Origin of the sequence: Pedobacter sp. PLR (genome assembly GCF_026239675.1) — a bacterium.
Lineage (GTDB): Bacteria > Bacteroidota > Bacteroidia > Sphingobacteriales > Sphingobacteriaceae > Pedobacter.
The window spans coordinates 403700-634385 of record NZ_JAPIVQ010000001.1; the positions used below are offsets into that span (position 1 = coordinate 403700).

A 230686-nucleotide genomic window follows, 5' to 3' on the forward strand; every position below is an offset into this window, starting at 1 on the left:
ATAACTTTTTCATATCGATATGGCAAAACAAATAAGTGATTTAAAATTAGGCATATTAGGTGGCGGTCAATTGGGCAGGATGTTGATACAGGAAGCCATCAATTATAATTTAACCACTTTAATTTTAGATCCGGATACTGACGCTCCATGTAAACACCTCGCAAACTACTTTGAATGTGGTTCTATTACCGATTTCGACACCGTTTATAACTTCGGCAAGAAAGCGGACATCATTACTATTGAAATAGAAAAGGTAAATATTGAAGCACTGGAACAACTGGAAAAAGAAGGAAAACTAGTATACCCACAATCCAGGGTAATCCGGTTAATTCAGGACAAAGGTGTTCAAAAACAATTCTTTAAAGAAAACAATATCCCTACTGCGCCCTTCCAATTGGTAAACACCAAAGAAGACATACGCAATAGTAATATTCCATTCCCTTACATCCTTAAACAGCGTAAAGATGGTTATGATGGTAAAGGGGTAATGAAAATAAACGGCATTGCGGACATTGAGAACGCATTTGATGCCCCCTGTTTAATCGAAGAACTGGTAGATTTTGAGAAAGAAATCGCAGTCATCGTTTCGAGAAACGCCAATGGTGAAATGAAAACCTTCCCAATGGTGGAAATGGAATTCAATGCAGAAGCAAATCTGGTAGAATTCCTGATCTCTCCTTCTACTTATCCGGAATCTATTCAGGAAAGAGCAGAAGTGATCGCAAAAAACATTGCGACTTCTTTAAATATTACCGGTTTACTGGCTGTAGAAATGTTTGTGACCAGAACAGGAGAAATCCTGGTTAATGAACTGGCCCCACGTCCACACAACAGCGGACACCAAACCATTGAAGGAAACTACGTATCTCAGTTTAACCAACATTTACGTGCGATTTTCAATCTTCCTCTGGGAGATACCCGCGCGACAAACAATGCGGTAATGATCAACCTTTTGGGAGAGAAAAACCACAATGGCGTAGCAAAATACAAAGGATTAGAAAAAGTAATGGCCATCGAAGGCGTTTACGTACACCTTTACGGTAAAAAATATACCAAGCCTTTCCGCAAAATGGGACACATCACTATTGTGGATCAAAACCGCGAGAAAGCAATTGAAAAAGCCAATTACATCAAAGAAACACTAAAAGTTATTTCCTAATGAGCATACAAGTAGGTATTATTATGGGCAGCAAGTCTGACCTTCATATCATGAAAGACGCAGCCGATATCATGAAAGAATTCGGTATCCAATTTGAAATGACCGTAGTGTCAGCTCACCGTACTCCGGAAAAAATGTTTGAATACGCGAAAGACGCCGCATCAAGGGGATTAAAAGTAATCATCGCCGGTGCAGGTGGTGCAGCACATTTACCTGGAATGGTGGCTTCAATCACTACCCTACCTGTAATCGGTGTACCGGTAAAATCATCTAACTCTATTGACGGATGGGATTCTATCCTGTCTATCCTTCAAATGCCAAATGGCATCCCTGTAGCAACAGTAGCATTAAATGCTGCAAAGAATGCTGGTTTATTAGCCGTGCAAATCCTAGCTACCGCAAATCCAGCGCTTTCTGTGAAAATGCAACAATATAAAGATGATCTAAAGAAAAAGATTGAAGAAAGTGCAATCGATCTTGAAAATTACTAATAACCATAGGGTCGGATCTGATCCGACCTCAATTAATTGAGATTAGGATTCTGGGGGAAATTACTAATGTGGGCGTATTTAGGTCCGAGGTTAATAATCACTTGCTTCCATAATTCCTCTTCATTGTTAGAGAATACCAAATCAGCATCATACTGATCGGACACAATCCAGGTATTCTCTTTCATTTCTTCCTCCAGCTGTTGTCCCGTCCAACCGGAATAGCCAATAAAAAACTTAATGTTTTCCGGTGTAATGTGGTGACTATTCACCAATACCTTCAGGGCCTCGAAATTTCCACCCCAATAAATACCTTTTGCAATTTCCTCACCATCGGTTAACAGATCGGAGCAGCGATGAATGAAATGAATCGTATCCACGGCTACCGGTCCGCCAAGGTATACCGGGAAATCGCCACCCGTAAAATCAGGTACCAGATCACTCAGCAACAACGCGCTTTTATGATTTAAAATAAACCCGACCGTCCCCTCATCCTGATGTTCCGTCACAAAAACTACGGAACGTTTAAAATTAGGGTCCATTAAAAATGGCTCGGAGATTAATAATTTACCTGCTGATGGCGCTAATCGACTTAACATTTCGGAAATTTAGCGATAATATTAAATAAAACCTATTTTTGTACATGGAGCTGAATAAACAAAATCTACACGATCTAAGACAGGAATATCGCTCAGCAGAACTGGCCGAAACTGATGTGGAAAGCAATCCCATCCTGCAATTCAAAAAGTGGTTTACCGAAGCGGTAAACTCCAGATTATTTGAACCGAACGTGATGACACTGGCGACAGCAAATGCCAGCGGAAAGCCTTCTGCACGCATACTACTACTAAAAGGCTTCGATGAAGATGGCTTTGTGTTCTATACCAATTACAACAGTGATAAAGGAAAAGACCTGGCCGAAAACCCAAATGCTGCTATGGTATTTTTCTGGCCGGAGCTGGAAAGACAAGTACGCATAGAAGGCACAGTAAGAAAAATTGCTGAGGAAGATTCTACTGCTTATTTTCATTCGCGTCCGCCGGGTAGCCAGATTGGTGCAACAGCTTCACCGCAAAGCAGCATTATCCCAAACCGTGAAATATTGGAAGAAAAAGTTAAACAGCTAACCCGGGAATTTGAAGGGAAGGAAATCCCACGCCCACTTCATTGGGGAGGATATTTGCTGAGCCCTACACATATTGAGTTCTGGCAAGGCCGCCCAAGTCGCCTGCACGACCGTTTAAACTACCAGTTAGTGGAAGGTTCGTGGATTATCAATAGATTAGCGCCATAACTTATTACCTTAAAGAAACATAAATGAAGAACATCGCAGTGATTGGCTCAGGAACCATGGGCAATGGAATCGCGCATACTTTTGCGCAATTTGGTTATCAGGTAAACTTAATTGATGTCAATAATGAGGCTTTGGAACGTGCCTTAACTACTATTTCTAAAAATCTGGACCGTCAGGTGTCTAAAGGCACCATTACGGAAGCAGACAAAGCAAACACCCTTAAAAACATCAGTAACTTCACTGATATGAAAGCTGGCGTAGCCGATGCCGACCTGATCGTTGAAGCAGCCACAGAAAATCTGGACCTTAAGCTGAAAATCTTTAAAGACCTGGATAGCTTTGCAAAACCAGCAGCCATCCTGGCCAGCAATACCTCTTCTATTTCTATCACTAAAATAGCTTCGGTAACCAACCGCGGGGATAAAGTGATTGGTATGCACTTCATGAATCCGGTACCGGTGATGAAACTCGTAGAAGTAATCAGAGGATATGCGACCAGCAATGAAACTACTGCGATAGTGATGGAGCTTTCCACAAAACTGGACAAAACTCCGGTAGAAGTTAACGACTACCCTGGCTTTGTGGCCAACCGGATTTTAATGCCAATGATCAATGAAGCGATCTACACCCTTTACGAAAACGTAGCAGGCGTATCAGAAATTGATACCGTAATGAAACTGGGAATGGCGCACCCTATGGGTCCCCTTCAACTGGCTGATTTTATTGGCCTTGATGTTTGTCTGGCGATATTAAACGTTCTGCATGATGGATTTGGAAATCCTAAGTATGCCCCATGTCCGCTTTTAGTCAATATGGTGACTGCCGGAAACAAAGGCGTAAAATCCGGAGAAGGCTTTTACAACTATGCAAAGGGCGTAAAAGACGCTGTTGTAGCTAATAAATTTAGTAAATAATATCAATTTTAAGCCTTTTATAGTAACTTTACCCCATGAATGAGAATCTGGACCCGAACGCTGAAAGTTTAACCCCTATCGAACGTGATATTGAAAAAGTATTGCGTCCGCAGGCATTTGAAGACTTTACAGGTCAGGAAAAGATCATGGAGAACTTAAAGATCTTTGTAGAGGCTGCAAAGTTACGCGGAGAACCTTTAGACCATGTTTTATTACATGGTCCTCCGGGACTTGGTAAAACCACCCTCTCTTACATCATTGCCAATGAGATGGGTGTAGGGATAAAAGTGACCTCAGGTCCGGTATTGGATAAGCCCGGCGACCTTGCCGGTTTACTGACTGGCCTGGACGAAGGTGACATCTTGTTTATCGATGAAATTCACAGGTTAAGTCCATTGGTAGAAGAATACTTATACTCTGCAATGGAAGATTTCAAGATCGATATCATGCTGGAAAGTGGTCCAAATGCCCGTTCCGTACAAATCAGTCTGAATCCTTTTACCTTAGTAGGCGCAACTACCCGTTCAGGCTTATTAACGGCACCATTAAGGGCAAGGTTCGGGATCAATTCCCGACTGGCTTATTATGACGCCAAGCTACTGACGACCATCGTACTGCGTTCTTCGGACATTCTAAAAACACCAATCACCGAAGAAGGTGCTTATGAGATTGCAAGACGCAGCAGGGGAACGCCTCGTATTGCCAATGCTTTACTCAGACGTACACGTGATTTCGCGCAAATTAAAGGTAATGGTAAGATTGATACCGCCATTTCCAGATACGCGCTGAAAGCTTTAAATGTGGATGAACACGGTCTGGACGAAATGGACAACAGAATTCTGGTGACTATTATCGACAAGTTTAAAGGCGGCCCGGTAGGATTGAAAACCATCGCCACTGCGGTAGGTGAAGATGAAGGAACTATCGAAGAAGTCTATGAGCCATTTTTAATTCAGGAAGGCTTTCTGATGCGTACTTCACGCGGAAGAGAGGTAACCGAAGCAGCCTATAAACACTTGCAAAAGATCTATCCAGGACAAACAGGTAAACTATTTTAGGTATTTACCTGCTTTAGGCATCATTTCTGCATTGATGATCTAAACGCAGGTATATGAACATAGAATTAAGAAAACTTACTTTAGCAGATTATAATGATTTAAAGGAATCCATGTCCCAGGCCTATGATACATTAGGTGGGCAAATATGGAGTAAAAGCAGCATTGAAAGGTTGCTAAAGCTATTCCCTGAAGGTCAGCTCTGCATTTCGGTAGATGATAAAGTAGTAGCTTGTTCCTTATCTATTATTGTAGATTACGACGAATACGGGGATAAACATACTTACAAAAACATTACCGGAGATTATTCTTTCTCTACGCACGACAGAGAAGGCGATGTACTCTATGGGATAGAAATCTTTGTACACCCTGAGTACCGTGGACTAAGATTAGGACGTAGATTGTATGAAGCCAGAAAGGAACTTTGTGAAAGTTTAAACCTTAAAAGTATTGTTGCCGGTGGTAGAATCCCCAATTACCACCAATACGCAGATACCTTAACCCCAAGGCAATATATTGATAAGGTGAAAGCGAAAGAGATTTTCGACCCTACCCTTACCTTCCAGCTGTCCAACGATTTCCACGTTAGAAAAGTATTGAAAAACTACCTTCCCGGTGATCATGAATCTAAAGATTATGCGACCCTGCTGGAATGGAATAACATCTATTACCAGGGTGTAGATGCTTCTGCGCGTTCTGCAAAAACCATCCGGATCGGATTGGTGCAGTGGCAAATGCGCTTGTTCCCGGATATTGATGGTTTTTATGAACAGGTAGAGTTCTTTGTGGATGCAGTAAGCGGGTATCAGTCGGACTTTATCATGTTCCCGGAATTCTTTAATGCGCCATTATTACAACCTTACAATGACCTTCCGGAAATGGAAGCCATGCGTAAACTGGCAGAGTTCACCGAAGAGATTGTGGCCAGAATACAGGAATATGCTGTATCGTATAATGTAAATATTGTATCCGGAAGTATGCCTTTACTAGAGGACAACAAGCTGTACAATGCTACTTATTTATGTCACCGAAGTGGAAAAACTGATGAGTTCAGAAAGATTCACATCACCCCAAATGAGCAGAAATACTATGGTATGGTGGGCGGAGATAAGATTCAGGTTTTTGATACCGACTGTGGTAAAGTAGGTATCCTGATCTGTTATGATGTGGAATTCCCGGAGCTGAGCAGGATTTATGCCGATCAGGGGATGCAGATCCTTTTTGTACCCTTCCTAACCGATACTCAAAACGGTTATACCAGGGTAAGAAGATGCGCACAGGCAAGAGCAATAGAAAACGAGTGTTATGTGGCAATTGCAGGCTGTGTAGGGAACTTACCTAAGGTAAATAACATGGACATCCAGTTTGCACAATCCGCGGTGTTTACGCCTTCTGATTTCGCTTTTCCAACCAATGCGGTAAAAGCCGAAACTACGCCTAATACAGAAATGATGTTGGTAGTGGATGTAGACCTTCACTTATTGGATGAGATTCATCACTTTGGGACCGTAAGAATCCTGAAAGATCGTCGTAAAGATCTTTACGAAGTGCGTTTACTTAAATAGAAACGCGATTAGGAAATAAAATTATAGTACCATTAACCTTTCAGGTTAGTGGTGCTATTTAAAGTTTATCATAGCTATTTAAAGAATAGCCAGTAAATGAGCAAGCCGATGATCAGTATCGGAATAATCCATTTCAATACCACCGCAGCCCCATTTTTATCATATTCATCTACCGCCTCACGGGGAGGTCCCGGGTCATTCTGATGTTTAGCATAATCTGTTTCTATGGGTTTATGTGGCTTAAGTGGTTCCTGATATCCAGGATCATTGCCAGATTCTTTGCTATTTTCCATGATTTCATGATTTGGTGTACTTTAATAACACTATAACTTTTAAAAGGTTTTATTGCTAAACCTTATCTTTGTACCAGATGTTGAACAATCCGGCAAGATATAGTGCGTTAATTAAAGCGGAAGCCCTCCGGTTAGGCTTCATGCAATGCGGTATTGCCAGGGCGGGTTTTCTGGAAGAGGAAGCACCACGACTAGAGAAGTGGCTGGAAAACCAGCACCATGGAGAAATGAATTATATGGAAAATCATTTCGACAAAAGGCTGGACCCAAGACTATTGGTCGATGATGCAAAATCGGTGATCTCCCTTACCCTCAACTATTACCCTGAAAGCCAGCAACAAGATCCGGAAGCGCCGAAAATATCGAAATACGCTTACGGTATGGATTACCATCTGGTCATCAAAGACAAGCTTTTTCAATTGCTCAACTTTATCTCCGAAGAAATCGGCGAGGTATCCGGTCGTGCTTTTGTAGATTCAGCCCCCGTTTTAGATCGCGCATGGGCGAAAAAAGCAGGTATTGGCTGGATCGGAAAAAACAGTAACCTGATCAATAAAAAAAGTGGTTCTTTCTTTTTTCTCGCGGAACTGATTGTAGATCTGGACCTGGAATACGACCAGCCTTTTGAAACAGACCATTGCGGGACCTGCACCAAATGTATTGATGCCTGCCCTACCGATGCCATTTTATCACCTTTTATTATAGATGCAAAAAAATGTATTTCCTACCTGACCATAGAACTCAGAGAAGAAATCCCCAAATCATTTAATGATAAAATGGAGAACTGGATGTTTGGCTGTGACATTTGTCAGGATGTATGTCCCTGGAACCGGTTTTCCGTTCCGCATACCGAACCGCAATTCCAGCCCAATCAGAACTTGTTGAGCATGAAAAAGGAAGATTGGATGGACATTACAGAAGATGTATTCAAAACTATCTTCAAAAATTCTGCGGTAAAACGCACCAAATTTAAAGGGCTCAGCAGGAATATCGACTTTATTAAAACAACGAAATAATACAGCACAAGAAGGTAACACGGCTACAAAAAAAGCACCATTAAAAAATGGTGCTTTTTTTTGTATTCGATAACGCGTCTAAAATTGAATGTCTGATTAATTACCAGAATTTTAGCCCACATTATCCCTTTTATCTTTATCTGGAACCAATGCAGATCCCAATACTGCTTTTGCGAACTTCTTGTCCGTCACCACTTTGATGACTACTGTTCCGTCTCCATTTTCCCATACGCCAATACTTTTGTGAATATTAGTGCTAGAACCGTCGGTAAACGTGATTTTTAAGTCTATTGGCAAGGGTTTATTGCTTTTATTTCTGATCCTGAACTCATAACCGTCTGCGGTTTTCTCCCTGCCTTCAAGGGCCAGATCTGTGACGCCTTCTTCGAAGAACCAACGTTTCCAGAACCAATCCATATTTTTCCCCGAACCTTCATTCATGCTGTTGAAGAAATCGTATGGTGTAGGATGCTTACCATTCCATTGTTTAATATAGTGGTGCAAAGCTTTTAAAAACAACTCATCCCCCAGGTAATCTTTAACAAATAAATAGCCTAAACCTGGTTTCGGATAAGAATTCGTGAAAGTCCCTGAGCCTTTAAGTTCAGTACTTAAAGTAACAATCGGGGTATCATCTTTTGTACCCGAAGACATCGCTGTTGGTGCAATTCCATAATCATCCACCATATTGGTATCGATCATCGGAGCAATCAGCCATTCGCCAATTGTTGCCCAACCTTCATCCATCCAGGCGTATTTTGTCTCATTGGTGCCCATATAGAACGGGAACATCGTATGGAAAATCTCATGAATCGTCAGCGTAATCGCATCTTCTCTTTTTGCTACCGGGTTGTCGTTTACCATCATTGGATATTCCATCTGGTCAAGACCATCGAAGATCGTCTCATGAGCATATGGGTATGGCCATTTAGGGAAAGTATAGCTCATCGCATGTACCGTCTGACGCGCAAAATCTATCACCTCATAATAATCCTTATGAATTGGATTAAAAGCGGCATCTACACGTGTTCTTCTTCCGGTTTCAGGATCTACAACCAGACTGGTCGATTTCCATAAATAATGGTCACTGAGCGCAAACACGAAATCCGTTACATTCTTTGCGTCAAACTTCCAGGTATTGTAAGATTGATTGGCAGTAACCGCTTTATTGGCTAAATCCTGATCATTGATCACATCGATCACCTCATCTGACTTTTCTGCTTTTGCCAAACGTGCGGCAATATCTTTACGAAGTACCTGTTTCGCGTTCATTAAATCACCTGTAGCCCAAACTACAAAGTTTTTTGGAACGGTAATTTCCCCTTTGAAATTGCAAAAGTCATTGTAAAACTCCACATCCCCCAGGTAAGGAAACTTATTCCAGCCATCAACATCATCATACACCGCAATACGAGGGAAGAAATAGGCCACAAAATGCGAGCCTTCATCCACCTGACCTGTACGCATATGAGAGCCCTTATTCAGGTCATACTGGTAGTCAATTTTTAGTTTGATCTGTTTTCCTGGTGCCAGCGGAGCGATGACCGCCTGCATATTGGTACCTTCAATAGTAATCGATTCTTTAGCCACCTGATGGCCATCAGCTTGTATAGAAGCGATGTTTACGCCTTCATTAAGGTCGCGGTCATTGAATTTAGTATTGCGTGCTACCCCTTTTTTATAAAGGTTTGGGTATAGTTTAAACCACAATTGTTTCAGTGTATCCGGACTATTGTTATAATATACGACTTCCACTACTCCTTTCAATGCCCTGGTTCCCGGATTAAAATCCACCTTTAAATCATAATTGGCAGTATTCTGCCAGTATTTCGGACCTGGTTTTCCGGAAACATCCCTGGTACCCTTAGCGTAAGCGGCCTGTATTTCTGCAGGAACCGGTAAACTTTGCTGGGCAGATACCATACCGGATAGCCCAATAGAAAGGATAAGAAACGAGATTCTTTTGATCAGCATATAAATGTTTATTTTAAACAAAAAAGAGGTTGCCCAAAGTTAATTAACTTCCGGACAGCCTCTTTGTATTTTTATTGATATTCTTTATTTACCGAATTTCATTTTCAGTTGTTCCAACATATCATTGGTCACGTCAACGGCCGGTTTTGTTTTTTTCTCTTGTGGAGCTGCTGCAGGTTTAACCACATTGCCTGCGCCAGAATTTACAACTGGTTTTGGCTTAGCAGCCGCTACTTGCTGCTGTTTTTCCTGTTTCAACTGGTCCTTTTTCTTGTTCCATCTGGCCCAGATTTCTTCCAGCTTTTTCTTGGTATACAAAGGAAAATCTCCTTGTCTCATCCAGGAATAATAGCTAGGCTCTGTATCAAAAACCTGTTCTACAGTTTTACCTTTATGCTTACCGAAGTTAAAAGTTTCCTGTCCTTGCTCATTGAATACCATTCTGCCGGCAAAGTCTACCGGTTTGTTCATATTCGTGAAAGTATGCAAGGCATCAACATCATTCTTTACCGGTTTAGAAATATTACCTTGTTTATCTTCAAACTCAGTATCCTTATAGCGCTCAATCTGCGCCAGTAATACATGGTAAGTAGCCGTAATATCTGCTTCCGCAGAATGCGCATTAACAATATCTTTATCGCAGTAAAACTTATATGCAGCACGTAAAGTGCGTTGTTCCATTTGGTGAAAAACATTCTGAACGTCAACAAACTTCCTGTCAGACATCTCAAAATCTACTCCTGCTCTTAAAAACTCTTCCAGTAATACCGGAATGTCAAATCTGTTGGAATTGTAACCAGCAAGGTCAGCATCTCCAATAAACTCAGCCAGTTCAGCGGCCACCTCTTTAAAGGTTGGTTCATTGGCGATATCCTTATCATAAATCCCGTGAATCAGGGATGAAGCTAAAGGAATCGGCATCTCCGGATTAATGCGCATCGTTTTGATTTGCTCCGTACCATCGGGCATCGCTTTTAAAACGGCAATTTCAACAATGCGATCTGCACCTACATTAACACCTGTAGTTTCCAGATCAAAAAAAGCAAGAGGGCGGTTTAAATTTAATTTCATTCGTATATGTTGCTATTTTTAAAGGTTTGAATCCCCAGGAATCCATTAATTAACGCTTTGGTAGCAGTCCAAAAGTCGTAAAAATCATTCATTAAACCTGAACTTATTTAGTAATGCGCTAAATACCATCACGATGAATTCCATTAAAAGAATTTTTGAGGCGTTGAAGCACAATTATTATTAAAAATTCTTTGTTATCTTAAAGAAACTTAACTTCGTCTTTCGATTAATACGCTCTTATGAAATACCTTTTACTGTTCTCCTTTCTAGTCCTGGCCAAACTAACAGTTCTTGCGCAGGATTTCCCCTTTGCGGCAATTACCCATGAAGACATCGAGCTCAAAAACACCGTTATTGACTCCAGTGCAAACGCCATTGTACTCAAAGAATTTGGAACCGCCAGAATGCAACTGAATGTTGATGATAGCGGATTAATCATTCTTTATCGCTACCATGTGCGGATTAAGATCTTTAATAAACAAGGTTATGAGCAAGGTAACATTACCATTCCTCAGCGTATTTCCGGTGACAAAGAGGATCAGATTACTGATATAAAGGCAGTCACCATCAACTTTACTGATGGTCAGTTCAAGGAAAGCGCCCTTGATCCCAAGAAAATATTTAAGGAGAAAACCAGCCGGTACACCGCGCAGACCAAGTTTACCTTACCCAACTTACAGGACGGCAGCATTATTGAATACAGCTACGTAATCAGTATGCCCAATATCTTTAACTTTAAATCCTGGAAATTTCAATCTGACATTCCTAAACTTCATAGTGAATTTGTCGCTTTTATCCCCGGGCTATACAACTATAACGTAGTTTTAAGAGGCCCCTTAAAACTCAGCGATACCAAAGCAGAAATCGAAAGAGAGTGTATGAGAATAAACGGCACCCCTATTGACTGCTCAAAGATGACCTATACCATGAAGGACATCCCCGCCTTTATAGAAGAAGACTACATGACGGCTCCTGTTAATTTTAAATCAGCCATTAACTTTGAACTGTCTGACTACACCTTATTAAGCGGTGGAAAAGTCAATGTGACAAAGACCTGGAAGAGTATAGAATATGAGCTGACTTCCGATCGTTCTTTTGGTTCTCAAATGAAAAAGAAAGATGCTTTCAAAGAAGTAATGCCGGAGCTTTTAAAAAACACCTCAGACGACCTTTCAAAGGCTAAGGCTGTTTATGCATACATCTCAAAAAACATCAAATCCAATGGATACATTGGGATATACAGTGAAACTGATGTCAAAAAAGCATTAGCAACGCATTCCGGAAATACCGGGGATATCAATCTGGCCTTAATCTCGGCCCTGACAGCTGCAAATCTCGATGCCGAAGCCTTAATTCTCTCTACCCGTAACAATGGCGAGCTGAACCGCCTGTTTCCAGTCGTCAGTAATTTCAATTATGTAGTAGTGAAGCTAAATATCGGTGAAACCAGCTATTTACTGGATGCATCAGTTCCTTTGTTGCCTTTCGGCATGCTCCCATTAGAGTGTATCAACGGGCAGGGAAGAGTCATTAACTTAAAAAAACCTTCCTATTGGTACGATGTCAGCTCAGGACAGAAAGATTATACACGTTATAGTTTTAATGCAACCTTATCAAAAGATGGAAAGATAAAAGGAGAACTGATAACTTATTCTTCCGGTTATTCCGCCTTAAATAAAAGAAGGGCAATAGAAGAAGCCAATTCAATCGCTGCATATGTAGAGAAACTGGATGAAAAAATGCCAAAGATCAGTATTACTCAACATGAAATTAAAAACCTGGATAGTCTTAATCTTCCCCTGACAGAAAAATATGAACTGGTTATCAATTCTTATGACAGCGACAATATGTCGAAGATCTTCTTTAGCCCATTCTTCATAAGCCATGTCAGCAAAAACCCTTTTAACCTCAACGACAGGACTTATCCTGTAGATTTAGGCGGCAGCTCTGAATCCAGGATTACCATTCAACTGGATCTTCCGGAAGATTATGTGATGGCTGACCAACCGAAAAACATGAGCATTGGTTTAGCTGACAATGGTGGCAGGTACCTCACCAATACTGAAATGGCAGCGCACAGGATTACCTTTACACAGCTTCTGCAATTGAATAAACCAATCTACGACCCCTCAGAATACCTTTCTTTAAAAGAGTTTTATAGTCAGGTTATTCAAAATCAAAAAACGGACATCATCCTCCATAAAGCAAAATAAGATGAAGAAACTGATGCTGCTCCTGTTGTTCTTAGGAACAACTTTCTCCTGTTTTTCTCAGCCCGGCTATGCTGTGGATCAGATCCCTGCCAGCTTGAAAATCAATGCAAATTCTGTCATCCGTGAGATGGAAACAAAGGTAGAAATGCGGGACCTAGACCAGGTACTGATCAGTGTTAAAAAAGTGCTGACGGTATGGAATAAAAATGGTGATCCAAGAGCACAATTAGCTATTCATTATGACAAAAGCACAGTCATTCAACGTATAAAAGGACAGGTACTCGATGAGTTTGGCAAGTTGATCTATAAGTTTTCACAAAGTGAGTTCAACGATGAAAGTGCCGTAAGCAATGGTAGCCTGTATGTTGATTACCGGGTGAAATACTACAGTCCCACAGTGATGACCTACCCTTATACTGTTATTTATGAATATGAGTTGCGCAATAAACAAAATCTTATCCTTCCGGAATGGCAGGGCAACCCCTATCCTGATCAATCTGTAGAAAGCAATAAGTATGTATTTATTGCTAAACCTGAGGATGAGGTCCGGATTAAGGAAAGCAATTATCCGGGTAAAGGGGAAGTGCTTACCGCCGAAAAAACAAAAAGCTACACCTGGCAGCTGAGCAACAAACCCGCAAGAAAAAAAGAACCTTTTGCTCCTGATCCTGATTCCGACAATTATATCGCCACCGTAAAAATTGCAGCGAAACAATTCAGTTATTACGGGCATAAAGGCAGCTATAAAAACTGGGAAGAGTTGGGGAAATGGGTTTATGATGAGCTGATCAAAAACAGACAGGAATTACCGGAATCAGCCCTGCAAGAAGTAAAAACATTGGTTAACGGCATCAATGATGATCAGGAAAAGGCAAAAAAGATCTACGAATACGTACAGAAAAAAACCAGATATATCAGCGTACAAATAGGTATTGGAGGTTTTCAGCCTATGCCGGCAGCAGAAGTTCAGCAAACGGCTTACGGAGATTGTAAAGCATTGGTAAATTATACGCAAACGCTTTTGAAAAGTGTGGGCATCCCCTCTTTATATTGCGTAGTGAATGCCGGAAATGTTAAAAAGGATATTGAACCGGATTTTGCGGGTATGGAACAGGGCAACCATATCATTTTAGCTGTTCCGCTAAAAACGGATACCCTCTGGCTGGAATGCACCAGTTCGGAAGCCCCTTTTGGTTTCCTTGGTGATTTTACCGATGACAGAACGGTTTTCGCTTGTACTCCTGAAGGAGGGAAAATACTCAGGACTCCTAAGCTAAGCACTGCGATGAACCAGTTACAAAGCAACGCAACGCTTCAAATCGACTCCCTTGGGAACATCACCGGTCAGCTTAAGGCCATAAGTTCCGGGTCGCAATATAACAATTACAGCTACCTGATCGGGCAACCTGCTAAAGAGCAGCTGAAATTATTAAAAGACAGCTACGACATAGACAATATTAATTTCAGTGATTTTAAACTGAGTCAGGATAAGAGCCTGACTCCAAATACTGCGTTATCCTTTAACCTGGAGATTCCAAAGTATGCCGCAAAAAACAACAACCTTTTTTATCTGGAACTCAACATCTTTAATAAAGGACGGACCGTGCCTGAAGTAAAAAACAGAACCTTAAAAGTTTATGTGAATAGAGGTTATACGGATGAAGATGAGTTGATTTACCAGCTTCCGGCAGGCTTTAAACTGGAAGCCCTACCCAATAGCAAGCAAATCAACAGCGCATTTGGCAGCTATAGTTCAACGATTAAATTAGAAGGAAAAACCCTGATCTACAAGAGGAAGATCACGATAAAAGACGGGACTTATCCTGCAGAACAATATCAGGAATTCAGCACTTTTATGAACGATATCAATACTGCTGATCACAGTAGGGTGGTTTATAAGCTGTAATTAGCTGAGTATAATCAAGCCTAAGCCAATTCCGATGATCATGATCAGGTACATCAGGATTTCTGTAGTCGCAAATTTCTTATATTTTTTCCAGAAGGAATCTTCTTGTTTTGGTATAGACATATGGTTTCGCCGGGTTAGCCATGCAAATATAGGCTGATAATCCTATTCTTTTCAGTTTTTGCAGCGTATTGTCGGTAATTTCCCCGTAACGAATTAACTCAACCCTTAAACGATAAAAAAAAACGTATAACATTTAACGTTTCATTAATATTAAACTCATTATTTTGGGACTCAAATCAAAATCATGAGAATAAAACATCTACTTATCTACAGTTCCCTGATTATCTTCAGTTTAGCCGGTTGTACTAAGCAAATCGTATCCGAAGCCATTGAAGCTCCGATAGAAAACGTACCCGTAACTTACAAGATCACAGAGAATTTCGAGAATGTGACGAAAGACAAATACCTTGCATCTGACATTAATATATCTACCGGTTCCTGGAATTTTGATGATGCCTTAGTTGGTAATCTGGCTGCCGATCTTAAAAACGGACAGAAAAGTGTCCGCCTGAGAACGGGTTCGATGACGATGAATTTTGATGTTTCAGGTTTGAAAACATTATACATCAGTCACGGAAAATTTGGTAATGACAAAGATTTCAGCTGGCAATTATTGATGTCAGAAGATGGAGGAACAACTTTTACCCAGCTCGGAAAGGACATCGAGGAGAAGAATACCAAATTGGTTACCGATTCCTTTCAAATTGAGGCTAAAGGAAAAGTGCGTTTCCAAATCAGGAAGACCAGTGCAACTGACCGCGTTAATATTGATGACATTGTTTTTAAAGGAACCGGTGAATCGGGAATTATTGTCGGCGCCCCTGATACCGACCCGGGTGAAGATCCTTCAACACCTCCAGCTACTACTCCATCAAGGGACCTGATTGTAGCTGCTGATGCGCAACCGCTCGCCGGAGACGACAGTAATGCGCTTTTTGGAAACCCTTCCGCAGCCAATGGACTAAGTAGCGACAATTTCTTATTAGATATGCGTTATTATGTTCAATCTTATAGCAGCAGTCGCGGAACACCAAACTGGGTAAGCTGGCATTTAGATCCAAAAACCATTACCCAGGTGACTAAAAGGCTCGACAATTTCGCCGGTTATACAGGTCTGCCTGCTAATTTTTACCAGGTGTCCAGCACCAGCTATTATAACTCAGGTTTCGACAGGGGGCACAATTGTCCTTCCGCTGACCGTACCAGCTCAACAGCAGCAAATGGCGCAACTTTCCTCATGAACAATATGATTCCACAAGCTCCAAATAACAACCAGGGGCCATGGGCAGATTTTGAAAATTATCTACGCGCTCAGGTAGTTTCAGGAAATGAGGTGTATATCATCATGGGAAGCTATGGAGTTGGTGGAATTGGTAAGTCAGGAGCGGTCAGTACCACGATAGATAATGGTAAGGTAACTGTTCCAGGTAACGTGTGGAAAGTGGCCGTGATTATCAGAAATGGAGATGGAGATGCGACTAGAGTCAGTACTTCTACCAGGGTGATTGCGTTGAATACACCAAACATCAATACGATTGATAAGGATTGGAAAAAGCATATTATTACGGTTAGAGATATCGAGAAAGCCACAGGATACAACCTGCTTTCTGCATTGCCTCAAGGTATACAGGATGTTATTGAGATGAAAAAAGACGCCGGTAATTAATAAGGCTATTTTACCAGAAAGCGGTTGTTCCTGCTGGAACAACCGCTTCATTTTTTATCATTATTTAACTTCTGTCGTGTCCTGTGCTAAAAAGGGTAAGGTATAATTTCCGAAATCCAGACTCACCTTGTTAAAGCTGCTTTTCAGTTTAGCCTGATCTTTTTGCTCCACACCTGTTTGATACAGGTAAAGGTGTTGCAGTTCTTTAAGCCCTTTAAGCTGAGCAATAATCCCCGGGCTGGTTACTTTTGTCCCTACCAGATTGATGACCTGCAATTTTGGAAGGCCTTTAAGCAAGGCCAGACCTTTATCCGTTACCGCTGTATGACTCAGGTTAATTCTTCTCAGGTTTTGCAGTTTGGCCACATCAGCCATTCCTTGATCTGTAATGGAAGAATTCGACAGATTAACCCAGATCAGTTGTTTCTTTAAAGCATCTAACAACTTTAAAACCTCCGGATCTGCCTTTGCCGTAACAAAACTGGCCGACAAATAATTGCTGTTACTCAATACCGGAATCACCACCACCCCTGCTTTCTTTAATTGCTCAATTGCAGCTGGATCGGCTTTCCCGACTTCTTCCTCCGGAATATCTGACACCACCTTTTTCTTTGTAACTGCGGCTCCGGTTTGAAAGCTCATTAATACCGGTTTTATCTCTGCTGTTTGTTTTAAATCTGCGACTTTCTTATCAGCAGTAGCGCCTTCATTGATCCACCATTGCAGCAACTGAATCTCTTCAGCTGTGAGCTGTGGCTTTTCTTTTGGCGGCATATGGTCATCATTAGTGATTGGCAGGAGCATTCTTTTAATCAATTCACTCTCATTTGCTCTACCAGGGATCAGGCTCGAGCCATCTTCCCCACCTTTCAGCATAAAGCTGATGTTATCCATCCTCAGTTTACCTTTTTGTTTTTCGGAGCCATGGCAACTATAACAGCGGTTTTGCAACAATGGTTGCACTAAATGTGTATAGGCAATCGCTTTCTGTACATCGGCCACCGGCGGAATGGCAACCTTACTGCTCTCCCCTTTCAGTGCGGCCGTCATGTAATCAGAACCATGGGTTAGCGAGCCACCATAATGCCCTGTAAGGGTAATCAGGATAACCAACCCAGCGGAGGTCAGGTTGAGGAACAATTCCTTTACACCCTTCCGGTACATCAAATAGAGCAGGACTGCAATTATAGAAACACTGATTCCCATCCAAAAATGGAGGTCTACCAGGTCTCCGTCATAATCGCCACTTTCAGATAAAAGGTATCCGCTACCAGAAGAAAAAACCGCAGCCAATGCACCAAATAAACAGATTACAGGAATTGAATCTCTCAGAAAAACAAACTTCGGATTGATGGTTAACAGCTGAAAGAGACAACCCAGTAATAAAATTCCTATAGGCAGGTGGACTAATATCGGATGAAACCGACCAATAAATTCAGGTATAGTTAAAAGGATCATACTGCTTATTGGTAACGTTTACGTAATAGATTCATCATAAATACATTGACTGCCCATTGGTCAGCAACAGGTTGTCTGGTATAAGGCAATGTAGGCATATAATCCGGCGGACCAAACTCCGTCAGGATGGTCATTCTTTCTCCTTTTCTTTTCTTTCTTTCGATCACCTGATCCCACCATGCCAGGTGTGCATTCAACGCGTCGCTCCATTCCGGTGCTCCGGGATCGCTCACCTGTGGTCCTTCCGGATGACCTACCCTGGAATGGATATGATCTACCCGATCCAGCACCATCGCAATCGTTTCTTTTTGATTGCCAAGTAAACTTTCATGCACCACACACCAATGGGAAATATCTAAGGTAATCCGCAGCTCCGGATTATTTTCAATAAAATTCCTGGCAATTGGCGCTGCATACAGCATCCTTCCCCTGTGCGTTTCATGGTAAATCGGAACGCCTGAAGATTTTGCTTTCTTTACCGTATAGTCTATGATCTTTTTATTCTGCTCATAAGTAAAGTAATCCTTACCAGAATGACAATTGATAAAAAGGGGTTTCTGGAACTTATTGTCAATCGCGGCATCTATATATTTAATAAATGAACTGAGGTGTTGGTTGCTATCGTGTTCTCCGGCTCCACAAAGAAAGCCGAACTTTAAATCATGCTTTTTTAAGGCAGCAAACATCGCTTCCTGAGTCTTCAAATCGCTTCCCGGCCAGCCTAATTCTACCCCTTCATAACCTTCTTTTTTGGCCGCAGCACAAAAGTCTTCTATGGAACCATTATAGCCCCAGGAAGTAGCCATAAAAAGCAATTCATATCCTGCTTTGGCCTTCACAAAAGGAAGTTCCGAGGCTTTAATTTCAGCGAAAGGTACAAGCATGCCACCTGCCGCTGCTGTAACTGTTGTTTTCAAAAAATGTCTTCTATTTTGGTGCATTTAGTCTGTTCGTTATTAAATAAATTCTAAGCAACTATGTCTCTGATTACCTTTCCTGCGACGTCAGTCAGGCGGAAAGGTCTTCCCTGAAATGGGAACGTAAACTGCTCATGGTCGAAACCCAGCTGGTTTAAAATGGTGGCTTGTATGTCAAAAGGATCCACTTTACCGCTAAGCGCACTATACCCGATTTCATCGGTTTCGCCATGCGTATACCCTTTCTTGATACCTCCACCTGCCATCCACATGGTAAAAGCTTCGGTATGATGGTCTCTTCCATTATATGGATTTTGCACGCCGTTTCTGTTTTCCATCATTGGCGTACGTCCAAATTCACCACCCCAAACTACCAGCGTATCTTCCAGCATGCCTCTTTGTTTAAGATCAAGTAAAAGGGCTGTGATTGGCTTATCGGTGCTGCGACATTTATTTTTCAGGCCGATATTCAAAGAGTTAGCCGGTCCGTCGCCATGCGCGTCCCAACCCCAATCGAACAACTGTACAAAGCGTACTCCCTTCTCTACAAGTTTCCTTGCCAGTAGCACATTATTCGCAAAACAGGCTTTCCCTGGCTGTGTGCCGTACATATCATGAATATATTGAGGCTCATTATTAATGTCCATCACTTCCGGAGCGGAGATTTGCATGCGGTAAGCCATTTCGTACTGCGCTACGCGCGATTGTATTTCCGGATCATTATAGGTTGCATATTCTTCTAAATTCGAAGCATTTATGGCGTCTATCGATGCTTTTCTTAAATCCCTGCTCATGCCATGCGGATCTTTAATGAACAGTACGGGGTCCCCTTCGCTCCTACATTGCACGCCTTGATAAACCGAAGGCAGGAATCCACTTCCCCAGATACTTTTGCCGGCATCAGGAAAACTCCCTCCGCTGGTGAGCACCACAAAACCGGGTAGGTTTTGATTCTCTGTACCCAGTCCGTAAGTTGCCCAGCTACCAATGCTTGGTCTACCCAAACGGGCACTGCCGGTATGCATTAGCAATTGCGCAGGTGCATGGTTAAACTGATCTGTTGTAACCGCTTTTAAGAAACTCACCTCATCGGTCATCGTTGAGAAGTGAGGCATATTGTCACTTACCCAGGCTCTGCTCTGTCCATGTTGCGCAAATTTCGCCTGTGGCCCTAACATCTTAGGTACCCCGGTGATGAAGGCAAACTTTTTACCTGCCAATAAGGATGGCGGACAATCCTGCCCATCCATTTTCATCAGTTCAGGTTTGAAATCAAACAACTCCAATTGTGAAGGTGCACCAGCCATGTGTAAATAAATCACGCTTTTTGCTTTCCCTAAAAACGGTGGTGATTTTGGCAACAAAGGATGCGCAGCATCATATAAAACAGGATTATTCCCTTTTGCACCAAAACTACAGCCTCCAAATAAGGCACCCATTGCCAGGGCGCCAAGTCCCATGGCACTTTCTTTTAAAAAATGTCTTCGGGTATGTGCCCCTGCCTGGATCTCATTCGCTTCTTTTACCAGACGGTAGGCGTTTAGTTCATCTCTAGTCATATCTTTTAGTTTTTTGTGACTACCTCGTCAAGGTTTAACATTGCATTTGCGACGATTACCAGTGCGGCATTCTCCGGACTTTTATTTTCAGTGGCACCCATTAGCTCTTTCACCTTAGCCGGATTCACTTTGTAATCCGCTAAAGCCTTACGGTATAAATCATTAAATATCTTCAGTTTCTGTGCAGGAATAGGTTTGTACAACATATTCTGATACCCAGCCGCAATTTGTTTGAGGACTTCCTTTCCTCCTTCTTTTTGCATCCGCGTGGCGAAATGTTTGGCCAGATCAATATACACCCCATCATTAAGCGTCACCAATGCCTGCAAAGGCGTATTTGTACGGATCCTACGCGGTGCACAGGCCACACGCATTGCACCATCAAACGCAATCATGGAAGGATAGGGAGAGGTTCTTTTCCAATAGGTATATATTGCCCTTCTGTATTGATCTTCTCCGGTTGCATTGTTCCATTTATCGCCGTTATAAGGAGAGCTCCAAATACCTTCCGGCTGCCATGGCGTAACACCTACCCCATACATTTTAGTGCTTAGCATTCCGCTGATGGAAAGGTGCTGATCACGTAATTGCTCTGCCGACAGTCGCATTCTTGGTCCACGTGCATACAATTTATTGAACGGATCTTTCTCTTTTATTTCGTCGCTCAATCGGGAATCCTGTCTGTAGGTAGCGCTCATCACCATCTCTTTGATCATCCTTTTTACGCTCCATTTATAGTCGTGCATCAGGTCCCATGACAAGTGATCGAGCAGCTCTTTATGGCTCGGATTCATCCCTTGTGTACCCATATCTTCCAGTGTTTCCACAATTCCGGTTCCAAATAACTGTTCCCATAATCTGTTGGCCATAGTTCTGGAAAGTAGTGGGTTTTTGACATCAGTTAACCACATCGCCAGCCCCATTCTGTTTTTTGGTGCATTTGCCGGCATCGCATACGACAATGTTTTTGGCACTCCCGGCTGCACTTCTTTACCATGCGAAGTCCATGCGCCACGCTCAAAAACATATGTTTTACGCAACCTGTTGTCCGGATTTTCTACCATTACCGGTATCGTTTTTACATTGGCATTTAGCAGTGCCCAGAAAGTCTGTTTATTTTCCGCATAGCCAGGTTTGTTCTTCCCTGGAAATTGCTGGCCGAAATGAAACCAGTCGAAAGTGACTACCACCTCGTCTTTGTTGGTTGCTGCAGGGTTATAATAGCTCAGGTAAACATCATGAACTCCCTTTTGCGTTTTAAAATCTACCGGAAGGTTTTGATAACCCTTGGTTGCCGGAACATCCCATTCTGCAAATACAGGCCCGTTATGCTGATCTAAACGCAGTTGCATTTTCCCCCCGGTTTTCCCGGTGTTGTAGCGGTAGATGAGTTGATCCACCTGATCCAGGTCTACCTTCTCAATTCTCGCCACCGCATTGTTTCTAAAGAAAAGTGCAATGTTATTGTTTCCGATTACTGCATTCACCAGCTTATCGGTGGTGGTAGAGTTAATACTCGGCTGCCCGGTTTTCAGTAATTTATGTAGCTCTTTTGATTTACTGTCTGATACGTTTTGTTTCAACCAGGTGGTTAAGGAGGTTAATTTGTTATTCAGCGAATCATTGTATTGTCTCAATAACGGATACTCAGAAGCCAGATCTTCATCCCTGGAATTGTTAAAATAGGCCATGAATTTATAATATTCATCGTCTTTAAAAGGGTCATAAGGATGACTATGGCATTGTACACAAGCAAAAGTGGTGCTCAACAAGCCTTCCCAGGTGGTATTTACCCGATCCATTACTGCGGATACCCTGAATTCCTCATTATTGGTTCCACCTTCATCATTGCTCATCGTGTTTCTATTGAAAGCAGTGGCGATATACTGATCGTCGGTTGGGTTTACAAAGAAATCACCGGCAATCTGTTCTGTGATAAACTCATTGTAAGGTTTATCCTTATTAAAGGCACGGATCACCCAATCCCGGTATTGCCAGATGTTTCTATTGCCATCAGATTCGTATCCTTTTGTATCCGCATAACGGGCTACATCCAGCCACATCGATGCCCACTTCTCTCCAAAACGAGGGGAAGCCAGTAAAGAATCTACCAGAACTTCGTATGCTTTATCGGTATCCTTAGTCTTAAAGTATTGCTGAATTAAGGATTCTGAAGGAACCATCCCGATGAGATCAAGGCTTACTCTCCTTAACAAAGTCGGCTTATCCGCTTCTGCTGAAGGCTTTAGTTTCTCCTCTTCCAGCTTTGCCAGAATGAATTTATCGATGTTGTTTCTTCCCCAGTCCTCATCCACATCAGGAATTTCCACTTCTTTGACCGGTAGATAAGCCCAATGGTCGCCCCATTTGGCACCTTGTTTTACCCATCTGGTGAAAATATCAATTTCCTCCTCGCTAAGTGCCGTATGTTTATAGGGCATCCTGAGCTCCGGATCTTTGGAAGTTAAGCGTTTGATCATTTCACTATCCTCAGGATTTCCGGGGATGATGGCTGGCTTTCCGCTTTTGGTTGCTGCCAGGGCTTCTGCCTCGAACAGGAAGCTAAATCCGCCTTGCTTTTTCACACCTCCGTGACAGGAGATACATTTCTTGTTAATGATTGGCTTTACCTCGGTATTGAAGTCAACCGTTTTTTCATAGGGTATCAGCAGTGCCGCCGAAATGACTAATACAGAAAGAATGCATAGCACCCACAGCTTCTTATTACTAAAGAACTTCATGGTTTATGATTGGTTTGGTTTATTTGTGTTATTTAAAATTACCACCAATTATCAGCGCTAACAAAACTTTTTTTGTCTAAAACTGACACTATATTGTCTAAAATATTGAATTTTCACGAAAAATTTGCAAATTTAACAAATGCAACCACTTCTGCTTGAAACCAACACCGTACAACGACATACGATTTTTGTTAAAGAAATCAATGTTAAAAACCTGAGTAACCCGGTGCATTTCCATAAGGAATATGAAATGGTTTTGATCACCAAAAGCAAAGGAAGAAGGATTGTTGGCGACAGTATTGAGAATTTTGAGGAAGGGGATCTGGTCCTGATCGGGCCTAACCTCCCACACGTCATGTACAATGACAAATCCTATTATGAACCGGACAATGAACAACGGGTGGCTGCTATTGTGACTTACTTCAGAATGGATTGGTTAAATGAGGATTTCATAAATTCCAAAGAAATACCGCAGCTCCAGGAGTTATTGCAGGATATTGGACGAGGAATCCATGTATTTGGCGATACACAAAAACAGGTCGTCCAGCTCTTAAATGAATTACTGGCCAGTAATGGCTTGAGGAGAATCATTCACTTATTGAGTATCATCAATTTGATTTCAGAAACAAAGGAGTATAAATGTCTTTCCAGTATCGGTTACACCAATCCCCACAACCAGAAGGATGTTCAGCGGATCAGTAAGATTTACACTTATATCATGGATAATTTCACAGCGGATATTCCCCTGGAGACTGTCGCCACGCTGGCAAACATGACGCCCTCTGCCTTTTGCAAGTATTTTAAGGGGCGTACGCAAAAAACATTTACCAATTTTGTAAATGAGGTAAGGATTGGTCACGCCTGCAAATTGTTATTCAATGACCAGCTCAGCATGACAGAAATCTGCTTTCAGTCCGGCTTTAATAACCTGACCAATTTTAACAGAAATTTTAAGCAGTACACGAAAGTCAGTCCTTCAGAATTCAAGCGGAACCTAACAATTTAATAAATCAGCTATCCTGCATGAGCGCGCTTCGTCCTCCATCTATCAGATAGGTGGTACCGGAAGCAAAAGCAGCGTATTCACTGGCGAGGAAAACACACCAGCCACCGATCTCTTCGGGGCTCCCCAAACGCTTTACCGGGTGTAAATTAATTGTCCGCTGTTTTTCCTTTTCAGGCTCCGGAAAGGAATCAAACCAATCCTGATTTCCCGGTGTATCAATAAATCCGGGGGCAATTCCTATGGTTCTTATTTCGGGTCCCCACTCTATGGCAAGGCTCCTGACCAGGCCAGTTAAAGCAGTTTTACTCACATTATAAGGGAAGCAACCCGGTATTGTTGCTGAGGCATGATTGGAGGTCATGATGATGATGAGTCCTTTACGCTGCTCCAGATAGGGTTTACACAGTTTCGCCAGTCGCCAATGAGCGGACAGGTTCAAGTCCATGTTTTGCTGCCATTGTGATTCCTCACAATCCAGAGCGCCTTCAAAGAAGTTTTTTCCGGCATTTGAAACCAGGATATCTATGCCTCCGTTAAACTGTTCCAGCACCTCCTTTACAAAAACTTCCATTTCCGCAGGTTGAGTCACGTCTGCCTGTTGGTACCATACCCCGGCACCTTCCGCTTCAACGGCATTTACAAAATGCTTTGCCGCTGCACTATCTTTTTGGTCCATTGCACAACCTGCAATGGCACACCCGGCTTTTGCCAGCATCTTTGCTACTCCAAAGCCGATCCCTGAAGTTACGCCGCTAAGCAGGGCTACTTTCCCCTGAAGATTGATTTCAAACATCGCTATATTATTAAACGTAAAATCCTGGTCTGGGTACAACTATTCCCGGGTGCTTTTCCATTTCTTCTTCTACCAGATCTACACCAAGTCCGGGACGATCCGATAAATGTAGGTGACCGTCTTTAATCATTTCTTTAATCGGATGGGTAATCACGGTATCCCTCCAGGGTACATCGTTAAACATAAACTCCTGGCGAAAGAAATTAGGTACTGAGGCACATACATGCGCAGAAGCTAGTGTAGACAATGGTCCGTTAGGGTTATGTGGGGCGAGCAATACATTATAGGCCTCCATCATGGTTGCCATACGTTTCATTTCAGAAGGACCTCCGCAACGGGTAATGTCAGGCATGATGAAGTCGCATACGTTCTTTTCCAATAATGGACGGATTCCATGACGCGTATAGTGACGTTCGCCTACACAGATGGATACGTTAGAAGGGATTCTATCGCGCATGGCTTTTAGGGTATCCGCACTTTCCGGACCTGCTGGTTCTTCGTACCAGGTAATATCCAGTTCGGATAAACGCTGCGCCATTTTCACTGCAACGCGGTAATTGAGCATGGCATGCGTTTCGATCATGATGTCGAAATCAGGCCCAACAGCCTCCCGAACAGCTTTACTTAATTCAAAAGCCAGGTCTTGTTGTTGGGTTGTCAGTTGAAGGTTACTGGAAAGATCTTCCCCGTACAGGTAGTTGGTATGCGCAAATGGGTCGAATTTTAAGCCGGTAAACCCGGCTTCCTTTACTTTTAGCGCTTGCGCTACATAGTCTTCAATGTTATGTCCGCCACCGGTAAACCAGTAATTTGCGTATAGTAGAATATCTTTGCGAAAGGCTCCACCCAGCAATTCATAGCAAGGCGTTTTCAATACTTTTCCTTTTAGATCAAGCAAGGCCATGTCGATCCCGCTAATGGCACACATGCTGGCGCCAAAAGGCCCCATCCAGTTGAGGTCGCGGTATAGCTTTGTCCAGATAAAATCAGTTCTCATTGGATCCAGCCCGATAATCCGTTCGCCGACATGCTTAACAGCATTGTAAACAATCGGGCTCCCCGGCCAGTTGGTCGCTTCCCCTACTCCGGTATGCCCGGTATCGGTATATATTTTTAAAAGTGTCCAGTTGTATTTAACTCCTTCTACCAGCCAAACTTTTACCTCAGTGATTTTCATTTCAACAGCCTTTTAGATTATTAACAGTTTTAGGTTTATTAACTATAATGGCCGTAAGATTAATGAAAATTTCCCATAGCCGCCCAAAATACTATCTGTTTTATATTTTTAAGGGTACTGAAAATTGACATGGATTTATAAAACAAACACAGGAATGGTGATTGATTATAACAAGAGCGGACCGTATCGGGGATTGTAATACGGCCGCTCTGTTCTTAATTAATTGGGGGTTAATTAAACTTTTCGAAGTACTGATTTTAAGGTGGTCAATAGAAAAACAATAAAAAATGCAACCATCAGTGGAGCAAAGACTTCGAACCAGCCTACGCTACCCGTGAGTACTTTTATAATAAAAAGTATTGCGGTAAATAGTATTCCTAATGAGATTAAAACGGGAATAAACCCTTTTTGTCTAGTACTTGTTTTCTTACTTCTTCTCTTTGCCAAAGGGGTATCTTTTTAAATAATTTATGGAAGCGTAATTTCAACCCTTCTGTTCTTTTTTCTGCCGGCATTGGTACTATTCGAGGCGATGGGATTTTCAATTCCCTTCCCTTGTGCCAGGACCTTACTTTCAGCAATATTGTTCGACATCAGGTAGTTTTTAAATGCATCTGCTCTTGCCTGTGATACCCGCTGGTTGATTTCCAGCGAACCATCACTACTGGCATACCCATTTACCTGGATTGAAGCACCTGGATTTTCGGCCAGATAATTCAGGAGCGTTTTGATCAATGCCTGATCCAACTTATTAAATGAAGCAGAGCCCTGCCTGAATGTCGCTGCCGTTTTATTGTTTAATTTTTCTGCTACCTGATGTTCAACAACTGAACTCCCTGGTACCGCAGCTTGAGGGCTATTTTCAACAACTGCACTTGCTTCAACAGCCGGCACCCTGGCAGGTGTTACAGGAGTCGTATCCGTTGAATTCACTTCAGTTACAGCTATCTTTTCAGATTTCTCTATTGCTCCATCAGCAGTATAATACCAGATTCCTGCTCCAACTAACAAAAGCCCAAGCAATCCAATGAACCATTTCTTCGATTTTGATGCGTCATCTGTTGATACTATAGACTTCTCTTTTGTCAGATCAAATTTAGCTGATGCTGGATTTTTATCGGATGAATCTTTTACAGAACCACCATTTTTATTTAAATCAAATGCCATAATTTCTAATAATTAGGTGTACATATCTACTAATGTTTGTAAACTTCCGGTATGCGCTCTACCCATGGCCTCAAACTCCCAGGTATCGCCTACGCGGAACAGGCGTCCAAACTCAACCGCATCCTCATTGGTATATTGATCTTTCAAATCATAGCGGATAATCTCCTCACCGGATCTTTCATCAACTATACGGATATAGCAGTCGTTTACCTGACCAAAATTCAGGTCTAATGTTCTACGATCTTTGTTATTGTCATGAGGATATTTACAGATCGTACAACAAATAATGATTTGTTCCACCTTAGGACTAACCTTTGTTAAATCAATAAACATATCTTCATCATCATCCCCGTCACTTCTGGATCCATCCGGATCATCAATGGCTCCTGTAATCGCGCCATCCTCAGTTAAGGGTCTAAATAAGCCTTTTTCTATTTTGTCTTCCACTTTATTACCCATGCGGATCTGACCGTAAAAAGTAAAATAGGAATCCGAAGGAATTTTAAAATCATTGCCGATGGAGAAGGCAGATACATCAAGGTCAAATTCCGGTCCTCCCGGCTCATCATTCGGATCCCATCCCATTCCAATTTTTACAATGGTTAATCCAGGCGCTGCCTTGGAAAGGGAAAAACGATCTCCCTTGCTTAAATTAAAACTGCTCATACTTATATTTTTATTATTGATATAATTCAACTAATGTATTTAGACCTCCCGAAAATGCTTGTCCAAGGGCTTCCACGCTCCAATCCCCACCATTTCTGGAAATCGCGGCAATCACTATGGAATCTTCATTGGTAAAATTGTCCTTCAGCTGGTACTGGCATAAAATAGAATGATCAACAGCACTTCTGATATTGATATAGGAATTCTGTACATGACCGAAATGATGTCCTCTTTCTTCCCCCTGATCAATAGTTACGGCAAAATACAGGAACTCAATTTTTGAATCTACCTTAGCCAATTCAATATGAATCACCTCATCATCGCCATCACCTTCCCCACCTCTGCTATCTCCGGGATAAATAACAGAGCCGTCCGGACTGGTTGCATTATTATAAAAAACAAAGTATTCATCTGCCGCCAGTTTACCATTTTCGCCTAACATGAATAAGGACAGGTCGAGATCTACGGGATGTCCGTTCACAGTGGAAGGATCCCAGCCCAAACCCGCTATAATATGGTTTAGCCCTGGTTGTTCCTGAATAATTGAAATCGGTTTTCTCTTTTCTAATTGTATTGCCATGGTATAGTTATTAATGATTTAAATCCTAAGAACCTTTCTCAGGAGAATCTTAAGAAAACTTTTAAGTGACTTTCTTAGGGGGAAGTGGTGGACGTTTTACCTCCGGTAACCCTGGTGTTTTTATTGGGCTTGATGAGACATGCTCCTGCCTTTTAGGTGGCAATGGAGGTGGGACCTTTCGTGTTGGAAGTGCTGGTGCCGGAATTGCTGGTCTTGCCAATACAGGCGGAGCAACAGGTTTTACTGCAACAGCATGTTTCATAACAACAGCAGGCTTCATGGTAAAAGCAGATTTCATCGCATCCCTGACATCAGCCGCATTCACCTCCTTTACATAAGGATATTTCTTTTGCAGTTTGGTTGAAAAGTAAGAGGTACTAATCTCTTCTGTACCCAATAGGATAACCACATCTTCTACCGGTAAAGCCGCCGATTTCAAAAGATCATCGATCACCGTATAAATCATCCCATCATTGGAATAATACTGCAGCCTGTCGTTCAGGTTTCGCTCATTTACCTTAAACCAGTAGCTATTTCCATCAGAAAGTTCAGCATCACCTTTAATAATCAGAGATGTATTTTCCAGCAGACTTACACAAAAAGGGATCAGGAAGGCGACTTCCGTATCCTTATCGATGGCTAAATATGAATTTTGGAGCATAATATATTCTACAATCATATCCGCCAAAATCTTCAGCCTTGGATCTGCTCCCTGTCCTTCCAGCTTAACAGCACCGATCGCCTCCGCATTTATATTTTTATAAAGCCTCAGATACAATACATCATCAATCCCTTTTAACAACAAAATGGGTTTCTCTTTAGGCAGCACTCCTTTTTGAGCCAATACGCCAAATAACATCTGGTTAAAATGAACCCTGTCTAAATTAAAGTACCCAGCCTCTTGAAACAAAAGCTCTATCAATGATTTCTCATGATCTTCTATATCAGCTTCAAATAAAAAACGCAATGGAAAATGAGGCCTGTAAGACTCTATAGAGTCCCCCTTATATAAAACAGTATTCAGAAAATGAGATAAACATTGCTCTATTCCATAATAAAAAAGCTGCTTAACCGGCTTCTTATTCCCGTAAATACTGAAATGTTTACCTGGATCTTTTATAATTTCAAAATAGTTCCCATAAGCATTGGGATCATTTCTGTTAAACAGGTCTCTTGCCGCATTTCCAAAAATAAAATCGTTGCCATTTACATAAAAGTATAAAGGAATTTCATTGGATTCCTTTATACACAAGGGCGCATAAGTATGGTCCTCTAATTGATACCAAAAAGAAACCGAGCGCCTGGATATTTTTGCTAACACACAGAATTTCATTTCGCTTATTGTTTTTGAATTCCTTTAAGCAGATGTTTTTCAAAGAATTTCATCCCTTCTAAAATGATGATTGGCGCTACATAGTCGAACTCCTTCTGGTCATTGTGTTTTCGGTTTTGTGCCTTGATGAAATCTGGTTCCCCTTTAATAGAGTTCTCGATATTCATATCCTGAAAACCTGCCATAAAATCAGCAGCATTCATTTTAAGGCCAAACATGTTAGAAGAAACTTTATAGAATAGATCAGCAAAATCCATAAACCTTGGACAATGTGGTTTCCCTTCGGGAGGTAGACACAGGAAATGATTTCCAATATGTTCCAACATTTCGGGAGTAATGGAATTGGTGGAATCCAGGTACTTGAGCTCCCCACCAGGTGCAACAACACAGAAGTTATCTTCTCCTATTAATTCAATAGCTTGCTTATTAGTCGGTACAAGGATTTTGGTAATCGTAGTCGGAATAGCCAAACCTTTTGACACTTCATATTTAACGTCCGCATTATTTGCACCACGTTGGGAATTGATATCAATTATTCTTAATGGATGGAGAGAAATTGGTGTGATCGTTTGCTTTGCAACCGCCTCTCCTCCCATTCCACGTACAAACATTTCCGTATAATAATCGTCTGCGGCTTTAGGGCTCACAGCGGCAAACCAATCAAACAGCCTTGATCCTTTTCCTGCAAAGGCGATTTTAATTTTAGGTGGAATAGCTTTGACAACTGCCGGCGCATCTTCAGACTTTAAGATTTCATTTCTTAATTTAAAAGCCAGTTGCCCTGCATAGAACATGATTAAACCCGTTACATAAAGGTTAACACTCATCATCTCTTTGCATTCTGCGGCAATTAACAGGTAAAAAGTTTCGAAATCTGAGGCTTCCAACCGGTCCACAACCTGTTCAAAATAATAAGGAGCCGTGTTTTCTGTAAACTTATTTACCCCCGTATTTAATCCTTGAATGGTGATGTTCTTCCGCTGACACATCTTTAACAAGACGTTTTTGAAGTTTGGTGAAAATTTAGTGGCTTGTGCAACTCTTTCTGCGGCAAAACGAATTGAGTTTTGCTTGATCATTGCCTTTCCACCTTCCATCTGGCACAATGCTGTAATATCAGTGGTACTTCCACCAATGTCAAAGCACAGCACCAGTTCACCTGGATTAATAGAATACCCGCCATCCGGCCTTACTAAATAATTCGCTACAGCACAGGCTTCGGAAAGAGATTCCTCATCACTCAGTGTTCTAAAGTCAAATTTGACCGGAGCAGTTTCTGTAGCAATATTTACAACTTTGGCAGTGGCTTTTGACGCCTCATTGCCCCAGCCAGCTACTACCGCTACATTTTCAGTTCCCCATCCACTCGTTTGAGTTCCGCCCCAGCCTGATGTTGCTGCAACGGATTCGGTCGCCGGAGTACCCCAACTAGTATCAGCTCCTGCTGTGCTCCAGGCACTATCTCCTGTCGTATCGCCAATATTGGAGAGATCTGAAGGAGGATAAATCTTTAATTTCACATTGCCCTGAATCGGGGAGATCTCTTTAAGAGAATCCCAAATCCCCCTATATTCACTCAATAGTTCTTTACCCATTGATGATGGATAGGACCATTTCAAAGTATGTGGTTCATGCCCTTCAACAAACAGTTGCGCATAAACATGCAGGAGTAAAGAACTTAAATAAGCTGTTTTATAACTTTTATCAATTGGCTGTGCAGACCACTTCATGTTGTATACCAATTCTGCCCTGCCTATTCTATTGTAACTTAGAACATATCTGTTGTCTGCTGCGGTTTCAATTGGCAAATTTTTCTCGAAGCATGGAAAACCACCTTTAACCGCTTGTGCCATTAAGGAATCGTTCAGAATATTATCCTCATTTACAACCCTTCTGGAATCATGGATCGTTAAAACTGATTTTATAGCATTGCTGAGAATCTCATCATTTTGGAAGAAGAAAATCTCATCTTCAACTGCCGGACGAACATCATTGTTTTTAGCATCAGTCGACAACAGAGAAACTCTTTTATTAGTCAATTTTAAACTGTCGCAGACTTTACTCTCATATACAGAATAGTAAGCGATAGAAGAATTTGTACTCCCAAAATCGACCCCTAAATAAGCAGGAGATAATGATTTTGGAGAATTCAGCATATTGGCCGGCAAAGACTGTGTATTACCAGATCCATCATAGCGGATAATGCCAAAACCACAATCAATACCTGCATGAGCAAATTTCAGCCCTTTGAAAGGTTGATTACTTTCATAGATCTCATACTTATACTTGTTATCAGCCACTGCATTATTTGAGGCAATATGCAATTGTGCTTTAATATTCCCATATTTCTCAGGGATGACCGCAGCCTTACCGTTTCTGGCTAAATACAGTGGAATTCCATGCTCATCCAACACGATCCTGAAAAAATCATCGGCTACATTGCCGATAAATGGTGTGGCTTGAAAATTAGCATCATTATGCGGAATTTCTGAGTAAAGAAAATATCGGTTCCATTGTTTAGATATGAAATTAGGCCACATTAAAATGTCCTTACCGATAATGGATGTCGCTATTACTTTATAAATGACCTCCTTTACAATCTCATTGCCGCTTTCTGTATATAGTTTAAGGTTTACGGTTAAGCGTTCGCCCCCTTTATCATTGGGATCGTAAATGGCAGTAATCCTGGATTTCACATTTGAACCCTCCGATATACCTACTAATGCATCCAATGTGGCGCCAAAAACATTTAATGCCAACGGCGTCAATGGCAAAGCGAAATAAGCGTAGTTGTTTGGCTGCCCTTTAGTTTCTGCAGCTAACAACAATATCGGTTTGGATTTCAAATAGTCTCTGGTTTCTAAACCTTCTTTACCAAAATCTATCTGAGCAATTTCTGTTGTATCTGGCAACAGCAAATCTTTAGGGTCAAAAACTATCCTTTCTTTTCCACCCTCATTATAGATGATTCCTTCGGAGCCAAACAACTCTGTAGAGTAGTTAAATAGCAATCCAAAAGGGTAATTGAAAAGTGCACCAACTTCCGGTGGAGTTTGCTGATCTAGTTTTGGATAGCCTTTCTTCTGTTGATAAACTACCATTTCGTCCATCCACACCTGTATCGCAGCAGACATATTACCGTATTCCGGTCTGATAAACTCTTCCAGATCTGAATAATTGGACCTGAATTTTTCAATACTATTCAGAATATGTTTCGCATATCCATATAGTGAAAACAGTTCCTGAGGATTTAACTCTGATTGTAATGGGTCTATAAACTTTCCATTCTGCACGTTTACAAAAGGTAGTTTATCTTTAAGCTGATACGCTGCTGAGGTAAATAAAAAACTATCTGGTGAAGTACCGCCAACAACGTTCCCTTTAAACGAAATCACGTCAATAAATGGTATTTTGTCGGCATTATTTGCCAGAGACTGATCACACCATAATGGTTGCCGCTCAAACAGCATGTTTCCAAATGCACCTATTGGTTCGTAGATGTTTGCGGTATTGTGGAGCTGTAGTCCATCTGAATAAGATAGATAAACTCTATTTACCTCTATATCTTTATAGTTTAATGCAATACAACTGATAAACCCCTTCCATTCGCGAATCAGTGATTTATAAAACAGCATCATTCCATCAGCTGCCGCATCTTTGTCCTGAATATTATCAAGCGCGCTTTTAAACAGGTTTGCTCTGGCAAATACCGATGGTATCCCCGAAACAATCGTTCCAATATTAACGGATGAATTACCGTCTTTATCAACCGCAATTTCAGGGATTAAAATATTCTTTGTAAAAGCTTCCAATTGAGGAATGGTTTCCCAGGCAAATTCAAGTCCATTTGGTTCACTATTCGCATGAACTTTTATCGCCAGTGCCTTTATTCTTTTATCTGACATATCCCTTTATTTTAAATCGAAGTTTTGTGAAACAGTTAATGCATTGAAAATATGAGCAAGAAATTTCTCCTTTGTCGTGTTTACTTTTTGCTCGTCTTTCGGATTCGTGTTGATTAGTTTTTCAACGAAAGTGTTGTACCTGTCGCCAAAAATCCCACCTTTTGACCAATGGTGCTTTTCATCAAGAAAGATGGTGCCTATATCTAGTTTCCTTAACTCTGTCGGATTATCATGAAAGGCTTTGCTATCGAACAGGAATTTACCCGGTGCTACCGAATTCCTAACCTGATAAAGCCAGCCTGGAATTAACTGTGTGCCCTTAAAATTATAGGCAAATAACTTGAAATATTCATTAATATCTTTGCATTCTGCGTCGGTAATGGTACTGTACTGATTCAGTTTCTGATTTTCACACCGGGTGATAAACCCTTTGATTCCTGAATCATCAAAAGCACCACCATTCTTAGTCAAAGAGATGTGTGCTAAAGAAAAGAAAGCGCCCAATCTGTTGACAAATATTTCTCCTGCTTTATTCGCATTCCCAACGAAATCATCAAATGAAAAGTTGAAAGAATTGTCTTTAAATTCAACCGCTTTATAGAGATAATCGGCCTTTGAACTATCAAATCCATCGGATCTACTGAAAAAATCATAAGCAGCGCAAGCACACAGCAACTCGGTTACATGACAAGGATTCTTTTGTTCAGCTCCACCAGTTATGGTCTGATTGGAAGTATTATTTCCATCTATTTTTTTACTTTCTACCGGCCAGCCTATGTGGTATAAAAATTTATAACACTTCTGAACGGTAGGGTCACTCTGGTAGAATTGTAAGGCTGCCTGGCTATTTAATGGGAAAAATGAAGAGTCTGCAATGACGCTATTCGCCTTGCTTGCCTTTTGCTTATCATCCGGTTTATTAAAGGTAAAATACTCCGTAAGTAAGGTGGAACCAAACTTTGCTTTAGAGAAGTCGATACTTGAATTGCCACCTGAACGAATCTTAACAAAGTCCTGAAGGGCCTTAGGAACCACAGGAATTGAAGATGCGCCAGTGCCACCAAATACAGATCCAAAAATAAAAACCCTCGCGGAAGCACCTGCTTTTTCAAGCTTGCCCATAAAAGTATCTAATTCCCGTTCCTGAGTTTCTACTGCAGCGCCTTTGACGATGTTCCTTGCAGCTTCTACTATACCATGATAAATCAGCATAGAACCTAAATGCGTTTGTGCCCTGTAACCATGTTCCAATGCAAACTCCTGGACAGAGCTTTTATCAAGAAACAAATCGGAAATCAGCTTATTAGCCTTCTGCTGTTCCGGCGTCCCCGTTGAGATTTTGCTGATATTTTTATAATTCTCTCTCCCCGGACTTGAATAATTGGTCCAGAACCGATGTAAATTCAGCTTCGCAGAGAAGAACGTATTTGCGTTCGGCGTTCCACCTTCAATTGAACCAGAGGTTTTAACCCTATTGTATAAGTTAATCAGCTCTTCTACCCTACCCTTATTGCCGTTATTCTGATCCGTATCTAAGGTTAATACCTCTATTTCCTGGTTGTCAAACATTCCAATCCCACATAAATGGGTGAAAGATTCCAAACAACGCATTCCCGTACCACCTATGGCGATGACAAATAATTTATCCATTTATAAATAGTTTAGGAAATTAAAACCAATGACCGATTTTGCCGTTTGCAAACACTTTACTCATTACAAAACCTGCAATCAGGTATAAGAAAAATCCAATTACGGTTCCCATGCATAAAGCAAATACATAATCGTTGACTACCATGATATTCCCATCGGGTTTGAATAGAAAATACCCTAACAAAAAGCCGACTACCGGGTTTAAAATGGCCAGAATCCAAAACCAAGTCTTTCGGGCCTGAGGATCTTTGGGGTTACTTCCCCCTTCAAATTTTATAGCATTGGCACTAACAGCCGCTACTAGTAGAAATACTAAAACTGTGAGGAAGGAGATGAGATATGCGGTGATGGATTCCATTTTTCTTAATGATTACGTTTGATTATTGTTTAGTTTGGTTATTGTATAGTTTTGATATAGTAGGAATAGATGACTTGATTTGCCGGTTTTACATCAGCTAAGGTGTTTTTGATAGACTCGTACAAAGCTATGTTTGGTACCTTTTTAGCATTAACCCATTGGAATTTTGACAGTTTTGCGTTATCTGTTTGAGGGCTCGCATTATTTAATACAAGATCTACTTTAACAAGGCCATCTGGATTTGTAATGTTTTTCAGACTAAATTTCGGGTCGAAAGACACTCCGAATTCAGCATTCTTAGGATCTGAAGTTCTCGTGTTCGTAAAGAGCGTCTTGTTTAAAATAAAAACATCATTTAACGGATTTGTAGGTAATGGCTTATAGTCCCAGTCCTCTTTTAGTTTCCCATCAGCATTATAGCAGGACAAAGCAATGAGATCAGTTTCATTGTCGGCAACCTTAGTCTCTCCGTTATTTCCCTTTACTAATTTTGGTTTGTGATTTTTAGCTTCCGCAGATTTAGCGAACTGTTCAAAGTCTGTGCTCACATCTGAAACCTTTACCTCAAAATCACCAAATTTATAGCTATCGTCATTGCTCAGATCAATGTATAACTTTCTGAAAAAATCATTAAACTGGCCCTGACCAGCGTAAGCAGTGTGCGTCTTGTCGATATTTTTCCAATCGATACCTAAAGGATAGAATTCATAATGTTTTCCGTCTTTGAGCCCATTGACATAATTGTTTTTTAAGTCCAGAACGTTTTTATTTTTACTCTGCTCATCATAAAATATCCCACCAGTGTTCTCACCGGCGTATTTAGTCTGCAACTTATAAGCGGCATTAGACAAATCAAATCTTGTAGTTGATGCTGCCAGTTTAGATTCAAGTTTTGAGATCATACTGGATTCATTTGAACGACCAGTATTAAAAACCGTGAAATAAATATGCTTATCAACAGCTCCTTCTTTATAATCGGCAATAAAGAAGTGTATGGAATTCCCCTTTGCAAGCCATTTAGAGAAAGGTATTTTTAAAAACGCAGTATTTGTGACTTCATTGCCTTTTTGCCATTCCTCAAAATCTGTGATCAATAGTGCATCTTGATTACCCTCAACTATTTTTTCAACGGCCGACTGAATCGGAGCATAAATATCTGCATATTGACTTGCGTCATTCACTTGCTGCCCCAACTCTGTTGTATTCGCCACATTTAAAGCAGTGATTTCACCTGAGCCTAATTTGAAGACATCGAATTTTTCGGCTAAAACAGTATTAAAACAATCTGTCATCATTCTCTTAATCACTGGATCAGCAAATGCTTTATTAATACCAGAAGAAAAATCAATATATATGGCAGGATTGCCTGTTTTTACAGTGGTATTATTTGGAGGAAGCGTATGATGGTAAGCCTCAATGCGCTTACCTAATCCTTCATCATAAACGCTAAACCCTGCCTTTTCAAATGGATCTTTTTTGGTAAAAAAAGAACAAGAACTCAGAAATAATAACACCAAAAATATACCTGCGTTCCTGACTAAACCCGGAACATTTCCTTTTTTCATAATTTATATGGTTTTATACCTGTTAATGATAATTATTTAGCCTTAACACTTTCTAGTTTCAGAACAGCCTCATTCAATAGGTTTGCATGGAGATATAAATCATCCAGAGACTGTATTTCATATTTAATCTCTTTCTTATTTTCGTCGAGGATTGCCAGATATTTTTTTGCATTCAGATATAACCTGCAAATGGTTTTACGGTTGTTGTCGTCCAGCAGAATAGCGAAATAGGACAACGCATCTCTGTAAGTAATTCTTTTAGGGTCAATAGCTTCCCGAAGGATAGATTTAACCACAAAAAAACCTTCAATTTCTTCTTCCGTTGTCACGATCCCGGAGGCTGGTTCCGCAGCAATAACCTCTTCAATTTTAACTGCCTCAGCAGTATCTTTCTCCTTTTCCTGATTAAGGGCAGATTTAAGACGCTCATTAATGGCATCGTTAATCAGTTGGTTGAAAGAGCGTTTAATGATTGGTGCAAATTGCTCTTTAACCTTAGCGGTAATTACCTTAGGGTATATCTGTTTCGTAAAAAAAGTGACAAAACTATCTGAAGGTTCCGCAATTTCCTGATGAAGTAAGCTTTTCAGCTCATTCAGGTATTTTAACTCACTTGCAGTATTAGTAATGTTCTCTACATCAAAATATGATTTATGGAATTTCTTCAACTCAGCAAGTTCCGTATCCTTAACGTCAGTCAGCCTGAATTCAAAAAACGGGGTACTATCCATTTTATTCTTTTCAACCAGATCCGTGTAAAAACGGTATACCAGTCCATTGGTCAGCAAGCCGAACTTCGCCTTTGTCGTATGGAAATACCGAAACAACTGAGAGTTATGAGGATCAAGATTTTCCAGATGATGTTTACATTCAATTAAGATCGTTGGCTCGCCATCTTTCATAATTGCGTAATCTACCTTTTCGCCTTTTTTAATACCCAAATCAGCAATGTATTCGGGATTCACTTCAAATGGGTTGAAAACATTGTATCCCATGATCTGAATAAATGGCATCACCAAGGCGTTTTTAGTAGCTTCCTCTGTCTGTATCTGAGGCAACATCTTCTCTACCCGGGATGCAAGCAGAATAATCTCATCTTTAAAATCCATGTAACTCTATTTAATTATTAATAACTGATCAACCCCTCAAAACTAGGTAGTCTATGAAGTCATTCCTTACGGGAAACCGTAAGCTGATTATTAGAAGCTTTTATGTTGGAATTTAGATGGAAAGCTTGGGTCTTTGGAGAAACAGAATTCTTAATCATCAAAAAAGCCCGGACATTCAAGAAATAAATCTTGAACATCCGGGCTTCTTAAAAAGTGGTTAAATGCTAGTAACCTGGGTTCTGAACCAGATTTCCATTGCGTTGTAATTCATCTGTAGCTATTGGAAGGAGCAGATTTTTCTCCTGGATGATAGCACCAAGATTATTTGCATGACCAATAACCGGTTCAAACAAAATATTACCTGATCCATCACTTGCCGGAACAGGGAACAACCTTGTTCTTTGGATGTCGAACCAGATCCTGCCTTCAAATACCAATTCTCTATAACGTTCCTTCCAGACTTCCTTGATAAAATCTTCTTTGGACAACTGAGAAAGCTGCGTCTTAATTGCAGTGATATCCTCTTTCCAATAAGCCCTGCCTCTTACCTGCGACAAATATCCAACCGCTTCGCCGGTTACGCCCTCAGAAAGCGCGATAGCTTCAGCTGCGATCAGCAAAGGGTCAGCATACGTGTAAATAGGTTGGTCTTTGCCTGAAGTTGCTGTTTTAAAGGTAGCTTCATCATCCAGCCACATATATGGTGCCGTAGCGAAGTTTAAGGTTGTTCCATCACTTTTGGTTATCGAAGAATGGAAAAATTGCCTTTCCTGTATCCTTAAATCCTTAGTCTTATCGTAGCCCAGTAAAAACTTAGCTGAAGGGCCAAAAGTATTGGCTGTAATCGCAAATTTAGTCTCTGAAGTACCTGTCGCCGGAAATGCCCAGGACGAATAAGTAGAAGTCGCAATCCCAACCGCAAACTCAAAGTAATAAATATACTCATTCGGAGAATTGTCAGCTAAACGCAGCTTATTGTAGCCGGTATTCGTTAGAATCGCATTGCCATTGGCATCAAAACTATTGGCTGTCAGGTTGTATTTATTTGAATTAATGATGATTCTGGCATTTAATGCTGCCTTTGCCGACATGTCCTTTTTCAAAGGAAAACCACTCATCGTCAAATAAACATCTGCCAATAAAGTAGCCACAGCGCCTTTAGTAATCCGTCCACCATTGTTGATCATAGCGACATCTGGTAAGCCACCTTCATTCAGTGCATATTCAAGATCCGAAGTAATCAAATTATAAACCTGTTCTACGGAACTTTTTGCCACGTCCATATTGCTGATATTTTCATAAGGCTCAGTGATTAAGGGAACACCCCCGTACATGCGCACCAATTGAAAATAACCATAAGCCCTGAAGAACTTTGCCTCAGCGGAAAGCTGCTTTGCCTTTCCTTCCGAAACCCCTGGTGTTATAGGAATGTATTTAATTGCATTATTGGCTCTGGAAATCCCGGTATACATGCTACTCCATAGACCTTGCAAATAAGAAGAAAGGTTGGTTCCATTTAAAGTCATGTTCTGCGCATACTGAACATGAATCTCCTGCCCTTTAAACTCATTATCAATATATCCGGTCATGTAAGGGAAAAACATCATTCTCGAACCAGAGTAGGATCCCAGATTTGATTCATACAATTGTGGGGCACCGCTCCGGTATAAGGCGTTCACGGCATTCTCTGCATGCTGAGGATTTTTAAAATACTGACCACTGGAAATTTCGTCCTTTGGAACTTCATCCAGGAACTTTTTACACGATGTACTGAGCATCATGACTAATAATAAACTTATGATTGTTGGTTTCATAATCGATTTTTTGAGTTCAGTTAATATTCAATTTGCTAAGCTTAAAACTGGAAACTAGCGCCCAATGTAAAAGTTCTTGGTTTTGGATACTGGTGGAAATAAATGTTCTGTCCCCATTGGTTATCACCATAAGAAGTTGCTTCCGGATCATAGCCTTTAAAGGATTTCGATTTAATTAAGAATGCATTTTGAACACTTACATAAAAACGCATGCTTTTTAAATTGAGTTTTCCCATTTGCTTTTCTGTCAGGTTATAACCAAGCGTAATCGCACTACCACGGATGTATGATCCGTCCGCTACCCAATGGTCATCCACTTCACTACTTTGTCCGGAATAAGGACCATTACGAATCTGCTGAATTTTGGTATTCGTATTTTGTGGTGTCCAGCTTTCATATAGTGTCGATTTGAAACCATTTGAATACCCTGTTCTATCCTCCGTAGAGTGAAGAAACTGCTGTAATATATCTACGCCTGCTACAAACTGTAATTCGACATTTAAATCCAGATTCTTATAACGGAAGTTGTTGATGAAACTTCCATTCCAGTCCGGCAAACCTTTACCGATAACGCCACGTTCCGTACTACGTTTAGCTGTTCCCGGTACTGCACCTACAAGAGCGGCGGCAGCTGCTTCATCAACACCCCATATTCCCAATCTTTTGTACCCATAAAAAGAGCTTAGACTTTCGCCTACACGCAGAACCGTCTGACTACCGGAAACAAACCCTGGTCCCGGAAAGATATCCTCATTATTTGCACCTAATGCTTCAATTTTGTTTTTATTGAAACTGAAATTCAAGGTAGATTCCCATCGGAAATCAGCAGTAACCACAGGGCTACCACCTAATAAAACCTCGACCCCTTTATTCGAAACAGAGCCTATATTATCTCTAACCGCAGAAAATCCGGTAGAGGTTGGAACTGGTCGGTCTAACAACAGATCTGTAGTTAGTTTATGGTAATAATCTAAGCTAAATCTTAACCTGCTTTTATATAAAGACAGGTCAAATCCTGCATCAAACTGCTTAGATTTTTCCCATTCTAAGTTTGGATTTGGTAAACGATTGACGAAACTCTGAGAAACACGGGTTCCATTGAGCAATATAGTCCCTGCTGAAATGGTTCCCAGAGATTGATAAGTTGGGATTTCTGTATTCCCGGTCACACCATAACTTGCGCGTAACTTTAACTCATCAATAGCCTCAACACCAGACAAGAAATTCTCTTTAGACACTACCCAGCCTAATCCTACGGAAGGGAATACCCCGTATTTATTGTTTTTTCCAAAACGGGATGAGCCATCCACACGACCGGTAACGGTCAACAGATACCTGTCTTTATAACTATAACTACCTCTCAAAAAGTAAGAATTCATGCTCCAACGGTCAAAAGAAGAAGTTGGCGCTCCCGGCTGACTAGCAGACTGTATGCTGTTAAACCTGAAAAAGTCATCAGAAAATCCCTGAGCAGAAACAGCGGTATTGTCTGCCGTTCTTTCCTGCCAGCTTAAACCCAGAACCGCATTAATACGATGATCTCCAATTTCCTTGTTATAATTTAAATAAGTCTCTTCCTGCCAGTAAAAGGAATGCTGATTATCAATAGATGCAGAACCTAAAGGCGCAGAAATATTGATTAAATCTGTAGGACTGTAATTTTGGATGAGGTTATCTCTTTTATCAAAGCCAAATTGAGTCCGTAAATCCAACCCTGGAAGTAAATGGAAAGTAAGGTAAGTATTACCAAATAATTGGTTCCTTTTTCTAAGCCTATCCTGTGTAGTCAGTACATGCACCGGGTTAGCAATCGATTCAAGAGAATAAGGATCCGTAATCATACTGCTGTTTGACCAGCCTCCATCAGGAAATTTCACCGGAAATATAGATGGCATCTCCAACATCGAACGTCTTGGCGACTGATCTCCGCCATCTTCCTGAGTTTCATTAGCTTTAGTGCTGTTTACCAGCAAATTAAAACCAACCGAAAGCCATTTCTTTGGTTTGGCATCATATACAATTTTGGAATTGATCCGGTCAAGCCAGCTATTGAGCATGATCCCTTCCGTTCTTCCATAATTCATAAATGCACCAAATGAGGATTTCTCTGATTTTCCTAATATGCTTAACTGGTGATTGTGTGAGAATGCCGTACGTGTAGCCTCCTCCTGCCAGTCTGTATCATACAAGGGATTTCCGCTTGCATCAAATAACCGGGGATCTTTTTTACTAAATACAGGTGGCGTTCCTGTCGGATTATATTTGCTATAGTTTTCGAAACCTTTTTGAATAACTTCTAAAAACTCCGCTGAATTCAACACCTCTAGTTTTTTTGGTAACACCCCTATACTGAGGTAACCATCATATCCCACCGTAACACCTTCAGTAGCAGCACCACGTTTGGTGGTTACCAGGATCACTCCATTCGCCCCACGGGCACCGTAAATTGCAGTAGAAGAGGCGTCTTTTAACACCTCCATACGCTCAATATCATTCGGATTCAGGAACTGAACATCTTCCATAACCACACCGTCGACCACATACAGGGGATTCGATGAGGAATTGATCGTACCCAGTCCTCTGATTAACACTTTTGGGCTACCAGTAGGGGATCCGGAATTCAAAAACACGTTTACACCCGCTACTTTTCCTTTTAAACCTTGCAAAGCATTATTTACAGGTGCACTAAGCAGGTCTTTTCCAGAAATTACGGCTACGGAACCTGTCACATCAGATTTTCGTTGTGTTCCGTAACCGGTTACAACTACTTCGTCCAAAGCCTGGTTATCAGCAGTCATATACACGTTCAGCTGCCCGTTTGCAGGAACTTTAACTTCCTGACTCTGCATACCGATATAGCTAAATATCAGGACAGAACCAGATGGAACCTCGATCTGAAAACTTCCGTTAGTATTAGTAACGGTTTTTTTATCACCGCCTTTTAACATCACACCTACACCAGGCAGGCTTACAGATCGGTTGGCAGCTTCATAAACTACCCCTTTTACTACGATGCCAGGTTGCGACTGGGCGTAGGTGCTTATGTCTCCCCCTAAATAGATCAGGAACAGCATTAGAATAATAAACTTTCTTTTCATTTCATACAGATTTAGTTGGTTGGTTAATGGTTATTATTTCGGTTTCAAAGCCCCCGATCATATTTACCTTATAAAGGCACCGTACCTTTACCCCATATTGATCAGTTCATAAGAATTATCGCAGTTTCCCCTGTCAATACTCATCCCTTACACCTGCATCAGCAGCTCTTCTCAATATGTACCTACATACCAATGAAAAGCATTTTATGTTTATTATTTTCAATAAATACGCTCATTTAAAGCCTATTAAAAGACTATTTTAATGTCGCTATGTATAAACATACTAAAAAACAACAATAATTGTAAACTATTTCTAATGAATATTTTAAGCATGATCCTGGATAATCACCCGGTAAATGAATGATGCCGGGAAGACTGGAAGAAAATATAAGAATGAAAAATAGAGTGCCGGCTATTTGGGTAGCTTACCTAGCAGCACTTCAAGTACCCCCCCTTTATTCAGCTCCTCAAACTGAAGCGTCAGGTCAGTCAGGGACCGCCCATTAAGTGTTCCGCTCTGGATATAAGGATGATTTGGATCCTGTTGATGAACTTTAATGAGGAAATCGTTTTTACGGATACTTTTAGGAAGTTTAATCCGCACCGTTTCAAACAATGGCGCGCCAATTAGAAAAGAAGGTTCAGCTGCTGTCAGCGCTTTTACATCAAAAAGCCCCATTGCAGATAATACATACCATGCGCCTAACTGTCCCTGATCTTCATCCTGACCATATCCATAACCATGGATGCCATCAGTGCCATAAAACTCATTGCAAATTGCCCTAACCCATTTCTGGCTCAGATCCGGCCTCCCTGCATAATGGAATAACCATGAAATATGTAGGTTTGGCTGATTTCCATGATTATACAACCCTTCAATTCCTGCAAAGGCATCAATATGCGTTCCTCCCCCAAATACATTTTTCTGAGAAATCGTAAAAATACTATCTAACCTGTTGCTGAAAGTCTCTTTTCCAACCAAACTAACCAACTCTTCCGGAGCATGTGGCACATAGAAGGTATACTGCCAGGCATTGCCTTCCTGAAAACCACGCCATGATTCGAAAGGATTAAACTTGTCCAGGAATCTTCCCGCACTATCTTTCGGTCTGATAAATTTCGTCGCCGGATCATAGAGTAATTTCCAGCCTTCTGAAAGTTTAGATAGCTGTTTGTAATCTGAGGACTGATCAAGAGACCTGGCGAATTGTGCCGCTGCAAAAGAAGAAAAAGAATATTCTAAAGTATGAGAAGCCCCAAAAGGAGAGCCTTGTGTATTTAACTCCGGATTCCCGCTCACATCCTTGACATAAGGAGAATAACCTTTTTCCACAAAAATGCCTACGTCCAGTTTCCCCGCTCCGGGAATACGGCCTTTCGCCTCCAGTTCATTTTTTCGTACCGCCTCATAAGCCAATGGAATATCATAATTCCGGATGCCTACATTATAAGCTGCCGCAATGGCCAGTCCGGTGAAATTTGTTCCAACACCAGATACGTATTTACTATTTGCAATGCCATCGCCAAGCCATCCCGCATCTTTATAAACTAACAATTGACTTTGAACCCAATCGTTATAATATTCCGGATAGGCAATAGCCCATAGTTGAGTCAGGTTCCAGAATGCGCCCCAAATTGCATCTGTATTATAATGATGATGTACAGGATTGCCATTTTTTAACAATGGAATCTGACCAATGCTGCCGTCATTTTTAGGATAGGCCCCATTAACATCATCCGCCAGGCCTCTACCTAAAAGCGCATGGAATAGTCCGGTGTAAAACTTAACACGATCTTGCAACAGCCCGCCCTTTACCTCAATCCGACCCAGTGAGTTGTTCCAGGTTTGAATAGCCTTATCCTTTGCCTTTGCAAAAGTTAATCCCCTGGCCTCTTTCATCAGATTCAGTTTAGCATTCTCTACAGAAGTATAGGAAAGACCTGTTTTGATGCCGATTTTCTCCCCTTGCTTTGTTTTAAATCTCAGGTATAGGCCGGCACCCTTTCCCTGTATATTTTTTTGTCCCTCAAACTGCGTACTATCAATAAATGCACCGTAAGACGAGGGAGTTTTATCCAGCTCAGCATAAAAATACATCGTCACATTTGCCCCCTGCTGATATTTCTGAACATAGACCGGCTTAGTCACCACATAGCCCCAGATATGACGATCATCGTAAGTCACTTTAGCATCCAGTACCGGTCCGCTCTCGCCCATCTTATGACCAATATCAAAAATCACATTGGCAGCGTCCGTTTCCGGAAATGTGTATTGATGAAAACCAACTCTTTCTGTAGCCGTAAGCTCAGCTTTTATATTATAATCTTTTAAGCGTACCCGATAATATCCGGCAGTAGCAAACTCGTCAGCCTTATCAAATGAAGATCTATATCCCGAATTCTTTTCCTTTTGTTTACCCGGAATAGTTTTCAACGGACCAACTGTTGGTGCAAATACAATCCCACCAATCTGAAACTCATGAAAATTTGCAAAGCCTTCTATCGAACGGTGGCGGTCGTCATAGCCTACAGCCTCCCATCCTGATGCATTTCCTTCACTCCCATTTGTACTCGGCGCTAATTTTGCCATTCCAAAAGGCACAGCTGCCGGCGTATAGAAAAAATACCGGCTATGCGCAGAACCAATATTCGGCTTCACATATTGAACCAGATCCTCCCCTTTTTGTGCATAAAGTAACGTCGCTTGAATACTAATTAATGAGACTAAAAGAATCCTTTTCATCATGGTTTAAGATTTAGGTTTTACTCCTGCAAGGGCAAATAACTGATTACTGGCAGCTAAATGTACATACATACTCCTCAAATATATTTTAATTCGGCAATACTTTAAAATATATTAGATAATAAAGAGTTAGGTATTCAAAAAAAACCGCAGTCAAAAGATAAATATTCGATTATTTACCAGTAATATTTAAATTTCACTATACTTGTATGTACATACATTCCAGAACCAGCAATATGAATAAACTTAGTCTTTTGACATTTTGTACCTTTTTTACGTTTCCCCTGACTGCTTTTTGCCAGCAGCCACTGTATAAAGATGCCAGCCAGTCTATAGAAATCAGGACTAAGGATTTGATCAGTAGAATGACACTCAAAGAAAAAGTAGGTCAGTTATTGAGTCCTCTGGGATGGGAAATGTACGAAAGACAGGGAAATAAGGTGACGGTCTCTCAAAAGTTCAAGGATATCGTTGCCGAAAAACAGATTGGGATGCTCTGGGCAACATTCAGAGCCGATCCATGGACACAAAAGACACTGGCCAATGGGCTTAATCCTGAAATGTCAGCAGAAGCCGCAAACGAGTTACAGCGATATATGCTAAAAAATACCCGTCTTGGGATTCCGATATTTTTAGCAGAAGAAGCACCTCATGGTCATATGGCTATTGGTACAACCGTATTTCCAACAGGCATTGGACAAGCATCCACCTGGAACCAGGCCTTATTAAAAAACATGTCGGCAACCGTTGCCAAAGAAGTTCGTTTGCAGGGAGGTCATATCAGTTACGGTCCGGTATTAGATTTATCACGTGATCCGCGTTGGTCACGTGTAGAAGAAAGCTACGGAGAAGATCCGGTATTAACCGGTAAACTCGCCGCTTCCATTATTACTGGTTTAGGAGCAGGAAAACTTGCTAATCCTTACAGTACAATAGCCACACTCAAGCATTTTGTAGCCTATGCGATACCTGAAGGAGGTCATAATGGAGCCGCTGCAAGTGTTGGAGAACGCGAACTCCGGGAATACTTCTTACCCCCTTTTCAATCTGCGGTAAAAGCAGGAGCCCGATCCATTATGGCCGCCTACAATTCTATAGACGGTATCCCATGTAGTTCCAACAGCTTCTTACTGACGGATATCTTAATTAAAGAGTGGGGATTTAAAGGTTTCACCGTTTCTGATTTGGGAAGTATAGAAGGCATAAAAGGCAGTCACCGTATTGCAAGAGATTATACAGAGGCTGCAACACTTGCCCTTACTGCAGGTTTAGATGCAGATCTGGGAGGAAATGCCTACCCGAATCTGATCGCAGCAGTAGAAAAAGGAAAAATTGAAGCACGTTTTATTGATACCGCGGTATCAAGGGTACTTCGCCTGAAATTCGAAATGGGATTGTTTGAACATCCATTTGTAAATCCCCCGAAAGCTAAAAAAGAGATTAAAACAAAAGAAAGCATCCTGCTCTCCCGTCAGGTTGCCAGAGAATCAATTGTCCTGTTAGAAAATAAAAACAATATACTTCCATTGAAAAAGGGAATCAAAGTTGCCGTTGTAGGCCCTAATGCAGACAATGTATATAATATGCTGGGCGATTATACCGCTCCCCAGGCTGAGGGCAGTGTCATCACGGTATTACAAGGGCTCCGTTCCAAACTATCGGATTCACAGGTCACTTATGTTAAGGGCTGTTCGATCCGGGATACCACAGATACCAACATCCCACAAGCCGTTGCCTCCGCCGCAGCAGCAGATGTGATCATCGCCGTAGTAGGTGGATCCAGTGCGCGCGATTTTAAAACCGAATACGCCGCAACAGGTGCTGCAATTGCATCCGTTGAAACCGTTTCGGACATGGAAAGTGGTGAAGGATTTGACCGCTCTACGCTCGATCTGCTGGGCAAACAAATGGATTTATTACGGGCATTAAAGAAAACCGGCAAGCCACTTATTGTGATCTACATTCAAGGCAGACCGCTAAATATGAACTGGGCTAAAGAAAATGCAGATGCCTTATTATGTGCCTGGTACCCTGGACAAGAAGGTGGTTCAGCGATTGCTGATGTATTATCCGGAGATTACAATCCCGCAGGTAGACTTCCGATTTCTGTACCCCGAAGCGTAGGACAAATCCCCGTCCACTATAACCGAAAAAGCCCCCTGGATCATCGATATGTGGAAGAAGAAGCCACTCCGCTCTATGCATTTGGATATGGCAAGAGCTATACAACCTTTACCTATGAACAACTGAATATTACCAAAGCAGACCCGAATGGCAGTTATAAGGTATCCTTTACCTTAAAAAATACCGGTGCATTTGATGGAGACGAAGTTGCTCAGCTTTACCTGAAAAATCAGTTTGCATCAACCTCCCAACCTGTCAGACAATTGAAGAATTTTGAGCGGATTAAACTCAAAGCAGGAGCATCAAAGCTTGTGGAATTTGTGCTGACAAAAGACGACCTCTCTATCATTAATAAGGATATGAAAAAGGCATTTGAGCCCAATAGTACATTCACCGTCATGGTCGGATCAGGGTCAGATAAAATCCAACTTCAAAAACAAATAAACTAAATATGAAAAAACATACACTTTACATTTTATCCTGCACATTTTTGGTATTCGGATGCTATGCTAAGGGAAAAGCCCAGCATCAGGAACTGGCTGCTCAAATCCTTGCAGATTCTTCCCTAACCATCGTTGATAATCTGGCAAAAAGCATCATTAAAGAGGGTTTCAATGCAGGAAGCGGTTACTCTCAGATATGGGCCCGTGATTTCAATACACTCATTGAAACATCTTTAGCGGTCCGTTCCAAAGAAGATGTCCGGGGAGCAATCCTGATGTTTTTTGCGCTACAGCAAAAAAACGATGAGATGGTAGATGGTTATGTGGTAAAAAAGGATTTCACCTGGAATGACGATACCCCATATTACTCAGAAGCAGCTCCCGGTCATGTCGGTTTTAAAAATACCGTTGAAACAGATCAGGAAACCTCATTAATCCAATTGGTAGGAAAATATATTCAAAAGACAGGAGACGTTGAATTATTAAATGAAAAAGTAGCCGGTGTAACCGTGCTTGCCAGAATGGAAAAGATGATTGACTACCTGTTGCGCGAACGTTACAACAAAAAATACGGTTTACTTTGGGGAGCAATGACTGCCGATTGGGGCGACGTACAGCCAAATGACACCTTTGGTTGTGATTGGAATGAGCTGTCTAATGAGGCCATCGATGTTTACGACAATGCCATGTTCATGATTGCGCTTCAATATTTAGTAGAAATTGTACCAGACCAACAGAAAGTGGCACAATGGACCAAACTAAAAAAGGGCATCCATGACAAGGTAAGACAACACCTCTGGGACACAAAAAACCAGAAGTTTATCCCACATATTTATCCTGGAAAGTCACCTATCCCAGCCGGATTTGACGAAAACAAAATTCATTATCACGGCGGCACCGCAGTCGCCATAGAAGCCGGATTACTATCTAAGAAAGAGATTGCAACAGTCAACAGGCAAATGGTAGAAAACGTAAAACTGTCCGGCATGCCAAGCATTGGTCTGACTTTATATCCTACTTATCCTGATGGATTTTTCAAAGGAGGAATGTCAAAACCCTATGTTTATCAAAATGGCGGCGACTGGACCTGGTTCGGTGGAAGAATGATCCAGCAACTCATCGCAAATGGTTTTGTAAAAGAGGCCTATGAAGAGGTTCGCCCAATGATCAATCGCGTAGTCAAAAACCAGGGCTTTTATGAATGGTATGGTAAAGGAGATGTACCTGACGGATCAGGTAAATTTAAAGGCTCTGCCGGAGTATTGAGCAAAGCCATTCTACAGTTCAGGGTTTGGGCAGAAGCAAATCAAAAGCAAACTAAATAGATACTGAACGCTTTTCTTTAAGATCTACATAATAGGTTAGTTATGTTTGTTAAACAGTAGTAAGCTTAGGCTTACTGCTGTTTTTTTTATCATCAGTATGGAGTGTTGAGGAAGAAAACGAACAACAACTTAATTCAACACCGGATAAAAATCTTTTAAGGATCGTGTATACAAGCAATAATCTACGACAGAATTCCAGAAGCTGATCTTCTTCAAGTCTGGTGCTCCTACCGGCACCAACATCACAGAACGCATCCCACCCAGCTTAACTGATCCACCCGCAGGCGCTATCCTGTTGTCCACTGCAGTATCTAAGTAATACAGGTAATCATAGACAAACTCTGTATAATATCTTTTAGACACCTGATCTCTGCTGGCCAGCACCACTTTATCATAGCTCTTGCTCAATGCTTCCTGGAACTCCACCGCATTTAATGGCTTCCCATTCAACATCGGCATGACATTGAATTGCCCGTCAATAAACACCCATTTCCCACGGTCCTTCAAATAAACTTCCGTAGCCACATGTCCCGGAGAACCTTTTCTGACCTCCGCATCTTTTGTCTTCAAATAAAGTACACGTGCCGGAAGGCCATGGGCAATCAACTGATCCCTGAGGACTATAGCATAAGCGAAACAAGGAAATCTGCCCCCTGCTTTTGCCTCATTTAAAATCGAAATCCCGTCACTTCCTTTTGGCGCATTGCTACCATCATGTTTCCATTGATGGTGTGTCCAGTTCATAATCGAAAGTACCCTTTCCTGATCAGACTTATCTTTTGCAAGCTGCGCATCCAGCGGATACTGCTTACGCAAGGAATCGAAGTAAGCATCATCTTTTCCCTGAAAATAGAACTTAAGGTCTGCGTGCTCCGCCCCTTTTTCATAAACTATATTATCCCAGACATACGGCTCCGCAGAAATCAACGTAAAGGCTGGTGCAGCATCCCCAAGTTTCACATAAAAGGACCTGGTCTCCCGCGTCCTGATCTTAAAGCGCAAACTATCTTTATCGGTCCTGAAACCAAAATCTTCCGACTTACCATATAATTTCAGTTTCATGCTGTCGCGCTCAATTTGTGGAGATACCCGCCAGCGATTGGAATACCAATCTTCCCCGATCAGTATATCCGCACGGTCAGTACCCGCAAGCAGCAAAGGTTTATTATTGAATTTTTTCTGCGCAAATGCAGAAAATGAAATCGCAGACAGGGCAACCAGTCCGATTAAAACAGGAGCTTTCATGATTGAAATATTTCTTACAATGTACTGATTTCTAACAACGTCAGGAACTCTTCTGACAAGAATTTTTCTTTATTTGATTATAATTTCCGGTTTCACCTGCTCCGGAAGTTTATATAGAAAAAACAACACCGCCAACAAGGCCAGAATATTTACCCCGGTTGCGCCCATATAAGCGTTAACAAACGCGGTTTTACCGGTTTCCGCTCCCAGGAAAGAGAAAAAAGCACCACCTGTCAAACCAATTCCCAGGGCAATTGCCATCTGCTGAATCGTGGAGTATAGTCCGGAGGCAGACCCGGCCAGATCTCCGGGAATGCGCTGCAAGGCCAGCGACATAATGGAAGGCAGTACAGCGCCACAACCCATGCCATACATCAGCAACAGCGGATAAGAAAAATACCAATCCAGGTTCGCCGCACTAAAAAGAACAACATGTAAAACCAGGGATAACATCATCAACAACACCGCCGCCTGGATCACCTTTTTGCCATATTTACTGATCAATGATACGGAAGCTACCGCACCCAAAACATAGCCTAGCCCTTGAGCAACAAATAGCAAACCCGTTTCAGAGGAGCTGACATTTAAGCCATCCTGCAACAGCAATCCCGTAATTAAAAAGTAAGAATCCTGTGCAATGAAATAGAATAAGGCGATAAAAAGACCTATCTTAAAATCGGTATAACTGAATAAACTGATGTTGATCAAAGTACTCAAACCTCTTTTCATTTTAAACTGCTGATCTTTTACGAACCAAAACAACAGCAGGAAAGAAGCTGCTAAAAGTCCGGTGCTCCATAAAGGCCAGCCCAGTTCCCTTCCCCGGATCAGCGGATAAACCAGGCATAAAAGCGCCAGACTCAGCAATACCACCCCGGAAACATCAAAACTTCCTTTACGCGCTCTTTTACTTTCCTCTAAAAAAAGGAAGGCCGTATAAGCCGCAGCAATTCCCAGAGGGATATTGATCAGAAAAATCAGTCTCCAGCCATCCAGATCCTTAAACAGCTCATTTGAAAAATGTATATCCGGTAAAAACCCACCCAGAAATTGTCCGATCACAGAGGCAATTCCGGCAACACTCCCGTAAAAACCCAATGCCTTAGCCCGCATCGTTTGATCAGGATAAAGTAACTGAATGTACGCCAGACTTTGAGGCACCATAAATGCCGCACTTACGCCTTGCAGAGAACGTGCAATATTGAGTTGCAATGGAGTTTGCGCAATTCCACATAATAAAGAGGCAATCGTGAAACAGCACATGGAGATCACATAAACCTTTTTCTTTCCATAGAAATCTCCGGCTCTGGCACCCGTAATCAGAAACACGGCATAACCTAATAAGTAACCTGCAATCACCAGTTGGATATCTGCATCTGTCGCATTGATATCTTTTTTAATGGTTGGAAGTGCTACATTTACAATGAAAATATCCAGTACGGATAGAAAAGCTGCTGCGGAAAGAACGTATAGCGCGCGTTTGTTATTAATTTGCCTGATCATAATTTAAGGAGAATTGAACAAGACAATACGCCTTGTTATGGCCTCAAATATCCCCCGACTTCTAAGCAACGGCAAGTAGTTAACAAAATGATACTTAGTATGGAAAACAATACCAATGCTTATAACCAGGAAGTTGTAAAAGACGAATATTCAACAAATAACTGTGCCGTGACAAATGCGCTCAAAATCATGGGTGGTAAATGGAAGATGTTGCTGATAAAAATTATAGGCGATGACTGCGTCTCCAGGTTTGGCGAACTCAAAAGAAAGATGGACGACATTGCGCAAACCACGCTGACGATACAACTCCGGGAGTTGGAGCGCGATGGGATCATTTGCAGGAAAGTTTATGCGGAATCTCCACCCAGAGTAGAATATAAACTCACTGAAATCGGGATTACCTTGCTTCCGGTAATTCAGGTTTTAACTGATTGGAATGATAAATATTGCAACCTAACAAGATAACCTCTTTGCAATAACCAGCCGAATCTGGCATTGATATACAAAAAAACCGCTATGGATAGGAACATCCACAGCGGTTTTTATACTACTTAACAACCGTTAAATTCTCTTTTAATACCAATTCTCTACTCGAAGAACCGATCATGATTCTAAAATCACCAGGTTCAATAACGGTCTTCATTTCCGCATCAAGCATCTTCAACATATCCGGTGTAATTTCAAATGAAACCTGTTTGATTTCCCCTGCTTTTAAACTAACCCTTTTAAAACCTTTCAATTCTAAAACCGGTCTGGAAACACTGCTCAACAGATCACGGATATACAATTGCACCACTTCATCACCATCATAAGAACCTGTATTCTTCAAAGTAAAATCTGCTGTTACACGCTCCGCTCCTGAAATACTTTTCTTACTCAATTTCAAATCCTTATACTCGAATGTGGTATAACTCAATCCAAAACCAAAAGGGAAAAGCGGTTCGCCACTTAGATTATTGTAGTCATCGCCCCTACCGGTCGGTTTATGGTTATATACCAACGGTAATTGCGATTCATGAACAGGATAAGTAATTGGTAAACGTCCTGCCGGATTATAATCACCAAATAAAGTCTCCGCTACTGCATGGCCACCCTCTTCACCAGGGTACCAGATATTCAATACCGCAGCGGCATCTTTTAACCAGGAGTCCATGGTGATCGCACTACCACCAACCAGCAACACCACTACTGGTTTTCCGGATTTCTCCATGGCCTGAATCAGCTGTTCCTGATTTCCAGGTAAATTCAATAATGCACGATCCAGAAATTCCCCCTCTTTTATTCCTGCTGCAACCACAATCACATCGGCATTTTCAGCTAATTTAACTGCTTCGGCTAAGTCCTTAGCCTGTTGATCCGGTACTTCATAATTCCAGATCAATTTAATATGCGCATTACCTTTAGGCTCTTTAAACTCTACGCGGATCTCATAAGATTTATCCTGATCAAAAGAAAAAGGGACCAGTTGCGTATGGTAGGATCTTTTCTCCCATTGATCAATGACCAACTTCCCGTCCAGATAAAACCGATAACCATCATTTCCCTCCAGACCAATCTGATACGTTCCTGATTTTGGCACTTTAATCGTACCCTTCCATCTGATGGAATACTGGTCGGTTGCCAAACGTTTATCCGGAGAAAAAAGCGTCCACATAAAATCTATCTGCTGATCTGTTTTAGTGAAAACCGGATCGCCACTTAAATTAAGGTTATCGAAATATTCCCCAAAAAGCCCCTGAGCGGTATCCGCTTTTAAGAATTGCTTTGCAACAGGAACATATACTACGGGATTGCGGCTACTTCCCTTACTATAAGTCACATTGACCTTGCCAGCTCCTCTTTTCTTTAAACCTTCAACAATACTAACCGTACCATTACCTGTTCCGCTGTAGCCACCCAAACGGGATTCAATGGCATCTTCTCCTACTACCAGTATATTCTTAATGTGTTTTAGCGGTAAAACTGAGTTTTCATTTTTCAGCAAAACGAAAGACTGTAAAGCGGCCTGTTTCGCTATCGCCTTATGACTTTGATCATCTACTGCTTTTTGAGCTTCCTGCTCAGAAACATAAGGGTTTTCAAAAAGTCCAAGCTCAAATTTTGCCGTTAACACTCTGGAAACCGCATCGTCTATTCTCTGCTGTGGAATTGATCCATCCAGAAAAGGGTTAATAAACAATTTATAGTGATCGAACTCCGTTTGAAAGATCACATCCAGACCTGCTATAATCGCTTGTCTGGTCGCCTCATCATAATCTTTGGCAGTATAATGCAATACATTTGCACCGCCAACAGCCCCGGCATCAGAAATCACGAAGCCTTTAAAACCCCATTCTTTCTTTAATTTCTGAGTCAGTAAATAACGGTTAGAGGTAGCCGGTGTGCCATCAAAAGTATTATAGGCAGTCATTAGCGAACGGCTCTTACCCTGCTGTATTGCTGCTTTAAATGGTGGAAAATAAATCTCCTCCATTAAGCGGTCGTTAAAATGAATCGGGTAACTATCACGTCCGCCATCACCAACATTTGCAACAAAATGTTTCGGTGTGGTAATGATACCCTGACCTTCAAAAGCACTTATAAAAGCCAGGCCCATTTGAGAAGAAAGGAAAGGATCTTCCCCGTAAGTTTCTTCTGTCCGCCCCCAGCGCACATCAGATGCGATATTGATGACCGGAGTTAAGATATCTCTTATTCCTCTTAGTTTGGTTTCCTTAGCAATCGTACCGGCCACCTGGCCCATCATAGCGGGATTAAAACTAGCCGCAAGCGCAATGGCCTGCGGAAAAGCAGTAGCTCCCTTCCTGACTAACCCATGAAGCGCTTCATCAAATGCAATAATGGGGATCCCCAAACGGGTTTCTTTCATAAAATAACGCTGTATCGCATTTACCTTTTTAGCCAGCGTATAGGCATTCTCCTTCGTATTATAACTCAGCATTTGTCCGGCACCGCCGCCACCTTGAGAAACTGCACTCACCTGCAATCCGAAAATACCGTTTTTGTAGCGGTTCTTATCTACGCCATCCAGATCACCTGGAATCATAAAAAGCTGCCAGAATTTCTCTTCAGGAGTCATTCGTGATAATAAATCACTTACCCTTTTATCAATAGGAGCAGCAGGATTCTTATATAAAGGTTTATCTGTTTTTTTAGGAGCTACTGCGAGCGTATCACTTGCTACTGCTGTACTAAATATTCCAAGCAGAACAGGCAATAAAACCACTCTAATCATTATAAATTTCATCAATTACATTTTAAATATCAAACAAGGAAAGTACTAGTCAGCGGGTGTAAATTCAAAAGACAAAGCAGCTTGCTCAACTTTAAGACCAGCAGGAAGCACTATTGCAGTTGCTCCATTTACAGTACTCCATTTTACTTTTTTACCATTGGCAACCATCGTCACTGCTGTACCCTTTTTAGGTGAATTTCCAGTCCAGCTAATTGTGCCAGCCGGTTTTTCCGTCTCAGGTATGCAATAAATCGCATAGCGTTTTTTTCCATCTTTACTTTGGGTAAACCAGATTTGTCCGCTGTGATAATTTTTAGTAATACGGGTATTATAAATGGCCTTTCCGTTTTTAGAAGTCCATTCCCCAATGTCATTCAATTTAGTAACCACCGCATCAGGTAAGGTGCCATCTGCCTTAGGTCCGATACCTAAAAGCAAACTTCCGCCTTTAGCTACAATTTCAACCAGCTTATGAACCACCACATTTGCAGATTTATACTGGTCATTATTCACAAATCCCCATGCCCCACCTAAAGTCATGCAGCTTTCCCAGGGATAGTTTAATTGCGTATCAGGGATCTTTTGTTCCGGTGTCTGATAGTTTTCATACGGTCCATGCACGGTTCTGTCTACCATCAATAAACCTGGCTGTGCTTTTCTTGCCATCCGGGCGATGTTCGGCATATCAATATCCTGACTCCATTTTGGAATATTTGCGCCCCAGGAAAGTACTTCTTCATTAACCGTTTCTAATGGCCTTACCCAGCCGCCATCCAACCACAAAATATCGACACTGCCGTACTTCGTCATCAGTTCTTCCAGCTGATTATAGGTAAATGATTTATACTTATTCCACCGCCATGGGTTCTTTTTGATGTCATAATTGTTGTTGCGATCTGCGGTAGCATATTTAGACCACCAGTAATATTGAGAATGCCAGTCTGGTTTTGAGAAATAAGCACCAATCATAAAACCTTCTTTTCTAAAAGCATCAAAAACATACTTTGCAACATCAGCTTTTGGATTATTCGCAAAAGGGCCTTTAGCGATACTAAAATCAGACTCCTTCGTATCAAACATGGCAAAACCATCATGGTGTTTGGTCGTGAAAACCAGGTATTTCATGCCTGCATTTTTACCCGCTGTGGCCCATTGTTCCGGATTGAAATTTACCGGATTAAAATCTTTACTTAAGCCCCAGTACCATTTTTTATAATCATCATAAGTCTTTGTGCTATCCCTGTCGATCCAGTCTTCAGAGCAAATTGACCAGGATTCTATCATTCCCGGCACCGCATACAATCCCCAGTGCACAATCATTCCAAATTTCTGATCCTGCCATTTATCCAGTTTCTGTTTTACCAGCGGGTCCTTCGGCCATTCATAAACCGTTGATTGCTGATGAACACCATTTTCTTGTGCCAGTAATCTGGTGAAAGCACAAACCAGCAAAGCCGCAATTACAATTCCTTTCTTCATTTAATATATTTAGTTTAAGTTTAGTTTACAATCTTTCCATAGCGTCCATCACTGCTGATAAAACCTTGAATCAAGCCTGAGAGAACCAGAGTCAAAAACCTCATAAGCAGCAAATTTCCTGTTAAAATACACGCAATACATTAGATTTCATAATCGTAACTTAAAAATCAACATGGTGAACTAAAACTATTTAGTAGCAGAGCAGGATAAAATCAACCCCTGAGTTTAGTAAGTAAAATTAACCTGACCTAAATGATAATTTTAAAAGGATTGATTAGTTTAGGCTGATCAATCTTTTACAACACAATGAACCAAATGGAAAGCAGAAGAGATTTCATTAAAAAAGCCACACTACTAACCGGCGCGCTGGGTATTGCAGGAATGTTACCTGCCTCCATACAAAGAGCAATGGCCATAAACCCGTCTCTGGGAAGTACCTATTTAGATGCAGAACATATCGTATTCCTGATGCAGGAAAACAGATCCTTTGACCATGCATTTGGCACGCTCAAAGGTGTACGTGGATTTAACAATCCCCGCGCCATCACATTGCCAAACCAATACCCGGTATGGCTGCAAAGCAATAAAAAGGGAGAAACATACGCTCCTTTCCGCTTAAATATTAAAGATACCAAAGCAACCTGGATGAGTGCCCTTCCCCATTCCTGGGAAAATCAGGTGGATGCCCGCAACAATGGCCGCTATGACGGCTGGCTGGAAGCGAAAAGATCCGGCAATAAGGAGTATGAAGATATGCCTTTAACCATGGGCTATTACAACCGGGAAGACATTCCTTTTTACTATTCATTAGCTGATGCTTTTACCGTTTGCGACCATAACTTTTGCTCTATTTTAACAGGAACAAGTCCTAACCGTTGTTTCTTCTGGACCGGAAAAATCAGGGAAGAACAAAACGCAACCTCTACAGCACACCACTCCAACGGGTATATCGATGGTTCAGAACGCGTATCCTGGAGCACTTTCCCGGAACGTTTATCGAAACATGAAGTCGATTGGAAAATATATCAGAATGAACTGAGTGTAGGCGTAGGTCTGGAGGATGAAGAAGACAGCTGGCTGGCCAACTTTACGGACAACGACATGGAGTTCTTCAAGCAATATCATGTTAAAAGACATCCGGAACATTTAGTCTACCTCCGCAAAGCGAAAATTGAACTGGAAAACAAATTGAAAGAAAAGGAGGACCCAAAACTTCAAAAGAAACTACAATTCGTCACCAAAGAAATCGAATTTCTGGAGGTCAACCCCCTGGAGAAACTCAGTCCGGAGCAACAGGATCTACATAAAAGGGCTTTTGTCACCAACAGGAATGATCCGGATTTCCATACCCTGGAGTCCCATACCTATAATGACAACGGCACAGAAAGAACCGCTAAAATCCCGAAAGGTGATGTATTGCACCAGTTCCGCACAGATGTGGATGCCGGCAAACTACCAACCGTTTCCTGGCTGGTTGCACCATCCAACTTCTCCGATCACCCGGGAGCCCCATGGTATGGTGCCTGGTACTTATCAGAAGCCATAGACATTTTAACGAAAAACCCGGAAGTATGGAAAAAAACCATCTTTGTCCTTACTTACGATGAAAACGACGGATATTTTGACCACTTACCTCCATTTGTAGCGCCAAATCCAAAAGATCCGGCTAAAGGAAAAATATCAAAATCATTAGACAGCAGCGCAGAATATATTTATAAAGGCGAAAACAGTAAAAGAGAAAGTACCGTAGGACTAGGTTTCCGCGTACCGATGGTGGTGGTTTCCCCATGGTCAAGAGGCGGTTATGTCAACTCTCAAACTTTCGACCATACCTCTTCCATTCAGTTTCTGGAACATTTCCTATCCCATAAAACCGGTCAGAAAATCCATGAAGATAACATCAGCTCCTGGAGAAGAAGCCTGTGTGGCGATTTAACATCGGTTTTCAGACCCTACAACGGAGAAAACATTCCCCTGCCGAAAGCAGTAGAAAAAATGCCATTTTTAGAAGGTATTCACAAAGCTAAATTTGCTAAACTGCCCGACAATTTCAAAAACCTGGATACAGCAGCCATTGCAGGAATCCTGAAAAACCCGAAGGGCAATCCAAATTTACCGAAGCAAGAACCCGGTATTAAACCGGCAAATGCGATTCCATATGAGCTATATGCCCATGCAACGCTGGATACTGTCAACAAGCAATTAAAGATTGCTTTCAATGCCGGAAATAAGTTTTTTGGTGATCAAGCAAAAGGTGCGGGTTTTATCGCTTACGCAGGTGATAAAAACTGGGATTTCACGGTAGATGCAGGTGACACGATTGACTATCAATGGCCATTAGCAGATTTCGACAAGGAAGCTTATGATCTAAAGATCTACAGTGCAAATGGTTTTTACCGCAGGTATACCGGTAATGCCAATGATCCTGAAATCGAAATCGCCTTAAAATATCAGGGCGAAAAAGGTGGCAGCAAACCTAATGGAAATGTGATGTTGCACGTCAGACGTTTAACCAAAGGCAATCCGATTAAAATAACCATCAAAGACAACAGCTATAAAAGACCCCTGGTCAATGCAGTTTTAAACAAGAGCCAGGAAGAAATCTTCATTCCTATCGACCTTAAATCAAGCCATAGCTGGTATGATTTTACCGTAACCACGGATAAAAACCAGACCTATAGCCAGCAATTTGCCGGACATGTAGAACATTCAAAAGAAAGCTTTACAGATCCTTTAATGGGGAATTTATATTAACAAAAACACCCGATAGAAAAATCCCTTAGCTCGTACGAACTAAGGGATTTTTACAGTTATTTCAGCAACTTCTGATACCTCAGCAGCGCCTCTAAAAAGTAATAATCTGCATATACCAGCGGCACATCAATCTCGGAATTGTGAGGCATACTACCCACAGAATGCTCCAGGATAAATCCAGCATTTGTACCCGGTTTTGCTAAATAACCATTACCCGACAAGGACTGTAACATCAGTTCTGCTTGTTTAAAATATTTACTACCATCGGCTACAAACGTGCTGAGTTCCAATAATCCGGAAGCAGTCAACGATCCTGCCGAAGCATCCCTTGGAATGTAATCCAGTTTCTTTGCATCATAGGCCCAATCTGGTTGGTAACCGGCCTGATTCACATTAAAGTCCCAGTAAGGAATCTTATCCTTTGGCAAATTAGGATGGTTGATGTAAAAATCTGCTGCTTTTTGAGCCGCTTCCAGGAAACGCTTATCTTTTGTTTCTCTGTACATCATCGTGAAACCATAAATCGCCCAGCCTTGTCCTCTGGACCAGGTTGAATTATCCGAATATCCCTGATTGGTTTGCTGATGAAGCACTTTTCCATCTGCATCATAATCTACCACATGGTAAGTACTAAAATCCGGTCTGAAATGATTCTTCATCGTATTTAATGCATGACTCATTGCCACCTCTTTATACTTAGGATTCCCTGTTAATTTCGACACATAGCAAAGCATTTCCAGATTCATCATATTATCAATGATTACCGGATATTGCCAGGTCGTCTTTTTATCCCATGACTTTTTAGCGTTCCATGATTTGATCAGGCCCACTTTAGGATCAAATCTGGTTAATGCAGACTCTGCCGACTGGATTAATATTTTATGGTATTTTTCAATTTTCTCCGGATCCTTTTCAAACCTTAACGCGTTGCCATAAGAGCAATACATCACAAAACCTACATCATGATGCTGCGTTAAAAACTGTCCTTTCTCCAGAGCCTCTGTCCACTTTGTAGCCGCAGCTTTCCACTCCGGTTTTTGAGTGTACTCATAGAGATACCATAATCCTCCCGGAAAAAACCCACCTGTCCAATCCCAGACATCCGTTGTTCTTACCGAGCCATCTTTATTCGTAGTACGGGGGAACCGTGTGAGGTCAGTAGAGGTCTTCAACAATTGACTATACTGCTTTTCCGCAACAGCAAAATCCTTTTTAATCATCGCTGTTTTCGGCGACAATAACAAGAAGGAAGATGCAGTTACAGATACTGCTAATGCTGATACCAGCAATAGCCTGCTTCTTTTCATTTTAAATTTGGTTAGTTTCATTTGTGGTTATTAAAGGTTAATGGTGACCCGGTATAAATTTTCTTCCCATTTCAAGAAACCTGGTCCACCTAAGCTAAACATCCAAATTTGAGCATCAGGATGATTAAAAAGGGGGGAATATTTAATCTAATTGAGGGTAATATTCAATCAACTCCTAATTTAAACGCCATACACCCCCAATTCCAATTTATTTCAACGTCACCGTAGAACCGGCAAATGCCTGTTCAGGAAAACTTACCGGGTATGCTATAGTCTTTCCATTCTTCAGATTGGTAATACTGATCAGTGCAGTGTTTTCCTTTTGCAACGGGTCTGCCACAGAGATTACCATCTTCCCATTCAGCGATTTAATTAAAAGCGCACAAGCCTTGTCCGATTGAATACTATAACCTGATGTTTTTAATACGCCAGGCTCATAAAAAATCGCCTGTAACATATTTAACTTCTCATGACTTACCGCCTGAATTAATGGGGTGTTCGACAATACCTTAATCCCTGAATTGCTGAAATTCACTAAAGGTGCAGAATTCTTAATGCCCGGTAATACGACATAAGCATACTTTGCCCCTTCTGGATTTCCACGCTCAGGATTTACACCGTGATCGATCCATAGTTTAAAAACATTGCCACTAAGTTCTGCCTTTGGATGGGAATTATTAATCTTATACCAGTTCCCTTTCTGGACATTACTACTCAGATTTACCACCAAAGATTCAGGAAATACATACCCAACACCATCGTGTAAAATCCAACTCTGCTGATCAGATTTAAACACTTCCGTTTTCCCATTTCTAAACTTGCCCTTTATTGCAGAACCAGTCAAATCCCCATTTAACCAGCTTTGATTAACCGTAGTGACGATAGATTCCGCCGTATTACTGCGAATACCTGCACCCAGACAAACCACTTCCTGATCAAAGAAGAACCAGGACTTTTTTGCTGAAAGGCTATCGTAATTCAAAGCGTAGGCACTTGCGCCATATTTACCATCAGAAACACCACCGGCAAAAGCATTGCTGCCATCTTCACCCCAAAATTTCGAGGTCAGACGATCTTCCGGGTAGTCTCTGGTAGTGGTTCCGGGAATCTTATCCCATTCCCAAACCGGCATAATGTTGTAGTATTCCGGTCCGCGAACCTGGATATTGCTTGCCCCATCGGACAAATACCTGCCGAATAAATTTTCCTTGTTTCCAGACTCACTGCGCTTAGTCCGGTTGCTAACCATTCTTACATTGAAAGAATAACCAGGTCTCGCATGGATCACATAATCACCATTCCAGAACTGTTTATGCAGTGGCTCAATTTTATAATCCGGCCGCTCCGTACTATCAGTTCGCGCAATCGCTGCTTTCCATTCTTCCGCATGTGAAGGATCAACCAGAGCAGCAATCATCAATCTGCTTTTTTCAGTATGCTTGCTTAAAATATCGGGTCTGCTGACGCCACGACCTTCCACATTAAAGTCCATATAACTGCCTCTTATGGCTTTCAAATAAGATTCCCGGTAGTATTTAGAAAACAGCTGCAACTTATCCTTGCTAATTGCATATGGCGTTCCCTGTACGTAATTGATCATTTTTAGTACACCAGTAATAAACACCAAACCGTAGCTTGATATCTGTAACTGCGGACCATGCTGCAAATAAGAAAAATCGTATTGCAATCCCTCTTTATAATGCACCAACCGGATTGGATCAAACAAATCAGCAGTGGACTTAGCCAAAAGCGTTTGATCATTAGTTAGCAATGCCCTATAAAAATAATGGAGGGCGATATCTGTTTTATTGGCACCTGTTTGTTTCTCAGGATTACCGCGTTTCATTCTTTCGATCAATGAAGCCTCTAAATCTGTTGGGATTCTATTTGCACCATTGCGCAGGGTAATCAACAATTCTCCCAAAATCTGAGGAGTCGCAATTTCATTGTGCCACCAATTGCTGCTTTTCGGATCCTGATCATACCAGTACTTAAAGGCTCGGGTGATGGCATCAAGCGTCTGACCGTTGCTGTAATAACGGCTGTCTTTGGCCACATAAGCCTGGACAAGGCTTTCCAGTTTAATTAAGTGACCCCCTGGTTGCCAATTGGTAATGCTTTTATCGGTATAATCTATCTCCTTCCAGCTTCCGTTGGGCAGCAAAGTAGCCAGGTTTTTTTCTGCGGTTTTATCTACCTGTTGCACGGGTTTTCTGAGGTCCAGTACAATTCGTTGCATAATCAGTCTGGCAGTATCAGCAGACTGTGCTTTGGCCAGTCCCGGTGTCAGCATAATTAGCGCCAATACACCTGTTAATAATATTCTCTTCATTGAGCTTAAATTTGGTTGGTTTGGTGGATTTATCCCTAACCGGATAACGGGGCAAATGATAGCGTTAAAAAGCAGCAGCGTATTAGGGTCAGGAATACCCGCCTGGCTATGTTATAAAGGTGAATAGGTTTAATCATTTCCGTTTTAAATATACAAAATAAACCATTCCGGCAGAATGGTGTTTATATTTGGGTATAACCATTTCGCTTAAAGAGAAAGACAGTGTCCTCCCTAACAAAATGCAAAAATGAATAATAAAACACTAATTGGCGTAGATCTTGGAGGCACTAATGTGCGCTCGGGACTGGTAAGCGGGCAAGAGATTATTAAAACCGACAGCGATCGGATTCAATCCAAAAGTGATGAAGATATTGTCATCGAACAGGTCATCAATTCCATCAGCAGGGTGATGAGTCCTGAAGTGGAAGCCATTGGAATCGGGGTTCCGGGTATTCTGGATACCAAAACAGGTATTGTGTACGACGTACAAAACATCCCTTCCTGGAAGGCCGTTCCACTAAAATCCATTCTGGAACAACGTTTCCATGTTCCCGTCCTGATGAACAATGACGCCAATTGCTTTGCTGCCGGAGAGTGGCATTACGGCAAGGGCAAAGGAAAGAATAACCTAACCGGCTTGATTCTCGGCACTGGCGTTGCTGCCGGCCTCCTCTGCGATGGGAAACTTTATGAAGGACGCAATTGCGGTGCGGGCGAGTTCGGTATGATCCCTTATCTGGATCACAATTACGAATTCTATTGCAGCGGTAATTTCTTTAGTCATTTCCATCAAATCTCCGGTGAAGAACTTTCCAAAAGAGCTGCCTCAGGAGATCCCTCGGCCTTACAAATATTCCAGGAATATGGGAAACACCTCAGCTGGCTGATTAAGACAATACTCTATTCCGTAGATCCGGAAATGATCGTGTTGGGTGGTTCCGTAAGTAAAGCCTTTCCATTTTTTCAGTCTACATTATGGGCACAATTACAAGATTTCCCTTATCAGCCTGTGATTAAAAACATCGGGATTGCAAATTCAGAGATTGACAATATTGCCATCCTTGGTGCCGCCGCATTATACTTCAATCAGAAAGAATAAAGGTATTGCCGTGATGCTGTCGCAATTTCCCCCTTTAAATGTCCGCTCTTCCCTACCTGTGCTTCCTGAACTTTCGGTAACTTAGTTTATATAAAACCGTAAAGCTAAAATCACATGAAAAACTTCATTTATCCATGCTTAACCATCAGGGGGAAAATCACCGAAGCGGCCGAATTTTATACCAAAACCTTTGAGGAGGGTAAAATCGGCACGACCAACCCTTTTGTGGTGCAAATTGAACTGAGCGGACAAACATTCTTACTGCTCAATGAAGGTCCTGCTACTGATCCAAATCCAGCCATTTCCTTTATGGTGATGTGCGTAAATGCGGAAGAGACTGAAAAATACTGGAATAAATTACAAGATGGCGGAAAGATTATGATGCCATTGGATAGTTATCCATGGAGTCCGAAATACGGCTGGATTCAGGACAAATTCGGGGTTTCCTGGCAATTGTATACCGGAACAAAAGACGATGCGACGCAGAAGTTTTGCCCGACCTTAATGTTTACCCGTGATAAAGCTGGCCAGGCTGAAACGGCCATCAATTTTTACACCTCTGTATTTCCGAATTCTGAGATCCAGGGTATCCTGAAATACGCGGAAGGCGAAGGCGACCGGACCGATTTTGTAAAACATGCGCAGTTTAAGCTGAACGGCTATACCTTAATGGCGATGGACAGTTCCGCAGAACATGATTTCGGCTTTAATGACGGAATATCATTGGTGGTAGCCTGTGAAACACAGGAAGAAATTGACAGTTACTGGACGCAGTTGACTTCGAACGGTGGTTTTGAAGTAGCCTGTGGTTGGTGTACCGATCAGTTTGGTATCTGCTGGCAGATCATTCCTAAATCAATAGTAAAACTGATTAGCGATCCGGAACGGGGTCAGCGGGCTATGCAAGTCATGATGGGCATGAAAAAACTGATTATTGAAGAACTGGAAAACGCCTGAAATTCCAGATAAGGTGCTGAATTAAAACAATAACGCCCTGAACATCTTTTAAGGTGAACAGGGCGTTATATAACTTATTCTTTTACTGGTTCCGGGGCTTTTCCAATCAATTCCATAAACTGATCTAGTTTAGGGGTAATGATGATTTCTGTACGTCTGTTTTTCGATCTTCCGGCTTCGGTATCATTGCTGGCAATCGGGTTATACTCCCCTCTTCCGGCAGCGGTTAGCCTTTTAGGAATCACGCCGTAGTTGTTCTGTAAAGACTGAACTACAGAAGACGCTCTAAGTGTACTTAAATCCCAGTTGTTGCGGATGTTAACTTGCGAAATAGGCACATTGTCCGTATTTCCTTCAATCAACACATCATAACTCTGGTAATCTTTAATGATTTTGGCGATTTTGCTTAAAGTTGCACCTGCCTGATCAGAAATTTCATAGCTACCTGATTTGTATAGCATCTGATCTGAAAGGGAAATGTAAACCACACCTTTTAATACTTTAATATCTACATCACTCATTTCTTCCCTGCTCAAAGAACGGGTCAGATTGGTAGTTAATACCAGATTCAGGGAATCACTGGTGTTCTTAGTGTTCACCAAATGTTGGATATACTTATTAGCTACGTTAATCTCGTCCACCAGTTTGGAAATATTCGTATTTCCCTGGCTACTTGAATTTAAACATTTATTCAATGCGATCTGTAAGGCTTTCACATTTTCGCGTTGTGCAGCGATTTGCTCTTCCAAACTTTTCACGCGGGTATTAGAACTGGCAAGTTCCTGATTTACACCCTGATTTTTCTCTTGTAATTGTGTGTAGCTGGATTGCAGGTCTGCAAATTTTTTATTGCTCACACAACCCTGGCCTAATAAAGCGACCGCAATTAATAAAGACGGTAAAATGGGTACTCTCATAATCTTTTAAATCTGGTACAACAACACTCAAACGCTTTATGGGTTTAGTTATTATAAGCAATTTAAACAAAATTGTGCTAAGAACTATTCCAATTAGCAACAAAATTATTTAAAGTTGCAGCATAAAATTTCATTTTGCAGCAAAGCAATTTCATTTGAAACGAAACTATTTCTGTTCTACAAATACCACTTCACTCACCATTGCGTTACTGCCAGACATAGACTCAATTTTTATGCCGAGTTTTCCATCGTTGGTATCTTCCCTCATCACAAACAGCTTGATCCATTTCCCCTTTTTATCAAGCGTACCAGTCATGAATTCCCTGCCATCAATCCATATTTTCGCCGATCTGGATTCATTATTCCAATCTTCGAAATGTAGGTATAGCTCTCCTATTACCCCTTGTGGTGGGTTTATTGTAATTTCCAGGTTTTTACCGTACCAGGCAGATTTCCCATCCCATTCCCAAATACCTTCTTCACCTTTCATTTGATACTTCGTATTGCGTTTCAATACCGGCGACTTATCCCCTGTTTTCACATAGACTAAAGCATTTTCAAAAGCGGCTGGCACTCCCGATGCGGCTTCTTTGATGAAAGGAAAAGTTTTCTTTAACAAGGCGGTGTCAACTCTCGTTTCAGGATTAAAATCCTGCGTATTCATATATTTAAGTAAGCTGTATTTCAATTGTTTTGCGACCGGGTTTTTCGGCGTAGCGATGTCATAACCACAGATCAGAAGTTTTCCCTTGCCTACTTTACATTCAAAAATTGCCGCCAGTTTTTCATTCAGGTGAAAATCACTGATTGGTTGTACAATAGGTTCCAGATTTGCCGGCCATGCTTTCATTTTAAATGACCTTCCTTTACTGATACTTTCCCATTGCCAATCGCTGAATGATCCTGTTGGAAAATCTTTTAAAGCGGGGTGTTTATCATTGATCAAAGCACCAAGGGTGGTGTTTTCCTGTCCGGGGAAGAAAACATTCGACCAAAACAGCGGCGTAAAGAACAAGGGTCTGGACACTTCAGCATTCCCCAGTTTTGCTGCGTAAAGGAGTACAGTTTTACCATTTTCCAATGCTTTCATCGCATTTTCATCCAGCACAGCCGTTTCTAATACATTCTGCACCTTATTTGCCGTATCATTTTTTGCAGGGCTATAAACCCAGAGGTCCCATTCGTTTCGGAAACCGGTACCTGGCAGCGAAACTACCAGTTTTACTTTTGCCGACTGAGTAATCCGATCCATGGCCATTTCTATGGCTCCAAAGTTTTTCACTTCCCCTCTTTTGATCAGGGTTTTATTTAGCTTTCCTGCTCCCAATACTTCCTGATTTTCTCCTATAATTTTCCAGTCTAAGCCCGTATTCAGGTCTCCCCTTCCATAATTTGCGACTTCCAGCGCAGCGGTAAAAGTCTCCGTATTTTCCCATACAAATTTCTTTATCCTCGCCAGCGGCACTACCTCATTGTTATATTGCTTAAAATAGCTGGTATCTGTCGTTCCTTTATCTTCATAAAAAGCATCAAGCCAACCTACCAAAGCCTCTCCCTGACCCTGATAATCCTGCATGCTCAATAGCTGGAACCCTCCACTGGAAGGTGTACGGTAAAAGTTTTCAATTAAGCTCTTGTAAAGGATCTTTTGAACGGCACCACTGGCCTGATGAAAAGCAACATCTTTATTTTCCAGTCCGTTTGCAATGGCTGATGCCCTGCACTCTTCCAGATTTCTTGCTTTTAATACGCCCGTATATTTATCAATCTCCGACCATAGCGGATACACTGGAAATTGCCCTACTTCATGCGCGAAAATCGGAATGTTACTCTTCGAATAATTTTTCTCCAGGTCATAATCACTTCTTGCACCTTGCAATCCGTAAGTACCACCAACCCCCGGAATATTATGGGTGGCAGAATAATCGTCTACCGGCATAATTTTTCTGGCCGTAGATACCGCATATAACCTTCTGTTGTCTTTCCCTTTCAACTTTTCGATCCATTTTTCCATTACGTTGAAATCGGAATTTCCGAGCTCATTTCCGATACACATCATGGTAAATGAGGGGTGATTCCCATAAGCATCCAACATACGCTGCAGCTCGTTTTGGGTGTATTTATCCGCAGAAGGATTTTTTCCTAAGCCCTGAGGGAGTCCCTTAGTGAGCATATCCTGTCTGTCTTTTGGCGGTTCAGTCATCCACCAATCGATCCAGATGGCTTCCGCCTGTATGTAAATCCCCAATTTATCTGCGGCCTCGAAAGCAGCTTCCGGTGGGCACCAGGAGTGAAAACGCACATGGTTTAAGCCGTAAGATTTGTAGACTTTAAATATACGCTCCCAGTCTTTGACATCGGTGGAAGGATATCCGGTGAGTGGAAAATGTACGCAATCCAGATTACCGCGCATAAAGACCGGGGCATTATTGATCAATACTTTGGACTTGCTATGTCCGATACTCCTAAAACCAAAATCTACCGATTTATCATTTTTGTTTTCTAGTTTCACAGAGATCTGGTAGCGATTTGGCGTAAATTCATCCCATAATTTTACCGGGAAATCCAGCTGTAACACTTGAGTTTGTGAAGCGGCCGCCGACAAAGACCCTGCCTTGCTGAAAACGGTTTTATTTGTTTGCAGGTCTATGATCCGGTAATTCAGTTTCATCTTAACCGGATTTTTTACCGCCAGTTCTAGTTTCAGTTGTCTTTTATCCGCATCCGGATATACTTGTAAATCTTCGATAGCTGTACTTGCTGCTGCACGCAATTCGAGCTTTCCAACTGCACCATTCCAGATACTTTGTGTGTATTCGGTATAGGCATGCCCTTTATCACCGATATTATGAATCAGATCGTTATTAATTCGGATACTTAGCTTGTGTTTTCCAGGTGTCAATTTCCCTAAAGTATGCAGGTGTGGAACCCCAAGACCATCCTGTGTGGTCATTAACCGCCCATCTACCCATACTTTAGACTCCCACATCACTCTTTCCAGGAACAGGGAAATCTCTTTATTTTTCCAGGATGCGGGGATATTGATGGTCTTGTTGTACCATGCTGGTCCAACATATTTATAGGCTCTGGATAGAATCCCATAATCTGCGCCTTCTGTTTTCGTTCCTTTTTTCGCCTGGTCTGTAGTGCCCGGAAGCGCAATCGTTTCTTTTAATTCCTGATCAAACCATTTGTCTTTTTCGCCTTGACTGGCTTTGTCGAGTTGAAAGTTCCAGGTTCCTGCCAGGGATATTTGATCCTGAGCAAATCCTTTATTTATAAATATAACCAGAACCGATATAACCGCTAAAAATCTAATTTTCATTGCATTTAAAATTTGTGTCCTTTGTTGAGTTTTGTTCCTCAGCTAAGCAACACAAACATAAATTAATCAAGGCAATCTTAAATGGATAGAATCTTTGTTTTAATGGACTATCTTATGATTGGCTCTTTGCCAATAAAAAGATAGTCAGTGTATACAGCTGGCAACCCTGCACTTTAAGGAGATTTCCGCAGCTTTAGGAATTGATGATTCTTACTATTTTTCAAGAATATTTAGCAAAAATATGGGAATACTTCCTCAGGATTACAAAATCAGAAAAGATATCAAAAAGGATTCCAAAATATGATAAAAGTTTCGTAACTTCCTGTATTAAAAGGGGATTGACTAATAACGCTTTACACCATAACCGGCTATGCATGAGATATTAATTTATACCTCACATATCATCAGTTATATCAGCATCGGCATCATCTGTTATGGTGCAGCAATTGGTCTTTTCCATTTTTTAAAGAATGAATTAAACCGTTTGGGGAAAGGGTTTTCTTTACACAGGACCGTTCAAATTAAAATTGAGGTTGGCTATTATTTATTGCTGGGTCTCGAATTTTTAATTGCTTCGGATATTATAGATACTATCGTTAATCCTTCGTTCCAGGATTTAGGTATTTTAGGGGGCACCGTGGTCATCAGAACGGGCTTATCCTATTTCCTGAACAAAGAAATCGACGACCTGAAAACCGATAAGAAAAGCGTAAATGAGCCGGTAAACAAATAAAATTACAAACTGGAAAACCACCTTAAACCTATTTGGTTTAAGTAGAAAAATTTAATCTACTTTTAATATCTACAATTAATTTTTCTAGTATATTTAAGTATTAATGCCAATAGTCATGGATCAATCAAATAAACAAGACACCACACAAAGCAGTGCCGAGATTACCAGAAATCTGGCAGCGCATACTGCTGAGCTAAAAAAAAAGACGGAACTTGTGAACCATCGGTTAGACGAATTGAGAGCCGAAGCAGATAAGTTTCTACACCCAGAAAAATCAGCGGCAAAAAACAAATAAGCCCGGTAGATCTGTGCTGTTATAATTCCCCGGATAAACCTTTATATCGGGGATTTTTAGTTTTGATTTCCAGCGTTATTCAGGTCCGTTTTCTGCTTTAATTCTTATACCACCTGCTGTTATACCCGTATCCTGCCTTCTATTCGAATTCCAGAAAAATCATTGGAATCATCACGCAATTCGTAACCAGCGTACGATCGCAATTCCAAACACATCAATGCAAACATTACACAATTTCTAACCACTTTCCTCCTGTAATTCCAGAAATATCAATGCTAAGCCAGTCCAGGTGATTAGCCTGATTCCAGAAAAAACCATCGGACTAACGTTTAATCCCGGAATTCCCCACTCAACTGTTATTCCTGCCGGACTTACCTAAGGTTCCCCTCAAGCTTCTTTATTGATCCGGAGCAGGTAAGGTTATAATGACGATATAATTGATTGGATCTTTAGCCGACTTTTATTGGAGGTTGATAGGGCCTAGTCCAGCCTATAGCCCCATCAAAGCCCTTAATAACAGCTTAGAACTTTCTTTTAGTATCTTAATAATTATGAGCTCATTAGCCGGATAACCCGAACATTATCACTATCTTCATACTAATCATACCAAACAGTACTGCGCTCAACCTCAAACCCTTAACCTCTCTAACATGGCAAAAGCTTCAAACGGCCCACAGGGCCACCTCAACGGAAAAGTAGGCAATCTTGTTTTTTATATGCTCAACGGGCAGCCTATAGTACGCTTAATCGGCAGAAAAGGGAAACCTAGTACGCTTCAACTGGCCAATTATCAGGAAATGGCCGTCACCACCAAACTGCTTAAAAGAATGGGCGGTTTTATTAAACTCGGTTACGGTTTACAGGCCAGAGGAACGGTTCATAACGCACATAATTTAGCCACTTCCTACCATAAAAAACAGGCTTTAACCGGTGAATACCCCAATATCAGCATCGATTACAGCAAGGTGAAGTTAAGCCGGGGTATAATGCCTGAAACTGCTGATTTAAAAATCAATAAGTTAGCCGGCGGATTGGAAATCACCTGGGATCCAAAAGATTATGCGGACTTAGCACACAACGATAGCGTGATGGTCATGATTTGTTGCCCGGAAACCGGAAAAGATGAGGAGTATCTGAATATCGCCAGAAGATCCGAAGGAAAATGCTTTATTCCGATGCATGAGAACGTCCTGAATCAACAGTTAGAACCCTATATTTCATTTATTTCTGCGGATGGCGAAAAGGTGTCCGACAGTGTTTATCTGGGTAATTTGAATGGAGTAGGCAAAAGTGCAGCAGAAGGACAGGAACAAGAGAAGTACCAGCAGGTAAAAACAAGGTTTGATCAGGTATCAGACAGCTATTTAGGTCAGTTGAAAGAGAATTTCAATTGCAAACCAAATACTAAAGCATTTAAATATTTAGAGAAAGAATATAAGGTCCTCAAAAACCAACTGGAACACTTACCCGGAAAGCCTGGCTAAGTCGGAAATTAGTCCATATTCCCTTTTATATTGGAAATCAAAATGCAAAAGCATCCACTTATTGATCGGTTATTGTAAAACCATGTCCAAATTTAATCAGGTATTGATTCTTATGAGTTGAATTGAACAGTCATTTTTTGCCCAAAAGACTGTTTTAGGCCGAAAAGCATTTTTTGATGAACTTATCATGAAGAATCATATGCCTTAACTCAAATTAGTTTCATAGCTTTGACACAGAAATTATCAAGAAATTACCATGGCAGTATTACATAGAAAAGAAGAGAAAATAGAAGTTGTATTAAGTAAGCTTCCAAAAGAGTATACTGATAAAGAATTTGTAGATATGTTTGTTCAGCTTTATTCAAAAGACTGGGGAAAGATCAAAGCGAATTACATTAAGCATTCGCAAGATAAAGAGCCTGGCACAGTGATCATCATGCCTAAGCCTGAGCTTTATCTAAAGAGCATTTTAGAGACTTATCTGGAAAACAACAAGAAATAATATAGCGCGCTTTTTATTAAAGCGTAGCAATCAAAAACGAATAAGCCCGGCATATGCCTGGCTTTATTCGTTTAACAAGGTTTCTGTATTTTTAATAGGTTCCTGCCAATTTAAAACTAGATTCTCCGTCATAAACCTTATGATAGTATACATAAGAAACCGCCAGAATCAGAAATATTATCCATGGGAATACCGCTTCCATTCCGAAGCCATCCACTGCCAAATGGCTGATGGAGGCAAAAATAAAATCAAAGCCAAAGCCGGCGTATGCCCATTCCCTGACACGTTTAGGTGCCTGAGGGATAATCAGAATAATTGCGCCCACTATTTTAAAAACAGTGAGTGCGATACCGAAGTACTCCGGGTATCCTAAATGCCGGATCCCTTCCTTAGCCACCTCCGTTTGAGAAGTAAATGCCGGCATAACGCCTTCAAATAAGAAGATAAGGATGGTTGCCGTCCAGAAGATAATCTTGTTTTTTTTCATCAGTTTATTTGGTTTTTATTGGTTTAGTATTTGTTTTACTATGTTTTTAATTAGCAAATGCTTTTTCTAACACACTGACATCAATCTTTTTCATTTGCATTACTGCCGCCATTACCCTGCTGGTTTTTTCCTGGTCTTTATTCGCGATCAGTTCGGACAGGATTGTAGGAACGATTTGCCAGGAAAGTCCAAACTGGTCTTTTAGCCAGCCGCACATTTGAGCTTTTGGATCACCACCAGCACCGAGCTTTTCCCAGTAATAGTCGATTTCTTCCTGATCTGAGCAATTGACAACGAATGAAACTGCTTCATTAAATTTGAATACTGGCCCTCCATTCAGGGCTAAAAACTCCTGACCGTCCAATTCAAACACGATGGTCATCACTGTACCTTCAGGCATTTGGTGGATGTCGAACCCTTCATCAGTATAATAGGTGATTCCTTTAATAGTCGAATTTTTAAATATAGAAGTGTAGAAATTCACCGCTTCTTCCGCGTTCCTGTCAAACCATAAGTTTGCAGTTATCCTTTGATTGATTACGCTATTTTTCATGGCATTCAGTATTAAGTTAAATATTACCTATTCAAATTTATAATGTAAAAGGCGATTTAAACTAGTGCATAAATGACATAATCAGGGGGCAAACAGGACAGCCATTTTTTTACTCTTTCTCTTTGATCCGGGTAAGAAAACACGCGTTTGCGCTCCGCGAAGGAAAAATACGCGTTTAAAACAGAAGAGATTTTCATAAAACAGTTTGGAAACCGGATGATTTTCGTGATTTACTGTGATTCGTTGTGATTAAAAAAACGCCTTAAACAGGCCTTATCACCACTTTAACCGTGATTATGAAAAAAAGATAGAAATATTTACATCTAAATTTGGAAAACCAGTTAAGATTTGTACTTTTGCGGCGGAGAGTTGGCAGAGTGGTCGATTGCGGCAGTCTTGAAAACTGTTGACTTGTCAAAGGGTCCGCGGGTTCGAATCCCCCACTCTCCGCCAAAATGGTATCAAAACCAACAAAAAGCCTGCAAATCATACGATAGCAGGCTTTTTTGTTTTTATTGGTATTCCAAAATATGCACGAATTCACATCCTATAGGTGAGTGATTCGGTGAGTCATTTGGAAAATTGAAATGACTCACCGAATAGCATATAAAAACCTGACATTAAACAGGTTGCCACACTAAACATCTTGATTTCTAATCGCTGCAAGGCTAAATTTGCATCGTTGATTCTTATTACTTTATCTGCGATGCAGCTCTAGCCCGAAAATCGGGCTCGGGTTGTTTATTTTAATGTTTATCATTATGAAAACCAATTTCAGCTTACTCTTCTACATGAAGAAACCAAAAAATTATCAAAATGGCGTCGCTCCTATTTATCTTCGCATTACTGTGAATGGTAGTCGTTCAGAAGTTACCACTGGCCGAAGTTGTGAACCATCGCAATGGAATGCAATTTCTGGCCGAGGCAATGGTAAAAAGGAAGGAATGAAATCCTTTAACGCCTATCTGGACAACTTGCAAAACAAAGTATTTGAAGCGCATCGGCAATTAACCGAGAAGAATGATCTCATAACTGCCAAGCAACTTCGAGATCAATTTCAAGGAAAAGCAGAAAAGCAACGCACCTTAATTGACGTATTTAAAGATCATAACTACAAGATGGATGCCTTGGTAGGGTCCGAGTTCTCTAAAGGCACTGCAGAGCGTTACAGGACCTCTTTAAATCATACTATAGCATTTTTACAATGGAAATACAACATCAGTGATATAGACATTAGAAAAGTTAACCACGCTTTCATAACTGAATACGATTTTTACTTACGATCTGTCCGAAAATGTGCCAATAATTCTGTAGTAAAATACTTGAAAAACTTCGGCAAGATTATTCGTATTTGTCTTTCTAATGGATTGCTGGCAACCGATCCATTTCAAAACTACAAAAACAAGATTAAAAAGGTTGATCGGGTTTACCTTAATGAAGAAGAAATAAACCAGATAGCCATTAAGCAACTGGCCTCTGAAAGATTAACGCAAGTAAGGGATGTATTTTTATTCTGTTGTTATACTGGCCTTGCCTATGTGGATGTTAAGAATTTAAAAAAAGGTGATATTGTAACTGGCATTGATGGTGAAGAATGGATCTCTATTAAAAGGCAAAAAACTAATGTGCCTTCCCGAATTCCTTTATTACCTGCAGCCTCTACCCTCTTAAATCAGTATCAGAATAATCGGATGTGCTTAAATAAAGGAATGCTACTGCCTGTATCAAGTAACCAGAAGATGAACACTTATTTAAAGGAGATTGCGAACCTCTGTGGCATACAGAAACTGATCACTTTCCATATTGCAAGACATACATTTGCCACAACAATTACATTATTGAATGGGATTCCTATAGAAAGCGTTTCAAAAATGCTGGGACACACCAATATCCAAACCACGCAACATTACGCCAAAATATTGGACATTAAAGTTGGCGCTGATATGGCTGCGCTTAAAAAGAAGTATTCAATAACTTAATTTATCGGGTAACACAATATCTAGACCTAATTAACGTCTTTATTTATGAGAGCGTTAATTTAGATGAAGCGGGAATGGTCGGAGATCCTTCCCGCTTTACTATTTTAATAGATTACCATAATTATTCTTAAACAGACATATCTACTTTCTAAGTTTCATCATTTTCACTTTAGTCAAAGCAACTTATTACCAGCCAATTAAACCAAAAAAAACATAGTTATACTCAAATTCACCCGGTGTGTAGCACTCTGAAACATCAGGATCAGATCAAGGATATTTTTCATATCAAGTGAAAGGTTCATTTCCTCCTCAATAGAGCTCAAGTAAAACTACAGCGTAAGTACTTGTTCGTATTTATTACTCAAACTACTATCATCCTCCCAAATAAACTGAATTTTTACTTTATCTGGCGATCCAATAGAAGTACTCATTATTAATTCAGTACTTTCTTGAGGGTTTAAAAGCTCGAATGGAAAAATATCTTGATTTAAAAACCAAAAATTCTGATCTTTAGATAGAATTTCAAAACGAATATTTCTTGCGGCAGATTTACCTGAATTAAATATCTTGATTATTCTATTCCCTTTATCACCCTTTATCACCCTTTATCAAATTTGCCTTTACAAAGGCCTTCTTTTGTTCTATCTTTTCAGCATCAATTTTTTCTAATTGATAAGCATTAATTAAACCTTCCTGTTTTTTTATTCTCCGATCATGAGCAACATAAGTAATTGCTGAAAAACATAAAGCTGCAATAGAAATAATTAAACTCCAGTCCATTTTTATTTGATTTTAATATATTTATTCCCTTTAAAGGCTTTAAGGATATCATTTTTAAAATCCTGAGCAATCTCACTCTTCTTTTCCTCCAATACATTATTAATATTTTCCTGATTTAATTCTACAAGTTCAGCGTAACCATTTAAATATTCACGATTACAAGCTGTACACTTTACGTACGTTTTATCCTCATTAAAATCAAACGCTCCAGTGTTTCCACAAGTAACACACTGCAAGCTTACATTCATACTATAATTATCCTTCATCTCAATTTCTTTAATTGTTCCATTTAATAAGGGAGAGCGAGCTCTCGCTCCTCTCCCCCGTTAATTTAAGCGTAAACTTCTAATCGCCAAGTAACACCCTTGCCACCATAAGGAGGCATTGTATTTCCTTTGGCAATTGGTGCGGTAGTTGTAGGTGAACCTACAACCCTCCATACACCACTTTCAGGGCATGATTGTCCTGTACTTGCAGTTGTACCAATTGGTTGTCTCATATTATACATATAAGTTAGTTCTCCTGGTTGAAACAGGGCAGGAACACATTAACCCTCCGAGAAAATTTGGAAATCACGCAGGAATAATTACTTTTGAAGTGCGAATTCGAGAAGTAATTTAACTTTCTGATTTAGAGTCAAGTCACCATTTTCTCAACTAAGTGACTTGGCTTTTTATTATTACTAAAATACTTAGTTTTTATTTAGATTTATTTGCAAGTTTTCAACATTCATTAGTATTACTAACAAAGCTTAAATAAAGACTAAAAATCGTTATCCAGTTTCTTTTCCATTTCCGTTTTCACAAAATTGAAAGTCAATAACATTTTATCATTTAAGGTTTTAAGAACCCGCATACGCTGGCGTTTGCCATTTTGACGTTTATTTGCAATATTTGAAATGGGCATACTTTGCGACTGGAAATCAGTATAAGATTTATACCTACTTTCCTTTCCATAAGCATATTGAGGTATCTCCATTTTAATTTTATACTTGCCATCTTTTACAATTACAGAGAGCAATGCATTAAAATAGTATTTATCTGTAACCGGATTTGAAGTTGCTAAAGCACTAAAAGCCGTCATATCAGAAATATCGTAGAAATTATTAACACTGCAGATTCCGGATTCGGCATCGTAATTTGAAGTACCTATTTTATTGCTGGTAAAGGTTTTCTGAATAGCTAGCTTCGCTCGAGAGAACAATTCCTGCCTTGTGGTACCAGGCAGATCTAAAACTGCTTCTACATAAACCGCATTATCTTTTACTGGTAGATAATCTTCCAAAGCCACCGTATCGGCAACTTTAGCCCCATTACGTTGAGTGCTCCAGGTAATGGCATCCTGAGCAAGTACATTTAGGTTTGAGAATAAACCTAATAAAATTAATAAAAGAGGTAATTTTGATGTTTTCATATTTAATATTGTTTGTAGTACAATATTAAAACATATCTATGCAGTAGAACTGCACAGATATGTTTACAACGAAAATCATTTATCGAAAAACCAATTTCTGAAATTAAAATAATGAATTAACTCAAGCTGTTATGCAACAACTTGAGTTAATCTTATTACTTTTTTACCTAAGCTTTGTGTTTCCTTTATACGTTCCAGTAATTCACTTGCAGGCTCATCATTAGGATTTTGAGCAACCAACTCTCCTCTAAAAGCTTTAGACAAGATGCTTTGTGGTAAAACATCTATTTGACCCTTTAATACTTGATATTGTTCTTCTATCAAATCGGCTTTTGCAAAAAGAACTTCTACTCGAGAAACGATTTCTTGTTGTTCTTCAAAAGGAGGTAATAATATTCTCATTTCTTTTAAAGCGGGCATGTATATTGTCCCAACAGTCGTTCCGGTACCTGACGCAATCAAACTATCTTTAGCAGCCATAAAAGCATACAATAGATACCTGTTATACAATAAATCTCCACAAATCCAATTAGCAAAATGCTGCGAAGTTGCCATGCTCCGTCCCATTATTGTAGTATAACCTACAGAAATATCTCTACAAAAACAAACCGTTCCAGCTGGGAGTAGTCTAGCACTTGAATTTTTAATACCAAGTTCATTTGGCATATATTTAGTGCTGTTAATCATTTTCCCATGAGCCATTCTAATATCTTGCAAAGAAATCCAAGGCACTTCTCCTTTGACCCAATATTCATCTAAACTTTTTCTAGGTGTATGACCAGATTCTAGTTTTGCTAAATCAAGGATTTTCTTCCACCCCCACCCTTCTGGTTTTAGGTCGCATATTTCACCAATTGAAATTGGGGCAACATAAGATATTGAATCCGAGCCACGCGACTTCTCTGTTAATTTTCCAGTTACTGCCTGACTCAACACCGCTTGTCTAAAATTCTTAAGCAATTGAGGTATAGTATCCAATTTTGTTCTAACAACCTCTATACTTACAAAGAGCTTATCTAATTTTCCTACAATACGGTTTTGCTCGGCAAGGGGTGGTAATAAAAATTCGAGATTCCAAAGTACTGCTGGGTCAACATGGGGAATTCCACTCCCTCTTGTGTTAGTATTTAACAAATCAAATTTAGACTTTAAAAAGTAAAAAATATAATTCGTATTAACCAGTATTGGCTTTAATCCAGCTAAAGTAGAGCCAATTGCTCCTTCTTTACCTTTTGAGACCCAACCACTGCGAGCACCATCCCAAAGGATAGCAATATCACTAGTCTCTAGTAAATTAGAACTTTCAACATCAGCATACTGTCTAATTTCATTTTTCTCTAATGCTTTTATATCAAGATAAGGAACAGAATTTTTAAATTCGATATCACTTAATATTTTAGGCTTTTTGCCTTTTTTAGTGACGACTACATTTTTTAAAGACGTACTTATCCACCCCTCTGGTAATTCCTTCTCCCCCATCACCCTAGCTCCTCAATAATTTTATTCAATTCCTCCGTTATGCTCTTCAATTCAGATAGAGCTTGCTTTGCAATATCTAAAGGACTTCCAAGATCTTCACTTTTAGTTAAATTATCATCCGCAATTAATCCCAAATCTAGCGTAGCATTTTTCTTAAGAATATCTTCGATTGATAACCTATTAAAACGCTCATCAATAACTAAAGTACGGTGTTCAGCATTATAGGCAGCTTCAAAGTTTTCAAAATGAGCTTCCGTAAAAGGTGTCCTTTTACCAAAGGCAGGCATATTGGTCCGCATATCGTAAAACCAAACTTCTTTGGTATTACCCTTATCTGTTTTACCACGTTCAAAAAACAAAACATTAGTTTTTACGCCAGCCGCATAAAAAATACCTGTAGGTAATCTCAATACTGTATGCAAATTGCATTTCTCCATTAAGTCTCTACGGATTTTTTGTCCGTCACCATCTTCGAACAACACATTATCCGGTAATACAACCGCTGCTCTGGCCCCTCCACGTGTATGTAAACTTCTGTATATGCCCTGTAAAAAATTAAGTTGCTTATTGCTGGTAGGATATACCAGGTCAGTACGAGTTGGCCGCTCCCCCCCTTTTTTTGTACCAAAAGGTGGATTAGCCAATACTACATCCATGTTTTTAACATTTTCCCCCAGACTACTTAATGAATCGCCAAGTGTAATATTACCCTTTAAACCATGCAAAAAGGCATTCATTAAGGCTAAACGATGCGTATCGCCAACCAACTCACAACCACTGTATTGTTGATTAATCAGGAAATCGTTTTGTTTCTCCGTTAAAGTAAATGGAGGATTATGTTGTGTTACATAGTGATGAGCAGCAATCATAAAGCCATAGGTGCCACAGGCTGGGTCGTTTAACCGCTCTCCTACTTTAGGATCTAATAAACGTACCATCACATTAATTAATGGCCTGGGCGTAAAATATTGTCCAGCACCACTTTTCTTTTCTGAAGCATTCTTTTCTAACAGGCCTTCATACATCTCTCCTAATCCCTCTTCACGGGCTTCATACCAGTCTAGTTCGTCAATATATTTAACAATCTTGCGAAGGTTGGCTGGTTCAGATATATTGGTTTGCGCATTGTTGTAAATTTCAAGGACTTTTCCTTTTCCTTCAGTACCTAAGTGTAATAAAAGCTCCCGATAGAATTTGGCTAACTCCATTCCTTCTTTTCCACTCAAATCTGCCCATCGGTAACCTTCCGGAAGGTCGCTCTCCGTCCCTGTTTCTTCCGCCATTTTAAGAAACAGGATATAGGTAAGTTCATTTAAGTATTGGTGATAAGTGATCCCATCATCACGGAGAACATTACATAGATTCCAGAGTTTATTAACTATTTCTTGTGTACCTAAAGCCATTTTGTATTCTTACTTTTTCTATAAATAATTTGTATTGGCGCTAACTACCTGAACTTGATCCAGTAACGCTAATCGATTGTACTAAGCGTACAAATATCCATTTATTTCCGCTAAAATTGATGAAGTTTCACCTTTAAATACCTTATCTAGCCGCTTAATTCCTCCCTCGTTGCTAAAAGGTGGTTTTTCCAAATCTTCAATATTGATGATGGTTTCCTTTAGCAACTGATCTTCAATATTCTTTAGCCATTTCAATTGTATACTACTCCATTGATGAGCGGAACGGATTTTATCCATCGCCTTTCCAATGCGACCATTGTGACTTATCAACGCGCTTCCAAGTGCCGCAGTACGCACATGCGCAATAATATCAGCCACTATATCCTGTTGTGTCACATCTTTATAGGCTGTATTTAATCGTGTACCTGTATATCCTTTTTCATCCAATAGGAACTGAAGTGATTTTAACTCTTTTCTAGTTAAGTTACTTGGTTTGGTACAAATGAGCTTAAGCGCAGCAATTTCATTAATGTTGGATTTGATATATTGATTAAATGATTCTATGTAATCTTTAGGTTTTAAATTTTTACTGTAAGCATGATAAACATCAGATAGCATATCCTGGTGTGCGCTAAAAAGTAAGCTTCTTTTTTGACCTTTCGAAGCATTCTGTGCATCAAGATAATCCCATAAAGGTTTTAAAGCCTCCATTTCAGAACTTAAAGCACTTACTTCGGTCAAGCCTTTTAAGTGATGAATTAAATCTTGGATATCATCTTTTCCAGCCAGCTCATAAATATAAGCTTGTTGTTCATCATCTAAAGAATGAAGTTTTCTTTGCAATTTAGCAATAATGCGATCCAGCTTGAGCTGTTGCATGTACTCATCTTTAATAATTGCAGCTTCCTCGGACAATTGAGCAAATGACTTCTCCACTAGAGGAGCGACGGGCTTCATTACATCTTCTTTAGCCATGATTTCAGTTACCCCCACGCAATCGTATATTTTAAATACTTCTTTGTCAATTTCATCACAGCGGCGTGTAGCGCGTCCAATCATCTGATCATAAAGTATCCTGGAATTAACCCTTCTAAGAAAAACGAGATTAGAAATACTTGGCACATCAATACCCGTAGTTAACAAATCCACTGTAACAACAATACTCGGATATTGCTCATTTTTGAATCTTTTCAACAACATATCCCGATCGTAAACCACACCAGTGATTTTCAAAATGGCTTCTGCGTCTACAGTCTCTCCAAGGTTTTCATATTCCTCATACATGATTCGGATGATCTCGTCGGCATGACGATCCGTTGCCGCAAAAATTAGGGTCTTCTTTCTGTCTTCAGGATCAATACCCTGATTTTCGATGAGTTCCCTTAGTACCGTTCTGTTAAAACTCTCATTGATCACCCTTTTATTAAAACCTTGAATTTCCACTTTGATCTCATCAGGTGTGATACCTGTTTCTACAATTGCATTTTCTTCAGGATCATAAATATGAATCGGATCACCAGCTTCCCAAATTATGCCCCCTTCTGACAAACGAGTTTTAAAAACCTTTGGTGGTTCAAAATCTACAAGATACCCCTCAACAACTGCTCTTCTATAAGAATAGGTATATATCGGATCACCAAATATCTCAGCAGTATGAATAGCTGGCGTCGCTGTTAGCCCAATTCGATAAGCATCAAAATAATCCAAGACCATTCTGTATTTACTTTGGAAATCGAGCTGATCTCTTAACACCATTTCCTCTTCCTCCATCTCCCTATCAAGGATATATCCACGATGCGCTTCATCAACAACAATACAATCATAATCCCCTATTCCAGGTGGATTATCTGAAAGCGAAATGCGTTTAACCATGCTTTGAACAGTCGCAAAATGAATTTTGGTATCAAGATCGGTCACTGCCGACTCCAGATCTTTAAGATCATAGATCTGAGCAAAAGTCTGTAACCCCTCAATCTTCACTTCTTTAAATGCATCGGAGGCTTGGGAGCCGAGCATACGCCTATCCACAAGGAAAAGAATACGTTTAAATCGTTTGGCGTCAATCAGTCGATAACACATCCCAATCATAGTACGGGTTTTACCTGTACCCGTAGCCATTGCCAATAATGCTCTCGGTTGTTCCGGATGGTTTAGAATATGATCCTCAACCGCTTTGATCGCTTCTATTTGGTACTCCCGCAGATTTAATCCTTTGGGATCAGAAAGCAATTCATAACCTGTCCGTTCAAGTTTTTTTGCACCTTCTAGCTCATCAAAGACCAGTTTATCACTAAGATTCCGAGGACTGAACCAGGCAACGAGGGGTTTTTGTCTATTTTTTTTATGTCGCGCATCCCAATACCAAATTCCGGATAACTCTTTCATTTGCTCCAGGTATGGTCTTCCATTGGTAGAAAACATAAAGGGAACACGATATACTTCACAATTATTATGTGTAACCATGTTAATACCGTCTATAGGCGATACCTCTTTGCTATATTTCATAGCCTGACCTAAGTCGGCCATTACATTTTTAATGTGCTTCTTTGCCTCAATTAACCCAACAAGCTTGTCGTCAATAAAGAGTGCATAATCAGCCCATAATGATCCACATTTCCATTCTGCAATAGCCATGTTTTTGCCTTTTTTAGGCATAGTTCTTTTCAACTTAAAATTGAGATTTGGGGTATCTGCCTCCCAGCCTGCCTGACGAAGTTGCAAATCAATCAATTCTCGGGTCTCTGCTTCGGACATTTCCATCCTGCTGGTTGCTTTGGCAGTCCTAATAGCAATCTCTTTTTGCCGTTGTAGACTAATGTTACCAACTTCTCTTTCTTTTATTAGGGCATCAAGTTTACCTTGTAATGCGACGTGCTCTTGTTCTAATTTTGCAAGAGCCAAACGACTATCGGTATTTTCAGGCAAATGAAATTTTAAACTAGATAAATCTCTATTCTTTACCGAATAAGCTTCATAAAACCACTTTCCCAATTTGAATGAAGAGAACAGGACTGCTTTAGCCTCATCAAATGTACCGTCTACACCATGAACAGCTTCATTTCCTTTTTTTCGAATTGTAGCAATGAAATCACTGATATTTGACGGTAGCACCCCTTCGGCTGTTAACTTCTTAACCTGAAGATGAAAAGTGTTCATTTCAGGGAATTCCAGTCCTACAGCCTCGTAGATTAGTATCGTGAGCTGCTCAGCAAACTGACGCAACTTCATTAAACAAGTAACTGGATCTGGGTGCAAATTATACTCTGCAGACAGCCCTAAGTTAAATAGTAAGGGAAATTCTTCTTCGAGAAAATTAAAATTAGATGTTATCATTTAACGGAAAGCGCTTTACTATTTTTGATCAAAAGAAACTGCTCTAATAAGCAAAAACATTTTTAATTATACAAACAACCATAAATAACGACAAAAAACTGTAAGGTTTAACAAATGTGGGTAACTAATGTGCAGTGATTATGCACCGTTAACCATAATTTTTTTCCATTGCATGGATTTTTTTAAGAAAGTTAAGCCTAAAGCTTTCAGGAGATATGATGATTATGTTTTCGCCGTAGGCTAATAATGAAGCAATAAGTTCATAGTTTGGAATCACTTGAAGCTCAATATATACACCTTGATCGTTCTCTTCAACTTTTTTCTGTGAGCCGTGTATAGGTTTTGTTTTAATATAAGGCCAAAGATTATGAAGAACTAAAATCTGAATAGTTTCAATCGTTTTATCATTGGGTATCGTTACACCAATTACATCATCAAAATATTCATTAAAATCTATAGCCTTGTTCTGCTCAAATATTTCAGGAATTTCTGTTAAACTAACTATTCTGTCTAGGGCTAAATTGTTTACATACTTACTCACAGAATTGAGACCAAATAGGAACCAGCGTAAATTATATTGTTTTAAATAGTAAGGGTGTATAATATGAGTAACTATTTTTTCATCTTTAAAAGACTGATATTGAACCCTAAGCACTCTTTTATAATAAATCGCATTAAACAGTGGGGTGATGAATTCTAAACCTTTTAAAAACTGGTTCTGCTCAAAGTCAATAATTTTATTTTCATCAATTTTACTGATGCTTTCCAAACGGCTGGCGATATCATCAATCCATTCAAATTGAGGCATTCCTTTAAATCGTGACAGCGTTAGTAAAACCTCATTAATCTGATTCACCTCTATTGTACTTAATGGACTTTTATTAATGGAATAACTTTTATCTGCGTAACGATGATATGTTTTTCTTCCTTCTTTAAGTCGTTCAAGTTCAATATGCCAGCCCTGAGCACTTTCCATATATTTCATATCCTCATATATCTGGCGTTTTTTCACCCCTTCATGCTTTCCCGTAAAATCATAAATAGCTTCATTACAAGCGATGATCAAATCCTCTATATAAAATTTACGCCCGAAATTACTGAAGCATTTATCTAAAGCGATATAACGAATCTGTGCATGTTTGTTTGTTGCCATAAATTGTGTTTAAACGGCCTAAATCTAAACATCAATACCGAGAAATACTAATTAGCTGTTTAGCCTCTTCGCTTATCAAATTTCATCTAATGGCTCCTACTAATCTCAGTAAAACAAAAGAGGTTGATCATCTTTTCACCGATGATACAACCTCTTAAATGTCGCAGGTCCTGGCTTCGAACCAACTCTTTACCTCTCGATCCCCATTCCTTCTTCAACTCCCTTTCCAATCCTTTTTACTTTGGCCAACCCCTGATTTAATGCTGGCGCCTTTAGCAGCTCCCCTTGTTTCACCGTCTTACCATCCAAATCAAAGAAATTGATTTTGCCATAACGCACTGCCGTTTCCACAAATACCTTCACCTGCTCACCGCCCTTTTCTACTGTCACAATGGGTCGATTGCCGTGCCTTAAAGAAAGCTCCAAATTCTCTACCTTTTTTGGATCCTCCAGGTCTTTAATCTTAAACTCATTTAAAGACCTCTTCAAATCAAACCCATAATTCGGATCCATGAACTGCCGCGTCGTAAAGTTATTGTACCTATCCCTTGGTTTACCTATATCTAATATCATCCAGGCTTTATACTGATGGCCATCCCTGCTCAGCAGGTCATCCCGATAAACTGCTCTCCCCTGCATCAAATTTACCGCCTGTTCAGCGGTATAACCCTTTCCATGATCTACCCAAAAGGTCTGAGGAATTGGTGGCGCATAAAAAGTCTGCTGAAAATCTTTGGTCAGATAATTCACCTTACCCTCTTCCATCATCACCAGGGGTGTTTTGTGAGCTACATCCTTGCCGATAGCCAGTTCACAATTACCCGTATGGCGCTTAAACAAAGTGATGGCCTCGACCATATTTTCCAACTTTTTAAACTGATTTCTTCCATCAGCATCTTTAGTAATCAATAGATACTTTTGCCCTTGTTCCAAAGGAGTCCCCTTATGAAGGTAAGCCTCAAATCGGTTCATGTAATAATATTCACTATTACTAGACTGTTTAAAATACAAAGTCAAATTCACTTGTCCTTTCCCACCCAGGAAACGCTCATCCAGCGCGAAATTTGGTATATTATTCCTCATTTGTTCTTCCATCAAAGTGGTTATTTTATCTCCAAATCCCAAAGCTTTCATTTCCAGTTTTAGGGCTTCCAAATTATTTAAATTCATACGCTTAACCGTTTTAAAATTTGATATTATTGAATTTATTTTCTCTATGAGCTGTTATGAGTCTGGCCTTTTGGAGTAAGCCCAAGAAAACTCACATACGCTACAGGCAATCATTTTTCAGGTTTATTATTTTTTAGTAGTACGCGTTGACCTGCCTTCAGTTTCACCTTAATCCGTCTGACTTTCTTACTCAGCAGTGATTTAGCGGCATCCAGCCCAACTCCAGCCACCTGTGTAGTTAAACTCTGATCAAAGCCTGACAAGCCCATACCTCGAGCGGCATTATCTATCCCTCCGTTCAAGCTCTCGGTAATCATGGCCCCGGGAGCATAGATTCCTGGCATTCCATCCAATGCATAGACAGACAAATCCACTGGGATAATAGAAGTCCCTACACGTATATTTTTGATATCCAGCAGGAGCCGTTGATTGATAATCCGGCAAGTGCCAAAAATAAAATGCCCTTTGGCTATATTTTGATGATTTAAGGTAATCGAATCTAAAATCCGAAGTTTAATCGTCGCCCCCTGAACCACCTTTTGCTGATCTACAATTTCCGCAGGAATTGCCCTAAACAAACTATCAGGACTGGAAACAAGCTTTTCTTTATATCGCTGCTGCACCAGTTCAGGGTGCTGAATATCCAAAATGCTTTGCAGCATCCCATTGAGTTGATGCATCTCCGGATCTTCGGCTTTATTTTCCTGCATGGTCCTCATCAGCCCTTCCAGCCGATCTACATCATTTTTGATGGAAGTAGTTTGGCTGGATTGCTGAACAGATTTAACCTGTTCAGCGGGTAATTTCTCTGTTTTTTCCAGTTCCCGATTCAAAGCCTCCAATTTTAAATTGATTTGCTCGGCAGGGTCCTCCTGTTTAACCTCCCCAAATCCTAAGCGATGAGTCATCACTCCCAACCTATTGCCGTCACTTACAGAACTGTCCCGATCTAACTGTGCATAATACCCCATTTTATCTACTGGTTCAGTTTTTTTAAAGCTTGCATTCGGCAAATTCGTATTGATTCCTTTTGCAGCCAGCTGCTGGCCTTTCTCCTTATGATTTCTACCTCCACCCATCGCATAAAATGCCAAGGCTAAAAAAGGCAGTACCAATAGCGGAAGTAACAACAATACTTTTCGTTTGTCTTTTGATCTTTTAGTCATCATAGTTTTATCTTATCAGGTCATTATTCTATTTCATTTAAATTGTTTCTCCCAGCAAGAGCGAAGCGACGGTCTATTAATTTAGAAAGGCTGAAAACAGCAAATACAGCAGGTAACTACCAAAAACACCGCAAAACAGCACCAACAGTAATCGCTTAGTTCTTATCTCTAAATTTTCCGCTTTTTCATTCAACCAATCGGCCAAGCGTCTTTGCCGGCGAAGCACCCACAGGGCGATTCGGTGAGCCAGAGGGTTAGCTAAGCCGCCAAGATTCCTATTTTTAAAAGCTCGTTTCATCTTAAGGTTTAATTAGGTCCTGGTTTGAAATCGTTTCCCATTTCAAGATCAAGAAGCCATGGGGATTATTGTCTGAACGGGATACATTACGCAAATAACCTTGGGTGACGAGCTTTCGAAGTACTGTAGAGCTCGAACGAATCAATTTCTGTGTGGCATAACATCGGAAGTAAAAAGGATATTGGTTTAAGTCCAGCTGTGTGCTGTCTATCTGGATTTCCTGGGAAATATTACCGGCTATTAAATTGCTGTAAAACCCCTGCTCTTTCAGGTTATCATAAGCCTTTTTGGCACTCTGATCAGCCAGATTCAAAGCCCCAGCAATGTTTCGCTGGATCACCTTTTCATCTGGATCCAGGGTGAAAAAATAATGGTGGAACATTTTTACATGATCCCGAATTTCTACCCCTATGTTGTCTTTACGTTCAGCTGCAAAAGCCTCTATTGCTTTTCCATTGGCCAGAATATAAATCCTGTTCTCCGCTGCTTTGATCCCTTCATAGCTTTTATAAATCGCAAATCCAGAAAGCCCTACGCAAAACATCATCAAAAAAACACTGAACCTTTTGATATGGCTAAAAGCCGTATCAATGTTTTTAAATTGTGTAAACATCCTTTAAGTTTTAGAATTACCAGATAATTTGTCTTTGAAATAATCATTACCCATAGCTGTCGCCATACCCTGAGAAGTGGAAGATTTCCCATCCCCCAAAGCATCCTGCATCATTCCCATACCTGCCCCTGACGTCGCTCCTGCAACAGCGCCAGCGCCAACACTGACCATCGTATTGACCTTGCTTAACATTGAATTCCCGCCACCAGCATGCACCACATAATTCGCCACTGTAGGTACACAGAAGTACCCCACTATTCCAATAATCATAAAAATTAAATAAGCGATATCGGTACTACTAAAAAAAGTATCTCCCTGCTGGGCCACCTCAGAAATATCCAAACGGATCATTTGCTGCTGAATCTTGCCTAGGATCGTACCGAAGATATTGGCAATCGGAAGCCATAAAAAGATGTTGATGTACCGTGCAATCCAAACGGTTAGCGTATGTTGCAACCCATCATAGACCGAAAAACCCAATACAAGTGGCCCCAGGATAGCCAGTACAATCAAGAAAAATGTCCTTAAGGTATTGATGCACAAAGCAGCAGACTGATAGACTACTTGTAAAACTTCCGACATAAACTGTTTAAAAGAATGTCTCATCTTATAATCCTGACGGTCCGCCCAAAACCTGATATCATTTCCGATCCCATCCAACCATCCCTCATCCTCAGGTGCATTCTTTGGATGGGTATATTTATACCACTGCTCTCGGTTTCCGCTCCCATCCTCTCCTACATAGAGCTTATACTTTACCGACTTTTTCAGCTCCAGTTCCTTTTGATCCAAGAGCGCTTTGATCGCCTGATCTGAATCTTTAACCATACTTGCCGTCGCCGAAACACTTAACCCAAGCACTCCATTAAAAACTGCTATTACTACAGGGAAAAGCACGATGGTCAGCCCAAGAGCAAAGGGCCGTAATAAAGGATAAAAATCAATCGCTTCTGCCGACGCCATCTGACGCCATACCCTACTTGCAATGTACCATAGGGCCCCAAACCCGGCGATTGCACGACCAGCAGCAATCAGCCCAGAACAAAGGGGCAGCATTTCTGCATATACCTTTTCCAGCACCGACTGCAAACCTCCAATCTGCCCCGCTAGCCCTTGTGCCTGAGAAATACCGGGCATAAACATGACCATAACCACCGTTAATGTGGCCATTAAAAATTTACATTTCATGATTTTAAAGGATTAATTAATGTTGTAAAAGCTTCTGGAATCGCGGATCTGCTGTTTTTCCTTGTCACGGTAAGCGCTGAGTAGATTGGCTTGTGCATTGAAAGACCGCAAGAACATCAGTTTGTCTTCTGTATCCGCAAAGATCCGATCAATAGCTTGCAACCGCTGCTCATCACTCATTCTTAATGTCGAAGAAGTCGTCACCATGACCAGTGCGTCCAGGTTATTTAAATTATGGTCAAAGAGCTGTTGGTATACTTTAGCCAAATAATCCAGTTCAGAAAGGTTAAAATTCCCGGCCGATCGAAATCGGTCATAAGCCAACTTGTACTCCGTTACCATTTTCTTTTGATAGGTAATGATATCTGCAACACGTCTATACTTTTTAACCTCAGGGCTGACCAGCAGCAAACCATCCATAAAGACTTCATGCAAAGAGAAATTACCCTTCGAAATATTTTTAATGGCATCGTAACCACCCGATATGACTGAAAAACCTTTTTTCATATCTGTGAGGATATTCTTAAGCTGACTTAGTTTTTCTACATTCAGCAGCAATTGTTGCACTTCCGTAGACTGTGCTTTTACTAAACCGGAAAATAAAAACAGTATTTGAAAAGTAGTACCAAAAATTAAGATTTTAATTGAGTTCATAGCTCTTTCTTAAATGGTGAATAGATTCTTGTTCTTCCTTATTTCCCTGGATCACCAACCAGACCTGTTTACTGAAATCCAGGACAAAAGCATATTTCTCTCCCAAAGATTGACGAATCCTCTGGACTCTAAAAATCCGCTCATCATCACTCATTTCCAACTTTCCAGAAGTCATAATCGTTATTAGTTCGTCCAAATCCGATCGGCACTGGTCCATTACCTGAGCCTTTACCTCAAGGACATACACCCTGTTCCCTGCTGACAAATCACCCATAGGAATCCCATCAAAAGCCTGATCCATGGAACGTAGCAAAGCCGTCAACTCCTCTATCTTAACATGAGCCCTAACTGAGGGGCTTACCTGCTTTAATGAAGAAATAAGAGCTGTATGTAACCTGAATTCGCCACCTGTAAAGTTTTGTACTACTCCAAGTCCAGATCCCACAATTTCATAACCCTTTTTAGCATAGCCCGCGTATACCTGTAAAGCAGTGATCTGTTGAAGCAGATAAAGCTTTTGCGTTTTTTTCTGTTTAAAAAACTCCGCAAAGGTTTGCCCCTTCGCCGAAAAAGAGAACATCAGTACTACCAGCATCCAGTATCCTTTATTGCGCAACACCATAAACCTCTTTTAAATTGGCGACCTCGTCCAGGGATTTAGCCCTGCTCAAACTCATCTGGATATTCCCGGTATTGAATTTTTTCAGGTCCGAAAAATTAATGTCCATTTGATCCGCAGCAGTATTAATGATCTCGAGTCTTGCCGCGTCACTCATTTGGATCTTAAAAGAATTCACCACCAAAAGGAGCTGATCTAAATTTTTAATGCTCTCATCCAAAATCCCTGCATATACCTTTTCCATATAACTCAACTCTTCAGGGGGAAAATGCTGATCCTGCTGGAACAGCTTCCAAGCCCATTTGTACTCGTCCACAATGGCCATTTGCTTTGTCGTTAGTTCTTTAATCCGTTTATAATAAGTGATAGCAGATTTGATCTCCCATAATTCCTGATAATAATTGCTGTACAAATCCTTTTGTCGTGCGGTCCAGTCTGCAATCTCTCCCAACTTTAGCTTAGACAACTGGTTCTCCAATACCTTTTGGGCATTTTGCAACCAAATCGTTTCATTCTGTAAGCGTTGGATCTTTAAGTCTACCGCTTTAATAACCTTTTTTACCCCCGCCTTGATCACTTCCAAAACTGCTACCTGTGCGCTTGCCCCCGTAGGCAAAGCGACAAATAACATCATGGTACTGATCGGCAAAACCACCATGTATTTTTTCATCATCTTATGCATTAGATTTTTAACACTTTTCATCAGCCCCAATGGACTTTTAAATAGATTCCAGAATTTCATCTGATTAGAAATTTGTTTGAAATAAATTAGCTGTAGCCTGATTTATGATTAGCTACTCGTTTTTCGTTCCTTACTTCTGATTTCTTCCGCTAAGACAGAAATCCCCTTTTGTATGCTTCCATATTTATTGGCATAAGCCTGAATCCGAACCTTCTCCCTTTCCTCAGTGGTATAGGCTAAGTATTCCTCCAGGGAAACTTCGGTACGGTATACCTTACTGTGACCGCCAAGAGAAATAAAGACTTCCTTATACTTGCGATTGGGTTCATTGACTTTGTTCATCGAAAGAATCAATGACTTATCTTTCTCAGTGAGCCCTAAAAGCTCCTGGAGCTGATCAAACTTGTTTTGATACTTACTTTGGTCCAACAGAATCTTACAATCGCTGTTATTAATGATCGCATTTTTGACAATCGGGGAGCTGATAATGTCATCAATCTCCTGGGTCACTACAATGGGTTCCCCAAAAAATTTGCGCATTGTTTTAAACAGGTACTTAATATGCTCTGCCATCCCTGGCTTGGCAATGGACTTCCAGACTTCCTCTAATAGCAAAATCTTCCGAATCCCCTTTAGCTTGCGCATCTTACTGATGACTAATTCCATGATAATCAAAGTGACTACCGGAAATAAAATCGGGTGATCCTTTAGTACGTCAATTTCAAAGACAATGAACCGCCTGTGCAGCAAATCCAAATTCTCCCTCGCATTCAGTAGGTAATCAAATTCACCACCTCGATAATAAGGATTTAACACATACAGAAAATTCCCGATATCAAAATCTTGTTCCTTCACCCGGCCATTTTCCAGCACTACAAGGTATTCCGACTTCAAAAAATCATAGAAGCTATTGAAACATGGAAAGATATCCGGGTGCTGATCCAAATGCTCAAAATACAGCGTCAAAGCCATAGAAATCGCCACATATTCAGACCTGCGATAGGGCTCATCATCCTTTTTCCAAAGTGCCAGCAACAAGGTTTTGATGCTCTCCTTTTTTTCGGTATCCAATGCATCCCCATCAGGCAAATAAAAAGGATTGAATTTAATGGGGTCACTTTCGGTATAGGTGAAATAATATCCCCCAACCAAATCACAAAGGCCTTTATAGCTATGGCCAATATCCACGATCACTACGTCAGTTCCCTGCTCGTAATATGACCTAATCAGGTGATTGGTTAAAAAAGATTTTCCTGACCCACTGGGCCCACAGATAAACTTAGACCGATTGGTAATCCAGCCTTTTTCCCAGGGCTCATCTGAAATGTCTACATGTACCGGCCTCCCCGTTAAACGGTCCCCCAGGCGGATCCCAAAAGGACTGATGCTACTGCCATAATTGCTTTCCAGATTAAAAAAGCAGGTCGCTTGTTCCAAAAACGTATCGAAGGTGTCGTTCATCGGAAAGTCAGCCTGATTCCCAGGAAGCCCAGCAAACCAAATTTGTGCTGCCCCATCGGTCTCCTGCTTACAAACCGCGCTCATCTGAGCCATTGCCGAACCTACTTTGTTTTTCAAATTTGCCACCTCAGCCTCACGATCAGACCAGGCGAACACATTGAAATGAGCTTTTACCGGTAATCTGCTATGAATCACTGCTTCATTTAAAAAGTCATTAACCGCATCCCTACTCACCGCATTTTCTCTGGAATAGCCTGACAAAGACTGCAAACGCAGTTTTTTTGCTTCCAAACGAGTGATGGTCTTCTCACTATTCTCAATAAATACATATTGATTCAGGATATGGTTACAGTTCAAAAGACTTCCTAAAGGACTCGCAAAGCCAATACTGAATTTGGTTCTATCAGTACTATACTGCTCATAATTCATCCGGCTTCCACAAAGTGGTGGCAATGCTGCTGCCTCAGCCAGAGTGTACAGCTCGCAGCTTTTTTCACCGACCTTAATCCCTTGTTTCAACTGAATATCGGCAAGCATACTCCGCTGATCATCTCCGAGTAAAAAGCAATACTTTTCGATGACTCCCGCCTTGTTTGAAGTACCAGCTAACTCATCATCAGTCAAACGAATCAAGGACACAAAACCACTGTCAATAAGAATACGTTCCAGCTGGCCGGCACTGTCCAAAAAATCTTTTAACAATACCGGATTAATGGTCTGAGCAGGGACAATAGATTTACGCAGCACATTGCTATACACCGAAGAAGAAAGCTTACGCCCTTGAGGTTTCTTAGTTAAGAAGAGGTAACAGCTATGGTCAAGACATTCCCTTTCATTAAAAAACCGTTCACTGGACCGCGAGAGAAAACCAGTCCCAGAATTGTTAAAATCCGCTTTAAAACTTCCCTTGGTAAACCAATCCTGCTTGTGAAAAATACTATACTTCGGTAGTAGTTTAATGGCCTTTACCCAGCTTTGGTGATAAGCCTCATACTCCTGATCTGAAAGTGTAAAAATCTCTGGAAGTCCTAGCCGATAACCAATGGTGATATCTCCTTGCATAGAAACGATGCAACCCTTTTCTACTTTAGAAAGGGGCAATATAGCAGAAGCCTCTACCATCTTCCCCCTCCTTTCAACCGAATAAATATCCCCCTATTTCTAAACTTCAAAGTGCGAGGTACACTCCGCCTTGCCCAATATTTTTTAAGCCCATGTTCCCCAAACCGATGACTCAAGCGGAACACCATAAAAAACAAACCAGCTCCAAGGCCCAGAATTAAGGGCAAAACCAACATCAAACCAACCCCGCAGATATACAGTATGGCAAATAAAATGAGCAGTAGCACCAGCCCAATCGCTAAATAAGCGATGTACTGCGCCTTTAGCCCTTTAAAGACAATAGGCTTGGAAACCCCTCTGTTAATTGTATATACGCTGCCCATACTAAATTCCAAAAAAGGATTTCAACACAGTAGCTACCACTACCAAAAATATACAACTGCCAAACCAGGCCGCAGCCACCTTATTGGTATCCGGCTCTCCAGCATTCCACTTATTGAATACTTTCACCGCCCCGATGATACCGATGACTGCACCAATGGCATACATCAAGTCACACCCTGTATCAAAGTATCCTTTAACTTTATTGGTCGCTTCCCGTATCCCAGCCTCTCCATCCTGAGCGAATAGATTTAAGGAAAACAAAAGATGGCAACAGCAAATTACTAAAGCGAAAAGTAAAGCTTTGCCAAAAGCCTTTTTGTGGCAAGTAAGTTTAGATGAATTCATGAGAAATAAATTGAGGTGAAAAATTTTAGCGCAAAGACATTTAATCCCAAAGAGATTCCAATTCATCATTTGAGAGATGAAAAGGCGCATGCTGGGTAATCCAGGTATTGATGGTATCGAGATTCGGATTTGAGGAGATCCTTGGAAAGCTGATCCTTAGCTCAGAGATCCGCTTAAAGAAATCTTGCTTGTTTCCATCTGAGGTCTCTATCCACTTAAAAATCTGCTTCAGTTCTTCCAATAGATCGGGAACCAAACCAACCTGATCCAGCAAATCACTTTCAGCTCCGGCAAAACTGAGCTCAGCGATCCCCATTTCATGAACTCCTTCTGGAAGCTTTGATTTTCCCATCAAATCATCTGCATGATCAGCTGAGCCCTTATGTTTCTGCTGAAGAACAGACTCCAGAGCAACACCAGTTGGAAATCGCTTACCTACTAAAAAAGCACAGAACTGCTCACGGTAAAAAATCAGAATTATCCCTAAGTACCAGATCGCGGTCAGTACTCCCATCACAAGAATAAAATCCCGCCAAGAAAATTGTTCTAACATATCAGTTTAATTTATCCCGGTGCTGCATTGCACCGGGAACTGATACAAAGGTTCAAATGCGTCAAATTTTTCATTGACAATCCTCAAAGCAAGCACTAACGATTGTTAATCCCCTTGGCTTAATCCTGCTGAGAATCTTGTTTTTTTAGCGGAGGATGATAAGCATCCCCATCATCAATTCGTTTATGAATTGCCTCACGCATTTGATCTAAAAAACGGGTTTTACTCATGCTTTTACGTCGTTTAATCTCAGTAAAACGCCTGAAATATCGACTGAGGTTAACCTGGAAACATTGCTCAAACACATCCATTAAATCTGAGAGATCTACCTCTCCATTATTCACCTGGGCGGTATCATGAATCCCATAAATCAGCTCAATCAAATTACAGCTATCCCCGGTCCAACGGGTAATGATTCCTTTACGACTCTTGAGTCCAGTCCCAGAAACGACGCTCTCAGGTGATTGTACCAGTTCCACCAAATGCTGCTGAAGCAGCTCATAGGCCATAAACTTAGACACCAAATAATCCTGACTGGTCCCAAAACTGGCATCTACCTCAGGAAGTTCAGCACTAAGCAAGCCCTCCAACTTTGCCCCACGAATGAAATAAAACTGATCCAGTTCCTTGGCCTTAAACTTATAATACTGGTAATGAAATTCATGCAAACGAAAGAAGCGCTCAATAAAGCGAAGTTGGCTCATATAATATTCCTTCAGCTCCTCATTGGCTGCAACAGGGCTTGTACTATCAATGGCAATCAACTCCACATAAAATATTTTCCAGCGGTAGAACCTTGGCTTTTGAGTTTTAAAAAACCAAATCTCCTGTGCAGGGCTAAACTCTTGTGAAAGATTCCAATGTTTTAAAGAGGAAAGGTGTCTTACCACCACATCAAGATTAGAAATAAACAATTCCCTTCCAGGACTTTGCGATTGCTCATTGGACTTCAAATCATCCATCATTTGCTGATACATTTTTTCGATCAATTTTTCCATAGCATATTATTTAAGTTTCTAAATCAATATTAGAAGCTTCGCTAAGCCAAGACGTTGATCCAAATCACAAAAACAACACAAAAAGATCCGTCGCAAAAAAGTGCCCGACACAAAATGTCAGCTATAGAAAAACAAAATGAATACGGGCACAACATATTGATTATTTATCTGTTATATAAGTTGTATCGCCAGTCTATATTTTGGTTTAAAGTTTAGCTTGTTTGATCTCGATCCTACAGAAAGTAACTCCTATGGATATTGATTTCATGCTAACTACTTTGGGGTTTATTACCCCATTATCTCAGCAATTGCAAGAACGTTTTACCGCACAAATTCAACAAGAGACCATAAGAAAAAGAACCATTTTACTTCGCCAAGGAGAAACCTGCAGGCGCATTTATTTTATAAAAGAGGGTTTCGCCAGGTGCTATTTTCTTGACAAACAAGGGAAAGAATGCACTACATGGTTTTTTAATGAGGGTGATTTCATGATTTCAGTACATAGTTTCTATACCCAGAAACCCGCTTACGAAAACATAGAAATATTGGAAGATTGCATCTTGCAATCTATCAGCTGGTTACAGATTCAAGCGATTTATGCAGATACCCGGGAGGGCAATCACATTGGAAGAGTCATGAGTGAACGTTACCAAATACAAAGCGAAGAAAGATTTATTTTACATAGGGACTCTAATCCCACAGAACGGTACAAACTTCTGTTAGAACACTATCCTGGAATAGAACAAAAAACCACTCAGACCAATATTGCCTCGTACCTTGGCATCAGCAGAGAAACACTTTGCAGACTAAAAGGAAAAAAGTTAAGGTGTGATATAAATCAAAAAAACTCCTTTTAAAATATCAAACCAGTATTTAGATTACTACTAAAACTCAGAAAATGCTTAAAAATTGATCAAAGTGACTTAGATTTAAAATCTAACCAAAACCCATCTGATAAAGTTACCTCAAAAGTGCTTGCAAAAAAATCATCTGGTTTGATAAAAGGAGTTATACTTGATACAATAGGATAAGCTTTGATACCAATGCTTGAACCACCTGTATTTTGAATAGATGACCGTGAAAAGATTAAATTATACTTCATCATCATGATCAATGTAGATTCTAACAAGGACAAGATCTTACTCTCATCAATAATGTTATCTGCATTTAAGCTAGTTAGTACTACCAGGGCTTCATTATATCCAGGAGAATTATTAAAAGTATCATAAGGTTGATTTAAAACATTATGATTAACTGAAGCAAAATCTGCCAGCTCTTTAATAGTAAATTTGAAAATTTTTAAATCTGACCTAATAAAAAACAGAAGAATTTCAATCGCCAATGCTTTTTTCTTATCATCATTTTCAGGAAAGTTCTTTATTCCACCTATAACTTCGGTAATAAAATCCATACTAAAAATCTAAAAGTATCATTGGTTTAATATCTAATCCTTTCGCCAATGAAAAAATAGTTGTAAGTGCCAAATCCACCTGCCCCTTTGATATTCTTTGGACATTACTATACTCAAGATCAGATCTTATAGCCAATTGTCTTAAAGATGGTTTACAATCATTCTTAAGACCGTGCTCTTCTAATAAACTCAATAGGTGTTCTCCAAATTTAATTTTCACCTCTTCTTTCCATTCCATTGCGGAATTTCCGACTAATAGAAAAACTAAATGACGTATGAACATACATCATTTAGTTTTTTTTATTATATTTGTTATCAGATGTTTATACGTTTTTCTGTATAAATATTTAGGAGTCTCGCACAAAAACCGCCAGTTAGACCGCGAGAGGACAAGTGAATTTGCCCAAACCTGAAGGTATATTTTTTATCTTTGAGGTATCTTATATATTTAAGGTTGGGCTTCACTTAAGTCTTTTGTGGTCAACTTTGACCCTCGTGCAGGGTTAAAGGGGTTCCTGGCGGTACCTTGTGCAAAAGCAGTGAAGTCTAACCTTATTTTTTTAATAAGGCAGTTGTATTGCTTTTTTAAGACTCATTTAAAAAAATCTAATTTAAATGAGATATGAAAACTAACCCATTCCCCTATCGCAACATTCAGATGTTGATCATAAAAGCACCGGTATAAACCTACCTTATTCCAGGCGGGCAATACTTCTGTCGGTTAAACGATATCAGTAATTTCTCAAATTGCCCGCCCTGGTATTCTTTTAAAATCTAAATAACCATTTAAATCATTTAACATGAAAAAAACGATACTATTAATCGTAATGGCCACGCTTTGCACCTTTTTTTGTGCAAAAGTGCAAACCATCTATCACCTATCGGGAATAATTAAGGATGAAAATGGCCTACCCCTTCCTGGTGCTACTATCAAAATAAAGGAAACTAGTATAAAGGTATCATCGGACAAAAATGGAAAATTTACAATTTCTGCACCTTCAACAAAAGTAACCTTACAAATAAGTTTTCTCGGTTATCAGCCTAAAGACATAACACTTACAAAGGCCTCTATTTCCCTTGAAATACAATTAAAACCAGATCAAAATTCACTAAATGAAATTCAGGTCATTGGTTATGGTACAACCACCAAACGATTGAATACAGGCAGTGTTTCTACCATTACTGCTAAACAAATAGAGGAACAGCCTGTTACCAATGTTCTTTCCGCATTATCTGGACGAATGCCTGGCGTATTTGTCCAAACCACCAATGGGCTCCCTGGTGGAAACATCAATATACAAATTAGAGGAACTGGTTCCATTGCCGCCGGCACAAACCCTTTATATATAGTAGATGGTGTTCCTTTTGAATCTTCAATAATTGATCCTAACTCATTAATTGGAACCGGAAATATGTCAGGAGCAATTAACCCGTTAAACAGTATCAATCCTGCAGATATTGAAAGTATTAGTGTACTTAAAGATGCTGATGCAACGGCAATTTATGGAAGCAGGGGCGCTAATGGAGTAGTTTTAATTACCACAAAAAAAGGTAGTGGAGAAATAACGAAAACCAATATCAGCCTAAGTAGAGGCATAAACCAGTCTACGAACCTTACTAAACTATTAAACCTTCAAGACTATCTTCAAATCAGAAGAGAAGCCTTTACCAATACCAATCAAACTCCTACGATAACCAATGCACCTGACCTTTTGCTATGGGATCAAAACCAAGACATCAACTGGCCGGATTATTTATTCGGAAACAACGCGGAAAATACAGATTTACAGGCAAGTTTAACAGGCGGCTCTGAGCGTACGACTTTTAATACCTCAGTAAATTATCATCAAGAAAGTAATGTAATTTCTGATTTAGCAAGATACACTCGAGGTGGATTGCATTTTAACCTTAACCATCGTTCGGCTGATCAAAAATTCCAGCTGCAACTCACCAACTCAATTATTCTTGACAATAATAGAAGTCCAAATCTTCAGGGGGCTAGTTCTGGTTTACTATTACCTCCCAATTTCCCATTAATAAATACATCAGGAAATTATCAATGGCGCGGCACTAATCCCTTAGCAGAAATGAATGCTACTACTACAGCTAAAACGGACAACATCATCACCAATATTAACCTTAGTTATGAATTGTTTAATAATCTGAACTTTAAACTGAGTACCGGATATAGTAAAATCAACACCAATCAGGTACAGCTTTTTCCGATGCGATCTCTTTCTCCCGGATCGACAAACTATACCCAGTATGGACAAAATTCAAACCAAGCATACCTTGTAGAACCACAGGTTAACTATCAAAAGAAAATTAACAATAGCCAGCTAAGTGTGCTTTTGGGAGGAACATATCAGGAAAAATCAGGTAGGGATTTGTTTTTAAGAAGCAGTGATTATAGTAATGAAGAGTTGATGGAAGACATTGCATCTGCTGCAACAGTTGACATCAGATCCAACAATAATACCAATTATAAATACCTCTCTATATTTGGACGGGCGACCTACAACCTCAACAGTAAATATATTTTAAACCTCACTTTTAGACGTGATGGCTCATCTAAATTTGGCGACGGAAACCGCTTTGGAAACTTTGGTGCTATCGGCGCAGCATGGCTGTTTGGAGAAGAACAATTCCTAAAAGACCGTCTTGGCTTCTTAAGTTTCGGAAAACTGAGGTCAAGTTATGGAACTACAGGAAACGACCAAATTACAGACTACCAATACTTATCAACCTATTCCAGCCAAGGTTATACCTATGAAGGTATCTCTACTTTGAATCCATCTCGTATCCATAATGCAAATTTTCATTGGGAAACCACGAGAAAGTTAGAATTTGCTCTAGAAACAGGTTTTTTGAAAAATAGAATCTTATTCAACCTCAACTACTACAGAAACCGCAGTGTAGACCAATTGGTACAATATAACCTACCAGTAATCACTGGTTTTGCATCCTACCAGGCGAATCTTCCAGCAATCGTTCAAAATACAGGATGGGAACTAGAACTTACAACAGTTAATCTCCAAAACCACAACATCAAATGGAGTAGCACCTTTAATCTCACTATTCCCAAAAACAAATTAGTTAGTTTCCAAAACATTGAGGACTCCGGCTATGCACAAACGTTGGTTGTTGGCTATGACATTACCAGAATTTATGGATATCAATTCTTAGGTATAAATCCTCAAACAGGCAACGCCAGTTATGGCGATCAGACTGGCCTCTCTAGTCAATCACCTTATTATTTTAATACCATAGGTAAACGCACTCCAGATTTCTACGGTGGTTTAGGCAATTCCATAACTTACCACAATTTTTCAATAGACTTATTTTTCCAGTTTGCAAAGCAAATGTTATCCGGTGGACTCCGGTCCTCACCTGGTCTTTTAATCAATAATTATGCTTTTATAAAGGAAAGGTGGCAACAGCCTGGTGACATCACCAATGTACCTAAGGCTAGTACCATTTTTGATTCATATTACGCCAACTCGTCTGCAAATTATTTTGATTCTTCATACCTAAGATTAAAAAATGCAGCCATTAATTACAGGTTTCCGACCGAGCTGACATCAAAAATGAAGTTACAAACGCTCAACCTATTTTTAAGGGGGCAAAACCTAATTACGTTCTGGAACAATAATAATCCCCTGATGGATCCAGAATCCGGAGCACTATCAGCAACCCAAAGGAACATCCCTCCTATAAAATCCCTTGTCATCGGTTTTAACCTTACATTTTAAATTACAAAATCATGAACCTTAAACTTGTCATCCATCAAACCCTAATCGGCATCACCATATTGATTTTTTTTTCCTGTTCAAAGCTAACCGATGTGGAATCCCCTAAAAACCAGCTGACCACAGATAAAGTCTTTGCAGACACAAATGGTGTAAAGGCAGCCTTATTTAACATTTATGTAAAACTTGAAAATCTTCAAGATCCAGTCTGCAACCAGTTCCTGTCTATTTATGCTGATGAATCTGTAAGTCTAAACAACCAGAATTGGAACCAAAGCAGGATTTCGGCAGACGATGGATTTAATCAGAACAACTGGACATACTTATACTCTATCATTTATCAATGTAATATGATTCTGGAACAAACCACAATCAGCTCCCAACTTACTGGGGAATTCAAAACTAAAATACAAGGTGAAGCCCGGTTTTTAAGAGCTTATGCTTACTTTTTTCTGGTTAATTTGTACGGGAAAGTCCCATTGCTATTAACAACGTCTTTAGATGAAAACGGAAAAGCACCTCAACAAGACTCTGATGTCATTTATACCCAAATTATAAATGACTTAGTTGGAGCCAGAGAACAACTTCCTTCGAGCTATCAGAGCACAGGAAAATTCAGAGCAAACAAGGCTTGTGCCACAGCACTTCTTGCCAGGATATATCTATATCAGAGCAATTGGACGATGGCTGAAAGCCTTGCGAACGAGTTAATTAATAGTAACATTTACACCCCGCTTGAAAGTCCTGTAAATGTGTTCAAGGCAAACAGTAAAGAAAGTATATTGCAACTATCTACCCAAAAGGGCTATATCACAGCTATTAAGGGGATAATCCCATCTACTTCAACCGAAATACCCGGCCTATTTTTTACTGATAATTTTTATAATTCTTTTGAAACTGGAGATTTAAGAAAAATCAACTGGACAAAGGCAAATACAGTCATTAATAACAACTCGACCATCGTATACGGCTATCCCTATAAATATCAAAATAGCACCGTAAATATCAGCAATCCAGAAAATCTAATCGTTCTCCGTATTGCTGAACAATATCTCATACGTGCAGAAGCAAGAGCCCGGCAAAATAAAATCAGTGGTCAAAATAGTGCTACAGATGATATTAACATCCTAAGGAAACGAGCAGGACTTTCAGAAATCAACCCAATCGGGTTAGATGAGACCCTAAAGGCGATCTATACGGAACGCAGACATGAAATGTTCTTTGAAAACGGAGATCGATTTTTAGACCTAAAACGCACCGGAAATTTACAGCATATAATGACATCCCTAAAACCGACATGGATAATCTCCGCTGCTCTATTGCCTATTCCAATTAAAGAAATCACTTACAATGCTAATCTCATACAAAATGATGGCTATTAAATTTATATCAAGGACCATGATCCTGGAAAAGATCTTTTTACTGGCTGCAATTTGTAGCTTATCTTTTTCTATAAGAGCACAATCTCATCCCGAAGTCCAATTGAATGATACCCTTCCAGATATACCCATACAATTCCTGATTCAACCAGAACAGAGCCCCTTAACAACATCAATGCTAATTAAAAAGGGAGGCCTCATTATAAATTTTTGGGCAACATGGTGTAAACCCTGCGTGAAGGAATTAGAATTTTTGGCCACACAGGCCAATAAACACAAGGATAGCCTTAGTATCCTGTCCATCAGCTATGAAGACAAAACAACAGTACAAAAATTTTTAGATAACCATAAGAATATCGCACGTTCTTCTCTAAAAATCGTAACTGATGATAAGCTATTTTCACAGCTATTCTTCCACCAGGCCTTACCTCATAATGTATGGATCAATAGACAGGGCGTTGTTAAGGCTATAACAGGTGGTGAAAGTATCACAGAGGCTAACCTAATTTATTTTTTGAATGATAAGATAAAAGTAATGGACTTCAAAAAGGAAATTCCTTTTGATCAGTTGAAACCATTACAAGTTCCAGACTCCTTACTTGGATTCAGATCTATCTTTGTGAAAAAATTAGAAGGTGTTGAAATGAGTGGAACGGTAATTAGCCCTGGAAAACTTGGAAGGCCAAATATGAAACGCTATTTCGAATTCAACTCACTCATTAAAGACATGATTTATAATGCCTACCAAATGCCAGGCCTAATATCAAATGACTATCTAATGGAAATAATAACCAATGATTCTTCTAAGTACTTTTGGCCCGGAGAAAAAAAGAATATTCAGACTTACAAGGGGGAATCTTTAGCTAGTTGGCAAAAGAACAATCAATATACTTATGAGCTTAGAACTGCAAACCGATTGACCGATTCAATTTTCAGTAAACACGTAATCAGTGACCTGGAACTAAACCTTGGTATTCATACAAGGAAAGTGTTGAAAAAGCGTAATTGTTGGGTAGTCACATATGACGTTAAATCCAACAAAATCAAAAAAGCAGATAAAGATTCTCCCTATCGGATGGGTATAATAGACAACAAACTTCTCATTTCAAATGTACCTTTAGACTATCTCCTGAACTGGATCGTTAGCGCAACATTTAGAACTCCAAGGAAAGAGCCATACCTTAACAAAACCAAAATAAATTATTCAATTACTGCAGAAGTTGATCTTGGAGATGATCCCTCTCTTTATCCCCAACAGCAACATATTGAAAGTTGTTTAAGTAAACAACTCGGACTAAAGTTTAAGCTTAAAAATGCAAAATATCCCATCATACAGATCATAGACCTATAAAAGAAAGCCCCGGAATTGGTAAACCGGGGCCTTTCGTTAATTAAATCTGATAGTTTGAACATCCAGTGGATCGTCCACATTCGTTCCTGTAGCACAAACAGCCTTACTGCCTGAACAGCCATAATGAAGTTGAGCCTGCGGGATGGTCCCGGTAAACGAATTACTTCCTGTCCAACTGTACATTGGATCTAGAGTGCTTGAAGTGTTTGCCGCTTTTGTAGCGAAGGCTCCTCCAACACCAGCAACTATTGCCAGTGCAAGGAAAGTTGACTTTAAACTTTTCATAAACGTTTAACATTTAATAAATAATTGACTTTTATGATCTACTCACGCTTCCGGACGCGCTGAATATTCGATTTTTGATGGTTGTTCCATTTTCTTTTTGCGTGCTAATCTTAGTCCCAAATAGGCTACTGCAATAAAAAACGCATTGAAAAACAAATGACCTTTCCAACTCAACATGCTGACAATTCCACCGCAGGTACATGGTAAATGAAGGCCCGAAACGAGCATGCCTAAAATGTATACTTCAAATACCGTAAGTAAAATAATTGATCCTATAAATCCTGCTTTTCTTACTTTAGGAAAAAGTAAGAATCCAACTAGAATGATCTCCAACAATGGGACAATCCAGGCTAAAAAAGGTGCAAGAATCCCCATCAGACTTAAAGGAGACAGCTTCATTTGGAATATAAATTTATCATACTCTAAAAGCTTGCTAACTGCTGTATAGGCAAATAACAGTATTAATAATGCAGCACAGATTTCGGTGAATGTTTTTGATTTCATAGCAGATGATTTACTTCATCTAATTTCAGCACCACACCAATCATAAAGCCCCACAATTGTTGGCAGATCACCGACCTAATGAATTTCCTCTAATTATGAATTATATCTATTAAAGCCATCATCCTTAATTCCTAGAAAATTTGCAATGTCTTTATGTCGAGCAATATTAAACAGTGATTTATGTTCATCATAAAACTTCAGGTATTTTACCTTAGCTGAAAGCGATTGCAAATCCTTCAAATGTGTTAAGCGCAAATGATCATAATAGTGCCTAATGGACTCCACCAATGGCCATACCTCTGGAAAGGTATCACGGAGTAAGATAAAATCCTCATAATCCATTTCAATTAGCCGACACTCTTCTATAAGTTCCACCGCTGATTCAGCGGGCTGTTGACTAAAGAAACCTGGATACGCGAAAATAAAATCTTCTTTAAACCAGAACCAACTGGTCATTTCGTTACCATTTTCCAGATCAACCCCAATTTCGCGTGCATGCCCCTCACAAATAAACCAAACTTGATCTCCTTTTTTACCCTTCTGTAATAAGATTTCCCCTTTAAGGCCATCATGTTCTTTCAAAAATGGCCTTAATGCATTTACAAGTCCTGCACTTAATGGATAAAAAGAGGCTAAGCGCTCCAACAATAACGTAAAAACTGAATTAGAAATCATAGCAATCTCCTTTCCATTGATGGACCATTTAATCCCAGGCCCTCTCTTCTAGCAAAACTAAAAAAGGAAGCTCAATCACTTCCTTTTTTGTATCGATCCAGAATTGGAATAAAGAACGCGGATTGAAATGATCGGTTAATAAATCAATAATTTCTCATGTCCAATATATCCCACGTGCCAGACAATACCTTCTTTATTACACCAGGTAAATAAAGACCGTGATGTAAGCGGTTTTGACTTACATCAGTGCAAGCAACAGCGTTCCATCTTTCTCCTACTATAAGTCCAGTTGCATCTTATGTAAGCCCTGCTCCTTTTCATGTAATTAGTTTTTGGTCAGTAAAAACTACTGCTAGTTTCCCTTAAACAAAAACAGCAAATGAAGCTAACCATTCATAACCAAGGTCTTTTTAGAACACCGAAATTCTCCTTGGAAGCTGAATTAGCGGATCACTGGGCACCATTAAAAACGGCCATTCAACATGCTTCACCTAGCTTTTATCAGCAGATAAAAGATTTGCAAGCCATAGACCTGGATCAAATTCCATTTAATCTTTATTGCAGCATTTGGAAGTATTTCAATAGGTCAAAATACAGAGGAACACCATATGGGAGCTTTGCCGGTGTGGGAACATTTAATTTCCAGCAAAACCAAAATGGCCCCATTATTTTAGCGCCGCAGCAAAAACTTCATGAGTTTACGGACTGGGCTTATTCAGTTCAAGTTTCTATACCAATAAACGACACTGGGTGGGATCAATTGCTTTTTGTCAGTAATTCCAGTATTTATGCTATAGGTAGCGAAATCCGATACCTCTGCTTTAACGATGGGATGTATAGTCTCAAAGAAGTAAAAAGAAATTCTACTTTAATGGCTTTACTTCGTGCATGCAAGCAGCCCATAAAACTTCCTGCATTAATTCACAAGCTCAAGTCACAGGGATACAAACCCAATCACCTGAAAGAAAACCTTCTGGAATTAATCTCTCTTGGTTTACTTTTCACCAGCAATCATCCCAATATCGTTGGTCAGGACTATTTCAAACGTATTCAAAGTCACCCAGAAAAAAGCACAAAAAAATATGTTCTAGCTGGGCGAAAGGTACGGCATGGTGGGCCAGACATTCAGCTTTTCAAAGAATTACCGAAAGCAATACACTGTCTAAGACATTTGGTCAACAATCCCAAAAACCCAGCTTTAGCCGCTTTCATTCATAAATTCTATCATAAATTTGAATACGCAGAAATTCCAATTATGGAAGCATTAGATCCTGAAATCGGGATTGGCTACCATAATTTAGAACAGACACTTGAAGAAACTGACTCAAGCTTGCTATTGGTATTTAAGGATAAAAACTTCTCTTCAGAAGTGTTCCTAAAGAAAACCTTATGGCAGTATGCCAATTCCAATACTAATAAGCCAACTATCATTCAGCTTGAACAGTTCAAATTACCAGAAAGTAAAGATTTACTTCCCGTCCCCAATTCACTCAGTGCGATAATGACCATATCTGAAGATTTACTACATATTGAATCCATAGGCGGCTGTACGGCTAACGCCTTGCTAGGCCGTTTTACACTCCTAGATAAACAAATAAAAAAAACTTGTAAATCAATAGCCAAAATCGAAGAGCAAGCTAATCCCAACGTACTTTTTTTTGATGTGGCATATACAGCTGAAAAACACATAGATAATATCAATCGCAGAAAAAGAATCTATCATCACCAGCTTAGCATTCTAAATTATGACACTTCCCAATGCCCATTAGAACTCAGCGATCTTTATTTGTGTGTGCATCAAGATGAGCTTATTCTACGTTCCAAAAACCTTAACAGAAGATTAATCCCTAGAATATCCAGTGCTTATAATTATAACCGGTCAGACCTTCCTATTTTCCGTCTGTTATGTGACCTGCAACATCAGGGTGTACAATCAGATCTAAATTTGGACCTGCAAGGAATCATTCCGGATTGTTCCAGTTACCCTAGAGTTCAATACCGGAACATTGTACTCAGTCCCGCCAAATGGAAAATTGAACTTGACAAAATTGGAGATCCAATGCTCCACATTGATCTTCTTCTACTCCATTTCAAAGAAAGATCAATACCTCGTTATTTTAGATACGCACAGGCTGACCAAACGCTCGTTTTTGATATTCAGCAACAAACTGACCTTAGGATCTTTCAACAATTGCTCAAGAAACACAAAACCCTATATATCGAAGAAGCATTCGCACCCAAAAAGAATTTCCTCCAGGATAGCCTACAAAAAAATTTCCTGGGGCAAATTCAATTATCGCTCACCCATCCCCAGGAACTCTATCCAAATCTAAAACCCCATTACAATTTCCATTCAAAAAAAACAGCTTTGATTTCTCCCGGAGGAAAATGGATTTATTTTGAAATATATTGTCATCCGCAACGGAGTGACATCCTACTTCAGTACCTAATCCCAACTTTTTTAAAAAAGCATTATAGAAAAATAAAGAAGTGGTTTTTCATACGGTATACAGAAAATGGGCATCATCTCAGGTTAAGACTCCACCTCAAAAACAAAAAACACGCCTATAACTTAATTTCTGCATTATCACTTGCATTAAAAGAGGACCTAAAGACCGGAACAGTATCTGATATTCGTTTAAGAACGTATAAAAAAGAAACCAGCAGATATGGAGAAAAGCACATTGGAAACGTAGAGCATCACTTTTTTAAGGATAGTCAATTTGCACTTTCTATTTTAAAACTGAATTTAACTGCATTCGAGAAGTACAAACTCTGTTCAGCGTTCATATACACCATCAAAGAATCAAATCTCATCAATGAACAGGACTTAAAAACACTCATACTGGGTAATTCAAACAGTCTTACCGCCGAACATCAGCTCAGCGGGAAAGAGTTTGGAACCTTAAATAAAAATCATAAAACCTACTCCTCTGTCGATATGCCCAAACTGACAGGCTTACAACTGAATGAATTTAACATCCTTAAAGGCTCTTTTATTTCAATTTTAACGCTTTACAGACCAATCGACCGAATTCAACTACTGACCGATTTAATTCATATGCAATTGAATAGATTATTTTCAACAAATCCAAGGATGAAAGAGATGATTTTTTATTATTATTTATCCAAAGACCTTCAAAAAAATCATATAAAGCAACCCAAAACGACTATTGAATAAGTGATTGAATCATACGGCAAATATTTTTTATTAAATTACAGAAAATTACTTGCTTATGAAATCTACCATCAAATGTGTTATCATCGATGATGATCAATTTGCCATCGATATTTTAATAGACCATATTCAGGAAATATCAGAGCTGGAAATTCAATCCACTTTTACCGATCCTATTTTGGCACTCACCACTATACTGCAACACCAGGAGTCTATAGACATTTTATTTTTAGATGTTGATATGCCTAAATTATCCGGAATAGATTTAGCTGAAAATATCCGAAAAAAGGTGAAAAACATCATTTTCACCACAGCTTTTTCGGACTATGCGATAAAAGCTTTTGACCTTAGAGCCAAACATTACTTGCTTAAACCTATTGAGCTTTCCAAATTCATAGAAGCCATCAGAGAAATCATTTCCGATGATTTCCAGCCCAGGGAATCAAAAATGAGCGACAATGAATCCTACTACCTAAGAACCGGAGAAAGAGGTAAACTAACCAGAGTAGATAAAAATGAGATTATCTATATCCAGGCTGCGATGAATTATGTAGATCTTCAAACAAAGGACAAGCGGTATACCATCTATATGACGATGAAGGAAATGGAAGAAGTTTTAAAAGATGATGACCGATTCTTCAGGGTGCATAAATCCTATATCATTAATACAGATTACATCAGTCAAATTCGGGGCAACACCATAGAATTAGGTAAATACCAGGCACTAATGACCAATCCATATAAAGGTGATTTCCTGAGCTACATTGATCAAAAAACCCTGATCTCCAAAAGAATTTAATTCGGCTATGGCTTTGCCATACCATCTGAGCTTTTAAAGATCCTTGATCCTCCAGATACAATAGTTAAACTACTAATTGTTGGATCGATAACCAAGATATCATCCTTGATGGCTGATCTAAAAACAAATGCCGTTTTTCTTTTCGATTTAATTTGGCTTAATTTCTTCATATCTGAAAATTAGCCACTCTAAAAATCTTTAGACAATTTATTACATGAATGGTTCCCTGACTTACATCAAACAGCTACTTACTTCAAATAAGCGTCCTCAAATTAACTACAAAGTCCATTTAATTGCCTGGAGTATTTTTATCTTTTATGAATCATTTGCCGTTTGGCTGGCCACTGGAATAAAAGGACATGTACTTAGTTACGCGCTCCATTATGCCCTTAACATTGGGATTTTCTACATCCATGCCTTATTCATTTTACCTCTCGCGTTTAGAAAACCGAAGCAATTCATATGGAGAGTCCCCGTTTTAACAGCTATAGAGATCTTACTTTATATATTCGCAAGCTACCAAATTGACTATTTCTTAGCACATTTCACAACCGCAATCGAAATTGAAGACCTAAAAATCAACAACTGGTTCGTCTTTGGCAGCCTTTGGAGAGGTATTTACTTTATCGGATTTGCCTCTGGTTATTATTTCCTGAACAATTACTTAAAGGAACGAACTGCAAAAGCTCAACTTGAAAAGCAAGCCATGGAACAAGTTTTAAAAGAGAAAGATACTGCCATAGAGCTCTCTAATGCAAAAAATGCTTATTTACAGGCCCAGATCAACCCCCATTTCCTATTCAATACCTTAAATTTTATTTATAGTCAGACGCATAAAACTCAACCGGCAGCAGCAAAAGCGATTATATTACTGACTAATATTATGCGCTACGCCATTCAAACCGACCAGGGTGTCGCAATGATCCCTTTAGAAAAAGAGCTCGAGCAGGTAAGGCACCTGATAGATTTATGGCAAATCCGAAAAAAACAAGTACTAAACATCAAATTAGAATATGACGAGAGTTGCAAAACAGTACTATTCATTCCTTTGGTCCTATTAACCTTAACAGAAAACATATATAAGCATGGAGACCTCACTGAACCTTTAGCCCCAGCCCAGATTACAATTAGTTTCCAAAAAGACATATTGATAATTAACACCCATAACTTCATCAATACCGGACTGAAGCCACCTGGATTTAACTCTGGCCTGGAAAATATACGGTTGCGGTTATTTCATACTTATGGGGATAAAGCGAAATTGAAGTATGGACAGGAGCCAGACAACTATTTTAAAGTGACGGTCACAGTTTTAAAATGAGACTTGATTTTCGATAGATTAATTACTTTTCGTTGCGAAATTTCAAAATAACGCTAATTATTCTACGAATATCGCCCTAAACCTTTACCCACACTGATAGATTTACCACGAAAGACAGGGTATAATGATGCATATAAAGAACTACAGCCCCATAATGGAGGCCCTATTTTACCCTCCGCGCCTTCAATTTATCGTATTGACTAACCAAATGATACAAGTATGTTATTAAAGCATCAAAGAAATCAATCGAATCTTTAGCATCTTGCTGTGTTACTATCTGGTCATGAGAATGTGCTCCGTCATTTCCTATTAATCGTAATTCATTCGCCCAACTATGCAGCGTAGTTTCTAAAACATTTTTATTTTTAAGATTCTTTAATTTGTCAGCAAGATTTCCTTTCAGTTCCCCCTTATCATTACAGATTGCTTCAATACCCTTTCTACACATTATCACACAAGCATCATAAGCCTGCGCACGGTAACATTTTGCAGCTTCCTTATATGGATTAATTACAATTCCAGGAGCATTTTTCAGCGCAATATTATCTGTTACAGGATATAGCTGGGCTTTGCTGTTTATCCATGAATGCTCTTCAATATTTCGAAATTGCTCTTCGGTTAAAACAGGTCTATCACAGTTGAGGCATTTGCTCAATATAATTTCTGTTCCTTCATTCTGTAGCTCGTCTGTATAGGAAACATCATAGGTATATGTAAATATTACTCCCGTTTCTACAATCGAATTACATGCCGGACAATAATTTGGTGTTTTATATTTTATTTCAACGTCAATCATTTAGTGTTAGGATTTAATGGTTCCCTTATCTACTGGATATTACATTTGTCATAATTCACGCAATGCTTTGGACAAAATACATGATTAATATTACTTTGAGAAATTATTAATCTATTCTTTAAAACGTTACACATTTCAAAACAACAATATTAGCTTGAGAGCACAAGGAGTTTCAAGTCCCTGACTTAGATAGTCTCCTTTGTTCTCGGATAAGAAAGCATGTAAAAACGCATGATTAAGTTTAGTCCGATCTAGCTTTTCGATCCTTCTTAATCTGATCGATTATCATGTACACCACATAATTTAGCTTTGTATTTTTCTATATTCACAATGACATTAGACAACTCTACTTTGAGCATTGCCATTTTTTTTTAACAAAAATTAAAAAATTCTTAAAATATATTTCCAAAAGTAAATCATTATTATTTAAATAATTATAAAAACAAAGTATATTTAACCTTTATACGCACTGCTAAGTGCATAAATAAATCCAACCTAAACAGAGAATTAAATATGCCAATAATAAGACAACAGGTTTTACAGAACATCGAATTTACTCAATTAAAAAGCCTAGTAAATTTAAATATTGATTTTTCCCCTCATCCAATTACAGGGATTTTCGGGGTAAATGGAAGTGGGAAATCAAGTATCATACATGCTCTTTTAGCCATTTATAAGCCCGGAGATCAAGATGCTACCCGTAAGGATTATAAATTCAGTACTTTTTTCACGCCTACCACTCATACAACGTGGCTAGACAGCGCATTCAAAATAACCCATACATTTAGACAAGATCAGACTCTTGTTCCAAATGCCACCAGATTATATTCAAAGGTTACCAATCGCTGGAATCCTCGTTACACAAACAGACCTGAACGAGGTGTTTATTTTGTAGGATTGAACTCATGTGTTCCTGCAATTGAGCTGGAGCGAAGAGAGTCAATTATCAGTTTAACCACAGCTCTATTAAATGATGCCCTTTCAATTCTTATAAGAGATAGAGCGGGGTATATCATGAACAGGGATTATCAGGAATATAATCAACACACTACGACCAATAAACAATACATTGGGCTACGACATAATAATATTTCTTATTCTTCTTTAAGCATGGGTGCGGGAGAACAGCGCATTTTTAAAATATTAGATACTATTTTTAGGGCACAGCCCTATTCACTAATTATTATTGACGAAATTGATCTTACTTTACATACTGATGCCTTGAACCGTCTAATTGATGTACTTAAAACCAGAGCTACTGAAAAAAATTTACAAATTGTATTTACGAGTCATCGGGAGGAACTTGCCAAGAGAATAGACATTAATATTCGCCATATCTTTCAAACAGGAACAAATACCTTATGTTTCAATGCTACAAATCCTGATTGTATTTCAAGATTAACCGGTATACAACAAAGACCCATTGACCTATTCGTAGAGGACGACCTTGCCGAGGCGATTACCCGAAAAGTAGTTGAAGAACTTAGAATAGTAAGACACTGTTCAATTAAACGTATTGGTGCTGCCGTAAACTCCTTTCCCTTAGCAATGGGAATGCATTTAAAAGGTGAAAACATTGACAATATTTCTGTTTTTATAGATGGGGATATATATACTACACATGCTGAAAAAATTACACAAATGGCAAAAGTTTACTCTGGAACCGAGCCCACAGCAGTACAAAGGAGAAATGAAGCTATAAGTTGTATCCGTCAATTTGACTTACCAGAAGGAACGGCACCAGAAACTTTTATAAATAACTCTATACGAGCACTCAATGATGGTTCCGAAATTGTAGACGCTGCGATTGCCATTAATGCAGTATTGGATAAACATCACTACGTATCAACAATAGTTGAAAGGTTGGGTTATCCAAAACAACTTGGGCTGGCGAAGGTTGTGGAAACTTTTTCAGGAACTGCCGAATGGACAAATTATACACTTCCATTACGAACCTGGCTTGAATCCAGGATTATAGCATTGAATATGGAATAATGCACTTCCTCTACAATCTGCCAAGTGCTTTTGACTGATTTCTATCGGCAAATTGTATCTGAGTCTCACAAACAAGTTTTCTTGTTCTAGAACAGCGAAGTTGACTCCTCTGACCTTTTAACCCTGAGTTAGATAGCTTCGTCATTCTAGAACAAGAAAAAGTGGTTAAAACGCATGACAAGTGAGTCCCTATCACTCCCATTACCTTGAGCAACCCAAGGTTGAGGGTTCAACCTTTATCATTTACGGGTAAATGAAGCGTAAGTCAATAGAAATAGCCTATCAATTTTTTTCTCAAATTATTAATATCGAACTCAGTTATCACTTTAAATCCACCCCTCATCTGCAAAGGAATAATAACCATCATCAGGAGTTATAATTATATGATCTAAAATAGGCATATCCATAAATTTCCCAATCTGAACTAACCGATTTGTGATCTGAATATCAGCTGTACTTGGTTTTAAATTCCCTGAAGGATGGTTATGAAACAACATAATAGAGGTTGCAGCCGCTTTCAAAGCCGCACAAAAAACTAGCTTTGCATCTACAACAACCCCTGACATCCCTCCTGTCCCAACATGATAAACACCTAAAAGACGGTTATTCCGGTTTAATAATAAAATCTTAAATTCTTCTTGAAAAGCAATTGTATCAACATTCCAATATGCTTTCATGATTTCATATCCCTGTTTAGAACAACTGATCTGAGGCCTTTCACTAGCCTTGAATTTTGGCTGGTAACTGATTTTGATTTCAGAAATGTTTAGTAAGTCATTTTGAATTTGCAGGGTTTCCATAATTTCTAATTGTTAATAAAAAAAATAATTATGGTGCCCAATTTGTTTGGCGTAGGCATCAAGGGCAAAGTGGAGATCCGAAAAATGTGGAGGCTCCCAAGGGGATACCCATTTTTTGGATACAACTTTGGCGAAGCAACCCCAGATGATTACCGTCAGGCGACCTTCGTGCCGTTAATTGATTTTTTAACCAATAGAAATTATGCGGTTGCACAAAGTGGTTCGTTATTTCACAAAAACATACAGATTACGATAACGCATGATTCCCTCTGAATACCGGTTCATAACCAGTCCAAATCAATAAGTAAAGCATCACAAACCATTAATAAGCATATCAAAAAAAACGGACATAAATAACTTATTTTCAGTAAATTGCACTAACAAAAAAAAAACATCATTTAAATAACCAAAGAATTCACCAAAGACCATAGAGATATCGAAAACCTAGAATAGAAATTAGACCTTAATTTATGAAAACGCAAGATTTAGATTTATTGAAAGATTACGGGGAGTTTATTGCTGCATTATCAAATGCATATAATTATAGAAATATAATGGGATATCTTTCAAAAGAGCTTCACAAAAAAGTATGTGATTCCTATAGTGATTTATTTGCAAAATATGGAGATAAGGACCTATCATTGCTTAATAGAAAAGCAATAAATCAAGCAACTGCAATGCTATTAACTTATTTCATGTTTACAGGAATTCCTATAAATATGGAACCTGCATTTAAAAAACTAGAAATCGAGATCATAAAAAGTGTTTACCTATCCTAGATCATTCTTCGGCTTTTTCAAAAAACCTGCTAGAGATAGCGAACCTTTTTATTTACAATGAATATCAAAAACTGAATCTGCCAACAAAGCCAGTTCATAATTTATAACGAAACAGATTGCTCCTGTTCTCCCATAGTATCACCTCCAGGCTCCAACCCCACCAACTGCTCTGCTACTAGCTCCTCAATATCTCTTTTGATCTTTTCATAATTCTCTTTGATATCCAAAGCACTAACCATTTCTACAATCGGAATTGAGCGATATGATGCCTCCTCGCCAGCAATCCCACTATGATCATTCTGAATTTCCGCATGAAACATCTTCAGCTTAATCTTCCGATCTGGATTATCAGCCACCATCCCCACAAACTCACCTGATGAAAGAGATGAGATCTTCGCTGCCGGGACCGCAAAATCCAATTGCTTAGACCTGGAGATCGAAACATCCGAACTGTTGATACTACTACTCTCCCTGTCTTGCATGATCTTCCCAAAGGATTCGCTCAATTGTTTTGCCGTATCACCAGTCACCTGCCCACTGATGATATTCCCCACAATCCCGACAATTACATCAGCCTGTTCAGTGCCATAATCCTTTCGCAACTGACTAAAATCTTGCACCGCCAAAGTGGTCGCCACTTGATTACTTCTAGCTGTAGCAATCAAACTATCCATGTTGTTGAAATAAATTGTCGGAAATTCATCAAACACCAAACTACTTTTAAGTTGTCCCTTACGATTCACCAGTTTGATCATTGTGGAAATATAAAGCGAAAGCACTGCACCATAAACCTGTAGCTTTTGTGGGTTATTACCCATACAAATCACCTTAGGATCATCCGGATTATTTACGTCCAAAGTAAAATCCTTCCCGCTGAGCACATAATACAATTGGGGTGAACACAATCTGGCAAGACCAATCTTAGCTGAAGCAATTTGCCCCTCCAGTTGTGCCATCGCCTTATTCTGCCAGGCTGAGATAAAAGGATTCACCAGTACCTTAATTTCCTCTTGCTGCAACAACACCGCAAAAAGCCGATCATAATCCACCTGCATCAACTCAATCACATGCGGTAAGGTGCAAAACTTACCATTTTCATATTTACGCAAATACCAAATGATTGCCGTTAAAAAATTGATCGGACTCTCGACAAAAAAATCACCTTGTTTTTTAATCCATTCCCGGTTTAGCCCCATCATAATGGTCCTACTCGCCTCAGTAGCGTCCGTAATATCTTCCATTGCCTCAGGATCTAGGGGATTGCACCGATGACTACGGTTCAAATTATCAAAATTGATCACATAAAATTTAGGTTTTATTTTATAATGATGCTGGTACTTTAATAGCTTATTGTAAGCAATCTTGGAGAGATCATCGAACTTGAAATCGTATAAAAACATAGAAAAACCCTTTTTCAAATGCTGATCGATGACGTGACGAATTACAAAGTAAGACTTACCCGCACCAGGACTACCCGATACCAGCAGTCCCCTAAAAGGATTGATCACATTAATCCAGCTGTCTCTGATTTTAGCTCTCAACCGGTATTTTGCAGGAAGGTTAACTGAATACTCATTTTCCAAAAGCCGTTCCTCCTGCGGAAAGGTTTCATTCTCCAGGTTGAAGATATCTGGCCGTAACGTATCCTTAATGACCCTACTGAGCTTGGCTCCGCCGGCAAGGATCAGCAAATAACCACCGGTGGTTAAACTAATATATACCACTGTGACCAATTCTGCACCAATATTTAAATAAAAGCAACCTACACTGCTGAAATAAAGAACTCCACCTACCAATAAATAAACCACAATTGCAGCTACCTGGATCTTCTCCTGCTTTTTCCCTTTGATCCCAAACAAAGAAACCACAAGTAATAGTAAACTGACCAGTTTCGGCTTTAATAGACTACTAAATAAACCGGTTTTAGCGATAGCGGAAATGATGCGATCACTGATCTCCGCCGTCCACCCCCAATGTCGGAATACTAAATAACAGCAGAGGTAAAAATGGATGGACAAAATAAACAGACTAATCAGCCTGGTAAAATCAATAATCTTTCGTAGTGACTGCAAATCCTCTCCTGTATTCATGTCTTGATATTTTAATAATTACGATAAGCCCTGCCCATGCTCTGGCTGCTGTCCTTTTCTCCGTTTTCGTTTTTTCTTTCCCGGTTTCATTGAAATCGGATCGTATTCTGATTTAGCAAGCAGCATATCCAAAAAACTGTGCTGTTTGGGTATTGGCTCGAAAGATTTTACTGGTTGAATCCTATCCCGGGCATGCTCTTTCTGTTGATTCACAGCTCTTAATTTATCCTCCATCGCTAATCTAATCTTCAGACTCCCGTTCTTTTGGGCATTTGCATATTCAAAAGTCTCGGCCAGGCCTCGTTTAAAATCAAAAACCTGATCAAATACCCTTTCTCCGGAATTCTTAAACGCAGAACGGTCAAACTCACCAACCTTTTTAGAATGCTCCAAATTCCTTCCCCTGGATTTATTCATCGGACTGAGTTTACTTCTATTGCTGATATCTTTACGGCTGACAATCACCTGCAGGTGTAATTGCTCTCCAGGCTTTACTTCTCCAACTTTCATTAAGCCTTGGATGACCTCTGGATCCTTAAAACCATAATAACGGTAGTGCTCCAATTTCCCATACCAAAGCAAATCCCGATGGCTTTCAATTCCAGGTCGTTTAAAATTCCGGGCGTATTCATCCATCACCTTAATTGCATATGCCTTTAACTGCTGCTCTAGCTGCTGTTCATCATATATAGTTTTCAAATGGGCAATCTCTTTTTGACTAGGGCTAATGTTGATCAAAAAGAACTTAGCATCATCCCTACATAACTTAGCAATATTGCTATCCAGATTCATTTTCACCTCATAGGATGGTACATCTACCCTGCTGCCATTAAACCAGAGCTCAAGCTTTGCATCCTCACTCATCCTATTCTCCTTATCCAGGTAATGTACCAGCTGTGCGCTGCTCCCTTTATTGTTCCCTTTTTCACTATCTGTAATATTAATGTGCATCGCATTAGAGTTTAGAAATGAGTTTTTGGGTACACAGAATCAATTCTTCCTTTTCTTTCGCCGAGGTGGTAAAACCGAAACTATCTCTAGCCTTAATGTAACTGTTCAAAATATAGAGGAATTTCATTTTCAGATCGCTTCGACTTTGCTGCTCTTCCCGTAAGTTATTCATTAGCGTAGATATTTCGGTTAAATGCTTTATGATCCCTTGCTGAATGCCTAATAGTTCTTTATTCACTTTTAAAACCTGCTCGTTGAAGTATTTAACAATCTGCTCTTGACTGTTAATCATCCGGCTCACATCCTGTCTGATGGGAATCAGCAAGAGCTTTTCCTGAGCTTTAATGAAACTGGTATAGGTATCATGATTTCTGGAGAGCGCTTTCTTCAATAGCTCATCGCTGGTATCTGCGGGATCCTTACCAGAACGGAGGAAGTAATCCACCATCTGGTTAAACAACTGAAGCTTATTCCTGCCTAATTTCAAACAGAGCTTTTCAATTTTATCATCAGTACCTACTGTAAAACGTATCGACTTCACCTTTTCTTCTTTCATGACTTTTTAGAACTGGGTATGCCTTAGGGTATACCATCTTCGTGGATAAATACTATTTAAAAGAACCAAAGTATACCCGGAGTATACTTAACACCCCATTTGCAAAGCAAAAGGAGGTAAAAGTGAGGCTCTGCCCAACTTCCGCTTGCTCCTTTGACTCGTCCTAAAATACGTTTACGATTTTTTATTCTTGATCCTGCATTAGATTTACAGCAGCATCGTAGTCCTGAATAGGATTTACAATAGTACTGTTTTTGTGGTAATAATTCTTCCATAATCGCTGGGGTAATGTGTTTCCAGCATGAACTTGCTCAGGAGTTAAATTTCCTATGCTCATATGGGGCCTTTCCTCGTTGTAGAGCTTAATTACAAAGTCCAGAACCTGTTTTCCTTCTTCCAAATTGTTAACGCTATAGCTGCTTAAATATTCATTTTTTATAATTCCGTTAACACGTTCGGCAATGGCATTATCCCTGGGATCTCCACTTTCAGTCATACTTATTTTCACCGTACTTTCCTCCAGCGTCTGTATATACTCATTGCAGCAGTACTGTAAGCCGCGGTCTGAATGATGACAGAGGAATTCGATGTTCTCTGCATTAGATAATGCCATTTTCAAGGCCTTAACCGTTTCTACAGCCAAAAGGTTATCGGCAACATTATATCCAATAATCTTTCTTGAAAAGGCATCCGTAATGAAGCTGATATACAAAAACTTATCATTTATCTTCCAGTAAGTAATGTCACTTACCCATAAGCGGTTTGCCGCCCCAGGCACAAAACCCTTTATTAGATTTGGAAATTTTCGGTACATGTGAAAGGAATTAGTTGTTGATATTCTCCGCTTGTACCTCTTTACCAACAAACCATGCGTTGATAATAGATCAAATAAGGCATCCCGTCCCATTTTTATCTGATGTTCCAAAAGAAACGGTTGAATCAGCTCATAAAGCTTTCTTGTTCCCATATGTCTATGATCTTTTCTCATCTCAATAACTTTTTTTAATACTAGCTCTTGTTCTATGGTGATAGCCTGGTTATGCCACCAATGCTGATAATAGGCTTGCCTGGTCATACCAAGTATTCGACAGATGCGTGCAAGGCTTTTCCGCTTGTTTCTGTCTTTCATTTCAAAGATTACTTGGTGAATGACTTTTTTCTAATGTTAATTTTCAACTCACGTTCCACTAGTTCTATCATCACCAGGTAGGCTTGTTCTCGAATCTGGCTATCCTCCAGCTGCAATTTTAATTGCCTTATTTCTGCATCTCTTTCATCTTTTTCAGGCAATTCAACGAGTTTATTTGTACTAGGTTTATCCTTCATATAGAATGAAATAGGTTTTTTCTTGACACTGTCGTCAATGTAACCCAATTGCCGCATAAACTTCAAAATTTTGCCACATTCCCGATGGCTTCCCGTAAATTCCTTCCAGATCGCCTGTTTGGACTTACCCCCTTCAAGGAATGCCTTGACAATAGTGTGCTTCTGCTGCGTACTGAAATACATGCCTGGCCGCTGTTTGGCTCTTTCTTTTTTTTCCATTTTTTTGTCCTTTTTGGGTGTAAACCCATTTTAGGACAAGACACTTTTCTTTGAAGAGAAAGGACTTTTCTGCATTGTGCGTGCCCATCATAGTTCACCGTTATTGTCCAATAATGTGATGCGACTGGCAAGGCTGGGATGGTATGATGGTTCGTATTCAATGAGACCCTTTGCTATCAGGTCGCCCATGCATTTGTGGTAGGTTGCATAGGAAAGGATAGCCGAATGTTTCATCAGTTCCCGCCTTGAAACGCGAAACGGATTTTGGCATGACGCCCTCTCATAGTACATGAGTATGGCAGAATAAAGGTTAAGGTGCGATTGACGGAAACGCCTGTTTCTGCTCACAAGTTTCAGGAAATTGGCCAGCTGCTCTGCGGTTCCCATTACGAATTTCCGATTTCGCCCAACAACTGTTCAATATCCGCATGAGCATAGTAGAAAATGCCACCGATCTTTTCATAGGGTAGTACCCCTTTAATGCGAAGGTTCTGCAACGTGCCCGAAGAAATCTTCAATAGCTTCCTTACTTCCGAGCTTCGAAGAAACTGTTTGTGGGTTACCGTTTCATCGGTTCTGATGGTCTGTTTGATCTCCTCTATAAGTTCGGACTTGAACCTGTGGAGCTCTTCTCTGGTTAAGATCTCGATCTGCATAATGCCTCCGTTTTTAAGTTTACAGAAGCAAATTTGTGGTGGGTAACCTTGGAAACAATGACCATACGATCAGTCTGGTCATATATAGTGGATGAACTGCCTGCTACTTTTTGACAGCTTCTATCGGTACAACTTTGAAAAGGCGATGCTCTGATTGTATCGAAGTACCTTTTATAGCTACATCTCCTTTTTTGTCGACAAAGTAGTTGCGTGCAGTTTCAATGGGAATGTCCTTTCCTCCATGGGAAAAATATCTGGCGATCATTTTTGCATAAGGGATTTTGTGGTCACTCTTGAGCAGTTTTCTGCCTGATGGCAGTTGTACTTCGCGGAGCTGTTGGATAATATCAATAAATGTTGGTAGGTGGCCATCATCGATCAGTATCTTTAATGAAACTTCGTATTCGTTCAGTTCTGCAAGTTTAGTGCTAAGCTTTTCGAGCTTGGCTTTCTGGTTCTGGATAAGTTCGTCTTTTTCGGCAATAACAATATGTGATGGCCTTGCATCCCATTCATCTATGCTATTCAGGTATTTTTGGAAAAGTTGGAGCTTTGCAAGGTTCTGCCTGTGCATAGCGTGTTTACTTGAGAAAGGATCTTGCATCTCGAAGTGTTTGATCCTAGTTTCTACGATGTGCCATACATGGTGGAAGAAATCCTCTTCACTTGCAAGATTATTTTTTAGGCTATAGTCCAGATGGTGATTATAATAATAAGAGAAATACGTTTGATCCATTCTGTAAATTTTTAGCAGAAAATGATTGTCATCATGGCTTAACCATAAGCCTATGAAAGTTCCCAAATCATAATGGTGCGACGAAAATGAAAATGGTTTACGGGGCTTGAAATAACTTGTTTTCATAGGCGAAATTCTGAGTTAAACTAGATTAAGATAATGGAACAAGAATTTTGCCGAAAAACGCCTTTAACAAAAGATATAAAAAGTTTTCTGGTATAAACACAACCAAGCTCGAATTTGCCTGTATTCAGTGATTTCAAAATCGCCTAAAAATAAAAAAGCCCTTTTAGGATCTTAAAGGGCTTTTGGGTCAGTGGCGGTGAGTAAATCGAACCATTTTGTAGATGAATTGATCGAAATAGGTGGTTTTTCAAAAATTCTTAAAGCATAAAAATGCACAATCGATCTAAGGTAACTAACCTCCCTAATTAGGAAATTCTCTAGCAGATTATAGTCTCTTTAAAAAACCACCAAGCTTCAAATTGATTAATCATTTTCGATAACCAAGTTAACCTTAGACCTATGCAACCCAATCAAAAATTTGAATTTTACTAAGCTGCAATAATGGCTTCTAAAGCTTCCACCAATTGAACTAGATTAAAAATTTCATCCACAATTGCTTTGTTATGTGATAAAAGTAAATCTGGCATGGCTAAAAGACTTTTGAAGTCATCCCTTTCGTGGTCTTTAGGAAGAAAGTTCTGCATGATCAAAGAATTATTATGGGCGAATTCATTTCGATCTAAATCATTCAATGCAACTTTTACCCGCACGAGCCACTGATAGTTAACATTATCTTGTAAAATTAGATAATCTACTAAAAGTTGATCCACCACATTGGCAAAGTAGGTGATTTTTAAAGCTTTTGGCTTTTTCAGGTAAGTGTTGAGAACCAAACCAACCCTATTCCAGTACGAATAAATGGAGTGAATTGAAGACTCAATCATAAAAGTGTACCTGTGGTTATAAACATTTGGCCTTCCTGAAACGGTGCTTATCTTATCTCTAAACAAAAAGCAACTTGCTATCCCAAAATGAATCTGGCTGCTTAGCGCTTGGATTTCATATAAAAAATGATACCCGTATTCATCCTCCAGCTTACTAAAAAAACTTAGCCTTGCTAATCTTGGCCAATAGCAATTATCGTCATAGTGGTTTTGTATGCCAACTAGATTGGTGATTTCAAGTTCATCTGAAATATTCAAAAGGACTTGATTAAGATTAACATAGTATTCTTCCATGGTTTTCTTGTTAAGAGGTAATACAATTTAAACAGGCTAATTCTGGAGTGCTGCGTACTTCATCCAACCTTACATAATGTTCATTCCCGGCATTTTTTAAGGGGCGTTCTACTGTAAATGTATAGTACCGCTCATCTACTTCCGTCACCGTGACAGGGATAGCCTTTTTCCCATCCCAGGAAATCCAGGCCTTATCACCCGCCATAAAATTCTCAATAGTCCGTTTAGTATAATGGAGCGGCTTGAGATTTTTAACAAACACTATAGGTCTTGACTCTGACTTTTTCGTAGCAGGTCTTGCCGCTTGCTTTTTGGGACCAGTTGAGCATTTTTTTTTCAGAAAACTTTCGTAAGTTTTCCAAGCCCTTTCCAAAGTGGCCGTTGTACCCCTTGGCTGACTACCTATATTCAAATGGTCCTTGTATGCTTCTAAATTATTATATGACGGCCATCCATCACCTTTAACAGTGAATCCGCGTTTTATAGCCAGATCTCCAAGCAGAGAATCCCTGTTTTTATGTTTTGCTAACCAGTCAGCGAACCCAAGCTCAAACTTTGGCAGGGTTTCAACGTCAACTCCATCGGGCTTTTGATCATCAAGAGACTCCCCACCGCTATTCTCAATTTTTTCAATCGCTGCTTCCAAAGTTTCCCCCTCAGCCCAATGATGACCTGCCTTAACATAGCCGACATATCCAGCGACACGCTTAAGCTTGATCAAATCGACCACACCGCGTATACCCGGTTGATCCGATAGTACCCGGCTCGGCGAGACATACTCATGCAAGACCATTAAATAAACCCCCTCTTCATAGGTCTCCACCTTTACGCCCTCACGCTGAATTTTTTGATCGTTGAAAAACATACCTCTTGAATTTGTAATGTCAACGGCCAGGTTCATTGCCAAAGATTCAAAAGTCGGCCATATCTTGTTAAAAAACCTCTTTTCCACCAGGATTGGTGAATAAGCACCTTCTGTCAGACCAACAACAAGTTCTTCCGGCAACCCATTAAGTTCTTTACAACGTTCTTTGATTGGAGCCGTAGGCTGTAAAACAATAAACTCCGCCTGGCTTAAATTAGTAATTGGACATTTTTTGTCGGCTAACAAAGCGGCGCGTGATGAATAGCCCATGTAAGCCGCGAACAGTTCATGCGCGTGCGATGACTTTAATTGAACTCCAAAATGGTGTTTAGCGAATGAGCGCAAAGAATCCGCGCATTCTTTTGTGATGTCGTGTTTCATAGCAATATTTTATTAAAGGCCGGACTTTAAATCGGTGTCGTGAATGTTTAAAGACAACCTTTGCCAGCGGTTAAATAAAATTTGCTGTTAACGGGTTTGTTAATACTTGAATCAGCCTTGCGTTTCAGCCACTCACAACTGGGGCGCTTGCTTCCTAAAACGAAAGTAAAATAAAAATTTGAATTAAACAAGGGAGGTAATTTAAAAAAGGGTTGTACCTTTCAATTACAGAATTATTAATATCGATTTAAACCAATAAACAGTTATGAAACTCATTGACGTTCTCGGATTAAAAAATTTTAGAATATTTGATGATCAAGATGGCTTCTTTGCCGAATTATCATCTATAAACATACTTACCGGAGCGAATAATTCTGGAAAGAGTTCTATCGTAAAGGCGTTACAAATGCTGAAAAACAGTGTTAACGGAAGCCGATATCCATTTAATTTAGATCTAAACCAACAAGAACACTTACTGGGAGATTTTGAAAATATCTTATTTAATAAGAACAACAAAAATGTTGAGGTCACACTCCCCTTCCTATTTTTTGGAATTGGTAACCTGTGCATAACCTTATCATTTACCATACCAGATTCTAAGAACACTTACGAAGCAAAACTAAGAAGTGTCGAAGTCTTTGATAAGATAGATAAGAATATTTTATTCTCATTCCATTACCGTAAGGCTACTACTGATGAGGTGGAGGCTTACGAGAAAGATTATAATGAGCAGCTTGAAATCTATCAGAAGAAAAATGAAGAACTTTCCAAGAAACCGGGAGACATTTTTTCCATTGATCAAATTTACAACATTGCTCCCTCCGACAATCCTCCTGTTGGATATGTAGATTGGTACATAAACCGGAAAAAGCTTAAGTTTTATTTAGATTATTTACGGAAATTCTACGAGATTTATTTAGATAATAAAAAAAATTGGGACGAAGACCATTTAGAAACAATAGACCAAAAAGCCGAGGACAAAAAGTTCTTCTTTATACCTACAGCCGTTTTAAATTTGTTTAAGAATGATTTAGATATTGACAAATGGAAAGATTTTTTGGAAAATAAAATTGGAGATGATGAGGAAAGTAAGGGAAAAGCGCACGTTGGAGAACAAGATTTTCAAGCAGAAGATTTCTATCCTACTCCAGAGATCCAACACGCGCTTTATCAAAGTATGTTTGATGTGCTAAGGCAGAACCTATTTTGGGAAGACACCATTGATGCAAGCACCAATTCCGTTATTGGATACTGCTTCAAAAGCAGTTGGGATATCTTGATTCAAAGAATAATCGCTATTAATTATATATCCAACATTAAAGAAGAAAACGCCAGAGGTTACAATGCAACTTCTAATTCACCATTTATAAACCTATTAAAACAGTATCTATCAGCCAATGTTGATACCGAATTCATTCAAGCCTATTTAGAAGAGTTTGAAATTGGTCAGGAACTATTGATTGATTACCAGCCAAAATACCAACTCATTCTGGTTTCGATAATAACGATGGACGGAACCAGGCGAGAACTGGTTGATTTTGGTTATGGCATCAAGCAAATAATTTTGATTTTGATCCAAGTAAGTGTGCTGGCAAAGCAAAATAAAAGGATAGAACAGTGGTATAATTATAATGAAGATGAACCGTATCCGTACTATGAGCCGAGTTTACTTATAGTTGAAGAACCAGAGTCTAATCTTCATCCGAAATGGCAATCCAAATTGGCCGATATGCTTGCAGAAGCTAGTAAAAGGTTCAATATTCAATTGATTATCGAAACCCACAGTGAATACCTTATCCGGAAATTTCAAACATTAGTTGCCAAAAAGGAAGTACTATCGCAGGACATCAAAATATTTTACCTCAGAAGTTTGCAAAAAATTACTGAGGATAAAAAACAGGTTGAAAGTCTACACATCCAGGAAGATGGCAGTATCGATTTCAACATCTTTGATGACGGTTTTTTTGATGTGAACTATAAACTTGAATTTAGTTTACTGAATATTCAATTCTTCAAGGATTTTGAGGGCTTAAAGAATAGTAAACAAGAAAATGAAGATAAGATAGTTGCATTAGAGCAGAAGATTGATGACTTTACAAAAAAAGCGGATGTTACGGTATATCAGCAACTCATAACGCAACGTTTTAATGTGGTAAAATTGTTGCCTTCGACATTTGATTATTTAGTATCAGGAACATTTTTGCTTGAGAACAATATTGCCCTAGGCGATTTTTCCCCAGTGATCATACAGTATGGCAGAGCTATTGAAAATGAATTAAAGCAAATATTTCATATTGTAAATCCGGCGAAAAATTGGATGCTTGCAAATATGCAGGCACCAATCGAGAAAATCTTGACTGGGACTACTGCTTTAACACGTGCTTTAGGGTTCTCTACTAATGCTGAAAAAAACAGCCTTAATACAGAACTATCAAATACATTTTTAAACCCTGCAAATCTAAGAATAGATTTACTCGATGATTTGAGGGAAATAAGAAATTCAGCAGGGCATCCTGGACACATGAAGACCAAAGAGCAAGCAATCAATTATATAAGAAACGCAAACGACTTTCTGGATAAGTGGATTGCAGAAAAAAAATAGAGAAGTTGCGGCGATTCAGATTACTATCTTTTAGGAAAAGTAAATTCTTCTTACTAGTAGTCTAGAACAAAAAAGCAACATAAAAACAAACAGAAGATGACATTAAAAGAAGCTGTATTAAAAAGTTTAGAAGACATTAACGACATCACCAATTATTTGGCGGTGCTCAACCATATCAATGACAAAAATTATTATGACTTTGGCGGTGCGAAAACACCTGGCTCAACAATTTCAGCAGTTTTGGGCGACTTTATTCGTAATGGCGACACGAGAGTAAAACGTATTAAACAAGAGGGAGGAGCCTATTCCTATTATTTGACAAAAAACGAGCAAAAAATTGGAGTCGAAATTTTAAGTGGCGATACAGAAGTTCTGATAACACAACCAATTAAGATAAACAAGTCAAAAACTTACGATGAAAGAGATTTACACCAACTTTTAAGTAGCTATTTAAAAAACACAGACACATACTCAAAGACAATTTTTCACGAACAATCAAACGGAAAAGATAACAACCAAATTTGGACACATCCAGATATGGTTGGAATTAAGTTTCTAAACTTACAGACAAAAGCCAGTCAGAATTTTTTAAAATCAATAAATCGTGTTGATACTTTTAAAATAAGCTCCTACGAATTAAAAAGGGAGATCAACAGCGATAGCGAACTTAAAAAAGCATTTTTTCAAGCTGTTTCAAATTCAAGCTGGGCAAATTATGGTTATTTAGTTGCATTTGAATTTAGCGCCAGTTTGAACGAAGAAATGGCAAGACTAAATCAATCTTTTGGAATTGGCATTATTGAACTAAACGCAAATCCATATCAAAGCAAAGTACTTTACCCTTCAGTTTTTCGTGACTTGGATTTTAAAACAATTGATAAACTTTGTAAAATGAATAAAGAGTTTGAAAAGTTTATCGAGCAGACAGAAAAACTAATGACTGCAAGCGAAAAATATGTTTCAGGAGCAGAAAAAGAACTTAACGAATTTTGTGATGGCTACTTTGCAAACGATACAGAAGTTGAAAACTATTGCAAAGACAAATACATACCAATCAAAGAATGACAATAAACATAAATCTTAAAAAACTAAAAACGCCTTATGGACTTTTTATTTACAATTGTTAGCATAATAGCACTTTTTGGCATTTATACTCTTCTTGCTCTTCTTTTTGAGAGATACTTAGGCATTAATCTTCTATTTTCAACAACTCATCGAGGAGCGAAAAGCATTAACAATCAAAATCAGCAAATAGAAGAGTCTGTCAATAATTTTGCTAGGGAAAATCCAGATGTTTTCAAAAAAATACTCATTACAATCAAGAAAAAAAGGTTTGCAAAAACTGCGGCAAATTTTGACTTTCTTATTCGTCGATTTATCAAGGATAACCCTAATTGGGCAGATGCTGATTATGAAAATGCACTTGCAAAATACAACAGAGACTTGGATATCCAAGCTAAAAAAAATAAAGAGGAAGCAATAAATGAACAACTTGGACACATCAATTCACTAATTGCCAAAGGCATGACCGAGCAAGAGGCTAGAAAATGGTATGATGATTTCAGTAAAGAATATCCTTTTCGGGAAACCAATAGCTTTTTATTGGTTGGCAATAAACCACAAAAAAAAACATATAATTAGTTTGTAAATCAAAAACAACTATTAATTATTGCCTAATTACCCTCGGTTGACCAACAATTTATGACAACAGATTTTATCGGTAAATAACACGCCGTTAAATGAGCTTTTAGAGATAAAAAAGCCATAATTTGATGTAAGTACATGTAAAAGGTTATTGTCCCAGTGTAATTACATTAATGAATATAAAATATTCCGTTTTCAGTTAACAATAGGTTTGTTATTACAGCTTTGATTATAATAGATTTATGCGTAAATTTAATTTATAGCATTTGCAGTTATAAAAGAAATTAAGAAAGGTGAGTGATTCGGTGAGTCAATAATCACAAACCATCCAGACACCATATTAAAGCGGGATTTTAACCCTGGGTACAGTTCCCCCACTCTCCGCTAAGGTATCAAAACCTACTAAAAAACCTGCAAATCGAAAGATTAGCAGGTTTTTTTATTTAGCCGAAAGCCACTTTGAGTTTCCACTTATTCAAAGTGGTAAGGAATTAGACATTGATGTAGACTTACATTTTCAAGAGACTCACAAAATAAATCAATAACAGATTGGTTTTCTTCTTATCGTACTTTCGAAGTTCATATTTATTGTTACATTAGAATTGTGACTAAAAATTACGCTCTTCAATTGACAATAAATATAAAATAATGAACTCTCTTTTAATTTTGGTCATCATTCTCCTTTCCTTATATATCGCACTTTATATTACTGGCCCGCTCTTAATTTTTTTTCATGAATTAGGACATGCAATAGCCATTCTGATTTTAACCAATCCCAATAAAATCGACCTCTATATTGGTTCATATGGTGACAACTCAAGCAAATTAAACTTTAGTATTGGAAAGCTATATTTTCATGTAAACCCTGCCCTTTCAATTAAAACCGGCGGCATGTGTTCAACTGAAAAAATGGCTAACAATTATACTAAAACCATCATTATTCTATTAGCGGGACCATTATTCACCATCGTACTCTCTTGTATCTTGGGATTTTTCGTGTTTAATGAGGGACTACATAGCGCTATTGAATTCTATTTCTGTTGTTTAATCGTCTCCGCTTTCATAGGATTATGGACAGATCTTGTTCCAGGTACAATCAAAGAACACAACTTGTATAATGATGGCAAACTTATTGCATTCACATACAGAATAAGACATGTTTTTGCAGACTATCTTCTTGCCCGACAACATTTATTAAAGGAAAAGAATGATGAAGGCATCATTAAATTAAGGGCCTTAATTACCTTGTTCCCATATGAGGAGATACTGATTCGTCAGCTTATTGCACCACTCATATTGACAAAACAATTTGATGAGGCAAGAGCACAGCTTTTAAAGCTTAAAAGCTTCACTGAATTTACTATCGATGATTATACATACATGGGCTATCTCCAAATATTATCAGATCAAAATAATGAGGCAGAAGCTAGTTTTAATTCCGCACTAGAAATGAACACCAATCACCCGATTGCCTTAAATAATTTGGGTTATGTTTTAGTTTTATTAGAGAACTACGAAGAGGCTAAGAAATATCTGGAAAAAGCAATTAAAATTAATCCAAACCTCGCAGAAGCCTATAATAACCTCGGAAAGCTTAAACTTCTTACAAACCTACTCGAAGAAGGTAAAACTCTGATTGAAAAAAGCATTGTGCTTAACCCAGAAAATGCAGACGCTTACAAAAATTTGGGGATCTATTATTCGAAAGTTAAAAATATAGAACTAGCTAGATTCAACTATGATAAGGCCTTAAAATTAGATAATAGTCTTCTTTTAGAAGACTATAAAGAACAATTCATTCAAAAAACATAGAACCAATACATTGGATGGATAAAAACATATAAGATGGATCTGAAACTATTTTTTACCGGCATTGGGTTTTTAATATTGGCGTATTTAACATACAGGAGTGTTAAAAATGAGAGACCATTTTCACAGGAGACAAATTGGAAGGGTCCTTCGCTTTCAACCTATATAGGGCTATGGAGTTGTGTTCTTATGTGTTTTATGGTCGGGATAGTATTTATCTTTCAATCACTTCCATCTCAAATTTAAGGAAAGAACATCAATGGAACCCCGATTTTTCGACTTTAGCGGTGTCCTAGATTCAGGGGAGGTCACAGAAGCCTTTGCTTCAGGCCACTTTTAGTCAGCAGAATTAGGAAATATTTTTGGCCTTAGCATCACATTGTCTCGTCCTGCTGGTTTTAGTTTGTTTTGGAGTTGAAAGTCCATTTTCTTTTGTCATTTTTAAAGCTTTAGTGTAAAGCTATTTAAGGACAAGACACAATTAAGACAAAACCTTAATTACTAAAAAGCACTTCTCTTATAAAGATATCTATGAAAAAGAAATTCAACTAATTATTATTTTTCTTATTCCGTTCATTTTTAATTGTCAAGCTCAGGATACCTATATTCAATGCGGTAAGGAAAAACTTGTAATAACTAGATTTGTAACTGATTCTATATCTAGCTTTAATAATTCATATGTACAATACGAAGCTATTAAATCTATAAAACAGAGTAAATTCCCAATTGAAGTTAGAATTTATAGTACCGGAATTTCTTCGGATATCATACAGCTTATGATGTTCCAAGCGACTCCTGACAGTATATACATTACTAATAAAAGAATCTGGATCGCGGGAAAAGCAGGAATTAACAACTACAAAATAGTTAAAAGAGAAGGATCTTACACTGTAAACGTAAGTCCTTTAATTCAGAAAAGAAGTTCTATAAATGACTATTGTGGGTTCCTCTCTCAATTAATATCAAACCATTTATTTGAGATCAAGGGAAGTCTATTATCTGAAAAGCTTGTTCAAGATCCGAACAAAAGTATTGAGGACTCAGGTGGAAGCTATCTATTTGAAATTAAGATTAACAATAAATATAGGAATTTCAAATACCATACAAGTGGGAATGCGGTTGATCCTGACAAAACAAGAGGGAAATCTTTAGATAACATCATTAGCACCACCTTCAAAACACTGAAGATCAATGAAAAAAATTAAACTGTTTAGTCCTCGCAATCGAAGAAGATAAGTTTATAACGCTTTGCGTACGCACCAGGTGGTCATACTTCTTAGGCCCTGGACGTTGGTGGTTTTGATGGGCTCATGGAGTTTTCCGCCAAGGCTTTTGGTGAGCCTAAGTAACATTTCCTGATTGACCAGAAAGCGTTCCGATCCGTCTGGAAGTATGTATCGACCGTTTCCCATGAACTGGACTAATGATTCGATTCCTATGTCTGATGCTAGTCGGCAGAAAAAATAACCTCCGGGCTTTAGGACGCCCCACATGGAATCCAGCATAGCTTTAAAATGTTCTAGGTTTTCAGCGAAATGGAGTACGGCGCTACTAATAACCAGGTCGAAGCGCTCTGGTTCAAATGGTAGCTTTTCGACAGCTGATACTTTAAAGTTTTCTTCTGCATTGATATGAGAAAATTGACTGGCAAGGCTCCTGAGCTGAGAGATAGCTTCCGGGTTTTGATCTATGCCGAAAACCTCTGCGCCGCTTTTTAAAAAGTAAAACAGGTTTCTCCCTGTTCCGCAACCGGCATCTAAAATGGCATTGCACTCATCATAAGTACCTTTAGCCAATTGGTCGAATAAATAAATATCAATGTTTCCAAAGGTTTCCTGGATATAATCGCTTTTCATCTCTGAAACAAAGATATATACAAGGAATGAAGGATGGAAATAAAGAGTGTATTACTGTCTCTATTTGCACCATTTTTCAAGTTTATCCATCAAGTCTTCCAGGCGAATAGGTTTACCTATATAATCATCCATCCCGGCATCTAAACAATCTTGTTCATCACCTTTTAGTGTATTGGCTGTTAATGCAATAATAACTGGCTGTTTCAATTGCTTTTTTCTGATTAGTCGGGTTGCCACTAAACCGTCCATTACTGGCATTTGCATGTCCATTAAGACAATGTCATAATCTTTTCCATTAACAGCCTCAATGGCCTCTTCTCCATTTTTCACCAGGTCCGGTTTATAACCTAATCGATTAAGAATATTAACGATTACCAATTGGTTTGTTAATTTATCCTCTGCTACCAGCAATTCGCAAGGGTAATTTATTGAAAATTGAGCCGACAATTTGTTATGAGGCACCTGTTCTTCTATTTCTGCATGCCTTCTTATTTGCAATGCATTTGAGACTTGTTTACTAAGGACATGTTGGCGGATAGGCTTTGTTACGACTGAATAAAACAGACCAAGTTGACTCTCTTCAAATTCTTCGCCAATAGAACTGAGCAAAAGAATCGGAATAAATGGATAGCGCAGCTTCATCAACTTGGCCAGCATTACACCATCCATGCCGGGCATTTGCATATCTGTAATCACTAAGTCAATTGCCGGATCAAGCGACAGTATTGATAATGCCTGTTTAGCCGAACTGGCGGATATAGGTTGTAAGTTCCAATATCCAAGCTGCTTATTTAAAATGCTCAGGTTCGTAGCATTATCATCAACAACCATTACCTTTTTGCCAGCATGTTCAGTCATGCTTGAATTGGCATATGGCAACAGGAACTTAGTTCCAATTTGCGTACGCATCATAAATGAGAAGGTCGATCCCTGATCCAGCTCACTCTCCACATTAATTTTGCCACCCATAAGTTTGACAAGTTTTTCTGAAATTGCGAGGCCCAGGCCAGTACCACCATACTTACGGGTTGTAGAAGAATCAACCTGCGAAAAAGAGTTAAACAAATTACCCAATTTATCAGCCGCTATTCCAATACCTGTATCACTTACTGCAAATTTCAGTTCGAACTGTCCGTTTTGTAAAATATTCCCCACAGAAACGGCTACGAAAACCTCACCCTGCTCAGTAAATTTCATAGAATTTCCAACCAGATTAATCAATACCTGCCTCAGCCGTAGCTGATCACCAACAATTTGCAAAGGAACATCTTCTTCAATATGATAGACTAGTTCCAACTGAAGTTCAGCAGATTTAACTGCAAATATATCAAGGACATCTTCAATACACTTACGCAAGTTAAAATCTTCAGACTCTAATTCCATATTGCCGGATTCTATTTTAGAAACGTCCAGTATATCGTTGATCACATTAATCAATGCTTCACCACAATTAGCAATCACATCCGCAAACATATACTGCTCTTTATTCAAGTCAGTTTCCTTTAAAAGCATCGCCATCCCCATAACCCCATTCATCGGGGTGCGGATCTCATGACTCATGTTAGCCAGAAAGATGCTTTTGGCTTGATTGGCCCGATCTGCTTCAGCTCTGGCTTTTTCCAATTCTAAATTAGATACCTTAAGCTTCTCGTTGGCTTTTTCCAATATCTCTTCATTCTGTTTCCGAACCGATGATAGTTGAGCTTCTTTTTGTAGCTCGGCCATTGCTAAGGTCTGGGCAACCTGCCTTTCATTAGATTTTCTTAGTAAGTAGGCCCATAATCCACAGACAAAAAAGATCATATCGGCCAGCAACATATGAATTATAAAAGTCTGCAAATCAAAATTATCCAACTGTGTAAAATAGATTCCGGTTACCCCACTATTTTGCAAATAGCCAAATACCGCATGATGAACCATAACCACAATTAGCATCGGTATCTGTAGTTTCCATTTCTCATAGGAGATTAACAGCGTGCTGCCAATAAAGGCAAAGAAATGCATTTCGAATAGTCCATGCATCTGGTAAATAAACTGTGCCATAAAAATACCCAGCACTGCGCTTAAAACGTATTGATAAAGATCGGATGATGGTAAAAGATATTTCACGGAATAATAAGCCAGCAAAGAAAGACCACCTACTCCAAATGCAATTAACCAGGTATCATAAAATTGCGCAAATATTAGCCCCACGATGAAGTATACCCATAAAAAGTAATTCATTAAACGATCCGTTCTTTCCTTAACGCCCAGGAAAAGTAAACGGTTTTGGCTTTCAAAATTAGTGATATGATTGTTCGAAATCATTGCTTAAATCAGTTCAAAAATTAATTATTATTTGCAGTCTGGCAAAGTACAACCATAGGATTTTAGTGCTGCCTCACTGAAAACCAGATCAGTTTGTTTTTTCAACAAACCATTCAATGCTATTTTTGCGAAGCTGGTTTTTTCATCTGTACAATAACGAGTGGTGTTATAATTCCCTTTATAATATAAATGCTGAGCCTGATCTAGTAAAACTGCCTGGGGAGTAGAATACACACCACAAGCTGCAGCAAGGTTTTTATCAAATAGAATAGGGATTTGGAGACCAAACTTATTTTGGATGGTTTCCGGAGTAAAAGATTTTGGACTCAATACCACCACTCTAAAATCAATACGATCGCCATACTCTTTAACCAGTGATTTAAAATGCTTCATGTTAAATCGTGAACAGGGGCAGTCTGGATTAAAAAAATGGAGAAAAATAGGTTTATTATGGTTATTGTTCAAAGCTTTGTTAACGATCAAACTGCCTGTCTCAATTGATTTATAGTCTTTAGGAACTGGAGTTGGCAATTGGTAAATGATATCGTTGTACCAGAATAGATATCCAATGGCAGAAAACAAAAATATTAGCCAAAAAAATACGAGAGCTTTTTTCATATTGAAATACAAAACAATAGTAAGTTGCGTTTGTCAAACCAATAACGTCATTTATTATATTAAACGGAAGGAAATATAAAATATATTTTGTGTTTCAAAAATTCCGGGGCATACCCACATTCAGACTATGCAAACACGCGAATATTACAGTGGGGAAAGATATGGCCTTGCTAAAAAGATTTATGCTGATTTAATTTAGTGAGCGCACAATATAAAAGGGCTATAAGCGTCTTTATATATGAGAGCGTTAATTTAGATAAAGCGGGAATGATCGGAGGATCATTTCCGCTTTTCTTATTTTAAGCATATGTTAAGGCCAATTTTGTGCCCTATGTGTTGGTTCCTAAGGAGAAATCAGCATCAATGTTTTCGCTACAAAGGCATAAAACCATCTCCTAAATTTTCTTCGTCCATACCGACATAAGAATAGTGGCGCGGCAGGTACCAACTAACAGTCTGCATTACGCTTCTATATGTGCTTTCATCCTTGAAGTTTTTAGGTGTCAAATTGAAAACAATCTCCTGTGAAACTCCATTTCCATTTTTCCTATGTCGCATCATTAATAATACCTTTGGTGTCTCAACACCTCTCGATTTTAAAAACTTATCAATAAGTTGTCGGGTTTGTTTTGGTAGAATTGTCTCGGACGGCTGTCCAATCATTACTTCTTCATTTTCAGCAATAGTTTCATCGTTTGTCTCTTTTGAAAATGCCGTTTCTGTATTTGTATAAAATGTATTGTTTAAACGCAAGTTTAAAATGTCACCATAAGATAAGACCCAATCTACACCCTGCTGTGTTGGATTAATTGCTACACCAAAACCAGAAGTAAGCAAAAAATCGTCTTTCATTTTATCAATTACAAAACATTGAAAACTTTTATTTGGTTCCGGTAAAAAAAGCTGAAAATAAGGGAATCCATCAGGTCCGGTTATTACTTGTGGGTCGCCGCAACGAAAACTTGCCTGGCCAATGTTATCTAAAAATGTTTGTTGCCACTTTTCGTCTCTTTCCGTTTGTGGTGTCTGAACGAGTTTAAATAGAATGTCTGTTTTATTTAAATCTCCTATATAAGGCTCAGTATTTTTCTCAAGAGAATTGTCTGATTGTGGCTGCTCTTTTTTATTTAAAAAATCAATTTTTCCCATTTGCAATTATTAATATGTTTGTTTTTATAAGGTATCAGTAAATTAATTATTCGTTCCGTCCCAAAACTATTCCATACGCTTAACTACTTCGGGTTTTCTCAATGAAACAATTTCTCCATCCAGAATCCCCTATGGTGATACAAACGATGGTTTAACCATTCAAGTATGGCCCAATATAAGAGGACCACCGAAAGTAGCCAATGCATTTGATGTAAATCAACATTAATTTATCTCAGCGATGGCGATAGATTTAGTCAAATCCACAAACAAAAAATCCCTACCTGAATAAACAGGTAAGGTGTAATCAGCAGCATTTTCTATATAACTGCTGAGTCATTCCGTGAGTAGCTGAAGGTATTTATAGAATTCTAATAAATATGAGCGACAAATTCAGACATGGTTGTAGGTTTTCTACCTAAGAATCCTTCTAACGTGTCATTCAAGACATCCATTGTGCCTTGCGCCTGAGCCATCGCCCACATGGTAAACATACCAATATACAAGTCCGGAACCCCAAACTCTTTCATTTTAGATTCAAATAGGTCAACTTCTAAGGATTGATAGTTAACATCTTTCCCCAGCTGATTACCTATGGCCTTAGCGATCTCACTAAAAGAGACCGAAGTTGAATTAGTTAAACTATAAATTTGCTTTTCATGTCCTTCAGTGGTTAGTACGTGTGCAGCAGCTTCTGCTAACTCTTCGCGAAGCACATAGCTTGCTTTACCGTCCTTTGCAGGAAATAATATGATACCAGTCTCAGCTACTTTTTCTCCGGCAAAAACTGGTATCATTTCCAGATAAATACCGTTTTGAAGTATAGTATAATCAATGCCACTATCTATCAGATAGGCTTCTGTTTGTGCATGTGAATTTTGGAATGCGGCTATAGACGAGTCCTCAAAATTGGTTTTCCTCACAAAAGAGGTATAAACAATATATTTAACATTGGCCTCTTTCGCAGCCTTTATGGTGTTTATGTGCTGAGCAGTCCTGTTTTCGACAGCTTGTCTATCATTACTGGAAACCAATAATAGTTTATCTACGCCTTGAAATGCTTTAACCAATGAATCATAGTCTGTGTAATCCCCAACTCTTACTTCAACTCCCCTGCTTTTAAGATGCTGCGCATTTGCTTCGTTTCTTACTAAAGCGGAAATTTCAGATGGTCTAACACCTTTGCTTAATAAATGGTCAATGGCTTTCGAACCGAATTGACCTGTTGCACCTGTTACTAAAATCATATCTTATATTTTGTTATGATGTAAACCTAGCGATATTAATATACTAAGTATACTTTGTTCTTAAATATTAGTACTATACTTTTGTATACTAGAATAACGTAAAATTTATGAGTGATTTCAAGGAATTATTAGATAGAGATAAGGTGCAACAGTGCCCACGCCATTATGTACTGGCTTTAACGGACACCTTAAATGTCATGAATGGCAAATGGAAGCTACCGATAATTGCCTCGCTGCTGCATGGGAAAATCCGTTTTAAGGATTTACAAAACAACATCGATAAAATCACTCCCAGAATGTTGTCAAAAGAGCTGAAAGAACTGGAATTAAACGGTATTATAGAGCGTAAAGTGTACAATCAAACTCCTGTATTAATAGAGTATATTCTAACAGAGTCCGGTAAGAACTTAACTGGTTTAATTGACTCGATGATTGATTGGGGAATGCTCCATAGAACCGAAGCCATCAAAAGTAGCTGGCCTAACGATTAACAGAACTGATCAATAACGGTTTCAGCTGGTATATCAAAATTCCAAAGGCGAATTGCCCCTATCAATGCTCTGGACTCTTGATAATGAATCTATTTCCCTATGGTCATTGATATGTAATTCCTTCCTTCAGCTCCCTCTGGAGACCCTAAAATTTCGTAAATTAATGTAAAAAACAAGGCATGGTTATTTTTCTACTTTATTTAAACACACATCAAGATGAAAAAGCAACTATTTGTAGTACTGGCACTGTTAGCCACGCTAACTGCCTGCTCGCCTTACACTTACTATGCAGTGAGTAATAAACCCCTGAATGCAACTTATAAAACTTATGCCTGGATTCCTGAAGGCCAGTCCAAAACCTCAAATATCTATAATAACGACATTGCTACCGATCTGATTGTAGAAACTGCCAGTCAGCAACTCAACACTAGGGGTTTGACGCTTGACAATGCAAAACCTGACATACTGGTCCGTTATACAGCTGTTGTAAACAAGGAAACCAGGATATATAACGAACCAGTCTATTACTACTCCCCATGGAGGATGGGTCCTAGAGTAAGTTATTACCGGGGCCGGTCGGCTTATTATTATTCCTTTTACGATCCTTTCCCAATATATGTTGGCAGTACTGAAAGAAGAATGATCGTAAAAGAAAGTAGCATCATGATTGATCTTATAGATCGTAGATCCTCTAAGGTCATCTGGAGAGGTTGGGCTGAAGGAGTGGTAAACAATCCGGAGAAGGCAATTAATGAATTGCCGCAAGTTGTAACCAATATATTCAAAAAGCTTATATAACTACTTTAGTTGAATGAAATTCATGACCTTTTCATATAATAAATAATGGCCGGTGTATTCCAATTACATCGGCCATTATTTTTACTATTCCTTTTGTCTTGCTTGCATAAAATCTGGATAGCATTGATAGCTCTAAGATCACATTTTACAGGCTAAGATTCTTGAATTCGAAGCAAACTGTTTTCTACAAAAAAATGAACAAGTTGAATGTGCAGTACCTCCACCAGGTAAGAAAGCTTAATTTCAATCTATATCCTAAAACAACCCTCTTTCTTTCGTTTAAAAATACCCATTTATAGCTATAAGGTAAAAACACGCCCATTATACTATAACCAGTTTTTGCATTATCTTCATACTTCTAATTTTTAAACTCAATTTAAATCTAATGCAAGAAAAAACAATTAATTACTCTCCTTTATTATTATGTGCTTTGCTTATGCTTGGTATGCTCGTTGGCTGTAAAAAAGATAACGATATTCCATCAGAGCCAAAACCACCTGTACTTTCTATGAACGAGTTATACCAAAGCGCCATACTGGATGCAATGGTTGCTGATAGTGCAGAAATAATTGACACATTATGGGCATTAACTCCTGAAAACACTGCTTTGAAATGGAAAACAATTAATGGTAAGCCACATGTGTTGCTGGCTAGCTATATGCGTTTTCCATCTAGCTATCCGGTTGGCGAATCGATTACCAATTCATGGGGCGAATCCTGGTTATTCATCCCACAGCAAATGAAAGCACGCATAGGTTCTTCTTTCACTGCAGCGAGTGATACCACCATGCGTATCTGTCAGTTGTTGGGCTTACCCCCTGCTAATGAACGAAGCAATACGCACATCGCCGAGATTTGGGTAAACCCGGAAAATTTGTATAGGCCAGCAGGAAGCCGTGTGATCACCACTAAAAGAGCTGGTGCGGTACTAAGTAATAATAATCCTGAAGGTTTCGGCTCATGGTATAATAATTATATTGTTTTTGCCTATTACCGTACACTATCAACTACAGCAGATTTCCATTACCCATGGACGCGTTTGGGTTATACCTATGATTGGGCTCCTAAAGCAAAGGAGGTTGGATTGAGTGAATATGTTTTACAACCTAATTCAGCCGCTTTAGTGGAAAAGGTATCAAAAGTGAGTAACTATTTTAAAATATAATAACCTATAATCCTTATTTATGAAAGCTTTAATTATTATCGACATCCAGTATGATTTTTTACCTGGAGGCGCTTTAGCTGTTAACCATGGTGATGAAATCGTCCAGACAATTAACGACTTACAGGCAGAATATGATATCGTAGTAGCTACCCAGGATTGGCATCCGGGAGGTCATAAAAGTTTCTTTACTTCCCACCCGGATAAAAAACCGTTTGAAGAAATATCGTTAAACGGATTAAATCAGGTGCTATGGCCTGAGCATTGCATACAAGGAACAAAGGGAGCAGAATTGGCTCCGGAACTTTCAACGAATGCCATTGAGGCTATTTTTAGAAAAGGGATGGATAAAGAAATTGATAGTTACAGCGGCTTTTTTGACAATGGTAGAAAAAAATCTACAGGCATGGCCGATTATCTTAAAGGAAGAGGAGTTACTGAGGTAGCCGTTTGTGGAGTGGCCGCCGATTATTGTGTGTACTATACAGCTAATGATGCGTTAGACTTAGGTTTTAAATCAAGTATTATAGAACGTGCTTCTAAGCCGATTGATCCGGAAAGATACGAACGTGTTAAGAGAGATTTTCAGCAAAAGGGCGGGACTGTTATTTAACTACTCAAAAGCCTGGAATCGTAAGATTTCAGGCTTTACTGCGTCAAATCAGTCTTGTAATCAGCATTCCTTTCCTAGGTAACCGATGAGTAGTTGGGGGTATGAATTAAAACATCAAATTGATTACATTTGTAATGAAGACAATGGACATCATCAAACTTATAGAACAATATCAGCATCTTGACATAGACCAGGTGATAGATCATGAAAAATTTAATCTGATTTCTATCGTTCACCATTCTACCAGGATTGAAGGCTCAACCCTTACTGAAGTCGAAACTCAGGTTTTACTTATTGAGGGCTTGACACCAAAAGGAAAGCCTCTGCACGAAAGTCTGATGGTAACTGATCACTATGCTGCGCTTCAATATGCCTTAGAGCAAGCTAAAGCCAGAAGTTCAATTACCAGCCAATTTATTCAAAAATTAAACTCACTTATCGTAAAAAATACGGCAAGTACTTATAATACGGTGTTTGGAACTATTGATGCAGCTACCGGAGCTTTTCGCAAAGGCAACGTAGTCGCTGGAGATACATATTTTCCCAATTTTGATAAGGTGGAGATGTTAACAAAAAATCTCGCTTTGGATCTTGCCAGACGAATGCAGGAGCATCTAACTGTACGGGAAAAATTAAACCTTTCCTATGATGCGCATTTTAACCTGGTTAGTATCCATCCTTTTTATGATGGGAATGGCAGAACTTCCAGATTGTTAATGAACTATATCCAGGCTGTGTATAAACTACCTCTTGCGATCGTACACAATGAAACAAAAACTGATTATTATCAGGCACTCATTGATACTCGTAAACATGAAGACATTAACATTTTCAGAAAATTCATGGATGAGGAGTATACCAGGCATTTGTCCGCTGAAATCAGCAAATTTGAAGAAATGAAACACCCTAAAAAAGGCGGTGGTTTTACATTCTTATTTTAACTTTCACCAGTGCTCTTAAACTCATCCAATTGGTCTGGGAAAGTTAGCTCTCCCAATGGAAGAGCTAACGACTCTATTAAATTGAAATATTGATCTTTATTTAGAACGCAACTTTTATTACACCATTGATTGGAGATGCTTCTAAGGTCTTACAATAATTACCCCATGCAATTTCCGGATAATCCCATTTGTTATTGAGGAAAAGTACCACCTGATCATCTTCCATACGGTCTATACGACAGGCAACATCAGCCTGAGCAGACACCACCGAAATCCGGGGAAGCTGACCCGCGGAAAGCGTGTAATAGTAAATATTGTCTTTCATGCTCTTCGCTTTATTCGTCAGCGGTTTTTCGGTTCTGGCTCCTTTATCCGACCAGTAATAGTAGTTGCGCGTATCCTGATCCCAGGCCTGTACTGGTTTTACACCGTAAGCTGCCTGTTTACTTTCAAAAAGCATAGCACGTCCTTCATTACCTGCAAACTCTCCTTCCGGATAGTAATTCCAATAGCCATCACGTTCCCAGTTTAACTGGTCAATATCATCAGGCATGTAGTATTTAAGGCCGATTTCTCTCAGATATCCATTAGGTTCACCAGTAGTACGATAGCTGGTGGTCAACTCCCCTTCTGATTTTACGGTAATGTCAAAGTTGACATTCAGTCCGAGGTAAGTTCCTGCAATCGTAATCAAGGCCACACCATTTTTAAGCTCACATTTTACTGCAGTCTTTTTCCAGTCTTTATCATGGATCAAAAACTTATTGGCACTTTTTCTCACTTCCGCACCAGTCAGGTGGTTTAGATTCACATCAATATTCAGGAACGGTCCTTTTTCGATAAACACTTTTCCATTGGATTGTGCATTTTCAATCAGACCGGTTGCTTTAGAAACAGGGATTTCAAAGTGATCTCCCTTGATGATAAACTGATCTGCATTTTCAACCAACTTTAATGCACCTTTATGGTTAGCAACAGGCATATTAACCGGGCGTTCTCCAAAATAGTACTCATAGGTATCTACATTCCGGCCATTACTATCCACAAAATTCAACAAGACTGATTCTCCTTTTTTCCAATTTTCGGCAGGCAATTGGAAAGCGCCTTTCTCATGCGGATTGATATTCGGGAGGTTTATGGTTTTCTTTTTCCCTTCATAAACATACTCCAGTTTGACTTCATTTAAATTGGTATGGTCATATCGGTTATACACCGAAAACTGAATTTGCTGATTTGAGTTAAAGTTTTTGATCACCTTGCCTTCTTCCAGAATACGGATTGGTGACTGCGCTTTTTTAGTAGACCAGAACTCTGGTTTCGGCCTTCTCCAGACATCCACGATTCCCCATTCTCCATAGCCGACTGCATGTCCCTGAAAACCTTCCGGTTTAGCGGTTTTAGCAAACTCATTCCAAAATGCAGTTCCCTTCTTTAATTTTTGAGGAACATTAAAAGTCTCATCTATATAACCCCAGATTGCACCCCCTAATCCACCTTTTGTAGGGAATAAACGTCCCCACATCATATCCATAGAAATACCCCAGAACTCCCTGATATTTGGATCATCACGTAAGGTCTGATAAGTATAACATGCCGGATGCGCCCACTCATCAAATAATGCAGGGATACCATGACCTTCGTAGCCTTTGGTGGTCTTCCCAAACTGCGTTAAATTACCGTTTACATCCTGGTAATGCATACTCAGGATCTCATAGATTTTGGAATCACTCTTTTGCGAACCCGGGTAACTCCAGATGACCGGTCTGGTTTTATCCGCACTTTTAACATAATCCCAACTTTTCCTGAAGTTGCTGCCATAAATGGATTCATTACCGATGGACCAGATCACCACTGCAGGATGTGATTTGAAAGTATTGACCATTTCCCTACACTGACTTAAGTATTGAGCGGTATGGTTTGGATCATCCTGAGTAGCTCCCGGAGCATAGTTTACTTGTCTGTAGGTATCCACAAAACAAACGGAGGTTTCTACTTCCACATAGATTCCGTAGCGGTTACATAACTCGACGAAGCGCTCAGAAGGTGGATAATGTGAGGTGCGAATAAAATTGATGTGTGCATCTTTAAGCAGTTTGACATCCAGGCTATCATAATAAGCAGTGCTAATGCGACCTAAGGTCGGATGTACATCATGACGGTTAGCGCCTCTCAATTTCACCGGTTTTCCGTTGACCAGCATTTGATCTTCTACGATTTTAACGGTTCTGAATCCGACCGCTTTATTGAAGAAGTACATATCCTTACCGTCCTTTTTCACCTTAACCTCTAAACGGTATAAATTGGGATGCTCGGCATCCCATTTCAAAGGATTAGCAACCTTGAAGGTATTTATATTTTGCCCCTTATTAACCGCAAACTGAACTGCGGTATTCGGTACAGGTTTATTATTTTTATCAAATAGTGCATAGTGAATCGTTGCTCCCTTTCCTGCTTCTACCTCATAACTCATTTTTAGCACCGCATCCTTAAAATCCTTATCCAGTTCCGTTGTTAGCCCAAAATCGTGGATACTACTTGTAGCTGTGGCAAAAAGAGTGACATCCCTCAGGATACCACCAATTGGATGATGCGCATAACCGGAAGCATAAGAGATATCATCCACCTTATCCTGAACCTCTAAAAACACCTCATTCGGTTTGTCAAATGAAATGTAAGGAGTAATGTCGGTTTCCCATCTGGAGAACCCGCCTTTATGTGTTCTTAAGACTTTTCCATTGATACTTAATGTCGCCTGGCTATACACCCCATCGAATCTTAAAACGACTTTCTTCCCTTTAAAATCATTAGGAAGCGAAAACTTTCTTTTATAAAAGAAAGACTTGTCGTGCGCAATTCCATACCCTTGCATCACTGCTTCACCAGGCACCTGAATCAAATCCCATGTTGAATTGGCATCAAACTGAAACTGCCATTCGCCATTCAGAGACATCACAGGACGCTTCACCCCTGCCGTTTGCTTAGGTAATTCGTAAGCGAGGTCCTGACCTGAAACATTCAGGATTGAAAATGAAAATGCGAAGAAAAACAATAGCCCTTTCGATAGCGGAATTTTAAAAAAACTGGTGATCATATAACTAAATTATTAACTAATATTTTTCATGCGACAACATGGCGCACCTGAACCAAAGGTATTGCTCCTTCCTGGAACAAACTAAAACCTGACATGCATAAACCTAAACTTTTTAAACACAAAAAGGCCCTAACCAGACCTTGTAAAGCAGTTTTCTTTTTTTTTGCGGGAACAAATTCCCAGCCCAAAAGTATGATCAAAAAGCCCGCTTATGCCTGGACAGAACATGGATAATGATGGACATTATTACGGTTATTAAAACGACAAAAAGCCCACCGGGTCCTGGACCCGGATGGACTTCTACTACTAACTAACTAACTTATCTTTTAATAACCATCATTTTGTGTCAATACTCCTTTTGCAAGATCTATTTCCTTTTGAGGTACTGGCATCAGGTACAATTTATCGGTCCAGGTTCTGGCTTGTGCCTGGGTATTTTTAATATTATTAATGGTTTTCATCACTTGTGGTGCAATTTTCCAGCGACGAATATCCATGTAACGCTGACCTTCCAGTGCAAGTTCCACCCGTCGTTCATTGCGGATCAGCTCTCTTAACAGCACTTTGTCTCCATATTTCACTCTGTCCAGCACCGGCATTCCTGAACGGATTCTGATCGCATCAAGTGCGTCGAAAACAGTTCCGTCAGGACCACTGATCTCATTCTTAGCTTCTGCATAAGTTAAAAGTACCTCTGCATAGCGGATCAGAATAATATTAGCATGGTTGTCTACCTGATCGCGATAGATCGAAGGATCGACCATTTTACGGAAATTATACCCTGTTTGCGACATATTAGAAGCTCCTTCCGCCCAATTAAATTTATAGTCATCTTCTATCGCATTCCATGGAGAATTTTCAAACAGGATAGTTGCATACAAACGCGGATCACGGTTTTTATATTCATTTGCGAAATTTGGATCTTTAGCAATATACCAGGAAGCCCTTTGTGCCGGGCTAGGTGGCACAACTGCCTCACCCGTTTTATAACTACCATAGCTGTTTACCAGCTCCTGAGTAGGTGTTACCGAACTCCATCCCCCAATAGTTCCCGGAGGCAGGTAGGTATTCAAAAAATTCGCGTCTTTCTGATCAATCTGCTGGCGATCAAGAATGACCTCATTATTACCTTCATTGGCTTTGTGAAAAAGTCCTTCATAACTGCGTAAACCCAAACGGAATTTTTTCTCATCATTTGCATCCGCAAAAGTTACCCAGGTGCTATAGTTATCCTTCGCATCTATGGCTGCCTCCGTACTCACTTTAAACAAGGTATAACCCAATGTCATCACCTGACTGGAAGCATCAACTGCTTGTTGCCACTGACCTTCATACAAATGCACTCTTGCTTTTAAAGCCAGTGCAGCGCCTTTGGTAACACGGCCTTTTTCAATTGATTTACCACCAGAATAACTTGCGGGCAGAACTTTTGAAACTGCATCCAACTCATCCGTTACAAACTTCAATACTTCAGCTTTTGGTGTTCTGGGTACATTTTCTTCACCGAGCGGCAAAACCGTAGTGATTAAGGGTACATTCCCGAATTTAGTAGCCAACCTATGGTAAAAGAGCGCCCTTAGAAAGCGAACTTCCGCTTTATAGCGTTCCAGCAAAGCCTGATCCATCCCAGTCACTTTATCCGCATTCGCGAGGAAATAATTGGCCCGGCGGACATCGATAAAACTCCAGCCGGCGTCAGTCACAGAGGTCGCAGTTCCGGCCGAAACATCAGTCGCAGAACTTTCCCATGGATATTGCGCATGAGCATTATCGGAAGCCCCATCCTCATAGATTATACCGTCGCCGGGAAGTTGGTTATAGATTGCATTTACCGCCTTGTATACATCATTTGAATTTTTCCAAAAGGTGGTTTCTGACAATTGATCTAATGGTGGTCTTTCTAAGAAATCCTTTTTACAAGAGCTTACAGCACCAAATGTCAACAGGCCTGTAAGGATATATATTGATGTTCTATTTTTCATGTGATTCAAATTTAATTTTGATTAGAAACCTGCACTTAATCCAACTGACCAGGTTTTAATACCTGGATATCCCCCACGTCCTGAGCCCGACTCCGGATCATAATCTGCTAAACGTTTATCAGCCATGTAGGTGAATGGATTGTTCGCAGTTCCATAAATCCTCATCTTGCCCAGACCTATTTTTTTAATTACGTCCTGAGGGAAGGTATAACCCAGCGTAATGCCTCTTACCCTGAAATAAGCGCCACTGAATAGCCAGAAGGACGATGTAGGATTGTAATTATGTCCGCCATCTCCGGTACGCAGGATACGTGGAAAATCAGCATTTGGATTTGGATTTTCTACGGTCCAGCGGTTTAACCATTGTTCTTTTACATTGGCCCCGTTGAAGAAAGGGTAAGCTGCCTCTTCGGATAAATAGGTTTTCACCTTCGCCACACCATAGGTCAGTACATTCAAATCAAAACCTTTATAGTTTGCGCTTAAGTTAAAGCCATAGTTTAACCAGGGCACATCATTGCCAATTATTTTACGGTCTGCCGCATCAATTTTGTTGTCCCCATTTAAGTCTCTGAACTTAATATCACCTGCTTTGGTGGTGGTGGTTTGAAAGGCATGGTTTGCAACATCAGCTGCATCTACAAACAGGCCGTCGGCTTCATATCCATAAAAGGACCCTATCGACTCTCCTACCTTCTGTATAAACCTTCCGTCGAAATTCTCTCTGCCATCTCCCAATTTGGTAATGGTGCTGTTTATGATGGATAAATTACCGCCAATGCTAAAATTAAAATCACCAATTTTATTGTTGTGGGTTACTGCAAGTTCAAAGCCTTTATTTTTCGTGGCTGCTCCATTGGATAAAGGGAGCCCACTGTTCACCGCATCTGTAGTACTGGTATTCACTCCGCTGGTTTGAAGTGCCGGAACCCTCATTAAAAGGTCTTTGGTATCTTTGATATAGTAATCGGCAGTGATATCCAGTTTACCTTTAAACAGGCTCATGTCTACGCCTATATCCGTCATGTATACTTTTTCCCAGGTAGCAAGCGGGTTGGCAATTTTCTGTGACCATACCCCGTCCTGAGGAGACTCTTCAAAGCTATACTGGTAACCCGTATTCAGCAGGTCGAAATAGTTTCCGATGGATACGGCATCCTGGTTTCCTAATGATCCCCATGAACCACGAACTTTCAGGTTATTGATCCAGGTGATATCTTTCATAAAGTTCTCTCTTGAAATGATCCAACCGGCCGACAAAGATGGGAACACTGCCTGACGGACATCTTCCCTAAAGCGTGAAGAATAATCTATACGTGTATTTACTTCAAACAAATATCTTTCATTAAAAGTATAGTTGAAACGACCGAACACAGAGCGCATGGACCAGTCTGATTGATTACTACGGTTTGCCTGACCATCTGCATCAGAATTGATGTCTTCCGGATTAGAAGAGCCACTCACCACTGTAGTCATATCGTTGTTGGGGAAGTTTTTACGTCCTACCAGAGCGGTACGATAAGTATTACTTTCCTGTGAAGCGCCGACCGTTATTTTACCATAATGCTTGCCAAAAGTACGTTCGTAATCAACGGTTCCCTGTACCAGGAGTTCTTTTCTTTTACGCCAGTATTCAAGCATATCATTTTGTACTCTCTGAGTAGAAGCAATCGGATTACCGGTTAAAAAATCATTAATAGGATCCAGGGTATTGTTAAAAGCCCATGAGTTTCCGTAGGTGTATTTTAAGGAAACCAATCCATTAATAGACAAACCTTTTAAAGGCGTTAAGCTGGCATTGGCAGCGGTCTGGAAGTAATTATCCCTATCCCAGCCTTTACCACCTTCCTCTATCAACCGTGTTTGGTTACGACCTGCAGTTTGTGAGTTTACTTTCCCATTGTCAATTGATCCCCATTGCCCGTTGCTTTGACGGAAAACTGAGGTTGGCAAGGACCTGTTGAGCTCAGTCCAGGACATATTGCCCTTGCGGTCGAGGTTCTGATTGATAAAGGAGAAATTGGTTCCTACCTTTAATATTTCAGGAACAACAATACTTTCTGTATTTAACTTGGCAACGATACGGTCTTGCTTCCGATCTGGAATAATAGATCCCTGATTAAAATAGGACACGCCCAGATAACTGTTCGTAATTTTCCCCGGAGCATTAATGTTTAAATTGACATCACTAATGGGCGCAGTTTTACGCAATACTTCTTTGTACCAGTCTGTATTTGGATACAGATCAGGTTTTGAGCCATCTTTATACCATTGTATTTGTTCAGGAGTAAAAAGTACCGCAGCACCTGCGTTGGTCAGGGCCTCATTGTATAGCATCGCATAATCTACGGAGCCTACATATTTAGAAATACGGGTTGGAGATTGCCAGCCATAGTTTGCATTTAGCTCTACCGTAGTTTTATCACCTGTACCCCTTTTGGTAGTCACCATGATTACGCCATTGGCAGCCCTTGATCCATACAAAGCTGCCGAAGAAGCATCTTTTAAAACCGACATGCTTGAAATGTCATTTGGGTTTAGCGTTGCAAATTCCTGTGGGGAAGCAGGTATACCGTCAATAATATACATCGGACTTCCTGCAGCAACCAGGCTGCTTCGTCCACGGATACTCACTGTTGTAGAGGCAGCCGGATCACGACCTACATCGCCAGGGCGCTGCAAAATGGTTAAACCCGGAGAAATCCCCTGTAATGCATTTTGAATAGAGCTAACTGGTCTTTCTTTGATTTGTTTAGGACTAATGGTGGCCACTGCACCAGTTAAGCTGGCTTTTTTCTGGGTACCATAAGCTACCACCACGACTTCATCCAGGTTGCTTAATTCGTCTACCAGCGTTACATTAATCACACCTCCCTTTCCGACAGGCACTTCTTTAGTTTTGAAACCGATAGCTCTGAAAACCAGAATTGCATTTTCAGGAACGTTCAGGATATATCCTCCTTCAGAACTTGTAGCAGTACCACGGCTGTTTAAGTTTTTCACATGTACAGAAACACCGGGTATGGGTGTGCCCTGGCTGTCTTTCACCACACCTTTTACCTCAATATCAGCCCTGATTTTTTTTATGGGCCGGGCTTCTGCAGTGGTATTAAAAAACATTACCATCAGTAATAAAGAACAGAGTTTTATAAATGCCAATAATTTAATGGGTGGCGCTGGCAATGAACGCTTTAAGTAATAGTTCATCATAGTTTGTTGTTTTTTGGTTAGTAATAGGATTACAGTTCAGAAATGGGCTTAGCAGCTATAACTATAGAGATGGGAACGGGCTTAAAACTGTATCTGGAAGTTATTCAATCGAACTACGACATTCCAATTTAACAGCTACGCAAACGATTGATTTGCCCAATTAAGGCCACACGAGCGGAATTATGAAAAGCTGATTATCTTACACTTACAAAAAAAACGGATGAAATTTCCGAAAGAAAACAGGATCAAAGAACTTTAAGATTTTCAGGTTCATTCAGATTAGAATTCCTGAGTTTAAGAATTACGAAGTTATTTATGACAATTACCGATAACTCCTGGAGATCAACACCAAAAGAAATTTAAGAAATTATCTTTCATCGCAGGAAGCGGATTGATCTTAAAAAGGAACAAACGTTTGCGCAACAATAATGTTACCTTATATATCTGCGTTATTGTTCCTGCTAAAACGCTTATTCAACATGATTTGCTTTTTTAGGTATTTACCTGTCGGAAGAAAAACCCGGGAAATTCAGGAAAATGAGTAGCGTCTAAAAAGTCTCATCCGGAGAGATTTGATTTTATTTATGGTAAAGCTGGCGGCCATTTTCTTGCCCATGACCTACAATATTCGATAAGATCAATTTATTTAATTTTTTATCTGTCCGCTATGATGAATAACAATTTTCCATTTGCACCCATATATTTTATTTTTCCGTCTTTTTCAAAAGCGACTGAAAAACAAGCAAAAAAAAACCGGAAACAGGAGGTAAATCCCCCGAATCCGGGGAATTGAAATCCGGACGATTTAACGGGCTAAATCATTATTTTGAATCCCCATTCTGTTCTTATTGATACGCTCTTTTAAGCCTCCGAAATTGTAATTTAAGCTGATATTAAAGGACCTGAAATAATTGCGGCTTTCATATACCTGACTAAATTTCGGACCAAAAGTGGTGTTTACACTGTTGCGGTATTTGGAAAAGGGGTTTTTAATACCGCCACCGATACTGAATTTATCTCTAATAATGTTCTTATTAAAATTAAACGCAGTGTAAAAAAAGCCATTGGTATAACCCTGCAAGCCTGTTGGGGTACGACTGTTTAAACCCATGTCGGCATTTAAAGCCCAGCCATAACGGAGACGCAGAACGTTTGACAGGCTGACAGCATACATCAACAGGTCGTTATTTACAGCCTGTCCGTTATCCTGCCCGCTGAGCCAAAGGTACATCGCATTCCCGTTCAGGCTGGCATTGTAGCTGCTGGTTACCGGGTAGCTCAGGTTAAAATTACCTCCGGCACTCCTCGATTTCCCTGTATTGGCATAGGTTATCCGGGTGATCTGCGTAGCTGAATTAAAATTAACCACCTGCAAATCAAGGTTGTTCATAAATGAATAATCGAGCCCGATATTAACCGATAGCTTTTTATTGCTGCCGTATCCAAACTGGATATCATTTAACAAAACCGGCCTCAGGTCAGGATTACCCGTAACTTCATAGTTTGGGTTTGAGCGATCCACGTATGGGTTTAGCCTGTTGATACCCGGCCTCCTGATCCTTTGCGAAAAGCCAAAGTTGATATTGCTTCCGTTCTTAAATCCTTTACCTATCGCTACAGCCGGAATAACATTGAAATAATTTTGATCAGCCAGCGATGCTGTACTGGAGAACCCGGCACGTATCACGGTTCCTTCGAGTCTTACACCTGCATTAATATTCCAGCTATTTAAATTCAACTGAAAGGAGTTATAAGCACTGAATACATTTTGTGTATTGCTGAATGAATTGGAAAGCGCTGGATCTGTTTCATACTGACCCATTGCGGTGTTTAAGGAGCTGTAATCAAAATCGCTGGTGTTTTTCCTCCATATCCCCTTTAACCCGGCTTCAATGTTCAGTTTTTTAACCGGTGTGACAAAATCGACCTGAACGGTATGTTCTTTAAACCGCTGATGATCTGTTTGCACAAAGTCCGGGGTAGTAAAATTGAAACGGTTACTAAAGGCAATACTCCCATTTCTATCGTTCAGGTTGGTATTAAACAGGTAGGAGAATGTGAGCAGCCTGTTTTTCATCGCTTTAAAACCCATTTCGTAATTGATACCTGCATCTATACCATAGCCGGTTGCTTTGTGCTCATTTTCAAAGCCATATTGCTGTAAAAGTCCACTTAATCCGCTCAGGTCCGAAGCTTTTGTGGCATGGTCATTTACGCGGCTGCCATTGTAATTTAATTGAGCCGTCAATAAGTTTAAGGTATCTAACAGATAACTCAGCGCTGTTCCGAAATATGCGGTCTTGTTAGTCGATCGCTGATTGCCTTCCTGATCAAGTGTGGTACCGATCGCATCAACCCGTTTATTGGTATTAAAGGTTTTTGGCGAATGGTGAATACTTCCTCCCCCAAAAGCCGACATCCCGAACCTACCACTTTTAGCCGTAAATGCCCCTCCGATGCCAGGGCCGCCAACCGGGAAGCTTTCATTGATATTTACAGAACCATTGAACCCATCGTTGATTTTTTTACTGGTGATGATGTTAATGATACCGGCTAATCCTTCCGCATCATACTTAGATGGCGGAGTGGTAATCACCTCTATCCTTTCTATGGTAGATGCCGGTATACTTTTCAATACTGCTTTAAGATTGCCTTCCAGGCTTGATGGTTTGCCGTTAATGAGCACTTTAAAGCTTGAATTGCCTTTCATCAACAAATTATCATCCCCATCTACTGACAGATAGGGTATTTTACGCATCATCGTAAGTACGTTATTGTTTTTACTTTCCGGATCGGCTTTCAGGTCGTAAATTATCCTGTCGGCCTTGCGTCGTATGACTGGCCTGCTACCGGTTATAGCGACTTCTTTTAAACCCACTGTTTTGTCGCCCGGGTAAATACGTTGCAGGTTGATTGTTTGCATCTTGAATGCTAATGAATCTACAGGAATTGTTTTGAGCGCATATCCAATGGCCTCAACAGAAAGTGAATACGATGCAGCCATTACGGCCGGAAATTTAAACGATCCATCCTCCCTGGTAACCATGATTTGAATGATTTCCTGATTCGCCTTTCTGAGCCTTACCGTTACCATCGGCAATGGTGTTTTTGTTACTGAATCAGCTACGACGCCCTTGATTTGGTACTTTGCTGAAGTTTGGCCGAAAGCTTCGGTCTTTTGGGCAAAAAAAACGGCAATGATCATGCTCAGCCGTAAAACAGCGTGTTTAAATTTCATAATGGAATGGATTAGCGGACGTATTTATCAGGCATAACAATCCCTGCAGGAGTATTTGTCCTTTAATAATTGGCAGAAAAAGAATGGATTGTTTGTGCTGTTCAGGGAGGAAAGCTATAGCGTATTGCTATTCTTTTGCTTCTTTAAAAAGAGGTAGTAAAGCAGGAATCCGGCGGCGATAAAGATCATTTCGATGCCGTAGGGTACAGGCGAATCTTCCGCACTGAAGGGTACAAATTCCAGGACAACAAAGCCGATACCTGCCGATAGTAAAAGCAAGCCCCATTTTACGGCTTCATTTCCGGAGCCTGACAATTGGGCCAAAAACTTAAGGCCAGTTTCATCTAAAGGACCTGCGTCAATGATCCGTTTCTTTAGCCTGTAGTTATATAGGGCAAGAATGAATATGGCGATAAGAACAAAAAATACGATGACAATTATAAAAGGCATTAACTGTTTCATGATGTCGTTGATTAAGTTATTTGCTACAGTAGTCAGCATACCCGCCCTGCTGGTTGCAATTATTTAATAAATATTTTATTTCTCTATTTTGCAACGGCTAATGTACATATCTTGACTACTGTTATATGTTTGATGAGAACGAAATTGTAAACAGGATATTAAAGAAAGATTTGCGGGCTTTTGAATTATTGGTCAAACAATATGAAAAGCTTGTTTTCTTTGTAATCCACCGGTTGGTTCAGGAAAAACAAAACAAGGAGGACATTTGTCAGGAGGTCTTTATCAAAATACATCATAGCCTGCCTTCCTTTCGGTTTCAATCAAAACTATCTACCTGGATTGCACGAATAGCTTATTTAACCGCTGTAAATCACGTTAAAAACACCAAAAACAGATCACCTGATGAATATCCGGAGAACATTGACAATTACCACTTTACAGATGACAATCCAGAACGGGAACTGATAAAAAAGAATACCTCGGATTATGTGAATCACCTTATTGAACAAATGCCTCATCAGTATAAAACGGTATTAACCTTATATCACCTGAACGAATTTTCATTAACTGAAATAAAGGAGATCACAGGAATACCGGAAGGGACGGTGAAAAGCTACCTTTTCAGGGCACGAAAATTATTGAAAGAGAAAATTGAAAAAGATCTTAAACAGGAAAACACATGGAAGAGTTAAATGACGATGAACTGCAAGAATTATTGAGCCGGGGCTCAATCTCCGGCGACAATACGTTTAGCGGAAAGGATACCGACGATCTTTTAGCCTACCAGGATTTGTTTAAAGCACTTGATACAGAGCCAGCACAAGGACTGTCACTTAGCTTTGCCTCAAACGTAAGACGGAAACTTCAGGAGCGCCTTAACCGAAAAAGTGATATCCGGTTCAATATACTGGCTTTAACTATTTTTATGCTGAGCCCGATACTGGCCTATGGGTTATTGCATCTGATCAATCCAACGACAGCCGATCTGGTCTTGAGTATGGTTTTAAAATTCAAGTGGGTATTGTTGTCAGTAATTTGCTTGTTTTTTTGCATTTTAGGGATAGACCAGCGGTTGGTAAAAAGGGATTTTTAAACTTAGCAACCATGCCAAATTCTAAAATTAAATCCGGCGCTATTGCCGACCGTATTAAGGAAGAAAAAAACGAGCTGGTGTTTTCGTACCTGACGCTCCGGAATCTTATTGGTTTCAGCGGAATACTGCTTCCCCTGATTTTAGCAATAGCACCGAAACGGCCTTCTGATTATTACGGCTTTGAGCCATCCATAAGCGATTACTTTTATACTGACCGCGGAGATATCCTTGTGGTGGTGCTGTGCATACTGGGAGCTTTCCTGATTACCTATACAGGGTATAACTGGAAAGAACAACTATTGACTTTTGTGGCCGGAATCTGTGGCATTGGTGTTGCATTCGTGCCTACAAAAATGGAATGCCTGGAATGCAAGCTGAGTGTTCATACAGGCAGTGGCGGAGTCTTCAGCTTTATAGCGGGGACAGGTTGGCATTTTGCATTTGCAGCCACCTTCCTGTTTTGCCTGGCGATCATGTCATTGGTATTTTTCACCAGGGGGAAGGAGGAGGATAACCATAAGCAAGCAGACGGGAGTCTCTCTCAAAAGGGAAAAAGAAATATTGTATTTAAAGTCTGTGGCTGGACCATCATCGGTTCACTTGTCATTTTAGGGCTGTACTTTATTGTCAGGCCTGATCTAGGCAAGTTCCCGGTAATATTCGCTTTCGAAACTTTAGCTGTAATCGCCTTTGGAATTTCCTGGATTACAAAGGGCCAAACCTTATGGCCAGATGGCGAACATTATGTAACGAAAGGAATAAAGGAGGTAAAAAGCATGCTTCAATAAGCTGGTTAACCAACTGATGATTCCCGCCCAAGATTTTGCAGCAGCTCATCTCTATATAATTTAGATAATGGAATCTTATGTCCCGCCACAATCACCTGGTGTTTCTCAATCCGTTCAATTTTCTGTCTGGAAATTATAAACGATTTATGAACACGTAAAAACTGATTTGCAGGGAGTTTTGTCTGCAATTCTGTCAATGTAATGCGTGTAAGAGTGTGTTTACCTGTTTCATGCAAATCCACATAATTGTCTTCCGCTTTGGCATAAACCAGGTTACTAAACTTTATTTGTACCCAGTCATGTCCATCTTTTACAAATAAAGCCTGCTCTTCTTCCCTTTTTTTTACTTCAGGCAGTTGAAGCCTCGTTTCAGCAAGCTGACAAGCTTTTAAAAAGCGGGTAAAATTGATAGGCTTTAATAAATAGTCTGTAGCAGCCAACTCAAAACCCTTTAATGCATATTCCGGATAAGCGGTAGTAAAGATGACCTGAATTTCGGGATTTATCATAGCGGCAAACTCTATGCCCGACAGATCAGGCATAGCGATGTCGAGGAACACTAGATCTACACGCTCATTTTTAATATAGAACAATGCCTCTGTTGCACTTAAAAACGTAGCATCAAGCGAAATAAAAGGTATCTTTTCCGAGTGGGCACGAATAATATCATGTGCTACAGGCTCATCGTCAACTGCAATTACTTTGATCATTTTACCGGTAATACATGTTTAAGCTTCTCCATTAATTCTTTAGTTTCAAGATCTCTTGCTATAATTACACCTTCAGGATCAATCAGAAAACTTTGTGGAATTTTCATGATACTATAAAGCTTTGCCACCTCATTTCCCCAATGCTTCAAATCTGAAACCTGGGTCCAGATTAACCCATCATCCTTTATTGCTTTTAACCACGCATCTTTGTCATCTGCACGATCAAGGGATACACCCAAGATAGTAAAATTTCGCTCTTTAAATTCATTGTAGATTTTAACAAGCTCAGTGTTGGTTCCTCTGCATGGTCCACACCAGGAAGCCCAGAAATCAATCAACACATATTTCCCTCTAAATGAGGCCAGATTAACAGGATTGCCTGCAGTATCATTTTGAACAAAGACAGGAGCCATAGCACCGGGGTTAAGGTCTTTTTGGTCGGCAAGAAATTTCCGAAATTCCTTACCCAATGGTGTATGCTGCAATCTTACAGAAAGCCTGTTAAACATTGGCGCAATAACGGCAATATCCGGTGAGATTCCGGCATAATCCTGCAATGCATCTAAGGCGATAAAGCTGTCTGGATTATCTATAACGAATTTCCGTTGAATGCGCTTCTTAACTAAGCTTAAACTATCCAATTTCCTGTTCAACGGCGAGGTATCAGCCTCATGAGCAATTTCTGTCAACTTACTGATCTTATTGCGTTCTTCATAAACGGGTTTAAGCATTTGTTCCAGCTTAAAATAATCTGAATTGATCCCCTTCCCAACAAACTTTGCATCAGCAATTGAGCGGCTGAAGGTTTTCAACGCTACTTGCCCCGGATAAATATACATTCTCAATAAATCGGGTTTATCATGTTGTTTTTTAATCATTCCCGATAAACCAATTTCTGTAGTATCGCAAACAAGAGTGCTATACATCGGTCTATCTATTTTACCTTTAAAAACAAACAATCCATTGCTCTGCATCGCAGAATCCATTATTTTTTTACCATGCTGTTGGTATAACAGGTAAATCTTAGCCATTGAGGGCATTTTTGTTGCAGTTATTTTAACTGTAAACAAGGAATCTTTGGTCTGAGATACAGACATAAAGGGGGACTGCTGCACCGCATAGCAGTAACATTACTTTTTTAATCATAATTACAAAAATTAAATGAGGTGTTTATAAACTGAGCTTCAGCCAGAATGAAACTTTATAATCTAAACCAGTATTTTTCTGATCTAACCGGTAACTATCCGGATAAAGAAGATCCAGACGCTTAATCGTATTTTTTATTCCCGTATTATTTCCGCTAACTTCTGCACGGTTCTGAACAATGGAATTAAACACTTCCATATGCAGTTCGTTTTCGGCCACAACAATCTTTATCTGAACTTCACATGGAGCATCCATACTGATACCGTACTTAAAAGCATTTTCAATAAAAGGAAGGAGCAATAGTGGTGCTATTTTTTGTTGATGATTAGGTTCATCTGAAACAATTTGAGTGCTAATTTTGATATTATCCTTTATGGGCAAACGTACCTCCTGAAGTCGCAGATAGTTTTCCAAAAACTTCAATTCATCCTGGAGTGGAACAAAATTCTCATGCATTCCATGAATGGTATAACGCATCATATCAGACATGATATCAATCCCCTTTGCGGTGTCCGGTGCATTTTCTTTTAAGGCGGTACCATAAAGATAATTTAAGGCATTGAATAAAAAATGTGGGTTCAGCTGGGCCTTTAAGGCATGGAGTTCATTCTCCGACTGCTGAATCCTATGTAGCTTTCTATTTCTATTTTGAAGATAATAATCCCTCACTATTACATAAGCAAAGGCATAAACTGCTATATATAAAATAGGTTCAATAGCAGAAAGTTTACCTTGTTGCTGGAAAACATGCGGACGTAAATAAACAAGTCCTGCACATGCAATTATTCCAGTCAATAAACATCCCGCTACAAAAACGATGAAGTGATATTTTTTAAATAGAAATTGTCTTATTGCTTCAGTCAAAAAGATAAAAAGTGCAACAACGAATAAATCTTTATTCAAATTGGTGGCATATTGCCAACCTGTTACAGGTGTGCCATCGGTATTGTTGATGTAATTGCCCCAAAGATGTACATGATACAGGTATGGAATAAGTGTAAATGCAATAATTACAATCCACATAATTAAAAAGTGGACAATCCAGTTTGTCAGTAATTTTTTAAGAGCTGTTAACATATATATCTTTTGGTTCAGATCAAAGGAAGCAAACTAAAAGAATATTGTATAATTAATGTGGCAAGTGCTATCAAATATGTGGTGAAATCATAATGTTTGCATAAGTGAGACTGTAAGGTGAACTGTGTTGATAAAAAAACCGGGATTGAAGTATTCAATCCCGGTCAGTATCCAAGCCCGGAGTCGAACCGGGTTCATAACATTATTAAAATTTGGTACGCTGGCTCTGATATATCAACTTATAATTTAACTTGTTCCATTTTTGCTTTAATCAATAGTAATACCGCAGCACATAACAGCATAGAAACCGCTGCCAGTTTAAACATAATGCTTAAATTGACATCAGCATCGCGCAATACGCCACTCACATAAATTCCAAGTCCACCAACAATGCAAGAAAACATATTGAGCACTCCGTATCCCGTAGCCCTATAGCGGCTATCGGAAATCATACATAATATGGGCATTAAATTCGTATCACTAAAAATCCGGGTTAAAGCATATAACATGAATCCTATAATAGCCAGGTATAACATTCCAGTACTTCCTGCAAAAAACACACCTGCTGCAGCAATACACAATCCAATGGCAGGAAGATAAATTCTTGCTAAAGGATTTGTTCTGCTCCAACGGTCAGATAGAAAACCTCCTATCAAAACGCCAATCATGGATACCGGATAAACATATCCCGTTGCATACAAGCCCGCTGTGGCTTGCGACAAGTTAAAGTTTTCCTGATAATAGGTTGGTAGCCATGCCATGATGATCCAGCCCACAATGCCGAGCATCCCCCAGAATATTAGAAGAAGAATAAATGAACGTCTTTTAAATAAACCAAACACCCCTGACCAAAAACTTACCTTTTCCTCTATTTGCCCTGATTCTAAACTACTTTCTTTGTCTGGCGAGTCCCGAAGAAAAAAGAATAAAACAACAGCATATCCTACTCCAATTAAACCAAACACATTAAAAGCATCAGTCCATAAATAACGTTCGGCAATCCAGCCGCCTAGAAAGCCCAGGCTCTGTCCGAACATCACCCCCCCCATATGAAGCCCGGTAGCTAAAGACCTTGTACTTCCACGATGATAATCTGTAATCATAGCCAATGCTGCAGGAATATAACAAGCTTCACTGATTCCCATCAATGCCCTGGTGGCCAGCAACTGTTCAAAACTGGTTGCATGTGCGGTTAACCAGGTCACCAATGACCACACGAAAAGGCTGACTATAATCACCCGGCTTCTATTAAATTTATCAGCCAGAAAGCCAGCAAAAGGGCTTAATAACCCATAAGTCCATAGAAAAACTGAAGTTAGTAATCCAAACTGTGCGTCGGTCATAGGCAATGCATGCGTTATAGATTCTCTCATCGTGGTAATCATGGTACGATCCAGATAATTTAGACAGCCAACTACACTAAGTAAAGCCACTACCTGCCAGCCTCCTGCCAAAGGCGGGAGGTAACTAGTTTTAACGACACTAATGCTCATGATTTTCTATTTTTATAACCAGTTTCTTCACATGAGTAGCGGCATCTAGCCACACACCAGGCTGGTGAAAGTCGGCTGGAAAGAAAAGGAAAAATTCAGAGGGTTTTGCCTGGTGATAATGGAGTTGATCTGCCTGATAAAATACAACATCACGGCTTGCAACATAAGGCTCTTTCACTGTGGCATAAAGGGCTGACGTTACACCAATCTGTTCCTTTCCTTTGATAATGTATTGCAGGTCAATATACTTTTTATGAGATTCAATCTTGGTTTTAACAGGTGCTTTTGTTTCATACTCACTAACTACTGCAAAGCACCTTTCTCCTGAAATTGGATATTTTCCAGGCGCCATTTTCTCTAAATCATTTTCATTGATAAACTGAAAGCATTTGTCCCATAATTCCGTATTCTCCTCATATTGAATTTTAAATTCTTTTGCATTGATGCTATGATGGGGTTGAATGGATAAGCTTTTTATAATTTGGTAGGTTTTCATTTGTTTATTTTTTTGAGTAATACATCCCTGTATTCCAAACAGGATAAGCAATGCCAATAGAAAATGATGCTTAGTCATAATTAATCGATTACTAAAGTGAACTGATCGTATGGGGCTTTACGCCAGGCAAATTGTTTTGTAGTTGGCGAAAAGCCAAATAAAGGGGAATAGGTTCTTATTTTTATGGTTTTACCATCTGGTTGAAATTCAAGAAGACGTAACCATCCATCGCCGCCGTTTCCACTCATTCCACCACCCAAAGCCTGGGCATTGAACATCATTTGATGGACCTGTTTGCCTGCTATATTTTTATCTGTACGTAGTCCTACACTGTGTTCAAAATTCTCATCAGGAATAGCAAAATGACCGGATATGAGTAAGCGGATATTTTTAGAAGTATACAACAGCTTATCCCATATTTGTTGTCCATCATTTGCAGGACTGATTTTATAATGTTCTTTTTCAATCCGCTTACCATCCCATGTTAAATAGGAATGCGTTAAAAATATCACTTTATGATTTGCGTAGATTGTTGAGGCGGCCAGTTCTCTGGCCCAGTTTAACACCTCATCGCGAGGAGCAAATTCGGAAGTAATGATCAGTATCTTACCCCAATTCTCATTTTGCAGTTCAAAAGCTGAATTTTCTAAAGTAGGCATGCCCTTACGGTTATTACAAACACTGACCAACTTCTTTTTCCATGCTGAATTTCGGTCTACAGGAAAGTATTTAGGAAAATTGGTATGGTCTGTTTCTGATCTGGTATACCCATAATCATGATTACCCGGAGAAATGATATAGGGCACTTTATGGTCTAGTCTGCTGAATGCTTTCGAAACAAATTCCCATTGGGCAGTGCTGCTGATGTTTGCATATCGTGGATACAATGGGATCAATGATTCATTCTGGTCTACCAGATCCCCCGTACAGATTACGGCATTGATGTTTAGGTTTTCAATATTTTCGGCTACCCAAGCGGTCATGAGTTCAAAAACAGGTTGATTGTAATCATATTTCACATAGTTCTGAGGGTCTGGCAGAATGACCATAGAGAAGGAACCTTTACCGAGCAAATCTACCTGATCTGCTTTTTTTTGAGCACATAGATCCTGAGAAAATAAGGCGGTAATACAAAAGAAAATTAAAGCGAATAGTCTTTTTTTTATATTCATGGCTTATGCGTTTTTTTGGAATTTCAAGTATTCTGTACACAACTTATAGGCAGGGGCTACATCTTCTTCAATTTCAGGAAAACGTCCGGCTTCATCCCAAAAACGATTGTCTTTAGCATCATCATTCACCGTGGATACTTCTCCAACAATGCAATCGCCTTCTTCAGCCCAAAAAGAATGATATAACAGGGGTTCAAAGGTGATACTTTCTCCTACCTGTAAACGAATGGTGTCACCTGGTATCACCTGCCTGCTGATGCCGTCCATTTGCACCCATATTTCATCCCGGGTAGGAGCTTCATTTTTATCTGAATGCCATAAGCGCATACAAAGAACCCCTCCACCCCTGTTGATAATGTCTTCCGTTTTATACCAGTGAAAATGTGCCGGCGTCACCTGCTCGTTGCGCACCAACATTATTTTTTCACAGTAGGTTTTCTTTCCACCTTTTAGATGACCATTTCTAATGGTAAAAAGGGTAAGGCCTTTGCTTTTAAAAGCTCCGGAACCAAAATCGGTAAGGTCCCAGCCTAAGCCATTGTTGCGGATTTCATTACATTCTTCTCCTTTTGTGTCCCATTCCTGAGGAGACCATCTTGCCCATGGGGGAAGAAAAAAATGCTGACTTTCAAAAAATATTAAAGCGTCTTTTATGATTTGGTTGATTTCACTTCTTTTCATAACTTAATCTGGGTTTTATTTGGTTCTAAGGATTTCTTTAAGGGTAATTTGCTGAAAGGCCAGGTCTGCCTGACTGCTTTCATACACTACTCCTATGGTTTTCTGATCTATTGAAGTGATGCAGGAATAGCCATTGCCATTATACGCATCCAGTAAGATCCAGTGCGATTCTGGCCAGGTATTTCCATCGTCAAAACTCACTTTAAGTGTCATCTGATTCCGGCTGGTGGTAGAATTTGGATTTAGAAACAGTAGTAATTCCTTTTTCTTTCCATTTTCAACATAACTATGTTTATGTAGACTGGCCATACAAGCTGGTTCTATCAGGGTTTTTCTTGAAGTGGGATGTTCTACCCAACTTTGACCTAGATCTTTACTTATGGCAATGGCACGTCCGTTACCTACGGTTTTCCCCCTGTTACTCCGTTCACGCATGTTTAACATGATAGATCCATCAGAAAGCTGAACAGCCATACATTCATTGGTATTGGTGTAAGCGGGATTACCTGTTGTCCAGGTTTCGCCACCATCCTTACTCCAGGTGATGGTTGAAAACTGCAATCCTTTTTCGTCCCTTCCTTCAGTGGGAAATACCAATGTACCATCTGTCAAAGTGATGCCGTGTCCTGGTGCAGGTGCCAGTAACCACCAGGAATCTTTTTTTACCTGCCTGGTGATATTTTTAGGCGCTGACCATGTTAAACCGTCATCTGTACTTTTTACGATCAAAAACTGAGCAGATTGCTTCACATCGTAACCTGGTTGTGAACCAAAAGAACGCCATTGGTGATTCCATTGTGTACTATTCCCATTAAGACCTTCTACCCATTTCCCATTATCAGGATCAAGGATACCATGCATCCACAAGCCTATCACAAAAATGTCCCCTGTCTTTTCATCAACCAGGATATTAGCATCAGAAACCCCATTGTATTTTTGCGGTAATCCACCCCAGGTTTTCATATCCATAATTACCTGCTTCGGTTTCCAGGTGATTCCTCCATCTAAACTACGGTTGAGACAGATGTCCATATCTCCCTGTAAATCCCTGTCACTCTCAATCCGACCATCATAAATCGCTAACAATGTCCCTTTTTTGGAAGTAGCAATTCCTGGGATTCTCGAAGTATTTATCCCATCCTGCATGTGTTGCCTGAGTGCTGATCCCAACCTCTGAAAGGTAGATTCCTGCACTGGAATACTTAGTTTGCCAAAATTGGTTGATAGTGAAAGGATATTTGCGCGAAAACGGTTACTCAGATTTGTATTGTTTTTATACCGGACAGACAACCAGACAATTGTGGTGTCTTTAGTCGCGAGATATTTTGGTGTAAAAGAGCATATGCTTTTAGGATTAAGCAATGTCGCGATTTGAACTGGCCCTGGCTTTTGTCCTGACCCGTCATCGAGCATTAAAGCCAAACTTTGAACAGCACTAATATCTGTCGTACCCTGCAAAGAAACATCCAGCTGACTGAAAACAAATGTCTTTAAGACTTTGTCTTTTATCAGTGTAAACTTTACCACAGGGTTGCCCACTTTACCTGTCAGGACAGGTAAAGTGGGTTGTTCAACATTTACCTTTATCTGATTTTGCCGGGCATTTGAGTTTGTAGCTACACACACCACGGCAATCGTAACTATATATCTTATTAATTTTATCATAATAACTAGTTAAAACCTTCAGTTTGCTTAATATTTGGATTATTATTGATACTGGCTGAAGTAATTGGCCACAACAGGATATTGGTTTTTGCTTCCTTACCGATCAGTCCGGGAACCCGCTGAAATGCAACGCCAAAGCGTACAAATGCCCACCAACTCTTGCCTTCTGCCACAAACTCTTTCAATGTTTCGTTAATAATGGCATTATCAATAGCCGTTTTACTTAAACCAGCAGGATAAAAATCAGGCACACCATAGGCCCGCTCTGCAATTCTATTTAAAGGAATCATGGCCTCCTGAGGTTTATCCAACGCATTTAATATTTCTGCCCTCATCAGGTAAGCTTCGGATAGTCGGTAAATGATGATATCAGAGGAAAAGAACCTGGTATTATTTACCCACTCACCTGACAATTTATTGATCCACCTATGCTTTTCAGTACCTTCCTGATAAATCATTACACTGGTTTTAGAACGCGTGTCACTGGCATTTGCGTAGATCAGGTTTTCATAAGCATCAGTTACACTAATGTATTGCTGTGCGCTTCCAATTTTAATCGGATTTTCTATCAATGCTTTATTAATCACATATTGTGTCGGGATTAAATACAAGGATGGATATCCACCAGTAAATTCATCTCTAAGCAAATTAACGGAGAAAATAATTTCCGGCCCCGATTCATTAGCGACACCGAAAACAGAGCTGAACAAAGGGCTTAATGAATAACCACTATTAAATACTTCATCAATGGCTTTATTTGCGACTTCAAGTGCTGAGTTTCCACCATTGAGTCTTTTAGCTTTCCATAAGTAGTAATCAGCTTTAAGCATATTTACTGATCCTTTAGATGCCTTTTTCTTTTTATTAACACCTGGCGGCATTAGGTTTACGGCTTGATTCACATCCATTTCTACCTGAGCAAACACTTCTAACGCTGGTTTTCTGGAAGGCAACAGATCTTCTTGTTTATCCGATTCAAAACCCGAAGTAACCACTGGTGCATCTCCCCATATTCGCGCAATCTGGAAATAGCACAAAGCCCTCACAAAGTAAGCATTGGCCAACACTTCATTTTTCCTGTCATCAGAACTGAAACTGATACCCGGAGTATATTTAAGTATCAGATTACAATTGTTGATGGTCGTATAGAGGAGCGTCCAGTCTGTACCTTCATTGTCTCTGAAAATGGTGTTGTTGAAAATGTTTACCTGTCCTACGTCCGCGATTTTCCCCGGACCATATAATCCGGAACGGTAATCTCCCCAATTTGCGTAGTTGGCACCTAAAGCCGCACGAAGCTGTACATATACCCCATTTACAGCTGCCTCTGCATCGCCCTGGGATTTCCACATAGAGTTGGAGGAGATCTCGCTCTCCTGTGTAATGTCTAATGCTTTCTTGCAGGCGGGTAAGCTACTAAGTAGGCATCCGCCGAAAAATAGAACGATGATGTAATGTCTTGTTTTCATTTTAGTTTCTTAAATGATAAATATTATTACCAACTATTTAAAAAGTCACTTTTCCTCCAAAAGAAATTCTTCTGATTGGTGGGTAGGTATTAAAATTAGTAGCATATGGACTTGCACTCCCCAGTTCAGGAGAAATTCCTTTCACAGCAGTAAAGTAATGTAAATTGCTACCTCCTACTAAAAGACTAAGAGCCTGAACACCAATCTTTTTCACAAAACTTTCAGGAAACTTATATTGAAGACTCAATTCGCGTATGGCCAGATAGTCTGCTTTATAATTAAAAATATTGGAAGCTGTCCGGAAATTTTTATTTCCTTCATCAGAATCATTAGCAGTATATCGCGCATATATAGTCTGGTCTCCTGGTTGCTTCCAGGCTTGTTTTACCTCATTAACCAATTGAAAATTATTAGCAAATATTCCAGTAAAATATCGCGACATCACGTTGTCATTAATGGAATGTCCCAATGCCCAGTCAACAAAAATATTGAGGCTGAAATTTTTATAAGAAAACGAATTGTTTAGCCCCCCCGTAATGGTAGGCATGGTTGACCCTAATTTGAATATGTCCTGACCGTTTATTCTTCCATCGCCGTTTCTATCTTTCCATTCATAATCTCCTACTTCTTTCCGGCCTGCAATTGTTAATCCGTCAGAAAAGCGATAACCTCTCGCTTGTTCATCAAAACGTGCATTATCTGCGGCTTCCCGGGTTTCAAGTATGCCATCAGTCACAAATCCATAGTATTCATATAACGATTCACCCTCCGCAATTCCTCCGATCTGATAAGTAGAGCCATCAGGCATTTTTATGGTAGTACCTCCTATGCGGTTTTTGTCATTTCCATTTACAGGGAGTTTAAGCACCTTATTTTTCACAAAACTCCAGGTCAAACGGGAATCCCATGAAAAATTATCATTACGTATATTAGAAGTATTAATTTCGAATTCGAACCCTTCAAATTTCACTTTACCAACATTGGTGAGCACAGAACTAAAGCCAGAAGTATTTGGCAATACCTTGTTGAATAAAAGATTATTGGTGATTTTATTAAAATAGTCGGCTGCAATTTTTATGCGGTTATTAAATAAACCAACATCTAGCCCTACATCCAGCTGTGTAGACGTTTCCCAGGTGAGGTTTCTATTGGGCATAGCCGATGGTATAATCGCTGCGCCCCCATCGTACTTACTGTTCACCGCAAATTTCCCTCCTGCATCATACAGGCCAATCGTATTGTTTCCTGTTTGTCCGTAGCTGGTTCTTATTTTTAATTCTGAAATTTGTTTGGAATTTTTCAGGAATTGTTCTTCACTTAACACCCATCCGGCAGATACACCTGGAAAAAATCCCCATTGGTTACCTGCGGCAAAGCGTGATGAACCATCTTCACGGAAAGTGAACATAAACAAGTATTTTTTGCTATAATCGTACATGAACCGACCGAAAAAACCTGTTAACGCTTCTTTTTCCCAAAAACTTGTTGCTTCTGTTTTTGTGGGCCCGGCATTTAAACTTGGAATTTTGTCGGAACTGGCACCAGATGATGCGGCACCAACATACTTATAATAATAGTCCTGATAAGAATAGCCAGCCATAGCCGATAAACTATGAGTGGACTGGAATGTTTTATTATAAGAAAGGAAGCCCTCTAAACGCTTTCTTTGTATGTCTGAAAGATTAGTAGATGCTGTTCTTGAACCGTTAAATATATTGGCTTTCTCAAAATAATCAGCCTGATAGGTATTTGTAAATAAGGACGCTTGTACATTGGCTTTTAAACCTTCTGTAATGGTATAATCTAAAGCTCCATTAAGTGTCAGCAAATTTCTTTTCTGATTATCATCGTTGTAATAGTCATAAAACACGGGATTGGGAGAACTCACATTATATCCTGGTGTTGGTGTTCCATCGGCAAAATAAATCTTTTGTGTTGCCGGAGTTGCGAGTCCCCTGGTGATGACCTGGTACTGACTTCTGAATTCCTTCATTAATGCCTGAGAAAAATCAATACCGGAGGTGAACTTCAACTTTTTACTGAGCTCAACACTGGTATTCGCATGTGCACTAAAACGCTTAAAACCAGTAGATATAGCCACACCACCATCATCCAGATACCCCAAACTTGCATTGTATTGAATCTTTTCCGAACTGCCGTCTATTCCGAGGTAATAATTCTGCCAGTAGGCTTGTTGATAAATTTGGTCTACGTAAGAATTATCTTGAAAAATGAGTGTTTTGGAAGGATCCAGTGGATCTGCCATCGATTTATATCCGGCAGGAACCGTTTCTCCCGGATTCAGATACCTGGAACTGTAAATAGAAGACTCATTGTTGCCTGAGCTGGCAGAATAGCCTGAAGCAAAATTTGTGGCAGCAGCCTTACTTACAGCCACTGCGGGACGCACGGTATTGATATAATCTGCTGCATTCATATAATCATACGTCCGTTCGGTATTCTGAATCGCATTGGTAGCTTCGAAAGTTATTCTCGGCTCCTTTCCTTTACTTCCTTTTCTAGTGGTAATAAGTACTACTCCATTGGATGCCCTGGCACCGTAAATAGCTGAGGATGTTGCATCTTTTAAAACTTCTACCGATTCAATATCATTCGGATTTATCCCCCCTAATCCTCTTTCTACACCATCTACAAGTACTAATGGTTCATTGCTGTTGTTAATAGAAGAACCACCCCGAATACGGATAACCGGATCTGAACCAGGGCTATTGTTACTGGTATAAAAATGGGCCCCGGCAACTTTCCCTTTAAGTCCGTCTCCAACAGAAGTAATGGGAATGTCTTTCAGGACATCTCCACTTACTTTACTAATAGCCGATGTAACTGTTTTTTTTGATTGTGTTCCATAACCAATCACCACCACTTCGTCCAAACCTTTGGAAGCAGGCTTTAATACGATCTTCAAAGGGACATTGTTCTTCACCACCACCTCTTCCGTTTGGTAGCTGATGTAGGAAAATACCAGTATAGCGCCTTCTGGCGCTTGAATTCTGAATTTTCCTTGTGTATCGGTTATCGTTGCATTTTTGGTCCCCTTCAGCACAACCGAAACGCCTATTAAGCTTTCGCCTGTTTCGTCAAGAACACTACCTGAAACGCCTATATTTTGTGCAAATAAAGGTGGCGAAACAAGAAATAGATAAAAAATAGCGCATAATGTTCTAATTTTTTTTTTCATCTTTGTAAAAGTTAATTGTAATTTAACATTCGATTAAATTTGGGAGGTTATAAGAGTCGAAAATTATAACCTCTCTTTATGTATTGCATGAACAACGTTTGCGGATTATTTAAATCCAAACCAGATTTAGATTATGTCATCATGAGCCCTCCTCTATTATTGATTTAATTAAAGTTGATTCACCAGGTTAAAAAAACCGATTTTTTCTAAATCAACTTTTAGCTCTTTATACTCATTTTTAGTAAATTCAGCTATTGGTGAGCGGCAAGGGCCACAGTTAAGTCCTAACAAATTCATGATTGCTTTACCTCCACGTACCCCACCTCCGTGTTTGATAACTACACTAATTACATCGACCGAAACATTTTGCAGTATTCTGGCTTTTTCAAGATTGCCTTCTTTTACCAAATCCATGATTTCGTTATACAGTGCAGGAATATAATTATAAGTACTGCCTACTGCTGCTGTTGCACCAATGGCCAGACCTGTTAATAAAATTTCGTCAAAGCCATGCAGCACTTCAAATTCTCCATCATTCAAGTTGATACATTGCTGCATCTCCATAAGGTTGTTGTGGGTATACTTTACACCTTTTAGATTAGGAATACGTGCCTTTCCTTGTTGTAAAAATTCATTTACAGGCAAAAAAACTCCTGTAATGGATGGCATATTGTAGTAATAGAAGGGTAATGAAGCTGCTGCTGCTGCGATAGGTTCAAAAAAATCAACCAGATCTTTTACCTTCTCCGGTTTAAAGAAACCCGGGGCCATCAAAGAAATTGCATCTGCGCCTATCTCTTGAGCATGAGCTGCCAGTTCAATTGACTGTGGCTGACTAGTGCCACCTACATGAACTATCACTTTAAAACGCTTATTAGCCTGCGCTACCCAAGCTCCGGCGATGCTTTTTCGTTCATCTGTGGTGAGTGACATAGACTCGCCTGTTGTACCACAGATAAAAACTCCAGAAACCTCATTTTTATCAATTAATTCTGCGTAGGTTTCAATAACGGAAAGATTCACCTTTCCGGCTTCGTCCATTGGTGTGAAAGGGGCTGCAATCAACCCTTTTAAAAATCGTTGTTGTGTCATGCTTCTAAGTATATAATTTGATTGAGATTATTTTTTTGACAGTTTCCTTTTCTCATTTAAAAAGATACTATAAATGAGAAAATGACAATCCAGTTTATCTCGATATGCATTTACATCACCTGTTTTTATGCATTCCAATAAGTCAGCGTGGGTAACAATCCTATTTTCTTTTTCCAATTCTATATTGATTGGTTTAAAGTTCTCTTCGAACTTGTCTTTCACAAATGTGATAATTGGATTGATAATTTTTTGAAACTGAATAATTGTTTGGTTGCCAGTAATTTCATATAATTTGGAGTGAAAGGCGTACTCACTAGCCAGGGCATATTCATTATGTTCCAGAATGATTCCTTTTTCAACAATGACCTCTAGTTCTTCTATATCTTTCTTAGTAATTTTTCTAAAAATATCACTTGAGATTCCGAGTTCTAATGCGACCCTGAATTCCAAAACATCTAAAAGGGAAAGCTCACTTAACAATAAGGGATCTGCAACTCTAAGCATACCACCAAGAATAGAAGGCTCTTTCAGCACCATTCCTCTTTGTGTGCGGGTTTCAATTAAGCCTAACATTCTTAACCTACTTAGTGCTTCTCTTAAAACTCCTCTAGCCACTCCTAAAGCTTTTGCTAATGTTTGCTCATTAGGCATAGATGATCCAGGATTTAAGTCCTCCGTTTTAATGTACTCAAGTAATTTAGCTTCTACCTGATCAACCAGCGTAACTGGCTGATTATTAATTTTTAGGTCTTTCATATATTTGGTTATTCCTATTTGTAGGACAAATATAATAATTAGAAGTTTTTATCCTAATCTTTTTTAAAATGCCTGAATTTTTTTCCAAAAAAAATATCATAACTGAGCAGCTCTCTTTAGGCTATTGGGTACGAATGGACTCCATTTATCCTCAGCTGAAATGGTCAGCAGAAACAAAAAAAAGCCTGAAATCTTACGATTCAAGGCTTTTTTGTTTTTGTGAATGCTTAACTCCTTTACTCTTTATCCGCATAAATTACAATAGCACTGGAGTCAATCACCACATTTCCATCAGGATATTTTTCCTTCAGTGAATCATATACTTCTGCTTTTATTTTAGCTCTCGTAGTCTCATCGGCTTTACTTAGTGCAGCGACAACAGGGGCCGCCACATCATTCATAATGTTCCAATAAACATCTGCTGTCCTGCAATTCATTTTCCCTGCAATTTCTACTTCTGAAATATCAGTTAACCCAGCTTCCATAAACAGATCAGACATCACACCCGTTTTAGCGCAGCGAAACATTCCCGGGGCCCCGGGTGGCAACGCGGGTATCTCCATATTTTTATTGATCACCCCCATGGTTGCAGAAATCCAGAAATTCTTTTCAGGAATATTCCATACTGCTGCCGCAACTCTTCCTCCTGGCTTTAATACCCTTGCCATTTCCTTAGCTGCCACCTGCATGTCCGGAAAAAACATGAAACCAAAGCGGCAACTGATGGCATCAAAAGAATTGTCCGCAAATGGAAGATTGCTCACATCACAAGCCTGTGTTTCAATGTTTGTAATATTTCTTTTGGCTGCATTTTCAGCAGCGATTTCCAGCATATCTTCTGCGAGATCGGTCAGGATAACTTTTCCGGTACCCAACCTGGAGGCTATTGTTAATCCAGGCTCCCCTGTACCTGATGCAATATCAAGCACGATATCATTACTTTTGAGGTTAAGCACCCGGACAATTTCATCACCCATAGGTTTTAAAAAGTCCATCATCAGCTCATCCCATTTCTTCCAGCCAGGGGAAAATTTATTCCATAATTCTTTTTGCTGGTCACGTATAATTTCAAGTTCTTGTTCCATAACATAAAAGATTAATTTACTTATAAGCGATTACCGCGCTGCTTGATCCAGCCAGCGGAACAACTGATGTTGAGCCAAAACCAACAACCTTTGCCCACCTGTTAAAGTCGGCGAAGGTGTAATCAAACCCCTCCCCGGTTTCAATTAACATGTTTAAACTCATCATCAGTCCGAAAGGATTTTGCGTTCTTTCGTCATCAATTACATTTTCAATCGCGACAAATGCACCACCAACAGGAATCGCATCATATGCTTTTTTCATAAGGATCAGTTTTTTCTCTTCATTCCAGTCGTGAAGTATGTTCCCCATGACTACAACGTCTCCTTTAGGAATGGGTTCTGAAAAGAAATCTCCACTTTTTGTTTTTACCCTGTCTGCCAGTTGAAAACGTTGAATGTTATCATTAGCCATTGACTCCACTGCTGGCAGATCAAAACTTGTACAGGTCATGTGATCCTGATACTTTGCAACCATCACCGAAAGTAAGCCACTTGCCCCTCCTGCGTCTGTCAATGTTTTGTACTTTGAAAAATCAAATTGCCGGGCAAATGCCATAAAATTGCCCATCTGAATACCGCCCATTGCATTAATGAACTCCGTTAGTTTTACCGGATCTCTATAAAGTGCCACAAAAGGGTTTTCTAACCCATCTTTCACTTCATTCTGAGGTAAACCGGTAAGCAAGCCCTCTTCCAGATTCCCCCAAAAGCGATACAAACGGTTGTTTAACATTTCAAGAATGCCCCCAATATAGGAGGGCTTATTTTTATCAAGGAATAGCTCTGAATCCTTACTGTTTGAGTAACGGGCTGTTTCTAAAAGCCCCTCACGATCCAGAAATTTAAAGGCAGCCAATGCATCTAAAAAGTCATAGACACTTCGGTCTGTACACTTTAGCTGTAATGCGGTTTTAATTTGTTGTGCTGACATGGTCTTCTTTTCTGCGAGGAGACTGAACAATTGAAAGTTCACTGCAGCCAAAAGAATTTTTGAAGCCCAGAATCCGGTACCAATCTGCATAATGTTGGCAGCAGATGGTTGATTGTTCCCTTTTTCCATTTTGCTTTGATTTGTGGCTGATACCTGCGCTGGTGGCATTCGCCGATCCTATTAAATGATATTTTTGCTGATATCAAATTCCTGAGCATCTTAAAAAACTAAGGATGACTTCATAAAAAAAACAGAAATAACCAGGGAGATGATTAGGGTAACGGCTAATACCTGAACAGAAGAAATGGCTCTTGAGCTTCAGGTTTATAAATGCTTCGGCAAATGATGCAGGGAGATATCGCCATCTTAAAGTTAAGGATTTATTTTGATTTTATATGCACCCTAAAAACAACTGCTCCCCTGAATCTGGGATAGACAATGATTTTCAATTTTATTTTCCCTGCTATACAATATACAACCACATTGAGCGTCTATATATATGAGAGCGTTAATTTAGATAAAGGGAAATAGTCTTAGGATTATTTCCCTTTTCTTTTTAAAGCTATCCCCTACCCTCCCATACGCTATTTAGCTTGAATCAATTCCCTCTTAATTCTGTCGTATTCAACCCTTTAATTTGTCGCATACACACCGCAAATGTTACCATATTGTTGCCGATATTTACATAGTGACGCAATCAGGTTTAGGGTAGCTTTTTAAACAAAAATTTCAAAAGGAGGGGTAATTAACATGAGAAAATTAATTGTTTTATCATTTATTACACTGGACGGAGTGATGCAAGCTCCCGGTGGACCTGAGGAAGATACATCAGGAGGTTTCAAATATGGCGGTTGGACTGCGCCTTTTGCTGACGAAGTTTCAGGTAAAATTATGGAAAAACAGATGAAACCTGCTGATCTTCTTCTGGGTAGAAAAACATTTGAGATTTTCGCCTCTTACTGGCCTGAACATGCGAACATTTGGCCAGGTATCAATGAGGTCACAAAATACGTCCTCTCCAAAACTATAAAAAAGTCAGATTGGGAAAACACAGTCTTCCTTACAAGCCTGGCAGATATCAAGAACCTCAAAAATTCAACGGGTTCTGACCTCAAAGTTTGGGGCAGCTCCAGGCTTGTTCAGCTACTCCTGAAGCATGATTTAGTGGATGAACTCTGGCTCAATATTCACCCCTTGCTTCTTGGTAAAGGTAAAAAGCTGTTTGACAATGATGCGATTCCGGCAACATTTGAATTAATAGAGAACTTTGTTACACCAACTGGTGTGGTTATGGCCAATTACAAGCGATCTGGTAAAGTCAGGACAGGCACTGTTGGTGCTTAAGGAAACGCAATAATTTAACGACAAAAAGCACGAATCGCTAATTATAGGTTTTAGCGAATTTTATGTAAATGCAACATTGCTATAATTATTGATCAGGGGATCAATCCATTCAATCGTTACGATAAAAGAATAGCGCTTACAAATGTCTGGTCTGGTAGCTTCTTGCCATCAAACTTACTATGGCCAAAGCCACATTTACACCCAATATCAGGAGCATAAACAGGGTCATGTTCTGGTGAGGTAAGCTACCCAGGTAGTCCGTTACCGGTAACTTGTTTACTACGCAATAGGTAAGCAAAAAGAAAAACACCTCAAACAGCTTTTTGCCGCCGGTTAGCATCCCCAGGGCTACTGCTAACAAAACAATGAGTATTGCCCCATTCATGATATTGACAACAGCATAGGTATCAGCGGCTATAGCACAGCGGATGATCACTGGCAAACACAGTCCGAGGGCCAAAATGACACCGGCCAAAATCTGAGCAGGTAGCATCCGCTGCAAAGGCTTGTAAGCAGCATAGGCAAAGTAATGGACGCGGTTGCTCTGCTCTTTGGTTGCCAGTTCCGACCAGCGGGTTACCTGAAAAAACAGCAATATGGGCAATAAATAGCTGTAGGCTATGCTTAATGGCACAAAACACATGGCCAGCCATAAGCCAGCATTCAACAGCCACAACCATTTGTTGCCCTGCCTGATCAGCAACAAGAATTCTGTCTTCACAAGGGGGAAAATCCCATAATCGAAATTGAGGGCTGGCAAGCCTGCCCTGCTCAGCCCGATAGACTTAGCCATAGGTTTGACTTCTGCGATACTCACCATTTCTTTTTTCTTCTTTTTAGTGCTTACCGCTTGCCTGAAATCAAAGCGGTGAAAAAACAGAGAAGAGCTATAAACCAACACTAAACCCAGGCCCATCCACATTAAGCGGCTCCCAATAAATACGGCAGACCAATCAAGGCCTTCCCAGGTAAAGGGTTTGTAGGCTCTCTGACCATTAAAAAGAAAGCCAAAGGATACTTTTTTGATGTCTTCACCATAATGGCTATTGATATGATCAGTTATACTACTCGTAATCAAACTTAAACCGAATGGATCAAAAGCCCCGGTGGTTTGGGCTCCGCTTTTGCTATTGATGAGCGACATGCAGATACCGCAGAGTGCAAAATAGGCTATGAATTGCAGGATACTGCGCTTCCCTAAAAACACCTCCCCCACTACAGCCAGGCTTGCCACGACAAACAATGCGGGTACGGCAAAAAATAGATAAGGCAATATAAAATTGCTTAAAACAAAGGGATAGCCGGTTCCACGGATAAAAAACACTCCTATGCTTACGCTAAAGGTAATACCAGCAATGGTAAGTAGTACCAGATAATTGCTCAGCTGTTTACTCAACAGGTATTTAAAGTTGCTGATTGGCGTAGTGGCGATGATGAGGCCGACTTCGGTTTCAATGTCTTTTTTGATACCACTGTTGATCAGCATAAAACCAAAATAAGACAACATGATGGTGGTCATAATGCCGGATACATAACCCACCCAGGCAGAATTATAGACCCCTTTATACCCTGCAGCACTTAAGGTGGTATAGCTGGCATTTTGGGCAGGTATAAATGAGTAGGCCATAAAAATAGTAACGGCCAGCGTAATCAAAAAGGAATAGCTTCGGGTACGTTGCAGGTAATCAGCTTTGATGATCGGGTAAATATAAGGCATACGCTTAGCTATTATTATGGGTTAAAAACAAGTAGGCATCCTCTAAGGTCGCGGTAACCTGGATCGACAATGGAGCTGCCGCATGGGCTGTACTGATATAGCGAACCTTTATCTTATCAGCCTGGCGTGCAGTATCAATTACTTTAAACTGGTGTTTAAAGGCGTTAAGGTCAGCATTGTCCAATAGCACTTCAAAAATGCGGCCCTCAGCCTGTTTGATGATATCGTATTGTGGGGCATGTGTGATCAGTTTGCCTTCCTGCATAATGGCTACCTCATCAGCAATGGTCTCAATATCGGATACAATGTGCGAGGAAAGGATGATGATGCTATCCTGCGCCAGGTCTGCGATCAACTGACGAAACCGCATTCTTTCTTCAGGATCCAGTCCCACAGTAGGTTCATCAAAAATCAATACTTTGGGATCATTAAGCAACGCCTGCGCGATGCCAATACGTTGTTTCATCCCTCCGGAGTAAGTGCCAATTGGCCTTTTGGCATCAGCGGTCAGGTTAACGCCTTCTAAAAGCAGGTCAATCCGCTGCCGAAGCCCTTTGCCCCCCAGGCCTTTCATGGCGGCTATATATTCCAAAAATTCGTAAGCGTTAAGGTTGGGGTACACGCCAAAATCCTGTGGCAGGTAGCCCAGTACTTTACGGATCGAATTGGGGTTTTGCACAATGTCTGTCCCCCCTAAATGGAGGCTTCCGGCAGAAGGTTTGCTAATGGTGGCAATAATCTTCATCAGTGTAGATTTACCAGCACCATTTGGACCCAGTAAGCCCAGTACTCCTTTGTTCATGGTCAGTGAAAAGTTGGAAACTGCAGTCTTTTGTGCGTTGTATTGTTTGCTAAGGTTGGTTATGGTGAGCGTCATGTTTCAAGTTGTATACCGGTTTGACATCGTTTTGACACCTTAAGTTACAGCAAGAGAAAGAAATAGGTTTACCTTAATAAATGGCACAAAATTAGCTCTAAGCTTTGAACTTTTTGTAAAACCTTTTAATTTAAGCTGAATTGTCACACCGCACCTATTTATACAATATCAATACCCCATCAGTTGCAGAAGATACCGACACCATGATGATGGAATGGGGATATGAAATGCCGCTAATGCTTCAGCCCTTATTAATTGAAGGCGGTTTCATTTCCGGTAATAACTACAACAATTTCGTAGAATTTAACGATTCCGGTTTATATTATAATGCCAAAGCCGGCCTTGAAAACCTGAAGCGGTTTTATAATTTTTTGGAGGACCAGCCAGACCTGATCGAAAATATAAAAAAATTTAAAGAGGCCAGGGACAAATTGTTCAATTACTTAGACCAGCTTGACGGAGATTATTTCCACCTCGATATGTGGGATGTATTAAACATGGAGGACAAGCCTCATGCTGAGCAGGCAAAGGATTGGCTGGCAACCATAGCACATAACAATCAGGTAATTACAGCGGCTATGGAATCAGGCGACTCCAGCCTTCTGAATTATAAGGAGCTTAAAGATGTCAGTGCTGCTTTTACCACCTTTCCAAAATTGCTGAATTATGAAGATTATGATTATGGCTGGACCTGTATCTGGCAGCCTTATGAACAAGAATCTGAGTTTGAAATATTCGAAGAAAATCAGCTCTGGGGGCTTAAGGATAAAGAAGGCAGGGTATTACTAAATCCTTATTTTGATGAATTCTTTATGTTTGGTCCGCAAGACCTGGCGGTAGTCTCAAAAAACGGCAAATATGGTTATGTGGATACTACTGGCAAAATTGCGATTCCATTGACCTGGGACGATGCTTTTGACTTCGAAGAATCAGGGGTCGCTGTGGTTGTGTTACAAGAAAAAACAGGACTGATCAATACGAGCGGCACCCAAATCACCGGACTCATCTATGATGACCTTAAAGTTATTGAAGAGGGAGACTTTTATAATGCAAAAATAGATGGACTTTGGGGTACCATCAATACTTCCGGAAAAGTCGGTATTGCTTTTGAACATGAAAATGAAATCCAGGCTGGCTATGGTTTTTTCCACATTGAGGTAACTGACAAGAAAGATCAAAAGATCTTCAATGAGTTTTCCAAATACCTGGGCGAATTTCCAATTCAGACTATAGAAAACCTGGAGGGTGGACTCCTACTCATAAAACCTCATAAAGGATTCAAATTCAGCTCCATATACAAAAAAGATGGAACGTTACTGGATAGCGGATTTGAAAAAATAAGTCGCGAAACAAATTTCCCCGATCTGCTGGTAATAAAAAAAGACAAAAAACACGGTATCATCAGCAGGAAAACTGAAAACTATGTCCTACCCTGCCAATCCGATGCAATTTTGGATATCGGGATTACCATAGATGGGAATCGTGCTGACATGGCATTGATCCGGCAGGGCGATCAAAAAGGGATTTACAATGGGAATCCGGAACAGTTATCCTGGCTCATCCCAGCCGATAATTATCAGGAGATCATCTGGCTGGACGAAACAGTTTTCGCTCTGCAGAAAAATAAAAAGTGGAGCATTGCAAACCTGGCAAACCATGACTTTAGCGACTATGAGTTTGACCTGATTGCCCGAAAACCTGCTGAAGATGGCTTTGCCTATGCTTTCAGAGAAGACAAAGTATATACAGTTAGCGCGACGAATATCAGCGCAACCGATAAAGCAGTTGCACTGGAACATGCCGGCGATTATTACGTTTACTATTTTGAATATGAAAGCAGGAAAAGGCTTTTAGCCTATGGAAAAGGGCGGAAAATGAATGAACAACAGCTCCATGATGAACTGAGCCCTGTAGATACCTTATTTGAACTTGCCGAACAAGCTTTTCTGAATGAAGACTATGCCAAAGCCATATATTTCTATACCATCTCATCAGAAAAAGGCCATACTCCTTCCATGAATAATCTTGCACATATTTATTATATCATTAAAGGATTTGAAGATGATGATAAAGCCTTCTTTTGGTATCACAAGGGAGCTTTAGCAGATAATCAGAATACGATGAATGGACTGGGCATGTGTTACAAATCCGGCACTGGCTGCCGGGCAGATATCGAAAAGGCAATTTACTGGTTAAATAAAGCTGCTGAAGCGCAACTGGCACTGGCTAACAACAACCTTGGGGATATTTATTCAGACGAAGAGCTTCCCCACTTTAATTTGGATAAGGCGCTGGAGCACTATCTGGCAGCTGCAGACCAGGGTGAACCCAAATACAATTGGTTAGGCTATCTGTACGATTCAAAAGAGGAGTACGAAAAGGCACTGGAATACTATCAGTCAGGCGCAAACGAAGGACATGAAATTGCAACCTACAATCTTGCTGTTTTACATGGCCACGGACTAGGAACCGAAAAAAACATTGAATTAGCAGTAAAGTACTTTAGGATTTCGCTAGACCTTGGATATCCTCATGCACACATAGAGCTCGCTAGAATTTACAGAAATGAACCCGGGTTTAAGGACGAAAACAAAGTGGCAGAACATATTAAAGAAGCGAGAGCAGCAGAAATAGAGATTCCGGAAGACCTCTTGGTAAAAAAGAAGGGCTGGTTTGATTTTTAGGTGGTTTGACACTAAAGTCCCTGAAAGAGAATCGTGGCTTTATACACTGAAATACCTAGCTTTACCGTTATAATAAAATTCACAAGCATATTAAACGTTCATAAATGGAAGAAAAACCTTCTTTTTGGCAGCGAATAGGCATACAAGATTGGTTTTTAAGTAACAATAACACCGATCCTGTAGCCAAAGCTCAGCCGCTTACGCCCGATACCGTTTATACCTACATCATTGAGAAATTCAAAGAATCGATTGCGGAACTCTCCTTTGCAGAACGCGTGGTTTTTTACCATGAATATATCATTTGCTTAAACACCGATGATTACCGCGCATTTATGGACAACAGGAACGGCCTCTTCGGATTAATTGCGCAAGAATCTGTAAAGAAGTTTTATGAACTATTGAACGACTATGCCGCTACCGGTAAAAGAGTGGAACCATCCAGCAATAAATGGGTATTTCGCTTTGTTTCACACCCGGACTACAAACCCGGCGACAAAGGATTTATTGGTAAATTAATGCCTGATGGCGGACAGAAACAGGAAAACCTGAGGGTTACTTTTATTCCCAGACAAACGGGAATGGCCCAAACATTCGACATCAGTAATGACATCCTCAAGGATTTCATATTTTACAGCGAGGGCTATTATGAAATCCCATACCTGGCCAATTTAAAATTCGCCCCGAAACAGGAAGTGGCAGCAGAAAATGTAGTATTGGCAAGGTATGAAACTACCCTACCTGATAAGGCTTATTCCGGACAAAAACTAGAATACCTGATGAAGTCTAATGAGATCATCATTTCAGGAAACGAGGAAACCAGAGAAGACGCGAATGTTTTCAAGATTCCATCTGAATGGGTAAACTCCCCACACTTGCAAATCAGGTATTCTAAGACGGAAGATAAGTTCTTTCTTTCCTCCTTTGGGGAGAAAACCATCCTAAACGAAAACCTGGTCGAGCGGAGTAATCCGGATAATCCGAAATGGGTAGAATTACCCCTGAATTCAAGAATCATCCTGAACGGAATTATTGGCATCAATATATTTAAAGCCTAATGTATGTCGCAAATCCTATCCATAGCGTTATTGCTCATCTGTTTTATTTTACTCATCGCACATTTTGTGTCCATTAAAAAGTCGACCAACAAGAATGATGGATAGCAACTATTTTGGAATAACAGATACTGGAAAAGTACGCAGCAATAATGAAGATACCTTTATTGCCGAAAAAATAGCAGAAGACTTTGTACTTGCCTGCGTAATAGATGGTGTTGGTGGTTATACCGGTGGCGAAGTCGCTGCTGCTATTGCCAGAGAAACCATATTAAAACTGATGGCCAGGCCTTCCGGTGACCTCGCGCAATTAATGAAAAATGCGATTGCCGAAGCAAACGATCAGATCCTGGCGGCCAAACAGCAGCAAAAAGAACATGAAGACATGGCCTGCGTGCTCAGCATTGCCATGGCAGACCTGAAAAACAACCAGTTCTACTATGCGCATGTGGGTGATACCCGACTGTACTTGTTACGCGACCACTCCTTAATAAAGATATCGAAGGACCAGTCTTTCGTTGGTTTTATGGAGGATTCAGGGCGTTTAACCGAGGAACAGGCCATGCAGCATCCTAAACGTAACGAAATCAACAAAGCTTTAGGCTTTACCCAAAATATAGGCGGACAGGAAGATTACATCGAAACCGGTCAGTCTCCTTTCCTTCCAGGCGATCTGATTCTACTTTGTAGTGATGGCTTGTCGGACATGGTGAACAGAGAAGGCATTACCAATATATTGTTAAAAGACCTTACCCTCGCACAAAAGGGCAAAGCGTTAATCGACATCGCCAATGCCAATGGCGGTCGCGATAATATCACGGTAGTATTGGTTAAAAATGATAAAGCCACATTTGTATATGAGGCTACAAAACCAATTTCCCAACCTAAGAAAAAGAAGCTGGTTGATCCCGAAGCATACTCCCCTGTTTTAATAAAAGCAGATCCCGAAAACAACGTAGTTTCAACTCAGAAGCAGTATATCAGGAAAAACAATAAATTAAATCCGATACTGTTTTTCATCCTCTTCATTGTGCTTGCTGCCATCGCTTACCTGTTATGGAAAGAGCATAACACAGACCAGGAGCCACTTCCCGTTACGGACTCCACAACCGTTGAGACCTCCCAGGCCTTTAAACTACAGGACACGCTAAACAAGCTGACAGGAAATATATTGATATTGGACACTGCTATTTTTAAATCACCAATACTGATTACGGAACCCATTCAGATTAACAGAGATAGTTTGTACCTGAAGGCTGAAAGTAACCTGGTCATCAAAAGTGACACTGGATACAAAGGACAGGCATTTTTGATCTCTCCTGCCAATAAAAGCACATTACTCGAGAACTTTACTTTTGAAAATTTTGATGATGTAAGCGCTTTACAGAAAAAAGGGGTCTTACTGAAAAATGTACAATTCATCAGGACTGACGCCCCGGCTGTAAAGAAGAAATAACCAACATATACCAAACGAAAATCTAATCATCATATGGCCAAACAAACAGCAATTACCCAAAACAGAAAGGTTGAGCGTATCTTTTTACTGCTCAGTACAATCGTATTGGGCGCTTTATTTGTGACGCTTTATTTTACCCAACAGCAAACATTTACCGATGTACATCCGCGTTTGACTGCCGGTACGATGGTTAATTTAAACGATGCTGAGCCTGGTAAACGAATAAAAAAACTTCTGACTAAAGGCTATTATTTTGAGGACAAGCAGGACATCAACCTGATTGAAGAAGTAGTTACAGATCAATTTTTACTACATAAAGAAGCCATAGATAATATTGGTGAGCTGAACAAACGCAAGTTCTTTGTTCCTGCGGATATTGCTTTTTCAAATGGCGGGAAGAACTTTAAGGAGCGGGTTATAGCTTCGCGCTTATTATTGGGCTTTACCGGAACAGATTCTTTAAAATACAACCAGGAACGTAAACATCCTCAAAAGTTACCTTCCCTAAAAGACTTTGCGAAAGGCAGCTATGGGCTAAGTGGAAAAATCACGGACACGGCAGACAGGCCAGTTGCAGGTGTTTTAGTACGGTTGCAAATGATCCTGCCTCAGGATACAGCTTATACCGAAGATGAGGTCGTCAACGATTTCATTGCCTATTTAAGAACGGATGCAAAGGGCGAATATCATTTCCAACATCTACCAGACAATAAGGCCTATGGAGTTCTACCCCTAAAGCCAGGCGCCCAGTTCGGAAAATCACAGGGGCTGCAGGAACTTGACCAGGACGTTACCCTTAATTTCAGAGAATCGCCACATAGCATCAGGCTTTTTTCAACGCGTGATTTCAAAATCCTTAAAAAGGAAAAATCACTGATTGTACGTACGCCGGAAAACTATAACCAATGGTACTGGATTATTGTAGCTTGTTTTTTTACAGGTTTCTTCTTGCTTCATTTCCTGCAACAGGCCAGGTATTCGCAGACTGATCAATTGATACTGCCCATTATCATGCTGATGACGGGGCTATCTTTCCTGACCTTATTAAGTTTACAAGATCCGCTACGCGATCGCTTCCTGGCCAGAGACAGCCTGATCTTCTATGGCTTAGGGATTTTGAGCATTGGAATTATGCTTTCGCTCAACATGCGCAAGTTCAATGTCGACTCCCGTTTGTACCGCATGCTCCTGGTGAAAAACGCATTCAGCAAGGCCAAAGGCTGGCAATGGGCCATTATGGCCTTATGCTTACTGGCCTTTACCATCGTATTTGGTACCGGTCCGGAAGGCAGTGGTGTAAAGGTGAATTTATTTGGTGTGCAGCCCAGTGAAATTGTAAAATATGCCATCATCCTGTTCCTTGCCGGTTTCTTTGCTTCAAATGAACGTTTCATCACTGAATACAGCAGCTGGAAAAAACGTTGGTTCTTCTTTTCCTTTGCATTGATTGCCATTCTTGGTGCCATATTTATGTACTTATTATTGGGTGATCTGGGCCCGGCAATGGTGGTTTGTTTCACTTTTATCATCCTTTTCTCTTTTTCCCGTGGTGATTTTATGATGATGCTGACAGCCATCATTATCTATGTTTTTAGCGCATGGCTCCTGAATGTCTGGATTGCCACTTTAGTAACAGCCGCATTGGTATCGCTGATTATGGTCATCAATAAAAAGACCAGCGAATCGGCTATCATGATTGTGGTGGTGATGGCTGCGTTCTTATTGATCGATCAGGTCCCTTATTTAGATAAACTAATTCCAGGTCCGGTAAACAGACTTACGGAACGTAAATCGATCTGGCAGGATCCATGGAACAACGAAGTATACGGCGGCGATCAGGTAGCTAATGGTATCTGGGCTATTTCCAGTGGTGGCATTAGCGGCCAGGGTGTTGGACAAGGTTTTGCCAAAACCATTCCTGAAGCGCATACCGACATGATCTTACCGGCCATTGGTGAAGAATTTGGCCTGGCGGGTATTATAGGGATATTTATTGTGTTCCTGATATTTTTACACCGGGCTATCCTTATTGGCCGGCAAACCGGTATGCCCTTCCTGTTTTATCTGTGTGCCGGTGTGGGCATCAGTTTGTTCATCCAGTTTTTACTCATCGCAGGCGGCTCTACCGGCGCATTACCTTTATCCGGTGTAGCACTGCCTTTTATCAGTTATGGCGGTTCCTCGTTGGTGGCCAATATGCTTGCAGCAGGATTTTTACTTGCGGTCTCCCTGGTAAAAGGTACAAATGTGCAAATGACCTATATCAGCAAACAGCAGGATAAGAACCTGGTTCCGGCTTTACTTGCAGCAAGCGTAGCCGTCATATCGCTTACAGTTACCGTGGGCAGCTATATCATACACAATCAAAAATGGGTGGTTCAACCTGCCTTAGTGGCGGATAGAAGTGGCTCACGTATGTTCAGTTACAACCCGAGAATTGCCATTTTAATGAACAAGCTGGCGGCAGGCGACCTGTACGACAGGAATGGCCGTATTCTGGCAACAAGTAATCCGGAACACATCAAAAAACAGCAGCAGGAGCTCAGCAATGCAGGTATCAGCTACAACCTGGATTCGGCGGAACACAAGCGTATGGATAGGTATTACCCTTTTGAGGAACAGTTGTTTTTCTGGGTTGGCGATAACAATACTAATGTTTTTAATGGCAGTACCAATGGCTATTTTGCCGAGTATGAACATGCCGCAGAACTGAGGGGCTTTCAAACGCCAACGGTTTCCTTTAATACCCATGCCAATAAATACCGTGAAAACAGGTTCCTGCCAAGGGGTGTAAAGGAAATGACGGTGAGCAAAAGAGATTATGCCGCATTAGCTCCCCTTTTACTATCCGGTATTAACAGCGAAGACGTTTTAGCATTTAAAAAACGTAACCGGAATGTGAAGCTGACTATAGATGCAGGTTTACAAACTACCATTCAAAATACCATGGCTCAGGATACTGCGATCAGAAACAGTCGCGTATCAGTAGTCATTATGGAAGATGCTACAGGCGACGTGCTAACCTCTGCAGTTTACCCCCTCCCTCCTGTTAAAAACTGGGATTTGCTGAATACGAGCACCACAGAACAGAATAAACTAGCCGGATGGTATACGACATCAGATTTGGGCTTCACGACAGCAACACCTCCGGGGTCGACAGCCAAAGTGTTAACCGCTATGGCGGCTTTCAACAAACTGGGACCTGAGGCGGCTAAAAAAACATTTACCGTAACATCAGCAGAGCGTATCCGAACCAAAGGCATCGAGCCTGATGAAACCGGCCGTATCGACATGGAATCTGCAGTTGTAAAGTCGAACAACGTTTACTTCATTAAAATTGCCAATGAAGAGCATTTGCAGGATGAAATGGCAACCTTATATTTAAAAACAGGTATGTTTTTACACGGTGTTGGCGGCTATTATTATGGCAGAGACAGTGCGAACACTAAACAAGAAACCAAATGGAGAGCCTTTTGGGAAAAAACAGAATTCAATACCAAACCAAAATATGATCCTGCACGCATTCGCAGGACCAGGGCAAAAGGTATTTCAGGAATGGCATGGGGACAAGGTGAGCTCATTGCAACCCCGGCTGCTATGGCCCGGTTGATTTCTGGGGTAGCCAATCATGGCAAGCTGGTCGCCAACCGCTATGTGTTAAAAATAAGTGACTCCGCAACTTCCGTTAATCCTGCCATTAAGATTGTCAATAACCCTGAATATGCGAATACAATAGGCGGCTATATGCTGAAGCAAAGTCAGAATAAAACCAATTTGCTTGGCTTAAAGGTAGCCGGTAAAACAGGTACCCCGGAAAGGGTCTGGAAGGGTGGAAAGATAAACGACGGCTGGTATACCTTTTATGCGCCTAAGGCAAACGGAAAAGGAAATATTGTGGTGTGTATCAGAATTGAATCTACCCGGGGCTCCAGTAAGGCGGTAAGACTTGCCGGTCAGCATGTTATACCCGCCCTGTTAAAACTAGGGTACCTTACTAAAGAACAGAAAAAAACAACGGAAATTTAAAAAGAGATTGTATGTTTAACCTATTTAATAAAAGCAAACCAGAGCCCTTGCAGGACGTAAAAGCCATCAGAGAGGCATTGCTGACTGCTATCAAGCAGGAACTTCAAAAGCTTGAAGGCGGTGAAGGCAAGCACATTAAAGGCCTTGCCCTACTCCTGGCTTGTTTGCCAGCCGAAAGGTACATGTACGAATCTGCTGTTTTTGCGGAAGATGAGGCACGATTTAAAAATGAAATCCAACGTATAGTTGATGATTTTGCCATAGATTTACCCGCCGACTGGACTTTACAGGTTAATTTCGTAGAAGAATTGCCCGCAGATGCCATAAAACTACCCAACATAGATGCGGCGCTTTACATCAGAACGCCGGAACATGTGGTGGTTAAGAAATCCAAAACAGCCTATATCCGCACCTTAAATGGCGATTCGGAGAAGATGGAATATAAGATTACAGCTACCGATGGGAAGATCAATATCGGTAGAGCAGCTAAAGTTCAGGTGAGTGATGGCTTTTTCAGGATTAATCACATTGCTTTTCATGATGTCAGCACAAATGAGGCTAATAAATTCATCAGCAGACAGCATGCACATATAGAATGGGATAACAATACAGGTTCTTTTCTTTTATTTGCCGATGAAGGTGGTATACCTCCCCGGAATAAGGTAAGAATGAGGTCCGTAGGCGACCATACACCAGTAAAACTGAATGTTGCCGAACTTGGCCACACGCTACAGGAAGGCGATCAGATTATTTTAGGTGAGCTTGCAGTTTTAGAATTTAGCTATATTGATTCAGTAATTACTAATATTGTATAATGAGTAAAGTTTTTACGATAACAGAAGGATTAGAAAATCTGGGTGCTTTAAGTACAGGCGGTCAGGGTTCTGTGTATAAGGGTAAACGGGTGGGAACAATCATCACGGCAGTGAAGATTATGCCTACTCCTATACATACAGAAGGTGAGGATGACAAGAACTTCATCAGGTTTAAAAACGAGGTTGAAAAGCTTAAAAAGGTTAATGAGGTTCCAAATCCTAATGTGGTAAAAATACTGGGATCAGGGCTTACTGAAAGTGGCTCCTTCCCTTTTATTGAGATGGAATACATTGAAGGCCCGGACCTCGAGAAGCTTTTAATGCCGCCTCACAGCCCGATATTTACGATCCATGAGGTCATTAAACTGGCCGAACAACTGGCGAATGCACTTGCGCATTGCCATCGTGTGGGCATTAAGCATGGTGATATAAAAAGTAACAACGTAAAATTCAACACGGAAACCGGTAATTATGTATTGCTGGATTTTGGTTTGGCAATCATGTCTGACGAGCAACGTCGTACGAGTCTGCGCCATGCCGGTGCGGTTGAGTTTATGGCGCCTGAGCAACACGACGGGGAGATGTTTTTTCAGACGGATATCTACAGCTACGGCATTATCCTTTACGAATTGCTTGCCGGAACCGTGCCTTTCCCACTGATCAATAAGAACGAAAGTTCGCGCAACCAGGTCATGATTTCACACATGGAAGCTGAGGTACCTGACCTTTTATCTTTACGTAGAAACCGGTTACCGGAAAGCTGGGATGCGGAGAAACAAAAAAAGGAAGCGAATGTACCACAATGGTTGTTGCAGATCATTAAGAAGTGTTTAGAAAAGCGCCCCGAAAACCGATATGCCAATGGCGCTGTTTTACAAGATGCCATTATTCATAGAGGCGGTGATGTTATAGCTCCGGTTGCTGAAGTAGCGGCAAAGCCAGCTCCTTTATATCAGAAAGAATTACCCATTGTAACCCCGGCAACAGACCAGGTCATGTTGTCGAAGCCTGTGTTTACCTTAATGATCTTATCCATCGTGATGTTAGCTATGCTTTCCGCTTATGGTCTGTTCATGAAAGGTGATGGTTCTGCTAAGCATGACGTTTTAGTAGATACGACAAAAGTAGCCACTGTTGATACAACCAGTACTGAAACGCATGATGAGCCTGATACGACGGCACAAGTTCAGCCGGTTGCCATTGACACTGCTGCTCAGCAGGTTGAAATTGATAGTCTGAAGAAAGAGTATGAAGCACAGATGGCTGCCGCAGCAAAACGCGCAGAAGCTGAAGCTAAGGCGAAAGAGAATGTTCCTGTTATTGTTAGCGAGGGTAAAAAATACCAGTTACCTAAAGGGACTATTTATTTTTATGAAGCAGCAAGTCCAACCTCACAAAAAAACGGTGTACTGGGTTTATGGAACAATGCGAAGTTTAACGTAATTGAGGAAGACAAGGGCTTTATTTATGTAACGCATACGGCTAAAGACGGACAGGTTACCAAAGGCTGGTTAAATAAAAACGACCTGAAGGAAGTGAAGGAATAAGCTTAGCTTATTCCTATGTATTTTCATGTATTTTTCGTAAATTTAAGTGTTGAATTTCAACTGCAACATTCCAGATTTCCTGCTGGTTGCTAATCCGTCTATTTTGCAGTCGCAAAATTTAACCTTCCCTATTGTCCCTATTGAATATTGAACCTGGATGATTAGAAATTTAAAAACTACAGCCATGCCAAAATATGTAATTGAAAGGGAACTTCCTGGAGCAGGAAAATTAACCGCTGAAGAATTGAAAGTAATTTCACAGACCTCCAACGAGGTATTAAACGAAATGGGACCAGCAATACAATGGGTAAACAGCTATGTCACGACTGATAAAATCTATTGTATCTATAATGCCCCAAATGAGGAAATGGTACTTGAACATGCAAAAAAAGGTGGATTTCCGGCAAATTCGGTAAATAAAGTCTCGGCAGTGATAGATCCGGTAACGGCTGAGTAAAAAAAAGTGTCCCCACTGTTTAGCGGGGATACTTCGTAAACTATTGATAAATTTCTACTTAAATATCACATTTGGCAAACTACCCGTCCAGGCATCTGGTAACTTGCTAATGCCGAAAAGTCTTGCCAGCACAAATGAGGTGTTTTTATTGCTATTGAAATCTGTGACCAGTCCGCGTTTTTTAATCTGAGGTCCGGTAATGGCCCAGGGAATCTGCATTTCGTTCATGGTAACCCCACCATGACCTTTGTTGATACCTCCATGATCGGTGATCAAAAGAAAATGGGTGTCTTTGTAGAGCCCTTCCGCTTTTAACTTTTCCAGTAAGGCACCAATTGCAACATCTGCTTCTTCAATGGCCTTGATATAGGGTGCAGACATCCAGCCGAATTCATGCCCGGCATGATCCGTGTGCACGCTATAAAGAAAAATCAGACTCGGGTCTTTCTTGTTATTTCTGATGAAATCAAAGGCCTTATTATAATTCGTCTGATATCCATCATTCTCCTCAAAAGCAACCTCATCCAGGTATTTCTGATTGATAGGATTGATCAGTTCTTTCCAGTTATAGTAATAAGCTGTTTTTACATTAGGAATCTTGTCCTTTAACACCTTAAAAATGGAAGGATAATAACCTTGCTCATCAACAGCTATTGCTGGTAAAGGATGTTTTTCCAAAGTCCAGTTGTTAGCTGTTACTCCGTGTTCTTCCGGACCGGAGCTCGTCATGTGACTGGTCCAGTTGGGTAAAGTAATCGAAGGCATCACCGGTCTGGTGCTTAAGGAGAGTACGCCATCCGCCACCATCTTATCGATATTGGGGTGTTTTGCGACTTTATAACCTTCTGTACTAAATCCATCCAGACCAATGATCAATACCCTGGTCGGGCTTTTTTGTGCCATCGCTGAAATCGAGGCAACTGATAAAAAGAATAACTTAAAAAAAAACTTTCTCATGTCTAAAAATACAATTCTAATGAATACTAATATAATCCAATTTCGGCAATTGCGGCATTCTGAGTTACATCCCGGGAAGACTTACACAGCAATTAAAATACCTGAATGTTTTTGGTGAGTCAAAGTTAAAATACTGCCTGACACTGGAATTTGCTGCCACCTCATTACCGAGGCTGCTTTTATAATATTAACGCCATACTTCAAAATCACCATTTTGGATGACAACAGAATCCATCAGATTTTTTTCATTGTATAAAACACCATTCAATTTTCCGCCAACCATTGGAAGTATGTCCCCATTTGGAAACTCATATTTTGTGATTTCTATGTTGAAAGGCTTTTTCAAACTGCTGGTTTGATAAATGACTTGATTATCCAGGCCTGGGTTTTTCATCAGATAAATAAATGTACCAAAGTCTGTTTCGTACGGATCATCAACGTTAATTTGGTATTGCTTTTTTTGAATGTTATTAATCTGAAATCTCAATTTTGCCTCATTAGTTGTATTTAATAATTCTTTAGGCAGTTTCACATTTACCGTATATATTTCAATCTGATTTCCAATAGCGATGTCCAGTCCAGACCAGGAGCCTTGAAGTTGCGACCTGTCGTCGTCCCTCAAAGTGTTACGAACGTTAATAGCCTGAGTACCAACAGTACCCTTAAAATACTGCGTAAAGGCTTGTTTTTCTTCCTGCTGTACTTGTTCCTTTGTACAGGAAGACAGGCTGAATCCGATCATTAAACACAGGAGTACGCTTAAGTAAGTATTAGCTTTATTGTTATTCATGTTAATCATTATTTAAATTTAGATCAAAAAACAGAAAAATGCTTTTTGCAAGATACATAACACCCTACTAAAGAAATTAATAATCGAAAATAAAAATCAATATTTCAATCATTTAACTGAAAAGTATAATCCGGGCTATCTTAGCCTGTACCTCGTTTCTACAGCGCTGGGCCAGGGTAGCGGTTTAATCCTTATTCTGAGGAAATTAATTCTTAGCTTTGATTAACCTATGTTTAACGCCATGATAATTCCATTAAAATATTACCCCCGGTTTGTCTTTTTAGCTGTTGCAATGCTTAGTTCAACCCTTGTTTTTGCGCAGGAAGATAACCAGGAATTTAAAGAAGCAAGTCCTGCCAGCCAGGCCTATCATACCAATCGCTTAAAAATTACCGTCCCTCCATACGGACTGGTTAAAGTAAAGGCATTGATTGCCGGTATAAAAGCAACTGGTGGAGACGGGGATGTTTATTTTAATGTGTTGAGTCCCAAAAACTACCAGAGTCTTTCCCTGCCGGAAAAGTTTACTTATCATATGATTCATGCGGAAGTATCCAGTCAGAACTGCGATATCCCTACGCCTATTTTAGAAGAGGAACTAAAAATTTTCGGCAATTTACCTGATGCCTTCGATGAAGAAAGCTGGAGTGAAAGGCAGCTTAACTTCCTGGTCAGCAACCGGGATTCTGTGCTTTCCCTGATTTCCGAATCGATAAACAGAAGTAAAAAGGTAGGCTTGAATTATAAAATAACCATTGAATATGTCAATGGCTGGGAAATGATCCCTTTGCTGATCAAAACCTATAATATTGACCATAAGGATCATGATATTCTTACCGTCCTGATCCAGCTCATGAAGAAAAATGATTATCAGCCATTCATGACTTCTGCCACTTACCTAAAGCTTTATGGCAACAATAGTACCTACCGGAGTTTCCTGAATTTTAACAAGGCCAATGAAGATCTGATTATCAGCAGGGCTGAAAATTTCTACAATGGTCGTAAAAAGTAAGTTTAGATGGATGCTCCTGTTGTGTACAACAGGCGTTTTCAGCCAACAAGCAACAGCACAATCGGACACCGGTTTTGTCCACATTCCCAAAGGGGAATACTGGCTGGGTGGTCGCGAACACCAGCTTAACCGGCTGAGAAAAGTCAGTACACCTGGTTTTGACATGGCTGCCACAGAGCTGACCAACCGCTCGTTTGAAAAGTTTGTCCTGGCCACGAATTATCGGACCGATGCCGAACGTTTGAAAAACGCCATGGTTTTTGAGCCCGGACTTGCAGAGTTCAGGTGGCTGAATGATAGTACTGCCTTTTGGAGGTTTCCAAATGGGACCGGCAGAGGTGGCATTGAGGATAAAATGAACCATCCGGTAACCAGTATCAGTTACGCAGATGCCGAAGCCTATTGCAAATGGGCAAAAGTGAGGCTGCCATCACTCGATGAATGGGAAATTGCCTCACGCTCAGGTGCTAAAACTACTTATTTTTGGGGCGAAGATGTTAAGGAGATCGGCCAATATGCCAACATCTGGCATGGACGCGATCACCTCAGTCCCGACTTAACAGATGGATATGACTATACTGCCCCGGTAGCCAGCTTTAAACCCAATGGCTCTGGTTTGTACGATATGTACGGGAATGTATTTGAATTTTGTGAAGGCACTTTAATAACCGACCAAAAAAACAGGAAGGTAGTACATGCCAGAGGTGGTTCCTGGTGGTGCAGCAACTATGCCTGTGTTTTTTTTAACTCATTAGATATCGGGAGAGTCAATCCACACGCATCTTTTAGCAACCAGGGATTCAGGGTACTGAAAATTCAAACGCCACAGCATTGATGAAATGTACTATACGCTTACTTTTCTTGCTTTACGATAAGCGGATGGGCTATCCCCTTTATACTTTTTAAAGATGCGGTTCATATGGCTCTCATCAGTAAAGTTAAACTCTCTGGCAATTTCACCGATTCGCAATTCGCTATGCAATAACCTGTTTTCAATCAGTTTCATTTTATACTGCATCAGGTAGTCCTGCAAGGTTTCATTAGCATGTTTCTTAAAATAACGCCCCATATAAGATTCTGAAATCCCAAAAGTTGCACCCAGATGTTCAGCGGTCAGTTTTTCAGGCGTATAAATGTTGCTATGGATATATTCCAAAATGTCCAGTGCCTTTTCTTCCGATTGCTCATTAATCTGTTCGGGCAAGGATTTCGCAATATTCCTGGCTACTACGATGATCAGGGTATTCACCAACTGGCGGATCAGTTCTTTATTATAAAGATCACGGTTTACGTATTCCCTGATAATCGCATTGATCATAGGCTCTACCAGCGTTTTGTCTACCTGGTTTTTTAATATACAGCCAGGCTGATGATTGGCATGTTGCAAAATAAACTCCAGCTTCTGAATATTATCCTGTTGTAATGCGCTATTTTTAATATAGATGTTGTTGAAGCGGATAAACAGAAACTGCGTGGTTTCCGCGATGTCAAAAGAATGGCAGTCGTCCGGGGTAATCAAAAACATATGTCCTTTGTGGTAAGTAAATCTGTTTTTATTGATGCATTGTTGTCCTGTACCGGAAACGATGTATACCAGTTCAAAAAAATTATGTTCATGTGCTTTTTTAGGGCATTCATTTAATTCCTTAAAAACAATCTCAAATGGCTCGTACAAACTTTCCTTATGCATAGTACGAATTTACTGATTTAACGAATAGATGTACAGAGAATCCAATAAAAACATCGCTAATTTTATTTTATAAATCAAGACACCATGAAAGCTATCATATTAAAAGACTTTGGATCTGCGGATCAGTTACAAATACAAGAACTACCGAAACCGGTAATAAAAGAACAGGAAGTATTGGTACAGGTAAAGGCAATCAGCATTAACCCTGTAGATATCAAAACCCGTGAAGGAAAGGGCGTTTCCGGAAAAATAAAGGAAGAAAGCCCAATGATTCTCGGCTGGGACATTTCAGGAGTTGTGCAGGAATCTAATGATGAAGCATTTAAAGTTGGCGACGAGGTATTTGGGATGGTTAACTTTCCGGGACATGGAAAAGGCTATGCCGAATATGTGGCGGTTCCGGCAAATCAGCTGGCTTTAAAACCAGCTCAAATCAGCCATACTGATGCCGCAGCAGCGACACTAGCCGCATTAACGGCATGGCAGGTATTGGTAGATCATGCCAAAATCAAGGCTGGCGACCGTGTGTTAATCCATGCAGCAGCGGGAGGCGTTGGCCATTATGCTGTCCAGATTGCCAAACAGCTGGGTGCTTATGTGATCGGAACCTCTTCCGCAGCAAAGAAAGATTTTGTGATGAGCCTGGGGGCTGATGAACATATTGACTATTCTGCTGGTCCTTTGGAACAATTCACCAGCGATATTGACTTTGTGCTGGACGCTATCGGTGGCGATAATATTGACCGTTCTTTAAAAGTGATCAAAAAAGGTGGCACCATCATCAGTATTCCTTCAGGACTTAGAGAAGAGGTGACCGAAAAAGCAAAGGCAATGGGCATCAACGGTTATTTCACGATGGTGCAATCTGATGGTCAGAACATGCAGAAAATTGCCGGACTGCTGGAAAGCGGAGCGCTGAAATCTCATGTTTCGCAAACCTTTAACTTTGATCAAATGGCATCGGCCCACAGGTCTCTGGAAACAGGTAGAACACAAGGCAAGATTGTCGTTGTTTTATAAAGAGAATATCAAAAAAAGGGAAATAAGCAAAGCCTGCACTTGTGCTACATTTGCACAAGTGCAGGCTTTGCTAAATGACTATATTCCCAAATGGAAACTGGTTTAATTTGGTTTTTTTGGGCTGCGCTGATTTTAGTTGTACCTTTCGGCTTTTTAAATAACAATGGAAGACAAGATCCACAGGAATTTCAAACTAGCATCATATTTAATTTTCTTAGCCATAATAATTGATGTAGTTGTCGGCGTTCTTCATAGTCGGACAACCCCTGATTTTGACATCGCAACAGGGATTGAAACCTCCTTAATGTTCATGACATTGGGATATTTTGCATTTATTGGAAAACATTGGGTAAAATGGGTGCTCTTATTTGTAACTGTGATAAGTACTGTTCCTCTATTAGTAATGCCAGATCAGGCCCTTACTATTCCTTTCTCCCTGCAATTGTTTTCAGGTTTCTTGAAAATCACGGCTATTTTTATGCTCTTTTTAGCGCCAAAACAAGACAGTTAATACTGATCTGATTTCGTCCTCCACATAAAATCCAGCCCCTTCTTCCGGTAGAAACAACCGGCCTTGTGTTTGTCGACCGCAAACTAATACCTCTGAATATTGTTATAATCAAAATTCATGTATGAAAGAATCCAGAATTAAAGTGCTTTTTTTTGATGTCGGTGGTGTCTTGCTTAACAATGGCTGGGGGCATCAATCCCGACAGGAAGCCGCCGAACGTTTCGACCTCAATTATGAGGAAATGGATGTGCTCCACAACTTCATTTTTAATGTTTATGAGATTGGTAAAATCACATTGGATGATTACCTGAACACTGTTGTATTCAATCACCCAAGATCATTTACCAAACAAGATTTTAAGGATTTCATGTTTGCTCAATCTGTAGCATTACCAGACTTCCTCCCCTGGCTAAAAGAATGGAAAAAAACCTGCGGATTCAGAGTGATCTCTATTAACAATGAAGGTCGGGAAATCAATAATTACCGGATTCAGAAATTTGGTTTGCATGATTGTTTTGATGCTTTTATTTCCTCCTGCGAAGTGGGCATGCGTAAGCCGGATCCGGGGATTTTTCACCTGGCCATGGGAATCGCGCAGGTTAGTCCTGAGGAGTGTCTGTATTTTGATGACCGGCTGATGCTCATGCAGGCTGCCCAAAAACTCGGGATCCTCAGCTTTCATCATCAGGATTTCCTAACGACTAAACAAATTCTGGAATCACATCAACCTCCAACCGGATGAAGCACCTGAAAAAGTTCAAATGCGCAGCGCATAAAGCAAAAACAACCAGCTGATTAAACTAACACACCCGCTGACAGTGTTAATACAACCGGTTAAACGGGCTAAAACAAAGTCAAATGATGAACAACCAAGAACTTAAACATCTCGCCGAAAGGTTAATGAGCAACAACAAGGGAATATTGGCCATGGACGAAAGTACGGGTACCTGCGACAAAAGATTTAAGGCCCTGGGAATTCCGCAAACGGAAGAATACCGTCGCAAATACCGCCAAATGATTGTAACTACCCCCCAACTGGAAGAAAGCATTAGCGGCGCCATACTTTTTGACGAAACCCTGCATCAGCAAACAGATGATGGCCAGTCCTTCCTTACGATCTTAAAACAAAAAGACATTATTGCGGGGATAAAGGTAGATCAGGGCACCATTCCGCTCTCCTTTTTTCCGGGAGAGACCATTACTGAAGGGCTGGATGGATTAACTAACCGTATGACTAACTATTATCAAATGGGTTTGCGTTTTGCAAAATGGCGTGCGGTAATCCATATCGATTCAGCGCTCCCTACAAAAACGTGTATTGCTGCCAATGCTTATACCCTTGCCCGTTACGCAGCAATCTGTCAGGAGGCCGGAATAGTGCCAATCGTAGAGCCTGAAGTATTGATGGATGGGTCGCATACCATGGAAAGGTGTGCCGCAGTGACACAGGATGTTTTAAAGGAAGTTTTTAATGCCTTATATGAACAAAAGGTTTTCCTGGAGGGCATGATTTTAAAACCAAACATGGTCTTACCCGGCTTAGCTTGTCCGGAGCAAAATGATACAGAAACGATCGCTTATGAAACTATTTCCTGTTTTCTTAAGGTTGTACCGGCGGCCATTGGTGGCATTGCTTTCTTATCGGGCGGCCAATCCCCCCTCCTTGCCTCTGAACGGCTGAATATGATGCAACTCAGGTATGGATCCATCATGCCATGGCCATTGACGTTTTCTTTTTCCAGGGCGATACAACAACCGGCACTGGAAATCTGGAAAGGAGACGATAAAAATGTTGCCGCTGCACAGGAAGCACTGGCGCATCGCGCAGCTGGTAACCGTGCAGCACGCCTGGCGGAATATAATCCGGCATCATGAAGAAACTTATCAGCTTTGATCTTGATGGAACTTTAGCCGAAAGTAAGTCGGCCATTGATCCGGAAATGGCCATGCTCTTAGTCGATTTGCTGCAGGTTGCTCAGGTGGCCATCATTTCTGGCGGCGACTGGCCCCAGTTTGAAAAACAGGTGCTTTCTAAGCTCCCTGCAACTGCCAATCTATCCCATTTATCTATTTTGCCTACCTGTGGGACTAAATATTACCATTATGCCCGGGATTGGAAACTCTTGTATGCTGAAAATTTTACTGCTGAAGAAAAACAAAAGATCCTCCTTAATTTGCAGCAAGCGGTTACTCTTTCCGGCTTTAGTCCTGCAAAGATATGGGGAGAACAAACCGAAGATCGGGGCAGCCAGATTACATTCTCTGCATTAGGTCAGCAAGCCCCTCTGGAGGCCAAAAAAGGCTGGGACCCCGACTTTAGCAAAAGAAAGATAATTAAAGCACAGCTTGACCTTTCCTTACCAGAATTTTCTATCCAGATGGGAGGTTCCACTTCTATCGACATCACCAAACCTGGAATTGACAAGGCTTATGGCATCCATAAGCTGGAGGAAACGCTTAAAATTACTATCGCGGAAATGATCTTTGTTGGTGACGCGCTTTTTGAAGGAGGAAATGACCAGCCTGCCCGAAAAACCGGGGTAGTTTGTATCTCCGTAAAAGATCCTCAGGAGACTAAAAAAGTAATAGAAACCATTATTACCTGTTTAAATGGTCTTCCCAACTGATATTGACCAGAAGGGATGACCAACTTTAAGACTTTAAGCCCATTGCGCAGATCTCATCTCGTATAATATCCTTTGAGCCTGTTTCGCATTATTGTTTATCGGTAGTCCTGCTACCAGAAACTTGTGCTGGAAATCATTTCTCGTTTTCGAAAGCGCATCCCATGAAAAACTGGTTTTACCAATAATCAATCCATCATAGCCAACCTGACTAATCACCACTTCTTCTTTTTTTGAATTTCTCCCGATGAACGCTCCTGCCCTTACTTTTTGCCCGTTTTTCCCGATGATCATATCAACGTATTCAGATTTTTCGGCCAGGAAGGTATTGTTATAAGTTTTATCTTCCTCATCCAGATTAGAAAGACAGATGACCAGGTCACAGCCCTCTTTAACTTTCAATAGCGCTGCAGTTTTATTTAAGGCCAGGTAAGGGTTTTTAAAATGAACACCAGGAATTTGCTTTCCTAATCCGGTGATGCCTACTTTTAAGTTACCAGATTGAATGATGACATGAGATTTCACTTTTGAAGAAAGCAAGGCATTGCTGAAGCTATAGTTGCAATTAACGAGTGGAAAACTCATATAAGGCAACAAATCCGCTAAAGCTTCTTCCCCATTCTTTAATTCGGAATCCCCGATATTAACCGCATGATAACCGGTTCTATTCATCATAGAAACCATCACTTTCCCATCGGTATCACCTAGAAAACTCCCTGCATCCAGCATTAAACCAGCAGTCTCCTGACGTTTTACCAGATGATTGATTTCTTGTAATCCCCCCAGCTGTTGGAGATTGGTGTTTATCTGACCATTGAGGTTTCCGGAATGAAAAACGGTCACTGTATTTCCGTTTGCCAAACTATTTACCGTTTTACTTACACCGGCGATCGCCGATAATGGCTTACCTATAAAGGCAGTACTTGCAATAATTGATGCATTCCTTAAAAAGGACCTACGTTTTAATTCCATGGAGCGTTAATTTAAAGACGAAAATTACATAATAAAATGGTAAGAACATAAAATCTGTGCAGATAGTCATCAGTCCTACCCCTTTACAAAATAGCCCGCACCATAAAAATGATGCGGGCTATTAAACATGGCAGTATTTCTACTTCCTTTTTATGCCTATAATTTTCACTTCTACAAGATAATTACCTTCTTGTTTCAGTTGGAAACCTATTGCAGGATTAATGTTAAACCTGGTATTAGCCGGATAACTTGCTTTTGGATTGGTTACTTTCACAAACTCACTTGGGATTCTGTAAAAAATATCAAATGAACCGTATCCGGTAATCGTTTTGTAAGGGAATGGAATGATCTCAAAATTAAGGCTCATTTCGGTATCGGTTTTGATTACCGGATTGAACTTTGCATAAGAATCCAGGGTAGGCCTGTCGCCACGAACAATGAGTTCGCCAGCTTTAGGATTGAAAGGAACCCCGTCTTCATCCACATACTTCACCACTACATTTGTACCCGTAGGCGCTGTTTTTGTGACGGTAATTTCTACCGGAGGCAGCGATTCGAAAGTCGCGCCACCATCCTGCAGATAAGTTGCCGAATTCCTGTTGATAGAAAAAGCCTGCGCTTCCACAAAATCCAGTTCACCAATATTCGTATAGGTTTTTGTACCGCTCTCATTGCTCAATTCCAGGTCAAACGTATATTGTGATCCTGTAGGAATCACTGCTGTTCCGGCAGTGAACAAAAACTGTCCGCTAGGTAGAAACTCAAATATTGGTTTCGACTTCAGTTCTCTGATCGAGTTTAATTTCTCCAGTGTGGTATGTACCTCCGGATCAAATGCTGTTTTGTAAATGTAAACCGGTACTTCCTTAAACAGTTCATCCGCATTTTGGTCTGTTCCTTTGCGTTTAATCTTCAGCAATTTGATTTTCAATGGCACTGTAGAACCATCTCCCTTTAACTCGGAAGTCAGGAATCCATTTTTACCTTTCTCTACCTGGAACGGACTGCCTACATAATAGACATCATCACTTAAAAAGCCAACAGTTATCTTTTTACAACCTGTCCAGATGGCAACTGAGAGCAACAAAGCCCCCGTAATCATTATATTTTTTTTCATCAGATTATTTCTTTTAGCTACCAGTAAAACCTATGTGTATTCGTCAAAACGTGTAGTACGCCGGTTGTGGTCTGAATATTTGACGTTTGTGCAAACGTAAACAGATCAATATCTAAAACCGGATACTCTGTAGGGAGGGGATTAGGATCCAATCCATTTCTTAACTTTATCAGGAATAAAATCTGAGGTTTAGCGCTTACCAGCCCCGGGCTTTCCTGTTCTATCAATTTCACCGAAAATGCCTCATTAGACTTACTAGTGAATAGTTTATTCGATAAACTAAGACTTTCTCTGGTAATTTTACCAGCAAAAAGATGAGAACGTAAGGAGTCTCTAAGCTCTGGAACCGGAAGATCGTTCAGGGTATAGGTTAAACTTTCATCGTTATTATCCTGACGCAATTTCTCTTGTCTTCTGAACAACAAAGCTTTAATCGAGTAATCTGTTGGTGCAAAAAAGGTAACATCTCCATTGATTTCTTCTTTCATTCCGGCCTTGTCCACTAAAACCAGTAAAGTATCAAACAAACGATTCGTTTTCAGGTAATCATAAGTAGTCATGTTCACGTGTGCATCATGAATACTACCACCAATGATATACTTATCCTTTTTACAGGCTGTGGCCATGGCGACTACCACAAAGGCCAGTATGAGTATGTGCTTAATTTTCATCTTGATGTGCTTAATTTCTTCCATTCCAATATTTATTTTGAATCAATAACTGATTCTTCTGAAGGGTATTTCTTGAGATTGGCCATTTCCATCCGTCCTGATCAAAACGACTGGAAGGAAAACGTCCTTCTGTATATTCCGCCAACCTTTTATTACGGATCATAACATACCACAATTGGCCTTCAAATGCGATTTCCCTGTAGGTTTCTTCAAAGATCTCTGTTCTTAAATCCGCATTACTCCCTTCATAGGGATCAATTCCAGCACGCTGTTTCACTTCATTTAAATCGGTAATTGCCGGTCCGTAATTCCCTAATAGTTCATTACATTCAGCACGAAGTAACAGTTGCTCTCCCAACCTAAAAATAGGTGTGTTACAATCTACCATTGGGTCGGTATTGTTTCCTGCATTTCTATACTTAACATTCTCTCCATTACGACCTGTATATTTGGTCAGGATCCAGTTATCTACATTGGTCTTATCAAAATTATAGGCCACCCTGGCATCATTGTCATAGTAATAGATCTGGTCCAGGAAATTACCATTCAGGATCACCGGCATACTACCTTTACTTTTAATATAAGGCATCATGGTAGTGGTATAGAAGAAACCTGTCCCCAATTGATACTCATTCTGACTCAGACTCGTAGCGACTTCAAAAATAGCTTCTGAAGATCGTCCTTTGTATAAACTCTTATAGTCTGTTGCAGGAACTAAGCTGTAGTTATTTGAGTTGGTTATGGAATCGATGGCGGCTACGGCTTTTGTCAGCAGGCCACTTTCAGTGTTTTTACCCAGAAAATACTGCCAGCGAAGTACGTTTGCTTTCAGGGCAAATACAGCTCCTTTATCCGCAGCAATAGCGCGATCAGGGCCTGTTGAAAACTGCAGTAACTTTTGTGCTTTATCAAGATCCGCCAGGGCAGAATCCAACACCACTTTTTCTGAAGTACGTGCCAGGTTCACCGAAGTTACCGGATCAGGATTATTCTTTAATACCAATGGCACATCACCCCAAATCCTGGCCATATAGAAATAGGTATAGGCTCTCAGGAAGTAAGCTTCTCCAAGGATTCTGTTTTTTCTATCTCCCGTAAACACATTGTCTGGCATTTTAGCTACTTTATCCAGTACCGTATTGGCCATATTAATGGTGGTATAGTAGGACTGCCAATCTCCAAGATCTTCCAGGTATGGGCCAATAAAATCTCCGATATTAATTCCGGTACCATAATACTTATCGCCTTCAATTAAAAAGCTCAATGTAAAATGGCCATTCACTTTCACAAACTCATTGGTAGAAAGATCGCCATAACTAAAGTGTGACATTCTCTCGCTTTCGCTTCCCCTCACCATGGATTGTCTGGACAAGGAATAAACACCCGCTAAGGCAGAAACCGCATCGTCCTGTGTTTTCCAGAAGGAACCTTCATAAGGTGCATCTTCAGGGGCAAAATTCAATAGCTTTTTGCAGGAAGAAAAAAGCAATGTTGAAGCCATCAGGAACACAAGGGCTATGGCTGCGTATGATTTTTTAGTATTCATCTTTAATTGATTCTAATGGTGATTAAAATGTGGCTCTAACTCCTAAAGTGAATTTTCTAGGCAAAGGATATCCATTACCGTTATAAATTCCCAATGCGTCTACAGCCTCTACATCAGGTAAGTTTGATTTCTGAAACGTGTACACATTATCAATAATTCCATATACCTGTAAAGCATTTATTTTAGCCTTTTTCAACCATTCTGCCGGAAATCTATAACCAAGATTGATGTACTTGATGCGGGCATAACTTCCGTCTTCCATATAAGCAGAAGAGAATGTATTGAACTGATAGTAATAGCTTTTATAAGGATTGATGTCTGCATAAGCTGCATTATCTCCCGGATTACGCCAGATAGAAAGCTTGCTTAAGTCGATTAATCCCTGACCATAGAAATTCCCGATTTGTTTGTAATTGGTTAATAAAGACGCTACGTAAGTATTGTAAACATCTCTACCCAATGAAAAAGAGGTAAATACTTCTAATGAGAAGTTTTTATAGGTTACGGTATTACTGAAACCACCTGTTATTTTTGGATTTGGATCACCGGTTCTTACCAGGTCATTTCTGTCCCAGACATCATAATCACCATTCTGATCAATCCAACGGTAAGTACCTGGTCCGGCAACCACTGAACCATCCCAGTAAGTAATCAGGTTACCTGTTCTCGGATCAAATGGAACATCTCCTGCTGTAGAATAAACCCCATTAGATTTCACCTGATAGAACTCATTAATCGGGCGTCCTTTAGATAAAATATAAGTGGTTCCATTGTAATCAATCACGATATCTCTGTTTCCATCCGGAAGCTTAGTGATCTGATTCTTGTTCACAGACATAATCAAACGTGGCGTCCATTGGAAACTCTTTTCAGGAGAGAAGACTTTACCAGCGATATTAAACTCCAGGCCAACGTTTCTTACCCCAACAGAGTTGGTGAACACCTCATCATAACCACTTGTAGCTGGCTGTTTAAGGTTAAAGAAGATATCCTTGGTATTTCGGTTATAGACATCAGCTACTACATTAATCCTGTTATTGAAGAAATCGGCATCAATACCGATATTGCCTTGTAGCGCTCTTTCCCAGGTCAGATTGTCTTGAGTAACTGATTTAGGATTATGATTGATGATCGTTGTGTTGTTATAGGTATAGGTATTGCCGCCTGGTTGCAGGTTTCCTTCCCCAACCAGGTAGGAATTATAAGGTGCATAGAAATCATCCGGTAAATTTCCGCTGACGCCGAAACTACCCCTGATTTTCAGCATACTGATCCAGGATTTTGTTTTCGACATAAAGGCCTCATCAGAAATGATCCAGCCTGCCGAAACTGCAGGGAAATAAGCCCAACGGTTGTTTTTACCAAAACGCGAAGAAGCATCCGTTCTCAGGGAAGCAGAGAATAGATATCTGGATTTATAATCATAATTTACACGTCCGAAGAATGACAATAAACCAGCTTGTTTATTGCTGGAACGCGTATAATTCTTATCATAATCACCTGGCTTAATTGCATTTACAGTGGATATGGAATTGTTTCCTATTCCGAATCCTCCAACACCAGTATAACCTACATTGATATAATTGATGGTGTTACCCACCAGGAAATTAAAATGATGGTCGTCCAGTACGTTCAGGTTATAATTCAAGGTATTGTCAATATTATAATTCTGAAATTTAGAATTCATCGAGTAGCTATAGAAAGTACCATCTGCATCCAGCGCACTTGGTCTGAAAAGATCACGTGTAGAACTGGAAAGCAATAAGGACCCCTGACTGACAAACTTTAAATTCGGTGTAAATTCATAGTTTAGAGAGATGCTTGTAGCGATATCATCATTAATATTTTTATCTTTTGCCAGGTCATATTGGCCAACAAAATTAAGACTATCGGCATGGCTCAACTGGAATAAAGAAGATGGGAAGGCACCACTGTTGATGGGTAAAGGATTGGTATAATCGGCATCCGGATTAGGAATTACCCCCCTACCTCTTGACCTGTCGGTTCTTGATACGCGAAAGGAAAGATCAACATTCAATTTTGGCGTCATTTTATAGCCCATACTCGCGGCCAGGTTATAACGTTTAAAGCCTGTTGACTTCACAATTCCCTCTTCATTATAATAGTTACCGCTTAAACGATAGCTTACATTTTCACTTCCTCCATAAACAGAAGCATCAGCATTGTAAATCTTTGCAGTTTGAAAGAAAAGCCCTTGCCAATCTGTTTTATTGTTGAAGGCAGGATTCAAACTATCCGTTAAGAGCAAAGGAAGCGTTGATAACTGCTCATAGTTGCCCAGAGAATTCAGGTAGTCCATTTTATATCTGCGTTCTTCTGCACCTACGTAGTAAACTTCAGAATTTGCCCGCATAGAAAGGCCGGTATAAAAATTCGCATTGATTTTCGGTTTTTCTCCGATTTTACCTCTTTTCGTTTTCACGACTACTACCCCATTTGCCCCTCTTGATCCGTAGATAGAGGCCGAAGCTGCATCCTTTAACACATCAATACTTTCAATGTCATTGGGATTGATCCCTGCGATAAAGTTGGTTTGTGTCACATCGGAAAAGCTAGAGATATCATCGTAAGAAACAGGAACTCCATCGATAATAAAAAGCGGGCTACTCAAGGCATTCACAGAATTTACGCTTCTGCTCATTGCTGTATTTCCACGTACGGTAAAGGTTGGTCTGGACCCCGGCTCACCAGAATAGTTTTGGATATTTACTCCGGCCACTTTCCCTTGTAGTAGCTGATCAAAACTTGGCGAAGGCAGATTCTCGATATCTTTAGCGGTAACCGTAGATACGGCAGCAGTGGAAGTCCGGCGGGAAACGGTTTGATAACCGATCACGACCGCATCTTTCAACATATTTGGATTAGGTTCCAATTTAATGCTGAACACTTTCTGGGTACCTACTTTTAAGGTTTTGCTGACATAACCGACAAAGGTTACCGAAATAGAAGATTCCGGGCCAGCTACATTGATTTTAAATTCACCTTTATTATTGGTTTGAACTGAATTGCTAGTCCCGATTTCCTTAATAGAAGCACCAGGCAAAGGTTGCCCGGTTTCATCAATTACCTTTCCGGAGATCGGCTCAGCGATGAACATTTGCGTTTTAGCTTGTGGTTTGGTTTTAATTTTTTCCTGCACCACTAAAGTTTTCGTATCCAGAGAATACTCAAATGGCTGGTCCAGAAAACACAAATTCAGGGCATCTTCCATGCCGGCATTGCGTACATTAATCGTAACTGGTTTTGCAGTAGATATATCTGTTGCGATAAACACCAGGTCATAGCCTGTTTGTTTGGTGATTGCTTTCAGCACCTTTTCTAAGGTGACATTTTTCTCCGACAGGGTTACTTTTTTTTGTGCCAGAGTAGAAGCATTCAGCTGAAACATGAACAATAGCACGAAGGCTAGAGAAAGTTTCATGGTTAGAAGAATTTTATTTTTCACATAGGAATTCCTATACGAGTTAAAGTCGTACAATTTCATACATTTGGTAAGTTTGGGTTCATGATAAAGAGAACAACTCCAGGTTCCCTCCTTATCGCGTTAGGTTGATAACTTTGTTTAATACAATGTATTTACAGACAACGACCCATAAATCAGAGACCGGGGGCGCGTCAACGCTCCTGGTTCTTTTATGAACCATTCATAGTAGAATTAAGGCATAGCTATAATCCTCCTTCCTTCAGTCTTAAATTTAATTTTCCTGGTTAATTGAAGTACCCTGAGTACTTCTGAAAGACTTTTAGTGCGGGAGATCTTCCCCCCTATTTTAATGTCATCAAATGTTCCTTCGGAACTGATTTCTACATCATACCAGCGTTCAAGTTTATTGAGCACCGTGCGTACATCATCTCTCTCAAATGCAAAATAACCGTTCTTCCAGGCTACTGCCTGCTCCACATCCACTTCCTCCACCTGAAAAAGCTGCCCGGTTAATGCAGCCTGTTGTCCGGGTTTTAAACGTTTTCCGCTTTTTGAGTTTTTTGAGTTTTTTAAATTAACATTTACACTTCCTTCTAACAGTGTAGTGATTACTGAAGGTTGATTGGCATAAGCATTCACATTAAAATGTGTACCCAATACTTCAACTTCCTGATTGGCGCTAAGTACTTTAAAAGATTTTCCTTTACTTTTTGCGACTTCAAAGTACGCCTGACCGCTTAATTCGACCTTACGTTCCTTACCCGCAAATACGACCGGGTATTTTAAGGAAGATGCGGCGTCTAACCATACGAGGCTACCATCAGGTAATAAAATCTGAAACTTTCCACCTCTGGGTGTTTCTATAGTATTGTATTCCGGAGCCTGTTGCCCCTGATTTGTTTTCGACTTTGCAACGGAGCTATAGACAATTTGTCCGTCCTCAGATTTAGAAATTTTTAGTCCGGATTGAACGGCGATCTCTCCGCTTTTTATATCCGTTAAGCTAATTTTGGAACCATCAGAAAGGGTCAGCACCGCTTTATCTCCACCGGCCTTTATATCTGCTTCTGTATGATGCGCATAATCCGGGCTTTGCTTTCCAGGGAAATAAAGATATAGCAGGGCCGACAAGCTCAATATGACTAAGGCTGCAGCAGAAATCCGGCTCCAAAGAATTAAACGATGTGATTGCCCTCCTACACGACTCAAAACTTTCTGAATCGCATCCACATCAGCCTCCATTTCGGCCTCCGACAATTTCATAGGGTTCAGCGTATCATATTTATTATACCAGGTTTCTACAAAAGCTTTTTCGGCTGCCGTACAATCATTGGAGAGGTATCTGCTTAATAATTCTTTTAGTTTGCCACTTTGCATAGAGATCGGATTAACGCCTAATTAAAAACAAGACACTTAACCCGGGCGGGGGGCCTAGATGAAAATGAAAAAAAAATCTTCCATTTTTACACGTAACACCTTCAGGGCATTATTGATTTGATTCTTTACCGTTTTTTCAGATAGGTTAAGTTGGGTGGCAATTTCTTTACGGGAAAGGTTATTCTTGCGGCTCAATTCAAATACTTCCCGCATTTTTAGCGGCAAACCGGCAATTTCCTTTTCTATTAATTGGATGAGTTCCTTTTCGCGGACGCGGTGATCGGTTACAGATTCATATTCATGAATGCTGTCCTGGAGTTGGGAAAAGTAACTGGATTCCACTCTTCTATGTGATATGGTATTTAAAACCCTGTTTCTAACCGCACAATAAAGGTATCCCGGCAAATTAGTTTCAATGGCAATATCTTCTCTCTTCAGCCATAACACTGTAAACAACTCCTGAATCACATCTCTGGCTTCCTCACGATCCTGAAGTTTTGCATAAGCATGGCTATATAAAATAGCCGTGTATCTTTTATAAATTTCCGTATACGCGGCCCTGTTGCCCAAACGCAATAAAGCGACCAGTTCAGAATCTGAATGCTTACTATACACTGACATGTTAATCTATCTCCCCTCCTCTAATGTAACATTTTTCATACTATTTCCTATTTATCCAAACAAAAAACTGTAAAAAACGCTCATTATGGTCGTTTATTATCAGGAACCAGCTCTTCTTATCAGTTTTTGAGAATAAACAGAAATAAGATAGCTTTGCCACCCTAAATTATGTGCGCAAGATATACCCTAACAGCCGAAGAGAAAGAGATTTTAAAGAATAATCCGTATCAACTTATTGGTGCCTATGAACCAGATGCCAATATTGCCATCACCGATGGTGGTCTGGTGATCACTTCCGATGAGCCTGATCTTATTCAGCAAATGTCGTTCGGCATTGTCCCTCATACTGCCAGCAGCAATGTGCTTACTTTTGACACCTGGAATATTCGTTCTGAGGAGGTCATGGAAAAGAAAACCTATGCCCCTTTAATGAAACATCGTAAAACCTGTTTAATCATTGCAGATAGCTTTTATGAATGGCAAAAGATTACAGATACCGACAAAAGACCATACCGCTTTACCAATGAACGGAAAACTTTCTGCTTCGCAGGATTATGGAGCCAATGGCTGAACCCGGAAACCGGTGAAAAGTACAGAACTTTTGGGATTATGACCACCGTAGCCAACAAGACTGTCGGAGAAATTCATGATAAACAAAGAATGCCGGTCATCCTGCACCGAAATGAGGAGTTAAGATGGCTAAATAAAAAGCTTAGTGTAGAACAATTGCTGGAAATGTGCAAACCTTACCCTGATCATTTGATGAACCGGACCCAGGTTAGCAAAAAAGTAAATAAAGTTTCCACGAAAAAGGACCCAAATAAGGGTATAGAACTCATTAAACCGTACAATGAGCTGATAATTCCAACACTTTTCGACTAAAAACCTGAAGTGATCAAAAATAAAGCTACTCAGTTTTAGTTCGTTATAAATATTTCATTAAATAATGATATTCAGAATTTGCAGAACCGGCTTGAGTTCGTACTTTTGTCTCGGAGAGTTGGCAGAGTGGTCGATTGCGGCAGTCTTGAAAACTGTTGACTTGTCAAAGGGTCCGCGGGTTCGAATCCCCCACTCTCCGCTAAGGTATCAAAACCTACTAAAATCCTGCAATCGAAAGATTAGCAGGATTTTTTGTTTTGGAAATAAGCATAACCACCAAAGGGGGGGGGCAACCACATTTAGTGAAATATAAACCATCGCCACTACAAGATAGAGCTTTTCGCTTCCTGCGACTAAATCATTAATGTAATTTATCCAAAAGCGACACTTGATGTTAATTCTTTATTTCTATATAGAAATAAAGAATAGCGATGATGGCATTAGCAGCTATATTCCAGAAGAATACTATTTAGCCGTAAAAAGGCGTAGGTTTTTGCAAACTATAGTGCTAGATTTGACAGCCATTTAGCTTATATTTTTCATGCCAAAATCCAACTTCAGTATTCTTAATGATTACTTTTCAAAAAAAAATGCTTTCTGGGTTAAGCTGATAGGGAGTCCATCAATGTTCTCTTTAGAAAGTAGAATATTTCATTCTATCTGTATTGGTCTGATCGCTTTGGCCTGTTTATATGTGCCATATGATATATATGCAAATCTTTATGTTGCAGCACTGTCCACTTTTATAATTGGTTTGTTCTTTTTGCATCAGTATTATTATTCTAGATTTCATGGCAAAGCACATAACAGTACATTATTCGGTTTAATAGGCGTTTTAATTTTAGGGATTAACTATTTTTCTAATTCGGGAATTAATGGGTCTACCGACCTGATATGGCCCGCTTACCTGTTATTGGTATTTGCAATTTCTCCGTATCAGCAACACATCAAATGGTTAATTGTCTATTTGTCGTGCTTCCTGGTATTGCATGTTCTTGAATATTACTACCCTTTTTTGGTGAAATACCCCTTTACTGCCGGTCGAGGACAGTTTATTGACCGGATTACTGCGTTTCCTATACCTGTAATCACAATTTACATCGTCATTAAATTCATGAGGCGGAGTTATGATAAAGAGCGAAAAGCTACGGAAGAAAAGACAATAGCAGTCCAAACACTGATGTCTATCATTTCACACGACATGAAGACTCCACTGATGAACATACAAAGCTACCTGGAGTTATTAAATACAAGTGTGGTGGATCCAGAAGACCGACTAGTATTAGAAAAGGCATTGCTGAAATCTACAAACAATACTATGGAAATGCTTTCCAATTTGTTGCATTGGTCTAAGTCGCAGATGGAAGGTCCAAGTGTAAACCTAGTTGTTGTAAATTTGATGACAACAATACAGGGTACAATGGAGATGGAAAGCATGCATGCCTTGAAAAAAGATATATACCTGAGTTATCATATTCCCCCTACACTGGAAGTGATTGCTGACGTTAATATGCTCCAACTGGTGGTACGCAACCTGATCAGCAATGCGGTGAAATTCACTTCGCATGGAGGACAGATTACTATGAAAGCTGAGGTGATATCCAATGAATGTAAAATAAGCGTTAGCGATAATGGAAAAGGTATTCCGCTGGATAAACAGGGAAATATTTTTTCTATTAAGTCCGAACCTGAATTTGGTACGGATAACGAAAGGGGAATTGGCTTAGGCCTGGTACTGTGCAAGGAGTTCATAGAGCGGCAAGGCGGAAGGATAGGGTTTGAAAGTAATCCAGGACTTGGTTCCCACTTTTTTATTTTTATAAAACTGAAGCCCAAAACACTATTATCAGATCATGTCACAGCGTAATTAGATTTTAACTTCATAACATTTTAAGCCAATCAACAACTTGTATTAAAGTGGAAAAAGATATTGTAATTACTATGTTAAGTTGGGGAGTTAACCTGCATACTTAGTAACTAAATATGCTTCAACTTTTGCAAGATAAAACTATAATTTTCACCTGTAAGGTTCAGATGAGGGAAAAAAATAATATTTAAAAAAGCTATTTTCGGTCAATCATTTTGTAGAAATTATGAAAAAAATGAAACCAGCACTTCCCTTTTATACGGAAATCAATGATTTTCTGGCCTCTATTCCCTGGCCTGACAGAACAGAGAACCCTGTTTTCTATTGCCTGAGGTTAAACCCCCTGGATAAGCCGCAGGTGTCGGTATACCGGCCACCGTTCAGGCGTGCCTTTTATTTTTTTGCATTGCTGTACAATTCAGGAAAGGTGAATGTCAGTTACGGTGAGGAGTTGGTAGAAGACCCGGATTCCTATCTGGTGTTCCATTCGCCCAACCTGGTTTATAGTTTCGCGCATAATAATGCTTTAGTGGGTTATATTATTTATTTTAAGCCAGAGGCCTTTTCATTTTTCAGGCCGGGGTTTCACCAGCAGTTTACGCTGTTTGATCAGCTCCGCACCAATCTGTTCAGATTTGATCATGATACTTTTATTGAGTTAACTCCACATTTTGAAGCTGTTTTTTCTGCGTATGAACAGTCCGGCAAAGATGCTCACCTGGAAGCACGGCTGAAGCTTTTGGGGCTGTTGTGTCATCTGGAGGGGTTTGCACTGAAAAGGAACCAGAAGGCGCTGCCCGCTGGCAGACAGCAAGTATTGATGCGGGATTTTATCCAGCTGATTGAAAGTCATTATATCCAGAAGCGTAGTGTCAAGGAGTACGCAGACCTACTTTCGGTTACGGCTAATTACCTTTCCCAGTCTGTTAAACAAGTTTCGGGGCGCAATGCACTGAGTTTTATTACAGAACGTGTGGCCACTGAGGCCAGATCGCTGGTCCGGTACACCGATATGGAGATTTCCAGGATTGCTTACCAGCTGGAGTTTTCTGATCCGAACAATTTTGGTAAGTTCTTTAAAAAACATGCCGGGCTCTCCCCTTCTGCGTTCCGCAGGCAACACACAGGTAATTAAATTGACCTGTAAATCCAAGATTTCAACCGAGCTTTTTTGTGCTAATCTGCATTTATTTGTGATATCAATTTAATTATATGCCAAGCAAAGTATTTATCAATCTACCAGTAAAAGATCTGGACAAATCCGTAGATTTTTTCACAAACCTGGGTTTTTCATTCAATCCGCAGTTCAGCGATGATAAGGCTGGTTGTATGGTGGTCAGTGAAAGCATTTTTGTGATGTTGCTTACCGAAACGTATTTCAAAACTTTTATCGATACTGGTGTGTGTGATGCCAACCAGCAAACTGAAGTGCTGATCGCATTGGATGCGTATTCAGCGGAAGAGGTTAAGGAATTTATCAGTAAGGCCCGGTCTTTGGGCGGCAGGATTTATGCCGAGCCAAAGGATCACGGTTTTATGTACCAGCATAGTTTTGCCGATCTCGACGGTCACAAATGGGAATTGGTATATATGGAAATGAGTCAGTTCGCTCAATCTTAACCGCTTGGAAATGGAGAATAAGAATTACGATCCGGCCATAGATGCCTATATCACTAAGGCAGAAGATTTTGCCAGACCAATCCTTGAACATTGGCGCAGGCTTGTCCATGAAAACTGCCCGAATGTGGAAGAGGCCATTAAATGGGGCATTCCACATTTTGATTATAAGGGCGATCATATGTGCGTGATGGCTGCACATAAGGGACATTGCGCGTTTACCTTTTTAAAAGGCGAGTTAATGAGCGATTCGCGACTAAAAGCGGCCAAGGATCTTAAACCGATCAAGCGGCTATTGGGTAAAATAACGCAGTTTAGTAAACTGATCCCTGATCAGGAATTTATTGTTATGATTAAGGAGGCGGTACAGCTAAACGAAAAGGGCGTAAAGATTCAAAGAGAAAAACCTGTTGTGGAAAAGCCCAAGGTATTGGAAACGCCTGACTATTTCCAGGATGCTCTGGAAGGCAGTCCAAAAGCGAAAGATGTCTTTGAAAGCAGGTCAAACTCTTTCCGTAAGGAATATATCATCTGGATCAGTGATGCTAAGACCGATCAAACCCGGCAAAAAAGGATAGATGAAGCCCTGGAATGGATCGCCGACGGTAAGGGGCGGTTCTGGAAACACAAGAAATAGCGCTGTTTATCAAATAACTCCGACATAAGTTATATGAAAGCTCCGTAATGATATGATCACCCATCCCGTAACCTCCACTTTATTTGCTTACTTCCAATTTTTTTGTGTAAACTGTAATCATACAAGGAATAGCGATTTTGTGTTGTTTTGCTGGTGCCCCAATCAGGTGTCCTAAGAACAAAAAAGATATAAAATACGGGATCAAGAGTATTTAAATTCGATTTATTCGAATCCCCCACTCTCCGCATCATGGTCATCAAAACCATTCAAAAAGCCTGGAATCGTAAGATTTCAGGCTTTTCTGTTTTTATGGGTATTCCAAAATATGCACGGATTCACAGGATCAATCCCAAAACTTGTGGAGAAACCTTGCTCTTTCAGGGATCCGTAGAGCCTCCAGCTCCCAATCGTCCCGAATCTCCGTAATAACTATTTAAACCGGGGGTAAAAAAAGGTCATGGCCACCATTAAAATCACTTGCCGTTTCGCAATAGTAATTTAGTGAGGTTTAATCCATTTACTAATTAAATTACTCATTTTGAAGATTTCGTTAAACGATACACGAAATCAACCATCCATATTCAAACTGGCTTAGCCATGAATATTTGAAAGCAGAAAATTAATTGCCATGACTGGCAAATCCAAAATATATCAATTTCCAATACTCTGGACTAACATAAAAGACTAAACAGATCAAAATCAATCCAATACAAAAACAAATAATTACAAAATCAAGGCATTGTCATTTTTATCTTCCGCTGAATAAAGAGACTGCAGTTCGCATTCCGCAAACTTTAAGCCAATCTTCTGCGTTCAGGAGAACTAATTAGGAGAGATTTCTAAAAGAATATTAAGAAAATTTATTTTTTGTAAAAATAAATTTACATTCTATTTTTTATGAAAAAATAAATTTATATTCGTTACCCATTCCAAAACTAACCTTAAGACTTAAACTAATTTATCATGTTATTTAATTCGATAAACTTCGCTTTGTTTCTCCCGGTTGTACTAACTCTATATTGGTTATTAGACAAAAAGAAACTTATTTATCAAAATTCATTATTGTTAGTAGCGAGTTACTTTTTTTACGCTTGTTGGGATTGGCGCTTTTTATTTCTATTGATTTTTTCAACCCTATTGGATTACGTTACAGGGTTAAAGATGTGTCAGGCAAACAATCAAAAAATTAAAAAATTTTGGTTTTGGTTAAGTGTCATTATCAACCTTGCGTTTTTAGGTGTTTTTAAATATTATAACTTCTTTATAGAATCTTTTGCGGAATTAATCTCTCATGCTGGTTTACAGGTAAACCCCTGGTCATTAAAAGTTATATTACCCGTCGGGATTTCATTTTACACCTTCCATGGGTTATCCTATGTTATAGATATATATAAAGGCAGAATTAAGGCAGAAAAGAACTTTATTGACTATTCTGTTTTTGTTAGCTTTTTCCCCCTTCTAGTTGCTGGTCCGATTGAACGGGCCACACATTTACTACCTCAAATTAAAAAGAAACGAGTTTTTGATTATAGAAAATCTATTGATGGGTTGAGGCAGATTTTGTGGGGACTATTTAAAAAAATAGTTATCGCGGATTTATGTGCGGACGCTGTAAATACCATATTCAGCAATTCAGAACATGCTACGGGAAGCACATTAGTTATTGGAGCGATATTTTTTGCATTCCAAATTTACTGTGACTTCTCTGGCTATTCAGACATAGCACTTGGAACTGCCAGGCTTTTTGGAATAGAACTATTGAAAAACTTCGCATTCCCCTATTTTTCAAGAGACATTGCTGAGTTTTGGAGGCGATGGCACATTTCTTTATCATCCTGGTTTAAAGACTACTTGTATATCCCATTAGGCGGAAGTAAGGGCGGCACCTGGATGAAAGTCAGAAATACTTTCGCCATATTTATTGTTAGTGGATTTTGGCATGGCGCAAATTGGACATTCATCGTTTGGGGCCTTTTAAATGCTTTGTATATTATGCCATCCATTCTATTCAATTCTAATAGACATCACCTTGATGTAGTTGCCCAAGGAAAGCTATTGCCAACATTCAGAGAATTCTTTTCAATGTGTTTAACATTTGGTTTGACTGTTTTTGCGTGGATCTTCTTCAGATCTGAAAGTTTAAGTTCTGCTTTAAATTATATTTCAAACATATGCTCTCCCTCTCTATTTTCCCTACCGGCGATCATGCCTCTAAATTTAATTACTTTAATCCTGATATTTCTTGCTATAGAGTGGATAGGCCGTGAAGAACCTTACGCCATTTGCAAATTAGGATTAAATTGGCCTAGACCAATTAGATGGAGCACCTATTACATGGTCGTGTTAGCCATATTCTATTTTGTGGGACCCGAACAGAAGTTTATTTATTTTCAATTTTAATAATGAAACCATCATTAGCATACTATTAACAAAGCGCAATGAACAAGGCTTTCGAGCTCTTGAACACAATTTAAAAAAATAAAAATTCGTGAAAAACATGCGCATGATAATTTCTTAACCGATAAAAAACAAACACATTCTGATGAAAAAAGTTATATTAAAACTCACGAAATTCAGTTTGCTATTCCTTGTTTTACTAGGTAGCACGATCTTATTGACAACAAATTACATTTTCAATAAATCTAATTTCAAAATCCCAAATCACACGGATAAAATAATAATTGGCCATTCACATGCTGAGTGTGCTTATAATGACTCTTTAATTGTAAATACAATTAATATAGCCCAATCCGGGGAATCATATTTCTATTCTTACTATAAGATTAATCAACTACTACAGCAAAATGAAAAGATTAAATACGTTTTTTTAGAGTTTACAAACAATGAAATTGGAAAAAAAATGGATGATTGGATCTGGAGTGGATTATTTTTATCCCATAGATATCATCTCTATGCTCCATTTATTGATTATCAGGGACACAATTTATTGATTAAAAAAAATGCTAAAAACCTCCTGAAGTTACAGGTAAAAACACTCCTGAATAATGTTAAGACCATTGTTTTAAGTGAATACAATTACGTCAGGAAAACTGGAGGTTATTTGTATCTGGTTAGAAATAAAACGGACTCATTGGTTAAATTAAAAGATACAGCTACAATCAGTAATAAAATACCAGAATTACCTATTGAGAATTTAGCTTATTTAGATAGAATTGTCCTTTTATGCAAAATCAAAAAAGTAAAACTAGTACTTTTAAGAAGTCCATTACATAAAAAGTATAAAGGGATTCATAATGAAAAAGAGTTCCAAAATTTATTAGCTACTAAATATCAAAACACCCATTTTTTAGACTTCAAAAACTTTCCACTTACTGATGATGAATTCGGAGATTTAGAACACCTCAATTTTAAAGGAGCAAAGAAATTTTCTGTCTTTTTCAATGATTTATTAGCTCAGAATTTATTGAGTGCTCCTGATCAGCAAAAGATAATAGATACTAAAATCTCCTTACTGAACTAAATTTCAGTTGCTGTTAAATGCGGACAAGCATTTAGTTATTTCAAAAAATAAGCCGCACCATTTTTTATGATGCGGCTTAAAGACCACGCTTTTTATCGTTAGGTTCCAGGCCTAAATTACCGAAAAAACTCAAAAAAAATACTCGAAAGTAACCCCATCTATCCCAGGACTACTATTGAAGAAATAACCTGCAACTTTAAATTACTGCCTGTTGATAAATTTCAATATATTAGAATTCCAAATTACGACCTCCCAAAGGGAGAGCGTAAGCATTCACCTTTACCAATATTTTATCATGAATGAATACGCAGACAAATCAAAAGAAAATAACACCAGCCTGCCTGATCAGCTAAAATCAGGCATTGAAGCACTCTCGGGCATTAGTATCGATGATGTGAAGGTCCACTATAATTCTGATAAGCCTGCGCAATTACTAGCCCGTGTTTTTGCGCAAGGGACAGAGATCCATTTAGCATCCGGGCAAGAAAAAGATTTACCTCATGAAGCATGGCATATTGTGCAACAGCAGCAAGGAAGGATCAAAGCCACAAAAAACATTTCTGGAACTCAAATCAATAATAACCCGAACTTAGAAAAAGAAGCTGATGATATGGGAGCCAAAGCCTCCTTTTTTGCCCGTAATTTGAAGGGGGGAAATTTGAAAGCGAAATTGAAGTGATAAAATCATAATAGCACCTGATCCATAATTAAAATAACCCATCAAAACCATATTATTAAGACAAATTCTTATTAATCTTTGCCGAAGCTGCTAAAAGATCAGCTACGATTTTCTTTTCTTCTGCCAGCTGAAACCGGTATTCAGGCATGTACAAAGCTAAGCTCGCCAACACCTTTTCATTGGCATATAACGCTACTGCAAACCCAACAATATTTCCTGCAGTTACTTGTTTAGCATACCCTCTGGATCTGATTTCCTGAAGATGCGCTCTCAAAGATTTTTCATTCTTAGCCTCATCCCATTCTCCTTTAATGGGCAGGCCATATTTTACAATAAAAGCATCCAATTCCGGATCGGGCAACATTGCAATTAACAGTCTCCCCGAAGCAGTATCATAAGCCCTCTTCTCTTTTGAAGTGACTACCTGCACATTATTGGTTCCGGTTATCCTCACTATGGCTGAACGCGTATCTTTTACCAGGATAGAAAGCAGCGAATTTTCATTGTAAATCGCTGTTAATTCCTCCATCTCACTTTTAGCTGCTCTGACCAGGTCTTTCTGGTAACCTTCATTACCAGTTAACAGATAAGCCTGAGAGCCCAGGCAATAGCCCTTCTTATCAATTTTCTCTACATACTTCCTCGAAACCAATGTTTTTAATATGTTGGCACATGTACCGGCATTCAGATTAAAATGCGAGGCAATTACACTTAAAGGTTTCGGTTCGTCAGGCTCTACAGAAATGTATTCAAGGAGATCCAAAGCCCTGTTTATTACCTGAATCATATATGGGTATTTATAATTTTTTAAAGATACGCTTAATTTCACATTTAGCCACTTAGATTAAAAGCGATAAACTGGTGTCAATAGGATACTACTGATGAGTGGATTTTCTGTGGATTAAATAATTGTGGTGTCCAGACTTTATAAAAGGATTTCACAGCTCCATTTCCCGCAGAAGCATAATCACATAAGGTTATGTTTATAGTCCCGCCAGGTTTTTCAGTATAAGATTCGGGAATAAAACGCGCACTAAAACTCATGAAATATTCCTCCGGTTTAGCCACGTGTCTGATCAATTCTATGTAACCATCTTTGTCGACCATCGGTTTTACAACTGCTTCAAGCCCCATGCCTTCAAACCTGGAATCTCTGGCCAAAACAATAGGCCCTCTCATAATGGCCGTACTTTGAACTTTAGTCCCCGTTTCTACAACCCGGCCACGCATGTCTAAGTTTAAGCTGATCAGGTCCCCCGACTTCCACATCCGTTTAACCGGAACAGCTCTTCCAGGAACCAGATTATCCAATTCCACTCCGTTTACACTAATTTTTGTTTGCCTGCTCCATTCAGGGACCCGCAAATACATCGTAAACTCCTCTACTTTAGCTAATTTCAGCGACAGCTGTATATCTCCTGATTGTGGGTAATCTGTGTTTTGTATAATTGAAATTTTTTGACCCTTCGGACTATTCGCAAGATATTCACCCCCGGCAAAATGATTAACCTGTAAACCATCACTTCTTTCCATCACCAGGTGTTGCGGAAAATTGAATAAACCACGTGGGCCACTGGCATCACAACAATTTAGTCCCATTCCACATTGCTCATTTCCTGGCAACCGCTGCCCGTTTAAAGGCGTATACTTTGCCCATACAGCTCCATTAGCGCTCATAGCCGCCAGTAAAGCATTGTAATAAACCACCTCCGCTTCATCAGCGTATTTACTTTCTCCTGTAAGTCTCAGCAACTGATTAGTTAACTTTAGCCAGGTTACAGCAACACAGGTTTCCTGGTAATGATGAACCGGTAAATGCTGATGCTCCTTACCATTAAACCACATTTCTGTCGATGCGCCAGAGCCGGCAATATTGATTTCTGTATTGCGAATATTTGTCCAGACATCTTCAACCGCCTGTTTATACTTAACATTCCCTGTTAAACGATAAAGCTCCAGTAAGCCCTCATAGCAAGACATCATTTCATAAGCCTTTTGCCCTTGCTCTGCACTGTACCAATTCTTCGGCTTCGGAAAGCGCTCACTTACATTCACTTTAGCCTTACTCAATAATTGCGGTCCTTCGGGAATCTCCCATTGTCTCACAATCTCTTCCGCAAAATCAAGATATTTCTTCTTGCCAGTGTATTTGTACAACAAACAAATGGGTTCCAGTACCGATGAAGCCGCCATCCCTTTATAGTTGCCTTTAGTAACAATAATCCTGTCCTGCTGCTTTAAATCGTTAAGCAGATTATCAGCGACACCCATTGCGCCGGTTAACATGCTATTGTCTTTTGTAAGCTCATAATAAGCGAGCAAGCCCAACATGCTATATTTCCTTCCCCAGATATCCCAGCGCTGCAAACGATTTGCCGCAGCATAATTTCCAATATAACCGTCGGGTGTCTGAGTAGACAGCAAATCATTAGCGGCAGCATCAAGTACTTTTTTTAACCGGGCGTCCGGATGATACTGGTAAGCGAGTACAGCAGATGTAAACCATTTCCCCCAGAACTCGCTTTGCCAGTATAAAGTCTCCGTCCTGTTTTCAGCTTTGAAAGGTTCAATAAGCCGGCCTACATCCTGTGTCAGGATCCGGTTATTTAAGGACCCCTCCAGTTTCCCCGCCAGGTAACCATCCAGTCGCAGCGACAACACAGGCATCAAAACATCATCCACAACGGGTTTCACGCTGCTTTGGGCTAATGTAGATAACTGTAAGCCTGCATTTAGTATTAAGAAGATGCAAAGCACTTTTTTTAGTAAAACTACTGCAGCCTGCCCATGGAAGTCCCCTGTATTGTACGTTTTCATATTAAAAATACCCGCCTTTTTTGGTGATTTCCTGGATAGACTGCCCTTCTCTTACCCATCCGAATATTTGCTTTTCATTTTCTATGATCTCTTCGGCACGCAGCAATACATCATAAGCAAGTGCTCTCGGAACAACCAATACGCCATCTATATCACCCATTACCACGTCGCCAGGTTTAATCGTTACTGAGCCGATTTGCAGTGTGACCTGATAATGTGTGATCAGACAGCGTCCCAGGCTTCCGTTAGATATGCGGTATTTATAAAATACCGGAAAATCAGCCTCAAGGATCTGGTGGGTGTCACGGATTCCGCCATCAATGCAAGCCGCTTTTACCTTCTTACCTTTAGCGGTTGCCGTCATTACACCACCCCATAGCGTTGCATTCTCATCTTTAGTAGTATCCCATACCACAAAGGAATCCTCATGCATTGCATCCAGCATTTGTATCCTGAATTCCATTTCACCCTGGATCATCGCATTGGGTGCACTTTTTACGGTAAAAGCAATACCAGCAATCGTACGGTATTCTCTTAATGGTACCAGATGACCCGGTAATGCCTGATTAATAAGACAAAACTCCCTTAAAACATCATTTATCGCACCAGTATACAGCTGCTCATAACGATGTAATAATTCCTTTTCTGGAATGGGAAAATCTGCATCTGATTTACCTTCTCTGGTCTCGATCAATTTTTCTAAATTCATCATGCCCACTTCTTTTTTGTACTGATCTGTGCTCATTTTACATTAATTATTATATGAATACCTTGTTAATTATCAATTGTTAGCTTTCATGTGCCATAGCTTTTTGTCGGTCTGTTTTAAAGAAAAACACAACAGCGGTGAATAGAAAAACTGCGCCGAGAAAATAGCTCACCCATAACCAGGATAAACCCAGCGACAAACCCAGTGTAGGCTTAAGAACACCTAAAAGTAGCGGTGCAAAGGCTCCAACCAAAAAAGCACACATCAGCATAAAACCTGATGATGATGACCTGATAGCCGGCTTGACCACTTCATACAAGGAAGCGAAAATATTAGAGTCATAAATGCCTCTGAACACGCCAAAAAAGAATAAAGCGATGTAAGTAGTCAATGTTGTGTTACCCATACCGATCCAATAAATAAACGGAACTGCCGCCAGCATGGCCACAGCCTGTACAACCAGACGATTGCCCGGGTTTATCAGGGAAAGTTTGTCTGATACCAGCCCACCGATCAATACGCCTATAAAAGCACCGGCATGGTGATAAAACATGGAAGAGAAACCTGCGTCTGCAAGAGATAAGTGAAATTTTTCCACCAATAGTGAAGGCATCCAGGTCAGGTACGCCACATTCACAAAAACCATACAGGCAAATGCAGCGGTAAGTAATACCACGGAAGGGTTTTTAGCCATTATTTTCGCAGATTCGACTATATTAACTTTCTCTATTGCCTGGGCTGGAATATCCTTTCTTAATTTAAAAAAAGCGATAACAGCCACTAAAATCCCAAAGCCACCGAATAAATAAAATGAGTTACGCCAGCCATAATGCTGACCAATATATCCGGCTATTAAACCACTTAAAATTATGCCAAAGTAGACTGCACTCTGATGAATTGAAAGCGCCAGCGACCGTCTTTTTTGGTGTTCTTCACTAATCAGCGCATTGGCGGCAGGTGCATAAAAAGCTTCACCACCACCGGTTGCGATCCCTCTGAATAAAACAAACTGGGCTACAGTAGTACTGATGCCGGTTAATAATGTGGATACACTCCAGAACAAAAGACTAAACACGATGATATTTTTACGTACCAACCGGTCTCCGACAAAGCCGGCTATAGGTACAAACAAACCATAAGTCCACACCAATGATGAAGCGATCAGTCCAAGCTGTGCGTCACTTAAACCTAAATCAGATTTTATTAAAGGTAACACTACACTGAATATCTGCCGGTCTGCCGAATTCAGGAAAAACGCAAGCCATAATAGCGTCAGCATCATCCACTTATAATTCCTTGATTCGGTTAGCGGATTGGCTATTTGATTGTCCATATTGAGATTGAAGCTTAATTATTAAAGTTTAACGTTCACAACTTTTGCATTCCATGCATGGGCAGTCAATACCGCCTTATCCTTTCCTTCACGCCAGTTTACCGTCATCGTTATTTCTTTCGTTTCACCTGGCTGTAACCATACATAGTTATCACTTGCATAAAAAGCTCTCTTTACACCACTGATATCTATTTTAGTCATAAACGCAGGTGTTGTACCTTCATTTTTAACCAGCATCGTAATTTCACTCTCGTCTTCAGCAACGACTTCATTGTGTTTTACTTTTAAAGAGAGCGTTGTATTTGTCTTCGCAACGGTTGGTTTCAACCATGGACCTTTATCCAAGGTAATCCAGGGTATAGGTTCATTAACATATTGATCATGGAAAGTTTTATCTTCCATTTTTGTCAGGCATCTCGGATAATAATAGGCGCTGGAAACAACCTTGCCAGCTTTGTCCCTCAACTCAGTTAAAATAAACAGGTACTTATCCTTATAATCAGCGGGAATAGCAAAACTGCCAAATGAGCCTCTGTTAACTGATGGTCCTCCCGCAATATTTACAGGCAATGTTTTTTTAGATAACTGTTTAAAACTATCATCATAGACAGTAACCGTAGCTTTATAGCCCTGATTGATGGCAAACAATGAATTGGTAATCTGCACATCCAGGCTCATACTTTCCCCCGGAGCCCAGATTAACCGTTCTATATCCAATGCAATATGAGTCGGTTCATACGTTCTTTTCAGAAAATAATAGGGTGCACCAGCCTGCCCAAACCAGTCCATCATCTGTATGGCAATCGCCGTCCAGTGTCTTCTGAAGACCCATGGCATGATTCCGGTTGTTACCGGATAGCTGCCCTGTACCTTTTCTGAAAGTACCTGATAAAATTCGCCGGCACCAATCTGAGTAGCTTCCGATATGGACTCCAGTGTAGGATCGCTCATATCGTCTATATGCGATGCACGGCTTAGCATACGTGGCACACGACTCGGTTTATACTCTGTAAAATGGTGTATAAATTCAGGATGCGAGGGGCCGAATTTCTTGTCCCACATCGTTCCCAGGTTAACAAATTCTTTCTGGTCTACCACTTCTCTGAATAAGCTTGCTTCAGGCATGCTGTGCATTCCCGTTTCAGAGATCCAGGCTTCTTTACCATAGCTGCGTCTGTACCAGGATGGGTCCATATCAGGGTAAGTATGGATACTGCCTCCATCCGGGGTAGTACGCACAAACATGCGACTGCCATCGAAAGTTTTGATATTTCGTTCCCAGATGCCCATGGTTGCGGCGTTACCTAAGGAGTATGCGTTAAATTCATTTCCTCCACACCAGATAACCAATGAAGGATTGTTGCGGATCCGGCAAATGTTATGCACTACCTGGGCCTCCCAAATATCCTGAGGATAGTCGGGTGTATCCTGGTTTCCGATAGGAAAATCCTGCCATACCATAATACCGAGCTCATTACACAACTTGTAAAAAATATCAGTCTCAATTAAGCCACCGCCCCATATTCTGACCAGCTGTACGCCCATTTTTTTTGCGGCAGTCAATGTCCACCGATAACGTTTTTCAGAGGCATCCAGTAACACATCCTGTGGGACAAAGTTCATTCCCTTCACAAATATTTTCTTACCGTTTACTACAAACTGCCAGTTTTCAAAACGATCTCCTGTACGTGGACCCGCACTCGCAATGCGTTCTATTACCCGGATCCCAAAGTCAAAAGCAATTTTATCCACTACTTTACCAGACCTGATCAGCGACACTTTTACCTGGTATAAATTAGGATTACCTAATCCTGTTGGGTTCCAAAGTCTGGGCGCAGGCAGGTCAATATCTTCTTCAATCCAGTTTCGCCCCTCATAGGCATCTACAGAAATAAGCCTGGTAAATACTTTCTGATTGCCTGAATAAAAGGCTACATCCAGTTTAAGATCCTCTTTGGACGGGATAAATCCCATCCCCTTTTCATTCGGATGACGCAACTGCGCATTTTTCCAGGGATGCAAAGTTTGCCGCAGGGAATTATTGTTCACAAACAGTTCTGTTGACAAATGAAGCTTCGCGACATTACCTGTAACAGATTTGGTCACCAGGAATGGTCTTTCAATGTGAACTTTGGGTACAATCTCCAACCTGATGCCCTGCCATATACCCATTGAAAAAAAGCTTTCGCCGCCAAGGCCTCCGGATATGGTCCATGGCTTAATGATCCTGCCACTATTCCATGGGTCATAACCTTTACGTTTGCTCATGTCTTTCGCATTGTTACTATCCAGGGGTATCTTATCGAAATCTGTCGCTTTATTTCCCCAGTTTCCGGCACGCAGCTCCACTATAATTTCATTTTCGGAACCATAATTTACAAAGTCGCTGATGTCGGCATTTGGTCCGCCAAACATCCCTTCATGTACTCCTACAAGTTTCTGATTAACCCAAATCCTCGTGAAGTAATCAGCACCATCAAAACATAGGAAATTGTAATTTCCTTTTGCTGTCAGCGGCAGGTTAAACCTTTTTTTATAATACCATACCTTTTCGTCAGTGAATTTATAGAAATCCGCATTTTTATTATAATACGGGTGAGGAAACTTTCCTGCTTTGTACAATGACCATTGAATGGAATTGGGCACTGTTGTTTCAAATGCATCCTTTTTTTTAGCCAGGTCTTTCAGATCGGTAACCTGCTTATCCATATAGGATAATTCCCATTTGCCTGATAAATCAATATGCTGCGCATCAGTTCTGGCCTGGATATACCAGGGTTGCCAGAGGTCCTGGGATTTAACCAGTCCAACGTTCATTATCAACTGGACAAACAATATCCAAACGTATATCTTTTTAAATTCCATGTTCATCTTTTATTTCCAGTGCATCCATGATCCCTTTGATGTAGCCTACACCAAATAAACTCCCATTTATAGTATAACCGTGCTGTGCATTATCATCTCCTGCCATAGATGGTACATGATCGGAGCGTAAAGGGCCGGTAAATCCGGCATCACGGTAGCCCCTGAACATATCAGGCATATCTGTTGGCCCGTCATCATGAAAGGTTTCTTTAAAATTGTTGCGATTACCTTCAACATCCCTGATGTGAACAAAGAAGATCTTTTTACGCTGGCCAAACTCGGAGATCAACGCTTTTACATCTTCGCCCATGGTGGTATAAGTACCCTGACAAAAGGTTAAGCCATGCGCTTCACTGGCCGACATTGACAATGCCCTGCGGATATCATTTGCGTTCTTAAAAATCCGGCCAATACCTCTTAATGGCGAAACCGGGGGATCATCAGGATGCAAGGCCAGTTTTACACCTGCTTTTTCTGCCGCAGGTAAAACCCTTTCCAGGAACCAGGCATAGTTTTCCCAGATTTGTTCCTCCGTAACTATCCCCACCTCTGTTAATGATAGCTGCTGTGCAGCCTCTATTTCAAATCCGTTGACCAGTGCGCCGCCTCTTGCGTTAATCCTGGTATTGGTCCTGAACCAACCAATACCAGCCATAAAATTATAGCAAAGCAGGTGAATACCGAGCTTGCCCATATTTTCAAGCATCTGGCAATAATGCGCTATATCCTCCTCCCTCCCGGGTAAACCCAATTTGATCCGGTTCATATCAAACTGATCACCTTCCATGCCGATCAGCTCAAAACCGTTATCCTTAAAAATCTGTTTAGACGCGGCCAGGGCATCAAAATCCCAGGGGGGCAAGGTGCTGGTTAGTTCGGGCGCAAGTTTGGCTATGGCATATTTAATCCCCATTTGCCTGCTTAACACCCATTTCTGGTCAGGCTTATTCCCAAAAAACAAAAAAGAGAGTTTCATCTATTGATCTATTAATATTGAATTTCAACTAGTAGTATAGGATTGTGATTTTACGAAACCTTGCTGCAGTTGCCAGCCACCATCTATTTTAATCGTGGTCCCTGTCATATAACTTCCCGAGGCCAGGAGATCGGCAATCATAACCGCAACCTCCTGAGGGCGACCTAACCTGCCCAATGGGATATGATCATTTACCATTTTCAGCTTTTCAGGATCCTGCCATACCGCAGCATTCATATCTGTTTCAATGGCTCCGACTGCAATTGTATTCACTTTAATCTGATGTGGGGCAAGCTCTAAAGCAACGCCTTTCATTAAGGTTTCCAAAGCAGCTTTGGTAGCGCCGTATACGCTTAAACCGACACCAGGCTGAATCGCATTGATAGAAGTAACCGTATAAATACTTCCCTCAGTTTGCCTGGAAACCATCAACTTAGCAACTGTTTGTGTTAAAAACAAGGTACCTTTAAAGTTGATGTTTGTAAAATGGTCTACATCCTCCTGAGTCGTATCTAAAAAATGTTTTTTATAAGATACACCTGCATTATTTACCAGGAAATCAATTCCATTAAGTTTCTCCCATGCATCCCCTGCCAGCTTTATAGCCTGGTCTGCATCACTTAAATCAGCCTGTAGAATATGGCTCCGACCACCAAAGGCAGATATTTCATCAGCAACCTGCTGTGCTTCCTGTTGGTTTACACGATAATGGATCAGCACTTCCGCACCCTCCATTGCCAGCTGCAACGCTATGGCCTTTCCTATCCCACGGGAGGAACCAGTTACTAGTGCTTTTTTACCTTGCAATCTTTTCATTTTGTTTTACTTAAATTTCCATTAATAGTAACTATTAATAACCCGGGTTCTGGTCTTTAACCGGATCTAAGGCTTTATTAAAACCTAGCTCAGAAACTGGTATCGGCCATAAATAATGTTTGGCAGCTATCGTCTTTCCTTTTGTCGCCAATATAATTTCAGCTGCTTTGCCCGTGCGTTTAAGCTCCAGCCAGCGCTTACCTTCGTATTGAAATTCGTAGCCCCGCTCTTTGATCACCAGGTCAAGAAATGTTGCGGCATTATAATCCACCAGTTTAAAATCAACTGCAGAAGGTTGAAGCGGGTTTTTACCATATGCCCGGCGATGAACTTTATTTAATGCTTCCATTGCTCCTGCGGTCGGTCCATTGGCGGCCCGACTGGCAGCTTCCGCATAAATCAGCAACAGGTCGGCGTAACGGTAAAACGGCATATCATTTCCATGGCCAGTTTGTGAGGTTGCCAGCGGATCAATAAACTTTTTATTCAAAATTGAATTCCCGTCAAGGCCTATATTATAGGGATACCAAAGCCCTTTTCGGAAATCATTATTGTCCCAGTTTTTATAAACTGCATTAGTCGTTTCACTATGTAAGCCATAAAAACCACCAGCTCCGCTAAATTTGGTACCTGGATGATTTAAAAACATGACAAAGTAATTCCCCAATAAATTCTGTCTGGCAAATTTGATATAGAATATCTCTTCGGGGGTCGTAACAACCGCCGCACCAAATATCTTTTGCAGATCATCAGTAGAACTGATCGGAACTAAGGCATATTTATCATAGGCGATCACTTCATTCGCTTTATCTCGTGCTTCCGGATATCTTTCCAACTGCAGATAAACATCGGCAAGCAATGTTTTCACAGACCATTTTGTAGGTCTTCCAGATTGCGTTTGTATGGCTGGCAAATTGATTTCTGCATCAAGAAGATCTGCGATGATCTGTTTGTAAACTTCATCCGCTGTGTTTTTTTTGGCATCAACAATGGTCATATTTGCCTCCGTACGGATAGGCACACCTCCCCAGTTCCTGACCAGAAAAAAATAGTTAAAGGCTCTTAAAAACTTCGCTTCACCTACGTTGGTATTGATGTCTGCCTGACTAATAGACTTACCATTGGGTGCATTTTTTATCACGAAGTTGGCGTTTCTGATGCTCAGGTAAAACAAATCCCACATTGAACCTACCCTGGTCACATTGGTTGAATTTAACCCCTGAAAATCATTCAAAGACGCATAACTCCCTCGTCCTAAAGCGTAATCTACATAACAATCAACCTGGGCTATGTAACCAGGCAGCCCATTAATATCCCTGTATGGTGTGTAAATAGCATTTACAGCGGCCTGAACTTCAGACGCAGTATTGTAAAAGTTTTCTGCCGCCAAAGATTTCGGATCCTCAATGAGTTCTTTCTGGCAGGCAGAAAAAGAGATCAAAAGTATTAATCCCGATAATCTGTTTAAGCTTTTTAAAAAGCGGTATGATTTCAGTGAATTTCGCATGTCTTTATAAGTTAAATGATAACCTGTCTGTGATTAAAAACCGGCACGAAGGCCAAAATTGTAAGTTTTTGAATTTGGATAACTGTAATAATCAAATCCCTGGGCTGTGGAATTTGCCCCACCCCGCGAATTATTTTCAGGATCCCATCCGGAATATTTTGTGAACGTCAATATATTCTGTGCACTTGCATATACCTGCAGACGTTTGACCCAGCCCAGTTTTAACTTTTCAACAGGCAGATTATAAGCCAGCTGAATATTTTTTAAGCGCAGATAAGCACCACTCTCTACAAAACGGTCGGATGCGGTCGCGGAAGTACTGTTACTAATGACCGGATATTTCGCATTGGTATTTGTTGGTGTCCAGTGGTTCAGATACACATCCCTTTGCATATTTAAGCCATAACCGTAGTCAATCGTATTGTTGATCGCACTGATATTGAAAATATCATTACCATGTGCGCCCTGTATGAAAAAGGTAAACTCAAAATCTTTAAAGCTCATCGTGGAGTTAAGGCCATAAGTAAAATCAGGATTGGGATTACCTATATAGGTTTTGTCCGCTGTAGATATTGCACCATCACTATTTAAATCTTTATACCTGATCTTCCCCTGTTCCGTATAACCATCTTCTACGTAGCCATAAAAAATACCGATTGGCTGACCTTCACGAAGTATGTTGGCATAATCATTTACCGCAGACACATTAAATGCGCCACCAAGGATATCCTGACCACCATATAGTTTAACTACTTTATTGCGGTTAAAGGATATATTAGTGTTTACATCCCATGTAAATCCGCCTGTAAAGGGCTTAAATTCCAGGCTCAGTTCCAGCCCTTTGTTACTTATTTCTCCCACATTCTGGATTGTCGTCGTAAATCCTAAAGAAGAAGGCAGCTGAACCGCATTTAGTAAATTTCTTGTGTTTTTAATATAATAATCTGCGGTCAGATAAATTTTATTACTGAATATCCCGAGGTCTATACCGATGTTCTTTTGCTCCGTGGTTTCCCATTTCAAATTTCCCGGCAAAACTGTTCCAGGTGCGTAAGTGGTATACAAAGCATCATCAAATACGGTCTTACCTGACACCAGCTGGTTCAATGTTGCATAAGGATTGATGGCCTGACTCCCTGTATATCCCCAGCCAAGTCTCAGTTTCAGATCAGAGATAACACGTGATTCTTTTAAAAAATCCTCGTTAGAGATACGCCATGCCAGGGCAGCTGAAGGGAAGTATCCCCATTTATTACCGCTACTGTATTTCGATGATCCATCAGCACGGAAACTTACAGTTGCTAAGTACTTACTATCATAACCATAATTTAAACGTCCCAGATAAGATAACAAGGCAGATTTAACATAAGATGACCCAGGGATACCTGGTGTATTTGCTGCACCCAGATCAAAAGTTTTACTGATGTCGCTGATATAGCCATTACCACTTCCCGATAAGGAAGTGTTTAAAAAATCCTGGTAGGTAAAGCCCGCCAGAGCTGAAACGTTGTGTTTCTGATTAAATATTTTATTGTAATTAATCGTATTCTCATTTAATAAACTCGTGGCCTGTGTGGCCGACACATTTGCGCTTCCGGTTGAATTAATGAATTTACGTGTAACATAAGCATCATTCCTGTCATCAGAATTCTCTACACCTCCTGAAATTTTAATACTCAGCTCAGGTAAAATTTTATATTGAATTGATCCGTTGGCCAGCACTTTGTTGGCTATAGTGGTATTACTTTGCTCGTTTATATAATTTAACGGATTTGCAGACAGATAAGGAAAAGTCGTTGAAATGGTCTTGTAGCTTCCATCATCATTGAACGGACTAAGTGTTGGTGCCCCGGAGATAATGGCAGAAATCAGCGATCCGCCCCTATTGCCGCCGATGCTCGGCTGTGCTTCAGATTTAATACGTGTTAATGTGGTAGAAAGGTTAACACTGAACTTTTTACTGATTTCATGATTGATACTACCATGTACAGAATACCTGTCATAACTACTGCCTTTGATAATTCCATCCTGTCCAAAAATACTTGCCGCTATAGAGAACTGAGTTTTATCCGTTCCACCGCTTACACCGAAAGACATTGTCTTTATTGGTGCTTTTCTGAAAGAAAGATCCTGCAGGTCAAAACCCTTCCCCATACCTGCTATCTCCTCCTGTGTAAAATAAGGCTTCAGCTTATCATTTGCCGCCTGTTCATTATAAAAAGTGGCATATTCCTGTGCGTTCATCATATCCAGTTTCTTCCTGAGCGTCTGAATGCCATAGCTGGTTTCAAAACTAACCTGACTTTTGCCTGCTTTGCCTTTTTTAGTGGTAATGAGTACGACCCCGTTGGCTCCCCGAGATCCGTAAATAGCGGTCGCACTGGCATCCTTTAAGATTTCCATACTCTCAATATCCGAATTGTTGATTACCGAAGGATTACTCCCCGAGATAGGAAATCCATCTATTACGTATAAAGGTTCGTTACTGCCCTGTATAGAATTTGTACCACGTATTCTTACACTTACACCCGAACCAGGGGCACCTGTATTCTGCAGTACCTGGACTCCGGATGCCCTGCCTGATAAAGCCTGAAGTGCATTTGTTGAAGGATAAGAGTTGATGTCACGGGCTTTAACCTGCGACAAGGATCCGGTGAGGTCACTTTTCTTTTGGGTACCGTAACCGATCACAACCACCTCATCAAGTTTATTGTCTTTCGCCTGCAGCGTAACATTAATCTCTGCTCGTGCATTAACCGGTACAACAACTGAATCGTATCCTATATAGCTGAACGTTAATACCCCATTTGAAGGAACTATGATGCTGTATTTACCCTGGTTATCAGTTCTGGTAACAGTTGAAGCACCATTTAGCTTTACAATAACACCTGGAAATCCTTGTTTTTCA

At 40.0% G+C, this 230686-nt stretch carries 185 protein-coding genes and 2 tRNA genes (2 of these 187 cut by a window edge); 69 read left to right on the forward strand and 118 right to left on the reverse strand.

Annotated elements, in window-relative coordinates:
* Positions 1 to 2: a 2-nt sliver of an aminoacetone oxidase family FAD-binding enzyme gene (locus OQX61_RS01700; RefSeq protein WP_265839907.1), read on the reverse strand. 1228 nt of this gene lie to the left of the window's left edge; just 2 of its 1230 coding nucleotides fall inside the window; its start codon straddles the left edge of the window (only 2 of its three bases are visible, at positions 1 to 2); its stop codon lies beyond the left edge, outside the window.
* A gap of 17 nt (positions 3 to 19) precedes the next feature.
* On the opposite strand from OQX61_RS01700, the gene OQX61_RS01705 reads away from it, so the two are divergent.
* Together OQX61_RS01705 and purE are read left to right on the forward strand one after the other, a co-directional pair.
* Entirely contained in the window at positions 20 to 1159 is a 1140-nt protein-coding gene (locus OQX61_RS01705; RefSeq protein ID WP_265839908.1) for a 5-(carboxyamino)imidazole ribonucleotide synthase, read from the forward strand.
* The gene (gene purE / locus OQX61_RS01710; RefSeq protein ID WP_265839909.1) at positions 1159 to 1650 is read left to right on the forward strand and encodes a 5-(carboxyamino)imidazole ribonucleotide mutase; all 492 of its coding nucleotides are present in this window, start codon (positions 1159 to 1161) and stop codon (positions 1648 to 1650) included. Before OQX61_RS01705 ends, purE begins: the two co-directional genes overlap by 1 nt.
* A 32-nt stretch (positions 1651 to 1682) precedes the next feature.
* Here the strand turns inward: purE and OQX61_RS01715 are convergent, their stop codons facing one another.
* Positions 1683 to 2246 (reverse strand): YqgE/AlgH family protein, encoded by a 564-nt coding sequence (locus tag OQX61_RS01715; RefSeq protein ID WP_265839910.1) that lies wholly within the window; start codon positions 2244 to 2246, stop codon positions 1683 to 1685.
* A 44-nt stretch (positions 2247 to 2290) separates the two neighbouring features.
* Between OQX61_RS01715 and pdxH the strand changes: the two genes are divergently transcribed.
* Genes pdxH through OQX61_RS01735 form a run of 4 tightly spaced genes read left to right on the forward strand, consistent with a single transcriptional unit; the run spans position 2291 to position 6475 of the window.
* Entirely contained in the window at positions 2291 to 2941 is a 651-nt protein-coding gene (gene pdxH / locus OQX61_RS01720; protein ID WP_265839911.1) for a pyridoxamine 5'-phosphate oxidase, read from the forward strand.
* A 23-nt stretch (positions 2942 to 2964) separates the two neighbouring features.
* A complete protein-coding gene (locus OQX61_RS01725) occupies positions 2965 to 3855 on the forward strand; it encodes a 3-hydroxybutyryl-CoA dehydrogenase (RefSeq protein WP_265839912.1) in 891 nt (296 codons plus the stop codon).
* Positions 3856 to 3890: 35 nt separating this feature from the next.
* Entirely contained in the window at positions 3891 to 4913 is a 1023-nt protein-coding gene (gene ruvB, locus OQX61_RS01730; protein WP_265839913.1) for a Holliday junction branch migration DNA helicase RuvB, read from the forward strand.
* Between the two features lie 53 nt (positions 4914 to 4966).
* Complete coding sequence (locus OQX61_RS01735) at positions 4967 to 6475, forward strand: bifunctional GNAT family N-acetyltransferase/carbon-nitrogen hydrolase family protein (RefSeq protein WP_265839914.1); 1509 nt, start codon at positions 4967 to 4969, stop codon at positions 6473 to 6475.
* Between the two features lie 74 nt (positions 6476 to 6549).
* Here the strand turns inward: OQX61_RS01735 and OQX61_RS01740 are convergent, their stop codons facing one another.
* Positions 6550 to 6768: a hypothetical protein gene (locus OQX61_RS01740; protein WP_265839915.1), complete on the reverse strand. Its 219-nt coding sequence runs from the start codon at positions 6766 to 6768 to the stop codon at positions 6550 to 6552.
* Positions 6769 to 6845: 77 nt separating this feature from the next.
* Here OQX61_RS01740 and queG point away from each other — a divergent pair, with 77 nt between their 5' ends.
* Positions 6846 to 7784 carry a tRNA epoxyqueuosine(34) reductase QueG gene (queG, locus tag OQX61_RS01745; protein WP_265839916.1) on the forward strand — a complete coding sequence of 313 codons (939 nt, stop codon included), beginning with the start codon at positions 6846 to 6848 and terminating at the stop codon, positions 7782 to 7784.
* Positions 7785 to 7895: 111 nt separating this feature from the next.
* Here queG and OQX61_RS01750 read toward each other — a convergent pair whose 3' ends face one another.
* Entirely contained in the window at positions 7896 to 9758 is a 1863-nt protein-coding gene (locus OQX61_RS01750) for a M1 family metallopeptidase (protein ID WP_265839917.1), read from the reverse strand.
* A gap of 84 nt (positions 9759 to 9842) precedes the next feature.
* Positions 9843 to 10829, reverse strand: coding sequence for a 3'-5' exonuclease (locus tag OQX61_RS01755; protein ID WP_265839918.1), 987 nt, complete (start codon positions 10827 to 10829; stop codon positions 9843 to 9845).
* 239 nt (positions 10830 to 11068) lie between these two features.
* Between OQX61_RS01755 and OQX61_RS01760 the strand changes: the two genes are divergently transcribed.
* On the forward strand, positions 11069 to 13042 hold the full coding sequence (locus OQX61_RS01760; RefSeq protein ID WP_265839919.1) for a DUF3857 domain-containing protein: 1974 nt from the start codon (positions 11069 to 11071) through the stop codon (positions 13040 to 13042).
* Position 13043: 1 nt separating this feature from the next.
* Positions 13044 to 14948: a DUF3857 domain-containing protein gene (locus tag OQX61_RS01765; protein ID WP_265839920.1), complete on the forward strand. Its 1905-nt coding sequence runs from the start codon at positions 13044 to 13046 to the stop codon at positions 14946 to 14948.
* On the opposite strand, the gene OQX61_RS01770 is transcribed toward OQX61_RS01765, so the two are convergent.
* Entirely contained in the window at positions 14949 to 15071 is a 123-nt protein-coding gene (locus OQX61_RS01770; protein ID WP_265839921.1) for a hypothetical protein, read from the reverse strand.
* Positions 15072 to 15255: 184 nt separating this feature from the next.
* On the opposite strand from OQX61_RS01770, the gene OQX61_RS01775 reads away from it, so the two are divergent.
* Complete coding sequence (locus OQX61_RS01775) at positions 15256 to 16677, forward strand: DNA/RNA non-specific endonuclease (RefSeq protein WP_265839922.1); 1422 nt, start codon at positions 15256 to 15258, stop codon at positions 16675 to 16677.
* Between the two features lie 60 nt (positions 16678 to 16737).
* On the opposite strand, the gene OQX61_RS01780 is transcribed toward OQX61_RS01775, so the two are convergent.
* Genes OQX61_RS01780 through OQX61_RS01795 form a run of 4 tightly spaced genes read right to left on the reverse strand, consistent with a single transcriptional unit; the run spans position 16738 to position 23352 of the window.
* Positions 16738 to 18135, reverse strand: a complete 1398-nt coding sequence (locus OQX61_RS01780; protein WP_265839923.1) for a c-type cytochrome domain-containing protein — start codon at positions 18133 to 18135, stop codon at positions 16738 to 16740.
* A gap of 5 nt (positions 18136 to 18140) precedes the next feature.
* The gene (locus OQX61_RS01785; protein ID WP_265839924.1) at positions 18141 to 19052 is read right to left on the reverse strand and encodes a sugar phosphate isomerase/epimerase; all 912 of its coding nucleotides are present in this window, start codon (positions 19050 to 19052) and stop codon (positions 18141 to 18143) included.
* Positions 19053 to 19102: 50 nt separating this feature from the next.
* The gene (locus OQX61_RS01790) at positions 19103 to 20611 is read right to left on the reverse strand and encodes a DUF1501 domain-containing protein (protein ID WP_265839925.1); all 1509 of its coding nucleotides are present in this window, start codon (positions 20609 to 20611) and stop codon (positions 19103 to 19105) included.
* 5 nt (positions 20612 to 20616) lie between these two features.
* Positions 20617 to 23352, reverse strand: a complete 2736-nt coding sequence (locus OQX61_RS01795; protein ID WP_265839926.1) for a DUF1553 domain-containing protein — start codon at positions 23350 to 23352, stop codon at positions 20617 to 20619.
* 139 nt (positions 23353 to 23491) lie between these two features.
* Here OQX61_RS01795 and OQX61_RS01800 point away from each other — a divergent pair, with 139 nt between their 5' ends.
* On the forward strand, positions 23492 to 24358 hold the full coding sequence (locus OQX61_RS01800; RefSeq protein WP_265839927.1) for an AraC family transcriptional regulator: 867 nt from the start codon (positions 23492 to 23494) through the stop codon (positions 24356 to 24358).
* A 4-nt stretch (positions 24359 to 24362) separates the two neighbouring features.
* On the opposite strand, the gene OQX61_RS01805 is transcribed toward OQX61_RS01800, so the two are convergent.
* From OQX61_RS01805 to OQX61_RS01870, 14 genes are all read right to left on the reverse strand, one after another.
* Positions 24363 to 25151 (reverse strand): SDR family oxidoreductase, encoded by a 789-nt coding sequence (locus OQX61_RS01805; protein ID WP_265839928.1) that lies wholly within the window; start codon positions 25149 to 25151, stop codon positions 24363 to 24365.
* Positions 25152 to 25161: 10 nt separating this feature from the next.
* The gene (locus OQX61_RS01810) at positions 25162 to 26328 is read right to left on the reverse strand and encodes a mandelate racemase/muconate lactonizing enzyme family protein (RefSeq protein ID WP_265839929.1); all 1167 of its coding nucleotides are present in this window, start codon (positions 26326 to 26328) and stop codon (positions 25162 to 25164) included.
* Between the two features lie 468 nt (positions 26329 to 26796).
* On the reverse strand, positions 26797 to 27495 hold the full coding sequence (locus OQX61_RS01815; protein WP_265839930.1) for an OmpA family protein: 699 nt from the start codon (positions 27493 to 27495) through the stop codon (positions 26797 to 26799).
* 12 nt (positions 27496 to 27507) lie between these two features.
* Positions 27508 to 28161, reverse strand: coding sequence for a TerD family protein (locus OQX61_RS01820; protein WP_265839931.1), 654 nt, complete (start codon positions 28159 to 28161; stop codon positions 27508 to 27510).
* Positions 28162 to 28174: 13 nt separating this feature from the next.
* On the reverse strand, positions 28175 to 28741 hold the full coding sequence (locus OQX61_RS01825; RefSeq protein ID WP_265839932.1) for a TerD family protein: 567 nt from the start codon (positions 28739 to 28741) through the stop codon (positions 28175 to 28177).
* Positions 28742 to 28802: 61 nt separating this feature from the next.
* Positions 28803 to 30074: a hypothetical protein gene (locus OQX61_RS01830; RefSeq protein WP_265839933.1), complete on the reverse strand. Its 1272-nt coding sequence runs from the start codon at positions 30072 to 30074 to the stop codon at positions 28803 to 28805.
* A gap of 5 nt (positions 30075 to 30079) precedes the next feature.
* Positions 30080 to 33979: a hypothetical protein gene (locus tag OQX61_RS01835; RefSeq protein WP_265839934.1), complete on the reverse strand. Its 3900-nt coding sequence runs from the start codon at positions 33977 to 33979 to the stop codon at positions 30080 to 30082.
* Positions 33980 to 33985: 6 nt separating this feature from the next.
* Positions 33986 to 35629, reverse strand: a complete 1644-nt coding sequence (locus OQX61_RS01840) for a hypothetical protein (protein WP_265839935.1) — start codon at positions 35627 to 35629, stop codon at positions 33986 to 33988.
* A 19-nt stretch (positions 35630 to 35648) separates the two neighbouring features.
* Entirely contained in the window at positions 35649 to 35987 is a 339-nt protein-coding gene (locus tag OQX61_RS01845) for a hypothetical protein (RefSeq protein ID WP_265839936.1), read from the reverse strand.
* A 38-nt stretch (positions 35988 to 36025) separates the two neighbouring features.
* Entirely contained in the window at positions 36026 to 37552 is a 1527-nt protein-coding gene (locus OQX61_RS01850) for a hypothetical protein (protein WP_265839937.1), read from the reverse strand.
* Between the two features lie 32 nt (positions 37553 to 37584).
* Positions 37585 to 38661, reverse strand: a complete 1077-nt coding sequence (locus OQX61_RS01855) for a type I restriction endonuclease (RefSeq protein WP_265839938.1) — start codon at positions 38659 to 38661, stop codon at positions 37585 to 37587.
* Between the two features lie 224 nt (positions 38662 to 38885).
* Positions 38886 to 40475 (reverse strand): RagB/SusD family nutrient uptake outer membrane protein, encoded by a 1590-nt coding sequence (locus OQX61_RS01860; protein ID WP_265839939.1) that lies wholly within the window; start codon positions 40473 to 40475, stop codon positions 38886 to 38888.
* Between the two features lie 41 nt (positions 40476 to 40516).
* Positions 40517 to 43573: a TonB-dependent receptor gene (locus OQX61_RS01865; RefSeq protein ID WP_265839940.1), complete on the reverse strand. Its 3057-nt coding sequence runs from the start codon at positions 43571 to 43573 to the stop codon at positions 40517 to 40519.
* A gap of 412 nt (positions 43574 to 43985) precedes the next feature.
* A complete protein-coding gene (locus tag OQX61_RS01870; RefSeq protein WP_265839941.1) occupies positions 43986 to 46319 on the reverse strand; it encodes a GH92 family glycosyl hydrolase in 2334 nt (777 codons plus the stop codon).
* Between the two features lie 233 nt (positions 46320 to 46552).
* Between OQX61_RS01870 and OQX61_RS01875 the strand changes: the two genes are divergently transcribed.
* Both OQX61_RS01875 and OQX61_RS01880 read left to right on the forward strand, forming a co-directional pair.
* The gene (locus OQX61_RS01875; protein ID WP_265839942.1) at positions 46553 to 48889 is read left to right on the forward strand and encodes a glycoside hydrolase family 3 N-terminal domain-containing protein; all 2337 of its coding nucleotides are present in this window, start codon (positions 46553 to 46555) and stop codon (positions 48887 to 48889) included.
* Between the two features lie 2 nt (positions 48890 to 48891).
* Positions 48892 to 50208 carry a hypothetical protein gene (locus OQX61_RS01880; protein ID WP_265839943.1) on the forward strand — a complete coding sequence of 439 codons (1317 nt, stop codon included), beginning with the start codon at positions 48892 to 48894 and terminating at the stop codon, positions 50206 to 50208.
* Between the two features lie 129 nt (positions 50209 to 50337).
* On the opposite strand, the gene OQX61_RS01885 is transcribed toward OQX61_RS01880, so the two are convergent.
* Both OQX61_RS01885 and OQX61_RS01890 read right to left on the reverse strand, forming a co-directional pair.
* Entirely contained in the window at positions 50338 to 51453 is a 1116-nt protein-coding gene (locus tag OQX61_RS01885; RefSeq protein ID WP_265839944.1) for a transglutaminase-like domain-containing protein, read from the reverse strand.
* Positions 51454 to 51522: 69 nt separating this feature from the next.
* Positions 51523 to 52956, reverse strand: coding sequence for an MFS transporter (locus tag OQX61_RS01890; protein WP_265839945.1), 1434 nt, complete (start codon positions 52954 to 52956; stop codon positions 51523 to 51525).
* 99 nt (positions 52957 to 53055) lie between these two features.
* On the opposite strand from OQX61_RS01890, the gene OQX61_RS01895 reads away from it, so the two are divergent.
* Positions 53056 to 53421, forward strand: a complete 366-nt coding sequence (locus OQX61_RS01895) for a helix-turn-helix domain-containing protein (protein ID WP_265839947.1) — start codon at positions 53056 to 53058, stop codon at positions 53419 to 53421.
* Between the two features lie 82 nt (positions 53422 to 53503).
* On the opposite strand, the gene OQX61_RS01900 is transcribed toward OQX61_RS01895, so the two are convergent.
* Positions 53504 to 56203 (reverse strand): glycoside hydrolase family 3 N-terminal domain-containing protein, encoded by a 2700-nt coding sequence (locus OQX61_RS01900; protein ID WP_265839948.1) that lies wholly within the window; start codon positions 56201 to 56203, stop codon positions 53504 to 53506.
* Between the two features lie 33 nt (positions 56204 to 56236).
* Positions 56237 to 57670, reverse strand: coding sequence for an alpha-L-fucosidase (locus OQX61_RS01905; RefSeq protein ID WP_265839949.1), 1434 nt, complete (start codon positions 57668 to 57670; stop codon positions 56237 to 56239).
* Between the two features lie 315 nt (positions 57671 to 57985).
* Here OQX61_RS01905 and OQX61_RS01910 point away from each other — a divergent pair, with 315 nt between their 5' ends.
* Complete coding sequence (locus OQX61_RS01910; RefSeq protein WP_265839950.1) at positions 57986 to 60424, forward strand: phospholipase C, phosphocholine-specific; 2439 nt, start codon at positions 57986 to 57988, stop codon at positions 60422 to 60424.
* Between the two features lie 56 nt (positions 60425 to 60480).
* Here OQX61_RS01910 and OQX61_RS01915 read toward each other — a convergent pair whose 3' ends face one another.
* On the reverse strand, positions 60481 to 61731 hold the full coding sequence (locus tag OQX61_RS01915) for a glycoside hydrolase family 88 protein (protein WP_265839951.1): 1251 nt from the start codon (positions 61729 to 61731) through the stop codon (positions 60481 to 60483).
* Between the two features lie 208 nt (positions 61732 to 61939).
* Positions 61940 to 64063 carry a chondroitinase-AC gene (cslA, locus tag OQX61_RS01920; protein ID WP_265839952.1) on the reverse strand — a complete coding sequence of 708 codons (2124 nt, stop codon included), beginning with the start codon at positions 64061 to 64063 and terminating at the stop codon, positions 61940 to 61942.
* A 247-nt stretch (positions 64064 to 64310) separates the two neighbouring features.
* On the opposite strand from cslA, the gene OQX61_RS01925 reads away from it, so the two are divergent.
* Entirely contained in the window at positions 64311 to 65162 is an 852-nt protein-coding gene (locus tag OQX61_RS01925; RefSeq protein WP_265839953.1) for an ROK family protein, read from the forward strand.
* 114 nt (positions 65163 to 65276) lie between these two features.
* On the forward strand, positions 65277 to 66119 hold the full coding sequence (locus OQX61_RS01930; RefSeq protein WP_265839954.1) for a VOC family protein: 843 nt from the start codon (positions 65277 to 65279) through the stop codon (positions 66117 to 66119).
* Between the two features lie 74 nt (positions 66120 to 66193).
* Here OQX61_RS01930 and OQX61_RS01935 read toward each other — a convergent pair whose 3' ends face one another.
* Both OQX61_RS01935 and OQX61_RS01940 read right to left on the reverse strand, forming a co-directional pair.
* Positions 66194 to 67036: an OmpA family protein gene (locus tag OQX61_RS01935; RefSeq protein ID WP_265839955.1), complete on the reverse strand. Its 843-nt coding sequence runs from the start codon at positions 67034 to 67036 to the stop codon at positions 66194 to 66196.
* A 166-nt stretch (positions 67037 to 67202) separates the two neighbouring features.
* Positions 67203 to 70361: a sugar-binding domain-containing protein gene (locus OQX61_RS01940; protein WP_265839956.1), complete on the reverse strand. Its 3159-nt coding sequence runs from the start codon at positions 70359 to 70361 to the stop codon at positions 67203 to 67205.
* 370 nt (positions 70362 to 70731) lie between these two features.
* On the opposite strand from OQX61_RS01940, the gene OQX61_RS01945 reads away from it, so the two are divergent.
* The 4 genes from OQX61_RS01945 to OQX61_RS01960 all read left to right on the forward strand — a co-directional run bounded on the left by OQX61_RS01945 (position 70732) and on the right by OQX61_RS01960 (position 73375).
* Positions 70732 to 71094 carry a DUF1622 domain-containing protein gene (locus OQX61_RS01945; RefSeq protein WP_265839957.1) on the forward strand — a complete coding sequence of 121 codons (363 nt, stop codon included), beginning with the start codon at positions 70732 to 70734 and terminating at the stop codon, positions 71092 to 71094.
* A gap of 115 nt (positions 71095 to 71209) precedes the next feature.
* Entirely contained in the window at positions 71210 to 71389 is a 180-nt protein-coding gene (locus tag OQX61_RS01950) for a hypothetical protein (RefSeq protein ID WP_265839958.1), read from the forward strand.
* A 650-nt stretch (positions 71390 to 72039) separates the two neighbouring features.
* Positions 72040 to 72873: a DUF6266 family protein gene (locus tag OQX61_RS01955; RefSeq protein ID WP_265839959.1), complete on the forward strand. Its 834-nt coding sequence runs from the start codon at positions 72040 to 72042 to the stop codon at positions 72871 to 72873.
* A gap of 256 nt (positions 72874 to 73129) precedes the next feature.
* The gene (locus OQX61_RS01960) at positions 73130 to 73375 is read left to right on the forward strand and encodes a hypothetical protein (protein ID WP_265839961.1); all 246 of its coding nucleotides are present in this window, start codon (positions 73130 to 73132) and stop codon (positions 73373 to 73375) included.
* Between the two features lie 91 nt (positions 73376 to 73466).
* Here OQX61_RS01960 and OQX61_RS01965 read toward each other — a convergent pair whose 3' ends face one another.
* A complete protein-coding gene (locus tag OQX61_RS01965) occupies positions 73467 to 73862 on the reverse strand; it encodes a DoxX family protein (RefSeq protein ID WP_265839963.1) in 396 nt (131 codons plus the stop codon).
* Between the two features lie 46 nt (positions 73863 to 73908).
* Positions 73909 to 74415 (reverse strand): VOC family protein, encoded by a 507-nt coding sequence (locus OQX61_RS01970; RefSeq protein WP_265839964.1) that lies wholly within the window; start codon positions 74413 to 74415, stop codon positions 73909 to 73911.
* Positions 74416 to 74778: 363 nt separating this feature from the next.
* Here OQX61_RS01970 and OQX61_RS01975 point away from each other — a divergent pair.
* Both OQX61_RS01975 and OQX61_RS01980 read left to right on the forward strand, forming a co-directional pair.
* A tRNA-Ser gene (locus OQX61_RS01975) sits at positions 74779 to 74868 on the forward strand.
* Positions 74869 to 75206: 338 nt separating this feature from the next.
* Positions 75207 to 76394 carry a site-specific integrase gene (locus OQX61_RS01980; protein ID WP_265839965.1) on the forward strand — a complete coding sequence of 396 codons (1188 nt, stop codon included), beginning with the start codon at positions 75207 to 75209 and terminating at the stop codon, positions 76392 to 76394.
* 329 nt (positions 76395 to 76723) lie between these two features.
* Here the strand turns inward: OQX61_RS01980 and OQX61_RS01985 are convergent, their stop codons facing one another.
* The 22 genes from OQX61_RS01985 to OQX61_RS02090 form a co-directional block, all read right to left on the reverse strand.
* Positions 76724 to 76996: a hypothetical protein gene (locus OQX61_RS01985; protein WP_265839966.1), complete on the reverse strand. Its 273-nt coding sequence runs from the start codon at positions 76994 to 76996 to the stop codon at positions 76724 to 76726.
* On the reverse strand, positions 76983 to 77174 hold the full coding sequence (locus tag OQX61_RS01990; RefSeq protein WP_265839967.1) for a hypothetical protein: 192 nt from the start codon (positions 77172 to 77174) through the stop codon (positions 76983 to 76985). Before OQX61_RS01990 ends, OQX61_RS01985 begins: the two co-directional genes overlap by 14 nt.
* Positions 77175 to 77176: 2 nt before the next feature.
* Entirely contained in the window at positions 77177 to 77440 is a 264-nt protein-coding gene (locus OQX61_RS01995) for a hypothetical protein (RefSeq protein ID WP_265839968.1), read from the reverse strand.
* Between the two features lie 65 nt (positions 77441 to 77505).
* Positions 77506 to 77673 (reverse strand): hypothetical protein, encoded by a 168-nt coding sequence (locus OQX61_RS02000; protein ID WP_187666649.1) that lies wholly within the window; start codon positions 77671 to 77673, stop codon positions 77506 to 77508.
* A 263-nt stretch (positions 77674 to 77936) separates the two neighbouring features.
* Positions 77937 to 78587 carry a DUF4468 domain-containing protein gene (locus OQX61_RS02005; RefSeq protein ID WP_265839969.1) on the reverse strand — a complete coding sequence of 217 codons (651 nt, stop codon included), beginning with the start codon at positions 78585 to 78587 and terminating at the stop codon, positions 77937 to 77939.
* Positions 78588 to 78716: 129 nt separating this feature from the next.
* Complete coding sequence (locus OQX61_RS02010; protein ID WP_265839971.1) at positions 78717 to 80066, reverse strand: restriction endonuclease subunit S; 1350 nt, start codon at positions 80064 to 80066, stop codon at positions 78717 to 78719.
* Complete coding sequence (locus OQX61_RS02015) at positions 80066 to 81469, reverse strand: N-6 DNA methylase (protein ID WP_265839972.1); 1404 nt, start codon at positions 81467 to 81469, stop codon at positions 80066 to 80068. Before OQX61_RS02015 ends, OQX61_RS02010 begins: the two co-directional genes overlap by 1 nt.
* Positions 81470 to 81550: 81 nt before the next feature.
* Complete coding sequence (gene hsdR / locus OQX61_RS02020) at positions 81551 to 84802, reverse strand: type I restriction-modification system endonuclease (protein ID WP_265839973.1); 3252 nt, start codon at positions 84800 to 84802, stop codon at positions 81551 to 81553.
* 148 nt (positions 84803 to 84950) lie between these two features.
* Entirely contained in the window at positions 84951 to 85955 is a 1005-nt protein-coding gene (locus OQX61_RS02025; protein WP_265839975.1) for a WYL domain-containing protein, read from the reverse strand.
* Between the two features lie 189 nt (positions 85956 to 86144).
* Positions 86145 to 87125: a hypothetical protein gene (locus OQX61_RS02030; protein ID WP_265839976.1), complete on the reverse strand. Its 981-nt coding sequence runs from the start codon at positions 87123 to 87125 to the stop codon at positions 86145 to 86147.
* Between the two features lie 110 nt (positions 87126 to 87235).
* On the reverse strand, positions 87236 to 88294 hold the full coding sequence (traM, locus tag OQX61_RS02035; protein WP_265839977.1) for a conjugative transposon protein TraM: 1059 nt from the start codon (positions 88292 to 88294) through the stop codon (positions 87236 to 87238).
* A gap of 73 nt (positions 88295 to 88367) precedes the next feature.
* Entirely contained in the window at positions 88368 to 88589 is a 222-nt protein-coding gene (locus OQX61_RS02040) for a hypothetical protein (protein WP_265839978.1), read from the reverse strand.
* A gap of 1 nt (position 88590) precedes the next feature.
* Positions 88591 to 89202 (reverse strand): conjugative transposon protein TraK, encoded by a 612-nt coding sequence (gene traK, locus OQX61_RS02045; protein WP_265839979.1) that lies wholly within the window; start codon positions 89200 to 89202, stop codon positions 88591 to 88593.
* Between the two features lie 3 nt (positions 89203 to 89205).
* Positions 89206 to 90390, reverse strand: coding sequence for a conjugative transposon protein TraJ (gene traJ / locus OQX61_RS02050; RefSeq protein WP_265839980.1), 1185 nt, complete (start codon positions 90388 to 90390; stop codon positions 89206 to 89208).
* A 12-nt stretch (positions 90391 to 90402) separates the two neighbouring features.
* The gene (locus tag OQX61_RS02055) at positions 90403 to 91044 is read right to left on the reverse strand and encodes a TerB family tellurite resistance protein (protein WP_265839981.1); all 642 of its coding nucleotides are present in this window, start codon (positions 91042 to 91044) and stop codon (positions 90403 to 90405) included.
* Positions 91031 to 91666, reverse strand: a complete 636-nt coding sequence (locus OQX61_RS02060) for a hypothetical protein (protein WP_265839983.1) — start codon at positions 91664 to 91666, stop codon at positions 91031 to 91033. The genes OQX61_RS02055 and OQX61_RS02060 overlap by 14 nt, the downstream gene beginning before the upstream one ends.
* Complete coding sequence (locus OQX61_RS02065) at positions 91650 to 92366, reverse strand: conjugal transfer protein TraI (protein ID WP_265840315.1); 717 nt, start codon at positions 92364 to 92366, stop codon at positions 91650 to 91652. The genes OQX61_RS02060 and OQX61_RS02065 overlap by 17 nt, the downstream gene beginning before the upstream one ends.
* Positions 92367 to 92453: 87 nt before the next feature.
* Complete coding sequence (locus OQX61_RS02070; protein WP_265839984.1) at positions 92454 to 94928, reverse strand: TraG family conjugative transposon ATPase; 2475 nt, start codon at positions 94926 to 94928, stop codon at positions 92454 to 92456.
* Entirely contained in the window at positions 94922 to 95251 is a 330-nt protein-coding gene (locus OQX61_RS24305; protein WP_187666662.1) for a DUF4133 domain-containing protein, read from the reverse strand. The genes OQX61_RS02070 and OQX61_RS24305 overlap by 7 nt, the downstream gene beginning before the upstream one ends.
* A 1-nt stretch (position 95252) precedes the next feature.
* Positions 95253 to 95597: a DUF4134 domain-containing protein gene (locus OQX61_RS02080; RefSeq protein ID WP_082461470.1), complete on the reverse strand. Its 345-nt coding sequence runs from the start codon at positions 95595 to 95597 to the stop codon at positions 95253 to 95255.
* Positions 95598 to 95637: 40 nt separating this feature from the next.
* A complete protein-coding gene (locus tag OQX61_RS02085; protein ID WP_265839985.1) occupies positions 95638 to 96150 on the reverse strand; it encodes a hypothetical protein in 513 nt (170 codons plus the stop codon).
* 119 nt (positions 96151 to 96269) lie between these two features.
* Positions 96270 to 97148 carry an RteC domain-containing protein gene (locus OQX61_RS02090; protein WP_265839986.1) on the reverse strand — a complete coding sequence of 293 codons (879 nt, stop codon included), beginning with the start codon at positions 97146 to 97148 and terminating at the stop codon, positions 96270 to 96272.
* A gap of 251 nt (positions 97149 to 97399) precedes the next feature.
* Here OQX61_RS02090 and OQX61_RS02095 point away from each other — a divergent pair, with 251 nt between their 5' ends.
* On the forward strand, positions 97400 to 98005 hold the full coding sequence (locus OQX61_RS02095) for a Crp/Fnr family transcriptional regulator (protein WP_265839987.1): 606 nt from the start codon (positions 97400 to 97402) through the stop codon (positions 98003 to 98005).
* Between the two features lie 56 nt (positions 98006 to 98061).
* Here the strand turns inward: OQX61_RS02095 and OQX61_RS02100 are convergent, their stop codons facing one another.
* A complete protein-coding gene (locus OQX61_RS02100) occupies positions 98062 to 98559 on the reverse strand; it encodes a hypothetical protein (protein WP_265839989.1) in 498 nt (165 codons plus the stop codon).
* Position 98560: 1 nt separating this feature from the next.
* Positions 98561 to 98797 carry an XRE family transcriptional regulator gene (locus tag OQX61_RS02105; protein ID WP_187666716.1) on the reverse strand — a complete coding sequence of 79 codons (237 nt, stop codon included), beginning with the start codon at positions 98795 to 98797 and terminating at the stop codon, positions 98561 to 98563.
* Between the two features lie 562 nt (positions 98798 to 99359).
* Between OQX61_RS02105 and OQX61_RS02110 the strand changes: the two genes are divergently transcribed.
* From OQX61_RS02110 to OQX61_RS02120, 3 genes are read left to right on the forward strand one after another with little or no spacing between them, the layout of a single operon-like run.
* Positions 99360 to 102311, forward strand: a complete 2952-nt coding sequence (locus tag OQX61_RS02110; protein WP_265839990.1) for a SusC/RagA family TonB-linked outer membrane protein — start codon at positions 99360 to 99362, stop codon at positions 102309 to 102311.
* An 11-nt stretch (positions 102312 to 102322) separates the two neighbouring features.
* Positions 102323 to 103690, forward strand: coding sequence for a RagB/SusD family nutrient uptake outer membrane protein (locus OQX61_RS02115; protein WP_265839991.1), 1368 nt, complete (start codon positions 102323 to 102325; stop codon positions 103688 to 103690).
* Positions 103677 to 105038, forward strand: coding sequence for a TlpA disulfide reductase family protein (locus tag OQX61_RS02120; protein ID WP_265839992.1), 1362 nt, complete (start codon positions 103677 to 103679; stop codon positions 105036 to 105038). Before OQX61_RS02115 ends, OQX61_RS02120 begins: the two co-directional genes overlap by 14 nt.
* A gap of 36 nt (positions 105039 to 105074) precedes the next feature.
* On the opposite strand, the gene OQX61_RS02125 is transcribed toward OQX61_RS02120, so the two are convergent.
* The 3 genes from OQX61_RS02125 to OQX61_RS02135 all read right to left on the reverse strand — a co-directional run bounded on the left by OQX61_RS02125 (position 105075) and on the right by OQX61_RS02135 (position 106502).
* Entirely contained in the window at positions 105075 to 105323 is a 249-nt protein-coding gene (locus OQX61_RS02125) for a DUF6520 family protein (protein ID WP_157262275.1), read from the reverse strand.
* Positions 105324 to 105365: 42 nt separating this feature from the next.
* Entirely contained in the window at positions 105366 to 105827 is a 462-nt protein-coding gene (locus OQX61_RS02130; RefSeq protein WP_265839993.1) for a MauE/DoxX family redox-associated membrane protein, read from the reverse strand.
* Positions 105828 to 105920: 93 nt separating this feature from the next.
* Positions 105921 to 106502: a Crp/Fnr family transcriptional regulator gene (locus OQX61_RS02135; RefSeq protein ID WP_265839994.1), complete on the reverse strand. Its 582-nt coding sequence runs from the start codon at positions 106500 to 106502 to the stop codon at positions 105921 to 105923.
* Between the two features lie 379 nt (positions 106503 to 106881).
* On the opposite strand from OQX61_RS02135, the gene OQX61_RS02140 reads away from it, so the two are divergent.
* Together OQX61_RS02140 and OQX61_RS02145 are read left to right on the forward strand one after the other, a co-directional pair.
* Complete coding sequence (locus OQX61_RS02140; RefSeq protein WP_265839995.1) at positions 106882 to 109683, forward strand: lantibiotic dehydratase; 2802 nt, start codon at positions 106882 to 106884, stop codon at positions 109681 to 109683.
* A 55-nt stretch (positions 109684 to 109738) separates the two neighbouring features.
* Positions 109739 to 110479: a LytTR family DNA-binding domain-containing protein gene (locus OQX61_RS02145; protein WP_265839996.1), complete on the forward strand. Its 741-nt coding sequence runs from the start codon at positions 109739 to 109741 to the stop codon at positions 110477 to 110479.
* 5 nt (positions 110480 to 110484) lie between these two features.
* Here the strand turns inward: OQX61_RS02145 and OQX61_RS02150 are convergent, their stop codons facing one another.
* Positions 110485 to 110649, reverse strand: a complete 165-nt coding sequence (locus OQX61_RS02150) for a hypothetical protein (protein WP_265839997.1) — start codon at positions 110647 to 110649, stop codon at positions 110485 to 110487.
* Positions 110650 to 110693: 44 nt separating this feature from the next.
* On the opposite strand from OQX61_RS02150, the gene OQX61_RS02155 reads away from it, so the two are divergent.
* Positions 110694 to 111800, forward strand: coding sequence for a sensor histidine kinase (locus OQX61_RS02155; protein WP_265839998.1), 1107 nt, complete (start codon positions 110694 to 110696; stop codon positions 111798 to 111800).
* A gap of 163 nt (positions 111801 to 111963) precedes the next feature.
* Here OQX61_RS02155 and OQX61_RS02160 read toward each other — a convergent pair whose 3' ends face one another.
* The gene (locus OQX61_RS02160; RefSeq protein ID WP_265839999.1) at positions 111964 to 112596 is read right to left on the reverse strand and encodes a DUF4145 domain-containing protein; all 633 of its coding nucleotides are present in this window, start codon (positions 112594 to 112596) and stop codon (positions 111964 to 111966) included.
* A 513-nt stretch (positions 112597 to 113109) separates the two neighbouring features.
* Between OQX61_RS02160 and OQX61_RS02165 the strand changes: the two genes are divergently transcribed.
* Positions 113110 to 114591 carry an AAA family ATPase gene (locus OQX61_RS02165; RefSeq protein ID WP_265840000.1) on the forward strand — a complete coding sequence of 494 codons (1482 nt, stop codon included), beginning with the start codon at positions 113110 to 113112 and terminating at the stop codon, positions 114589 to 114591.
* Positions 114592 to 114917: 326 nt separating this feature from the next.
* Here OQX61_RS02165 and OQX61_RS02170 read toward each other — a convergent pair whose 3' ends face one another.
* Positions 114918 to 115391: a JAB domain-containing protein gene (locus OQX61_RS02170; protein WP_265840001.1), complete on the reverse strand. Its 474-nt coding sequence runs from the start codon at positions 115389 to 115391 to the stop codon at positions 114918 to 114920.
* Positions 115392 to 115861: 470 nt separating this feature from the next.
* Between OQX61_RS02170 and OQX61_RS02175 the strand changes: the two genes are divergently transcribed.
* Positions 115862 to 116170 carry a hypothetical protein gene (locus OQX61_RS02175; RefSeq protein ID WP_265840002.1) on the forward strand — a complete coding sequence of 103 codons (309 nt, stop codon included), beginning with the start codon at positions 115862 to 115864 and terminating at the stop codon, positions 116168 to 116170.
* A gap of 101 nt (positions 116171 to 116271) precedes the next feature.
* Here OQX61_RS02175 and mobC read toward each other — a convergent pair whose 3' ends face one another.
* The 9 genes from mobC to OQX61_RS02220 all read right to left on the reverse strand — a co-directional run bounded on the left by mobC (position 116272) and on the right by OQX61_RS02220 (position 125194).
* A complete protein-coding gene (mobC, locus tag OQX61_RS02180; RefSeq protein WP_265840003.1) occupies positions 116272 to 118260 on the reverse strand; it encodes a conjugal transfer protein MobC in 1989 nt (662 codons plus the stop codon).
* An 18-nt stretch (positions 118261 to 118278) separates the two neighbouring features.
* Positions 118279 to 119211, reverse strand: a complete 933-nt coding sequence (locus OQX61_RS02185) for a DUF5712 family protein (protein WP_265840004.1) — start codon at positions 119209 to 119211, stop codon at positions 118279 to 118281.
* A 4-nt stretch (positions 119212 to 119215) separates the two neighbouring features.
* Positions 119216 to 119767: a BfmA/BtgA family mobilization protein gene (locus OQX61_RS02190; protein WP_265840005.1), complete on the reverse strand. Its 552-nt coding sequence runs from the start codon at positions 119765 to 119767 to the stop codon at positions 119216 to 119218.
* A gap of 184 nt (positions 119768 to 119951) precedes the next feature.
* Complete coding sequence (locus tag OQX61_RS02195; RefSeq protein WP_265840006.1) at positions 119952 to 120896, reverse strand: IS3 family transposase; 945 nt, start codon at positions 120894 to 120896, stop codon at positions 119952 to 119954.
* Between the two features lie 8 nt (positions 120897 to 120904).
* Positions 120905 to 121312: a hypothetical protein gene (locus OQX61_RS02200; RefSeq protein WP_265840007.1), complete on the reverse strand. Its 408-nt coding sequence runs from the start codon at positions 121310 to 121312 to the stop codon at positions 120905 to 120907.
* Between the two features lie 386 nt (positions 121313 to 121698).
* Positions 121699 to 121968: a helix-turn-helix domain-containing protein gene (locus tag OQX61_RS02205; RefSeq protein ID WP_265840008.1), complete on the reverse strand. Its 270-nt coding sequence runs from the start codon at positions 121966 to 121968 to the stop codon at positions 121699 to 121701.
* A gap of 103 nt (positions 121969 to 122071) precedes the next feature.
* Entirely contained in the window at positions 122072 to 122704 is a 633-nt protein-coding gene (locus tag OQX61_RS02210) for a hypothetical protein (RefSeq protein ID WP_265840009.1), read from the reverse strand.
* A gap of 554 nt (positions 122705 to 123258) precedes the next feature.
* Complete coding sequence (locus OQX61_RS02215; RefSeq protein ID WP_265840010.1) at positions 123259 to 123948, reverse strand: hypothetical protein; 690 nt, start codon at positions 123946 to 123948, stop codon at positions 123259 to 123261.
* A 10-nt stretch (positions 123949 to 123958) separates the two neighbouring features.
* Complete coding sequence (locus tag OQX61_RS02220; protein WP_265840011.1) at positions 123959 to 125194, reverse strand: hypothetical protein; 1236 nt, start codon at positions 125192 to 125194, stop codon at positions 123959 to 123961.
* A gap of 265 nt (positions 125195 to 125459) precedes the next feature.
* On the opposite strand from OQX61_RS02220, the gene OQX61_RS02225 reads away from it, so the two are divergent.
* The 5 genes from OQX61_RS02225 (at position 125460) to OQX61_RS02245 (ending at position 132454) form a co-directional block, all read left to right on the forward strand.
* Positions 125460 to 127796, forward strand: coding sequence for an AAA family ATPase (locus OQX61_RS02225; protein WP_265840012.1), 2337 nt, complete (start codon positions 125460 to 125462; stop codon positions 127794 to 127796).
* A gap of 96 nt (positions 127797 to 127892) precedes the next feature.
* Entirely contained in the window at positions 127893 to 128861 is a 969-nt protein-coding gene (locus tag OQX61_RS02230; RefSeq protein ID WP_265840013.1) for a hypothetical protein, read from the forward strand.
* 36 nt (positions 128862 to 128897) lie between these two features.
* Positions 128898 to 129437 (forward strand): hypothetical protein, encoded by a 540-nt coding sequence (locus OQX61_RS02235; protein WP_265840014.1) that lies wholly within the window; start codon positions 128898 to 128900, stop codon positions 129435 to 129437.
* Between the two features lie 651 nt (positions 129438 to 130088).
* Positions 130089 to 131252: a tetratricopeptide repeat protein gene (locus OQX61_RS02240; RefSeq protein ID WP_265840015.1), complete on the forward strand. Its 1164-nt coding sequence runs from the start codon at positions 130089 to 130091 to the stop codon at positions 131250 to 131252.
* 773 nt (positions 131253 to 132025) lie between these two features.
* On the forward strand, positions 132026 to 132454 hold the full coding sequence (locus OQX61_RS02245) for a hypothetical protein (protein ID WP_265840016.1): 429 nt from the start codon (positions 132026 to 132028) through the stop codon (positions 132452 to 132454).
* Positions 132455 to 132487: 33 nt separating this feature from the next.
* On the opposite strand, the gene OQX61_RS02250 is transcribed toward OQX61_RS02245, so the two are convergent.
* The 5 genes from OQX61_RS02250 to OQX61_RS02270 form a co-directional block, all read right to left on the reverse strand.
* Positions 132488 to 133105: a class I SAM-dependent methyltransferase gene (locus OQX61_RS02250; protein ID WP_265840017.1), complete on the reverse strand. Its 618-nt coding sequence runs from the start codon at positions 133103 to 133105 to the stop codon at positions 132488 to 132490.
* Between the two features lie 60 nt (positions 133106 to 133165).
* The gene (locus tag OQX61_RS02255; protein WP_265840018.1) at positions 133166 to 135412 is read right to left on the reverse strand and encodes a response regulator; all 2247 of its coding nucleotides are present in this window, start codon (positions 135410 to 135412) and stop codon (positions 133166 to 133168) included.
* A 27-nt stretch (positions 135413 to 135439) separates the two neighbouring features.
* The gene (locus tag OQX61_RS02260; RefSeq protein WP_265840019.1) at positions 135440 to 136030 is read right to left on the reverse strand and encodes a thioredoxin fold domain-containing protein; all 591 of its coding nucleotides are present in this window, start codon (positions 136028 to 136030) and stop codon (positions 135440 to 135442) included.
* 372 nt (positions 136031 to 136402) lie between these two features.
* Positions 136403 to 137179 (reverse strand): hypothetical protein, encoded by a 777-nt coding sequence (locus tag OQX61_RS02265; protein WP_265840020.1) that lies wholly within the window; start codon positions 137177 to 137179, stop codon positions 136403 to 136405.
* 368 nt (positions 137180 to 137547) lie between these two features.
* Positions 137548 to 138423, reverse strand: coding sequence for an SDR family oxidoreductase (locus tag OQX61_RS02270; protein WP_265840021.1), 876 nt, complete (start codon positions 138421 to 138423; stop codon positions 137548 to 137550).
* A 107-nt stretch (positions 138424 to 138530) separates the two neighbouring features.
* Between OQX61_RS02270 and OQX61_RS02275 the strand changes: the two genes are divergently transcribed.
* The 5 genes from OQX61_RS02275 to OQX61_RS02295 all read left to right on the forward strand — a co-directional run bounded on the left by OQX61_RS02275 (position 138531) and on the right by OQX61_RS02295 (position 142428).
* A complete protein-coding gene (locus tag OQX61_RS02275; RefSeq protein WP_265840022.1) occupies positions 138531 to 138914 on the forward strand; it encodes a helix-turn-helix domain-containing protein in 384 nt (127 codons plus the stop codon).
* 216 nt (positions 138915 to 139130) lie between these two features.
* Positions 139131 to 139712, forward strand: a complete 582-nt coding sequence (locus tag OQX61_RS02280; protein WP_265840023.1) for a DUF4136 domain-containing protein — start codon at positions 139131 to 139133, stop codon at positions 139710 to 139712.
* Positions 139713 to 140097: 385 nt separating this feature from the next.
* Complete coding sequence (locus tag OQX61_RS02285) at positions 140098 to 140877, forward strand: hypothetical protein (RefSeq protein ID WP_265840024.1); 780 nt, start codon at positions 140098 to 140100, stop codon at positions 140875 to 140877.
* 19 nt (positions 140878 to 140896) lie between these two features.
* Positions 140897 to 141487, forward strand: a complete 591-nt coding sequence (gene pncA, locus OQX61_RS02290; RefSeq protein ID WP_265840025.1) for a bifunctional nicotinamidase/pyrazinamidase — start codon at positions 140897 to 140899, stop codon at positions 141485 to 141487.
* Between the two features lie 134 nt (positions 141488 to 141621).
* On the forward strand, positions 141622 to 142428 hold the full coding sequence (locus OQX61_RS02295) for a Fic family protein (protein ID WP_265840026.1): 807 nt from the start codon (positions 141622 to 141624) through the stop codon (positions 142426 to 142428).
* Between the two features lie 100 nt (positions 142429 to 142528).
* Here the strand turns inward: OQX61_RS02295 and OQX61_RS02300 are convergent, their stop codons facing one another.
* The 5 genes from OQX61_RS02300 to OQX61_RS02320 form a co-directional block, all read right to left on the reverse strand.
* The gene (locus tag OQX61_RS02300; RefSeq protein WP_265840027.1) at positions 142529 to 145519 is read right to left on the reverse strand and encodes a glycoside hydrolase family 2 TIM barrel-domain containing protein; all 2991 of its coding nucleotides are present in this window, start codon (positions 145517 to 145519) and stop codon (positions 142529 to 142531) included.
* Positions 145520 to 145845: 326 nt separating this feature from the next.
* The gene (locus tag OQX61_RS02305; RefSeq protein ID WP_265840028.1) at positions 145846 to 147501 is read right to left on the reverse strand and encodes a RagB/SusD family nutrient uptake outer membrane protein; all 1656 of its coding nucleotides are present in this window, start codon (positions 147499 to 147501) and stop codon (positions 145846 to 145848) included.
* Positions 147502 to 147522: 21 nt separating this feature from the next.
* Positions 147523 to 150711 (reverse strand): TonB-dependent receptor, encoded by a 3189-nt coding sequence (locus tag OQX61_RS02310; protein WP_265840029.1) that lies wholly within the window; start codon positions 150709 to 150711, stop codon positions 147523 to 147525.
* A gap of 805 nt (positions 150712 to 151516) precedes the next feature.
* Entirely contained in the window at positions 151517 to 153949 is a 2433-nt protein-coding gene (locus tag OQX61_RS02315; protein WP_265840030.1) for an outer membrane beta-barrel protein, read from the reverse strand.
* Positions 153950 to 154063: 114 nt separating this feature from the next.
* Positions 154064 to 154411: a hypothetical protein gene (locus OQX61_RS02320; protein WP_265840031.1), complete on the reverse strand. Its 348-nt coding sequence runs from the start codon at positions 154409 to 154411 to the stop codon at positions 154064 to 154066.
* 125 nt (positions 154412 to 154536) lie between these two features.
* Here OQX61_RS02320 and OQX61_RS02325 point away from each other — a divergent pair, with 125 nt between their 5' ends.
* The 3 genes from OQX61_RS02325 to OQX61_RS02335 are packed head-to-tail and all read left to right on the forward strand — an operon-like array spanning position 154537 to position 156292.
* The gene (locus OQX61_RS02325; protein WP_265840032.1) at positions 154537 to 155103 is read left to right on the forward strand and encodes a sigma-70 family RNA polymerase sigma factor; all 567 of its coding nucleotides are present in this window, start codon (positions 154537 to 154539) and stop codon (positions 155101 to 155103) included.
* A complete protein-coding gene (locus tag OQX61_RS02330) occupies positions 155091 to 155504 on the forward strand; it encodes a hypothetical protein (protein WP_265840033.1) in 414 nt (137 codons plus the stop codon). The genes OQX61_RS02325 and OQX61_RS02330 overlap by 13 nt, the downstream gene beginning before the upstream one ends.
* Before the next feature lie 11 nt (positions 155505 to 155515).
* Positions 155516 to 156292 (forward strand): hypothetical protein, encoded by a 777-nt coding sequence (locus tag OQX61_RS02335; RefSeq protein ID WP_265840034.1) that lies wholly within the window; start codon positions 155516 to 155518, stop codon positions 156290 to 156292.
* A 5-nt stretch (positions 156293 to 156297) separates the two neighbouring features.
* Here the strand turns inward: OQX61_RS02335 and OQX61_RS02340 are convergent, their stop codons facing one another.
* The 14 genes from OQX61_RS02340 to OQX61_RS02405 form a co-directional block, all read right to left on the reverse strand.
* Positions 156298 to 157002, reverse strand: a complete 705-nt coding sequence (locus tag OQX61_RS02340; RefSeq protein WP_265840035.1) for a LytTR family DNA-binding domain-containing protein — start codon at positions 157000 to 157002, stop codon at positions 156298 to 156300.
* Positions 156999 to 158099 carry a TlpA disulfide reductase family protein gene (locus OQX61_RS02345; RefSeq protein ID WP_265840036.1) on the reverse strand — a complete coding sequence of 367 codons (1101 nt, stop codon included), beginning with the start codon at positions 158097 to 158099 and terminating at the stop codon, positions 156999 to 157001. The genes OQX61_RS02340 and OQX61_RS02345 overlap by 4 nt, the downstream gene beginning before the upstream one ends.
* A gap of 73 nt (positions 158100 to 158172) precedes the next feature.
* Complete coding sequence (locus OQX61_RS02350) at positions 158173 to 159225, reverse strand: histidine kinase (RefSeq protein ID WP_265840037.1); 1053 nt, start codon at positions 159223 to 159225, stop codon at positions 158173 to 158175.
* Positions 159226 to 159464: 239 nt separating this feature from the next.
* Positions 159465 to 160718, reverse strand: coding sequence for an MFS transporter (locus tag OQX61_RS02355; RefSeq protein WP_265840038.1), 1254 nt, complete (start codon positions 160716 to 160718; stop codon positions 159465 to 159467).
* Positions 160708 to 161292, reverse strand: a complete 585-nt coding sequence (locus OQX61_RS02360) for a YhcH/YjgK/YiaL family protein (RefSeq protein ID WP_265840039.1) — start codon at positions 161290 to 161292, stop codon at positions 160708 to 160710. The genes OQX61_RS02355 and OQX61_RS02360 overlap by 11 nt, the downstream gene beginning before the upstream one ends.
* A 2-nt stretch (positions 161293 to 161294) precedes the next feature.
* Positions 161295 to 162386, reverse strand: coding sequence for a metallophosphoesterase (locus OQX61_RS02365; RefSeq protein WP_265840040.1), 1092 nt, complete (start codon positions 162384 to 162386; stop codon positions 161295 to 161297).
* 3 nt (positions 162387 to 162389) lie between these two features.
* On the reverse strand, positions 162390 to 163067 hold the full coding sequence (locus tag OQX61_RS02370; RefSeq protein WP_265840041.1) for a D-lyxose/D-mannose family sugar isomerase: 678 nt from the start codon (positions 163065 to 163067) through the stop codon (positions 162390 to 162392).
* A 15-nt stretch (positions 163068 to 163082) separates the two neighbouring features.
* Positions 163083 to 164732 carry a sialidase family protein gene (locus tag OQX61_RS02375; RefSeq protein WP_265840042.1) on the reverse strand — a complete coding sequence of 550 codons (1650 nt, stop codon included), beginning with the start codon at positions 164730 to 164732 and terminating at the stop codon, positions 163083 to 163085.
* 5 nt (positions 164733 to 164737) lie between these two features.
* A complete protein-coding gene (locus tag OQX61_RS02380) occupies positions 164738 to 166201 on the reverse strand; it encodes a RagB/SusD family nutrient uptake outer membrane protein (RefSeq protein ID WP_265840043.1) in 1464 nt (487 codons plus the stop codon).
* Between the two features lie 37 nt (positions 166202 to 166238).
* Positions 166239 to 169400 carry a TonB-dependent receptor gene (locus OQX61_RS02385; protein ID WP_265840045.1) on the reverse strand — a complete coding sequence of 1054 codons (3162 nt, stop codon included), beginning with the start codon at positions 169398 to 169400 and terminating at the stop codon, positions 166239 to 166241.
* 168 nt (positions 169401 to 169568) lie between these two features.
* Complete coding sequence (locus OQX61_RS02390) at positions 169569 to 170492, reverse strand: dihydrodipicolinate synthase family protein (RefSeq protein ID WP_265840047.1); 924 nt, start codon at positions 170490 to 170492, stop codon at positions 169569 to 169571.
* 27 nt (positions 170493 to 170519) lie between these two features.
* Positions 170520 to 171248, reverse strand: coding sequence for a GntR family transcriptional regulator (locus OQX61_RS02395; RefSeq protein WP_265840049.1), 729 nt, complete (start codon positions 171246 to 171248; stop codon positions 170520 to 170522).
* Positions 171249 to 171484: 236 nt separating this feature from the next.
* Entirely contained in the window at positions 171485 to 172333 is an 849-nt protein-coding gene (locus tag OQX61_RS02400) for a methyltransferase domain-containing protein (RefSeq protein WP_265840050.1), read from the reverse strand.
* A 16-nt stretch (positions 172334 to 172349) separates the two neighbouring features.
* Positions 172350 to 173393 (reverse strand): methyltransferase, encoded by a 1044-nt coding sequence (locus OQX61_RS02405; protein ID WP_265840051.1) that lies wholly within the window; start codon positions 173391 to 173393, stop codon positions 172350 to 172352.
* A gap of 621 nt (positions 173394 to 174014) precedes the next feature.
* Between OQX61_RS02405 and OQX61_RS02410 the strand changes: the two genes are divergently transcribed.
* Complete coding sequence (locus OQX61_RS02410) at positions 174015 to 174608, forward strand: dihydrofolate reductase family protein (RefSeq protein ID WP_265840052.1); 594 nt, start codon at positions 174015 to 174017, stop codon at positions 174606 to 174608.
* A 136-nt stretch (positions 174609 to 174744) separates the two neighbouring features.
* Here OQX61_RS02410 and OQX61_RS02415 read toward each other — a convergent pair whose 3' ends face one another.
* Together OQX61_RS02415 and OQX61_RS02420 are read right to left on the reverse strand one after the other, a co-directional pair.
* Positions 174745 to 176325 (reverse strand): hypothetical protein, encoded by a 1581-nt coding sequence (locus tag OQX61_RS02415; RefSeq protein WP_265840054.1) that lies wholly within the window; start codon positions 176323 to 176325, stop codon positions 174745 to 174747.
* Between the two features lie 4 nt (positions 176326 to 176329).
* Positions 176330 to 177202 carry an ABC transporter ATP-binding protein gene (locus OQX61_RS02420; protein ID WP_265840055.1) on the reverse strand — a complete coding sequence of 291 codons (873 nt, stop codon included), beginning with the start codon at positions 177200 to 177202 and terminating at the stop codon, positions 176330 to 176332.
* Positions 177203 to 177342: 140 nt separating this feature from the next.
* On the opposite strand from OQX61_RS02420, the gene OQX61_RS02425 reads away from it, so the two are divergent.
* From OQX61_RS02425 to OQX61_RS02455, 7 genes are all read left to right on the forward strand, one after another.
* Positions 177343 to 179886, forward strand: a complete 2544-nt coding sequence (locus tag OQX61_RS02425) for an SEL1-like repeat protein (protein ID WP_265840056.1) — start codon at positions 177343 to 177345, stop codon at positions 179884 to 179886.
* Between the two features lie 104 nt (positions 179887 to 179990).
* Positions 179991 to 180941, forward strand: coding sequence for a hypothetical protein (locus OQX61_RS02430; protein WP_265840058.1), 951 nt, complete (start codon positions 179991 to 179993; stop codon positions 180939 to 180941).
* A 94-nt stretch (positions 180942 to 181035) separates the two neighbouring features.
* Complete coding sequence (locus OQX61_RS02435) at positions 181036 to 182394, forward strand: protein phosphatase 2C domain-containing protein (protein ID WP_265840059.1); 1359 nt, start codon at positions 181036 to 181038, stop codon at positions 182392 to 182394.
* A gap of 33 nt (positions 182395 to 182427) precedes the next feature.
* Positions 182428 to 186420: an FtsW/RodA/SpoVE family cell cycle protein gene (locus OQX61_RS02440; protein WP_265840060.1), complete on the forward strand. Its 3993-nt coding sequence runs from the start codon at positions 182428 to 182430 to the stop codon at positions 186418 to 186420.
* Between the two features lie 11 nt (positions 186421 to 186431).
* Positions 186432 to 187235, forward strand: coding sequence for an FHA domain-containing protein (locus OQX61_RS02445; RefSeq protein ID WP_265840061.1), 804 nt, complete (start codon positions 186432 to 186434; stop codon positions 187233 to 187235).
* Positions 187235 to 188782: a serine/threonine-protein kinase gene (locus OQX61_RS02450; protein ID WP_265840062.1), complete on the forward strand. Its 1548-nt coding sequence runs from the start codon at positions 187235 to 187237 to the stop codon at positions 188780 to 188782. Before OQX61_RS02445 ends, OQX61_RS02450 begins: the two co-directional genes overlap by 1 nt.
* Before the next feature lie 157 nt (positions 188783 to 188939).
* The gene (locus OQX61_RS02455; RefSeq protein ID WP_265840064.1) at positions 188940 to 189239 is read left to right on the forward strand and encodes a DUF4242 domain-containing protein; all 300 of its coding nucleotides are present in this window, start codon (positions 188940 to 188942) and stop codon (positions 189237 to 189239) included.
* 54 nt (positions 189240 to 189293) lie between these two features.
* Here the strand turns inward: OQX61_RS02455 and OQX61_RS02460 are convergent, their stop codons facing one another.
* Positions 189294 to 190196, reverse strand: a complete 903-nt coding sequence (locus tag OQX61_RS02460) for an alkaline phosphatase family protein (protein ID WP_265840065.1) — start codon at positions 190194 to 190196, stop codon at positions 189294 to 189296.
* 187 nt (positions 190197 to 190383) lie between these two features.
* Complete coding sequence (locus OQX61_RS02465; protein ID WP_265840066.1) at positions 190384 to 190986, reverse strand: DUF5025 domain-containing protein; 603 nt, start codon at positions 190984 to 190986, stop codon at positions 190384 to 190386.
* 292 nt (positions 190987 to 191278) lie between these two features.
* Between OQX61_RS02465 and OQX61_RS02470 the strand changes: the two genes are divergently transcribed.
* Both OQX61_RS02470 and OQX61_RS02475 read left to right on the forward strand, forming a co-directional pair.
* Complete coding sequence (locus tag OQX61_RS02470) at positions 191279 to 191998, forward strand: hypothetical protein (protein ID WP_265840067.1); 720 nt, start codon at positions 191279 to 191281, stop codon at positions 191996 to 191998.
* Positions 191982 to 192833, forward strand: coding sequence for an SUMF1/EgtB/PvdO family nonheme iron enzyme (locus tag OQX61_RS02475; protein WP_265840068.1), 852 nt, complete (start codon positions 191982 to 191984; stop codon positions 192831 to 192833). Before OQX61_RS02470 ends, OQX61_RS02475 begins: the two co-directional genes overlap by 17 nt.
* Before the next feature lie 9 nt (positions 192834 to 192842).
* On the opposite strand, the gene OQX61_RS02480 is transcribed toward OQX61_RS02475, so the two are convergent.
* A complete protein-coding gene (locus OQX61_RS02480; protein ID WP_265840069.1) occupies positions 192843 to 193688 on the reverse strand; it encodes an AraC family transcriptional regulator in 846 nt (281 codons plus the stop codon).
* An 84-nt stretch (positions 193689 to 193772) separates the two neighbouring features.
* On the opposite strand from OQX61_RS02480, the gene OQX61_RS02485 reads away from it, so the two are divergent.
* The 5 genes from OQX61_RS02485 (at position 193773) to OQX61_RS02505 (ending at position 197846) form a co-directional block, all read left to right on the forward strand.
* Positions 193773 to 194708: an NADP-dependent oxidoreductase gene (locus OQX61_RS02485; RefSeq protein ID WP_265840070.1), complete on the forward strand. Its 936-nt coding sequence runs from the start codon at positions 193773 to 193775 to the stop codon at positions 194706 to 194708.
* Between the two features lie 163 nt (positions 194709 to 194871).
* Complete coding sequence (locus tag OQX61_RS02490; RefSeq protein ID WP_265840071.1) at positions 194872 to 195219, forward strand: hypothetical protein; 348 nt, start codon at positions 194872 to 194874, stop codon at positions 195217 to 195219.
* Positions 195220 to 195340: 121 nt separating this feature from the next.
* Positions 195341 to 195961 (forward strand): HAD-IA family hydrolase, encoded by a 621-nt coding sequence (locus OQX61_RS02495; RefSeq protein ID WP_265840072.1) that lies wholly within the window; start codon positions 195341 to 195343, stop codon positions 195959 to 195961.
* A 116-nt stretch (positions 195962 to 196077) separates the two neighbouring features.
* A complete protein-coding gene (locus OQX61_RS02500; RefSeq protein ID WP_265840073.1) occupies positions 196078 to 197094 on the forward strand; it encodes a class I fructose-bisphosphate aldolase in 1017 nt (338 codons plus the stop codon).
* On the forward strand, positions 197091 to 197846 hold the full coding sequence (locus tag OQX61_RS02505; protein ID WP_265840074.1) for an HAD-IIB family hydrolase: 756 nt from the start codon (positions 197091 to 197093) through the stop codon (positions 197844 to 197846). Before OQX61_RS02500 ends, OQX61_RS02505 begins: the two co-directional genes overlap by 4 nt.
* 33 nt (positions 197847 to 197879) lie before the next feature.
* Here the strand turns inward: OQX61_RS02505 and OQX61_RS02510 are convergent, their stop codons facing one another.
* From OQX61_RS02510 to OQX61_RS02540, 7 genes are all read right to left on the reverse strand, one after another.
* Positions 197880 to 198815 (reverse strand): hypothetical protein, encoded by a 936-nt coding sequence (locus OQX61_RS02510; protein ID WP_265840075.1) that lies wholly within the window; start codon positions 198813 to 198815, stop codon positions 197880 to 197882.
* Between the two features lie 139 nt (positions 198816 to 198954).
* Positions 198955 to 199932 carry a DUF5007 domain-containing protein gene (locus tag OQX61_RS02515; protein ID WP_265840076.1) on the reverse strand — a complete coding sequence of 326 codons (978 nt, stop codon included), beginning with the start codon at positions 199930 to 199932 and terminating at the stop codon, positions 198955 to 198957.
* 17 nt (positions 199933 to 199949) lie between these two features.
* A complete protein-coding gene (locus tag OQX61_RS02520) occupies positions 199950 to 200627 on the reverse strand; it encodes a fasciclin domain-containing protein (RefSeq protein WP_265840077.1) in 678 nt (225 codons plus the stop codon).
* Entirely contained in the window at positions 200614 to 202149 is a 1536-nt protein-coding gene (locus tag OQX61_RS02525) for a RagB/SusD family nutrient uptake outer membrane protein (protein WP_265840078.1), read from the reverse strand. The genes OQX61_RS02520 and OQX61_RS02525 overlap by 14 nt, the downstream gene beginning before the upstream one ends.
* Before the next feature lie 22 nt (positions 202150 to 202171).
* Positions 202172 to 205591, reverse strand: coding sequence for a SusC/RagA family TonB-linked outer membrane protein (locus tag OQX61_RS02530; protein ID WP_265840079.1), 3420 nt, complete (start codon positions 205589 to 205591; stop codon positions 202172 to 202174).
* 234 nt (positions 205592 to 205825) lie between these two features.
* Positions 205826 to 206971, reverse strand: coding sequence for a FecR family protein (locus tag OQX61_RS02535; protein ID WP_265840080.1), 1146 nt, complete (start codon positions 206969 to 206971; stop codon positions 205826 to 205828).
* Between the two features lie 54 nt (positions 206972 to 207025).
* On the reverse strand, positions 207026 to 207592 hold the full coding sequence (locus tag OQX61_RS02540; protein ID WP_265840081.1) for an RNA polymerase sigma-70 factor: 567 nt from the start codon (positions 207590 to 207592) through the stop codon (positions 207026 to 207028).
* A 168-nt stretch (positions 207593 to 207760) separates the two neighbouring features.
* Here OQX61_RS02540 and OQX61_RS02545 point away from each other — a divergent pair, with 168 nt between their 5' ends.
* The 9 genes from OQX61_RS02545 (at position 207761) to OQX61_RS02585 (ending at position 216755) form a co-directional block, all read left to right on the forward strand.
* A complete protein-coding gene (locus OQX61_RS02545) occupies positions 207761 to 208474 on the forward strand; it encodes an SOS response-associated peptidase (protein ID WP_265840082.1) in 714 nt (237 codons plus the stop codon).
* 112 nt (positions 208475 to 208586) lie between these two features.
* Positions 208587 to 208673 (forward strand) — tRNA-Ser (locus tag OQX61_RS02550).
* 342 nt (positions 208674 to 209015) lie between these two features.
* The gene (locus OQX61_RS02555) at positions 209016 to 210341 is read left to right on the forward strand and encodes a HAMP domain-containing sensor histidine kinase (protein ID WP_265840083.1); all 1326 of its coding nucleotides are present in this window, start codon (positions 209016 to 209018) and stop codon (positions 210339 to 210341) included.
* A 226-nt stretch (positions 210342 to 210567) separates the two neighbouring features.
* Positions 210568 to 211476 carry a helix-turn-helix domain-containing protein gene (locus OQX61_RS02560; RefSeq protein WP_265840084.1) on the forward strand — a complete coding sequence of 303 codons (909 nt, stop codon included), beginning with the start codon at positions 210568 to 210570 and terminating at the stop codon, positions 211474 to 211476.
* Between the two features lie 77 nt (positions 211477 to 211553).
* Complete coding sequence (locus OQX61_RS02565) at positions 211554 to 211961, forward strand: VOC family protein (RefSeq protein ID WP_265840085.1); 408 nt, start codon at positions 211554 to 211556, stop codon at positions 211959 to 211961.
* 10 nt (positions 211962 to 211971) lie between these two features.
* The gene (locus tag OQX61_RS02570; protein WP_265840086.1) at positions 211972 to 212595 is read left to right on the forward strand and encodes a YdeI/OmpD-associated family protein; all 624 of its coding nucleotides are present in this window, start codon (positions 211972 to 211974) and stop codon (positions 212593 to 212595) included.
* A gap of 963 nt (positions 212596 to 213558) precedes the next feature.
* Positions 213559 to 214995, forward strand: coding sequence for an MBOAT family O-acyltransferase (locus tag OQX61_RS02575; RefSeq protein ID WP_265840087.1), 1437 nt, complete (start codon positions 213559 to 213561; stop codon positions 214993 to 214995).
* Between the two features lie 142 nt (positions 214996 to 215137).
* Positions 215138 to 216076 carry a hypothetical protein gene (locus OQX61_RS02580; RefSeq protein WP_265840088.1) on the forward strand — a complete coding sequence of 313 codons (939 nt, stop codon included), beginning with the start codon at positions 215138 to 215140 and terminating at the stop codon, positions 216074 to 216076.
* 295 nt (positions 216077 to 216371) lie between these two features.
* Positions 216372 to 216755 carry a DUF4157 domain-containing protein gene (locus OQX61_RS02585; RefSeq protein ID WP_265840089.1) on the forward strand — a complete coding sequence of 128 codons (384 nt, stop codon included), beginning with the start codon at positions 216372 to 216374 and terminating at the stop codon, positions 216753 to 216755.
* Positions 216756 to 216810: 55 nt separating this feature from the next.
* On the opposite strand, the gene OQX61_RS02590 is transcribed toward OQX61_RS02585, so the two are convergent.
* The 9 genes from OQX61_RS02590 to OQX61_RS02630 all read right to left on the reverse strand — a co-directional run.
* Complete coding sequence (locus OQX61_RS02590; RefSeq protein WP_265840090.1) at positions 216811 to 217542, reverse strand: IclR family transcriptional regulator C-terminal domain-containing protein; 732 nt, start codon at positions 217540 to 217542, stop codon at positions 216811 to 216813.
* A gap of 77 nt (positions 217543 to 217619) precedes the next feature.
* On the reverse strand, positions 217620 to 219572 hold the full coding sequence (locus tag OQX61_RS02595) for a beta-L-arabinofuranosidase domain-containing protein (RefSeq protein ID WP_265840091.1): 1953 nt from the start codon (positions 219570 to 219572) through the stop codon (positions 217620 to 217622).
* Position 219573: 1 nt separating this feature from the next.
* The gene (locus OQX61_RS02600; protein ID WP_265840092.1) at positions 219574 to 220317 is read right to left on the reverse strand and encodes an RraA family protein; all 744 of its coding nucleotides are present in this window, start codon (positions 220315 to 220317) and stop codon (positions 219574 to 219576) included.
* Positions 220318 to 220360: 43 nt separating this feature from the next.
* Complete coding sequence (locus tag OQX61_RS02605; protein WP_265840093.1) at positions 220361 to 221614, reverse strand: MFS transporter; 1254 nt, start codon at positions 221612 to 221614, stop codon at positions 220361 to 220363.
* 21 nt (positions 221615 to 221635) lie between these two features.
* The gene (locus OQX61_RS02610) at positions 221636 to 224431 is read right to left on the reverse strand and encodes a sugar-binding domain-containing protein (RefSeq protein WP_265840094.1); all 2796 of its coding nucleotides are present in this window, start codon (positions 224429 to 224431) and stop codon (positions 221636 to 221638) included.
* 37 nt (positions 224432 to 224468) lie between these two features.
* Positions 224469 to 225455, reverse strand: a complete 987-nt coding sequence (locus OQX61_RS02615) for a mannonate dehydratase (protein WP_265840095.1) — start codon at positions 225453 to 225455, stop codon at positions 224469 to 224471.
* A 24-nt stretch (positions 225456 to 225479) separates the two neighbouring features.
* Entirely contained in the window at positions 225480 to 226271 is a 792-nt protein-coding gene (locus OQX61_RS02620) for an SDR family NAD(P)-dependent oxidoreductase (RefSeq protein WP_265840096.1), read from the reverse strand.
* A 34-nt stretch (positions 226272 to 226305) separates the two neighbouring features.
* A complete protein-coding gene (locus OQX61_RS02625; RefSeq protein ID WP_265840097.1) occupies positions 226306 to 227778 on the reverse strand; it encodes a RagB/SusD family nutrient uptake outer membrane protein in 1473 nt (490 codons plus the stop codon).
* Between the two features lie 33 nt (positions 227779 to 227811).
* Positions 227812 to 230686, reverse strand: the 3' portion of a protein-coding gene (locus OQX61_RS02630; protein WP_265840098.1) for a TonB-dependent receptor. The gene runs 110 nt beyond the window's last position; the window shows 2875 of its 2985 coding nt (coding positions 111–2985); its start codon lies off the right edge, out of view; its stop codon occupies positions 227812 to 227814.

Coding starts and splice junctions, on each gene's coding strand:
- OQX61_RS02410 (WP_265840052.1), top strand. CDS start 174,015: ATGAGAAAATTAATTGTTTTATCATTTATTACACTGGACGGAGTGATG.
- OQX61_RS01875 (WP_265839942.1), top strand. CDS start 46,553: ATGAATAAACTTAGTCTTTTGACATTTTGTACCTTTTTTACGTTTCCC.
- OQX61_RS02610 (WP_265840094.1), bottom strand. CDS start 224,431: ATGAACGTTGGACTGGTTAAATCCCAGGACCTCTGGCAACCCTGGTAT.
- OQX61_RS01905 (WP_265839949.1), bottom strand. CDS start 57,670: ATGAAGAAAGGAATTGTAATTGCGGCTTTGCTGGTTTGTGCTTTCACC.
- OQX61_RS01860 (WP_265839939.1), bottom strand. CDS start 40,475: ATGAAACCAACAATCATAAGTTTATTATTAGTCATGATGCTCAGTACA.
- OQX61_RS02385 (WP_265840045.1), bottom strand. CDS start 169,400: ATGAAAAAAAAAATTAGAACATTATGCGCTATTTTTTATCTATTTCTT.
- OQX61_RS02175 (WP_265840002.1), top strand. CDS start 115,862: ATGAAAACGCAAGATTTAGATTTATTGAAAGATTACGGGGAGTTTATT.
- OQX61_RS02260 (WP_265840019.1), bottom strand. CDS start 136,030: ATGAAAAAAGCTCTCGTATTTTTTTGGCTAATATTTTTGTTTTCTGCC.
- OQX61_RS02580 (WP_265840088.1), top strand. CDS start 215,138: ATGAAAAAAGTTATATTAAAACTCACGAAATTCAGTTTGCTATTCCTT.
- OQX61_RS02575 (WP_265840087.1), top strand. CDS start 213,559: ATGTTATTTAATTCGATAAACTTCGCTTTGTTTCTCCCGGTTGTACTA.
- OQX61_RS01970 (WP_265839964.1), bottom strand. CDS start 74,415: ATGAAAAATAGCGTAATCAATCAAAGGATAACTGCAAACTTATGGTTT.
- OQX61_RS01880 (WP_265839943.1), top strand. CDS start 48,892: ATGAAAAAACATACACTTTACATTTTATCCTGCACATTTTTGGTATTC.
- OQX61_RS02440 (WP_265840060.1), top strand. CDS start 182,428: ATGGCCAAACAAACAGCAATTACCCAAAACAGAAAGGTTGAGCGTATC.
- OQX61_RS02615 (WP_265840095.1), bottom strand. CDS start 225,455: ATGAAACTCTCTTTTTTGTTTTTTGGGAATAAGCCTGACCAGAAATGG.
- OQX61_RS02070 (WP_265839984.1), bottom strand. CDS start 94,928: ATGGTAGAGGCTTCTGCTATATTGCCCCTTTCTAAAGTAGAAAAGGGT.
- OQX61_RS02565 (WP_265840085.1), top strand. CDS start 211,554: ATGCCAAGCAAAGTATTTATCAATCTACCAGTAAAAGATCTGGACAAA.
- OQX61_RS02120 (WP_265839992.1), top strand. CDS start 103,677: ATGATGGCTATTAAATTTATATCAAGGACCATGATCCTGGAAAAGATC.
- traM (WP_265839977.1), bottom strand. CDS start 88,294: ATGATGACTAAAAGATCAAAAGACAAACGAAAAGTATTGTTGTTACTT.
- OQX61_RS01935 (WP_265839955.1), bottom strand. CDS start 67,036: ATGAGAGTACCCATTTTACCGTCTTTATTAATTGCGGTCGCTTTATTA.
- OQX61_RS02450 (WP_265840062.1), top strand. CDS start 187,235: ATGAGTAAAGTTTTTACGATAACAGAAGGATTAGAAAATCTGGGTGCT.
- OQX61_RS02620 (WP_265840096.1), bottom strand. CDS start 226,271: ATGAAAAGATTGCAAGGTAAAAAAGCACTAGTAACTGGTTCCTCCCGT.
- OQX61_RS02470 (WP_265840067.1), top strand. CDS start 191,279: ATGCTTAGTTCAACCCTTGTTTTTGCGCAGGAAGATAACCAGGAATTT.
- OQX61_RS02605 (WP_265840093.1), bottom strand. CDS start 221,614: ATGGACAATCAAATAGCCAATCCGCTAACCGAATCAAGGAATTATAAG.
- OQX61_RS02445 (WP_265840061.1), top strand. CDS start 186,432: ATGTTTAACCTATTTAATAAAAGCAAACCAGAGCCCTTGCAGGACGTA.
- OQX61_RS02340 (WP_265840035.1), bottom strand. CDS start 157,002: ATGATCAAAGTAATTGCAGTTGACGATGAGCCTGTAGCACATGATATT.
- purE (WP_265839909.1), top strand. CDS start 1,159: ATGAGCATACAAGTAGGTATTATTATGGGCAGCAAGTCTGACCTTCAT.
- OQX61_RS01960 (WP_265839961.1), top strand. CDS start 73,130: ATGGCAGTATTACATAGAAAAGAAGAGAAAATAGAAGTTGTATTAAGT.
- OQX61_RS02625 (WP_265840097.1), bottom strand. CDS start 227,778: ATGCGAAATTCACTGAAATCATACCGCTTTTTAAAAAGCTTAAACAGA.
- OQX61_RS02115 (WP_265839991.1), top strand. CDS start 102,323: ATGAACCTTAAACTTGTCATCCATCAAACCCTAATCGGCATCACCATA.
- OQX61_RS02300 (WP_265840027.1), bottom strand. CDS start 145,519: ATGATCACCAGTTTTTTTAAAATTCCGCTATCGAAAGGGCTATTGTTT.
- queG (WP_265839916.1), top strand. CDS start 6,846: ATGTTGAACAATCCGGCAAGATATAGTGCGTTAATTAAAGCGGAAGCC.
- mobC (WP_265840003.1), bottom strand. CDS start 118,260: ATGAATACAGGAGAGGATTTGCAGTCACTACGAAAGATTATTGATTTT.
- OQX61_RS02245 (WP_265840016.1), top strand. CDS start 132,026: ATGATGTTCCAAGCGACTCCTGACAGTATATACATTACTAATAAAAGA.
- OQX61_RS02330 (WP_265840033.1), top strand. CDS start 155,091: ATGGAAGAGTTAAATGACGATGAACTGCAAGAATTATTGAGCCGGGGC.
- OQX61_RS02355 (WP_265840038.1), bottom strand. CDS start 160,718: ATGAGCATTAGTGTCGTTAAAACTAGTTACCTCCCGCCTTTGGCAGGA.
- OQX61_RS02230 (WP_265840013.1), top strand. CDS start 127,893: ATGACATTAAAAGAAGCTGTATTAAAAAGTTTAGAAGACATTAACGAC.
- OQX61_RS02375 (WP_265840042.1), bottom strand. CDS start 164,732: ATGATAAAATTAATAAGATATATAGTTACGATTGCCGTGGTGTGTGTA.
- OQX61_RS02380 (WP_265840043.1), bottom strand. CDS start 166,201: ATGAAAACAAGACATTACATCATCGTTCTATTTTTCGGCGGATGCCTA.
- OQX61_RS02215 (WP_265840010.1), bottom strand. CDS start 123,948: ATGGAAGAATACTATGTTAATCTTAATCAAGTCCTTTTGAATATTTCA.
- OQX61_RS02415 (WP_265840054.1), bottom strand. CDS start 176,325: ATGCCTTATATTTACCCGATCATCAAAGCTGATTACCTGCAACGTACC.
- OQX61_RS01755 (WP_265839918.1), bottom strand. CDS start 10,829: ATGAAATTAAATTTAAACCGCCCTCTTGCTTTTTTTGATCTGGAAACT.
- OQX61_RS02040 (WP_265839978.1), bottom strand. CDS start 88,589: ATGAAACGAGCTTTTAAAAATAGGAATCTTGGCGGCTTAGCTAACCCT.
- OQX61_RS02390 (WP_265840047.1), bottom strand. CDS start 170,492: ATGACACAACAACGATTTTTAAAAGGGTTGATTGCAGCCCCTTTCACA.
- OQX61_RS01845 (WP_265839936.1), bottom strand. CDS start 35,987: ATGGAATCCATCACCGCATATCTCATCTCCTTCCTCACAGTTTTAGTA.
- OQX61_RS01910 (WP_265839950.1), top strand. CDS start 57,986: ATGGAAAGCAGAAGAGATTTCATTAAAAAAGCCACACTACTAACCGGC.
- OQX61_RS02090 (WP_265839986.1), bottom strand. CDS start 97,148: ATGGAAAAATTGATCGAAAAAATGTATCAGCAAATGATGGATGATTTG.
- OQX61_RS02555 (WP_265840083.1), top strand. CDS start 209,016: ATGCCAAAATCCAACTTCAGTATTCTTAATGATTACTTTTCAAAAAAA.
- OQX61_RS02265 (WP_265840020.1), bottom strand. CDS start 137,179: ATGGGAAAAATTGATTTTTTAAATAAAAAAGAGCAGCCACAATCAGAC.
- OQX61_RS02155 (WP_265839998.1), top strand. CDS start 110,694: ATGAATGGTTCCCTGACTTACATCAAACAGCTACTTACTTCAAATAAG.
- OQX61_RS02535 (WP_265840080.1), bottom strand. CDS start 206,971: ATGCAAAGTGGCAAACTAAAAGAATTATTAAGCAGATACCTCTCCAAT.
- pdxH (WP_265839911.1), top strand. CDS start 2,291: ATGGAGCTGAATAAACAAAATCTACACGATCTAAGACAGGAATATCGC.
- OQX61_RS02320 (WP_265840031.1), bottom strand. CDS start 154,411: ATGAAACAGTTAATGCCTTTTATAATTGTCATCGTATTTTTTGTTCTT.
- OQX61_RS01945 (WP_265839957.1), top strand. CDS start 70,732: ATGCATGAGATATTAATTTATACCTCACATATCATCAGTTATATCAGC.
- OQX61_RS01820 (WP_265839931.1), bottom strand. CDS start 28,161: ATGAGCAGTTTTAATTTAAGCAAGGGAGATCGTTTTTCCCTTTCCAAG.
- OQX61_RS02465 (WP_265840066.1), bottom strand. CDS start 190,986: ATGAATAACAATAAAGCTAATACTTACTTAAGCGTACTCCTGTGTTTA.
- OQX61_RS02570 (WP_265840086.1), top strand. CDS start 211,972: ATGGAGAATAAGAATTACGATCCGGCCATAGATGCCTATATCACTAAG.
- OQX61_RS01770 (WP_265839921.1), bottom strand. CDS start 15,071: ATGTCTATACCAAAACAAGAAGATTCCTTCTGGAAAAAATATAAGAAA.
- OQX61_RS02490 (WP_265840071.1), top strand. CDS start 194,872: ATGGAAGACAAGATCCACAGGAATTTCAAACTAGCATCATATTTAATT.
- OQX61_RS02495 (WP_265840072.1), top strand. CDS start 195,341: ATGAAAGAATCCAGAATTAAAGTGCTTTTTTTTGATGTCGGTGGTGTC.
- OQX61_RS02280 (WP_265840023.1), top strand. CDS start 139,131: ATGAAAAAGCAACTATTTGTAGTACTGGCACTGTTAGCCACGCTAACT.
- OQX61_RS02530 (WP_265840079.1), bottom strand. CDS start 205,591: ATGAAACTTTCTCTAGCCTTCGTGCTATTGTTCATGTTTCAGCTGAAT.
- OQX61_RS02485 (WP_265840070.1), top strand. CDS start 193,773: ATGAAAGCTATCATATTAAAAGACTTTGGATCTGCGGATCAGTTACAA.
- OQX61_RS01825 (WP_265839932.1), bottom strand. CDS start 28,741: ATGGCAATACAATTAGAAAAGAGAAAACCGATTTCAATTATTCAGGAA.
- OQX61_RS02285 (WP_265840024.1), top strand. CDS start 140,098: ATGCAAGAAAAAACAATTAATTACTCTCCTTTATTATTATGTGCTTTG.
- OQX61_RS01800 (WP_265839927.1), top strand. CDS start 23,492: ATGCAACCACTTCTGCTTGAAACCAACACCGTACAACGACATACGATT.
- OQX61_RS02310 (WP_265840029.1), bottom strand. CDS start 150,711: ATGATGAACTATTACTTAAAGCGTTCATTGCCAGCGCCACCCATTAAA.
- OQX61_RS01840 (WP_265839935.1), bottom strand. CDS start 35,629: ATGGATAAATTATTTGTCATCGCCATAGGTGGTACGGGAATGCGTTGT.
- OQX61_RS02205 (WP_265840008.1), bottom strand. CDS start 121,968: ATGCAGATCGAGATCTTAACCAGAGAAGAGCTCCACAGGTTCAAGTCC.
- OQX61_RS01940 (WP_265839956.1), bottom strand. CDS start 70,361: ATGAAAATTAGATTTTTAGCGGTTATATCGGTTCTGGTTATATTTATA.
- cslA (WP_265839952.1), bottom strand. CDS start 64,063: ATGAAGAGAATATTATTAACAGGTGTATTGGCGCTAATTATGCTGACA.
- OQX61_RS02515 (WP_265840076.1), bottom strand. CDS start 199,932: ATGAAAAAAAATATAATGATTACGGGGGCTTTGTTGCTCTCAGTTGCC.
- OQX61_RS01830 (WP_265839933.1), bottom strand. CDS start 30,074: ATGAAATTCTGTGTGTTAGCAAAAATATCCAGGCGCTCGGTTTCTTTT.
- OQX61_RS02140 (WP_265839995.1), top strand. CDS start 106,882: ATGAAGCTAACCATTCATAACCAAGGTCTTTTTAGAACACCGAAATTC.
- OQX61_RS02345 (WP_265840036.1), bottom strand. CDS start 158,099: ATGTCTGTATCTCAGACCAAAGATTCCTTGTTTACAGTTAAAATAACT.
- OQX61_RS02225 (WP_265840012.1), top strand. CDS start 125,460: ATGAAACTCATTGACGTTCTCGGATTAAAAAATTTTAGAATATTTGAT.
- OQX61_RS01725 (WP_265839912.1), top strand. CDS start 2,965: ATGAAGAACATCGCAGTGATTGGCTCAGGAACCATGGGCAATGGAATC.
- OQX61_RS01775 (WP_265839922.1), top strand. CDS start 15,256: ATGAGAATAAAACATCTACTTATCTACAGTTCCCTGATTATCTTCAGT.
- OQX61_RS02270 (WP_265840021.1), bottom strand. CDS start 138,423: ATGATTTTAGTAACAGGTGCAACAGGTCAATTCGGTTCGAAAGCCATT.
- OQX61_RS02370 (WP_265840041.1), bottom strand. CDS start 163,067: ATGAAAAGAAGTGAAATCAACCAAATCATAAAAGACGCTTTAATATTT.
- OQX61_RS02305 (WP_265840028.1), bottom strand. CDS start 147,501: ATGAAAAATAGAACATCAATATATATCCTTACAGGCCTGTTGACATTT.
- OQX61_RS02560 (WP_265840084.1), top strand. CDS start 210,568: ATGAAAAAAATGAAACCAGCACTTCCCTTTTATACGGAAATCAATGAT.
- OQX61_RS02030 (WP_265839976.1), bottom strand. CDS start 87,125: ATGAATTTAAATAATTTGGAAGCCCTAAAACTGGAAATGAAAGCTTTG.
- OQX61_RS02000 (WP_187666649.1), bottom strand. CDS start 77,673: ATGAGACAACCAATTGGTACAACTGCAAGTACAGGACAATCATGCCCT.
- OQX61_RS01760 (WP_265839919.1), top strand. CDS start 11,069: ATGAAATACCTTTTACTGTTCTCCTTTCTAGTCCTGGCCAAACTAACA.
- OQX61_RS02510 (WP_265840075.1), bottom strand. CDS start 198,815: ATGGAATTAAAACGTAGGTCCTTTTTAAGGAATGCATCAATTATTGCA.
- OQX61_RS02095 (WP_265839987.1), top strand. CDS start 97,400: ATGGATATTGATTTCATGCTAACTACTTTGGGGTTTATTACCCCATTA.
- OQX61_RS02335 (WP_265840034.1), top strand. CDS start 155,516: ATGCCAAATTCTAAAATTAAATCCGGCGCTATTGCCGACCGTATTAAG.
- OQX61_RS02025 (WP_265839975.1), bottom strand. CDS start 85,955: ATGGCAACAAACAAACATGCACAGATTCGTTATATCGCTTTAGATAAA.
- OQX61_RS01995 (WP_265839968.1), bottom strand. CDS start 77,440: ATGAAGGATAATTATAGTATGAATGTAAGCTTGCAGTGTGTTACTTGT.
- OQX61_RS02545 (WP_265840082.1), top strand. CDS start 207,761: ATGTGCGCAAGATATACCCTAACAGCCGAAGAGAAAGAGATTTTAAAG.
- OQX61_RS01965 (WP_265839963.1), bottom strand. CDS start 73,862: ATGAAAAAAAACAAGATTATCTTCTGGACGGCAACCATCCTTATCTTC.
- OQX61_RS01795 (WP_265839926.1), bottom strand. CDS start 23,352: ATGAAGTTCTTTAGTAATAAGAAGCTGTGGGTGCTATGCATTCTTTCT.
- OQX61_RS02430 (WP_265840058.1), top strand. CDS start 179,991: ATGGAAGAAAAACCTTCTTTTTGGCAGCGAATAGGCATACAAGATTGG.
- OQX61_RS02125 (WP_157262275.1), bottom strand. CDS start 105,323: ATGAAAAGTTTAAAGTCAACTTTCCTTGCACTGGCAATAGTTGCTGGT.
- OQX61_RS02165 (WP_265840000.1), top strand. CDS start 113,110: ATGCCAATAATAAGACAACAGGTTTTACAGAACATCGAATTTACTCAA.
- OQX61_RS01870 (WP_265839941.1), bottom strand. CDS start 46,319: ATGATGAAAAGGATTCTTTTAGTCTCATTAATTAGTATTCAAGCGACG.
- OQX61_RS02185 (WP_265840004.1), bottom strand. CDS start 119,211: ATGCACATTAATATTACAGATAGTGAAAAAGGGAACAATAAAGGGAGC.
- OQX61_RS02500 (WP_265840073.1), top strand. CDS start 196,078: ATGATGAACAACCAAGAACTTAAACATCTCGCCGAAAGGTTAATGAGC.
- OQX61_RS02210 (WP_265840009.1), bottom strand. CDS start 122,704: ATGGATCAAACGTATTTCTCTTATTATTATAATCACCATCTGGACTAT.
- OQX61_RS01895 (WP_265839947.1), top strand. CDS start 53,056: ATGGAAAACAATACCAATGCTTATAACCAGGAAGTTGTAAAAGACGAA.
- OQX61_RS02015 (WP_265839972.1), bottom strand. CDS start 81,469: ATGGCTTTAGGTACACAAGAAATAGTTAATAAACTCTGGAATCTATGT.
- traK (WP_265839979.1), bottom strand. CDS start 89,202: ATGTTTACACAATTTAAAAACATTGATACGGCTTTTAGCCATATCAAA.
- OQX61_RS02360 (WP_265840039.1), bottom strand. CDS start 161,292: ATGACTAAGCATCATTTTCTATTGGCATTGCTTATCCTGTTTGGAATA.
- OQX61_RS02400 (WP_265840050.1), bottom strand. CDS start 172,333: ATGGAACAAGAACTTGAAATTATACGTGACCAGCAAAAAGAATTATGG.
- OQX61_RS02365 (WP_265840040.1), bottom strand. CDS start 162,386: ATGAATATAAAAAAAAGACTATTCGCTTTAATTTTCTTTTGTATTACC.
- OQX61_RS02160 (WP_265839999.1), bottom strand. CDS start 112,596: ATGATTGACGTTGAAATAAAATATAAAACACCAAATTATTGTCCGGCA.
- OQX61_RS02460 (WP_265840065.1), bottom strand. CDS start 190,196: ATGAGAAAGTTTTTTTTTAAGTTATTCTTTTTATCAGTTGCCTCGATT.
- OQX61_RS02065 (WP_265840315.1), bottom strand. CDS start 92,366: ATGAAAAGTGTTAAAAATCTAATGCATAAGATGATGAAAAAATACATG.
- OQX61_RS02055 (WP_265839981.1), bottom strand. CDS start 91,044: ATGAACTCAATTAAAATCTTAATTTTTGGTACTACTTTTCAAATACTG.
- OQX61_RS02595 (WP_265840091.1), bottom strand. CDS start 219,572: ATGAAAACGTACAATACAGGGGACTTCCATGGGCAGGCTGCAGTAGTT.
- OQX61_RS02590 (WP_265840090.1), bottom strand. CDS start 217,542: ATGATTCAGGTAATAAACAGGGCTTTGGATCTCCTTGAATACATTTCT.
- OQX61_RS02060 (WP_265839983.1), bottom strand. CDS start 91,666: ATGGTGTTGCGCAATAAAGGATACTGGATGCTGGTAGTACTGATGTTC.
- OQX61_RS02085 (WP_265839985.1), bottom strand. CDS start 96,150: ATGTTAGAACAATTTTCTTGGCGGGATTTTATTCTTGTGATGGGAGTA.
- OQX61_RS02475 (WP_265840068.1), top strand. CDS start 191,982: ATGGTCGTAAAAAGTAAGTTTAGATGGATGCTCCTGTTGTGTACAACA.
- OQX61_RS01805 (WP_265839928.1), bottom strand. CDS start 25,151: ATGTTTGAAATCAATCTTCAGGGGAAAGTAGCCCTGCTTAGCGGCGTA.
- ruvB (WP_265839913.1), top strand. CDS start 3,891: ATGAATGAGAATCTGGACCCGAACGCTGAAAGTTTAACCCCTATCGAA.
- OQX61_RS01815 (WP_265839930.1), bottom strand. CDS start 27,495: ATGGCATTTGATTTAAATAAAAATGGTGGTTCTGTAAAAGATTCATCC.
- OQX61_RS02525 (WP_265840078.1), bottom strand. CDS start 202,149: ATGAATACTAAAAAATCATACGCAGCCATAGCCCTTGTGTTCCTGATG.
- OQX61_RS01765 (WP_265839920.1), top strand. CDS start 13,044: ATGAAGAAACTGATGCTGCTCCTGTTGTTCTTAGGAACAACTTTCTCC.
- OQX61_RS02170 (WP_265840001.1), bottom strand. CDS start 115,391: ATGGAAACCCTGCAAATTCAAAATGACTTACTAAACATTTCTGAAATC.
- OQX61_RS02435 (WP_265840059.1), top strand. CDS start 181,036: ATGATGGATAGCAACTATTTTGGAATAACAGATACTGGAAAAGTACGC.
- OQX61_RS02505 (WP_265840074.1), top strand. CDS start 197,091: ATGAAGAAACTTATCAGCTTTGATCTTGATGGAACTTTAGCCGAAAGT.
- OQX61_RS01740 (WP_265839915.1), bottom strand. CDS start 6,768: ATGGAAAATAGCAAAGAATCTGGCAATGATCCTGGATATCAGGAACCA.
- OQX61_RS02195 (WP_265840006.1), bottom strand. CDS start 120,896: ATGAAAGACAGAAACAAGCGGAAAAGCCTTGCACGCATCTGTCGAATA.
- OQX61_RS02240 (WP_265840015.1), top strand. CDS start 130,089: ATGAACTCTCTTTTAATTTTGGTCATCATTCTCCTTTCCTTATATATC.
- OQX61_RS01915 (WP_265839951.1), bottom strand. CDS start 61,731: ATGAAAAGAAGCAGGCTATTGCTGGTATCAGCATTAGCAGTATCTGTA.
- OQX61_RS02585 (WP_265840089.1), top strand. CDS start 216,372: ATGAATGAATACGCAGACAAATCAAAAGAAAATAACACCAGCCTGCCT.
- OQX61_RS01930 (WP_265839954.1), top strand. CDS start 65,277: ATGAAAAACTTCATTTATCCATGCTTAACCATCAGGGGGAAAATCACC.
- OQX61_RS02105 (WP_187666716.1), bottom strand. CDS start 98,797: ATGGAATGGAAAGAAGAGGTGAAAATTAAATTTGGAGAACACCTATTG.
- OQX61_RS02110 (WP_265839990.1), top strand. CDS start 99,360: ATGAAAAAAACGATACTATTAATCGTAATGGCCACGCTTTGCACCTTT.
- OQX61_RS01705 (WP_265839908.1), top strand. CDS start 20: ATGGCAAAACAAATAAGTGATTTAAAATTAGGCATATTAGGTGGCGGT.
- OQX61_RS02100 (WP_265839989.1), bottom strand. CDS start 98,559: ATGGATTTTATTACCGAAGTTATAGGTGGAATAAAGAACTTTCCTGAA.
- OQX61_RS24305 (WP_187666662.1), bottom strand. CDS start 95,251: ATGGGCAGCGTATATACAATTAACAGAGGGGTTTCCAAGCCTATTGTC.
- OQX61_RS02455 (WP_265840064.1), top strand. CDS start 188,940: ATGATTAGAAATTTAAAAACTACAGCCATGCCAAAATATGTAATTGAA.
- OQX61_RS02080 (WP_082461470.1), bottom strand. CDS start 95,597: ATGAATTCATCTAAACTTACTTGCCACAAAAAGGCTTTTGGCAAAGCT.
- OQX61_RS02600 (WP_265840092.1), bottom strand. CDS start 220,317: ATGAGCACAGATCAGTACAAAAAAGAAGTGGGCATGATGAATTTAGAA.
- OQX61_RS01925 (WP_265839953.1), top strand. CDS start 64,311: ATGAATAATAAAACACTAATTGGCGTAGATCTTGGAGGCACTAATGTG.
- OQX61_RS02145 (WP_265839996.1), top strand. CDS start 109,739: ATGAAATCTACCATCAAATGTGTTATCATCGATGATGATCAATTTGCC.
- OQX61_RS02405 (WP_265840051.1), bottom strand. CDS start 173,393: ATGGAAAAAGGGAACAATCAACCATCTGCTGCCAACATTATGCAGATT.
- OQX61_RS02275 (WP_265840022.1), top strand. CDS start 138,531: ATGAGTGATTTCAAGGAATTATTAGATAGAGATAAGGTGCAACAGTGC.
- OQX61_RS01750 (WP_265839917.1), bottom strand. CDS start 9,758: ATGCTGATCAAAAGAATCTCGTTTCTTATCCTTTCTATTGGGCTATCC.
- OQX61_RS01900 (WP_265839948.1), bottom strand. CDS start 56,203: ATGAAATTTATAATGATTAGAGTGGTTTTATTGCCTGTTCTGCTTGGA.
- OQX61_RS01735 (WP_265839914.1), top strand. CDS start 4,967: ATGAACATAGAATTAAGAAAACTTACTTTAGCAGATTATAATGATTTA.
- OQX61_RS02010 (WP_265839971.1), bottom strand. CDS start 80,066: ATGGGGGAGAAGGAATTACCAGAGGGGTGGATAAGTACGTCTTTAAAA.
- OQX61_RS01950 (WP_265839958.1), top strand. CDS start 71,210: ATGGATCAATCAAATAAACAAGACACCACACAAAGCAGTGCCGAGATT.
- OQX61_RS02150 (WP_265839997.1), bottom strand. CDS start 110,649: ATGAAGAAATTAAGCCAAATTAAATCGAAAAGAAAAACGGCATTTGTT.
- hsdR (WP_265839973.1), bottom strand. CDS start 84,802: ATGATAACATCTAATTTTAATTTTCTCGAAGAAGAATTTCCCTTACTA.
- OQX61_RS02005 (WP_265839969.1), bottom strand. CDS start 78,587: ATGAAAACATCAAAATTACCTCTTTTATTAATTTTATTAGGTTTATTC.
- OQX61_RS02200 (WP_265840007.1), bottom strand. CDS start 121,312: ATGGAAAAAAAAGAAAGAGCCAAACAGCGGCCAGGCATGTATTTCAGT.
- OQX61_RS02325 (WP_265840032.1), top strand. CDS start 154,537: ATGTTTGATGAGAACGAAATTGTAAACAGGATATTAAAGAAAGATTTG.
- OQX61_RS02295 (WP_265840026.1), top strand. CDS start 141,622: ATGAAGACAATGGACATCATCAAACTTATAGAACAATATCAGCATCTT.
- traJ (WP_265839980.1), bottom strand. CDS start 90,390: ATGAAATGTAAATTTTTAATGGCCACATTAACGGTGGTTATGGTCATG.
- OQX61_RS01835 (WP_265839934.1), bottom strand. CDS start 33,979: ATGTCAGATAAAAGAATAAAGGCACTGGCGATAAAAGTTCATGCGAAT.
- OQX61_RS02255 (WP_265840018.1), bottom strand. CDS start 135,412: ATGATTTCGAACAATCATATCACTAATTTTGAAAGCCAAAACCGTTTA.
- OQX61_RS01810 (WP_265839929.1), bottom strand. CDS start 26,328: ATGAAAATCACTGAGGTAAAAGTTTGGCTGGTAGAAGGAGTTAAATAC.
- OQX61_RS01790 (WP_265839925.1), bottom strand. CDS start 20,611: ATGACTAGAGATGAACTAAACGCCTACCGTCTGGTAAAAGAAGCGAAT.
- OQX61_RS01715 (WP_265839910.1), bottom strand. CDS start 2,246: ATGTTAAGTCGATTAGCGCCATCAGCAGGTAAATTATTAATCTCCGAG.
- OQX61_RS02315 (WP_265840030.1), bottom strand. CDS start 153,949: ATGAAATTTAAACACGCTGTTTTACGGCTGAGCATGATCATTGCCGTT.
- OQX61_RS02520 (WP_265840077.1), bottom strand. CDS start 200,627: ATGGAAGAAATTAAGCACATCAAGATGAAAATTAAGCACATACTCATA.
- OQX61_RS02350 (WP_265840037.1), bottom strand. CDS start 159,225: ATGTTAACAGCTCTTAAAAAATTACTGACAAACTGGATTGTCCACTTT.
- OQX61_RS02480 (WP_265840069.1), bottom strand. CDS start 193,688: ATGCATAAGGAAAGTTTGTACGAGCCATTTGAGATTGTTTTTAAGGAA.
- OQX61_RS02540 (WP_265840081.1), bottom strand. CDS start 207,592: ATGTCAGTGTATAGTAAGCATTCAGATTCTGAACTGGTCGCTTTATTG.
- OQX61_RS01865 (WP_265839940.1), bottom strand. CDS start 43,573: ATGAAAAGAAAGTTTATTATTCTAATGCTGTTCCTGATCTATTTAGGG.
- OQX61_RS01990 (WP_265839967.1), bottom strand. CDS start 77,174: ATGGACTGGAGTTTAATTATTTCTATTGCAGCTTTATGTTTTTCAGCA.
- OQX61_RS02220 (WP_265840011.1), bottom strand. CDS start 125,194: ATGAAACACGACATCACAAAAGAATGCGCGGATTCTTTGCGCTCATTC.
- OQX61_RS01955 (WP_265839959.1), top strand. CDS start 72,040: ATGGCAAAAGCTTCAAACGGCCCACAGGGCCACCTCAACGGAAAAGTA.
- OQX61_RS02130 (WP_265839993.1), bottom strand. CDS start 105,827: ATGAAATCAAAAACATTCACCGAAATCTGTGCTGCATTATTAATACTG.
- OQX61_RS01780 (WP_265839923.1), bottom strand. CDS start 18,135: ATGATCCTTTTAACTATACCTGAATTTATTGGTCGGTTTCATCCGATA.
- OQX61_RS02250 (WP_265840017.1), bottom strand. CDS start 133,105: ATGAAAAGCGATTATATCCAGGAAACCTTTGGAAACATTGATATTTAT.
- OQX61_RS02420 (WP_265840055.1), bottom strand. CDS start 177,202: ATGACGCTCACCATAACCAACCTTAGCAAACAATACAACGCACAAAAG.
- OQX61_RS01890 (WP_265839945.1), bottom strand. CDS start 52,956: ATGATCAGGCAAATTAATAACAAACGCGCGCTATACGTTCTTTCCGCA.
- OQX61_RS01850 (WP_265839937.1), bottom strand. CDS start 37,552: ATGAAAAAAGGAAATGTTCCGGGTTTAGTCAGGAACGCAGGTATATTT.
- OQX61_RS02190 (WP_265840005.1), bottom strand. CDS start 119,767: ATGAAAGAAGAAAAGGTGAAGTCGATACGTTTTACAGTAGGTACTGAT.
- pncA (WP_265840025.1), top strand. CDS start 140,897: ATGAAAGCTTTAATTATTATCGACATCCAGTATGATTTTTTACCTGGA.
- OQX61_RS01855 (WP_265839938.1), bottom strand. CDS start 38,661: ATGGATTTTAAAGATGAGATTATTCTGCTTGCATCCCGGGTAGAGAAG.
- OQX61_RS01980 (WP_265839965.1), top strand. CDS start 75,207: ATGAAGAAACCAAAAAATTATCAAAATGGCGTCGCTCCTATTTATCTT.
- OQX61_RS02135 (WP_265839994.1), bottom strand. CDS start 106,502: ATGATTTCTAATTCAGTTTTTACGTTATTGTTGGAGCGCTTAGCCTCT.
- OQX61_RS01885 (WP_265839944.1), bottom strand. CDS start 51,453: ATGAAAGCTCCTGTTTTAATCGGACTGGTTGCCCTGTCTGCGATTTCA.
- OQX61_RS02395 (WP_265840049.1), bottom strand. CDS start 171,248: ATGAAAGACCTAAAAATTAATAATCAGCCAGTTACGCTGGTTGATCAG.
- OQX61_RS02235 (WP_265840014.1), top strand. CDS start 128,898: ATGGACTTTTTATTTACAATTGTTAGCATAATAGCACTTTTTGGCATT.